Here is a 229,930-nt window from a genome sequence, read left to right on the forward strand (position 1 = left end):
ATGGAAACCGAAATCCCGGCCATTTTGCGTGCACGCGAATTGATCTTGCCCGAGCGATTCACCTTCCACTCAAGCCGCATGCGGATGAAAAAGGTGACCAAGGAAGAGCTGGCCGCCATGGACGGGGACAGCGATCGCTGCGCGCTTGAGCTTTCCGATGCCAATGTGGATGTGCTGGGTTATGCGTGCCTGGTCGCGATCATGAGCATGGGGAACGGCTACCACCGTATTTCCGAACAGCGCCTGCACCAGCGCACCGTCGAAAACGGCCATCCGGCGCCCGTTGTCACCAGTGCCGGTGCATTGGTGCAAGGCTTGCAGGTGATCGGTGCGAAGAAGGTGTCGATTTTGACGCCTTACATGAAACCCCTGACGCAGTTGGTGATTGATTACATCGAAAGCGAGGGGATCGAAGTCGTGGACAGCATCTCGCTGGAGATTTCTGACAATCTGGAGGTCGGCCGGCAGGACCCGCGAGCACCGATTGAAATCACCCGCAGGCTCGTCACCACTGGCGTGGATGCAATCGTGGCGTCCGCCTGTGTGCAGATGCCGTCGCTGGCCTCGATCCAGCCCATTGAAGATCGAGTTGGGCTGCCGGTGATTTCGTCTTCGGTGGCCACGACGTATCAGATGCTCAAGAGCCTGGGCCTTGGCACTGATGTGCCTGGGTTTGGTTCGCTGCTGTCCGGGAGGTATTGAGGTATGGCGCGGGGTAGGGGTAATTCCCCCCCGCATGAGCCAAAGCAGATAGAATCGTCGCCGGTTGAGAAAGAGGACGAGGCGGCGATTGGCATGGCGAAGACGAAGGCGTTTGTAGACAATTATTTGCCCGCACTCTTGGGGCAGGCTTGGTACTTGGTATCCACCCAATTTCATGCCGTTGTTGAGCAGCACGGGCTTTCCGTGTTGGAGTGGCGAGTGCTGTCTACGTTGGCCCGTGACGGTGCCATGACTATTTCTTCGCTGGCTCAGACTACCGTGAGCAAGCAGCCGACGGTCACTCGGCTGTTAACGCGTCTTGAAGCGCAAAAGTATGTAGAGCGTTCCATCAGCCTTGATGATCGTCGCTATACCCTGGTGCGACTCACTCGTTCAGGGCGACGTTTGGTGTCCGGTTTGGTTGTCCTGGCCGAGAAACACGAGCGCGAGATTCTTGCTCCTTTCGAGGCAATGAAGATCGAAGCGCTCAAGGAAGTCCTGCGCGAACTCATCGATCAGCATAGCCCGAGACTTTGAATCTATAGGGCACGCGTCTATCACACGACATTTTCAATGACATAGCGAACTATCGAGAATGTCCATTTTTTGGTAATCCGATGGACAGTCGCAGAGGAGAGCGTCATCAGCTTCAGATAGCTGACTCGCCAATGTGCTATCCACAGTTTTGGGGGAATGGCTGTGCTGGACGTTAAAAGATCTGCGCCTGAACCCATCAGCGTGATGGGAATGCTGCCATTCTCCCGGATTAACCTTCAGGGCGAGATCATCGAGTGCAACGATGAGTATTTCGCCCTGTGTGGCTATCCCCGTGAAGAAGTCATGGGAAAGAGTCAGCAATTGATCTTCGACCAGTCGATGCCTGCCGCTTTGATGGAGCAGGGGTACAAGCAACTGCGTGGCGGGAAGCCGTTCTGCCTGCCCATCATGGGAAGGTCAAAGGATGGCCAGACGTTTTGGTGTGAGGCGTACTTCATGCCGCTGGTGAGGGCGGGAAATGTCTTCGCCTTCGGCGCGATCTACCATCACCTGGACCCTGTGGTGCAACGTCGAGCAGAGAGGGCTTACCGCAACTTCGGTTCCGGCGGAACCGGGGCGCGGGGAACACATCTCTCAGCGCTGGTTTCCTATTTGCCAGTGATTGCCCTCGGGCTGTCGACAGGCCTCGCAATGAGCTTGAAAGCCCTTGATCCCACTTGGGGTGGTGTTTTGCTGACGGGCGTTGCCTGGGCTGCTGCGTCCGAGTGGGTTCGCAGCAGCAGCGCTGCCCCGACTGTCTCCACGCGACTGGACGAGCTTGCTCCTGCACCGATGCTGGCTGAGGTGTATATGCACGGCTCTCATCATGTCGCCGTCATTGAAGCGGCTCTTCACCAACTAGGGCTTAGGATGCGTACCCTGGCAGGTCGAGCTCAGATCACCGCGAAAGTCCTGCTGGGTTATGCCAGTGACTCCGTGGGAATCACTCAGGCCCAGGTCGCCAGGCTTGAACGTCAGATGGTGGAGACCGAAGAATCGGCGTCCGCCATGCGGCAAATGACCCTCACCATCCAAGAGCTTTCCAAAGGGCTTCAGGGGGCAGCAGGTGCCGCGAGTGCGGCTGATCAGCTTGCAGCCGATGGTGAGAGCGCCGCGATGCTCAGCAAGTCCTCCACGGATGTTCTGGCCACCTGTGTCCGGGATATCGGGGATGAGGTGAGCGCTCTGGCTGAGGCGGTCGAATCCATCAGCGGCATTACCGACGCGATCCATGGCATCGCGGAGCAGACAAATCTGCTCGCACTCAACGCGGCTATCGAAGCGGCGCGAGCAGGGGATTCTGGCCGAGGCTTTGCGGTCGTCGCCGATGAGGTCAGGGCACTGGCTTCACGAACCCGGGACGCCACTGGCCAAATCCAGGAGTCGATAACCTCGCTTCGGGAGGGCGGTCGCACCGCTATCCGTGCAGTGGAAAAAGGCGCCGACGCCACTTCGCGAGCCAGCAATGACGTCGATGCTGTCCGAGCAGTTCTGCAGTCGATCGCTCGTCAGATCAACCACATCAGCATGACCAGCACGCAGATGGCGGCGGCAGTTGAGGAGCAGAGTGTGGTGGCCGAGGACATCAACCACAAGATCACGCATATCGCCGGCCTTGCCAGTGAGAGTACGGCACAAGCCAAAGTGAGTGATGAGATCTGCGGGAAGATCAGCCAACTGGCCAACGCCCAGATGGAGCTTGCGATGTTGTTCAGAGGTTAGGTGCACATGGCCTCGTCACGATGAGGCCATGTGGACGCCTTTTACTCGTCGGCTTCCTTCATCGAGAACCTTGGGCTTGATGTCGTAGACGCTGTAAAAAACATGCAGTTGCTGCGTGACGAGGTGGCGTGACAACAATGCTTCGGGCTCGCCAATGACTACTTGGGCCTTGTCATGTGAAACAGTCCTTCGGGTAGAACCTGGAAGTAATCGGCCGGACCACCGCCTCGCAAGATATGTTGTGCCTGGCTGGTATCGTAGATGCCGTCACGAAGACTTGCATGATCGATGTGCGCCACAATCACTTCACCAAAGACCATCCAGGTATCCAGAGGGGCACCATCCAGGCCGACCAGCTGTTGAACCTGGGTGACTTTACATTCCAGCGCAACCGGGCTCTCCATGACGCGCGGTGCTGCGACTTCAAGCGAAGGGACCGGCGTCAGTCCTGTCAATGCAAACTCATCAATACCGATTTGCTCGGTACTGCTCAGGTTGACCCGTTCAGCGAGCGGTCGGGTCGCCAGGTTGTAGACAAACTCACCGGTCGCCTCAGCGTTGCGAACGCTGTCCTTTTTACCCACGCTGGAGAAGGCAACCAGCGGCGGGTGATAATTGAAGATGTTGAAAAAACTATAGGGGGCAAGATTCCGGCGCCCTTCAGCATCGCAGGTGGATATCCAGCCAATAGGACGTGGTCCCAGAATGGCCGGCAAGGGGTCATGGCGCAGGTCATGGCCGTCGCGAATTTTATAGCTGTGGCGCTCGTTAGTACTCATTGTGAAATGCTCTTGCTGATCAAAAAGCAATCGTTGCTTAGTTCGTATGAGTACAACAGAGCTTTGTAAGACAGCTGTAATTTGTCTGCGTTAAACAGATGTTTTCTTCATTATTTGGATGTTGGGAGTTGTGGCCCCGCCAGGAACAGGCTGGCCCTGAACGCAAGGAATGGCTAGACGTTATTGAGCAAGTTGGTCATAGTATTTTTCGATTAGGCCAGCGCCGCATCTTCCCTCCGAGGTTCGACAGGACAAAATGTCTAGCATTGCGATCACCGATCTAACCGTGGCTTGGAACATCGACAGCGTCTCGCGCCCCGTTGTGGCTTTGAGTGCCACATCGGTAAAAAAGGACTGGGAAAATGCGAGGCATCAGCACCGCAAGGCGCAGCTGATCTACTCGCTTCGTGGCATCCTCAATTGCGAAATTGAAGACGGCGTCTGGATCGTGCCGCCGCAGTGCGCCGTTTGGATACCGGGAGACTTACCGCACGCGGCGCGTGGGGCGGGTGAAACTGAATGCTATTGCCTGTTCGTTGAGCCAGATGCTGCACCGGAACTTCCGAAAACCTGCTGCACGATTGCGGTGTCGCCATTGCTGCGTGAGTTGATCATGAAGGTGGCTGGTTTTCCTGAGTTCTACGCGCAGGGTGGACGAGAAGACCGGTTGATAGCCACATTGCTCGATGAGTTGGTGGCGGCACCGGTGGAAGACTTGCATCTGCCCATGCCGCGTGATCTCCGGTTGCGTCGTCTTGTAGAAATGATGCTGGACGACCCTACGGACAAGACCGCGAAGGCCGATTGGGCTACTCGAATTGGCATGAGCGAGCGCAGTATGAGCCGTCTTTTGCTGCATGAAATTGGAATGAGCTTTGGCCGATGGCGTCGGCAGATGCATGTGATCCTTGCGCTGCAACGTTTGACCAAGGGTGAAAGCGTGCAAACGGTGGCATTGGAGCTGGGTTACGAAAACGCCAGCGGGTTCGTCACCATGTTCCGCAAGGCCGTGGGCAAACCTCCGGCACGCTACCTCTCGGATCGCATCAGCGGCGCGGAGCTTGCTCGCGTGCCCCGGATCATGATCCCAAATGAAATCTCACCCTGATTGGATCAGGTTGTACTGTCCCGGTACCGCCGACCGCTCTCCATCGTCTGCAGCCCCTCCTTGCAGAGTTGCCGGCATTTCGCACACGTCGTGGTGATAGTGAAGACTGACTCCTCGTCTAGAGCGTAGCCCTCCTCGGATGCCAGCGACTGTAGGTGTTCATTCAACGCCAGGTCTTTAATGAAAACCAGTCGCGCGCCACACTGACATTGCAGTGTGTCGTGCTGGTTGTTTAGCGCCTCCGGTTTGAGTGCATAGAACGCGCGCCCACGTGCGCCGTCCGTGCGAACCAACAGCCCAGCAAACCATAATTCATTCAGCGTCCGGTAGATCGATCCCGGCGCGAAGCTGTCGAATTGCGTGCTGAGGATACGATATATCTGGTTGGCATCCAGATAGTTCGGGGTTGCCTTCTCCAGCGTGTTCAAGACTCTGGTACGAGCGATCGTCGGTCGCAGTCGGCCCGCCAGCAATCGTTGTTCCTGAGACGATATCGGCGCTCCGGCATCGGGATTGGCCGCTGCGGTGTGCTTCATAATGTGCTTGCCTGACGGCGTGTTCTTGCTACCGAATGATGTAATCAGGTCAATTATCCGAGGTGGATCATCGTGCGGTTCCATCTCTGTCTTCCTTCGCTATGCCGGATGTCCGGTTGTTTGTGACAATGCGCAGCGACGTGGCTAATCGCTGGTCTCGGACATGGGCGCGATGGTGGGGCCGCCATCGCGCCCATGTCCGCAGGAGCTACTGCGTAGTGGCCTGTTCCCATCCGCCGCCAAGCGCCTTGAACACGCTGACCCTTGCGGAACCTACGCGCTGGTCAGCAACGGCTACCTGCGACTGGGTGTCGATCAGACTGGTCTGCGCGACGATCACGTCGAGGTAACTGATAGACCCGGCGTGGTAACGCTGGTCTGCCAACTGGAAGGCTTTTTCGGCGCGGTCGCGCGCTTCGATCAGTGCCTCGCGCTGCTGCATCGCGGCGCCGTATGCACTCAACGCCTGTTCGGACTCCTTCAAGGCATTCAGCACGGCGCCATCGAAGCTGGCCAGCGATGCCGCGTTTTGCGCCTTTGCCTGTGCGATGCGGCTACGAGCGACCATCGTGTTGGGGAAGCTCCAGGAGATCAGCGGCCCGAAGGAAAACGACCAGGTGCGATTGCCTTTTAGGTAGTCGTTGCGCAGGTAGTTGCCGGAGGCGCCCAGCGTGACGCGCGGATAGAGGTCGGCAACGGCCACGCCGATGCGGGCGGTATCGGCGGCCAGTTGGCGCTCGGCCTGACGCAAGTCCGGGCGGCGGCGCAGCAGCGTGGTGCCATCACCGATCGGCAGCGCCCCCGCGATCTCCGGCACCTGGGTGCAGTTGCGCGCCGACTCGGGTATTTGCGATGGCGTGCGGCCCACCAGCGCGGCCAACTCGAACAATGCGGCATCCCGCTGACCCTGCAACGGCGGCAAGGCGGCCTGGGCCTGGGCCAGCGTGACACCGGCCCGTTCCACATCCAGATGCGACGCGGAGCCGGAGTGTTCCTGGCGGCTGACCAGATCCAGCCTGCGCTGAGCCAGGTCAATGGACGAGTGAGCGACGCCGATGGATGCGCCATAGGCGCAGGCGTCCACATAGGCGCGTGTCGTCTCGGCGACGACGACGACCTTGGCGGCATCATGGGCGGCGGCGACTGCATCGGTGTCGTCGCGTGCGGCCTCGATGTCGCGCCTTACCCGGCCGAACAGATCAAGTTCATAGGAGACGTCGAGGCCACCGCTGTAGCTCCATTGTGTGGGCGCCTGGCCGCTGCCCGTCCACGTGGACTGGTCGCGGCCGTAGCCTGCGCCCGCCGACACGTTAGTCGAAGGAAACAGGCCACCGCGCGCTTCCTTGTAGATGGCCCGTGCGCGGTCGAGGTTGGCCAGCGTCACGCGCAGGTTGGTATTGGCCGACAGGGCTTCCTGCAGCAGATTGTCGAGTGCCGGATCGGCATACAGCTTCCACCAGTCCGCTGGCAGTGGTGCGCTGGACTCCGTATCGGCCGGCTTGCTGACGAAGGGGCCTGCCGCAGTTTGCGGCGTGGCCGGAGCACGATAGTCGGGGCCGCTGGCGCAGCCTGCGGTGATCACGGCGACGGCAATGGCCATGAAGACAGCGCGCCGAGGGGGAAACATGGCTGGATGCAAAGCAGTAGTCATGGCAGCAATCGCTTTAGAGTGAGACATCGGGGGCCTGCGCAGTGGCGAGTTCACGGGCGCGGGGACTTTGCGATGTCGCCCGGTGATCCTCGGCGATGAAGCTGTAGATGGTGGGCAGCACGAATAGCGTGAAGAAGGTGCCGACCAGCATGCCCATCACCACCACAATGCCGATGGAGAAGCGGCTGGCCGAACCCGCGCCATCTGCGAACAGCAGCGGCACCAGGCCGGCGACCATCGCCGCGGTGGTCATCAGCACGGGGCGCATACGCACCGCTGCGGCCTTCTCGATGGCCTCGATGCGGCTCAGGTTTTCGTGATGCTGGATGTGGTTGGCGAAAGTGACCATCAGGATACCGTGCTTGGAAATCAGGCCGATCAACGTAACCAGTCCAATCTGGGTGTAGATGTTGAGCGTCGCGTAGCCCAGCCACAGCGGCACCAACGCGCCGCAGATCGCCAGCGGCACCGTCACCAGGATCACCAGCGGGTCGCGCAGGCTCTCGAACTGCGCCGCCAGTACCAGGAAGATGACCACCAGCGCGAAGCAGAACGACACCAGCAGGCGGTTGCCTTCCTGCACGAACTGGCGGCTGTCGCTGAGCCAGTCCACGCTGGTGCCGGGCGGCAAGGGTTGCGATTGCAGGAACGCCACGGCGTCACCCATGGTCACGCCCGGGGCTGGCAGCATTTCCAGCGTGGCCGAGTTCATCTGGCCGAACTGGGTGAGCTGGTTGGCCTGCGGGCGCATTTCGACGCGGGTCACGGTCGATAGCGGTACCAGTGCGCCGGAGGTCGCCTTGACGTAGAAGCGCCCGAGGTCTTCCGGTGTCATGCGTTCGCCGCCGCGCACCTGCGGGATCACGTCGTAGGAGCGGTCGTGGAAGTTGAAGCGGTTGACGTAGTTCTCACCGACCAGCACGGCCAGGGTGTCGGCGATGGACTGCATGGTCACGCCCATTTCGCTGGCCTTCGCATTGTCGATGCTGATATGCGCCTGAGGACTGTCGTAGGACAGGTCGTTCTGCACGTAGAGGAACAGGCCGCTGGCATAGGCGGCGTACTTGATCTTCTCGCCGGTTTCGTACAGCGTCTTGAAGTCGTCGGGCGAGCGCAGCACCATCTGTACCGGCAGGCCGCCGCTGGAACCCGGTAGCGGGGGCAACTGCACGGCGGTCAGCGTCTCGCCGTCAATGGCGCCGCCGGCGGTCTGGATCTGGCCCTGGATGTCGGTGGCCGATCGTTTGCGTTCCGACCAGTCCTTGAGGATCGCGCCGCCGATCATCTTGTTCTGGCCGCCGGCATAGTCGCCGATAATCATGAAGCTGCTGTCGAACTCCGGAATCGACTCGAACAGCTTTTCGATCTGCTCGGCATAGTGGGCGGTATAGCCCACGCCGGCATACTGCGGCGCCTTGGTGACGACGATGACGGCGCCCTGATCCTCGGTCGGCGCCAGTTCGTGGCGGGTGCCGGTGAACAGCACCACGATGGCGGCCAGCACGACCGCGCCGACCAGCAGCACCGCACCGCGAGCGGCCAGCGTGCGGGCCAGCAGGCGTCCATAGAATGCGGTCAGCCCTTCCATGGAGTGTTCGATGCGCTTCGCCAGCCGTCCCTCGCTTTGCTTGGAACTGAGCAGCATCGAGCTCATCACCGGCGAGAGCGTCAGCGCGACGATCCCCGAGACGATCACAGAGCCGGCCAGCGTGAAGGCGAACTCCTTGAACAGCGTGCCGGTCAGCCCGCCCATCATGCCGATCGGCGCATAGACCGCCGCCAGCGTGATGGTCATGGCGATCACCGGCCCGACGATTTCGCGTGCGCCGAGCAGTGCCGCACGCACGGGTGTCAGTCCTTCCTCGATGTGGCGATGGATGTTCTCCACCACGACGATGGCATCGTCCACCACCAGCCCGATCGCCAGCACCATCGCCAGCAGCGTCAACAGGTTGATCGAGAAGCCGCAGGCCAGCATCAGTGCCGCCGTGCCGACCAGCGACAGCGGAATGGTGACGACCGGAATGATGACGGCGCGGAAGGTGCCGAGGAACAGGAAGATCACCACAATCACGATCACGATGGCTTCGATCAGCGTGTGCTTCACTTCCTCGATGGAGGCGTTGACGAAACGTGCCACGTCGTAGTTGGGTGCCACCGTCAGTCCCGGCGGCGCCATCGCACGGATCTTGGGCAGCAGTTCGTTGGCCCGCTTGACGATCTCCAGGGGATTGCCATCGGGCGTCGGCTGGAGGGCCACGAAGATAGCGGGGACGCCGTTAGCGAACGAGAGATTGTTGTAGTTCTGGCCACCGATTTCCATCGTGGCGACATCCGATAGCCGCACCACGCCGCCCCCGGGGCTGGACTTGATGACCATCTGGCGGAAGTCCTCGACGCTGCGCAGGTCGGTGGAGGCGCTGATGTTGGTGACCGTCAGCGCGCTCTTGAGTTGGCCTGGCGCAGCCTGCACGTTGTTGGCGCGCAGTGCGGCCGAAATCTCGCCGGCCGACAGTCCATGTGCGGCCAACCGTACCGGATCGATCCAGACGCGCATGGCCAGCGCCTGACCGCCAAAGACGTCGGCCGAGGCTACGCCGGGAATGCTCGTGAATAAAGGCTGCGCTACCCGGGATGCGAAATCCGTTACCTGCGGGATCGACAGGGTCTTGCTATAGAAGGCGACGTATTGCACGGCGGTGCCGCCCTCGGTGGACTTGGCGATGACCGGATCGGTGACACCGGCCGGCAACTGGTACTTGACCTGCTGCACCTTGGCGAGGATCTCGGTCATCGCGCGATCGGCGTTGGCGTTGAGCACCAGCCGCGCCTTGATCTCGCTCTTGCCTTGCGTGGTGGTCGAACTCAGGTATTCGATGCCGCTGGCCGTGGCGATGGACTGCGCAATCGGGGTGGTGACGAAGCCCTGCATCACGTCCTGGGTCGCACCTGGAAGCGTGGTGCTGACCGTGATGGTGGCGTTTTCAAGATAGGGGTACTGCCGCACGGGCAGCAGGAACAAGGCGGTGGCGCCCATCAGCAGGATCAACAGGCTGACGACCAGCGCCAGAATGGGCCGGCGGATGAAGATGTCGGTGAAATGCATGGTGCCGTCCTCTATCGTGCGCTGGCGGCGGCGGTAACCGCCGGGGCGGCAGGCGGTGCTGCGGCGGCAGGCGCTGTCGCATTGATCTTCACCGTGGCGCCGGGCGGCAGCCGATTTTGGCCGGCCATCACCACGATGTCGCCAGGCTTGACGCCCTGGGTCACCAGGACTTCCTCGCCGAGCCGACGACCCGTGACGACCGGCACGGCGACCGCCTTGCCGATTCCCTGCGCGTCGGCATCTCGCACGAGCACCACGCTGTCACCGGAGGCCGAAGTCTGGATCGCCGTCAGCGGTAACACGATGGCGTCGGTCGTGGCGGGCAACGCCAGCCGCGCCGTGGCGTACATGCCGGACTTAAGCAGCCTGTCGGCATTGGACAACAGTGCCTGCACGACCACATTGCGGGTTTCGCCGTCGATGCGTGGTTCGATGGTGCTGATCTTGGCGTTGAATACCTGACCTGGCGCTGCATCTACCGTCACCTGCACCGGTGCGCCCGGCGTCAGCTTGGGCAAGTCCTGCTGGGGCAGCGTGAAGTTCACGTAAAGCGGGTCGAGCTGGGTCAGCGTGGCGATCACATCGCCGGCATTGAGGTACTGGCCGGGATTGATGCGCCGGATGCCGAGCTGGCCGGAGAACGGCGCGCGAATGGCCTTCTGCTGGATGCGCGCGTCCAGTTGCCGCACCGCCGCAACGGCCTGGGCGGCCTCCGCCTTGCGTTGTTCGAGCAATTCGCGCGGCTCGGCGCCGGTGGGGGCCAGTTCCTGCGAGCGGCGTAATTGCGCCTGGGCGAAATCAGCCTTGGCTGCAGCAGCGGCACGATCCGCTTGCTCGGGAGCGTCGTAGAGCTGAATCAGCACCGTCCCTTCCTTAACGGACTGGCCGGCGTCGAAATGGATGGCTGTCACGCGGCCCGACGTGTCGGGGGCCAGCAGCACTTCGCGAACGGCTTGCAAATTGCCGACGGCCTGCAACTCCTCGGCCACGCCGCGTGGTTCGGCGCGGATCGTCGAGACGGGCATCGGCGGCATGGCGTAATGTTCCGCGCCACCGGTGCGGGTGGTGCGCCAGGCATACAGCAGGCCGAATACCACGACGAGGCCAACAACGCTTACGACAATAGGTTTGGCACGGGAGATAACGGCGGTGCTCATGCGTTCCTCCCGATGACAATGTGAGTTGGGGTGGCGCGTGACCGGCGGTGCGGGGCCGATCCACCAAAGCAAAGTGAGTGCATGGGGGGAATTTCCTCGGGAAGAACGGGGGAATCGGCCGGCCAGGCACGCTGGATTGAGGCATGGCAGACCACGATGAAGCGCAGCCTATCCGCGTGGACACATTTATACATTGCGAAATAAGGTCAGATTATTTCGCAATACAGCCAGAAGCATGAAGGCAGGTAAATTGGCCTAAATGAATAACAATCTGGCTTGATTTCGCCATGCATACTCATGCAACTCTATTGTTAAATACGCCACCTAAATGCAAATGAGTATTGTTGATGACCGCCCTCACAACTACTGGGAAGTCTCGTTGGCCAATTGATATACGCGCAGAGCCCGCCTTCTATCCTCATTTGGATGGGCCGTACAAGGGCGCAACCAGGAGCGCGCCCCTCACCGTGCTGGGCTCGGCAGTTGCGGCGGCAGTTCTCATCAGCGCGCAAGGCGCATTCGCCGCGGAGCCAGGGCAGATTCAAACCAAGGTCGGTGGAAAGCCTCAAGAGGAGATAGCCTTGCCGGCCATCACCGTAACGGGCCCTATGGATACGGCGACCACCGAAGGTACTGGTTCCTACACCACGGGCCAGACGTCGGTGGCGACGCACCTGCCGCTGTCGCTGCGGGAAACACCGCAGTCGGTGACGGTGATCACCCGCCAGCGCATGGACGACCAGCAATTGAACTCGGTGCAGGGCGTGCTGGATAAGACCACGGGCGTCTCGTCGTACCAATCCGACAGCGAACGGACGAGTTTTTATTCGCGTGGTTTCTTGATCAATAACGTTCAGTACGACGGCATACCCACCGTCGTCGGCGACATCGTAAACGGGAGCGGCATCGGCTCTCTCGATACCGCGTTCTACGATCGTGTCGAGGTCGTGCGCGGCGCCTCCGGCTTGCTGACCGGCACCGGCAATCCCTCGGCCGCCATCAACCTGGTGCGCAAACGACCGACCCGCGAATTCTCGGCGTCCGCCTCGCTCGGTGCGGGGAGCTGGGATACCCACCGGGAAATGGCCGACGTATCGACTCCGTTGACCGAGGATGGCCGTATCCGCGCCCGCATGGTCGGGACGTCCCAGGAAGGAAACTCGTACATTGATGGCTACAAACCGCAGAGGAAGGCGTTCTACGGCATCATCGAGGCAGATCTGACACCAGACACGACGGTGAGTCTGGGCTATGACTACCAGGACATCACGCCGAAGGGCTCGACCTGGGGAGGCATGCCGCTATGGTTCAGCGACGGCACGCAGGCGGAGTATTCACGCTCCAAGAACTACGCGCAGAACTGGAGCCGTTGGGACAACACCCTCAAGACGGCGTTTGCCGAGATCGAGCACCGCTTTGACAACGGCTGGAACCTCCGGGCCGTCGCTAATCAATACCGCACGGAATTCGATGCCGAACTGCTCGGCCTGGTGGGTCGCCCCGATCGCGCCACGGGACTGGGCTCTTTTCCCAACGGGGCTTTTCCGGTGGCACTGGCGTCCGAAGGTCGCAGCCGTCAAAACACCTTCGACGTGATGGCGAGCGGCCCCTTCGAACTGCTTGGCCGCCAGCATGACCTGGTGGTGGGGGCGACGAGTTCGCGCCGCACCGCCAGTCAGGAAGCTATCGCTCCGTTCTATGCAGGCTTCACGCCGGTCAATGTCTATCAACTGAGCCCGGCCTTTCCCCGTCCCAACTTCGATGCCATGGCTTCGATACCGACCCGCACCCTGATCAAACAGAGCGGTGTCTATAGCGCAGCCCGGTTCTCGCTGGCCGAGCCTCTGAAACTCATTGTCGGCGGCCGCTTCAGCAACTACGAAATCGACGACGCCGTCGGCGGCTCTTCGTTGCACTACAAGAAGAGCAGTGAATTCACCCCGTATGCTGGTTTGATCTACGACATCGATAAGACCTATTCGGCCTACGTGAGCTACACGGGCATATTCAATCCGCAAACCGACTATCGCGACAGCAAGGGCAACGTGCTCACGCCGACAAAGGGAAAAACCAAGGAAGTCGGCCTTAAAGGCGCTTACCTGGATGGGCGTCTGAATGCGTCGGTGGCCTTGTTCCATACCGAGCTGGACAACGCTGCACAGATGGTCGCAGGAACCTATACGCCAAGTGGTGCCCAAGCCTATATGGGTTCGGATGGGACGAAGTCGCGCGGGATCGAGCTGGACTTGCAGGGCGAGCTGGCACGTGGCTGGAACATCTATTCAGGCATCGCCCATTTCACGGCACAAGATGGCGATGGCGTCCGCTTGAATTCGCAAATACCGCGCACCACTGCCCAGCTTTTCAGCACCTACCAGTTGCCGGGAGAGTGGAACAAATTGACGCTGGGCGGAGGCGTTAAATGGCAAAGCCGCTTCTACGAGGCGCCCAACACCGGCACCAGTTCGTTGGGCGGGGAACAAGGTTCTTATGCGCTGGTATCCCTGTTGGGGCGCTACGCCGTCACGAAGCAGATCACTGCGGCAGTCAACGTCAATAACGTGCTCGACAAGAAATATGCGTTGCAGAAGGGCGATTTCGACACCGTAGGTTATGGCGCACCCCGTAACTTGATGGTGACGATGGATTATAAGTATTGATGACCCGCAGGCGGACGCTTCACCCGTTAAAAGCCCCCACACCTAGAACAGCCCATTGATTATCGAGAACGCTCCTATGTCTATTCAGACTACCCTGCACCCCAGCGAAGCGCTGGTCGTGAACAACGCAAACAGAGTCGCCTTGTTCTGGCTGACCACCGCCGCGGGTGCCGTACTTTTTGTCACCTTCCAGTTATTTTTCTACGTAAACGACTTTGCGAGAGCGCCCGGAGCGATACCGGCGATTACGTTTGAGCCCGATGTACTGTGGATGTTTTCAGCATTCTATGGCTCTTGGTTCGTAACGGTGCTTATCGCACTGAGAGGAACCCGTAAGGCTCAGTGGGTTACCCTGGTCCTCGGCAGCCTGCTTGTCGCCCTGAATACCCTCGGGGGAATCACCGACGGGCTGCGCGACGGTTGGCACATTGCCTTTTCGGCAGTGTTCTTCATTACGTTGCCCGGCGTGTTTGCCATTGCGGCCACCTGGCGTAGCATCAAAAGCAGAGGAAACGGCCATGTCGGTGAATAGTTCTGACTTCCCTTATGTCTGGATGAGTTTTACGCAAACACCCGGACACGATCACCAAAAAGACTTCGCAGACTTTGAGGCCAATCTGCAGCGCGGGGAGCCTTTCGTGATCTTGACCGATACTGTAGCTGCCGAAGACCATGAGCACTCGCTGGAAGAAAAGAAACGCACGGCACTCTGGATGAAAAAGAACAAGGTTGAATTGCGCAAGTGGGTTCTGGCAATGATCATGATCGAACCCAACTCGGCAAAACGTCTTGGCTTTAAAGCATTTGCGGTCGTTTTTGCCAAGTTCTGGGGCCACCCTCTGCTTCTTGCTGCTACACGTGATGAGGCAATGAAGATGGCAAGAGAACTGCTTGCAAAGGCTGGACACCCATCTCACTGATGGCCCACTCTGCCATCTGATGGCCCCTGAAACTCTGCCGCCGCGCACTGTCGCGGCGAGCACCTAATCTAACCTTCGCTCGATCTTCGGCTTCCAAGGGTTTTACACACTCATGGCCACTTCGAGATGTTCTTAAGCAGCCATTTCGAGTGGCTGCCGGCAGCGCGACGCAATGGATAGACTCCGCGCACGGAGCGGATATTGCGACGGGCCCGACTGGCGTTTAATCCTCTGAACCGTCATCAGCTCAGAGGTCCTCGTAATGACCCAGAAAACCACCGCGCAATGGCAGCACTTTGTCGAAGGCTGCCTGGATTTTCGCCCTGCCGAAGGCGTCTATCGCATCGACCGTGCGATGTTCACCGAACCCGACCTGTTCGATCTGGAAATGGAGCTCATTTTCGAAAAGAACTGGATCTACGCCTGCCACGAAAGCGAAATCGCAAACAATCACGACTTCATGACCATGCGCGCCGGACGCCAGCCGATGATCATAACTCGCGACGGTGAAGGCAAACTCAATGCCCTGATCAATGCGTGTCAGCATCGTGGCACGACCTTGACCCGAGTAGGCAAAGGTAACCAGTCGACGTTCACCTGCCCGTTCCACGCATGGTGCTACAAAAGTGACGGTCGCCTGGTCAAGGTCAAAGCGCCAGGTGAATATTCCGAAGGTTTCGACAAGGCCACCCGCGGCCTGAAGAAGGCCCGGATCGAGAGCTACAAGGGCTTTGTCTACGTCAGTCTCGATGTCTACGGCACCGACAGCCTTGAGGATTATCTGGGCGACGCCAAGGTGTTCTTCGACATGATGGTCGCGCAGTCGCCCACCGGTGAGTTGGAAGTGCTGCCAGGCAAGTCGGCCTACACCTACGACGGCAACTGGAAGCTGCAGAATGAAAACGGCCTGGACGGTTATCACGTCAGCACCGTGCACTACAACTACGTGGCCACCGTGCAGCATCGCCAGCAAGTGAACGCCGAAAAAGGCGTGGCCAGCGGCGACACGCTGGACTACAGCAAGCTCGGCGCTGGCGACAAGGAGACCGACGACGGCTGGTTCTCTTTCCACAACGGTCACAGCCTGCTGTTCAGCGATATGCCCAACCCGGCAGTGCGCCCCGGCTACGCGACAATCATGCCGCGTCTGCTGTCCGAATATGGCCAGGGCAAGGCCGAGTGGATGATGCACCGCCTGCGTAACCTCAACATCTACCCGAGCATGTTTTTTCTCGATCAGATCAGCTCGCAGCTTCGCATCATCCGCCCGATTGCCTGGAACAAGACCGAGATCAACAGCTTCTGCCTGGGCGTGAAAGGCGAGTCCGACGCCGACCGGGAAAACCGTATTCGGCAGTTCGAAGATTTCTTCAACGTCTCAGGCCTTGGCACTCCGGACGATCTGGTGGAGTTTCGCGAGGCCCAGCGCGGCTTCCAGGCACGCCTGGAGCGCTGGAGCGATATCTCCCGTGGTGAAGGCAAATGGGTTGAGGGGGCGACACCTAACAGCGAAACCATCGGCATTTCGCCGGTGCTGACCGGTACCGAGTTCACCCACGAGGGGCTCTACGTCAATCAGCACGGCAACTGGCAGCGTTTCCTGCTTGAGGGCCTGGCCCGTAAGGCTGAGCAAGAACAATCCCTCAAGCTTCAGGAGGTGTGAACATGAATGCCGAACTGCAATATCGCGTCGAACAGTTCTTCTACCAACTGAGTGCGCATTGCGACAACAAGGATTGGGACGCCTACTTGGCAATGTTCAGTGATGACAGCGAGTTTCACTTGCCGCAGTGGGACTCCGAGCACGTGTACACCACCGATCCAAAAAAAGGCATGTCGCTTATTTACTACCCCAATCGCGGTGGGCTGGAAGATCGCGTTTTTCGTCTGCGGACCGGCAAGGCCGCCTCGGCCACGCCACTGCCGCGTACCCTGCACCTGATCAGCAACGTCAGGCTGCAAGCGCTGCCTGATGGTGAGCTGCAAGCCACAGTGAACTGGCACACGCTTTACCATCGCTTGCAGATCAGCGAGCAGTTCTTTGGGTATGCGACCTACACGCTAAGACCGGCCGCAGATAGCTGGAAGATCAGCCGCAAGCATGCAGTGCTGCTCAACGACACCATCAATTCCGTACTTGATTTCTACCACCTGTAAACCCGTGGATGCCTAACCATGACGTACAAAGCCGCCCTTAGTTTCGCCGACGGCAAGACCCTGTTCTGCACGGTTCAGAAGAACGAACTGCTGCTGGACGCTGCGTTGCGCAGCGGTATTACGATCCCGCTGGACTGCCGCGAAGGCGTGTGCGCCACCTGTCAGGGGCGTTGCGATTCCGGGCAATACAGTCAGGACTATGTCGATGACGAGGCGCTGTCAGCCGACGATCTAATGGAACGCAAAGTCCTGGCCTGTCAGACGCGCCTACTGTCGGATGCGGCGTTCTATTTCGACTACGACTCAAGCCTGTGCAGCAAGGCCGGCCCCAGCACACACTCGGCTCGCGTCAGCCGCGTTGAGCGGCCGTCGGACAGCACCGCCATCGTGCACCTCACGCTCGAAGGCGAGGCTGGAATCGAATACCTGCCGGGGCAGTACGCGCGGTTGCAGGTGCCTGGCACCGAGCAGCGCCGCTCGTATTCGTTCGCCAGCGTACCGGGGACTGAGGCGCTGCAGTTTCTCGTGCGGCTTTTGCCCCAGGGAGTCATGACCGATTACGTGCGTGATCGCTGCCAGGTCGGCGACGTGATCGCTTTTGAGGCGCCGCTGGGTACGTTCTATCTGCGCCACATCGACCGGCCTCTGGTGATGGTGGCGGGTGGCACCGGGCTGTCGGCGTTCCTGGGGATGCTCGACGAGATCGCCGAGCGCGGTGGCTGCGGCCATCCGGTGCATCTGTATTACGGGGTGCGCAATGCGGCAGACCTGTGTGAGCTGAAGCGGATCGAAAGCTACGCGCACCGTATTCCCGGCTTCAGGTTCGTGCCGGTGGTCAGTGAGCCGGACACGCAGTGGTCGGGTAAGAGCGGCTTCATCGCCGAGCACCTGAAACCGTTGCAGTCGGCCGATCAGCCGTTCGACCTCTACTTGTGCGGGCCGCCGCCGATGGTAGAGTCGATCAAGACCTGGTTGCAAGACCAGCGCGAAGGTCTGGCGCGGCTGTATTTTGAAAAATTCACCGAGAGCAATGCTTGAATCGGAAAGGCTATTGCGTCGCCATATCCAATTGCAACCGTGAGCTGAAAAGGATCAAAGCGCCGTGACGGCGCCGGCAGTTTCAAGGGTTACCTGGCGTTGCCTTCTGGCGGCAATGGCTACGGCTTCACCTTTCGGCGCTTCTTGCGAGAAAGTTGAAACCTGCTGACGCTGCCGTTTTTTATGACTGTAGACCTCCAGATGCGCGCTGGCGACGTGGCGCATGGCGCGCCAAAGTCCCCGAAGGGTATTCGCCGAACGCCTGATGGTAATCGCTGGAAAATCTGCCCAGGTGGTTGAAGCCCCAGCTCATGGCCACCTCGGTGACGTTGCAGCAGGCGCGGTCCTCCAGCAACGTGCGCCGTGCCGCTTCAAGGCGCACGTGCTTGAGCATCTGCATAGGGGTGCATTGGTAGTGCTGACGAAAACCATCGAACAGCCTGGCGCGGCTGACATCCACGGCGTAAGCGATTTCTTCCGGGCGCAGATCCTCGCGCGCGTGGGTCTCGATGAATTCGCGTGCGCGCTTCAGGTAGTGGGGGATTCGGCCCTGGCTGACGTTGCGCAGGTCCTTCGAGTAGTTGCTCGGCTGGCTCAGCAGCAACGTCTTGATCAAGGTCGTCTCCAGGTCTCGAGCGACGCCCGGGAGGCGATAGAGCGCGTCACCAACGGCCAGCTCGCGCAGGTGAAAGTCTACTAGCCGCCACCACCCCGCGCTCGTGCCGTTAAGGGCATCCATGAGCGGCTCGAAACGTATGGGTGCGTCCAATGGACGCTGCAGCATGTGCTCGGCGACGCTGTTCATGGCGGCAACGGTGATCGCGATTTGAACCTTGCGGCAGTTCCCGGAAATGCTCAACTGCTGACTGTCTTGAGGGGAGATGATCAACGCTTGCGAGCTATCCGATAACAGCGCGCGGCCCGCAGTGAGTAGCTCTTGGCTGCCAGTTAGCGGCAAGCTGAGGCTATAGCTGCTGAGGTGCTGATGCGGTTCGACACCAACGGTAACATCGGTCCCATATTCGATTTTCCCCAGCGTGGTCGCCAGTGCGCCCAGACGGTGCCCACTGTGGGCAAAGGCGACCTTGCCCGGGCTTGCTGCCCGCAGTGAGTGAGGTCCGCAGATAGCGCACATCCAGTGCTGCGCAGCGGTTATGGGCTGCCCGGAGGTATATATGTGGTCCAAGTGCATGGCGATCTCCCGTCGTTTGTGCAGTCAGGATCTATCGTTAGGCAGCAAATTTTGTGCCGAACTCGCTACGGGCGCCCGAGGGGTCGCCTTGAGTGGTTCTGTCCTCCAGTTTCAGCACAGTGGCACTGGCTGTCGACCCGACTTGATCCGGTTGAAGATCAAGCGGTCAAATCCTCTGTGATGAGGTGCTAGCGTCACTCGGCAAGCTTGTCGAACGCCTTGTCAAGCGCGGTGCTCGCATCGGCCAGCCGTTGGCGGCGTTCATTTAGCCACGTCTGATCACTTTCCAGCGATTGTCGCGCTTCGGCGAGCATGCGCTTGACCTCGTTCGGCTGCGGGCCGCCGGTCCCTACGCGCGTTCGCACCATGGATTCCGGGGAGAGGGTGGTACGGAAGGCTTTCTCATCCAGTGGCAACTGGCGTGTTTTCCATTGGTACTTTTCTGCGGCCTGCGTGAACAGACGCTGCGCAGCAGAGTAGGGGAAGTTGGCTGGCTTGAAGTTGTTCTGTCGCGCCTCGCCCACAATCAGAGAGGCGAAGCTGTGGCCGATCCGGAAGGGGATTTTGTAATCGCGCTCCAGGGTATCGGCAAGCTCCATAGAGGTCGTCCAATCGTCACTGAGTTCTTCGGCAGCGCGCTGTGGGTCGATCACCAGGGCACGAAGCACTTGGTCCATCCGCGTGAACATGTCCTGCGCCGCGCCGAATACATCGTTGGTCTCGGAAGCGAACTTATAGTCGGTCATGCCAGTGGTGACATTATGAGCCCGCAGTGTAATGCCCTGAGAGCGACTCACCGTATCCGATGCCGATTCGCGAGTGCGCATAAGCAGGCCTGGATTACGCTTTTGCGGCATGGCGCTGCTGGTGTAAGTTGACCCTTCGTCGAGCAGGATCCAGGGCCGGGTTTGATGATACTGCGTATGGATATCACCGATCAGTGCACCCATGCGGATTGCCGAAGAGGCCGCGATGTTAGCCGCTTCAATGGGGATGTCGTAGGTGGACACTTGGCTGGCGTCGAGGGAGTTCTCCCGCACGCCGTCGAAGCCCAATAGTTCGGCCAGCCGCTCGCGATTAAGCGGCCAGGCCGAGTTGGCGAGCACGGCAGTGCCCATGGGGCTGAGGTTAAGACGTGCGTAGAGCTCGTGCAGGCGCTGTGCGTCGCGCTCCAGCGAGGCTTCGTAGGCAAGCAGGTAGTGAGCCAGGCTGATGGGCATCGCCTGCACGCCGTTGGTATAAGCCGGAATCCAGGTTTCGGTGTGCTTGGCAGCGATATCGATCAGGCGCGTGCGGATCAGGTTCACGCCGTCACCATACTGCAGGGTTTGGGCGCGTAGTTCCGCCAGCCGGTAAGTCGCGTAAATATCCTGGCGGCTTCGGCCGGAGTGAATGATCGAAGCATCCGGCCCGATGTCCTCGATCATAATATGCTCGATATCCAGCACGTCAGTCGGGCGCAGGCCATCTGGCTTCTGGCCCTGCTCGATGACGTGCTTTACGCCAGTGGCAATCTTGCGCGCCATCTCAGCGGTCACGATGCCCTCTTCGCTGAGCATCACGATCGATGCTTTGTTGATGCGGTTGACGCCGTCAAACTCATCCTCCGATTGCGCGGACCTACCTGGCGTAGCGACCAGCGCAGTGGTGGTTTTGGGTTTCTCTACGCAGCCGGTCTTGCAGGCCTGCTCGGTGTTATTGGACGCAGTTGCAGCCTGGTTGATGCCTACGCAGCAACTGAGGGTGACTAAGAGTCTGACGAATGTGTGCATGTGTTTGGGCCTTTTGGTTAGAGCAAAGGTAGGGTGTAGCTGATGATCAGGGCGTTCAGGTCGATATCCGACGCGCGGGCGCTGCGGTAAGTACCGTTGCGCCATTTCACCTGGACATTCTTCAGCGGGCCACTTTGGAAGAGGTAGCCAAGATCGCTGTTGCGCTCCCATTCGCTGGCGCTGCGGCCGTTGCCAAGCTGGTAATTGTCGCCGTAGAGGTAGCGTGTCATAAAGCTCAGCCCCGGAATGCCGATGGCTGCAAAATCGTAGTCATAGCGGATTTGCCATGAGCGCTCATCAGGGTTGGCGAAGTTGGGCGAGAGCACCACAAAGTTGATCAGGTAAGACGAGGTGCCGTTGATCCGGGGAAAGCCGGTTTCGCCCTGCATCTTCTGTAAGCCAAGGCTCAAGGCGTGCGTGCCCAGGCTGTAGGTGAAGCGTGCACCTAAGGCGGTGTTGTCGACGTTGCTGCTGCCGTCGCCAGTGGAGCGGGCATAGCGTAGTTCGCTGCGCAGCGACTGGTTGGCGGAAATGGGCAGCACATGAGTGGCTTCAAGCATGTGCTGGCGATAGTTGTCCTCAAGGTAGCCGTAGTCATAACTGGTGGTGATTGACTGATTCCACCGATAACGCAGCCCCGCGAAGTCAAAACGGTCGGTCTCCCGACCACCGCGAATGCCTTCGCCCGCGACGATCATCAGCTCGTTGCCACTGACGTTGCGCTGCTTGTTGCGGTTGAGTCGGCCTGCATTAAAGGTGAGACCGTCCAGCTCCTGCGACGTCAGTTGAACGCCTTGAAAGGTTTGCGGCAACAGTCGCGAGTCGCTAGGGCTGACAATGGGTAGCGACGGGATTAGAGTGCCGGCCTTGAGGGTGGTTTTCGAGAAACGGACTTTTGCTGCGGCACCAAACGAGCCGTAGCTATCGGGTGCCTTGTCGTCACCGACCGGTAGCAGGCCGGTATTCTGGCGATCCGGGCCAGAGTCGAGCTTCAGGCCGAGGGAGCTGATCGCGTCTACCCCGAACCCTAGTGGGCCCTGCGTATAGCCTGATTCGTACTTCAGAATGAAGCCTTGCGCCCACTCGTCACGTTTGGATTGCAGCGCTTTATCCTGGCGATAATCGCTGTTGAAGTAAAAATTTCTGAATTCGAGATTGGCTTTACTGTCGCTCAGAAAATCAGCATTACTTACCAAAGGCAAGGCGAGGCCGAACATCGCAACCGCGAACGGAAGCAGTGCAGTTTTTTGCATGGAAGTGTCTTCTATATCTGTTGTTATTATTGTTGGAATGACGAAGAGGAAAGGGGCTCTGAGCGGGTTTCTGGCTTGACGGGGGCGGAGCTTATAGACCGGATATTGGAAAGTAAAATACCGATAAGGTCTTGATAATGTTCATTTCAGGTATCGGTAGTCCGCCGCTGCGCATGGCGCAATAGCCCGATCAGGGGATCCCTTGGTATTTAAACAGGGTGGTTCGGGCATGGAGTTTCGTTGGGCTTGTCGGCCCAGCAAGACTCATTGCTTGAGGTAGTCTTGCTTCGCCAAGCTAGAAGGGCTGGCCTCGCAGTTACACGCCAGCACGCTCACTGGCTATAGACAGAACATCAACCGCTGACATTGCTTCGTCTATCCAGTTAAATGCGTGTTGCGATATCCCTAGTCTAGCGGCTTCAGTATGAAAAAAGCTGAGGCCGAGTTTCATCGGCCTCAAGGCGTTGCATGAGGCTTGCTGCAGCAGTTGGATTATAAGGCTGGGCAGAAACCTGATGGTTTCAATAAATGGTTTTTAGAGTTCTTTTACTATTCTTAAAACAAGTGCGTCGCCCATGGCTTTGTTACGCCCATACGTGTCGTGCGTGTACGTTAGATTGACAGGAATGCTGTTTAAAAATAAATAGCGCGCTGCAAGGCCCACTCTGATGTTCTCGTACCGGTTACCATCCAACTGGTCTTTGACGAACTGATCCGCCTGTTCGTCGTCAACTTTATCATCGGTAAACTGGTAGGAGCCGACGACAGACGTTGCTACAGAAAACTTTGGAGTAACGTTATAGGCGGTTGCAACTTCCAAGTGAGCCATTTGGCCTGATGTGTAAGAGGCCCCGGTTGGGTTGTAGTAGGTCACTAACCCGTCACGGTTTTTAAAATTCAGCTCGTACGACGCATGGATCGAAATGTCTCCTCGTCCCTGTGGGTCGAACCAGTTGTAGTAGAATTGCGGATTCCAGCTCCAGTGGTTGGTTCCGAGATTGACATCACTGCGTCTGTCATACTCTCCTGTAGGAGCTGTAAACGTAGTGCCAAAACCGACGTTGGCATTGCCGACTTTCCAGGCTAATCCGAACGGATCGATGGCGAGGTCCGCAAAGCCTGTGTTAGTGGAGCTGTTCGAGCCGTTTTTAACCGTTGTGCTGACGATGGTCGGAAATATTTCAAATGCCGTCCAGGTGGATCCCAGAATCCCAGTATTTGGGAGGAATTTTAAGGCGAATACATTGTACTCTGAGTGAAGTTTGGTGTTGGGCGCTGCGTCTTTACCGTCGGGGCCGTTGATTCGGGTTGAATTATAAACGCCGGTATAGTTTACAAGCCACGTACCGCCAGGTGGAGGAAGGTAGAAATGGCTCATTCCGTCAAGGCCAAAGGCAGCAGCTCCAGTAGAACCACCGTTTTCAGCAGAATAGCTGAAATTTGAAATACCTATCAAACTTGCAGTGACCAGAAACTTCGAAACGTTTTTCATGCTTTTCTCTCTAGGGAGTTTTTATTGTTTGGATAGCATTAGCCCCCTATTTTCATCTAGGTTTACGGCGTGGGCGTATTCCAAGTTTGCTGACAATTTTTGTTTTTCCTCTTTCATAAAACTGCTATTTTTTGTGCGTTGACCTGGGCAGCGCTCGCTCCCTAAAAAACGTTCACGTTCGCTGTCCTTGCGCATCGTGTCAGCGATAGGGTTGGAAGCTAATCTGGTCATGGCTTGTTCCATAAGGCGTTTCGGATGACTCATCGATCAATGCGCCAAAGGTGGGGTAGTGGATTGACCAGGTGAGAATCAAATTCAACGGGAATGCCATAAAGCAAGTTCGAGCCGTCATGCGGTTCGCCCACTACCTATCCGTCAGGGTCATTTCCATTAAAGCTATTTGTGAGCAGCTTTTTGAAAGACTTTAATTTTATCTTTAAAAAAAACGAAAAAACGCCAGCCATCGCATTGCGGTCCTAAAATTGCTGATAGAGTCCTATAATCGAGCGAGGGCGACGAGCGGGCTTCAATGTGACGGCTCAAATGAGGTTAAGTGATTCAAGGTCTGTTTTTTAGAACAAAAAGCTGTAAGAGCCCGAAAGAGGGGGGCTAAGGCAGGATAAGCGGTTGGGCGTGGAGGTATGAGGGTGCTTCGTATAATAAGAAAATGGCAGTGACATTGGAGCGCCTAATGCGCTGCCTGAATATTAATGTGATTGAGGTCTGCCGAATGAACTTGGACGCTGTAGTCCTTATTTTTTTGGCTAGCTGTACCCTGGGAGGCTTGTATGAGTTCTTCAACATTTTCCCCTTGCGTGAAACGCGGATTAATAACCACGGACTTCAAAGACGACCGCGCAGACTACCGCCCCTTCACAGAAACCCCTTGGCAGGTTGCTTATGATTATGGGGAGATTTTTTATTGCACGGCTTCCAAGAAGGAAGAGCATCTCGAGCTCGCGCATCATATGATTGGCGTCGAGTTAGCGCCCGGCATAGTCAGAACGAGACTGGACTCGGGTAGCTGGTCAAGCGATATCATGCTATCGGGGGCTCTTTACTACGTTGCCGCGGGATCGACTATCCATGTCAAGAAAGAGCAGCCTATTGATTTTGTATTGGCGACCATTTCACCGGAGTGCGCCGATCAAATGTTTCGAGAGGCTGGGTTAAATGGGCCCGCGCCGAGCATGGCATTCAACATGGTTGACCCTGGTGTGCATTTGAAAGCTCGCGCACTTCGTCAGATGTTGCTCTGCCAGGATGAAGAGGTAGGCTCGTTTGCGTCTGATTTTGTAAAGTATGCCTTCAGGCAGATCGTCAAGTCTCACCATGGTGACCAGCGCTCTGTGAGGTATCAATTGGCCCCCCATCAGGTTCGTACTGCACTCGAATTTATAGAAGAAAATTTATCGTCAACATTATCGGTTGAGAAAGTTGCTCAAGATGCGTTGGGTATAAGCAGTTTCTACTTTGCTCATGCCTTCACTGAGATGCTTGGGTGTTCGCCGCATAAGTATATTATGGATCGGCGGCTTTCGAAGGCTCACGAGCTTATATTGAGCTCAGTCTCTTCGCTGGCTGATATATCTTACCGGGTTGGGTTTTCCAGTCAGGCCCATATGACCAGTACTTTCAGTAAGCGTTTTGGTGTTACGCCGGGGCAGTTGCGGCAGCCTGCTATTTGAAGCGTGACGGCATGACTAACCCTGCTTGAAGGTGCAGGCGGCGCTAACGGCCTATGATGTTTAGTAGGTCGGGGCGCCTATAAGCAGACACTCAGTAGTTGCTGTAAAGCAGGCGCGCTCTGGCAACCCAGAGCGCGCCTGCTTATTTTTAATCTTTAGAATTGCTCTCGATACATTCTTGCTTCTACAACTTGTGCGATAGGCCGTTGGTCATTGCATTTACTCAGCTATTGCTTTTTTTTAGAAAGTAGTGACAAGCGGCGCTGCCGCTCCGAGTTCCACACCGCCTGGACGATTTCCCCCCGTTCGTCCAAGCACGAATAGGCCGTGTGGCAATCATCTGAAAGGGATTAAAAGTAATCACTCTACCGCAGGATTTTGAAAGGCTTCTTCTTCCTCCGTCGTTAGTCTTGTCAAGCGAGATCAGTACATTATCACAAGAAATTTTGCAATTAGTCGCTGAGGCGAGAAGAGAGATCTTATGACCAACGAGCTGCCCGTTACCCAGAATCCAATGTGGGGTCCCAACCGATTGAAGCTTGGTGTCTTCGGCATCAACGGAGGCGCTGCCTTTACGAACCATCCTGATCGCTTCGTACCTACTTGGGATAATAATCTTCGTGTTGCCAAGATGGCTGATCGCTTGGGTATCGAGGCGCTTGTTTCAGCATCGCGGTGGAAAGCTTTCGCGAAAGACGGCCACTACTCCGGCGATCTATACGAAACGTTCACATGGGCAGCTGCCGCTGCGGCGGTGACCGAACGCATCTGTGTAATGAGTACCGTTCACCTGTCGGTTATGCATCCGATCATCGCGGCTAAGTGCTCTGCCACAGTGGACCTCATTTCGAAAGGCCGGCATGGCCTCAATCTCGTGTGCGGCTGGTATCGCGAAGAGATGGAAATGTTCGGTGACGCGATGTACGGGCACGATGACCGCTACGGTTTGGCCGACGAATGGGTCCAGACCTTCGACCGGCTTTGGGTAGAGAAGGAAGGCTTCGATTTCGAGGGGAAATTCTACAATCTAAAGCAGGCAATCGTTCAGCCAAAATCGCCGCATCCGCGCCCAGTCCTGATGAATGCGGGTGGCTCCGATCGGGGGCGAGAGTTCGCGGCGAAAAACTGCGATGTCGCCTTCATCATTCCACAGGACCCAAGACCTGCGTCTCTGAAGAAGCAGGTCGATCACTATCGTGATTTCGCACGTGAACAATATGGCAAAGAGATCCAGGTCTGGATGTCCAGCTATGTGGTGCAGCGCGACAGCGTTGAAGAAGCTCGTGCCTATGTTGAGGACTACGTGGTCACGCAGGGCGACGACGAAGGCGTTGACGCTTTCATCGCTAACAATATCGGGAACGCAAAGACCATGCCTGAGGGCGTGATGGAAAAAATGAAATTTGCCATAGCGGCGGGATACGGTGGCTATCCACTGTTGGGTACGGCGCAGGACATTGCTGCGACGCTTTCCTCAATCTCAGACGCCGGTGTGGATGGTGTGCTGTTGACATGGTTGGACTATGAGGGAGGTCTGAGCAATTTCGGCGAGACAGTGTTGCCGTTGCTTGAACAGCAAGGACTGCGCAGCCCGGTTGAAGATTTCGACTGAGGCTAGGCCTCATTCCGGGTGCTCTTTTAGCTGTGACGTACCTATCTTGGTTGCCCTTGGCCGTATGTACCCGGACCTCGTAATGGGGCGCGCCTGGAATTCTATCTGCCATAGCACGGGTACATAACCTATGCATTCGGTTTGCACGTCCGCTGTAATTCTGGCTGTTGCGATGAATGAACCAAGAATGCCTCGATAAAGAATAACAAGTCAGGTGGCATAAAATGCAAAGCGCAAACGTTGAACAGGTCGACCTTCTGATCTCGGCCGGATGTATCGTTACCGTCGATCAGCAGCGACAAATCATCCGCGATGGCGCAATCGCTATCAAGGGAGGCGACATCGTCGCGATTGGGCCGCGTGACGCGATTGAGCGGGCGTATGTGGGGCATAAAACTATTCATGCCCCTCAGGGACTCATCACCCCAGGTCTCATCGATGCTCACAATCACCCAATCGATTATCTAATCAAGGGGATGGTTGACGATACGCCGCAAATTGTCCGACTCCGTGATCGGGTCATTCCTTACGAGGACCAGTTAACGGAGGAGCAAGCCTATGCCTCCTCCGCAGCAACCTTCGTCGAGATGATCCGCCAGGGTACGACATGCTTCGTGGACGGTGCGGGCCCGATGCCCCACGCGGTTGCTCGTGCGGCACTGGATCTGGGCATGCGAGGCATTGTTGCGCGCAAACTCGCGGATGTAGCGGGACCTTTTGGTGGACTGATCCAGGACACTGATGAGGCGATCGCTCTCGCCAACGAGACGGTCGAACAGTTCAACGGGGCCGGTGACGGGCTTCTGCGCGCGTGCTACGACCTCGACATGCCTGCGGTTGTGAGTGATCGCCTGGCCGAGATGGTGTTAACCCAGGCTCTCGAGAGGGGAGTCGGTATTGTGGCTCACCTCATCGGGCGGCGCGCGCCTCCGGGGGAGCCTGAGGTGGTAGCCAATGCAGACATTGCGCGGCTGCATCGGCTGGGTCTATTAGGACCGCACTTGCTGCTGGCACACATCGGATGGATCCCAGCCAATGATGTGGCCCTATTAGCTGAGACTAAAACAAACGTCGTCCATTGCCCGGCATCAAGCCTCGTTGGCGGGAACGGCTGGGTCGCGCACGGTGTGATCCCCGACCTGGTTGCTGGCGGGGTCAATGTTGCACTCGGCACCGACGCAGCAATCATTGCTCGAACGCTCGACATGGTCCGCATGATGAATCTGGCGTCATGTGTCCATAAGGATGCCAGACGAGATCCATTGATAATGGACCCCTACACCGTATTTGAAATGGCGACCATACGTGGGGCCAAGGCGGTGCATTGGGATGACCGGATTGGATCTTTGGAGGTTGGAAAAGCTGCCGATCTTGCGATCTTCGACACAAGCTCCCCGCACTGGTGGCCCGAGCCACTGGGTAATCCTGTGCCGGACCTGGTTTACGGCGGCACCGGGCGCGACGCCCGTACAGTGGTGATCAACGGCAAAGTGGTGATGGAAGACGGCAATCTCATAGGGGTCGACGTGGCGTCGATCGCTTCCGCAGTACAGAGTGCTGCCGCTGCCTGTTACGCGAGGCTAGGTGCAGTACCTTCCGGGGTTTGGCCCGTACGATGAACAATGCTCTCAAGCAGATTTTTCGCTAGAGCAACCGCGATCAACGCGGCTCAACACCTGAATTGAACCAGGCAGGATTTTATTATGAACGAGAATACCGTGCACGCTGACTTCAAACTGGCGATGCGACGCCTGGCGGCGACGATCGCTGTGGTGACATCCGGTACTGAGGATGACTGGACGGGAATGGCGGCCACCGCCGTCACTTCCGTGACTGCCGATCCGCCGACGCTATTGGTGGCGGTAAACCGGAACGCCAGCTTGTCTCCGGTCATGAAGCGCGAAGGCCGTTTCTGCGTAAATTTACTGTCAGAACGGCACGCGGATATCGTTGGGGTTTTTAGTGGACAGAAAAAAGGTCGCGAGCGATTCGAGACGGGCGATTGGAATCCTTCCGATGAAGGTTTGCCGATTTTGAGCGATGCGAACGCAGCCCTCGTCTGCACGATATCGAATACTTTTGAGGTCGGCACTCATACACTCTTTATCGGTGAAGTAACGGCCGTTTATTGCCATTCGAAAATAGACCCTCTTATCTGGGTCGACGGAGGCCTCGCTCGCACGGAGGCTTTAAGTGTGTAACCCATCACCTATCGCACTTAGGTTAAAGGCCGCGCTCTCATAATTCCCAGTTATAGTACGGTCGATCTGCTGAAGTGAGTGTTAAAGAAACGTGCCCCTGGGGTTGGTTAATATTAAACCGGCTAAATTGTGTCCGTCGCCCTTTGGTTTCACTTAACAAAGTGGCGACGATGACGCGCTCGCCGAGTATGAAAGGAACAGTTATGAATACTAGAGTTGCAAACCATCCCATTTTGCCGCTGATCTTGGATCGCTGGTCTTCCCGAGCATACGACACTACAGCCTCCGTCACGCGGGGAGAGCTGGCAATACTGTTCGAGGCGGCTCGATGGGCACCTTCATCGTTCAATATCCAGCCATGGCGCTTCGTTTTCGCATTGCGAGGTGACGCGGGGTGGGAAGGGATGCTTGACCTGTTGATACCCTTCAACAAGGGCTGGGCTGAAGCAGCGGGTGCTTTGATCTGCATATGCTCGGAAGTAGATACGCCGACCAAAACACCTGGGCAACGGCAACCGTCCTACAGCCACAGCTTTGACACAGGAGCGGCGTGGGCGATGTTTGCACTGCAAGCCTCCAGCATGGGCCTCGGGACTCATGCAATGACAGGGTTTAACATTGACGGCGCCAGAGATGTTCTGCAGTTGCCAGACAATGTTCGGCCGGAAGCGGTCATTGCAGTTGGCCGCCCGGGATCTGCTGCCGAGCTGCCAGAAGGACTTCGCGAGCGTGATGTCCCTAGCGATAGGCATCGAATTGATGCATTTGTATACGAGCACACTTACGGAGCTTCCGCGTTTTTAGGTGGTGATTAGATCAGCCAAAATTAAATACGGCCTTTTGTTGTGAATGCCTGTGAATAAGAGAGGAGCGATCACTTGCGAACCAAGTGATCGATATATCGAGTGCTTCGACGAGAACGGCGACCGCGCCGACGCGCTGGAACTGCGCCGCTGATCCAGTATTGGGCATTGTCGAGCGCTTGAACCTCATGCAGATAGGCTACTCGGTCCGCAACGCGGTCGGCACGGTGCAGAGTGGATGAAGTATCCAGCGCGAACCACCGCTGCTCTGGTTCTACAGCTGCATCGCGATCTCATAGTGAGTTGTTCAGGCAGGCTTACCAGCGAGTAAGCGCGCCATATGGGGTTGTTGCGTAGGATGGCCTCAGGTTACATCCTTCGAAGGCGTAGCCCTCGCACGATGCGGGGTGACTATTTCTTTAGTCCGCTACAACGGCTGCTCGGCGTCTGCACCTTGCCATCTGCGCCCAACGTTTAGGCTTTGTGTGCTGGATCGCGCACGGTGAGTGCAATGGCCAGCGCCACCGGTACGCCGGGCAGACCGAAGAAAGAACGTTGCTTGCCATGCCCACGTTGCTCCGAGCAAAGGCAAAGTAATTATGTCCACGTGCGTGACCAGCCCAATCACGGAGTCGCCGAGCAGAAAGGCAGTCCGTTTATCGATGAATAATCCACGCGAATAGACCGCTACGGCGCGACCCAGTTAATGGCGCTCGAACATCTCGCTCATCATGGAGTAGGGGCGGGCGACAGTGCGGCTTCGTCGATTGCGATCAGCCTTTCCATAGTCTCATGGCTATGAGAAGGGCTGTTTATAACTATTGGAAAGTTAGCATAAGATTATTAAGAATCAGAAACTACAAAAATATTAGCAGTGGTTTGCCTACGATGATAAAAAAAATTAGCAGATCGTTATGTGGTTTAAGGCTTCGCTTTAAGCTTGTCAGATGTAATCTCATGCGTGAAAAAATAATAAAATAGCTATCGCTAAGGTTTCTGGAGATTTATCTTATGCAAACATGCACGTCCATGCTGGCTGTTAAAGTAGCGCGTCGTAAGGTGGAGACTGATCGGGTTATTTCCCTTGAACTGGTAAGTCTTACAGGCGAGCCTTTACCGCCATTTGAGGCGGGTGCACATATTGAAGTCAATGTCGGAGCAGGCGTTGTTCGGCATTACTCAATTTGCAATGACCCTCGAAATCAAGATCACTATACACTGGGTATATTGCGCGAAATGCCTTCTCGGGGAGGGTCGGAAACAATACACAATGAATTCGATGTTGGCACTGTCGTTAACATAAGTGCACCTAGAAACAATTTTAGGTTAAACGAATCCGCTGGGCACTCGATACTGTTTGGCGGAGGCATTGGAATAACACCATTGATTGCTATGGCGTGGCATTTATACGCCAACGGCGGATCATTTGAGCTGCATTATTGTGCGCGTGGTCGTGTTAACGCCGCTTTTTATGATCAGCTTCAGCAAACTCCTTTTTCTGCTAATGTCATTGGTCATTTTGACGAGGGTGATCCGGAAAAATTTTGTGATTTTTCCGTAGTTTTGAATAAGCCTAATTCAGATCGCCATGTTTATATTTGTGGACCTGCCGGATTTATGGAAGCGGTTGCCAAGACGGCAAAGATTCAAGGGTGGATGAGCGAAAATATTCATATTGAACATTTTGGTGCTCAGATAGATATGACGGGAGCCGAATTTACCGTACGCACCAAAAAAACAAATTTAACGCTTCAGGTACCTCCAGATAAATCTATTGCACAGGTTTTAATCGATGCAGGTGTTGATGTTCCCATCTCTTGTGAACAGGGTGTTTGCGGTACTTGTCTTACTGGAGTGTTAGAGGGGTCGCCAGATCATCGGGATTTATTTATGACGGATGCTGAAAGGTCAAACAATGACCAAATGACGATATGTTGTTCTCGTTCAAATTCTAATTTTCTGGTCCTGGATATTTAAAGCCAGCCTATTTGAAACGGTGTCATTACCTAATGAGTTGCGTGAATTATTTTTTTGCGTATTTCATGCAAAAAAGGAGAGGTCCATGATATTTCTTTACAATGCTTGGTACCCTGCGGGTTGGGCAGACGATGTAGAAGTTGGCAAGCTAGTTGCAAAAACATTTCTGAATCAGCGTGTGGTAATGTTCAGAGACAGCCAAGGTGCTATTAAAGGCCTGCAAGATCGCTGTCCGCACCGGTTCGTCCCGCTGCATCTAGGTGAGCTTAAAGGCGATACAATTCAATGTGCTTACCACGGGCTTGTGTTTGATTGTACGGGTGCGTGTGTTCTGAACCCTCATGGAAACGGTGCCATTCCGAAGGCTGCGAGGGTTCGAAGTTATCCTATGGCCGAACTGTACGGACTGATATGGATCTGGATGGGAGATGAAGCCAAAGCAGATCCCCAGCTCATATGTGACTTCAGTGAAATGGATCCTGTCAGGAAATATGTGGGTAAGAGTTATCTTTCTGTCAACGCTAATTACGTTTTGGAAAACGATAACATTATGGACCTTAGCCATATCGAGTTTCTGCACAAGGCCTCGTTGGGTAGCAGTAAGGTCTCTGAAGGGAAAATAGATGTTGTTCAAGTGGGAGATACGGTTCATTCCAAAAGATCAACTGTTGGCGAAAAGCTGACTGCAGCTTTGGAAAAGATGCGTGGTATCCCAGCAGGTCAGGCGGTGGATCGGTGGCTGGATGTTCGCTGGAATGCTCCAGCAAGCATGTTGCTGACAACGGGCTATACCTTTACAGGAAGACCAAAGGAGGAAGGGCGAGAGCTATTCGTTACTCACCTTTTTACGCCAGAGACGGAGTCAACTACTCATTATTGGTTTGGTATCGCGTTCCCTCGCTCCATGGGGCCGGAAGCGGAGAAACTGGCTGAACAGAACGTCCAGTGGTTGATACAACCTTTCTCAGAAGAGGACATGCCTATGTTGGAGGCTCAACAGCAGGAGATCGGTGATCGAGATTTCTGGTCACTCAACCCCGTACTTTTACCCAGCGACGGCGGGGCAGTACGAGCTCGCCGTGTATTGGACCGCCTCATAAAAGAGGAGCAAGAGGCTTTGATGGCCTCCGTCGCGCAATCCGGAGCAGGGGTTAGATAGCCGTTACTTCTTCCTGAATAAAGTCAGCGCTTTTTTGGCTTCAAAAAAGTTATCGAAAACCGCTGGCTGCTTCAAGCCTCCGTTTAGGGTTTTTGTGTTGAGTCCAGGAGATGCTGAATAAGTACTGACTGATACGTAGAGAAAATCTTATCGCTACGATGTACCAAAAAAACGGGCATATTGAAGTGCAAATCAGGATGGTCAAGCAGCTTCAGAGAGCCTTGTTCAACCTCTGATCTTACTGATGAGTACAGCATGAAACACAAACCGAGGTCATTTTTTACAGCATGTTTAATCGCTTCCGGGTGAGCAAGCTCAAGAACGATATTTCTATTTTCAAGGCCTCTTTTACGTAGAAGGTCGTCTTCAACCTTACGGTGAATAGTATTTAGCGGTGCGCTGACAAACGCTACTCTGCTCAGGCTTGCCAGCAAATTTTTCTCGTCCAGCCATCGAGTTTCGGGAGCACAAACCAGCACTAAAGGCTCATCCCAGAGGTGGTGCGTTGTCAATCGATTCAGGTCTTGGTTAGGCTCTAAAAATGTTACGGCGAAATCGCACCCACCGGCGCGTACCGTATCGATGGCTGCGGTAGTGTTGGAGACCTGAACAGTGACACGTCCTTCGTTATGCAAACTTGTAAACTCTGAAATGAGCGGCGGCAGGAAGTACGACCCAAGAGACATAAAAGTTGCTATTGTGGCTTGACCGCGGCAGCCAGACTCGACCACAGCTAACTCACGTTCCATTTCATGTGTAAGAGTAAGTACTTCCAGTGCCCAGCGATGGACACGGTGCCCAGCCTCTGTCAGTGCAATATTTCGTCCGACACGTTTGACCAGGACACAGCCTAATTTGGCCTCCATGCTTCGCAGATGTGCTGTCACCACTGGTTGGGTCACACAAAGCTTATCCGCAGCTCCAGTGACGCTGCCAAGCTCGGCAACAGTGCAAAAAACTTCGAGCTTTTGAAATGTAAGATAGGGGTCAAATCCGCGCATAAACACCTTATTCGTTGTTGCCTGCTATGGCCCGGTGCTTTATTCGATATTAACCTGTTTGAGGTTACTCACAATTGATTTGGACGACAACCGCAGTGCGTGCCCTAAAACTATCGGTACGCCGGTTTTTTCTGACGCTGGTCCAAAGCGTGGGCGGGGCGTGAAATTGCAACCGTTGGTCGATGCTGCTTCCGCCGTGCTCTGGATGATTTGCGACATCCTGAATGGCCGAAAAAGCAAGATGGTCTGTGAAATATTTCGAGGCTTTATATGAAATTCACAACGATTTCTATTGCACGCAAGCTCAAATTTTATCAGTTAGTTGTGTTCGACCAAGTGCTGGAGAGTGGCTCTTTAGTTCGTGCGGCTCAGACACTTGGCCTGACTCAGCCAGCGGTTACCAAAATCATCCATGATTTGGAAGAATATCTCGGTGCGCCTTTGCTGATCCGTGGCAATCGCGGGGTAACGGCTACGGAGTTGGGAGAGTTGGTGGTCCGTCGGGCCAAATCGCTGTTGGCGGAATTGCGTTCGCTCACGGACGAGGTGAATGCGTTTCAGGAGGGCATGTCCGGTCATGTCATGGTCGGCACGCTGATTTCAGCATCGACCTCCTTGCTGCCTCGCGCCATGCAGTTGCTCAAGCAACAGGCTCCAGGCGTTTTAGTGTCTCTGCGAGTGGGGCAGATGGATCAGCTGTTTCCGGCCCTTGCCGTGGGTGAAGTTGATTTGGTCGTAGGACGGGTTCCCGACGATTGGTGCTGGCGTAACGAGACGCCCAGGCTTGATGTGGATGTTCTCTATGCCGAAGAGTTGAGTATTGTCGCTGGCGCCGATCATCCGTTGCATACCGGGGCACCGGTCAGGCTAGGAGATCTGCACCCATTCCCATGGGTGTTGCCGCCCCAGGACTCACTGTTACGCCGTACTGCAGACAAACTGTTCTTCGACGCTGCTTTACCTACCCCAGGCAACGTTGTCGAGTCGTTATCGATTCTGACCAACATTTCCCTGATGCAGGACCAGCAAACGGTAGCCCTGATGCCCTATGGAGCCGCGCAACAATTCATCGACGTGGGATTGCTCAAGGCCTTCGACTTGGGTGCACCGATGCAGTTTGGTGATATTGGCTGCTTTTTTTCCAATGCTCGGGCTCTTGGTCCTGCTGCGCGGCTGTTTCGTGAGTGTCTCTATGAGGCGCGTGCGGAGTAAGACGTCAGGTATTGCCGGGCGTTGATGAGGCTTCACAGGTATTCCATTTAACAATACCCGGTCTCGATATCCTTATTATCCACTGATAACTACTCTCCCTAAACTTCCTCCAAATAATTCAGTTTCGGAGGTTGATGTGTCTGAACCCTTGCAGTTGCTGCGTAATTATATCTCGGGTGAATTTGTCGCAAGCGACCAGACCTTCCCTAATATTTCGCCCGTCGACGGCCGGACTCTGAGCCAGGTTTGCGAGGCTGACAGCGTTTTGGTAGAGCGTGCTGTGGCGGCAGCGAAAGCCGCCCAGTCGGGGCCTTGGGCTAATTTCAGCGCACGCGAACGAGCGCAGATGCTGCACAAGATTGCCGATGGCATCGAGCGCCGCTTTGATGATTTTGTCGCCGCCGAAGTGGCTGACACCGGTAGGCCTGTGCACCAGGCTCGCAGTCTCGATATCGCCCGTGGTGTCCATAACTTTCGAACCTTTGCCGAGCTGATCAATCAAGCTGGCAGTGAATGTTTTGAGATGCGTACGGGCGACGGCTCGGACGTGTTCAGCTTCTCGGTGCGTAAGCCTCATGGTGTGGTGGCGATCATTTCGCCTTGGAACCTGCCGATGTTGTTGATGACCTGGAAAGTTGCGCCGGCGCTGGCCTGTGGCAATTCGGTGGTGGTCAAGCCATCGGAAGACTCGCCATCCACCGCCACGTTACTTGCCGAAGTCATGCACGAAGTTGGTCTGCCAGCCGGCGTGTTTAACCTGGTGCATGGTTTCGGCCCAAACTCGGCGGGGGAGCTTCTAACGCGTAATCCAGACGTCGATGCGATCACCTTCACCGGCGAATCACGCACCGGTGCAACCATCATGAAAGTCGCTGCCGAAGGCGTGCGTGACGTCTCGTTCGAACTCGGCGGAAAAAACGCCGCCGTGGTGTTCGCCGATTGCGATTTCGACGCGGCCGTAGCGGGTGTTCTGCGCTCCAGCTTCACCAATTCCGGGCAGGTATGTCTGTGCTCGGAACGGGTTTATGTCGAGCGCCCGATCTACGAGCGATTCGTCGCCGCCATGAAGGCCGGTGCCGAGGCGCTGAAGATCGGTTACCCGGACGAAGACGGGGTCAATATGGGCTCGTTGATCTCACATAAACACCGCGACAAAGTCCTCGGTTATTTCGATCTGGCTCTTGCCGAAGGCGCGACCGTGGTGACGGGTGGCGGCGTACCTACCTTTGGCGATGAGCGTGATAACGGTGCCTATGTGCAGCCGACTATCTGGACGGGCTTGAGCGACGGTGCCCGTTGCGTGCGTGAGGAAGTCTTCGGTCCTGTGTGCCACATCGCGCCGTTCGACAGCGACGACGAAGTGGTGCGTCGAGTCAACGACTGTGCGTACGGTCTGGCTACTGCCGTGTGGACTCGCGACTTGAAGCGCGCGCACACCGTCACGCGTCAATTCCGCGTCGGTATGGTCTGGGTCAATACCTGGTTCCTGCGCGACTTGCGCACGCCGTTTGGTGGCACGCGACTATCCGGTATCGGCCGTGAGGGTGGTCGGCACTCCCTGGATTTCTATTCCGAAATCACCACCATTTGTATCAATCCATGATCCGTCTGGAGTCATCGACCATGCATGAAGACCTTATTGAAGCCGCAAGTCGGCTGCGCCAGGCCGAACGCAGCGGGCAACCTTGCGCGCCAGTGCGCGACTTGATTGCCAGTGCGCTCGCTGCCGACCCGACGGCTGATCCTGTCGCGCTCGCCTATGCCGTGCAGCAGTACAACACCCAAGCGGCAATCGACGCTGGCATGCGGCCGGTCGGCCGCAAAATCGGCCTCACCTCGCGCGCCGTGCAGCAACAGCTTGGCGTGAATCAGCCGGACTTCGGTTTGCTGTTCGCCAGCATGTCCCGTGGCGACGACCAACCCATCGCCTGGGCTGACACCGCACAGCCAAAAGTTGAAGCGGAAATTGCCCTGGTGCTGGAACACGACCTGTGCCACGAACAGCACACCATGGCTGATTTGATCCGCGCCACCGCATTTGCGTTGCCGGCCATCGAGATCGTCGGCAGCCGCATCGCCAACTGGGACATCCGCTTGGTCGACACCATCGCCGACAACGCGTCTTCGGGCCTGTTCGTGCTTGGCAGTCGCCCAGTGCAACTGGACAAGCTCGATCTGGTGCGTTGCGGCATGAGCATGACGCTCGCGGGCGAACCGGTTTCGGTCGGTGCTGGCGCAGCCTGTATGGGCAACCCGCTCAACGCTGCGTTGTGGCTCGCCGACACCATGACGCGTTTGGGCGTTCCGCTGCGCGCCGGGGACATTCTGCTGACTGGCGCACTCGGGCCGATGGTCGCTGCGCGGCCGGGCAATGTGTTCACCGCGCATATCCAGGGCCTGGGCAGCGTCACTGCTGCTTTCGACCATCAATAATGAGCGAGAACCGCAGCGTGAACAAAAAACTTAAAGTCGCGATCATTGGTTCCGGCAACATTGGCACCGACCTGATGATCAAGATCCTGCGTAACGCTAGGTACCTGGAAATGGCGGTGATGGTCGGTATCGACCCGGCCTCCGATGGTCTGGCCCGCGCGTCGCGGCTAGGCGTGGCGGTGACCCATGAGGGCGTCGAAGGCTTGACCCGGCTGGACGTGTTCAAAGACATCGACTTCGTGTTCGATGCCACTTCGGCCGGTGCCCACGTCAAGAACGATGCCTTCCTGCGCTCGATCAAACCCGGCATCCGACTGATCGACCTGACCCCGGCAGCCATAGGTCCGTACTGCGTGCCGGTGGTTAACCTGGAACAGAACCTGGATCAGCTCAACGTCAACATGGTCACCTGCGGCGGCCAGGCGACGATTCCGATGGTCGCTGCCGTGTCCCGCGTGGCCAAGGTGCACTACGCTGAAATTGTCGCCTCGATCGCCAGTAAATCCGCCGGTCCCGGCACCCGCGCCAATATCGACGAGTTTACCGAAACCACTTCAAAAGCCATCGAAGTGATTGGCGGCGCCACCAAGGGCAAGGCGATCATCGTGATGAACCCGGCCGAGCCGCCGCTGATGATGCGCGACACGGTTTTCGTGCTTTCCGAAGCGGCTGACCAGGCATTGGTCGAGTCTTCCATCATCGAAATGGCCGCTGCAGTGCACGCCTATGTGCCGGGCTATCGCCTCAAGCAGCAGGTGCAGTTCGATGTGATTTCTGAAGGCGCGCCGCTGCATATTCCGGGGCTGGGCACCTTCTCGGGCTTGAAGACCTCGATTTTCCTCGAAGTCGAAGGCGCCGCCCACTACCTGCCAGCCTACGCTGGAAACCTCGACATCATGACGTCTGCTGCCTTGGCCACCGCCGAGCGCATGGCACAGTCGATTTTGAGCGCCTGAGGAGACGATCATGGACATCAATAAAAAGCTCTACATCAGTGATGTTACCCTGCGCGACGGCAGCCACGCCATTCGCCACCAGTATTCGATCCAGAACGTCCAGGATATTGCCCGGGCGTTGGACGCGGCCCGCGTCGACAGCATCGAAGTGGCTCACGGCGATGGTCTTCAAGGTTCAAGCTTCAACTACGGCTTTGCCGCGCACACCGATCTTGAGTGGATCGAAGCGGCTGCCGACGTGATCAGTCATGCCAAGATCGCCACCTTGCTGTTGCCCGGTATAGGTTCTGTACATGACCTGAAGGCAGCCTACAACGCGGGTGCCCGGGTGGTGCGCATCGCCACTCATTGCACCGAAGCGGATGTGTCGAAACAGCACATCGAATATGCGCGCGAATTGGGTATGGATACCGTCGGTTTCCTGATGATGAGTCATATGATCGCCCCCGAGCAGTTGGCCGCTCAGGCCAAGCTGATGGAAAGCTACGGCGCCACCTGTGTGTACATGGCCGACTCCGGTGGGGCGATGAGCATGCAGGACGTACGCGAGCGCTTCCGTGCTTTCAAAGCCGTGCTCAAGCCAGAAACCGAAACGGGCATGCACGCCCACCACAACCTGAGCCTTGGAGTGGCCAACTCTATCACTGCGGTGGAGGAGGGCTGTGACCGTATCGATGCCAGCCTGGCCGGCATGGGCGCCGGTGCGGGTAACGCACCGCTGGAAGTGTTTATCGCCGCGGCCGAACGCATGGGCTGGAACCATGGCACCGACCTCTACACCTTGATGGATGCTGCCGACGACATCGTCCGCCCCCTGCAGGATCGTCCTGTGCGGGTTGACCGTGAAACCCTGGCCTTGGGTTATGCCGGGGTCTACTCCAGCTTCCTGCGTCACGCCGAAATCGCTGCGGCCAAGTATGGCCTTAAGACCCTCGACATCCTGGTCGAGCTGGGTAAGCGCCGGATGATCGGCGGCCAGGAAGACATGATCGTTGACGTCGCCCTCGATTTGCTGTCAGCCCGCAAGGAACAACGCCCATGAATACCCATATCGCGCATATCGCCAAGGCCCTTGATCACGCTGCACGAAAAGCCGAAGCACTGGCGCAGTTCAGCACGCAAACGCCATTCTCCCTTGAGGAGGCGTACCAGATTCAACGCGCCTCGATGCAGCATCGCTATGATGCCGGCGAACGCATGATCGGGCTTAAACTGGGCTTCACCAGCCGCGCCAAGATGATTCAAATGGGTGTTGACAGCTTAATCTGGGGCTGGCTCACCGATGCGATGCTCGAAGAGGATGGTGGCCTTGTCGATCTGAGTCGGTTCATTCATCCGCGAGCCGAACCTGAGGTGTGCTTCCTCACGCGCAAGACCATCGACCGGCCCCTGACACAACTCGAGGCCATCGATTATCTGGAAGCGGTGGCACCCGCCATCGAGATTATTGATTCGCGGTATCAGGCGTTCAAATTCACCTTGGAAGATGTGGTTGCCGACAACTGTTCGTCGTCCGGCCTGGTGGTGGGTGCATGGTCCCGTGACTTCGCGAACCTGGCCAACGCAGGGGTGCTGATGCGTATCAATGGTCGGGTGGTCCAGGCCGGTTCGACGGCGGCGATTCTCGGCCATCCGTTGCGAGGCCTGGTGCAGGCTTCGCAGTTGCTGGCCAAGGCAGAAATTTCTTTGCCTGCCGGCAGCCTTATCATGGCCGGTGCCGCAACCGCCGCCGAGGCCCTGAGCCCTGGGGCCCATGTCAGTGTCGAAATTGCCGGTTTCGGTGAGTGCGGCTTCAATGTTCCGACAGTGCAAGGGGAGGCGCAATGAGCACCAATCGATCCACCGTTGTTGCGGGTAAAGCAACGCCTCGCGGGCGCTTCCCGCACATCAAGCGTGCAGGTGATTTTCTCTACGTGTCAGGCACCAGTTCGCGACGTTCGGACAACAGCTTTGTCGGCGTCGAAGTTGACGCACTCGGCACCACCAATCTCGACATTCGCGCGCAGACCCGTGCGGTGATCGAAAACATTCGCGACATTCTGAGCAGCGAAGGGGCGACCCTCGACGATCTGGTGGAGCTCAGCAGTTATCTGATCGATATGAATGACTTCGGTGGCTACAACCAGGTTTACGCCGAGTACTTCGACGAAACCGGTCCGACCCGCACCACCGTAGCCGTGCATCAATTACCGCACCCGCACTTGCGCATCGAAATCAAAGCTGTGGCCTATTCGCCGCTTAAACGCCAAGGAGAACAAGATGAATAAGCATCATTTCAGTGCCCCCTTGAACTTCAATCGCTGGATTGAAGAAAATGCTCATCTGCTCAAGCCGCCCGTGGGCAATCAGCAGATCTGGAAGGACGCCAACACTATGGTCACTGTCGTCGGTGGCCCGAACCAGCGCACCGACTTTCATGATGATCCAGTGGAAGAGTTTTTTTATCAGTTCAAGGGCAATGCTTACCTGAACATCTGGGATCGCGGCCGCTACGAGCGCATTGATTTGCGTGAGGGTGACATGTACCTGATGGCGCCCCACGTCCTCCATTCGCCGCAACGGCCGGAGCCTGGCAGCTTGTGCCTGGTGGTTGAGCACGTGCGACCTGCAGGCTTGTTCGATGCGTTTCAATGGTCCTGTGCGCATTGCGGCTCGGTAGTCAAACGCTACGAAATGCAACTGCAAAGCATCGTCAACGACTTGCAGCCCGTCTACGAGCAGTTCTACGCCACCAGCGAAGAAGAGCGTCGCTGCCCAGGCTGCGGCGAAATCCACCCGGGCCGTGACTGGCGGACCTGGCACCAGACCCTTGAAGCAGTAAAGCGCCCATGAAAATCGACATGCATTCGCACTTTTTTCCGACCATCAGCCAGGCAGAGGCGGCCCGGCTGGATCCTGTCCGTGGGCCCTGGTTGCAAACCTCCGGGAGCACTGGACAGATCATGGTGGGAGATAAACCGTTTCGTCCAGTGCACGACGTACTCTGGGATATGCAGCGGCGTATCGAGCATCTCGACGAGCAGCAATTGGACGTACAGATCATGTGCGCGACGCCTGTCATGTTTGGCTACGACGTCCCCATCGAACGCGCCCTGCCTTGGGCGCAACTGATGAACGATCGCGCATTGGAAATGACGGCCATCGCGCCCGACCGGCTCAAGGTGTTGGCACAAGTACCGCTGCAAGACATCGACGCGGCCTGCCGCGAAGCCAGCCGTGCCAAGACTGCCGGCCATGTCGGCGTGCAAATTGGCAACCACGTCGGCAATCAGGATCTTGATGACGAGGGATTGGTGACCTTCTTCATCCATTGCGCTGAAAACGATATACCGGTGTTGGTGCATCCTTGGGACATGATGGGCGGCGAGCGCATGCGTAAGTGGATGCTGCCGTGGCTGGTGGCGATGCCGGCGGAAACTCAATTGGGGATTTTGTCGCTCATCCTTTCAGGCGCTTTCGAGCGCATTCCAACGTCGCTGCGTCTGTGCTTCGCCCATGGTGGCGGTGGTTTTGCGTTTTTGCTGGGGCGTGTCGATAACGCCTGGCAGCACCGCGACATTGTCCGCGAAGATTGTCCGCACCTGCCGTCGAGCTACGTCAAACGTTTCTATGTCGACTCCGCAGTGTTCAATCCGCGCTCACTAAAACTGCTGACAGACGTGATGGGAAGCGACCGGGTCATGCTCGGCTCTGACTCGCCGTTTCCCCTCGGCGAGCAACGCATCGGTTCTGGCGTTATTGAGAGTCCCGAACTGGCTCAAGACGACAAGGCCCTTATCCTCGGGAGAAACGCCCAAGTCTTTTTTGGTCTGACCTGACCGAGGTCTGAAGGTCGCTGCGCAGGCATCACCGTGACGCGATGGTAGCTTGGGGCCGCTGGTACAATCGCGCATCAACAAATCGGTAAGCCCGCTGTCAGGCGCAGGGAAATTTGTTCGTGAGTACCCGGTTCGGCTGTTCCTGAACAAGCAGTACACAGTGCCATTTCCTAGCAGTGGTCCGGTGTAAACCGCCCCCGAACCGCGGTTAGACCTGAACGCAGTGAACAACAGCGCCTGGCTTGCTGACTTTAGCTAAATTCTAACCCCTATCCTTGATGCCTAGCCCCTTTACTGACTTGGCTCGATTCTGATCCAGCGAGTTGTAATAGGTGTTTTGAGTTGTCGACATACTCTCGTGGCGTAAGTCAGCTTGAAGATCCTTGATGTCGCGAAATGGTGCGTCAAATGTAGCCGCCGTGTGACGCAACCAATGTAGGGATGCCGACCGAAGCTTATCCATCTCCAAGTCAGTTTGATCCTCGTCCTTCATGCGCTGAAGTGATTTATCAAACACCATTTGAATGAGGGCACGAATGTAACGATCTGACAGGCCAGCCCGACCTCTGACCGTTGTGACCAGTGGAGTACTTTCCTTGTAAGACGGCAGCGGCGGAAGGGAAAGGGTGGTCCGATATCGCTTCAAGTAGTCTTCAATGTATTCGTCACGTACGCTAACTTTCGCGGACTTATTACCTTTACCCACGACGTTGAACCACCAATTCTCACCGTCAAATTCGAACGAACCCATTGTAGGTATCCAATTGTCCCGACCGACGAGATCAGAAATTCGGAGATAGAGAGAGAAGAGGGTGGCCACAATAAATAACGTTCGCTCGTGCCTAGGATCCTCTGCGGCCATGACTTCTGAATCGCCCCGGGTTTCGTAGACACCCCTTTGCCTTAAACTGAGGCCAATTAGGAGGTGCCATGAGCAACCCGCGTTACCCCGAAGAATTCAAAATCCAAGCGGTCAATCAAGTGACCGAAAAGAAGCTTCCTGTTGCTGATGTGGCAACACGTCTTGGTGTGTCGACGCATAGCCTCTATGCCTGGATAAAGCGCTATAGCAAACGTTTAGAAGAACGACAGCAAGACGATGATCAACACGCTGAACTGCGTCGTCTGCGAGCAGAACTCAAACGCGTCACTGAAGAGCGAGACATCTTAAAAAAGGCCGCCGCGTACTTTGCCAAGGAGTGCGGCTGAAGTACGCCTTTATCCAGCAGCGCGCTGGCGACTATTCGATTCGACGGCTTTGCCTGATGCTGAAAGTCCATCCCAGCGGTTATTACGCCTGGCTGTCTGAGCCGCAATCTTTACGCGCCAAAGACGACCAGCGACTGCTGGCTTTGATCAAGCATTCCTGGCTGGAGAGCGGCGGTGTTTATGGCTATCGCAAAATCCATGACGATCTGCGCGAGGTCGGTGAGGATTGTGGTCGTCATCGTGTGGCGAGGCTGATGCGTCTTGAAGGTCTGCGTTCTCAGACAGGTTAGCGACGCCGCCCTGGAAAGTACGGCGGTAAGCCAGCGGTCGCCTCACCCAATTTGCTGAAGCGCCAGTTCGATGTCGTGAAACCCAACAAGGTTTGGGTCACCGACATCACCTACATTCGTACTTATGAAGGTTGGTTGTATTTGGCAGTGGTGCTGGATCTGTTTTCTCGCCAGGTCGTTGGCTGGTCAATGAAGGCGCAGATGACCAGTGATTTGGCTATTGATGCGTTGTTGATGGCGGTTTGGAGGCGTAAACCTAAGCAAGAGGTGATGGTTCATTCCGACCAAGGTAGCCAGTACAGCAGCTCCGATTGGCGCAGCTTTTTGAAGGCAAACAATTTGGTTGCCAGCATGAGTCGCAGAGGCAACTGCCATGACAACGCCGTGGCCGAGAGCTTTTTCCAGCTTCTGAAACGAGAACGGATCAAGCGAAAAATTTACACCACGCGGGAAGATGCGCGTAGTGATGTGTTCGATTACATCGAGATGTTCTACAACGTAAAACGCCGTCATGGTTTCAACAATCAGCTGTCACCGGTAGAGTTTGAAAAGCGTTACGCAGCGAGCCTGGAGAGTGTCTAGAGAACCAGGGGCGATTCAGCTTACTGGTGTCGATTAGAAAGTGAGTTGATACGAAGCGGCTAGCCAGAGGTTGGGCATTTCACTCTTTGAGGTACCGTTGAGCATCAACGTAGCCTTTCCTGGCCCAATCAGTCCTTCGATACCCGCACCGGCCTTAACCCAGTCGTTGCGTACCTGTTCTCCTGGCAAACTGAAGTCAAATACACCAGTGACCTCGCCGCTGACGCCAGAGGTGCGGTCTTCGAAGCGATGGACCGCTTCTAGGTTGCTCACGAAGTTGAAGCCTGCAAGGGGTAGGGGTGTTTGCGTATTGAAGCCGAGGCGGGCTTCGCTGTAGTCGTCGCTCTGGCCGTCGAATCTGGCCGGAAAGGTGCCGCTCTTCTCGGTGTAGCCGTCAATACGCGACTGGGTGTAACTCAGGTCGACATACGGACTAATGCCTGTTTCGTGCAGGGTGAGGGCGTCGACCCAGTCTAGACGAGCACGTACGCCCCAAATATTGGTGTTAGGGCTGCCTTTGGAGACTTCATTGCGACCCATGTTGATGTAGCCACGGCGGATGTCGCTTTCCCCCCAGTGACCGAAACCGCCCAGCGTTGCATAGATTCTCTCGGGCTCATAAACAGGCACGATGGCTTCGAGCATGAGGTATTGGCCATCCGCGTCGACTCGCCCGTTGTCTGTAAGGTGCTGCCGTGCCCAAGTCTGGCCGAGCGTAGCATTAAGTTGGACGAAGCCTAAGTTGTGGCCAATCCCAATTTCCGCCAAGCCGCTGGATCCTTCGCGACGCCCATGATCATCACGGCCCCAGTCGCCGCCGAACCAAACGGTATTCTTGCCGGGTTCGACTAGGCGAGACAGCGGACGGCTATGGGCACCATTCATAAGCATGTTGATATTGCTGGTGATCGAATTCACGCCAGCTGCAGTGGAGGCCAGGGAGGAGGCCACCGAGCCCAGAGTCAGTTGGACCTGCTGAATGACTTCGCTGCTGCCGGTGGCGTAGCTGTAGCTGCCCGTTTTTTGCGGGCAGCCTTGAGGACAATCAGTAACTCTACCGCCGCTACCATAAGTAATGCTTACGTAGTTTCCACTCAAACCGTACGCGAACAGGACGAGCCCCGAATTTTGTGCTCGGTAATAGATCTCATTGAGTGAAAAAGCAAGGGACTGGTTTCCCCACCAAGGCTGGGACTCCAGCAAAGCGGAGGACGCGTTGTAGCTGGTGTTGACCGAAGTGATGGTATAGATCGAACCATTAAGGCTGCCAGTAACGACCGGGGCTGGGAGGGCCTGAACATTCGAGATTCCGCTGATTAGCGTGCTGATGAAAATGCTGGCTGACAGGATTTTTTTATTGGCGTGACGCATAGATCCCTCTCTTGTTTAGCGCCGCCAATGACCTATTGGGGGAGCGATTATGAAATCGACGCGTATATTGTACTGTGATGTGGCCATTTGCGACTCACCTATATCTAACTCGTACTCTTTCCCTTCAGCTTGGCTAGCCCTAGCTTGATGTGCCCGGTCTTCTCGCCAGTCGTCCACAAGACTTCCCGAACGTTTTCTCCAACTTCGGTCGCGCCTTGCTTTTCAGCATGAAGCGTCAGCTCCATCAGGGCGGCCTCTAGCCCGAGCTGATTTTGGTACATCCTCTCCAACAAGTCCGACATCGGACGCGGTGGGGAGGGCGGCTGCGGCGATAATAGGCTGCTTTCGGCCAATCCCCACCACGCGGCCCACCACCGTTTCGCGGATCGCGTGCTGGCTGACCAAGGCGCTCAAGGTGTCGGCCTGGATCGCCTCTCCGTTCATGGCGCCAGCTCCCGCCGGCGGCGTGCGGCGGCGTCATCAACGGCGATAAACAACCCCTCAATCGTAGCGGGGGTTAGCGCGCGTGCGGCCTCCACCCCCTCCACAAAACCTTCTGCGCGCTCTTGGACCAGTGCCAAGGAGTGCACATCTGCTGCGCGGCCGAGGCGTGCCAGGTGATTGGCGAGTTTGGTGCGGACCAGATCGGGCATGCTGACACCATTGCGCGAGAATACGACGCTCATTCTTTCACCTATTATTGTTGAGGTGAGGGATAACGCCAGGAAGGCGCTTCCTGATCGAATTAGCGGTCACTGCGTAAAACCACCGCTGTGGGGGTTGGTCTACCAGCGCAGGGGGGGCTGGTTTTCACCGGCCCACAAAAAAGCCCCCACACTGGCTTCAAGTGTAGGGGCCTTTTGAACATAAGCGGCGTTATTCGCATTGAGTAGCACGCCGCTGACCTGAGGAAACCTGCACTGTTGATTTAAAAGGACCTGCGGGGGATTCGATCTGTAGCAGCGACACTCTATGTTTCGAGGACTTCCCGCTCCTGATGTTCAACTCGATTGCGCCCCAGTTTTTTTGCGCGATACAGAAGACCGTCGGCCTTTTCCAGCAAATCAGTCGAGACAATTACGCCATCTTGATGGTTGGAAGCGACACCTGCGCTGATGGTGACAATACCTGCTGCATTGCCCCGGTGTTCAATTTTTGCAGCTTCTATTACTGATCGCACTTTATCAGCGACCTGTATGGCACCTGCCAGATCCGTCTCTGGAAGTAGGATTACAAACTCCTCCCCGCCATACCGGGCAGCCAAGTCGGCAGGGCGTCTTATATGGTCTCCTATTAACTGTGCGATTTGCCTCAAACATTCGTCACCAAGAACATGGCCATAATGGTCGTTGTACTGTTTGAACCAATCTATATCGATCAGTATAAGTGCTACGCTATTTCCAGTGCGGCATGCTCTTGACCACTCTTGTGCCAGAGCAGCGTCGAAACACCTACGGTTAGGCAACCCAGTCAGGCTATCTGTTTTAGCAATATGCTCTAAATCACATTGCGCAAGACGCAGTTCCTCTTCTGCCACCAACAAACGTTGAATTTGTCGGTAAAAGAGAAACCCCAGGCTGGTCAGCACAAAAATTATAAGCACAACCATAATGGATGCTTGATAGACGTAGGTCCACCATGTTGAAAATACCGATTCTAACGACAATCCTGCTGCTGCGACTATCGGGAGGCCCTTTATACGGCTATACGCATAGATTCGCTCTACTCCATCCACGACCGACGTCCAGTTTGCTGTTCCCTCGTCGCTGCTTTTTAAATATCGACTAAACAGCTCTCCCTTTGCGATATTAGTCGTCATTAGCGCGTCAATCATTGGTCGGCGGGCCAGCAAATCGCCGTTATCCAGTGCAAGCAGTATCACTCCTTGTTTGTCGACGTCTAAGCGATCAAAGAAACTTTGAAAGTAGGCGACGGACAACGTCGCCAAAACCACGCCGCTGAAGCTGCCATCTGGGTATTGGGTGCGGCGGCTTACAGGAATGATCATGTCGCCGGTGGTGCGGCTCAAAATGACCTGGCCTATATGAATGGCCGAGCCAGGATGGTTCTTGTGGTAGATAAAATAAGAACGATCGCTATTGTTCTTTGCGACAGTCTCTGATGAGAACGAATTTACTAACCAGTCGCCATTTTTGTCGTAAATGAACAACCCTTGAATTCCGTCGGTTGCCTCAACGTTTTTGGCCATCACTTTCGATAACCGAAGTCTCTGTTCGGCGTCAAGTTTGTCATTTTCAACGCGCTCTGCAAGGTTACTGAGAATACTTTCAGCCTGACGCAAGGTATCTTGAGCCTGCTGATCAGAAGCGCGAACAATGTTATGGACAGCGATTTTGGCATTCGTCAATCGTTCGTCCGCCGACTGCTTTAACTGCCAAGCAATTGCGGACACCAGCATGGCACATACCAAAAATATGAAAGCTACCAGGCCCACAGAAAGAGCTTTAGGTGTTAATCGACCAGACACGAACGTAATGGTTTTAATGGACCTCTTCATAGTGTCGATGTGCTGAACCTTACTGTGAATTTTCTACATTCAACAATTTCCAGGTTAAGCATACCCACAGCGATCTGAATACCGAATCAATATGGGCTTAATAAGCCCAACATGCACGCTATGAATCTACGCAAGGTCAAGGTTACGCAACCGCTGTGATGGGCGCGCCCGGTGCGAGGGACCAAGGTCGGCGGCCAAATGAAATGCCCACCGTACACTCAGTGACGGGATCAACTTTACGCACCAAAACAGAGCACCAGTCCCATGGTGGTCCCATGGGGCTATTTTTCGGACACCAAAAACCACAAACCCCCGACTTTCTCTAGGAAAATCAGGGGTTTGCGTTTTGAGAATGTGGCGGTGAAGGAGAGATTCGAACCCTCATCACTTCAGGCGTCGACAGCGTCCGATTCAGCGCCTGCAATGACTGCTATTGGCCGATTTCCGCCGGTGCTGACCGGCTGCAATGGGTAGATTGCTACCCGTCTCCACCGCCACCGGCAGTAACCGGCCAAAAGTGGTCGCCCAATATCTGAGAAAACCGGAGTGGATTCACACATCTGCAACCCTACATATGGAACTGCTTAACCAGCCGATTCAATTCGACCGCAAGCTTAGTAAGTTCAGAAGTTGCGAGAGCTGTTTGACTAGATCCCTCTGACGCTTGATTTGACAGGTCCCGTATGCTGACCAGGCTGCGATCCACCTCCCTGGCAACCTGAGCCTGCTCTTCCGACGCAGTTGCGATCAAAACATTGCGCTCGGTGATATTATCAATTGACTCAGTGATCTCCACCAACGCACTCCCTGCGCCTTGGGCCGTGTCAAGAGTTCTCTGAGCTTGGGCGTTAGTGTGAGTCATTGCCGAAACAGCCGCACCAGATCCTTTCTGAATCGAGCTGATCATCTGCTCAATCTCACTGGTTGATTGCTGCGTACGATGAGCTAAAGCCCTCACTTCATCCGCCACTACTGCGAAGCCTCGACCCGCCTCACCGGCTCGAGCAGCTTCGATAGCAGCGTTCAAAGCAAGAAGGTTGGTCTGTTCGGCGATAGCCCGTATCACATCCAAAACTTTGCTAATGTCGGTTGCCATAACTGCGAGCCCTTGTACCTCTAGGGATGCGTCTTCAACATTCGCGACCATTAGACTGATGGCCTGAACGGTTTCATCTACTCGTGCACGACCTGCCAGCGCGGCAGAATTGGATCGATTGGCTGCTTCCGATGCTGCTGAAGCATTTCTGGCTACTTCCTCTACAGCTGCGCTCATTTCGGTAACGGCAGTAGCAGCCATCTCAACTTCGTTATTCTGACGCTGCATACCTTTATTAGCGTCCTCAGTGACTGCATGCATTTCTTCAGAAGTCGACGCTAGCTGGTTAGACGAGTCAGATATCAAAGAAAGCGTACTTCGAAGACCATGTTGCATAGCTTTCAACGCTTGCATGAGCTTGGCAAATTCATCGTGTCCCTGCACTCCGATGACCTGGCTAAGATCATTTTTGGCAATACGCTCGGCAATAGCCAGTGACTGACTAAGCGGGCTAGTAACACTGCGGGTATACATCAGGGCGAGAGTAGTGGCAGCCAATATGCTGACCAAGATAAAGCTGCCAACAATCAGTTGTGCGTGCTCGTAGATAAGAGTAGCTTCTTCGCCTGCCTTTTTAGCTTTATTGTTGTTCAGCGCAATCAGCTTTTCTATGTCGCGTTCCACAGTGTCTGCAGACTGCTTCATTGCTTCGTTGGATAACTTGACAGCCTTATCCAAGCTGCCAGAAGAAATGAACGATATGTACTCATCCTGTACTTTCTGAAAACCGGCGTAGCTCTGGGATAGCTCACCAAAAAACTGTTTTCCCATTGGCGTCACTATAAGCTGCTCAAGCTTCGAAAGCAGTCCCTGGACGTTAGCTCGGGCCTCCCTTACATCATCAAGTGCTTCAGTTTTACGATTTTCTGGCTCTACGGGATTACGCAACCGCGCATTGCTGCCTCTAATACTTACAAACTCCCTGTCAATCATTCCCAGCAGAGATATGCTAGGCACGACATTGGTTTCTACGAATTTTTCAGAAGCATTCAAACTTGCAACCTGCTTGAGAGCGATTACCCCCAACGCAATAATCATCAGGCAGAAGAATCCGAAGCAAAGCGCCGAGCGTGGAGCAAGATTTAGCCTGCGCAATATCATAGTGAAGTTCCTCATGGTTTTATCTGTCTCGACGCTTCCGATCAGTCCTGAAGCCACCATTCGTCACCACAAAGAAAGCACCCAATGAACGCGCGGTTTCAAACGCAAAAAACATGTGTCTGAATGTGACCGCTGCAAACTCTGGAAGGCTCAAGCGATTCAGATTTCGGAGATGCTCGTGTTGTCCGCTTTTGGCCGGTTTCGGTCTTTCGGGACTGGCTACAATCGACCCAGAGCAGCCCTTCTGGGAGGGCAAAAAAACGGCCTCCAGGAGAGTTCTATTAATTTCTGACGCGAACGTCCAAGCCTTTACGGTAATGCTTTGTTCTAATTATCCGTTTCTTGACCGCCATAAATATTATTGCGCGAGATCAATGATGTCTGCGGCCATTGGATGCCGCACTGACGCAATGCGACCTCCAGCGGTTGCTTCACTACATATGCTCCAAATATTCTATGGAGACCTCTCCGCCGATGTAAGGGCCGTCACCACTACAATCCATTACCGGCTCGTCAAAATCAACCCAGACACTCGTGATAACTCTTTCTTTGCCAGCAATCGTTCGCTGAGTACTAGTGAATGCCACCTCGCCATCCAAAGCTTCTTTTACAAATTCTGGCGGTAACGAAACCACTCCAACTCCACCATTCGGCCACCACAAGTGCGGCTTAATTTTTATTCTATCACCATCTTTAAACTTCATTTATTTTGGACCATGTTGCCGACTTTGATTTTCCATTTACCATTCGGTTAATGGGCTGGCTTTATCCGTCCCAGTGAGCATGGCCAACGATTTTAGCGCATTTTTATGTCTTGCTGTTTTCCGCTAATCTTGCTGGTCAAAAATGGTGCGCATGAATGGTTAAGTCGAATGCACAGGAAGGCGAGCCCGTGCAATTCCCAGCCGGGGATCCGAAAATGGCGGAGAGAAAATTCTGAATCGCCCCAGATTCTCTAGACACCTTGCAAGCTCATTGCGTAACGCTTTTCAAACTCTACGGTCATCCTGGACTAGGTGCTTCAAGGCGGTAGCCATAGGAAACACAACGTTTTGGGACGACATATCAAGCCAGACGCAGGTGTCCAGCATTACTAAATGCATTGAAGCTTCCTTTCAGTTTGCCGATTGCTAGACTTGACCGTAGCCATCACCGGATAATGGCTATCAACATACAGGAGCGTAAAATGTCTCGTCTCGCAGAATTCCGTCAGCTTGAAAAACACCTATCTGAGCAACTGGCCGCTCTTGAGGCTATGAAAAGCGACGAAGGTCTAAAAAAAGAGGTCGAGTTCGAAACCAAACTTCGCGCACTGCTCGCTGAGTACAGCTACAGCCTGCGCAACGTGATCGCTATTCTCGATCCTCAGGCATCCACACGCGTTGCTACCGCAGCAGCTCCAAAGGCTGTGCGCAAGGCACGTGACGTCAAGATCTACAAGAATCCGAATTCCGGTGAGCTGATCGAAACCAAGGGCGGTAACCATCGTCAGTTGAAAGAATGGAAAAACGAGTTCGGCGCTGACGTTGTTGAGTCATGGCGCACTCAGTAAGACTGTTTGAGTAAAAACAATCAGGGCCCTGCGGGGCCCTTTTTCATGAGATATATAAATGTTCAATTGTAAGCGGATGGGGTCGGGGTAGGGATGGCAGTTACCTGACACCCCCCGCTCAGATCCGTACGTGCGGAACTACCGCATACGGCTCTTGCCTCGGGTACCACAGCAGCAATTGTCGGCCAGGTGGCGGGGGCGTATTACGGTGTGCAGGGGATTCCAGAGGACTAGTTGGGCAAGGTGTGGATGGGTGAGCACATTCGGACGGTTACGGATGAGCTGATGCAAACGGGGCCAAGATCGTGAGCGAACATTGAAAGCCGTGACGCTGTGTTGTATTAGTCCTCCCATAACCAGCCGATGATACCGCCAACCACTGCACATGCCGCAACTACGGGTAGCACAATCGGTGCTGCACTCAGCCCCACAGCAGTTGCTATCCCGACGGTTGCCCCCCCTGCGAAGGTCCCCGTCTTCGCCCCTACGAATCCACCAGCAACGGCTCGAGATAGGGCATGTTTCACTACAGCCTCGGCTGGTTTCTGCATAGCCTGTCGTGCAGCATAGTGAGCGCCGCCGGCCGCCAATGCCTTACTGGCCGAGTCTTGCACCTGCTCGCTCGTCGCGCACCCCGTCACGCACCAGGTAGCAAAGTGTTCGCAGTTGCTGAAAATTAAATGATATTTGACGTTGCCGTCTTTGAGTCGCTGGCGAGCGCGTTGCACGATACGAGGTTGCGAGTAGCGGGGGGCTTCGTAGCGCCTGATTGAGTAACCGTTGCCTGCACAAAACTCCTTCAGCGAGGTATCTTCGATAGATCCCTTTTTGAAGGCCTCACTGTATCCGGCGTGGTGAATCACACGGTCAAGTCCGACATAAATGCCATGGTGTTCGTAGCCAAACCTAGGCGAGTGAAGATGTGCACCAAGAGGGATCCAGTCTTTACTCATAGCTCGTCAAACCGATTGTTTGATGGAGTGCGCTTTTCAGCGGGTTTTAAATGGTTTTACGGTGAAATTGAGGCGGTGTCCATATCTCAGGACATCTTCCGAGAGGTCGCCTGCCAGAGCGTTTCTATGTCTCAAGGTTCTCCGCTCGTGCCTTCATGCGGCGCAGCCTTCGCCCCTAAAACAACCGACTCCACCCGATATGGCAAAATCCCCACTCGCCGTGCCTCAACCTTAAATGTCACCTGCTCATTCTCATCCTGATCCTCCCACGTATCCCTCACCGTGCGCCCCTCCATGTGTTCAGTCTCGGAAAGTCATGGTGACTGCTTTCGGCCGATTTTGTTGAAAAAATGGGGTGTGGCTTTAAACAGAACATCTGGCTAGTTGAATAGGCCGCTCCACATTGTGTGACCACCGATGCGGCACGGGGTATCTTCAAAGGCACTTTCTTGTGCCCTCGATCTGGATACGCAATATTGCCGGTAAATCCAGCCTGCATTTAAGGCCATACGATGAACGATATTGAGTTTGCGCACAGCGTCAGCCCTCAGTTGGGCAACTTGTACGAACAGGCAAAGAACCTGGGTGCTTCGACGCCGGGTTATGCCGTTACTTTCTTGCGAAGCTTCGCCGAGGCGTTCTGCGAAACTCTGGTTCCGAATATGGATCGGGATCTGAATCTGGATCGCAAGATCGCGTACCTGCGAGATAGACGTTTGGTAGACCACAGGGTGCTGAGCCCGTTACGCACCCTGCAAAAAAACGGAAATGTTGGCGCTCACCCCAAGGCGTTTAGCTATACCTCCCACGACGCAACTGAAATGCTTAACGAGGCGCTGCCCGCTGCCCTCGAATTGCTTGAGTATCTACATTCCCGAAGTTCAGTGCTCGGTGAGTCCCCTGAATACGCGGTCACGCCGCTCACACAGCATAACCTTCAAGCGTTGTGCTACAGCGCTGTTTTCGAGGAAGACGCTGAGGCACGCTATACGCTCGGAATCCATTTCAAAGAAAAAGCTGATGCTCTAAAAACCGCGGAGGTTGTGTTCAGAACTGATGACGGCTACGGTTTTGAATCCCGTAAATCTATTGATCAAGCCACTATGTGGTTCCAGCTCGCTGCTGACAGTTCGCATGTCGAGGCAATGTACGAGTACGGGATTTACCATGCGCATCTCCAGGGGGATGAGTTTAAAGAACAACGCCAAAAAGGTGAGCATTGGGTTTGGCGGGCAAGTGCTGGAGGTTATGCCAATGCAATAGCTTTTATTGGTGACTGCCATTTTTGGGGGTCGGCTCGATACGAGCAAGACCTCGAGTATGCAAGAGATTTGTATCAGCAGGCTGCCGCCCAGTCTCACCCAGGAGCACTTGCTCAGTTGGGGGAGATGCATGAGCGGGGGCTCGGAGGTCCGATAGATTTCAACGCTTCATTCGAATGCTCTCTACAGTCTGCTGAGGCTGGATTTCCGCAGGCACAATTTCACTTGTACACGCTGCATAAACAGGGTCATGCCTTCGCCAGTGACCGCCTGAAAGCTATTGCCTGGCTAGTCGAAGCGGCAGAACAAAAGTACCCGGAAGCGATGCTTGAGCTCGGCAAACTGATTAGCCAGAAGCTCATTCCGGGCCGAAGCGAAATTGATGCACAAGCGCTTTATGAACAATGCATCAACAGCGAAAAAACTCGAATAAAAGCCCGGTATGCACTGGCTCACAGCCTGGTAAAGCAACTAGACGATCTGGACGCATTGCAATCAGCGTTGGCGCACATTACTAACTGCCAGGATGAGATCACTGCAACGTCACAACATAAGGATCTGCTTCCAGCGTGCCGAAGGCTTGCCGTATATATCTGGGACAAGATGCAGACAGCCATGGCTAACGCATTTCCTCAATTTGCTTTTCAAATAAACAACCCACCGGCCGCAGTCACAACCGAACCGTCCCCACGGGCCTACCTTGGCTCGCCGGTAGGCCGGAACGAACCATGTCCCTGCGGCTCTGAGAAAAAATACAAGCACTGCTGCCGTTGACGGCAACATGGGCTATTGAACGGTATCTCCCAATTTTCGTGAGCGCCATCAGCTCTGATTGAGATCGATTAGGCTGCTGAAGGCCGTGCGCTTCTGGCCGAACGCCACCGCTCACGGCCTACGGCATTCGGCCAAAAGGAGCCAGTCGGATGCCTCCAGGAAATCAGGGGCGACTCAGGCGGGCTTAAGGCATTTCAATCTAAATTTTCTGACTTTGTTAAATGGTGAGTAATGGATATTCTGAAAAAAGAGTGTATTGCCAGTGTAACGTTGTTTGATTTGCGCCTGTCTGAAGGGGAGCTAATGGTTTATGCAGATTGCATGCGCATTATCAAAGAACGCCTTTGTGATTCGGAAATAGCTTCTCTAACAGCTTGTGAATCTAAAGAGGAGCTAACTCACTTCTTGGAAAATATGTTGGATGCGCTAAAATTAGTTGAAAGGCAAGAGTACGTTCCAGATAGGTTTAAGTAGTTTTTAAGTCTGTGTCCTTTTCAAGGTTGTCTCTTCAGCAGGGTACATTGTGTGTCTTTCTGTGGACAGGTGAAAGGCAGCCCTTGGCCGATTTCTGCCCACCATCACAGGCGAGAATCGGCCAGAAGCGGTAATATAGAATGCCGTGACCCATGATCAATTAAATGCAGCCGACGCCATGCCTCAGCCCACAAGCCATCTGTTCGCTTATGTAAGGACAGTCAGTGATTTCCGGCCTGACGTTACCGCTATCGTGCTTTTCGGCCTGGAGGTAAAAGACGATGACCCGGTGTATCTGCTAATACGTTTTGAGGACTACGGAAAACTCCAGATTGAAGGCGACCACTTGATACTTGGATTGGATGAGGCCCTGGAAAGCGCTGAGTTCGAGTACGGTATTTTGCCAAATGATTGGCGAGTAATGAGCGAGGCGGAAATTCAGCGAATCGATTCGAACATCCGTTCTAGCGATTTACCCGCTTAGGGTCGATTGCCACCCCTTACGATGGAAAGCAATCGGCCAATAGGAGTGATCCGAGAACGCCTAGGAATAGGGGTGATTCAGTTTTATGAGGGCAGCAGTGTCAGAATATCTTTTAGACGCCAGCGGGGTCCTGCACTTAGAGGCGAGTGTTTCCCAGCCTGGTAATAAACACGGAGAAAAGTGAGAGTGAGGTCGAAATTTATAACTTGGCTTGCGGTGCTATGCCTTGCAGGTTGTGCCTCACAAGACCCAGCGTTGGTAGGTCGATGGCAAGGTGAGCGCGGCGCTACTCTCGAATGCCATTACGTCGCGTGGACGACGACTATGACAGCTGACGGTAGATTTGGAGAAGTTTTTTACGAGGATGCTGCCAGGTCGAAACCTATAACTAAACGCGGAGGTTATTGGGTGACTAATAAAAGCTTTGTGCTGTTCGATGCGGTTGGCTCCAAAAAGTACAACACTTACCACTACCAATTCATTGATGCGGATACTGTGTATTACAAGTCGATCACCCCGGACACCGGGTGCAGGTTCGTCGTTTACACGCTCCACCGAGTGCCTTGATATCTGCCCAATCCGCAATAGCGTCAGCTGTTTCCAGCGGTTTTTCTGCTGGCAGTGCGTGACTGGCATTGAGTATTACCTTGACGATGACGCGTTCGCCGAGCTCCTCCTTGACTTCCATTCTTGAACTCACCGGGCGGAATGGATCGGCTCCACCTTGCAGATTGAGAATCGGCGCATTGCCAGCCGCCCACCACACTCTTCGAAGAGATCTCCGAGGCTTGACTGCAGATCTCAAGTGGTCGGCAGTCGAGCTTGTCAGAATTGCTGATCGGTTGAGTCAGGCAGGTAACGATCCTTACGCCCAAGCGCTTCATCGCATGATCGTGATGTTTCAGCAAGAGGAGAGCAAGCTCAGTTCAATCGTGACCGAAATTGTGGCTGAGCGGATAGTTCAGATAGACGAAGCATCTGTTTGAGATGCGGGATTGAGCCTGCCGGCGTTCTCGTCGTATCGAGCAGCTAGTTGTACGATCAGTCTGTTCACTTGGGCATTGAATTGCCCCAGCATGCATAGCACCTCATCGATATCACCATCGGATGCTCCTTGCGTCGTCTGGCCGGAGACGTGGGACTCAATTGTTGAAGTCAGCTCGACTTGGTCTTGAACTACGTCTGCGAGGGCAGCGGTGAATACGTCCTTCATCAGAAACCCTTTTTCAACCCGCAGAGTTTGAGACTGGTTGGACGGTCAGCTGCCGATGCGTTCAACGTAAAGGATCTTGGAGCCATTTTTTGACGATAGCGTGATATGTGCCATCTTGCTTGATCCGATCCAATTCTGCCCTGAACCGTTCTACGGTTGCGTCTGGCGTAGCTGGACTGAAGGCCATGTACAGTCCTTCTTCACTTGATAGCTCGGGTAACGGCAGTGAACGCACCATCGTCATTTCAGGATCATCCCCATTCTTGCGCATGAGGTGAATGGCGTTGAGCTCATTGGAGATCCACAGCTCAACGTGATCGACCTTGAGCTTGCGGTAATTGTTCTCGTACATGCTGCTAGACTGTAACTCTTTGCCGACCTGGAACCCGTGGGCCATCATGTACTGCTCACCAACGTCCTGTTTCACAGTCGCGATGTGATACTGACGTGCATCGTCGAGTGAATTCAGCCAAATAGGTCTTTCGGACAGGCTGAACAGAAACCACCTCGTCGGTGCGATGGCTCCGACCCATTTGAAGAGATGTTCCCGCTCTTGGGTTCTTGCCATCGAATAGATCAGGACGTTGTCGGAATGTTGCGCTAAATCATAGGCGCGAGCCCAAGGCAGAATCTCAATCTTGGAGTTGAGCCCGAGACCGGCCATAACTGCTTGCACGATTTCCGTACTCAGGCCTGTGACCACTCCGTTTTCTGCCGTGTTGTATGGCGGCAATTCCTCAGTGACAACCCGAATCGGCGCTGTAGCCGGATCTGAGGCGACGGAGATGCCTGAGGCAGCGAGTAAGAGGAAAGCGCACAACTGCCTTAAAAGCGGGGAGAACATTTTGCACCTGTGTACGCGCCGAATCCTGTGGGTAAGTCGGACTTCATGAACCTTAGGTATATTGTCTGTCTTATATGCATTAAGGCTCGTTCTCACCTTAGGAGTTCATCCACATGAAACCTGAGTGTTGGCTTGCACGTACCTTTGAGGGCTGTCGCTGTATGTACGTAAGGGGAGTAACAAAAACGTAGATGCTTGTTTTCATGTGTGCTGCTACCCCATCGCGAGAGAGCGTTGTTACGAGCCCCCCATCCCTTGTTGAAAATATCACAAGTCGCGCGGGTTGAGCACCTACGCGCAAGATTATGCACCGTTACTCGCGGGATGAGCTAGAGGAGTGAGCTAAGTGGGCACGCCAATAACCGCACTCACCAGCGCTGCCGCCATGTTGTCTTTGTTGACTATGGCGTCGGGATGGTCTCGCTGAATGATACTGATACGCTGGCTACAACTGCATCCTGTGGTTCCTGAACCAAGCACTTACCACCAGCTGCTGCCACTGTGTTGGTGTCCCTGGACGACGCCGCAGTCTCCGCCTGAAAGAACAACGCAAATAACGCGTGGCCCAAATACCTCCGCCGCCGTAGTGGTCGCGGTAGGGACGGCAGTTACCTGCCGCCCCCCGCTCAGATCCGTACGTGCGGAACTACCGCATACGGCTCCTGCCTTGGGTACGTGACGCGAAGCGATCCTCAGGGTAAGGATGTGCATTCTTAGCGATCCCGCGCTCAACACTGGCCCAATGGGTCGGACAGACCGGTGTACAGCTTCAGGCACTGGTTGATGCTTTGCGAGAAGCGGTTCTAGCGCAACGAGTTCATCACACGGATAGAAAAAAGGAAGATGCCATGGACACAGTAATCCGGCTTGCCAAACTTGCCGATATCGATGCGAGTTTAAGATTCGACCCAGTGTTCGGGAAAATCACTTATTGAATCGCCCCTGATTTTCTAGACGCCTTTGACTGGCTCCTTTTGGCCGGTCGCTGCCCGCCACAAACGGCAGAAATCGGCCACAAGCGATTTATCACGCCCCAACAAAAACTGGAGCGATTCACTGCACCGAATACTGCTCTTGGAAATAGAGAAGTTCGAGCGCTGATAAAACTGTGAGCAGCAGGTCGTCCTCGCCTGTGATCTGCAAGGAAATCTGCGCAGTCGGGAGCAGGTGCAGCCGGCCAGGGACATTGCCACCGAAACCTGCCTGGAGCACCGGCCGACGTCGTATAGGCTGAGTGTGGCCGACATTTACAGGCGTCGCGTCATGCTCGGCCACAGTCTTCTGCGCCGCCGTAAGTCGATGTTTTTTAGACGTTCAAATCGGCACCGCTAAAACCGTTGCGTTGATAAAAGCGCTCCAGCTCACGGGCTTCCGGCTCCCTGCCGGTGAAAATTTTCAGGTACTCGGGCATGTAGCGCATGCGCTGGGCGAAAGGCTCCTGGGTTTTCATGCTGATGTAGCCGATCTGTGTGAGGTAGATCGAACGGGCACGGGTAATCGCAGCATCGTGTTCAAAGCCGAAACGGGCGAACATCTGCCGCAATGCCTCGACGCGCTGCACGTCAGCCTGGCCGATTTCCTGCGCCACTTCCGGTGATTGCAACGCCCAACTGCGCATGGCGAACTCAAATTGCGAGTCGAACAATTCGCTGTTCATCCAGCAGTCAAAGACATTGAGAATCGCCTCGGTGATGGACTCGGCATAGGCCTGGGATTGGGTCACCAGGTTGAAGGTGTTCTTGTTTTTCCATTGTTCGATCAAGGCTACGAGCAAGGCATCGCGGTCTTCGAAAAACCAGTAGAAGCTGGTGCGCGACAAATTCAGTTTTTTTGCCAGCGGCATAACTCGCACGGAATCGACGCCTGACTCAGTCAGACTTTCGTAGGCCGCATTAAGCCAGCCTTCCAGTGAACCTCGGCTTGCCGGTTCCGCCTTTGAGGTCGTTGCTTTCATGGGCATTTCTTACCTTCTCAATTTGCTTTTCCAGGCTGACTGTACACTAGCGTTAATATCGTTGACACCTATGTACATTGGGCATATTGTCGGGTTGCCTGATGACCTGTTTGCGAGACCGATATGAAAAACGATCCGCTACTTCAGCCTTATCGCCTCAAGCATTTGACCCTGCGCAACCGCATCATAACCACTTCCCACGAACCGGCTTACCCGGAAGACGGGATGCCGAAAAAACTCTACCGGGCCTACCACGTTGAACGTGCCAAAGCCGGTGTAGCCATGACCATGACCGCAGGCTCCGCCGCGATATCCCGTGACAGCCCGCCCGTGTTCAACAATATTCTGGCCTACAAGGACGAAGTAGTTGGCTGGATGAAAGACCTGACCGACGAGTGCCACGAACATGGTGCGGCGGTGATGATCCAACTGACTCACCTGGGCCGGCGTACCCGCTGGGACAAAGGCGACTGGCTACCGGTGGTGTCGCCCTCCCACAACCAAGAACCCGCACACCGCGCCTTCCCCAAGCAGCTCGAACACTGGGATATCGACCGCATCATTGGCGACTACGCCGATGCCGCCGAACGCATGAAAGCCGCTGGCCTGGACGGCATCGAGCTGCAAGCCTACGGCCACTTGATGGACCAGTTCTGGTCGCCACTGACCAACGAACTGGACGCGCCGTATGGCGGCGCGCTGCCAAACCGCCTGCGCTTTACCTTCGATGTGCTCACAGCCATTCGCAAACGCGTGGGCTCGGAATTTATTGTCGGCATTCGCTACACCGGGGACGAGGTTCTCGCGGGCGGCCTGCAAAAAGAGGAGGGCTTGCAGATCTCCCAAATGTTGAAAGAAAGTGGCATGGTCGACTTCCTTAATGTGATTCGCGGCAACATCGCCACCGACGCAGGGCTGACCGATATCATCCCGATCCAGGGCATGCGCAATGCCCCGCACCTCGACTTTGCCGGTGAAATCAAGGCGCTGACCGGCTTCCCGACCTTCCATGCAGCGAAAATTCCCGATGTGGCCACAGCGCGTCATGCCATTGCCTCGGGGTTGGTGGACATGGTCGGGATGACCCGCGCGCACATGACCGACCCGCACATCGTGCGCAAGATCATCGAAGGCAGTGAAGACGATATACGCCCTTGCGTTGGCGCCAACTATTGCCTGGACCGCATTTACAACGCTGGCGCTGCCTACTGCATCCACAACGCCGCGACCGGGCGTGAAACCACCATGCCTCATGAAATACCCAAGGCTGCGCAGAAGCGCAAAGTGGTGATTGTCGGCGCCGGCCCTGGCGGCCTGGAAGCGGCACGTGTGGCAGGAGAACGCGGCCACGAGGTGGTTGTGTACGAGCTGGCGGACAAACCCGGCGGACAGATTCGCCTGACCGCGCAGTCCGAGCGGCGCAAAGAAATGATCAGCATCATCGATTGGCGCATGGCGCAATGCGAACGCCTTGGCGTGACGTTTCACTTCAACACCTGGGCAGACACCGCGATTGTTCTCGATGAAAATGCCGACGTGGTGATCGTGGCGACAGGGGGCATGCCGCACACCGAAGTGCTGGAACACGGCAATCAATTCCTGGTTTCAAGCTGGGACATTATTTCCGGCGACGTGAAGCCCGGGCGCAATGTGCTGGTGTACGACGATGCGGGCGATCACGCCGGCCTGCAAGCCGCCGAGTTCATCGCCCGCAGTGGCGCCAAGACTGAAATCATGACCCCCGACCGCTCGTTCGCGCCGGAAGTCATGGGCATGAACCTGGTTCCCTACATGCGCTCGTTGCAGCAACTGGACACCACCTTTACCGTCACCTACCGGCTCAAGGGTGTGGAGAAACAAGGCGACCAATTACTGGCTACGATCGGCACCGATTACAGTGACCTGACTAGGACACGCCTGGTGGATCAGGTGGTGGTCAACCATGGAACCCGGCCGCTGGACGAGCTGTATTTCGAACTCAAACCCTTGGCCAGCAACGAAGGCGCCGTGCAGTACATGGAACTGATCGCCGGCAAGCCGCAAACCGTTATGAGCAACCCCGAAGGGCGCTTTCAGCTGTTTCGCATTGGTGATGCAGTGGCATCGCGCAATACCCATGCGGCTATCTACGATGCCCTGCGGCTGGTCAAGGACCTCTAGCTGCCGTGTGTCGCCCACAATAATAAAGACAGCCGTCACCTGATTTAGACGCCTTTAGTTACTGCCCCGAACGTTGGTCTGATTGAATTTGATGAACATCAAACTCTTCCTGGCGGAGGTTGTTGCATGCATACGGGTTCTGATTCCATTGAGCTGCTCACTGCGTTAACCGAACGCGACCTGCGCTTTCGCAGCGATGCTAAGGTCACTGAACATGCCCTGGCACCGGTCGACACGGCGTTACTCGATGCGTATATCGCCATCGACCGCAAAGCCCTGCGCCATTACCGCTTGGAGCGCATTCGCGAGCAACTGCGCGCCCATGATTACGCCGGCATTCTGTTGGCCGATCCGATCAATATTCGCTATGCCACCGACACCAATAACCTCGGGTTGTGGGTGATGCACTCGCCCAGCCGCTATGTGTTCGTGGCCACCGACGGCCCGGTGGTGCTGTTCGAGTTCACCAGCAGCCGGCACAACAGCGAGCACGTTGAAACCATCGATGAAATTCGCCCGGCGATTCCCTGGCTGTATTTTCTCGCCGGCCCCCGCGTGCAGGAAAAAGCCGAGCGTTGGGCACAGGAGGTGGCGGACCTGATGGCCCGCCACGGTGGCGGCAATCGCCGCCTGGCGGTGGACCGCTGCGACCCTTGGGGGGCGCAGCGCCTGACACATAAGGGCATTGAGCTGTTCGATGCGCAGCCATTAATGGAGCAGGCACGCTTGATCAAATCGGCTGAAGAAGTGGCCAGCCACCGGGTGTCCATGGGCGTGTGCGACCTGGCTATTGCCCGGATGCGCACAAGCCTGGTGCCGGGGGTTACTGAAAACCAGCTGTGGAGCATCCTGCACGGCACCAACGTGGCGCACGGCGGCGAGTGGGCCGAAAGCCGCTTGCTCAGCTCCGGGCCACGCACCAATCCGTGGTTTCAGGACGCCACCGACAAGGTCATCAAGGCCGGTGAAATGGTCTGTTTTGACACCGACATGGTCGGTCCCGGTGGTTACCTTTCAGACATCTCGCGCAGCTTCATCTGCCCCGGAAAGGCGCCGACAATGGTCCAACGCGACTTGCTGGACATCGCCTCGCAGCAGATCAACCACAACGTCGAACTGCTGCGCCCGGGCTTGTCCTTTCGCGAATTCGCCGAACACTGTTGGCCGGTTCCCAAGCGCTATGAGCACAACCGCTACATGATGATGTTGCACGGCGTCGGGCTGGTGGACGAGTACCCCAGCGTCGCCTACGCCGTGGATTTTGCCGAGTGGGGTTACGACGGCCTGTTCGAGGAAAACATGGTGGTGTCGGTGGAAAGTTACATCGGTGAACAAGGCGGTGGGGAAGGGGTGAAGCTCGAAGAACAGGTGCTGATCAGCGCCAACGGGCCGATCAAACTTTCGCGCACGCCCTTAGTCGACGGCGATCGATAGCTGGAGCAAAACCATGAGCAGTATGACCGTGACCGAAACCAGACCCGCCTTGGCGCCGCGCCCGGTGGCCAGCGCCGAACCGTTCTTGCGCCTGGAGGGCATTCATAAACAGTTTGGCCCTTATCCCGTCTTGCATGACGTGTGTTTTGAAATGAGCAAGGGCGAGGTGGTGGCCATTATCGGCCCCAGTGGTTCGGGCAAAAGTACCTTGCTGCGCTGCATCAACCAACTGGAGCCGCCGACCCGCGGTCGGGTCAGTATGGATGGCGTGCACATAGAAGCCGGCAAGGCGTTACCCCGTACAGAGCTGCTTAAGTTGCGCCGGCGCATTGGCATGGTGTTCCAGTCGTTCAATCTGTTTCCGCACCTGACGGTGCTGCGCAATGTCAGCCTGGCGCAAATCCGCACCTTGGGCCGCAGCGCCAAAGAAGCCGACGCCCGCTCCATGCAACTGCTTGAACGTGTCGGGCTGGCTGACAAGGCCGGGCACTATCCGGCGCGCTGCTCCGGTGGACAGCAGCAACGGATCGCCATCGCCCGCGCCCTGGCATTGGACCCTGAGCTGATGCTGTTCGATGAGCCGACCTCGGCGCTGGACCCCGAGCTGGGCCTGGAGGTGCTGACCGTGATGAAAGAGCTGGCCTGCGAAGGCATGTCGATGATTGTCGTTACCCACGAGATGCACTTCGCCGAAACCGTGTCCGACCGCGTGGTGGTCATGGCCGACGGGCGCATCATCGAACACGGGCCGAGCCAACAAGTGATGCGCCAGCCCGAGCACGAACGGGTGATCCAGTTCCTCCAGGCCGTGAGGAATCGCTGATGCAAGACATCCTGATGATGCTGTTGAGCGGCGTACCGTGGACCATCGCCGTTACCGTGCTCGCATTCTGTGTCGGCGTAGTGCTGGGGTTTCCGATCTTTGCCCTGCGGATGTCCAGGGTCAAGGCGCTGAGTATTCTGGCGGCCATGCTGGTACTGACCCTGCGCTCTATCCCGCCGATTGTCTGGCTGTTTTTCATCTTCTTCGGCATCGGTGGCGGCTATATCAGCCTGTCGCCGTTTGCAGCAGCAGTGGTGGGCCTGGGGCTGATTACGGCCGCGCACATGTCCGAGGTGTATCGCGGTGCGTTCACGGCTATTCACGCCGGCCAATTCGAAGCAGCCTATGCGCTTAACCTGTCAGCGCTACAACGGTTTTTCGATGTGGTGTTGCCGCAGTTGGTGCGTATCGCCATTCCCACCTCAGCCACCTACGCCATTGGCCTGCTCAAGGATTCGGCCGTGGCCTCGACTATTGGCGTTAGTGATATCAGCTTTCAGGCTTATCAGGTTTCACAGCAAACCTTTCAGGGCCTGAGCGTCTACAGCGCGGCGGCGGTGGTTTACCTGGTGCTCAGCGTGCCAGTGGCCTTGTTCTCTCGTTGGCTGTCGGCCACGTTGAAACAGAGGATTGCCCGATGAGCGAACTGCTGACGATGTGGGCCCAATGGTTGCCGGAGTTGTGGAAGGGCTTTGTGCTGTCGATGCAGGTCACGGCGGTGAGCCTGGGCCTGGGCATTGTGCTGGGGCTATTGCTGGCACTGGGCGTATCGGCACCGAGCCGCTGGTTGCGTTATCCCTCTCTGGCTGTGGTGGAGCTGGGGCGTGGTGCACCGGCGTTGATCCTGCTGCAGTACTTCTACTTTGGCCTGCCCAGCGTCAACCTTACCTTGACCTCGTTCTGGGCCGCTGCGCTGGCCATGGCTTACTGCACGGCGGCCTACACCAGTGAAATCATTCGCGGTGGCATCGAGGCGGTGGCCCTTGGGCAAGTCGAGGCCGCCGAAGTGATCGGCCTCAACCGGTTCGACGCGCTGCGTTTTGTGATCCTGCCTCAGGCCTTGCGGGTGGCGTTGCCATCGCTGTTGGGGTTCTCGATCATGATGTTCCAGGCCTCGTCGCTGTGTTTCACCATCGCGCTGCCAGAAATTGTCAGCCGGGCGTCCTCGATTGGCTCTTCCACGTTTGAGTACATGCCGGTGCTGATACTGGCCGGTTTGATGTATGCCGCTGTCTGTGCCCCGGCGACCCTGGGTGTGGCAGCGCTGGAAAAAAGACTGGCACCCAGCCAGCCATAACAACAAATGCCACTCACGCCGATTTCGGCTGCTGCTCTCTTATTGCAAAGGTGACGTCATGACTCGCTCATTCAAGCGTTTTACCCGTTGGATGTTCTTGTGCTCGACCCTGGCCGGCGCCCCGTACGCTCTGGCCGACTGCACCCCGGCGAACCAGTTTGAAACCATCACCCCTGGAGTGCTGACCGTGGCGGCGTATGTCTTCCCGCCTTATTCGATACCGGGGCCGAACAACCAGTTGAGCGGCGTGGATGGCGAGATCATCAAGCGCATCGCCGAGCGCGAATGCCTGAAAGTCAAAACCATGGTGGTGGACACCGCAGCCGTGGTCCAGGCGGTGGTGGCAAAGCGCGCCGATGTCGGCATCGGCGATTGGTATCGCACGGCAGAGCGCAGCAAGGCGTTGGGGTTGTCGGCACCTTTGTACCTGGACGTGATGGGCATTATTTCGGATGAGGGTTACACGAAAATTGCCGAACTGGACGGCAAGCGTATCGGCACCGTGCAAGGCTACCTGTGGGTGGATGATTTGAAGAAGGCCTTCGGCGATAACGTGGTGCTCTACCCGAACCCGGTGGCCATGGCCCAGGACTTGGCGTCCAAGCGTATCCAGGTCGGCGCGGACAGCTTCGCGGTGGCAGCGTCTTCGCAGCAGAAGGGCGGGTACTCCGGCAAAAACGTCAAGGTGTCCGAGCCCGATCAACGGGTCAAGGCCACGCTTGAGCCTGGGCAGAGCGCCTTCCTGTACACCAAGTCCAACGCAGCCTTGGGCGAGGCGCTGGGCAAGAACATCCAGGCCTTGCATGGCTCGGGCGAAATCGCTGAAATCCTCGCCTCGTTTGGCCTTGACCGCCAGGCTGCGCAGGTGGGTGAGCCGAGGATGATTCAGTAAAAATAATTAACTGAACGACACAAATCCTGTAGGAGCGGCTTAAGCCGCGAATGAACGCACCGCGAATTTTCAGGAAGTACGCGTTATCGTTTATTTGCGGCCAAAGCCGCTCCTGCAGGTTCTCAAGTTGCGGCATACCTACAGTCCGAGAACACTGAAGCGACCATGGACGACGACAAACCCTACAAACGCCTGTCTCTGGCCGATGCCACCTCCTTCGCCCAACAGCTCTGCCTGGCCCACGGCGCCAGCTACTCCGTGGCCTCGGCGCTTGCCAACGCCACGGTATCAGCCCAGGCCCATGGCCAACACGAAGTCGGTTTCGGTCACTTGCCTGACTACCTCAGCGGCTTTGCCACCGGCCGAATAGCCATGGCTGCCGAGCCCATCGTTACCCAGGTCGCGCCGGCCATGATCCGTTGCGACGCGGCCCAAGGTATCGCGCAACTGGGGTTCGATCGCGCTTTCCCAGTGCTGTGCAGCAATGCGCATCAACTGGGTGTCGCCCTGTTTGCTCAGTCCAACGCTTTCACCTGTGGCGAGTTAGGCTATTACACCCGTCGCCTGGCGCGCGAGGGACTGGTCGCGTTGGCCTTCACCAATGGCTCACCGCTGCTAACCGTGGCAGGCCAGAGCCGGCCACTGTACTCCACCAACCCCATCGCCTTTGCCGCCGCCAGTGCTGAGGGTCTTTTATTGGCGATTGACCAGGCCAGCAGCGCCACGGCCTATGTAAACCTGCTTCGGGCCGCTGAAGCGGGAGAGGCGATACCGGCAGGCTGGGCGGTTGACGCACAAGGCAATGAAACGCGCAGCGCGCGGGAGGCACTGCACGGTACGTTGCTGGCATTCGGGGGGGCGCGCGGCGCCAACATCGCGTTGATGGTCGAGGTGCTTGCGGCAGGTTTGACAGGGGCCCATTGGTCGTTGGATGCCGCAGATTTCCGTAGCGGCAGCGAATCCCCAGGAGCTGGCATGCTGGTGATTGGCATTGCTCCCAGGTTGCTGGACGAGTGCTTTGCCTTACGGTTGGGCAAGCAGATGACGCGGCTTGAAGCCTTGGGCGTTTATCTGCCGGGCAAAGCTAAAGAGCAAGCCTATGCCCGTGCGGTCCGAGAGGGTATCAGCCTGCCGTTATCGGCATACGATGCCTTTAAGGCGCAGGTGCAATAGTCAAACCCTTCGCCACTGCCGGCCGCGCCAGAAAACGCTCAAGCGCAGCCGTGACGTAGGGCCGTGCCTGCCGGGCTGCTGGCTCTCCAGGCACTGGCTGAAGATCCATCAGAATTGGCTCGCGATTGTCCAGCAGGATGGGGGCGTTAGGTTATCGCCAAACGGACTTTCAGGGATGTCCGCTTTTGGCCCAGAGTGTGTAAAAACGCTCAAGGCCTCATCGTCTTGGATCATTGACGTTCGTGGCTGAACGATCGCATGGCAAATGCTGCGTATTGCATCAGTCGCGACCTGGAACACGTCAACGCTGTTTTTACAGCCTCTGGGATGGGCCAAAATCAGCTTTTTTATGCCGATAGCGCCTTCATCAAACCGTGAGCACCGATGATTTTCATGACCCGTTTCATGTTGTAGGCGAGCACATTTAAAATCATCTCCGCGCCCACCCCGGCCAGCTTTCGCGTCAGGAAGTGCGTCGCACCCATCCATTGTTTGAGCGTCCCGAAGGGATGCTCAACCGTCCGCTTTCGGACTCGCATCATCTCCGGTGCTTTGCTCAGCCGAAGCTGCATCTCCTCCAATACGGCTTCATGCTCCCAGCGTCGAACCCGCCGTTGTGTACTCGGTGTGCACTGCGGCTTCATTGCGCAGCCCCGGCATTTCGAACTCCAGTAACGGTGCAACGTCAGGCCTTTTTCAACGTTGGTATAGCGCCAGATCAGCGCCTCTCCAGCCGGGCAAATGTATTCGCTTTTTGCCGCGTCATAGATAAAGGCATCGTTATTGAAACGCCCGTCTGCCTTGGCTCCAGAGGTCATCGGCTTGGGCACATAGGCGGTGATACCTGCATCGTGACAAGCCAGGATTTGTTCGCTTTTGAAGTAACCTCGGTCAGCCACTACCGACAACGTATCTGACGCCATCGCCTCGCGGGCCTGCTTGGCCATTGAGCTGAGTTGATCCCGGTCGGAACCGACGTTGGTCACCTCATGTGCAACGATCAAATGGTGCTGAGTATCGACCGCTGTCTGCACGTTGTAGCCGACGATTCCTGTGCCGCGCGTCATCATGGAACGGGCGTCTGGATCGGTCAGTGAGACCTGTTTATCCGGCGATTCATTGAGCTGGATTTCGATCGCTTGAAGCTCCTTCATTTGAGTTTTGAGCTTGGCGATTTTCTCTTCCAGCCGCCCGGCACTGGGCTCGGAAGCTGTGGGTTCTTGCCGATCGGCAGCATCAAGTGCCGCTAGGTAACGGTTGATACTCGATTCAATTTCTTCCATGCGCCGCTTCAGTTTGGCGCTGGAGAAATTGCGGTCGCGGTTGTTGGCTGCTTTGAATTTACTGCCATCAATGGCGACCAGATGTTCTCCGAACAGTCCCAATTGCTGACATAGCACAACGAACTGGCGACAGACGCCTCTGATGGCCTTGCTGTTGTCTTTTCGGAAGTTGGCGATGGTCTTGAAGTCCGGCATCAAACGCCCGGTCAACCACATCAGTTCGACGTTGCGCTGGGCTTCTCGCTCCAAACGTCGGCTCGACTGGATGCGGTTGAGATAGCCGTAGATGTAGATCTTCAGCAGGATCGCGGGGTGGTAAGCCGGCCGGCCAGTATCAGCTGGAATGGCACCTTCAAAACCCAGATTGACCAGGTCGAGTTCGTCGACGAAGACGTCGATTTAGCGCGGCAGTCACGGCTTTGACGGCGCGATCCCAGCATGTCACCTGGAAGCTTTGTCGGCTGCAGCGCAAATGAACGGGGTGTGGTAGCTGCTATCGATTGCGGAGCTGAAGACTGGGCCCATCGGGGATACGTCAGTATCTGACGCTTCTTCAATCCGTCCTGCCAGCAGCACCTGAAACTGAGATGGATAGTGACGCAGGAGGAATTTGGCGTCACGGCGTACCCTTTCTGGCATCGATAAGTCCTGGGAGAGCTCGAGCAGAAACTCCCCCGTTTGGATGACTGCCCGGGTACGTTCAATCGGCATGGTCATGTTTAGGCCCTCTTAGTCCTCGTGCTGCCGTAGTTAGGTGCTCACGCTTGGCGAGTGCTTCCCATTGTGTCTTGACCTGCAGTTATTCGACGTGCCGTATCGGCCAAACAGAGATCATGCTACTCGGTTCCTTAGACTACGGCCCCCATGCGTGAGTGCTTGGACGAAATCAATCCGGCTTTATGCTGCGCAACGGATTCCTGTGCAGAACACGTTAGCCATGCCCCAAGTGAACCCAACGAAACCTGACAAATAGCCAACATCGCCCACCATCAGCGGTCCAAGGTTACGTGTTTGAAAACATCCATTGACTTAGTGAGAGTCAAAAGATCCATGGTATTTCTTACTGAAGCGTTATCCCTAGATGCGTGGATCAGCCGGCGAGCCTTCCAACTGGTTCTAGTTCGCATCCGTCTAACAGGGCGCGGTCCAGAAACCTGTTCTGTTTATCAGATCTGTTCCGAAGCAAGGCCTGAGCATGCTCTTCAAAATCTGCTTTCATTTTCCACTTGAGTGTCTTTACTTTTCGTCTACCCTTCATTCTCCCCCCTTTTGAATTTCAAAAGTCATAGTAATACTAGGTGCATCAAGCACTGCTGGAGACTATCTCCAACGCAGAAAGCGAGTAACTCGTCTTGATTTTGCCGAACACGCGGTGCGCGGCAGGGCTGTTGTGCGCTGGAGAAATTTCCTCACTCTGGAAGCGCTGTGGTCAAATCCGATGCAGATCGGTGCTTGAATCGCATTCGACCGCCTGGCGAAGTCTGATGCGAACGAGTGCTCTGTGAAACCACATCATCTCCATGTTTGGTATCCATGCGGTTATTCAGCCAGCGCTGTCTAGTCAGCGCAGTAGCCGAGTAGGTCATTCAGGTCGGAGTCGTTGCACCAGCGGTGACTACAACGGTATAGCAAGCTCACCTGTCTTGGCTGACCTGTAGCGGCCAGCAGGCCTGAACATGCAAAGTACTCATAGAGCGGTTGGTGGAAGCTTATATTTTTTACTGTCTCCCTAAGGGTCCAAAAAGCTGGGTATTGGATGCTGCCGAATAGTTCTCTGATAGCTGAAAGTTCTGTTGTTGAAGGTGCCTGGGGCAATACAGCACCCGTGATTTCTTTTTCCGACGAAGATCCAGGTCACCCAGTTTGTAACTGGCTGAAGCAGTTCGGTAAACGACCGCGCTTTGATCAGTAGAGATGCCGTTGAAGACGGTAACGCTCTCTAGCTCCTCTAAAGTCCAGTGGGTGCGACCGCTGATGGACGGTGGGCACATCATGTGAACATGTCTAACCTCTACGTCCGTGACTGCAGCTAGGTAGTACTGTAATTCGTAAGCACAGTTGAGTATGGCTGCACGATTGGTCTGCCCCGTGTGCAGGGAGATGATAGTGGCAACAAAGCATAGTCCCTCCATTTCGCCGTGAGTCCAATTCCGTACCTCACGCTGAGCTGGGTCATAAACAAAAATCAATTAGGGCACCCTGACTGGTAGAAGGCATCGGTTTTGGAAAATGCACTGCTTGCGGTGGATAGAAAAAAGGCCCGCGGCAGCCCCAAGAAATTTCCCTTGCAGGTTGGCGCCGACTCAACGCAATTCTACCGAAATGAACACTATAGATTGTAGCCCTATAGTGAGCAAAAAGGCTTCATCGTTCCTTTTGCGAGGAACGGTCATGGAAGTGAAGCAGGCGTTCGGGATTGCGCTCCGAAATGCCCGGGTTCGTCGGGGCTTAACGCAGGAAGATTTCCACGATATCAGCAGTAGGACCTATATCAGCACGCTAGAGCGCGGGCTAAAAAACGTTACCATTGACAAAGCAGCTGCATTGGCCGAGCGCACTGGTGTTCATCCTCTCACTCTGATAATCGAGACTTTCCTGATCCTCGACCCAACCATTAATCTAGCCTCCCTGATCAGACAGGTGCAGGAAGAAATGGAAGCGGCTTCTAAGTGAGAGGCGGTTGGGGTCACATTTTTAGGGGGGTAGAGGAGAGGAGCCACACAGCAGCCTAAGGAGTCGAGCTGCTGAAAGTCGCGTGCATCAGCGCGAGCACGGACGATCCTAAAGACTTCAAGGATACGCAGAGGACGTTTGCAAAGTGGCCAGCCAACTAGCTTAAGCTGGAGTTCATAAGGGCTGCCAAGCATTGCCTCATTCTGATGGAGTCCAGGCTTGCCTGGCGGATATCCATCCATGAGAGCCTGAGTTCATGGTCGCCAATGGTGCTGGCAACTCCGATCAGACCTGGTCGGCCTGCGTGCGCAGTGCGAAGCTGGCCGTCCGACCGCTCCCGGATCAGCCCTTCGTACCTGTAGAACTACTGCAGGAGCTGGGCGCCCTGAGAGGTGTGAACCTGATGGCTCGCGAAAGCAGGGTCTCACGCCTGTGACAGTGCGAGTAAGTGGGCAACGTGTGGTTTCTTTCCAAAAGTCCGCGCCTCACCGGTCTTCATTGGAAGGACCGGTTGAGGGATCACGGATCATAAGTTGCGCGGTTCGCGTATGTGGCGAGTTCCAGGCTACAGCACATATTGATTTCGTCGGTGAAAAAGCTCGAAGACAAGGATCGGACTGTGCTGTTACAGCTGGGGTTCAAGGTGCTTAGATCACCTATATATAAGACCCTCTGCGACCCAAGTCTTCCAGGCGAAAGCGGGGGCGCGCCAGCTCTCGAATTTCCGCCAATCCTCAAAGGCGGAAATCGTGTATTGGGAGGAGGGCGGAAGTCATGCTCAAGCTACTGCAATAAGTTAGAGTTCTTTCGACAGTGGTTGCAGCATTTGAAATGCTAAAATTCACAACCCACTATGATCAGTAAATTGATTGCCTTGAAAATTATCCGCGTCCCCACTGAACGGCTCAACGAAACTGAAAGTGCGCTTAATTACCGACCACACACTTTCATTCCCTAGTCGCTGCTGGGTCTCGTAAAGTCCTCGTTCCGCCAAGCAACTCCTGATACTTGCATCCCTAAGCGAGTAAAGTGTTGCAGTTCTTAGGATCGCTGCGTCCGACCTCGAATGTCCGGAGCGGACCATCATCAGTTCTGCGTGTAGCAAAACGTCTTTCACAATATTTCTAATTTGTCTCTGCGAAACACCCGAACGACCGTGCTTTGTTATGAGCAGAGGCTCTCGATCCAAATTATGCGACGACGAAAATATCTGTCTACTAATACAGTAACGCTCAAGGTAGGGAATGAACTCTAGCGGTAATTTTGATCTGCGAGATGTAGTTTGATCATTCCCTTCATAATACCAACAATCCTCTTTTACAAAACACCCCATAGAGGGTACGTGCTTTTTGGTCGCTGCCAACTTCCTCATTGGAACTAGCAAGTACCTTGTCATTGCTATGATAAAAAGTGCTCTCTCAAAATCTGCGTCTTGCTCACATAAATCTGCAGCTGATAAGACAGCAAAGTTTAGATGAATCGCTCCAACACCTCTACCAATTGCACCACTATCTCTTGACAACTCTTCCAAAAATAATGGAGCTAGACCCTTGGTTGGATTGTGAGTCCGAATTTTTCGACTAATCAAAAATTCAAAAAAACGCGAACATATCGAGCGTATAACTTCTAAATTAAATCTTGTAGGCAGCGTCGAGCCATCTGGCTTAACGCAAAAAGAGCGCCATTTATTATTTATTGAATATTCCTCATCATCATCGTTATACACAAACCGGTGGCGAGGCGATGTTCCAACCCATGCAGAAGGAGGAAAAGAGTTAAAACGTAGAAAAGATTTAAACTCGTCAGAACCCATTGCACATACGGAAATTTTCTGTATTTCCCAACACCATAGAAGCAAGCGCTCAACAATTACTCTGCTGGCGCCAAACAAGGCTGACGATTCGACTGTAGTATTCGCAGTTATAAACTCAGAGATAAATTCTCGACCTAATTCAGCATAGCGAGGCGCTTCAAGTGACTCATCAAAATCCAAAAGATAACGTCGAACATCAGGATGCCCAAGATAATAGGATTCGGCATCCTTCATAATCTTATCGAATCCTGAGTAGATAGGGCTCGGCGACCGCATTCCAGTTCACATCCCAATATGTTTGGTCAAAGGCTAGTCGTTTAATCTAATTTTAGCAAGAGAGCTGGCGCGTCTAAAAAGCCAAGCTGCTATCATTTTTATTGTCTTCAGAAACTATCATTTTTGGTTGTCATCAACAGTTTATAAGTCATTGAATTAGAGAATTTTTTTTAAACACTGAAAAAACCTTATCTTTATTTAAGTCAGCATTTTTCAATATAGAAATTCGGATATTATCTTTTATAGGTTCCAACAGTGGAGACCGAATAGAGACTGAAATGCGCAGCCCTATGAAAGTATTGGATTTTTTTTAATGTCCTTGATTCTCAAAATTTCAGACTCGTCACAGCTGAGATACAGGGATTAACCACCCACAGCATAATACACAATTTAACATAATATACATTATGCGAAGTGTTATCTATAGAGCTGGGCAGCCCTGAAGGCTGCTTTTACCAGCTGACCAGGCTGACCAAGCCGAACTTCTCGCATCAGAGCAAACGCCACCCACAAATATCCAGCGACGCCTCACTCTAAATCTGGCGACGCCAAAAAAGCCCTGCGACGGTTAACTCGATACGGCCCAGCTCAGCGACGCTGACTAACTGGCAACGTGCTTGGAATCGTAATAGCCGCAAGTACGCAGTTGCAGGCTGTAAATCCAAATGCCGAACACCAAGGCGTACTCCTTGAATACTGGAAGCGACAACACCTCTCCGAAGGAATTACTGCTCAACAGGCTCAGTGTAGAAACCGCACCCAACGCCAACGCCAGAATAAAACACAACGAGTTGCTCTTTTTCCTGCACAGCAGCATCAAGCCGCCTGCGAAGGTCAGCAGCGTGACGGCACAGACATTGATAAAGAGCAAGATCGACATGTCGCCCATCCGGACCATTGGAAATCCTACGTATCCCACCCAGAGACCGGCTTGCAGCAAGACAATAGTGCAGTAGAAAACCGTCATGAAGACCGGCGCGGGACGTGTGTTGTACCAAGGTTGGGAGGTGCTTGTTTCCATAGCGATGTTGCTCCTAAGTGTTGGGCATGGTCGGGAATTATAGGGCAATGAACTGGTTACCCCAACGCTTGTACCCTGCTCTTTATTAATGCAATTAAGGTATAACTCAACTAAATAGTCATTTAGTTTAGTTATATATATTGACCAACAAATGGGTGAGAAAAGGTCAGCGAGACAAAGGCGGTTGTAGACCGCCGCCTGAGCTAAGGAGATTCGTGGAAAGTCGGAGGCAGCCCGGTGTGCAGTGTGCCAAAGGGGCACGGAACCTTAAGTCCCCTGCCCTGATAGCAAACACAAAAATAACCATTAAAATTAAATAGTTAAGCGCCTAAAGCGTGAAGCGATCAACTGACTGCGACAGCTTGCCCGCCAACGACGACAACTCGTCCGTGGTTGACGCCGTCGTTGCGATGACCCGGCTATTACCCTCCGACATACCCGCAATCATCTCGACCTGATGCGCAATTTCATTGCTGGCCAGGCTTTGTTCCCCGATCGTACGGGAGATATCGTTGACCATTTCCGTGGTGTTCAAGGTGGCCTGGAGAATTTCGCGAATCGCCCGCTCCACCTCGGCGGTCACCGCCATGCCTTTATCCACTTGGGCTACGCCCTCCTCCATGCTGGTCACCGCTTCCCGCGTGCTTTGCTGGATACGCCCGACCATGCTGGCAATCTCCTGGGTCGAAGCACTGGTGCGTCCGGCAAGGCTGCGTACTTCATCGGCGACGACAGCAAAACCACGCCCTTGCTCACCGGCGCGTGCGGCCTCGATTGCGGCATTCAGGGCGAGCAGGTTGGTTTGATCGGCGATCCCTTTGATCACCTGGATAATGCTGAAAATCGCCTCGGACTCCTTGTCCAGCGTGCGGATAACCTGGGCGGATTGCTGCGCGGAACGGGCAATGCCGTCCATGTCACTGACCACCTGATGAATCACCCGGCCGCCGTCCTTGGCCAAGGTTTCAGCCTGGTTGGCCATGTCCAATGCGCGCCCGGCGTGCCGAGTGATTTCTTCAATGCTGGCGGTCATTTCACTCGCGGCAGCAGCCATGGTACTGGCCGCTGCGCTTTGTTGCTGGCTGCTGCCAGCCACTTCATGACAACCGTGGCTCAATTGCTCGCTCATGTCATTCACACCATGAGCGTTGCTGCGCACCACTTCGATCATGCCGCGCAAATCCCGCTGCATGGTGGCGAGGCTGCGAATCAATGAACTGGCTTCGTCCTTGCGTTTGGGCTCGACAATCGGTTCGCTCAGGTTGCCACTGGCAATGCTGGCAGCAATGCGGCTGGCCGTCTGCAGCGGCCCCATGATGCTGAGGATGACCCAGCGGCCCTGAGCCAATAGCAATAAAAGGCTGGCGATCAGCACGGTGCCCAGGGTGAAGTTGGCGTTGCTGATGGTATGGTGAGTGCCAACGCTGGTCTGTTGGGTGTTGGATTCAATCAGCTCACTCAGGGTTGCCATTTGTTCTTCAAGCCGGGTGAAAGCGGTGTTGAACGTATCCAGTTCGCCGCGAGCGGCTTCCGGATTGTCCAGCGCCAGGGCGACGATGCGCTCGCCTGCACCTATATAGCTATCGAGGCTCGGGCGGATTTTTTCCAGGTTTGCCTTGAGCGTATCGTCCAGTGGCAGTTTCAGGTTGTCCGCCAACACTTGGCGAAAATGCTCGGCGTGTTCCTGCAGCGAACTGTTGACCTCGGCCTTGGTGCTGGTGCTTTTACCCAAGCCCACCAGCATGGCCGATAACACATCGGCGCGCAGGGCGTCGTGCATCATGTCGGCTTCCATGTGGTTGCGCAGCACCGTCATGCTGACTTCATTTTCCTGCACGGCGTCACCCATCCGGGTATTTCCCAGGTAACTGACAAAGCTCATGATCAAGGCGGTAAGCAGTCCTGTCACAATCAACAGAATCAAGCGTAATTTGATCGTCATGCAGATATCCCCGTATCTGGTGAGCCGGTTGGAAAGTCAACCGCAGAAGCGCCACTGGTCACGTTATCGGCCGCCACCACGAGTTATTGAAGCCCACGTTTGCGGTTTTGTACGGATCCCTTAAGCTGATCGACCTTTGCTTCGCCCGGAACTGCCCCATGCCTCAACGTATCGCCCACCTTGCCTTGCTCCTTGGCTTGATCACTGCCGTCGGCCCCTTTGCCATCGACATCTACTTGCCGGCCCTGCCAACCCTGGGCGCCAGCCTGCACGCCTCGCCGGCGCTGGTACAAATGAGCCTCACGGTATTCTTTGTCATCATTGGGGTTTGCCAGTTGTTCTACGGGCCGATCAGTGATGTGTTCGGGCGCAAGCCACCGATCTATGCCGGCCTGGTGATTTTTGCCGTGGGCAGTGTGGGTTGCGCGCTGGCGCCCACCATCGAAAGCCTGATCGCCTTTCGCGCCGTGCAGGCGTTCGGCGCGTGCGCGGGCATGGTGATTCCCCGGGCTATCGTGCGTGACCTGTACACCGGGCATGAAGCCGCGCGACTCATGGCGCTGCTGATGCTGGTGATGAGTGTCTCGCCCATCCTCGCGCCGCTGGCCGGCAGCCTGGTGATCTCGCTGTGGAGCTGGCGTGAAGTGTTTGCCGTACTGGCGGTGGTCGCCGTGGCGTGCCTGATAATGACCATCGTGCAACTGCCGGAAACCCATCCCGCCGAGCGCCGGCTGGGCAAAACCCTGGGCAACGCATTCAGCAGTTATGGGGCGTTGCTGCGCGATCCGGTGTTCATTGGTTTATCGGTGGTCTGCGGCTTCGGCCTGGCCACATTCTTCGTGTTTATCGGCAGTGCGCCGTTCGTGTACATCGAGTACTTCGGCCTGACACCTACGCAATTCAGCCTGTGCTTTGCCCTGAACGCCGCGTCGTTCTTTGCGATGAGCCAACTGACCGCCCGCCTCAGCGCGCGTTTTGGCCTGGCGCCGCTGATTCGTTGGTCGGTAGTGGCCGTGGCGGCGGTCATGGTGCTGCTGGCAATCACCACGTTGTGGGTCGACAGCCTGGCATTGATGATGACGCTGCTGTTTATCGGCTTCGGCTTTCTCGGCCTGTTGCTGCCGGCGGCCGGCGTGTTGTCCCTGGAGGATCATGGTGCGATAGCGGGTTCGGCGTCGGCCTTGCTCGGAGCGATCCAGATGATTACCGCCGCGCTGTCCATGACCCTGGTCGGCGTGTTTGCCGATCACACGCCCGCGCCGATGTTGGTCGGCATCGCACTGTGTGCCATCGCGGCGATGCTCACCACGTGGTGGACGTTGCGACGCTTGCCCGCGCACCTGGCAAGCGCCCCGCCCTCCGCCTGATAGGCTCAGGCCCGACGTAAACCATTCGTCGGGCCCAACCGGCATCCATTACAACTATCGCCGGCCTGCTCATTACTAATCCCATAGCACCTTTGGAAACCTATGGAGATTGAAATGACTGACTACCCTCGCCCGCCCTTCACCCCGCAGGCTCAATCCGTGCCCGGCTCCCAGAAAAAAATGGACCCGTACCCCGATTGCGGCGAGCAGAGTTACAAAGGGTCTGGTCGGTTGGCCAACAAGATCGCCCTGATTACCGGCGCCGACAGCGGTATCGGCCGCGCGGTCGCCATCGCGTTTGCCCGCGAAGGCGCCGATGTGGCCATCGCTTACCTGGACGAACACGAAGACGCCAAGGAAACAGCACGCTGGGTCGAAGAAGCCGGTCGCCAGTGCCTGTTGCTGCCCGGCGACATCGCGCAGCGCAGCGTCTGCCAGGCGCTGGTCGACAAGACGGTCGAGCAATTCGGCCATATCGATGTGTTGGTCAACAATGCTGCGTTCCAGATGAGCCATGAAACGCTGGATGAAATCTCGGACGAGGAATGGGTCAAGACCTTCGATATCAACATCACCGCGATGTTTCGCCTGTGCAAGGCGGCGGTGCCGCATATGAAGGCCGGCAGCTCGATCATCAACACGTCGTCCGTCAACTCCGACATGCCCAAGCCAACGCTGATGCCTTACGCCGCCACCAAAGGCGCGATTGCCAACTTCACCGGTGGTCTGGCGCAATTGCTCGGCAGTAAAGGCATTCGGGTCAATAGCGTCGCGCCGGGCCCGATCTGGACGCCGTTGATTGTGGCGACCATGACCGATGAAGACGTGAAGAGCTTCGGCAGTGAAACGCCGCTGGGCCGGCCTGGGCAGCCAGTGGAAGTGGCGCCGATTTACGTGTTGCTGGCCTCGGATGAGGCCAGCTATATCTCCGGCTCGCGCTACGCGGTGACCGGCGGCAAACCCATCCTCTAAACCCTGCCCAATACCCTTGTGGGAGCCGGCTTGCCTGCGATTGCATCACCTCGGTACACCAGAAATACCGAGGTGACTGCATCGCGGGCACGCCCGGCTCCCACAGGGGATCCCCTTCGCCGGTTCTACAGATCAAACCGATCAACCGCCCGCCGTCGCTCATTGTCATCGCGCACGTCATAGCTGGCAGTGGTCTGGATATTGGTGTGATGCGCCAGTTTTTGCGCGATCGACAGGTCATGCTCCTCGATCACCCGCGTAATAAACGAGCGACGGAAGTCATGGGGCATGATCTTCACCCCCACCTGCTCGCCGCGCTGGCGCGCAATGTAGTAAATCGCATGCTTCGTGATGCGCTCGCGGGTGATATGGCTGCCGCGGCGAATGCGGTTGAACAGGAAGCTGTCGTCCTGCTCACCCTCCTTGAGCTGCTCACGTCGAAACGCCAGCCACGCCTGCAACTTAGCGAACGCCCAGTCCGGCGCGTACTTGATCAACGCTTTGTTGCCCTTGCCGATCACCCGCAGGCTGCGCTCTTCGAAGTTGATCTGCGCCAAATCGAGGTTGACCGACTCCGACTTGCGCATGCCGGAGCCATACAGAATGCCGATCACCGCCGCGTCCCGCAGGCCTTGCGGGCGTGGGTCGGCGGCGCAGACTTCCATCATTTCGCGGATCAGGCTGCGCCGCAGGTTGCGGCCCTGGCTCAGGCGCGTGCCGGGTGTGGCCTTGACGGTGCGCATGCGCAGCAGGTGGTCCTGGCTGATCAGGCTCATACGCCAGGCTTCGTTCATCACTCCACGCACGGCATTCACGTACAGCGACGAGGTGTTTGGCGCATAGCCATCTTCGCGCAAAGCGGCGACCAGGGCGATGACGTGTTCGGGTTGCAGCAGATGCCAGTCGATGTCTTCGAGGTTGATGTCCTCGAAGCCCAGGCGGTCGGCTGCATCTTGCAGCACGTAGCGCATGGTCAGTTGGCTGGAGGGGGCCAGGCGGGTGAGGTAGAGGGTCAGCGGGTTGCGGATAGACTCAGTCAAAGTAAATCAGCCTTTGGATTAAATACCTCAAGCAAGCCTTTGTTTAATCGAGGTATTTAGTGAATTGGCGAAGGCCGAGTCTAACCCAGGACGGGCCCTGGCACAAAGTCACGGGGCGGTGTCGTCATCCTCGGTGGGCTCCTGCGGCTGGACCAGGGTCTGGCTCCAGTCGCTGTCCTGCTTCTGCATCAGCGCGAACCAGTGCTGGCGCATGAACGTCAGGTACGCTTCCGGCGCCTTGGCAAAGTCCTTCTCGTCGCCATAACACCCCGGCAATGGCAATTCGGTGCCCTGCTCCTTGTATTGGCTGACCAGCGCCTGCTGCCCGGCCACGCTGCAATCCTTGGGCAATGGCATGCCACGCAGTGCGCCGGCCTCTTCGTCCCACCAGGCCGCACCGACGCGGTCGACACCGCGCAGACGGTACTTCTGCGACTTGCCGACATGCATGATCAGCTTGAATTCGTTAGGGCTGACGTCGCTGGTGCAGGTGCGCGAATACCCCACGGTAGCCTGCGTGATGCCGTCGCCGGTCAAGTCGGTGACCTTGGTGGCGGCCCGGTCGAAGCGCAGGGACGCGTCGAACTCGCAATGCTGCACATCGTCGTACAGCATCCACACGCGTTTAGGGCGGTTGCCGTCGATCAGGTACTGGGCCGCGTACACAAAGGCGGACTGGGTGCCGTCGTCGTCACGCTCGCTGACTTGCTCGGCGAGCACCAGCAAGTTCTTGCCTTGTTTATCGTCCCAGGTATAGGCGGCGATCTGCTTGCCACGCACTTCCACACCCTCCGGCACCTGGTCGATGCTGGTAAGCGCCACCCCGTCATCGGCCTGCACGGTCGTGACACACGCCACGCTCATCAACAACCCCATCAACACTGGCCGCAACTGGCCGCGTAAAAGCTGCACGCTATTCATCCGATCACCCTGGCAAGAGACGGCTTACTTTACCGGCACTTGGGGTGCATTGCAGAGAAGATTCTTCACTAAAATTCGGTGGCCGAGCGTGCGTGCCCAAGTTGAACCCTAAGCACCAGAAACAGTTCCTATTTCGCCAACCAACTAAAGCCCTAAGCCCCTTAGTTGTTTAGCTGAACCCTAGCTGTCTACCTGTCAAATAAACGAGTTTTTCATCAGCCTTTCATATCTGTTCCACATTTTTACGCTTAATCTTAAACACAGCACTTCATAGCAAACCGCGCTATATCGTCTAACCTATTGATTATGCTTCACCTTTGGCGCCGCTTCTAAATCTGCGGACCGGGCTTTTGCCCAATGACAGCTGCTGTTTCCACGCTCCAAGTTGCTCTAACCCCGAGGTCATGAATCTTTGAAACTCTACCCTATTCATTGCGTGTCGATCGTTATCCCGGTCTACAACGAACAAGAGAGCCTGCCTGAATTGCTGCGTCGCACGACGGCAGCCTGCAAGCAACTGGCCTACGAATACGAAATCATCCTGGTGGATGACGGTAGCCGCGACAATTCGGCCCAATTGCTGGAAGACGCCGCCGCTGAAGACGGCAGCAACGTGGTGGCGGTGATCCTCAACCGTAACTACGGCCAACATGCGGCGATCATGGCCGGTTTCGAGCAGTGCCGGGGCGAAGTGGTGATTACCCTTGACGCCGACCTGCAGAACCCGCCCGAAGAAATCCCGCGCTTGGTAGAACAAGCCGCCCTGGGTTACGACGTGGTCGCCACGGTGCGCAACAACCGCCAGGACTCGGCCTTCCGCCGCTGGCCTTCGCGCCTGATCAACCTGGCCGTACAACGTTCCACCGGCGTGGCCATGACCGACTACGGCTGCATGCTGCGTGCCTACCGCCGCACCATCGTCGATGCAATGCTCGCCTGCCGCGAACGCAGCACCTTTATCCCGATCCTGGCCAACGGCTTTGCCCGCCACACCACGGAAATCCTGGTGCACCACGCCGAGCGCGAACACGGCGAATCCAAATACAGCGCCATGCGCCTGATCAGCCTGATGTTCGACCTGCTGACCTGCATGACCACGACCCCACTGCGCCTGCTGTCCATCGTCGGCTTCAGCCTGGCGGCGCTGGGCATGCTGTTCGCCTTCGCCCTGATCATCTTGCGCCTGGTGTTCGGTGCCGACTGGGCCGGCGATGGCTTGTTCGTGCTGTTTGCGGTGCTGTTCGTGTTCACCGGCGGCCAGTTCATCGGCATGGGGCTCTTGGGTGAATACCTGGGCCGTATGTACAGCGACGTGCGTGCCCGCCCACGCTTCTTTATCGAAAAAGTGCTGCGCAACACGCCGGCAGCACCGGCTCCGGTGGTCGTCGTTGACGGCCTGGTGTCCTCCCATACCTCTACTTCTGCTGATCAGGTCCAATCATGAGTTCAAAAGCTGTTGTATTCGCGTACCACGACATTGGTTGTGCAGGGATTGAAGCGCTGCTCAATACCGGTTACGAAATTGCTGCCGTGTTCACCCATGCCGATGACCCGAAGGAAAACAACTTCTACGGTTCCGTCGCCCAACTGTGTGCGCGCAACGGTATTCCTGTGCACGCCCCGGAAGACGCCAACCACCCGCTGTGGATCGAGCGTATCGCCAAGCTGAACCCGGACTACATCTTCTCGTTCTACTACCGCAACCTGCTGAGCGAGCCACTGTTGGCCACCGCGCGCAAAGGTGCGTTCAACCTGCATGGCTCCTTGCTGCCCAAGTACCGTGGCCGTGCCCCGGCCAACTGGGTGCTGGTCAATGGCGAGACCGAAACCGGCGTGACCCTGCACCGCATGGTCAAGCGTGCCGATGCCGGCGCGATCCTGGCCCAGCAAAAAGTCCTCATCGAGCGCAGCGACACCGGCCTGACCCTGCACGCCAAACTGCGCGACGCTGCCAGCAACCTGCTGCGCGATGCCTTGCCGCAATTGGCCGCCGGCAAACTCGCTGAAACTGCCCAGGACGAAAGCCAGGCCACCTACTTCGGCCGCCGCACCGCCGCCGATGGCAAACTGGAATGGAAAAAACCGGCTGAAGAATTGTTCAACCTGGTTCGCGCTGTCACCCAACCGTACCCTGGCGCCTTCTGCGCCGTGGGCGAGCACAAGCTGATCGTGTGGCAAGCCGAAGTGCTCAAGGGCAACGAAGGCCTGGCGCCGGGCCGAGTGATCAGCGTCAACCCGCTGCGCATTGCCTGCGGCGAAGACTCACTGGTGATCAAGTTCGGCCAGCGCAACGACAACGGCCTGTACCTGGCCGGCCCGTCCCTGGCCAACGAACTGGGCCTGGTCGACGGTTCCGTGCTGCGCGGCGCCGAGTCCGGCCGCAAGCCACGCCGTACCCGCGTGCTGATCCTGGGTGTGAACGGCTTTATCGGGAATCACCTGTCCGAGCGCCTGCTGCGTGACGACCGTTACGAAGTCTACGGCCTGGACATCGGCTCCGACGCCATCGAGCGCCTGCGCAGCCACCCGAACTTCCATTACGTGGAAGGCGACATCAGCATCCACACCGAGTGGATCGAGTACCACATCAAGAAGTGCGACGTGGTCCTGCCGCTGGTGGCCATCGCCACCCCAATCGAATACACCCGCAACCCGTTGCGCGTGTTCGAACTGGACTTCGAAGAAAACCTCAAGCTGGTGCGCTACTGCGTCAAGTACAACAAACGCGTGATCTTCCCGTCGACCTCCGAAGTCTATGGCATGTGCCAGGACCAGTACTTCGACGAAGACACCTCGAACCTGGTGGTCGGCCCGGTCAACAAGCAGCGCTGGATCTACTCGGTCTCCAAGCAACTGCTGGACCGCGTGATCTGGGCCTACGGCGCCAAGGGCCTGAACTTCACCCTGTTCCGTCCCTTCAACTGGATGGGCCCACGCCTGGACCGCCTGGATTCGGCACGTATCGGCAGCTCCCGCGCCATCACCCAGCTGATCCTCAACCTGGTGGAAGGCACGCCGATCCGCCTGTTCGACGGTGGCGAGCAGAAGCGCTGCTTTACCGACATCGCCGACGGCATCGAAGCCCTGGCACGCATCATTGATAACGACAACGATGCGTGCAACGGCCAGATCATCAACATCGGCAACCCGGAAAACGAAGCCAGCATCCGGCAGTTGGGCGAAGAGCTGCTGCGTCAGTTCGAAGCGCACCCGTTGCGTGGCAACTTCCCGCCGTTCGCCGGTTTCCGCGACGTTGAGAGCAAGGCGTTCTACGGCACCGGTTACCAGGACGTGGCGCACCGCAAGCCAAGCATCGAAAACGCCAAGCGCCTGCTGAACTGGGAGCCAACCGTAGAGATGAGCGAAACCATCGGCAACACGCTGGACTTCTTCCTGCGCGAAGCCATGCTTGAAATCGCGGATAAGCACTAATGCAGGCAGGCTTGCGCATCGACGTCGACACCTACCGTGGCACCCGTGAAGGTGTGCCGCGGTTGCTCGAAACCCTGGATGAAGCGGGGGTGAAAGCGACGTTCTTCTTCAGTGTCGGGCCGGACAATATGGGGCGCCACCTGTGGCGCCTGATCCGCCCGCAATTCCTGTGGAAGATGCTGCGTTCCAACGCCGTCGGGCTGTATGGCCTGGATATCCTGCTGGCCGGCACCGCCTGGCCGGGCAAGCCGATCGGCCGTGACCTGGGGCATTTGATGCGCCAGGCCAAGGCGGCGGGGCATGAAGTCGGCCTGCACGCCTGGGATCACCACGGCTGGCAGGCCAACACCGGGCGCTGGAGTGAAGCACAGCTGGTCGAACAGATCCGTCGTGGCGTCGACACCCTCAGCGATATCCTCGGCGAACGCGTCGACTGTTCGGCCGCCGCCGGTTGGCGTGCGGACGAGCGCGTGGTGCAAGCCAAGCAAGGCTTCAACTTTCGCTACAACAGCGATTGCCGGGGCACCAGCCTGTTTCGTCCTACCTTGGCCGATGGCAGCGCGGGTACCCCACAAATTCCGGTAGACCTGCCGACCTTCGACGAAGTCGTCGGGCCGGTGGTGTCTACCCAAGACTTTAATGCGTTCATTCTCGACCGCTTTGCCGCGTCGAAGCTCAACGTCTACACGATCCACGCAGAAGTAGAAGGGATTCTGATGGCCAATGATTTTCGCCACTTGCTCGCCCAGGCAGCGCAGCGCGGCATCGACTTCAAGCCGCTGGGCGATTTGCTGCCCAGCGACCTGACCACCCTGCCCCAGCAACAACTGGTGCGCGGCACCTTGAGTGGCCGTGAAGGTTGGCTCGGAGTGCAGCAGGCATGATCCGTCGCATGGCCCTGCCTTTGCTCTTGTTGGCGTTTGGCGTGTTTTACCTGCTGCCGCTGGCCACTCACGGGCTGTGGATTCCGGATGAAACCCGTTACGCGCAGATCAGCCAGGAAATGCTGCTGACCGGCAAATGGGCCTCGCCGCACTTCATGGGCATTCGCTACTTCGAGAAGCCTGCAGCGGGCTACTGGATGATCGCGCTGGGCCAGGCGATTTTCGGGCAGAACCTGTTTGGCGTGCGGTTTGCGTCGGCCTTGAGCACCGGCCTGAGCATTGTGCTGGTTTATCTGGTCAGCCGCCGCTTGTGGAACGACCCGCAAAAAAGCCTGGTCAGCACCGTGCTCTACATGAGCTTTATCAGCGTTGCAGCCCTGGGTGGTTACGCCAACCTCGATCCGCAATTCACCTTCTGGGTGAACCTGACCGGCGTGGCCTTGTGGTTCTGCTTCGACAGCACCACTCGCAATGGTCGTCTCGGGTCCTGGGCGCTACTCGGCCTGGCCTGTGGCATGGGCTTTATGACCAAGGGTTTCCTGGCCTGGCTGCTGCCGGTGTTGATCGCCCTGCCCTACGCGATCTGGCAAAAGCGTTTGCGTGAGCTGCTGGGTTACGGCGTGGTCGCCGTGATCGTGGCGATCGTCGTGAGCGTGCCGTGGGCGTTGGCGGTGCACCTGCAAGAGCCGGACTACTGGAACTTCTTCTTCTGGCACGAGCATATCCAACGCTTCGCCGGCGACGATGCGCAGCACGCCGAGCCGTTCTGGTACTACCTGCCGTTGCTGGTTGCGTTCAGCCTGCCGTGGGTCGCCCTGTTGCCGTCCACCTTGAAACAGGCGTGGCTGGACAAGCGCAGCGCGAAAATCGGCTTTGTGTTGCTGTGGCTGCTGATACCCCTGGCATTTTTCAGCCTGGCCAAGGGCAAGCTGCCCTCCTACATCATGCCGTGCCTGCTGCCGCTGGCCTTGCTGATGGGCAATACCCTGGCCGACAAGCTGGCCCAGGGCCGCTACCGGGCATTGCGGATCAACGGCTGGCTGAACCTGGTCATTGGTGTAGTGGTGCTGCTGGCGCTGAGCTGGTTTCAACTGAAAAAACCGGTGTACGCGCACGGCCAGGAAACCCTCAGCCTGGTGCTGGTGTTCACCTTCCTGTTCGGCTGGATCCTGGTCAACTTACTGCAGGCCGCGCAGCCATTGCGTTTGTGGGCTGCCCCCATACTCGGCAGCTGGTTGATGGTCGCGTTGTTGCCGGCCGCGTTGCCGCACTCGGTGGTGTACAACAAGACCCCGGATCAATTCATCATCGACCACCTGCAGGAACTGCAACCCGCCACCGCATTGCTCAGCAATGACCTGGGCGCGGCGTCGGCGCTGTCGTGGCGCCTGGCACGTCCGGACGTGACGCTCTATAACACCGTCGGCGAAGTCAAATACGGCCTCGCCTACCCGGATGCCGGCCACCACAAAATAGACACTACCCAAGTCCAGCAATGGATGAGCGATGCGCGCCAGAAAGGTCCGGTCGGCGTGGTGATGCGCGTTAAAGGTGACGATGAAATCGCCGAAGTCGCCTTGCTGCCGACTGACGGCAAGCGCTATGAGCAAGGCAACATCGTGATTCTGATCTTCCCGCAGGTGAATCCATGATCACCCTGCTGCTGTTATTGGCCGCCTGCCTGCTGACGTGCATGGGCCAGGTCTCACAGAAGTTCGCCGTGGAAAGCTGGCGCGACCTGCCGCAGGGCTGGGCGTTAAAGCTGCGCTCGCCGTGGTTGTGGTCGGCGCTGGTGTGCCTGGGCCTGGGCCTGCTGGTGTGGCTGCTGGTGCTGCAGCGCCTTGAAGTGGGCATTGCCTACCCCATGCTCAGCCTGAATTTCGTACTGGTCACACTGGTGGCGCGGTTTGTGTTTCATGAGCCCATCGACGGCCGTCACTGGCTGGGCGTGGCGCTGGTGATCGGTGGTGTCGTGCTGCTGGGGCGCCACGTATGAGCCGGGTACAAGGTTTTGCCTTGGCCTTGGGCAGCGTCGGCCTGGTCAGTGCTGCCCAGTTGGGCATGCGCTGGAGCATGACGCGCCTGCCGCAGCCCAATGAATGGTTCACGGCAAGCATCGACCTCGGTGCCCTCGGCGTCGTCGTCCTGGCGATCCTGGCCTACGCGCTGTCGATGCTCTGCTGGCTCGGCGCGCTCAAGCACCTGCCGCTGGGCCGCGCCTATTCGCTGTTGAGCATCAGCTACGCCCTGGTGTACCTGCTGGCGGCGAGCCTACCGATGTTCAACGAAGATTTTTCCGTTTCAAAAACCCTGGGGGTGGCGCTTGTCATCCTCGGTGTGCTGGTTATCAACTCTCGTCGTGCTAGCGCTACAAGTCCCAGGAATGCCCCATGAAAATCAGTGTATTTGGTAGTGGTTACGTCGGCCTGGTGCAGGCCACCGTATTGGCCGAAGTCGGTCACGATGTCATCTGCATGGACGTCGATCAGAACAAGGTCAAGCTGCTGCAGCAAGGCCATGTGAGCATCTTCGAGCCGGGGCTGGCGGCGATGGTGAAGGAAAACCTGGAGAGCGGGCGCCTGCATTTCACCTTTGATGAAAAGCTGGCCGTCGAGCATGGTGAAGTGCTGTTTATCGCCGTGGGCACGCCTTCGGATGAAGACGGCTCGGCTGACCTTAAGTACGTGCTGTCAGTCGGCGATGCAGTGGCCCGTCACCGCAAGGAACCGGTAATCCTGGTGGAAAAATCCACCGTGCCCGTCGGCACCGGCGACACCCTGCGTGCGCATATCGAGAAAGCCCTGCACCTGGCTGGCCGGCACCTGGAGTTCGACATCGTCTCCAATCCTGAATTTCTCAAGGAAGGCTCGGCCGTTGCCGACTGCCGCCGCCCGGACCGCATCATCATCGGCTGCGAGCGCGAAGAAGTACGCGATGTGATGCGTGACCTGTACGCGCCGTTCAATCGCAACCACGACCGCATCATCTTCATGGACCTGCGCAGCGCCGAACTGACCAAATACGCCGCCAACTGCATGCTCGCGACCAAGATCAGCTTTATCAACCAGATCGCCGAGCTGGCTGAACACTTGGGCGCGGACATCGAAGCCGTGCGTCTTGGCATCGGCGCCGACTCGCGCATTGGTTACCACTTCATCTATCCCGGTTGTGGCTACGGCGGCTCATGCTTCCCCAAAGACATGCGCGCCCTGATCCACAGCGCCAAGCAAGCCAACTGCTCCAGCGACCTGCTTGAGGCGGTGGAAGCCATCAACCAGCGCCAGAAGAGCAAGCTGTTCGAACGGGTCAATGCGTACTTCAAGGGCAACCTGCGCGGCAAGACCTTTGCCCTGTGGGGCCTGGCGTTCAAGCCCAATACCGACGACATGCGTGATGCGCCAAGCCGGGTGCTGATGGAAGCGTTGTGGGCCGCCGGCGCCAGTGTGCGTGCGTTCGACCCGGAAGCCATGCAAGAAACCCAACGCCTCTACGGCGATGACCCACGACTGATGCTGATGGGCACCCCGGAGTCGACCCTGGGTGGGGCCGATGCGCTGATCGTCTGCACCGAATGGCAACAGTTCAAGGCGCCGGACTTCGACCTGATCCACCAACGCCTGAAAACCCCGGTGATCTTTGACGGTCGCAACCTCTACGACGGCGAACGCCTGGCGCGCAAAGGCTTCCAGTACTACCCGATTGGCCGCGGCGACTCGTGCAACTTGCCGATCCCCCAGCAGCAGTGGCTGCCACAGGTCGTGGAAGCCTGAGACGTGAACAAAGCTCGACCGCCCTTGTTAAACCCAACGATCCGTCGCCAATCCCTTGGTGTGGGGTTGCTGGCGTTGTTGCTGTTTATCGCCGGCAGCTGGCACCAGGCGATTATTGGCTTCGACTCACGCTTCGTGGTGTTCGCCCAGGAGATGTTGCGCCATGGGCCTAGCTTTTTCCCCACCACGTACGGGCAGCCCTATGCGGATTACCTGGCTACGTCGACGCTGCTGACGTGGTTGCTGTCCTTGCCATTGGGCCAGGTCACCAGCCTCACCGCGTGGCTGCCCACGGCGATTGCCTCGGCGTTTATCGTTACCCTGGTGTATCGCCTGACCGCGCCCCACTCCCAACGCTGGGGCCTGCTGAGCATTGCACTACTCTTGCTAAGCAGCACGTTTATCAGCGAAACCCGCTCGGTGTCCCTCGACCAGATGCTGGCCGCGATCTCCCTGGCGGTGTTCTACCTGGGTTATGCCCATGACCACTTCGGTGCGGGAAAACGCCTGCACTGGCTGTACCTGCTGCTGATTGTCGGCTTTGCGGTGCGTGGGCCGATTGGCCTGGTCATCCCCACTGGCGTGTTGTGCAGCTACTACCTGATCAACCGGCAATGGCGCCAGCTGTTCAGCTTCGGCTTACTCGCGCTGGCGTTACTGGGGGCGTGTGTTGGCCTGTTGTTGCTGATGGCCAAGCTGAGTGGTGGCGAAGGCTTCATGCAGGACGTGATCCGCATGCAGTTCCTCGGACGCATGGATGGCAGCGAAGGCTCCAGTGGCGTGTTGTATTACTTCACCAGTTCCCTGGGCAACTATGCCATGGCGTACCCGATGGCAGTGTTGGTGCTGCTGGCGATGCTGATCAGCGGGCGGCGTGCCCCAGGGCCGGCGTTGCAGTTGGTGTGGTACTGCGCGGCCGCGGGGCTTCTGGTGATGCTTGGCCTGTCGATTCCCCAGGCAAAAAAGGCGCGCTATGTACTGCCGATGTTGCCCATGGCGGCAATTATTGCGGCGTATCCCTTCCACGTGGCGCACGGGCGGCTCTTCGCCTGGCTGCGCGGGTTGATGCTGGGTATCTGGACGGTGTTACCGACGCTGTTGATTGCCGGGTTGCTGTTCGCGAGACCGCGCTATCCGGAACAAATGAGCCATCTTGACTGGGTGTACGGCGTGCTTGGGGGGCTGCAGGTCCTGGCGCTGCTGGCGTTGTTCAAGACGCGGCTGCGCCCGGTCGGGCCAGCGTTTACAGCCGTATTGGCGGTCTGGGCCACCTATATTCTGGTGGTCGAACCGCTGGAACGCAGTGTCTACGACACCCGCACCTTTACCCTTGAGGTCCATGAGCAGGTGATGCAACAACGGGCGCCGGTGGTTTTGCACGGTTTGGGCAAGGACGCCAAGGCCATCAAATACATGGTCAACGTCGACTGCGACCAAGTGCCGTTGTTCACCCAGCAAGCGGCCGACTTGAAGCCGATCCAAGGGCCCGCTTGGCTGGTGATGAGCGCTGCGGACTACGAAGGTTTGACGGACCCGCGCTTTCGTTCCATTACCCCAACCCTGACCGGCGAATTCGACCGCAACCCTTACGTGCTCCTGCACCTGGCGAAAACCGCGCAACCTTGACCCCTGCGCCGGCGCTCCCGGCGCAGAAAACTCCTACGTAGCTTTACGTAATGGCTGGTGCCTTTTCCCTTTCCTGCGCCCAAAACCCGACTGTAAACTCGCCTGGGTGCGGTATTTATTTACCGCCACAGGTCATGGGTCATAACAAGGACGAGAGGACAACACCGTGCCAGATCATGTTTCGCTTGATAAGCCTGCCCTGACCCGTGCCGAAGTGCAGGCCGGCTACGTGTCCAAGCTGCCTTTGGACCGGCTGATGGGGTTGCGCGATGCCTTGGTGGCATTGAAAGGACCGTTGGCCAGTGAACCGGGGTTACAGGAAAACCTTCACAGACGTTTTTTGGACGAAGAAACCCGTAATCGCGTGCTCGGTAAGGTCTGTTGCTCTCTGCCCAATTAACGCCGTTACAATTCATTATTCTTGCACTCAAGCTTCATTAATATGCATTGGCACCCTTTCTCCAGGGTCGGCACACTGCAGAGGTTCTTTCCCCCAACGGTTGGAACGCTCAAAGGGCTTTTCCGGGCGACCAGACAAGCCTTTTTTTTGCCCGCTGTTTATGGACTCCCTTTCAATGCTCGCTCGCTGGCTCCCCGCTGCAATCAACACCCGCCCCACCGAATGGAGCCGTGCTGCCATTGGCATGGCCGTGGGCACACTCTTCAGTGTCTGGCTATGTGCCCAAGTGTTTGGCATGGAGGTCGCATTGCACCTGCTCGGCCCGCTTGGCGCTTCGGCCGTGTTGCTGTTCGCCGTGTCATCGGGTGCATTGGCGCAGCCCTGGTCGATCATCGGCAGCTACCTTTGCGCGGGTGTCGTCGCCCTGCTGGTGACCCGAGTTCTCGGCCCGTCCCTGGGTGGCGCCTGCTTGGCGGCGGGCATGACGGTGGTGCTGATGTGCTGGCTGCGCTGCCTGCACCCGCCGGCCGGTGGCCTAGCCATGACGCTGGTATTGGCTGACCCGGCGTCCGCCGCACTGGGTTGGTATGAGTTAGGCGCGGTGCTACTCGGAGCCGGCGCCTTGTTGACCTGCGCACTGGCCTATAACAACGCTACGCGCACGCGCTATCCGAAAGCCGCCGAATCACCGGCCCCCCTTTTGCCCTACCCCAACGCTGATCGAGACCCCGCCATTACCGCCGCCGATTTAAAACTCGCGCTGGCCGAAATGGAGCAATTCTATGACGTGGAGCCCACAGCGCTGGAACAACTGATCCACGCAGCGGAAACCCACGCCAGGCGCCGCAGTATTGGTGAAGTGCTGGCCAGTCGGGTGCCTTGAGGCCGTCACCCACTCGCTGCATAAATGCAAAAACGACCTGCATGATTGAAGGTTGTACTGGGCAAATTTGCACTGGTACGATCAAGGGATGTTTCGTTCGCGAACATCTTGATAAAGAACAATAAAAGCAGGGAGTTATCGATGACTGCTCAGGTTTCAACCGAGGCAAGCCACGCAGATACGCATCAGGACGTAGTGCTCGCCGAGATTCGCAACCATATCGGCCACCTCACCCTCAATCGCCCCGCCGGCTTGAATGCCATCACCCTGGACATGGTGCGCCGCCTGGCGTCCCAACTGCAGGCGTGGGCCGATGACCCCCAGGTGCACGCCGTGGTCCTGCGCGGTGCGGGCGAGAAGGCCTTTTGTGCCGGCGGCGATATACGTTCCCTATACGACAGCTTCAAGAACGGCGACAGCCTGCACCAAGACTTTTTTGTCGAGGAATACGCGCTGGACCTGGCCGTTCACCATTATCGCAAACCGGTGCTGGCACTGATGGACGGGTTTGTCCTGGGCGGCGGCATGGGCCTGGTGCAGGGCGCCGATTTGCGCGTCGTCACCGAACGCAGTCGCCTGGCGATGCCGGAAGTGGCGATCGGTTACTTCCCTGACGTGGGCGGCAGTTATTTCCTGTCGCGTATCCCCGGCGAGCTGGGCACCTACCTGGGCGTCACCGGGGTGCAGATCCGCGCAGCCGATGCGTTGTATTGCGGGTTGGCAGACTGGTATCTCGACAGCGCGAAGCTCGCCGAGCTGGACCAGAAGCTTGATCGCCTGCAATGGCATGACTCACCACTTAAAGACCTGCAAGGCGTGCTCGCCAAACTGGCTGTGCAGCAACTGCCCGACCCACCGCTGGCCGCTTTGCGCACGGCCATCGACCACTTCTTCGCGCTGCCGGATGTACCGAGCATCGTTGAGCAGCTTCAGGAAGTCACCGTCGCCGATAGCCACGAATGGGCGCTGACCACCGCCAACCTGATGAAAACCCGCTCGCCGCTGGCCATGGCCGTCACCTTGGAAATGTTACGTCGCGGCCGCCGCCTGCCCCTGGAGCAATGTTTTGCCCTGGAGTTGCACCTTGACCGGCAATGGTTCGAGCGCGGCGACCTGATCGAAGGTGTTCGCGCCCTGATCATCGACAAAGACAAGAGCCCCCGCTGGAACCCGCCAACCCTGCATGGGCTGGCGCTCAGCCATGTAGAAAGCTTCTTTCATCACTTCAAGCAGGTTGCAAACTAAGCCATGCAAGACATTGAATACACAGAAGAACAAGTGATGATCCGCGACATGGCGCGCGACTTTGCCCGTGGCGAAATCGCCCCCTACGCGCAAGCCTGGGAGAAAGCCGGCTGGATCGACGACACTCTGGTGGCGAAGATGGGCGAACTGGGCCTGCTGGGCATGGTGGTGCCGGAAGAATGGGGCGGTACGTATGTCGATTACGTCGCCTACGCCCTCGCCGTGGAAGAAATTTCCGCCGGGGACGGTGCCACTGGCGCATTGATGAGTATCCATAATTCAGTGGGTTGCGGACCAATCCTCAACTACGGCACAGATGCACAGAAGCAAACCTGGCTGGCGGACCTGGCCAGCGGCCAAGCGATTGGCTGCTTCTGCCTGACCGAACCCCAGGCCGGCTCTGAAGCCCACAACCTGCGCACCCGTGCCGAACTGCGTGACGGTCAGTGGGTCCTCAATGGCGCCAAGCAGTTCGTCAGCAACGGCAAGCGCGCCAAGCTGGCCATTGTGTTCGCCGTGACGGACCCGGAGCTGGGCAAGAAAGGCATTTCGGCGTTCCTGGTGCCTACGGCAACTCCCGGGTTCGTAGTGGATCGCACCGAGCACAAGATGGGTATCCGCGCTTCGGACACCTGCGCCGTCACCCTCAACCAATGCACGGTGCCCGAGGCCAACCTGCTCGGCGAGCGTGGCAAGGGCCTGGCGATTGCCCTGTCCAACCTGGAAGGCGGGCGCATCGGCATTGCTGCCCAGGCATTGGGAATCGCTCGTGCGGCGTTTGAGGCGGCGCTGGCGTATGCCCGTGATCGCGTGCAGTTCAACAAGGCGATCATCGAACACCAGAGCGTGGCCAATCTGCTGGCAGACATGCAAACCCAGCTGAATGCCGCGCGCCTGCTGATCCTGCACGCCGCGCGACTGCGCAGCGCCGGCAAGCCATGCCTGTCGGAAGCCTCCCAGGCCAAGCTGTTTGCCTCGGAAATGGCGGAGAAAGTCTGCTCGTCAGCCATGCAGATTCACGGCGGGTATGGGTACTTGGAGGATTACCCGGTGGAGCGTTACTACCGGGATGCGCGGATCACGCAGATTTACGAAGGGACCAGCGAGATTCAGCGGATGGTGATCGCCAGGGAACTGAAGAATTATCAGATCTGACTGACGCACCACAAAACCAATGTGGGAGCGGGCTTGCTCGCTCCCACATATTGATCTTCAGTGTTTATACAATTGTGTTACTTATCTTTAAACTCCGGCGCACGCTTGGCCACAAACGCCGCCATGCCTTCCTTCTGATCCTGCGTTGCAAACGCTGCGTGGAACACCCGGCGCTCAAAGCGCACGCCTTCCGACAGGCTCACTTCAAACGCACGGTTCACGCTTTCCTTGACCATCATGCTGATCGGCACTGATTTGCCGGCAATCAGGGTGGCGACTTTCAGCGCTTCTTCCAGCAATTCATCGGCCGGCACGATACGCGCGACAATTCCGCAGCGCTCTGCTTCCACGGCGTCGATGAAGCGTCCGGTCAGGCACATTTCCATGGCCTTGGCCTTGCCCACCGCGCGGGTCAGGCGCTGCGTGCCGCCCATGCCTGGCAGTACGCCGAGGTTGATTTCCGGCTGACCGAACTTGGCGTTGTCACCGGCCAGGATGAAGTCGCACATCAACGCCAGTTCGCAACCGCCACCCAAAGCGAAGCCGTTGACCGCGGCAATGATCGGTTTGCGACGGTTGGCTACGCGATCGCTGTCGCTGAACAGGTCGTCCAGATAAATCTGTGGGTAGGTCAGCTCGGCCATTTCCTTGATATCGGCACCGGCGGCAAAGGCCTTTTTCGAGCCCGTCAACACGATGCAGCCGATTTCGGGGTTGGCTTCCAGGCCATCCAGCGCCTGGTTCAATTCGCTGACCAGTTGCGCATTCAGGGCGTTCAGGGCTTGCGGACGATTGAGGGTAATCAGCCCGACGCGGCCCTGGACTTCGAGCAAGATGGTTTCGTAACTCATGTATCGGCTCCTTAAAGATTGCGTGAGATGACCATGCGCTGGATATCGCTGGTGCCTTCGTAAATCTGGCAGACCCGCACATCGCGGTAGATCCGCTCCAGGGGGAAGTCGCTCAGGTAACCGTAACCGCCGAGGGTTTGCAAGGCAGCCGAGCAGACTTTCTCGGCCATTTCCGAGGCAAACAGCTTGGCCATCGAGGCTTCCACCAGCGCTGGCTTGCCGCTGTCACGCAGGGCGGCGGCGTAATGCACCATCTGCCGGGCAACCGCGATTTGCGTGGCCATGTCGGCCAGTCGAAAGGCCACGGCCTGATGCTCGATGATCGGTTTGCCGAAGCTTTCGCGCTCGCGGGCATAGTCGCGGGCCGCTTCGAAGGCTGCGCGCGCCATGCCCACTGCTTGCGAGGCGATGCCCACGCGGCCACCCTCGAGGTTGGCGAGGGCAATCTTGTAGCCTTCGCCCTCCTCACCCAGCCGATTGGCGACCGGCACCTTCAGGTCTTCAAAGAGAATCTGGCAGGTGTCAGACGCATGCTGGCCGAGCTTGTCTTCGACCCGCGCCACGCTGTAGCCCGGCGAGTCGGTCGGCACGATAAACGCGCTGATCCCGCGTTTGCCGGCAGCCGGGTCGGTGACGGCAAACACAATCACCACACCGGCGTTCTGCCCGGACGTGATGAATTGTTTGCAGCCGTTCAGTACGTAATGGTCGCCGTCCAGGCGCGCGCGGGTTTTCAGGCTGCTGGCATCGGAGCCGGCCTGAGGTTCGGTCAGCGCAAAGGCACCGAGCATCGCGCCGCTGGCCAGGGGTTTGAGGAATTGCTCTTTCTGCTGGTCGTTGCCGAATTTCAGGATCGGCACGCAACCGACCGAGTTGTGCACGCTCATGATGGTCGAGCAGGCACCGTCGCCTGCGGCGATTTCTTCCAGCGCCATGGCGTAGGCCAGGTAACCGGTGTCGCACCCGCCCCACTGCTCCGGCACCAGCATGCCGAAAAAGCCCAGCTCGGCCATTTCACTGATGGCCTCCTTGGGAAAACGGTGCTCGCGGTCCCATTCGGCAGCAAAGGGTTTCAGGCGCTCCTGGGCAAATTGCCGGGCGGCGTCGCTGATCTGCAGTTGTTCTTCATTCGCCAGCATGATGATAAGTCCTTAGTACAGGCATTCGACGGCCATGGCTGTGGCTTCACCACCGCCGATGCAAATGGCGGCGACGCCGCGCTTGAGGCCGTTCTGGCGCAAGGCCGAGAGCAACGTCACCAAAATCCGCGCCCCTGAGGCGCCGATTGGATGGCCCAGGGCGCACGCGCCACCGTGGATGTTGACCTTGGCGTGGGGGATTTCCAGCTTACTCATGGTCACCAGGCTGACCACGGCAAAGGCTTCGTTGATCTCGAACAGATCGACTTCACCCAGGCTCCAGCCGGTCTTGGTCATCAGCTTGCGAATCGCCCCCACCGGTGCCACCGGAAACAGCCCCGGCTCATCGGCAAATGCCGCATGCCCATGGATCACTGCCAGAGGTTTCAGGCCGCGCTTCTCAGCTTCGGACTGGCGCATCAGCAGCAGCGCCGCCGCACCATCGGAAATCGAGCTGGAGTTGGCCGCCGTGACGGTACCGCCTTCGCGGAACGCCGGTTTGAGGCCACCGATCTTGTCCAGTTTGGCCTTGGGCGGCTGTTCGTCATGCAGGATGGTTTTCTGCTCTTTGCCCACGGTGACTTGCACCGGGACGATCTCCGCAGCAAAGCTGCCATGGGTGATCGCCTCCTGTGCACGTGTCAGCGAGGCAATGGCGAACGCGTCCTGGGCCTCACGGCTGAAACCGTTATGCAAGGCGCAATCTTCGGCAAAGGTGCCCATCAGGCGGCCCTTGTCGTAGGCGTCCTCGAGGCCGTCGATGAACATATGGTCAAGTACGCGGCCGTGGCCCATGCGGTAGCCGCTGCGCGCGCGGTCCAGCAGGTACGGCGCGTTGGACATGCTTTCCATGCCGCCGGCAATCACCACGTCGACGCTGCCGGCCAGCAACGCATCATGGGCCAGGATCGCCGCTTCCATGCCCGAGCCGCACATCTTGTTGAGGGTGGTGCAACGGGTGCCCTTGTCCAGCCCGGCACCCAATGCGGCCTGGCGAGCGGGCGCCTGGCCGAGGCCTGCGGGTAGCACGCAGCCAAACAACACTTCATCCACGGCGTCGCTGGCGATACCGGCACGCTCAACGGCGGCACGAATCGCGGCGGAACCCAGCTGAGGCGCCGTCAGGCCCTTGAGGTCGCCTTGGAACGCGCCCATGGGCGTGCGCACGGCGCTGACAATAACGATGGGATCAGTCATGGGAAATACTCCTTACTTGGCAGCCATGCGCAAGGCGCCGTCGAGACGGATCACCTCGCCATTGAGCATGCTGTTTTCAATAATGTGCCGCACCAGCGCGGCGTATTCGGCGGGTTTGCCCAGGCGTGGCGGAAATGGCACGCCGGCGGCCAGGGAGTCGCGCACTTCGGGCGTCATGCCGGCCATCATCGGTGTTTCGAAAATGCCGGGGGCGATGGTCATCACGCGAATGCCAAAGCGCGCCAGCTCACGTGCGGCGGGCAACGTCAGGCTGGCAATAGCGCCTTTGGAGGCGGCGTAGGCGGCCTGGCCGATTTGCCCGTCGAATGCGGCCACGGAAGCGGTATTGATGATCACACCGCGCTCGCCATCGTCATTCGCCTCGGTTTCAGCAATGGCGGCAGCCGCCAGGCGCAGCAGGTTGAAGCTGCCGATCAAGTTGACGTTGATCACCTGGGCAAAACTCGCCAGCCCGTGGGGGCCGTTTTTGCCGAGGATTTTTTCGCCACGCACCACGCCGGCGCAGTTCACCAGCCCATGCAAACCGCCAAACGCTGCAACCGTGGCCTGCACGGCGGATTCGGCAGCCGCTTCCTGGCTGATATCTGCCACTGCACTGCGGGCGTTCTCGCCGAGCTGCTGGGCCTTCGCCGCCAACGCGTCGGCGTTGAGGTCCACCAGCATCACTTTGGCACCAGCGGCAATGAGCATTTCAGCGGTAGCCGCACCGAGACCGGAAGCGCCGCCGCTGACCAGGAAGATCTTGTTTTCAATCTGCATTATTGTTCCCTTGAACGGTCCGAATGGTCGGAATAGTCGCTCTGGAGCGCCAGGGCGGCAATGGTCAAAACCTTCAAGCTAGCTGACTGTTTTGGCCAGTCATCGACCCCGCCGCTCAACAAGCGATGGGACGCATGCTGCTCACGGGTTTGACACCTGCCATGCTCTGACCGAAGCTGACGGCTTTGCTCTCCTGCCCACGCTTTCGGACGCCTGCATGTCAAAGTCACGCCGTTACTCCATCATCGGCCTGTGCGCCCTGTTGTCTATTGTGCTGATCTGGTATTTCTCCCGTTCCACCCCGGTGGCCGTACCTCCTGCGATTGCCCAGGGTTACTCCAAAGCCCTGAAACAGGCGCGCAACGGTGAGCCAGGCGCCGCCCGCGTGTTGTACCAGCAACTCGGTCGGCCGGACCTGTCGCCCGAGCGCCGCGCGGCGTTGCACGCCGAACTGCCCAATTACCCTAGCCCTCAAGCCTTGAAGCTTGCAGATAAAGACCTGAGCAGCGAATCGGCGCTGGTCCGCGAGGCGGCCATCCACAGCATTGTCGGCCTGGTGCCCACCGGCCAGCGCACGCTGTTGCTCGGCCCGGTACTGGACGATCCCGAACAAGCTGTCCGATTCACCGCCGCCAACGCCCTGCTGGGTCTGTCCCCCGACACCCTGGGCCTGTACTTCGGGCCTTTGCAGCAGGTGCTGGATGAGTTTGTGAAAGAGCTCAAGGCCCAACCCGAAACGGCTGAAGGCTGGATTCAACTGGCGCGCCTGTACATTCACAGCGCACTGTTGCCGCAAGCACAAGATGCCCTGGAACAGGCCATGCGGCTGCAGCCGGACAACCTGCAAGCCGTGGTGGCGCAGATCGAGCTGCTGGATAAACAGGGCAAGACCGACGAGTCCCGCCAGCTCCTGGCGCGCCAATTGGCGGCGCACCCGGAATCAGCGTATCTGCAACACGCGTTGGGGATGTGGCTGCTTCACCATGGCGAGCGCCCCTATGCCCTGCTGGGTCTATCCAAAGCGGTGGAGTTGGAACCGGGCAATCAGGATTACCGCTACGACCTCGCCACCACCCTGCACGCCCAGCAGGAACTGGAAGCCGCCCAGCGACAACTGGAAGAGATCATCCAGCGCCACCCCGCCAATCGCAAAGCCCGGGTTTTGCTGGTCAACTATTGGAAGGAAAGCGGCCAGCTCCAGAACGTGCAAGTGCTGCTCGCGCAACTGGAACAGCAGAATCCCGACGATCCGGCGCTGCAACAAGGTCTATAGCGCTTCAGCAAAATGTTCTGAAAAGCCGACGCGCCGCACAAACCTCCTGAAACGGTTGAACCCCCGGAATACACAACGGTCAAGAGAATATGGCGCGTTCGAACGAACGCGCACCTCTACTCGTATGTGACCTGAGGGCACTTCTTGTCTACATCCAATGCGCTATCAAGTGACAAAGCAGCCACCGGTATCGTCGGTCTCGACGACATTCTTGCCGGCGGTTTGTCTCGCAGCCATTTGTTCCTGCTCGAAGGTGAGCCTGGGACCGGCAAAACCACCGTCGCCCTGCACTTTCTTCAGGACGGCGCCAAATGCGGCGAGCGATCCCTGTACATCACACTCTCGGAAACCGAGCGCGAGTTGCGCCAGGGTGCCAAGTCCCATGGCTGGGACCTCGATGAAAACATTCACATATTCGAGCTGACGCCGCCCGAAAGCATTCTCGACACTGATCACCAGCAAAGTCTGTTGTATTCGTCCGATCTGGAATTGGGCGAAGCGACCCGGCAGATATTCGAAGTGGTGGAAAAGGTCAAGCCGACCCGCGTGGTGATCGACAGTTTGTCGGAAATCCGCTTGCTGGCGCAGAGTTCGCTGCGCTATCGCCGGCAAATCCTGGCGATCAAGCACTACTTTGTGCGCTATGACGCCACGGTCCTGTTGCTGGATGACTTGACCACCGAAGCGCTGGATAAAACCGTACACAGCGTTGCCCATGGCGTTATCCGCCTGGAAGAGCTGACGCCGGTCTACGGTGCCGAGCGGCGCCGGGTGCGCGTCGTCAAATACCGTGGGCAAAAATACCGCGGCGGCTTTCATGACTTCACCATTGCCGGCGATGGCATCCACGTATTCCCGCGACTGGTGGCCGCCGAACATCGCGCCGGCTATGTCCGTCAAACGCTCACCAGTGGCATTGGCGAATTGGATGCATTGCTGGGTGGCGGCATCGAGACCGGCTCCAGCACGTTAATCCTAGGCCCAGCCGGCACCGGCAAGTCGCTGATTTCGATTCTGTTCGCTGCTGCCGCCGTGTCGCGTGGAGAGAAAGCCGCGCTGTTTATTTTCGATGAAGAACTCGGCCTGTTGTTCGAACGCATGCGGCAGTTGAACATCGATCTTCCAGCACTGCAGGCAACCGGCAATCTTTTCATTGAGCAAGTGGATGCCGCCGAGCTGTCACCGGGTGAGTTTTCTCACCGCGTGCGGCGTTGCGTGGACGAACGCGGCATCAAGACGGTGGTGATCGACAGCGTCAACGGTTTCCAGGCCGCCATGCCGGAAGAGAACTCGCTGATCCTGCACATGCACGAACTGTTGCTTTACCTCAACCGACGTGGTGCCGCGACCTTCATGACCGTTGCCCAGCACGGTCTGGTCGGTGACATGCAGGCGCCCGTCGACCTTACTTACCTGGCAGACACGGTGATCCTGTTGCGTTACTTCGAGGCACTCGGCAAAGTCCGACGGGCTATTTCCGTGATCAAGAAACGTACCGGTACCCACGAGTCGACCATCCGCGAGTACCGCATCGGCGCCGGCGGCATGGCCGTTGGTGACCCACTCGAGTCGTTCCAGGGCGTATTGCGCGGGGTGCCGACGTACATCGGGAGTGAAGCCCCGCTGCTCGTGGACCCGTTAGAGTGAGTATGTCGTTACCTGTATCCGAGCGAGCAATCATTCTTGCGCCGATGGGACGCGATAGCGTACTCGCGTCAATGATGCTCAAAGAAGCGGGGTATGGCAGCCTGATTGCCAGCGACTTGCCACGACTGTGCGAGGCGCTGGAGCAAGGCGCCGGCCTGCTGATCGTGGCGGTCGAAGCGTTGCGCGGTGTTGACCTCAATACGTTGCTTGATTGCCTGCGTCGCCAGCCGCCCTGGTCCGATTTGCCCATCGTGCTGATGACTCACCATGGCGGCAAGGAGCAAAGCGGCTCGTCTCACCTGAGCAATTTGCTTGGCAACGTGACCTTTCTGGAACGACCGTTTCACCCCTCCACGCTGATCAGCCTGGTTACTACTGCCGTGCGCAGCCGGCGCCGGCAGTATGAGGCGCGCGACCGCCTGGTTGACTTAAGTGAGAGCGAACTGCGCCTGCAACGTACGTTGGCAACCTTGGAGCAGCAGGTCGAAGAACGCACCATGCAGCTGCGCAGCAACGAGGAAGCCCTGCGCCAATCTCAGAAAATGGAAGCCGTCGGCCAGCTCACTGGCGGTATCGCGCACGACTTCAACAACATGTTGACGGGGATCATCGGCAGCCTGGAAATGCTGCGAAGGCGTATTGCCCGAGGCAAATTGGACGACCTGGACAGCCTCATCGATCTGGGCGTCACCTCCGCTAACCGTGCGGCGAGCCTTACCCATCGGCTGCTGGCGTTTTCGCGCCGGCAATCACTTGACTCCAAGCCCGTGGAGATCAACCAACTGGTAACTTCGATGGGTGAGTTGCTGCAACGCAGTATCAACGAAAGCATCGCCCTGGACATGCAACTCGCCCACGAACCGTGGACCGCCGAGGCCGACCCCAATCAGTTGGAAAACGCCCTGCTCAACCTAGTGATCAATGCCCGTGACGCGATGCCCAACGGTGGCCGCCTGACCGTGGAAACCAATAACCGCCACCTCGACAGTGTGTTCACCGCCGCCTACGGCACCCTGCTGCCGGGTGACTACGTTGAACTGCGCGTCAGCGACACGGGCTGTGGCATTCCGGAAAGTGTTATCGGCCGCGTGTTCGACCCATTCTTTACGACCAAGCCCATCGGCCAGGGCACGGGACTGGGTTTATCGATGATCTACGGGTTTGCCCGCCAGTCGCGTGGCCATGTGACCATTCACAGCGAAGTGGGCAAAGGCACGACGGTCAGTCTGTTTCTGCCACGGTTCATCGGCGAAATCGCCGCCGAGTTAGTGGCTGACCCAGCGCTTTTGCCTTCCGCCAATGCGGGGGAAACGGTACTGATTGTCGAGGACGACCCCGCCGTGCGCGTGCTGGTCAGCGCGGTACTCAAAGAGTTGGGTTATGGCTATGTCGAAGCGGGTGACGCCAACACGGCGGTGCCGATCATCGAGTCGGAGCAACGTATTGACTTGATGATCAGCGACGTTGGCCTGCCCGGCATGAATGGCCGCCAACTGGCGGAAATCGGCCGGCAGATCCGTCCGGATCTCAAGGTGCTGTTCATCACCGGTTACGCCGAGCATGCAGCGGTGCGTGGCGGTTTCCTTGATCCTGGGATGCAGTTGATCACCAAGCCGTTCACCTTTGATTTGTTGACCGTAAAGGTCCGGGAGATGATCAAACAGTCAGTCGACATGACGGACCGCTGACGAGCAACCGTCACTCGTCCTGCATTACTTGGTAATTAGCAGGCAGGGTAATCGTGGAATCATTTAGTGCCTTCGGTACACGAACAGGTAGGAAACCCTCGCGTAAGGACGCTGCGAACCTATTCGACAGTCCCGACTGAGCATGCACTGATGACCCTGTCTGCACACCTCTCCACTCCGTCGCTTGCCCATTTTGTCCCATTTGAACCCCCGTTTATCCAGACATCGCGCCTGTCGCTGGCGGCTCTGCAAACCGACGCTTCTGTACAGCCGCCAAGCGTTGATGGTGACAGTCAACTGGCTCAGCGATATGCCCAACAACCGTTGACGCTGCAAACGACCGTGCTGCGCAGTTGGAGCAGCAGAAGGTTTTCGCAGGCGGCGCGCACTTGAACCATGAAGATGCGTTCGAACACCAAAAGCGAGAGATGGGGGATATCAATAACCGACACACATTTAACGACCAGATCATTAATCGAGTGTTGGCTGCATTTGCCACAATACATCTGGACGCTCAAGAAGGCGCAATTACCACCCGGTTCTGTGGGTTACATGACGCCAGATCAACTCGCGGCCAGGGTCAAAAATGATCTGGAAACGGTCCTGGGTGTCATCACCCTGCCCATCGATCCACACTCGTCCTACCATCGCGATCAGGTTCGCGTTTACACCTTCAAGTATGCTCAACGCAAACGTACAGAAGCTTACGCCCTGAGAGGGGGAAATGAGCGGCGCCTGCCGGCAGGCGCCGTATCCTTCAGGCCAACAACCGCTGGATATGCTCTTGCAGCGTATCCAGGTCAAACGGCTTGGCCAGGATCGGCGCGTTGCGCGTGATGGGGCTGTTGCAGTCAAGGATTTCCTGCGGGTAACCGCTGATGAAGATCACTTTCAGTTCCGGGCGCAACTTCATCGCCGGCTCGGCGATCTGCACCCCGGAAATCCCGCCGGGCAGGCGGTAGTCGGTCACCATAAGGTCCAGGTGCGGCTTGGTTGCGAGGATTTCGAAGGCCTGCTCCCCATCGATGGCCTTCAATACCCGATAGCCGAGGCCGGCCAGGTACTCGCCCAGCACAAACATAATGGATTCGTCGTCCTCGACGATCAGAACGACATCTTGCGCATCTTCACTCATGGGAAGCCTTTGTCCGGTCAATTGCTGCAATTACGACCATGGGGTCACGCAGAGGTTGCGTCGAGGTGACGATTGATTTCATGCCAATGCCTCGAGGGGCAAACACACCCGAAACAAGGCGCCCTCGCCTATCTGGCTCTCGACCTCGATAGTGCCGCCATGGGCTGCAACGATCTGCTCGGAAATAAACAGCCCCAGGCCGAGGCCCGCAGCCACTTGGCTGGCAGACACACGCTCGAACTGCTGGAAAATTCGCTTCTGGTTTTCTTCACTGATACCGATCCCGTGATCACGCACTTCCACGCGAGCTTCGCCGTGTTCGCTGTACACGCGCACCTGCACCGGGCTTTTGGCGCCGTAGCGCAGTGCGTTGGTCAACAGGTTGGTCACCACCTGTTCGATGCGGAACTCGTCCCAGTTGCCTTCCACGGGGCCGTCGACGATCAGTTCCATGGAAGAGCCCGCCGCCGCGACTTGGGGGCCGAAGTTCTCTACCAGGTTGCTCACAAGCTGCGCCAGATCGAAACGCGCCGGGCGGATCGACAACTTGCCGGTGCGGATGCGCGACACATCGAGCATGTCTTCGATCAGGCGAATCAGGCTCTGGATCTGGCGCTCGTCGCGGTCGACCATGGCGTGCATCTTGTCCAGGGTGAATGCGGCGGCGTTATCCCGGGCCAGGTGCATCTTGCGCAGTTGGGTCTCGAGGATCAGGCCATTGAGAGGCGTGCGCACTTCGTGGGCGACGATTGACATGAAGTCGTCACGCATACGGACCGCCTGCTCCAGCTCGGCCTGCGCGGCCTGCAGGCGCGACAGCAACAGTTCTTGCTCGCGACGGCTGCGCTCAAGCGCTTCTACCTGAAGCTTCATGGCTTTGCTTTGGCGGTACAGGTCAACGAACACATTGACCTTGCTCTTTACCGCATGGATATCCAGCGGCTTGTGCAAGAAGTCGACGGCGCCGCTTTCATAGCCCTTGAAGGCGTAATTGAGCTCACGGCCGGCAGCACTGACAAACACAATCGGGATGTTCTTGGTCTTTTCGGTGCCGCGCATCAATTCGGCCAACTCAAAACCATTCATGCCGGGCATCTGTACATCGAGAATCGCCAGGGCGAACTCGTGCTCCAGCAACAGGGACAAGGCCTCGTCAGCGCTCAATGCCTTGAACACCTGCCGGTCCTCGCGCTTGATCAGCGCTTCGAGGGCCAGCAGGTTTTCCGGCAGATCGTCGACGATCAGCAGTTTGGCCTGCACAGTACTTAACATGGGGAATATTCCAGGGAAGCCAGCAGTGAGCCAATCCGGCTCAACGTTAGAATGTGGTCGGGTGTATGCAGCGCCAGCGCTGCACGGGGCATGACAGCAATGCGTGCTTCAGTGGGTTCTTGCACCACAGTAGTTCCACCTTGCTGCTTGACGTGGGCCAGGCCCCGGGCGCCGTCATGGTTGGCGCCGGTCAACAGGATAGCCATCAAGCCTTTGCCGTACGCATCGGCGGCCGATTCAAACAGGAAATCAATTGCCGGCCGCGAGTGGTGCACACGGTCTTCCTGGCTCAGGGACAGGCTGCGATCCTGCTCCACCGACAGGTGGTAGCCGGGCCCGGCGAAGTACAGGGTGCCGGGCTTGAGCATTTCCTTGTCACGGGCCTCCACCACTCGCATGGCAACACGCCGGTCGAACACCTCGGCCAATTGGCTGCGGCGTTCATCCGGCAAGTGCAGCACGGTGATGATCGGCAAGCCGAAATCCGCTGGCAATTCGCTGAACACCGTCAGCAAGGCTTCCACGCCACCGGCAGACGCACCGATGACGATAGCCTCTATGCCCCGGACCGATGCCGGGCTGGCAGCCGCTTGATTCATAGTTTTCGGTAGATCCGTTCCTGTTTGACCAAGGGTTCAAACTGTTTGCCGTACGCGGAGAAATCCAAGGTTTCCTTGCTGCCCAGCACCAAAAAGCCGCGATGGCACAGCGACTCATGGAACAACCCAAACGCGCGATCTTGCAATTTTTTATTGAAATAAATCAACACGTTACGACACGAAATTAATTGAGTTTCTGAAAACACACTGTCAGTCGCCAGGCTGTGGTCGGCGAACGTGACATTCTCGCGCAGCGTCTTATCGAAGATCGCGTACTCGTAGGCTGCCGTGTAGTAGTCGGCAAATGAGCGTTGCCCGCCCGCCTGCTGATAGTTGGCCGTGTAGGCCCGTACGTTTTCCAGGGAAAAGATGCCTTGCTTGGCCTTCTCCAACGACGCCGGGTTGATATCCGTGGCGTAGATGATCGTACGCTCCAGCAAGCCCTCTTCACGCAGCAGGATGGCCATGGAGTACACCTCCTCGCCCGTGCTGCAGCCGGCGATCCAGATCTTGATCGACGGGTAGGTCTTGAGCAACGGCACCACTTCCTGGCGGATCGCCAGGAAGTGCGACGGGTCACGAAACATCTCGCTCACCGGGATCGTCAGAAATTGCAGCAACTGCATGAACGCCGCCGGGTCGTGCAGCACACGCTCCTGCAAGGCGGAAATGGTCGCACAGTCGAACTGGCGCAACGCATGGGCCACGCGGCGCTTGACGGACGCACCGGAGTAGTCGCGAAAGTCGTAGCTGTACTTGAGGTAAATCGCCTCAATCAACAGGCGCAACTCAATGTCACTGCTTGTTTCCAAAAAACGTCGCTCCACTTAAATGCGTTCTATCTTCGGTAGCCACACGCGAATCAAAGAAAACAGGCGGTCCAGGTCAATCGGCTTGGCCAGGTAATCATTGGAGCCGGCGGCCAGGCAGCGTTCCTGATCGTCCTTCATCGCTTTGGCCGTGACTGCGATGATCGGCAACTTCTTCCAGCGCGGGTCCTGGCGGATCAAGGCGGTAGCCTCGTAACCGTCCATTTCCGGCATCATCACGTCCATCAACACCAGATCGATATCCTCGACCTCGTTGAGTTTGTCGATGGCTTCACGGCCATTGCGCCCAATGACCACCACGGCGCCTTTGTGCTCCAGGGCGCTGGTCAGGGCGAAGATGTTGCGCACATCGTCGTCCACCAACAGGATCTTGCGCCCCTCGAAGACCTTGTCGCGGCTGCGCGCAGTCTTGAGCATCTTTTGACGATCATGGGACAGCTGGGACTCGACTTTGTGCAGAAAGAGTGTGACCTCATCCAGCAGGCGTTCCGGTGAACGCGCGCCCTTGATGATGATCGAGCGCGAATACTTGCGCAGTTCGGCCTCTTCGTCGCGGGTCAGGTTGCGCCCGGTGTAGACGATCACCGGCGGGAACGAGCAGATGTCCTCAGTGGCCATGCGCTTGAGCAGCTCGTTACCGAGCATGTCGGGCAGCTTGAGGTCGATGATCATACAGTCGTAGACATGGTTGCGCAGCAGGTCGAGGGCTTCCTGGGCGAAGCCAACGGCGGTGATCTCGATGTCATCGTCGCCGATCAGGCGGGCAATGCTGTCGCGCTGCAGGTCATCGTCTTCCACCAGCAGTACGCGCTTGACCTTCTGGGTCAGCTTGGCTTCCAGGCGTGCAAAGACGTCCTTGAGCTCTTCGCGGGTGGTGGGCTTGACCGCATAACCAATGGCGCCCATGTGCATGGCCGCCTCGACACGGTCTTCCACGGAAATCACATGCACCGGGATATGGCGGGTGTTGGCGTGTTCTTTCAGGCGTTGCAGCACGGTCAGCCCGGAGTGGTCCGGCAGGCGCATATCCAGCAGGATCGCGTCAGGGATGTACTCTTCGGCCAGGCTGTAGCCTTCGTCTGCGCCATGGGCCACCAGGCAGTTATAGCCGAGCTCGTGGGCCAGGTCGAACAGGATGCGGGCGAAATTCGGCTCGTCTTCCACCACCAGGATGCAGCGCGTGGTGAAGGGGGCCTTGTCGCGGTCGTCGGCGAAACGCGGGATCTGCTTGGCATCGGCTACCGGCAGCGGTGTTACCTTGACCGGCATTGGCGCAGGCACCACGACTGCTTGGCGTGGTTGTTCGACCGGTGCCGCGTCTGCTTCGCGCTCTACATACTGCTCCGGCAATACCAGGGTAAAGACACTGCCCTTGCCTGGCTCGCTGGTCACACTGATGTAACCGCCCAGCAGGGTGGCCAGGTCGCGGGAAATAGACAGCCCGAGGCCGGTGCCGCCATAACGGCGGTTGGTGGTGCCGTCGGCCTGCCGGAAGGCTTCGAAGATGCTTTCCTGGTGGTCCGGGGCGATACCGATGCCGGAATCGCGCACCGTGAAGGCAATGCCTTCCCCGGGTGCACGGGACACCGACAGGCTGACCTCGCCTTGCTCGGTAAACTTGAGCGCGTTGGACAGCAGGTTTTTCAGGATCTGCTCCAGGCGCTGGCGGTCGGTAAACAGCAGGGTCGGCGTACCTTCCTGCACGTCCACCTGGAAACCCAGCTTACGATCGGCCGCCAGCGGCTCGAACATCCCGCGCAGGCCGTCTACAAGGCGCGCCACGCTGGAGGTTTCCGGGCGCACTTCCAGCTTGCCGGCTTCGACCTTGGAGATGTCGAGGATGTCGTTGATCAGGTTGAGCAAGTCATTGCCGGCGGAATAGATCGACTCGGCAAACTTGACCTGCTCAGCGCTGAGGTTTTCCTGGGGGTTCTCGGCCAGCAACTTGGCCAGGATCAGCGAGCTGTTCAGCGGTGTGCGCAGCTCGTGGGACATGTTGGCGAGGAATTCAGACTTGTACTTGCTGGAGCGCTGCAGCTCTTCGGCGCGATCTTCCAGTGCGAGCTGGGCCTGGTTGAGCTCGATATTCTTGCGGTCCATGGCGTCGCGCTGCTCGGCGAGGGTCTCGGTTTGCTCGGCCAGTTGCTCGTTGGTCTGCTCCAGCTCAGCCTGCTGGGTTTCCAGGTGGGCCTGGGACTCTTTGAGGATGCGTGACTGTTCTTCCAGCTCTTCGTTGGCGGTCTTGAGCTCTTCCTGTTGCACTTGCAGCTCTTCGTTGAGCTGCTGGGTCTCGGCCAGCACTTCCTGCAGGCGTTGACGATACCGAGCGGCCTCGATGGAGGTGCCGATATTGCTGGAGATCAGCTCCAGCAGCTCGACGTCACGCTCTTCCAGTGGGCGCAGGAAACCCAGCTCAATCACCCCATTGACCCGCTCGTCATTGTTGGTCGGCACCACCAGTACGCTACGGGCAGCGCCTTCACCCAGGCCAGAACTGACTTTGAAATAATCCACTGGCACGTCGTCCAGGCGAATCAGCCGATCCAGATGGGCTGCCTGCCCAACGATGCCTTCGTCGCTGTAGATGGCCTGCTCCCGTTGCTCTTGCTCGCGGGAGAAACCGTAGGTGGCCACGCGCTTGAGGCCGCCGTGTTCTTCGCGCACGTACAGCGCGCCAACGACCGAGCCCATGTACTGGGCAAAGAATTGCAGGATATTGCGGCCGAGCATGTTCAAGGTGAGTTGGCCGAGGACCTGTTCAGCCAGTTCGGTCTGGCCATTGCGCAGCCAGGCTTGCCGTTCCAAGCGTCGCGCGATCTTCTGTTGTGACGCGAGGTTTTCGCTGTAACTGTCTGATAATGAAACAAGATTCTTACGGCCGATATAAGCCAGGAAACCGCTTAACCCCAACACAAATGCCAAGTACAAGGTGACACTGATCACCGTTGTGCGGGTGACCTCTTCATTGCGGGCGATGCGGAACTGCTGCTCCATCGCCACCGCGTCGTCATATTCCTTGCGGATTTCGTCAGTCAGGCGCTTGCCGCGGCCGGCCTTGACCGCATCGCGGTAGTCGCCGCTCGTGCGCTGCAGATCAATCATCGACTGGGCATAGTTGTTCCACTCGGCCTGCAATGCTTCCAGGCGTTTGAGGCGGTCCACCTGCTGCGGATTGTCCGCCACCAGCTCCTGCAAATTGCGCAGGTCGGCGATGATTCGCGGCTTGGCCACTTCGTAGGGGTCGAGGAAATGCTCGTCACCGGTGATCAGGAAGCCGCGCATGCCGGTTTCCAGGTCCACCGTCAGCTTGGACGATTCATTCAGGTTATTGATAACCCGATCGGTGTGTTCCACCCACTGGATTACCGACAACAGGTAGGTGATCAGCACGACGAAAAACACTGCACTGAGCACACCCACACTCAGGGGCAGTGCAACGTTTCGGCTCAGGAGGTTACGAAAGCTCTTTTCATCGACGGACGACGCGGGAGTCATGGAAATGCCTTGGCCAAAGGTGGAAAAACCGGGAGTTTGCCGCAAAGTGGCGGGCAAGACTATTTTTCTAGAACGGTTTTGTACAGATTCCTGCGAAGGAACCCGCTATTCTCTCTCGTCTTTTCTATCGCATTGTTTTTACGGCCAGCGGGAACTTGTCATGAGTGCCCGCTTACTCAAGGAAGAGGCCTGTCAGAACGGCCGCGTGTAAACCCTTGCCTTTTTTGGGAATTCGATTATGTCTGCAGTCACCTCCACCATCCTTGTCGTCGAAGACGATGCCATCGTGCGCATGCTCATCGTCGATGTCTTGGAGGAGCTGGAATTCAGTGTGGTAGAGGCGGCCGACGCCGAGGAGGCGCTGGCTCTGGTGCAAAACACCGACCAGGTGATCGACCTGCTGATGACCGACGTCGGCCTGCCTGACATGGACGGCAAGCAACTGGCGATCAAGGTCCGCGAACTACGCCCTGCCCTGCCAATCCTGTTCGCCAGCGGCTATGCCGAGAATATCGACGTGTCTGCCGGCATGCAGGTCATCGCCAAGCCGTTTTCCATTGATCAACTGCGCGACAAAGTCAAATCGATGTTGCCTGCGCTGTAATCCCGGCTTGTCTTCAGTGCCGCCTGCATGGGCGGCATTTTTGCGTCAGATGTTCAGAGATTAACGTGACCTTCGACCAATAAAACCGGAAACTCAGCGCTTCCCCGCGCCACCCCTACTCATTCTTCAAAACGCACTCACGAAGGACGCAACAACATGATTGGAAAACCGACGCGCCTGCTGTTGGCGAGCCTCTCGATACTCATGAGCACCGGCGCCTGGGCTGACTTCACGGCAACACCGAGTGAGGCCCGGGCGATTGCCAAAGAAGCCTACCTGTATGGCTACCCGGTGGTGGAGATGTACAAGACGCTCTATACGCAGGCCGTTGATCAAGGCGGCGCCAACTTCAAGGCGCCGATCAATCGGCTGGGGCATTCCGCCCAAGTGCTCAGCCCGAAAGACACCACGCAGGCCAAGGCGAACCCTGACACGCCCTATTCCTTCGTCTGGATGGACCTGCGCAGGGAGCCGATGGTGCTGACGTTGCCCGGGATTGAGGACGATCGCTATTACTCGGTGCAGTTGATCGACCTTTATAGCCAGAACATTGCGTACCTGGGCACTCGCAGTACCGGCAACCATGGCGGCCACTACATGGTCGCGGGTCCTGATTGGAAGGGCCAGCAGCCTGTGGATGTGGACCGGGTGATCTACAGCGAAAGCAACTTGGTCTACGCACTCTACCGCACGCAGTTGTTTGATGAAAAAGACCTGAACAAGGTCAAGCAGATCCAGAACGGCTACAAGGTGCAGCCGCTGAGCGGCTATGTGAAGCAAGCCGCACCGGCCAAGGTGGCAAAGATCGAGTGGCCCAAGCCCACGGCGGCGATGACAGACAGCCCGCAACTGTTTCGCTACCTGAACTTTATGCTGGCCTACGCCAAGCCTCAGGACAGCGAGAAAGACCTGCTGGCCCGCTTTGCCACCATCGGCATCGCGCCTGGCGCGCCCTTCAAGGTCAGCCAGCTCAGCGCGGAACAGCGCAAAGCCCTGGAACAAGGCATAGCAGATGGCAAAGCCGAGTTTGCAGCCTTCAAGAAAGACAAGCTCGACACCCTTCAGGTCACCAGTGGCGAACTGCATGGCAGCCGTGATCGCCTGAAAAACAACTACCTGTACCGCTACGCCGGCGCTATCCAGCGTTTGTTCGGCAATTCGGCCGAAGAAGTCAGCTACATGACTTACGCCGTCGACAGCGAAGGCAAACCGGCCAATGGTGCGCGTCATAGCTACACCGTTCACTTTGCCAAAGACCAACTGCCACCGGCCGATGCATTCTGGTCGCTGACCATGTATGAAGCCAAGACCGGGCAACTGGTGCCCAACCACAAGAAACGCTACCTGATCAATTCACGGATGCTGCCCAACCTCAAGCGCGACGCCGACGGCGGCGTGACCCTGGCGCTGCAACACCACGAGCCGCCGAAGGCAGAACAGAGCAATTGGCTGCCCGCGCCGCCCGCGCCCTTCTACGCGGTACTGCGCATGTACCTGCCCAAGCCGGAAGCAGTTAATGGCCAATGGAAGCTGCCACCCCTGACACCCCAGAAGTAGCAGCGACTGGCCGGCAGTTGTGACAACAACGAGCCGGCCAGGATGGGGTTGAGGTTCAGTGCTTTTTCAGCTTCACATAGGACTGGTGCAGGTCCGACGCCCAGCCGTCGATAACGCCTTTCACATCGCTGGACTGCATCACTTGGGAATCATTGGCCAACGGCTTGCCGGTGCCTTTGCGTACCACTTGGGCGAGTACCTTGCCATTGGCGCCGTCGAGAAACTGCGCTTCGGTGCCCAGGGTGGTTTCCTGGTCACGGATGCCGGTACCGGTACTGACCGCCGCCGCCACCAGGGCGACCGGAATAAACTCATAGGGCTTGAGGCCTTCGGTCTTGCTGCCGACCGCCGTAATCGCCGCGCGCACCACAATGACGCCTGGGCCTGGGCCATTGGCCAGGGGCAACGACTTGGCCAGTTCACGCTTGAGCGCTTGGTTGAAATAATCGTTGATGCCACGCAGGGTGCTGTCCGGAATCTTGGCGGTGGCCTGGGGCTTGGGGTAGAACTGCGTCGGTTCGATGTACACCGCGCTGTAGCGGCTCAAATCCAGTGTTGGGTCGACCCAGCGCATCACTTCGGCGCCCGAAGGCGACTTGCCTTGCTTCAGTTGGCTGTAGTCCGAGAGAAAACCCGAGTATTCATCGGGTTGCGTAATCTTGCTGGCACAGCCCGCCAGCCCAAGCGAAGCGACGCACAGCACGGTAACGACTTGCCTTAATTTCATCTTTTGAACTCCCTGGCGGTCGGCGTTGGAACATTGAGCTGTAGGTATAGCTAATCCTGGGCAAATAGCCCTGCTCCAACCACCTGCCGTTCAGGCGCGTTCGCGAGGAATCAGGCTCTGCAACTGCGACGCCAGGAAGTTCGCGTCAAAGCCGAACGTGTCCGGGTCTTTAAGGCCATTGGTCTTCTTCCACAGCCAATCGTTTTTATCCGCAGGCAACACCAGGGAAACGCTGCCATGCCGCGCGGCGGTCAAACCCATTACGGAGACGGAGATCAACCCACCCACCCCCATCACATCCGGCACGAACTCCACCGGTTTGCCGGTGATCTGCACGGTCAGTTTCTCGGTCTTGAAGGTCGACGTCTCCACCGGGATGCTTGGGCCGCTGGCCACGTAAGGCTCTCGGTGCACTTCAAGCAACCCCACCGTTTTCACCGGTTCCAGCCATTGCTCGATCTGCCCGAACAACGCGTCGAGTTTTTGCGCCCAGCGGGCCGACTGCACGTCGAATTGCTGTTTTTTATGCGCTTCGCTATCGGCGTAATGACGAAGCATCTCGCCCAGTTGCTGTACATCGTCCATTGCGGATCTCCTCCGGTGAGCCAGGTTGCGAAGCTCAATCATGGCAGATGCGGTGGTCGGCCGTGCGACTAACGCTGGCAAAGCAACTGATCCGCTGCAATGAGGTTCCTCTGAGTCTGTTTTGTTTTACCCACGCTTCCTACAGTGCCGCCACTTGGAACCGTGGGAGGACTGAGCATGAGCACAGCAACAATCGGGCAGGCCTATAACTATAAAGTCGTCCGCCAATTCGTTATCGCCACCATCGTCTGGGGCGTGGTCGGCATGGCCATGGGTGTGTGGATCGCCTCGCAACTGGTCTGGCCGGAAATGAACCTGGATTTACCCTGGACCACCTTTGGCCGCTTGCGCCCCTTGCACACCAGCCTGGTGATCTTTGGCTTTGCCGGCAGTGCGCAGTTTGCCGCCAGCTATTACGCGGTACAGCGCACCTGCCAGGTACGGTTGTTTTCCGACCGCCTCGCCGCGTTTACCTTTTGGGGTTGGCAGTCGGTGATCGTGATCATGTTGATCAGCCTGCCGCTGGGCTACACCACCACCAAGGAGTACGCCGAGATCGAGTTCTCCGGCGCGGTGTGGATGACCGTGGTGTGGGTGGCCTATGCCCTTGTGTTTTTCACCACCGTGGTGCGGCGCAAAACCAAACACATCTATGTGGGCAACTGGTTTTTCGGCGCATTCATCTTGGTGATCGCCATGCTGCATGTGGTCAACCACCTGGCGATCCCGGTGGACTGGTTCAAGTCATACCCGGTGTATTCCGGGGCGACGGATGCCATGGTGCAGTGGTGGTATGGGCATAACGCCGTAGGGTTTTTCCTGACCACTGGCTTTCTGGGGATGATGTACTACTTCGTACCGAAACAAGTCGGGCGCCCGGTGTACTCCTATCGCTTGTCGATCGTGCATTTCTGGGCGCTGATCACCCTGTATATCTGGGCCGGGCCGCACCACCTCCACTACACCGCCCTGCCTGATTGGGCGCAGTCCCTGGGCATGGCAATGTCGTTGATTCTGCTGGCACCGAGCTGGGGCGGGATGATCAACGGCATGATGACCTTGTCGGGTGCCTGGCATAAATTGCGCACCGACCCGATCCTGCGTTTCCTGGTGTTGTCCCTGGCGTTCTACGGGATGTCGACCTTCGAAGGGCCGATGATGGCGATCAAGACCGTCAATGCCCTCTCCCACTACACCGACTGGACCATCGGCCACGTGCACGCCGGGGCACTGGGCTGGGTGGCGATGATCACCTTCGGCTCGCTGTATCACATGATCCCGAAGGTGTTCGGCCGCGAGCAGATGCACAGCGTGGCGCTGATCAACCTGCATTTCTGGTTGGCAACCATTGGCACCGTGCTGTACATCGCCTCGATGTGGGTCAATGGCATTACCCAGGGCCTGATGTGGCGGGCCATCAACGATGACGGCACCCTCACCTACTCGTTTGTCGAAGCCTTGCAGGCCAGTCATCCGGGTTTTGTGGTGCGGTTTGCCGGTGGCGTGTTCTTTCTCACCGGGATGGTGTTGATGGCCTACAACACCTGGCGCACGGTACGCGTCGCGGACTTGAAACTGGCCCAGCTTGATGCGCGGATCGCCTGATATGTGGGGTTTGCTGATGGTGGCGTGCCTGTATGGCGCGGTGGAGTACTGCTTGCGCGGTCAGACGGACAAGAGCCTGGACGACGCCAGCTTGATGCCTTTCGCCGATGACCCGGAGGCGGCGCGGCGCGTGGAGCAGGCGACTGGCAAGCAGATCAACGCGGTGGCGCCGGAAGAGGCCAAGCCGGGCTGGGCCAATCTGGACATGTGAAACTGCACCGGTCATTTCGCGGCCAACTGCGTATGACTATCCAGGCGTCAATGCGTAAGGTGAAGCGACTTTCCGTGTCAGGAGCATCGCATGCGCACCATCGGCCTTATCGGCGGCATGAGCTGGGAGTCCAGCGCCGAGTACTACCGCATCATTAACCAACGCGTGCGCGACACGCTCGGCCCGCTGCGCTCGGCGCAACTGTTGATGTACAGCGTGGATTTCGGCCCGGTGGAACAGGCCCAACACGCCGGCCGCTGGGATGACGCCGCGCTGATTCTGGAAGAGGCCGCACGCCGCTTGCAGGCGGGCGGTGCTGACTGTGTCGTGCTGTGTACCAACACGATGCATTTGGTGGCGCCACGTATTGAAGCCGCGGTGTCGATTCCGTTCCTGCATATTGCCGATGCGGCGGGTGCGGCTGCGGTGGACGCCGGCACGCTGACGGTCGGTTTGCTGGGCACCGCGTTCACCATGGAGCAGGACTTTCTCAAGTCGCGTCTGGCCGCCCAGGGGTTGACCGTGCTGGTGCCTGAGGTGGACGAGCGCCAGGCCGTGCACCGGATCATCTATGAGGAGTTGTGTGTTGGCGTGATCAGTGACGCGTCACGCAAGGTTTACCAAGGTGTGATCGAGTCCCTGGCCGCACGTGGCGCCCAGGCGATCATCCTCGGTTGCACGGAAATCAGCCTACTGATCAAGCCGGAGCACAGCGACCTGCCATTGCTGGACACCACCGAGCTGCATGCGCAGGCTGCGGTGGCGTTTGCCTTGCAGGACTAAGCCGAGGTGCGCAGGCGCGCCATGCTCACGGTATCGACAAACTGGCCGTCGCGCAGGGCGTAATCGCGCAATACGCCTTCGACCTCGAAGCCGAACTTACGGTACAGCCCTTGCGCCGCTTCGTTGTCGGCGTACACGGTAAGTTCTACTCGGCGCAGGTTCATCCAGTTGTCGGCGACGTCCAGCGCGGCCGTCAACAACCGGGAGCCAACCCCCTTGCCCTGCCACGCCGTCGCTACGCCCATGCCGAAGGAACCGACGTGGGCCCGGCGTACACGCTGGTATTGTTCCAGGCCAAGCTGGCCGATCACTTCACCGCCGTGCACGGCCACCAGCTGGAGACGGCGCTCGTTGTCCTGGACCAGCTTGTTGCGCCACGCCTCGACCGACTGAAAAGGCATTTGCAGCACCTGACGGCACACCGCCGGTTCGTTATAGAGCGCTGCGACGCCCTCCAGGTGGGCCTCGGTGAAGCGCTGGATCACGATGTGGGGTTCAGGTGTGTGCATGGTGTTTCATCCTTTGAAAGACACGTGGCCGGCCAGTGTAGGGGCCAAGCCTGCCCGATGGCTAGGGCGCCGGCGTGGTCGACCACAATGCCGGCCAATCCCCCGAAGCGACCCCGGTGCAGCGCGGCATGATGTGAAACTCGCTGAGCTGGAAACGCTCGCCGTCAAACACCCAGGAACCTGCGCCACCACAATCACCGACTCCACGCTGCTTGTAGAAATAACTCAGGGTGCCGGAGGCTTCGTCATACCACACCGAGCCTTGCAGCGCGGCGCCATCCAGGGGCAACGGCTGCACATTGAGAGGCGTTTCTGTGTAGGGCGCTTGTCGCTGGCGGCTGTTGACGTCGTACTCACAGTTGTAGGCCGCACAGTCGTACCTCACCACGGTCATCGCTTGCTGCGCCGTCAAGGCACCTGCTTGTGCTTCGGCGTCACCCTCCTCGGGCGTGGCCGCCTTCAACGCGACCGCTACCAGGCCCGCCTGCTCCTGCGCGTTTAACGGCGGCGGTGAAACAAATTTGCGCAGCACCGGCGTCGGCAGGCGTGGCGGTACCTCATTGGCAGCGCCCTTACCGGGTCGGGCCAGCGCCGTTACGTTATCCACGCGCCCCTGCACCGCATCCATTAACAGCAGCGAAGCACTCAGCCCGCTCAATGACACGTGCGCGTGCTCATCGCCTGGCAACTGCAGTCGCTGACCGTTGCGCAAACGCTGTAACCAGCGCCGCGCCGAAGCGTCCTCAATCACCCCATAGGACTGCACCTCGGGATCCCCGCCCTGATCGTCCAACTCAACGTGCAAATCGCGGGTCAACGCCAGGCCCAGCGGCTGACCGTCCAGCAGCAAGGTGGAAAGGTCCACGGCTTCACCACGGTGATCGAAGCGCAGACGCAGATACCCCTTTGGACCGGCCTGGTGCCAGAGGTGCAACGTCAGCGAGCTGTAGTCTTCTTCATCAACGCCGCTGGGTGCGCTGAGGGCATGGCAGTTGCGCAAGTTGTCGCAACCGACCACCCATTCCTTGATTTCCCGCAGCAGTGGTACGGTTTCCGAGGGGGGTTGTGCGAAGGCTGGCGCGGGGGTGCCGGTCAGTATCAGGGCCAGGAGTGCGGGGCGCAGCATGGGGACTCTCCGTGTCGAAAAGACGCGGATTGTCCCATGTATGGGGCGTTACGTCAGTGCCTGGAAGCGGTGCGCCATACCCGCGCGATGTCCGCTGCGCGCTCACTCAACAGACGCGGCGCCTCACTGCACGCCTGCTCTAGGCTCATCGGCCCGGAAGGCAAGGCGAATGCGGCGTCCACGCCGTGGGCGTACATCTGTTCGTAGCCTTCGCCCAATGTGCCCGCAACCACAATCACCGGCACGTTGTGTTGTTGGGCAATACGCGCCACACCGAACGGCGTTTTGCCCCGCAAGGTCTGGGCGTCGAAGCGGCCTTCGCCGGTGATCACCAGGTCGGCGCCACGTATGGCTGCATCCAGGCCAACCAGTTCGGCAACCACCTCCACACCGGCACGGAACTGTGCACCCAGGAACGCTTTGGCGGCAAAGCCCAGGCCGCCGGCGGCGCCGCTGCCGGGTTCGTCGCGCACATCCTTGGGCAGCACCTGGGCGCAGTGGTCGGCGAAGTGGCCGAGGGCGCCGTCCAGTAGTTGGACTTGCTCGGGAGTCGCGCCCTTTTGCGGGCCGAATATCGCCGAGGCACCGTGGGGGCCACACAGCGGGTTGTTGACGTCGGCAGCGATGTCGAAGCTCACCTGCGCCAGGCGCGGGTCGAGTTGTTCAAGGCGGATCTGTGCCAGGCGAGCCAAGGCGAGACCACCGGGGGGCAGCGCTTGGCCTGCGGCGTCGAACAGTTGCACGCCGAGCGCCTGCATCGCACCCGCGCCGCCATCGTTGGTGGCACTGCCGCCAATCGCCAGGATGATGCGCTGGGCACCGGCATCCAGGGCTGCGCGGATCAGTTCGCCGGTGCCGTATGTGGTGGTTGTGCATGCATCGCGCTGGCCCGACGGGACCAGTTGCAGGCCACTGGCTTCGGCCATTTCGATGATGGCGGTGTGGCTGTCGGCCAGCCAGCCCCAGTTCGCCTCGACCGTGGCGCCCAGCGGACCCCGGACGGTCTGGCGACGCAGTTGGCCATTGCACGCGGCGAGTACCGCTTCAACTGTGCCTTCACCACCGTCCGCCATCGGGCACTGGACCAATTGTGCATCCGGCCAGACCTGGGCCAACCCGGCCGCAATGGCCTGGGCCACGCCCTCGGCACTCAGGCTGTCCTTGAACGAGTCGGGGGCGATGATGATTTTCATGGGCTTTCTCCAGTTTTTATAACGCCCATGCTGCCAGTTGGCACCGCCGCTGACGCCGGTCCAATGCACAAGTACGGCTGCGCTTTGTTGTTCATTCCGACAAAGCCTGGGGCAGCAACTGCACGCCCAGATAGAGCGCGAGCATGCCGTCGAGGGTCAGCGGGTCGACACCACTGAGTTCGGCGATGCGTTCCATGCGGTAACGCAGGCTGTTGCGGTGAATGCCCAGCGCATCGGCACAGGCCTGGCTTTGCCCATCGTGTTCGCACCAACTGCGCAGCGTTGCCAGCAGTTGGCCGTTGCTGTCCTTGGCGAGGACTTTGCGCAGCGGGTTGAGCAACTCGTCGAGGGCATCGTCGTTGCGATGGCGCCAGAGCATCACCGGCAGGCGATAACGGTTGAGCGTCAGCAAGCGCGACTGCGGCAATACATCGCGACCATAGGCGAGCAGGTCACCCACGCGTCGATAGCAGCGGCGCAACCCAGCCAGCCCGTCCGCTTGCCCGCCAACGGCCACGCGGAGGATATTCCAGCCCAGCCCTTCGAGTTTTTCCAGCAGGCGAGGATTATCGACCTGTACCGCCGCCGGCCGGCACCACAGCAGTGAATATTGCGCCGAGCTGACACACCAGCTGTCCGGATAACGTGAGGTCAGCCAGGCACTCAAGGCCTCTGCCGATTGCCCCGCGCCCAGCTCAAACAGGTAGGGCGTGCGCGCCAGCTGCGGTTTGAGGCCCAACTGTTGGGCTTCATCCACCAGGCGCGGCGAGTCGCCGGTTTCGGCCAGCAGCAAGGCGAGCAGGTCATCACAACGCTGACGCCGCCATTGCTGCTCCGCCTGCTGGTGGCGGTGGCTCACCAGCATTTCGGCGGTCATGCGCACCAGTTCGGCGTAGGTGCGCAGGCCTTCCGGTTCGCCGGTAATGCCCAGCACGCCAATCAGGCGCTGGTCGTGCATCAGCGGCAGGTTGATGCCCGGTTGCACGCCCTTGAGGTGCTTGGCGGTCTGACCATCGATTTCCACCACGCGGCCATTGGCGAGCACCAGTTGCGCGCCTTCATGACGGGTGTTGATACGCTCAGGCTCACCGCTGCCAAGAATCAGGCCCTGGCTGTCCATGACGTTGACGTTGTAGGGCAGAATCGCCATGGTGCGATCGACGATATTCTGCGCCAGGTCATGATCCAGCTCGAACATGGGGCTAAATTCCTTGGAAAGCGGGTTGTTCATAGGCACAGCGCAAAGCAGGGTTCGCTGTGCGCGAGCACAAAGACAGCAGCCTGCCAGGTGGCCGAGACTCTTTGGGCGATCAACGTTACCCTCGCATCGCGAAAAATCATAATAAAGAGAGAACGCCATGTCACAGAGCGCCGCTACCGCACTGGCCACCGATGACGATAAAAACGCCATCTACAAGCGCATCACCCTGCGCCTGATCCCCTTCATATTCATCTGCTACCTGTTCAATTACCTCGACCGGGTAAACGTTGGCTTTGCCAAACTGCAGATGCTCGATGCCTTGAAATTCAGCGAAACCGTGTATGGCCTCGGCGCCGGGATCTTCTTTATCGGCTACGTGCTGTGTGGCGTACCGAGCAACCTGGCGTTGACCCGGTTCGGTCCGCGCCGCTGGATTGCATTGATGATGATTGTCTGGGGCACGCTGTCCACTTGCCTGCTGTTCGTCACCACGCCGACGCATTTCTACACCCTGCGCCTGTTTACCGGTGCGGCTGAAGCCGGCTTCTTCCCCGGTGTGGTGCTGTACCTCTCGCAGTGGTTCCCGACGTTCCGCCGTGGGCGGATCATGGCGCTGTTCATGTCGGCGATCCCGGTCTCCGGTTTGCTCGGCAGCCCGTTTTCCGGCTGGATCCTCAACCACTTCGCCGCCGGCCAAGGTGGCCTCGCGGGCTGGCAGTGGATGTTCCTGCTGCAGGGCATTCCGACCGTAATCCTGGGCGCCCTCGCCTACTTTCTGCTCAGCGACAGCTTTGCCAATGCCAAGTGGCTCAAGCCCCACGAGCGTGCGGTGCTGGAAGCCGACCAGGCCACCGACCTGGCGAACAAACCCAAAACCACCACCGACTCCCTGGCTGAGGTGTTCAAGAACCCGGCGATCTGGGCGTTCGGCCTGATCTACTTCTGCATCCAGAGCGGCGTGTACGCCATTAACTTCTGGCTGCCGTCGATCATCAAGAGCCTGGGTTTCAGCGATAACCTGGTGATCGGCTGGCTCAGCGCCATTCCGTACCTACTGGCGGCGGTGTTCATGTTGCTGGTGGGGCGCTCTGCGGACCTGCGCAAAGAGCGGCGCTGGCACTTGGTGGTGCCCATGTTGATGGGCGCGATCGGCCTGGTGATTGCGGTGAATTTCGCCACCACCCCGGCGATTGCAATTCTCGGCCTGACCATCGCCACCATGGGCGCCCTCACCGGCCTGCCGATGTTCTGGCCGGTGCCGACCGCCATGCTCAGTGCAGGCGCGGCGGCGGGCGGGTTGGCGTTGATCAACTCCATGGGCCAGATGGCTGGCTTTCTCAGCCCGTATATCGTTGGGTTTGTGAAGGATGCCACCGGGTCTACCGATATGGCGCTGTACCTGCTCGCGGCGGTGATTGTCGGGGGCAGTGTGTTGGCGTTGCGGATGACGCGTACCTTGAAGGCTTAATGCAGTCCGTGTGGGAGCTGGCTTGCCTGCGATAGCGGTGGTGAATTCACTACCGCTATCGCAGGCAAGCCAGCTCCCACATTGTTGTCCGGTGTTTACAGCTGGCCGCCGCCGTCGATGTCGATGACGGCGCCGGTCAGAAAGCCGTTTTCCATGGCCAATACATACCCCGCCGCCACCTCTTCCGCCTGCCCTACCCGGCCAACCGGCAACCCATCGCCCGCCTTGGCAAACATGGCCAGACGCTGGTCTTCAGCCAACCCTGCATACGCTGGCGTATCAATCACCCCCGGGCAGATCACATTGACCCGACGCGGTGCCAACTCCTTGGCCAATTGCTTGCCCAGCGCTTCGGTCGCGGCATTGATGCCGACCTTGATGAACTGCCCAGGCACCAGTTTTCGACCCAATTGCCCGGAGGTCAGGCAGATGCTGCCGTGTTCGTCGAGAAATGGCAGTGCCTGCTGGACAGCCCGCAGCGAGCCCCACAGCTTCACGTTGAAGTTGTCCTGAGCCTCGAGCAAGTCGGTTTCGAGCAAGCTCTTGGCGCGTACGCTCGGCCCGGAGGTATAGACCAGGTGATCAAAGCGCCCCACGCCTTCAAACAGGCGTTGCAGCGACGCGGTATCGGTGACGTCCACCGGTTCGCTGCGCAGGCCGTTTTCGACGCCACGCGCCAAGCGGCGCCCGGCAACTACCACCTGTGCACCACGCGCGGCGGCGGCCTTGGCGACTGCCGCGCCAATACCGCTGCTGCCGCCGATCACGATGACGGTTTTGCCGTTTAAGGAAGAAGCCATGGGGAAGATTCCTGATTGAAAAAGTGAGTGTTCATCTTCCCAGCTTGGCAATCAGCGAAAAATCCCGGTAAAACGACAAGATCTTTAAAGGATTTTTACAAATGAGCTCGACCCTCGACCTTGAAGTCTTTGTGCGCACCGCTGACACCGGCAGCCTGTCTGCCGCTGCACGAGGCTTGGGCTTGACTCCAGCGGCAGCGAGCATCGCCCTCAAGCGCCTGGAAACCCGGTTGGGCATCCGGTTACTGGCGCGCTCCACGCGGAGCATGCGGCTGACCGAGGAAGGCCGGCGCTACCTCGAGAGCGTGCGCGTGGCGCTGGAAGCACTGGCTGAGGGCGAACAGGCGATCAGGCAGCAGGGCCACAGCCTCAGCGGCTTGCTGCAACTGGCGGCGCCGTCGGATTTCGGGCGCAATGTGCTGCTGGGCTGGCTGGATGAGTTCAAGCGCGAACACCCCAACATCCGCCTGCAGTTGCTGCTCAACGACAGCAATGCCGACCTGTTCCGCGACACCGTGGACATTGCCTTGCGTTTTGGCGTACCCCGGGACTCCAGCCTCGTGGCACTGCCGGTGGTGCCCGATCACCACCGCATCCCCTGTGCCAGCCCGGATTACCTGGCGCGCCATGGCACGCCCCGAACACCGGCCGATCTGGCGCAACACAACACGCTGCGCTACATGCGTCAGGGGCGGGCCAACAGTACCTGGTACTTTCGCCAGGGTGCGCTGCTTCAGGAAGTCGAGGTCACGGGCGACTACTTGAGCGATGACGGCGAAATCGTCCGGCGCTGGGCATTGGCCGGTCACGGCATCGCCTACAAAGCCAATCTGGATATTGCCCGCGACATCAAAGCCGGTCGGCTGGTGCCCTTGCTGCCTGATTGGCAAGGCGAGCCGACGCCGTTCAACCTGATGTGCCCCCACCGCCTGCAAGTATCGGAGCGGGTGAAGGTACTGCATCGCTTTTTACATGTGCGTTGTCAGGCCTTGCTGAGCACCTGAAGAAACGCTTAGAGGGCTTGTCCCAGAGCCTTTGAGTCTGGTATTGCATGGGGCACGTTTCCCGCTTTGAGGAGTTATCCATGATTTACCGCACATTGGGCCAGTCCGGTTTGAAGGTCAGCGCCTTGACCCTGGGCACCATGATGTTTGGCGAACAGACCAACACCGAAGACTCGCTGCGCATCATCGACAAGGCCTGGGACCAGGGCATCAATTTTATTGACACGGCGGACGTCTACACGGGCGGACGCTCCGAGGAAATTGTCGGCGAAGCTATCACCCGGCAGCGCCAAGACTGGATCGTGGCGTCCAAAGTCGGGTTCGGCCCGCCGGACGGCCTTCCCAACCGCAGCGGCCTGAGTCGCAAGCGCATTTTCAACGCACTGGAAGCCAGCCTCACGCGCCTGGACACGGATTACCTCGACATCTATTACCTGCACCGCGAGGACCACAACACGCCGCTGGAGGTGACGGTGTCGGCGATGGGCGACCTGATCCGCCAGGGCAAGGTCCGTTACTGGGGCTTGTCCAACTATCGGGGATGGCGCATTGCCGAAGTGATTCGCGTGGCCGAACGCCTGGGCGTGGACAAACCCGTGATCAGCCAGCCGCTGTACAACATCGTCAACCGCCAGGCCGAAGTCGAGCAGATCACCGCCGCGTCTGCCTACGGTTTGGGCGTGGTGCCTTACAGCCCACTGGCGCGGGGCGTGCTCAGCGGCAAATATGCCCCGGACGTGACCCCCGAGGTTGGCAGCCGTGCGGCGCGCCAGGACAAACGCATCCTGGAAACAGAATGGCGCGTGGAGTCCCTGCGCATCGCCCAGCAGATGCAGCAATACACCCAAGGGCGCGGCGTCGGGATGGTCGAGTTTGCAATTGCCTGGGTGTTGAATAACTCGGCGGTGAGTTCGGCGATTGTCGGGCCACGCACCGAGGCGCAGTGGGATGCCTACATCGGCGCACTGGATGTGAAGATCACGGCGGAAGATGAAGCGTTCATTGATTCGCTGGTGACGCCGGGGCATGCGTCCACACCGGGGTTCAATGATGTGGGGCATTTTGTTTCGGGCCGCGTGGCACGCGCCTAGGCTTTTTTGGTGAACACAATGTGGGAGCTGTCGAGCCCCAGCGAGGCTGCGAAGGCGGCGGTATTGCCAACATCTTCATCGCATGACACTGCGCTATCGCAGCCTCGCTGAGGCTCGACAGCGCCCACATTCAACCTGCTTCGCCTGGAACACCGCGCTCAATTCGTTGGCCCCACGAGAAATTTCCCTGAAAAACGCCCCAAAACAGAGCACCCCTCTCCCGCCAAAAGCACCATAATCACCCTCTTGAAATCCCCCCTCTTGTGTATCAATGGTTTTCGCGAGGACAGTGTGTCTAAAGGTGTTGTGTTATCGGTCTTGGCCTCGGTGTTGTTTGCCGTGATGTATTACTTCACATCATTGCTGACCCCCTTGAGCGGCCTGGAAATTTTCGGCTGGCGCATGTTGCTCACCGTGCCCTGCATGACGGTATTCATGATCGTCAGCGGCGAATGGCGACGGGTGTGGGAGTTGGTGCGGATGTTGGCGGACCGGCCGCGCTTGATTGCCGGTGTGCTGGTGTCTTCGGCCTTGCTGGGCGTGCAGTTGTGGCTGTTCATGTGGGCGCCGTTGAACGGGCGCAGCCTGGATGTGTCGGTGGGTTACTTCCTGTTGCCACTCACCATGGTGCTAACCGGCCGCCTAGTGTGGGGCGAACAGCTTTCGTACTTGCAGCGGGTCGCGGTATTTTTTGCAGGCCTTGGGGTGCTCAACGAGTTGTACCAGGCCGGTGGTTTCTCTTGGGCAACGTTGGTGGTAATCATCGGCTACCCGATGTACTTCATCGTGCGCAAATACCTTAAGACCGATCATCTGGGTGGACTCTGGCTGGATATGGCGCTGATGCTGCCAGTGGCCTGGTGGTTTGTGCAGAGTGGCGAGCAAGGTTTTGCGGCGATGGATGCCTACCCGAAGCTCTACGCATTGATTCCACTGCTGGGGCTGATCAGTGCGTCGGCGCTGGTGAGCTACATCATCGCCAGTCGTTTGCTGGCGTTCAGCCTCTTCGGGCTGCTCAGCTACGTAGAGCCGGTACTGTTGCTCGGCGTGGCGCTGATCTTGGGCGAAGGGATCAAGGGCGGCGAATGGCTGACCTACATTCCGATCTGGCTGGCAGTGATGGTGCTGGTATTTGAAGGGTTCAAGCACTTGGTACGTCATCGCAGCGCCTGATTGGCAGGCAATAAAAAGCCCGGCCGAGGTTATCCTCGGCCGGGCTTTTTTACGCTTAGTCGGCGGTCAACACACCACGGCGGACTTGGTCGCGCTCGATCGACTCAAACAACGCCTTGAAGTTGCCCTCGCCAAACCCATCGTCGCCCTTGCGCTGGATGAATTCGAAGAACACCGGGCCCATCAGGGTTTCCGAGAAAATCTGCAGCAGCAGGCGCTTATCGCCCTCAACCGAAGAACCATCGAGCAGGATACCGCGCGCCTGCAGTTGATCCACCGGCTCGCCGTGGTTTGGCAAACGGCCTTCGAGCATTTCGTAGTAAGTGTCCGGCGGCGCGGTCATGAAGCGCATGCCGATCTTCTTCAATGCGTCCCAGGTCTTGACCAGATCGTCAGAGAGGAACGCCACGTGCTGGATGCCTTCACCATTGAACTGCATCAGGAACTCTTCGATCTGCCCGGCGCCCTTGGACGACTCTTCGTTCAGCGGGATGCGGATCATGCCGTCCGGCGCGCTCATGGCCTTGGAGGTCAGGCCGGTGTATTCGCCCTTGATATCGAAGTAGCGCGCTTCACGGAAGTTGAACAGTTTCTCGTAGAAGTTGGCCCAGTAGGCCATGCGCCCGCGATAGACGTTGTGGGTCAGGTGGTCGATAACCTTGAGACCGGCGCCTTGCGGGTTGCGATCAACTCCTTCGAGAAACACAAAGTCGATGTCATAGATCGAGCTGCCTTCGCCGAAACGGTCGATGAGGTACAGCGGCGCACCGCCAATGCCTTTGATCGCCGGCAGGTTCAATTCCATCGGGCCGGTTTCGATATGAATCGGCTGCGCACCCAGCTCAAGCGCGCGGTTGTAGGCCTGTTGCGAGTCCTTGACGCGGAACGCCATGCCGCACACCGACGGGCCGTGCTCGGCCGCAAAGTACGAGGCAATGCTGTTGGGTTCGTTGTTGAGGATCAGGTTGATCTCGCCCTGACGGTACAGGTGCACGTTTTTCGAGCGGTGGGTCGCGATTTTGCTGAAGCCCATGATCTCGAAGATCGGCTCCAGGGTGCCCGGCGTCGGCGACGCGAATTCAATGAATTCAAAGCCCATCAGGCCCATTGGGTTTTCGTATAGATCTGCCATGATTTGGCGCCTCATCATTCTTGTGTAGTGACGGTTTCAATTGCCAGCAAGGATGAGAGGCACGGGCGGCGCACAGGAGAGGCCTCGCACGCTGCGGGCGAGGAAATCACCAAAGATGAGGGGGGAGCCGAGTAGCTTCATGGTGTCATCAGTCTCTGACGGCCGAGGCTTGCGTGAGCGCAAGTCATATTCTTGTATGCGTAAATCGATTCTACACAGCGTAACCGTATTTGTCCGTACTCTTATCAAATCCCCAATGCCCTGGCACGTGCAAGGGGTTTATTGCACAGGTAGATGCCGAGCAGGATCACCGCGCCACCGGCCAGCATCGGCGCAGTCAACGGCTCGCCCAACAGCAAAGCGCCAGAGATCACGGCGGTTAGCGGGTTGAGCGCGATAAATACGCCGGAACGTGTCGCGCCGATTTGGCGGATGCCATCGTAATAGCCGATATAGGCCAGCGCCGACCCCAAAACGCCCAGGTACACCAGGCTCAGTACTTGCGGGGCATGCAGGCTGCCAATCGCCTCGACCGAGAAGCGGCCCATGATCAGCGTGGTTGCGGTGAGCATCACGGTGCCCATCAATATCGACCAAGTCACCGTCTGCAGCGGCCCGAGGCGCTGGTTCAATCCACGGGAAAACAGCGAGTAGACGCTCCATCCCACTACGCACCCGACGATCAGTAAATCCCCACGCCAAGTGTTGGTTGCTTCGCTCAGCACCTGGGGGTTGCGACTGACGATGACCAGGGCGGCGCCCGTCAGGCATAACGCGATACCCAGGATTTTGCTGGTGTTCAGGCGATCCTTGAATAACCACCAGGACGCCAGGCCGATCACTGCCGGGTTCAACGCCACGATCAATGAAGCCCGCGACGCATTGATGTACTGCAACCCGTAGAAGAAACACAGGTTGTAGAAAAAGATGCCGAAAAAACCCAGCATCACCAGTTGTGCCATCTGCCCGGGGCTTGGACGGGCCAGTGGGATGCGCGCCAGCCCCATGAACGCCAGCAATGCCAGGCTGGCTAGCAGAAACCGCAGACTGGCAGCGAGCAAAGGGTCGATCGCCGCACTGAGGTAGCGACCGGCCACGAAGGTACCGCCCCAAATCATGGTGACGGCAGCCAACTTCATATACGTGATGCGATCCGAGGGCAAATGCACAGGCTGAGGCTCTAATGACTTGAGGGTTGGCCCATTCTTCTGGTAATACATCGTCATCGTAAAATGAGTGATTACTCATGACCCTGACCCAACTCGAAATATTCTCCCAAGTGGCCGAGCTGCACGGTTTTACCAGCGCGGCCCACCGCCTGGGTATCAGCCAGTCGGCGGTGTCCCATGCAATCAAGGGTCTGGAACAGGAACTGGGCGTGGCATTGTTCAGGCGTCACCAGGCTCAGGTGGAACTCAGTGATATTGGCGCGCAATTGCTCGGGCGCGCCCGGGCAATGCTTGGCCTGGCGAACACCTTGCAACAGGAAGCGGCGGATGCGCGGGGCATGAAACGCGGGACGCTGCGCATCGGTTCCTTTGGCCCGACGGCCTCGAATCACCTGCTGCCGAAGATCCTCAGCCAGTTCCACCTGGATTACCCAGGCATTGAAGTGCATGTGGACGAAGGGCCGGACAGGCAGGTTATCCAATGGCTCGACGAGCGTCGTATCGATATTGGCTTTGTGGTGCTGGAACAGGAACGCTTCGACACCTTCGCCCTGTTCGAGGACCAGATGGTTGCGCTGCTGCCCGCAGACCATCATCTGGCCGCGTGCGAACAGGTCAGCCTCAAGGACTTGTGCAGCGAACCCTTCGCCCTGACTGAGGCCGGCTCCACTGAGCTGGTGGTGCGGCTGTTCAACGAGGCGCGGCTGACGCCAAACGTGCGCTATCGCTGCTCACAGTTGCTGAGCACGCTGGAAACCGTCAGCCGGGGTGAGGCCGTGAGCGTGGTGGCACAAGCCTCCTTGCCGGCTGGGTGCGACCCGCGTTATGTGCAGCGCGCGCTGTCACCGCGTGTGCCACGCCAAGTGGGCCTGGCGGTACTGGACCGGCGCCAGTCTTCCCCCGCAACCCTCGCCTTTATCCGCATTGCCCAAGGCCTGGAACTGTAGCGCTGGCTACTGGCCAAACGGCTAGGTACGGCGAGCGTATTTGGGCCAAGCCAACTATCATCGATTGAATCTGACACAGGCAACAGGCCGTTTACTTCATGCCCCTGACCATCAACGGCCCGCGAAAACGCGCCACGCGTTACTTGATCACATCCTTGAGTGCCTTGCTGCCGATTGCACTCGGGCTGGTCATCCTGCACTGGCAAGCCGAACGCACCCTGCAGCAAAGCACCGCCCAGACAGCCCAGGAAGCCGTGCGCCAATTCGACTTGATGCTCGATAACACCGCACTCGCCGCCCAGGCCTTGCTGCCTTTGGCGGGGCAACCTTGTGACAACAGTGCACAGTTGGCCCTGCGCGAACAGGTCACGCGTCGGCCGTTTGTGCGCGCGACCACCTTGTCCTGGCAGAAAAATATCTATTGCAGCTCGCTGTTTGGCGATAACTACGCGTCACCGGTCAACCCGGATGACTACGTCGACGGCCGCTTATGGTTGATGAATGGCAACCCGGTGACGCCGGATACCGCTCTACTGGTTTACCGGTTGGTCGACGGCGACAAGGCCGCTTTTGCGTCGATTGATGGCTATCACCTGACCAACGCGCTGCGCTTGATCAGCCGTTACGCCTACCTGGTCCTGCAAGTTGGCCCAAATTGGCTAGGGGCTGATGGCAAGGTGCTTAACACCGCCACACCCGTTTTTGCGGTGGCGCATCATCAGCTGGTATCCGATCGCTATCACTACAGCGTCACCGCTGGCATGCCGGCAGGTGAAGTGTGGCGGTACATGCAGGCCCGGTATGCGGCGTTGTTCAGCCTGGTGGTGTTCTTTGGCGTGCTGGCGGGCGTATTGGCGCATTGGCTGCAAAAGCGCTCTTCAGCGCCGACCCAGGAACTGCAACGGGCGCTGGGCGCCAATGAATTCATTCCGTATTTCCAGCCAGTGGTGCGCGGCGATACGCGCGAGTGGGCCGGCTGCGAAGTTTTGATGCGCTGGCAACACCCGAAGGAAGGTCTGGTGCGTCCTGACCTGTTCATCCCCCTGGCCGAGCATTCGGGCCTGATTGTGCCGATGACCCGCGCCCTGTTGCGCCAGACCGCCGCGCAACTGTCGCCGCACGCCGCGCGCTTCAGCCCTGGCTTTCATATCGGCGTAAATATCACCGCACGCCATTGCCAGGACCTGGCGCTGGTGAATGACTGTCGGGAGTTTCTCGCCGCCTTCCCCGTGGGCCAAGTGACGCTGGTGCTGGAACTGACCGAACGTGAGTTGATCGAGCCCAGCGATATCACCCGGCGCTTGTTCGACGCGCTGCATGAACTGGGCGTGATGATTGCCATCGACGACTTTGGCACCGGTCATTCCAGCCTGGGTTACTTGCGCAACTTCAATGTCGACTACTTGAAGATCGACCAGAGTTTTGTCGCCATGATCGGCGCCGATGCACTATCACGGCATATTCTGGACAGCATTATAGAACTGTCTGGCAAGCTCGACCTGGGCATCGTTGCAGAGGGTGTGGAAACCGCTCAACAGTGTGATTATCTAGCCAGTCAAGGTGTGGATTTCCTGCAGGGCTATCTGTTCGGAAGGCCTTTGCCCTGCGATGAATTTATTAAATCCCTAGCCAGCCATTGAATAGCCACACACTCTATGCCCTGAAATAATGTTATTTAGACAAAAGACATGATTTACTCGCAGCGGATTAACTACTACAATTTTTCCTGCCTGTGCAGAATTCGCAGGACGACTTCTTTCTTGGGTCGCCTTAAAGCGCTTGGTTTATAGCTTTGTCTGCAGTTGATATCAGCCAACACCATTATTGGAGTACAGATTTTGTCCAGACTCGCCGAATTTCGCGCAGCAGAAAAGGCCCTTCAAGAGCAGCTTGCCCAGCTGGAATCCCTGAAGAACGACGCCGGCCTGAAGAAAGAAATCGAATTCGAAGAAAAGCTTCAAGCCCTGATGAAGACCTATGGCAAAGGCCTGCGCGACATCATTTCCATCCTTGATCCAAACCCTGGCAAGTCCAGCGCTGCTGCCGCTACCGCACCAAAACAGCGCCGTGCACGCGTGGTCAAGGTTTACCAGAACCCACACACCGGTGAGCTGATCGAAACTAAAGGCGGGAACCACCGTGGCCTCAAGGCCTGGAAAGAACAGTACGGCGCCACCACTGTAGATTCCTGGCTGCGCGGCTGATCACACCGCACTAACAAAGAGCCCCGCTTATGCGGGGCTTTTTTATTTCAACGGTTCGAAATCGAACTTAAATAACGTTTCATCATGTTCATAATCGATGGGCATTACATACTTAAAGTTTCAGGCTATCGCGCACCGAACTGACTTCGTCCTTGCTTGCCTCGTATGCATTCGCCTGCCCCGCGTATGAAAAAACATACGCCTTATCGGCATCAACCGCCCCGACCAATGTTTGCGAAAGCACGTGACGCCCGTTTTCGGTTATCACACAGGTAGTTTCCAGCGCATCAAGACGGCTCAATGTTGTAGGGCGCATCTTGCTGCACACACTTTGATAACCGCCCTGGGCAAAATCTTTCTGAATCGACTTGCGCATCTCCAGCAGTACACCTTGAAGATTAACCTTGTGCCCCGCCTCAATCGGCGTGCCGGTCAACTCCATGACCATCAAGGTCGCGCCGTTTTCATCGTTCTTGATCGCCCGTTGCCGAGAGACAGGCTGAGGTTTACCGGGCGCGTCGCCATCGGGCGTCACCTCTTCGATTTGCCAGCCGCTGGGCCAATGAATCTCAGGGTCGGCCGCCAATACGAAAGGACTGCCCAACAGCAAACACACAGCGCTCAACAACGGTTTACGAAGTTCGATCATTGCGAAAAACACCCAAGGTTCAAGCGCCAAAGTTTGAGGCCCTGCCCCACTGGTCGCAAGGCCTGTGTGGCCTTTTTCATTTGGCGCGCGGCGCAGGCCTTGCGTATCATGCCCTGGCTGCAAGGATGCCAGCCGCAAGCCAAGGACCTGCTCACATCTTAGAGCCGCGTTTGCCCCATTTTTTCTGGAGGGCCCATGAGCCTGCACGAACTGAACACTTTCCCGGGCGTCACTGCCCAACCTGACACCGCCACCACGAACTTCGTGTTCAACCACACCATGCTGCGGGTCAAGGACATCACCCAGTCGCTGGACTTCTACACGCGCGTCCTGGGCTTTTCGCTGGTTGAGAAACGCGACTTCCCGGAAGCCGAATTCAGCCTGTACTTCCTGGCCCTGGTGGACAAATCCCAGATCCCGGCCGACGCTGCCGAACGTACCCAGTGGATGAAGTCGATCCCAGGTATCCTGGAGCTGACTCACAACCACGGCACCGAAAACGACGCCGACTTCGCCTACCACAACGGCAACACCGACCCGCGTGGCTTTGGCCACATCTGCATCTCGGTACCGGATATCGTCGCGGCCTGTGAGCGTTTCGAAGCCCTGGGCTGTGACTTCCAGAAGCGCCTGAGCGATGGCCGCATGAAAAGCCTGGCATTCATCAAGGACCCGGATGCGTACTGGGTTGAGATCATTCAGCCAGCGCCGATGTAAACAAAAAAACCCCATGATCGCTCATGGGGTTTTTCATTTCCGGCCCGGGATTTACGCCGGCGCGGAAGTACGTATCAAGTGATCGAAAGCACTCAGTGAAGCTTTGGCGCCCTCGCCCACTGCGATCACAATCTGCTTGTAGGGCACAGTCGTGACGTCGCCGGCAGCAAACACACCTGGCAATGAAGTCTCGCCACGCGCATCGACGATGATCTCGCCGCGAGGCGTCAGCTCGACAGTGCCTTTGAGCCAATCGGTGTTGGGCAGCAAACCGATCTGCACGAAGATACCTTCGAGGTCGATAGTCTTAAACTCGCCGCTGTCGCGATCCTTGTACGCCAAGCCGGTGACTTTCTGGCCATCGCCTTTCACTTCACTGGTCAGTGCACTGGTGATCACGTCAACGTTCGGCAGGCTGTAAAGCTTGCGCTGCAACACAGCGTCGGCGCGCAACTTGCTGTCGAACTCAAGCAAGGTGACGTGGCTGACGATCCCGGCCAAGTCGATGGCCGCTTCAACGCCGGAGTTACCGCCGCCGATCACTGCCACACGCTTGCCCTTGAACAACGGGCCATCGCAGTGTGGGCAGAAACACACGCCTTTAGCCTTGTATTCCTGCTCGCCCGGCACACCCATTTCCCGCCAGCGAGCACCGGTGGCCAGGATCACGGTTTTGGACTTGAGCGTCGCACCGCTTTCGAAGCGAATCTCGTGCAACTCACCGGCGTTTTTCGCAGGGATCAGGCTGCTGGCACGCTGCAGGTTCATGATGTCCACGTCGTACTGACGCACGTGGGCTTCCAGGGCGCTGGCCAGTTTCGGGCCTTCGGTTTCCTGTACCGAGATAAAGTTCTCGATGGACATGGTGTCCAGCACCTGCCCACCAAAACGCTCAGCCGCCACGCCGGTACGAATGCCTTTACGTGCGGCGTAGATCGCAGCCGCAGAACCGGCCGGGCCACCGCCGACGACAAGGACGTCAAAGGCGTCTTTGGCGCTGATTTTCTCGGCGGCCTTTTCGATACCGCTGGTGTCGAGCTTGGCGAGGATCTCTTCCAGGCCCATGCGGCCCTGGCCGAAGTTCACACCATTGAGGTACACGCTCGGCACTGCCATGACCTGGCGCTCGTCGACTTCAGCCTGGAACAACGCGCCGTCGATAGCGACGTGGCGGATGTTCGGGTTAAGCACAGCCATCAGGTTCAGCGCCTGGACCACGTCCGGGCAGTTCTGGCACGACAGCGAGAAGTACGTCTCGAAGCTGAACTCGCCTTTAAGGGCGCGAATCTGTTCAATCACTTCGACACTGGCCTTCGACGGGTGGCCACCGACTTGCAGCAGGGCCAACACCAACGAAGTGAATTCATGGCCCATGGGGATACCGGCGAAACGCAGGCTGATCTCGGCACCCGGGCGGTTGATGGAGAACGAAGGCTTACGCGCATCATCGCCATCGGTTTTCAGGGTAATCAGCGTAGTGAGGCTGACGACGTCCTGAAGAAGGGCAAGCATTTCCTGGGATTTCGCACCGTCGTCGAGAGAGGCAACGATCTCGATCGGCTGGGTGACCCGCTCCAGGTATGACTTCAACTGAGCTTTAAGATTGGCGTCCAACATACGGGCGATTTCCTTGAATTCTGGGTATAAAAAAACGCCCGAGCGAATCTCGCCCGGGCGTTTTTGAGGGCGGTTGCAGCTTACTGGGTAGGTGCGGAATACCGCCCTTGAGGCTTCACAGACTTAGATCTTGCCGACCAGGTCCAGGGACGGAGCCAAAGTGGCCTCGCCTTCTTTCCACTTGGCTGGGCACACTTCGCCTGGGTGGGCAGCTACGTACTGAGCGGCTTTGATTTTGCGCAGCAGCTCGGAAGCGTCACGGCCAACACCACCGTCGTTCAGCTCAACGATCTTGATCTGACCTTCTGGGTTGATCACGAACGTACCGCGGTCTGCCAGGCCAGCTTCTTCGATCAGTACGTCGAAGTTGCGGGAGATGGTCAGGGTTGGGTCGCCGATCATGGTGTACTGGATTTTGCCGATGGCTGGCGAAGTGTTGTGCCAGGCAGCGTGGGCAAAGTGGGTGTCGGTGGAAACGCTGTAGATCTCGACGCCCAGCTTCTGGAATTCGGCGTAGTTGTCAGCCAGGTCTTCCAGTTCGGTTGGGCAAACGAAGGTGAAGTCGGCTGGGTAGAAGAACACAACGGACCATTTGCCTTTCAGGTCAGCGTCGGTCACATCGACGAAGTTGCCGTTTTTGTAGGCGGTCGCTTTGAACGGTTTTACTTGGCTGTTGATGATAGGCATCGTTGACTCTCCGTCAGGGTTTGTAGAAGGGCTTAGTAAGTTGATGAAGTGAATCCTACCGACTCTCTCTGACGATGGCTCATTGGCAAACCTCATGCTGACGATTGGTTTTCCCTATCAGGTGACTGTATTAATAGAAGAAATCTCAAAGCAGCGGTTGCGTCGCCAAAGTCATGCCTAGAAAGGGCGTCGCTTCAACATAGCGCATGGCAGATTTCATGTCGCTCCAGCCGACGTAACTCATCAACGACTTCAAATCCCAGCCACTGCGATGCGCCCACGTGGCAAAGCCTCGGCGCAATGAGTGGCTGGTGTATTGCTCGGCGGGGATGCCGGCGCGTTCCAGCGCCTGGCGCAACAATGGAATCACGCTGTTGGGGTGCAACCCCTCCGCCCCGAGGTTGCCCCAGCGATCAATGCCGCGAAACACCGAGCCACGCACCAGGGCCGAGGCACTGAGCCATTCACTGTAGGCTTGCACCGGGCACAAACGCAGCAGCGCCGGGGTGTGATAAGTCTTGCCGAGGTTGTCGCGGTCGCTTTTGCTGCGCGGTAGATAAAGGCTAATGCCGGTACCCGGTGTGGCCTGCACATGCTCAATATCGAGGCGACACAGCTCATCGCTGCGAAAGCCACGCCAGAAACCCAACAGAATCAGCGCAGTATCCCGCTTGGCACGCAGCAACCGGGGCTGATCCTGTGCCTGGGCTGCCTCTTTCGCGTCGACCTCAAGCGAAGCAACCACCTGTTCCAAATGCTTGAGCTGCAACGGCTCGGCTTGCTTCTCCTGCGCTGGGTGCACGGCACGAATGCCCTTGAGCACCTTGCGCACCACCGGTGCTTTGGTCGGGTCGGGAAACCCCTGGCTCGTATGCCATTGCGCCAACGCCGACAGGCGCAGCTTCAAGGTGTTGACGGCCAACACGCCTGCGTGAGCGACCAGGTAGCGCGCCACGCTGTCGCTGGTCGCAGGCAGGAACCCGCCCCAACTCACTTCAAAGTGCTCGATAGCGGCGCGATAACTGCGTCGCGTGTTGTCGCGGGTGGCGGCGTTGAGATAACGATCGAGATCGCTCATAGAAGGCCTATTCGTACTGCTGGCAGGTGTTTTCGCGGATAAAACGCTGATGACACGGGATAATACGCCAATATCCCATCTGTTAATTCATGATTTTCAACAAGTTTTAATGCATGATATAGTACGTAAATACATACTACGTACCACGGCACTAAATCGACGGAGACCCCATGGCTCGCGGCGGCATCAATAAAGCAGTAGTTCAAACGGCACGCCTGGCGATCATCGCCCGCGGCGAAAACCCCAGCATCGACGCGGTGCGTATCGAAATGGGTAACACGGGCTCTAAAACCACGATTCATCGGTATTTAAAGGAGCTGGACGAGAGCGAAACCCGCCTCACCATCACCGAAGCGCCGATCGACGATGAGCTTGGCGAGCTGGTGGCGCGGCTGGCTCAACGCCTGAAGGAGAAAGCCCAGGAGCCAATCGATCTGGCCCTGGCGCAATTCGAGCAGCAGAAAGCCGCCCTGCTCGCCCAGATCGAAGACCTTGAGGAGGCTCACAGCCAACTCAAGCAACAATTCGATATCCAATCCGCGGCCCTGGCAGAAGAAAGCGCAGCGCTGCAAACGGCCAGCACCAGCCTGCAGACCGAGCAAACCCGTAACGCCGGGCTGAGCCAGGCGTGCAGCGATTACGAGCTACGGATCAACGACAAGGACGAACAGATTCGTTCGCTGGAAGAAAAGCACCTGCACGCCCGCGATGCCCTGGAGCATTACCGCAATGCGATCAAGGAACAGCGCGAACAGGAACAGCGCCGCCACGAAGGGCAGCTGCAACAGGTACAGGCCGAATTGCGCCAGGCCCAGCAGAGCGCGATGGTGCGCCAGGATGAGATCACCCAACTGCATCGCGACAATGAGCGACTGTTGATCGAACATCGCGTGACCGCGAAGGAGCTGGCTGCGCTGCAAGAACAATCGCGCAAAGACCAGGCTCAGCAGCTCCAACTGAGCGAGCAGGTAAGCCTGATTGAAAGCGAACGCACCCTGCTTCAGGAGCGTCTGCGGGTTGCCGTGCTGGAGAGCCAATCACGCCAGGAAGCGTTGACCGAACACCAGCACACCAACAAAACCCTGGAACTGGACCTGATCAAGGCCCAGGCAAGCATTGAGGCATTGCGCCTGGCCGCCGCCATTGCAGCGGCGCCAGAGGCAACACCCGAGGCTTGATCAGTTCGCCACTGGCGTGCGCATGGTGACGAACTCTTCCGCCGCCGTGGGATGCACGCCGATGGTCTCATCGAAATGTTGCTTGGTCGCGCCCGCCTTGAGCGCAATCGCCAGGCCCTGGACGATCTCACCGGCATCCGGGCCGACCATGTGACAACCCAGCACCTTGTCGGTGTCGGCGTCGACCACTAACTTCATCAGGGTCTTTTCCTGACATTCGGTCAGGGTCAACTTCATCGGCCGGAAACGGCTTTCGAAGACCTGCACCTTATGGCCCTTCTCTTTCGCTTCTTCTTCGCTCAGGCCAACCGTGCCGATGTTTGGCAGGCTGAATACCGCGGTCGGGATCATCGCGTAATCCACAGGGCGATATTGCTCCGGCTTGAACAGGCGCCGCGCCACGGCCATGCCTTCGGCCAGGGCAACCGGTGTCAGTTGCACGCGCCCGATCACGTCGCCGATGGCCAGGATCGACGCTTCGGCGGTCTGGTACAGATCATCCACTTCAACGAAACCGCGCTTGTCGAGTTTGACCCCGGTGTTTTCCAGCCCCAGATTGTCCAGCATCGGACGCCGACCTGTGGCGTAGAACACGCAGTCAGCCTCCAGCACGCGACCGTCTTTCAGCGTGGCTTTGAGGCTGCCATCCGCTTGTTTGTCGATGCGCTCGATGTCGGCATTGAATTGCAGGTCCAGGCCGCGCTTGGTCAACTCGTCCTTCAGGTGCGTGCGCACCGAACCGTCGAAGCCGCGCAGGAACAGGTCACCGCGATACAGCAACGAGGTCTGGGCGCCCAAGCCGTGGAAAATCCCAGCGAATTCAACCGCGATATAACCCCCGCCAACCACCAGCACGCGCTTAGGCAACGCTTTGAGGAAAAACGCCTCATTGGAGCCAATCGCGTGTTCACGCCCTGGAATCTCCGGAATCTGCGGCCAGCCACCGGTGGCGATCAGAATGTGTTTGGCGGTAAAGCGCTCACCGTTGATTTCCACCTGATGCGGATCAACCAGGCGCGCATGCCCCTCATGCAGGGTCACGCCGCTGTTGACCAGCAGGTTGCGGTAGATGCCGTTCAGGCGGTTGATTTCACGGTCTTTATTGGCGATCAGGGTCGCCCAATCAAAGTTCGCTTCCCCCAGAGACCAGCCAAACCCGCTGGCCTGCTCGAAATCTTCGGAAAAATGTGCGCCGTACACCAACAGTTTTTTCGGCACGCAGCCGACGTTGACGCAAGTACCACCCAGGTAGCGGCTTTCCGCCACGGCCACCTTGGCACCAAAGCCAGCGGCAAAACGCGCTGCGCGAACACCGCCGGAACCGGCGCCAATTACATACAGGTCAAAATCGTAGGCCATTTCACTCTCCTCGGCAGGACATCAGCATACCGACTTAGATGGGGCTGAAAAACGAAAAAGCCACCCGAAGGTGGCTTTCTCTTACAACAGACGGGCTAACGTGGATCAGTAAGCCTTGCCGGTCTTGTAGAAGTGCTCAAAGCAGAAGTTGGTCGCTTCGATGTAGCCTTCAGCGCCGCCGCAGTCAAAACGCTGGCCTTTGAATTTGTAGGCGATCACGCAACCATCTTTGGCTTGCTTCATCAGGGCGTCAGTGATCTGGATCTCGCCGCCTTTACCTGGCTCCGTTTCTTCGATCAGTTTGAAGATGTCCGGCGTCAGGATGTAACGACCGATGATCGCCAGGTTCGACGGCGCATCTTCAGGGGCTGGCTTCTCGACCATGTCACGAACGCGGATCAGGCCGTCGCCAATGTCGTCACCGGCAATCACGCCGTATTTGTTGGTTTGCGATGGATCGACTTCCATGACCGCAACAATGGTGCAACGGTATTTCTGGTACAGCTTGACCATTTGGGTCAGCACGCCGTCGCCGTCGAGGTTCACACACAGGTCATCCGCCAGTACCACAGCGAACGGTTCGTCACCGATCAGCGGGCGACCGGTCAGGATAGCGTGGCCGAGGCCTTTCATCTGAGTCTGACGGGTGTAGGAGAACGAGCACTCGTCCAGCAGCTTGCGGATGCCGACCAGGTATTTCTCTTTGTCGGTGCCTTTGATCTGGTTTTCCAGCTCGTAGCTGATGTCGAAGTGATCTTCCAGCGCGCGCTTACCACGGCCGGTCACAATGGAGATTTCGTTCAGACCGGCATCCAGTGCCTCTTCGACGCCGTACTGAATCAGTGGCTTGTTCACCACCGGCAGCATCTCTTTGGGCATGGCCTTGGTCGCTGGCAAGAAGCGAGTGCCGTAACCGGCTGCTGGGAACAAGCATTTCTTGATCATATGGGTCCTTACAAAGGGCTGTGCGTACGGAATTCGGCGCAGTCTAATGAGGCCGCAGGCACCTTACAATGGGTCCTGCTGGCGTTGCGATGTCATCATAGAGAAAAAATGTCAGCGTAAGTTCCGCTGGTCTTGTGAAGAGGGTCTCCACCGACACGGCAAAAAACGCCTGCACCTCAGTGTTTCTATGGGCTGCATCCTTTTTAGCATGCTTTTGCGATCAGGACACTGACCTAGAATAACTTGCCCGGCCCTGCAACATTTGGCGCTATCATTACGCCCTTGAACCACACGACGAGATTGATAGATGTCAGAACCCAAAGGCGTAAACGGCTACCTGATCACGCAGCGAGCGGACGGTTGGCACCTGATCAATTTCCACGGCGACAGTGTCGCCGGGGCCTTCGCCACCGAAAGCCAAGCGATTGCGGTAGCCGAAGTATTTGTGGATGAAGCGGGTCACGCGTCGAGCAAACGGCCGAAAGGCAAGTAAGTTCCGCTGCGCTGCGCATGAAGCCCCGTTGTACGGGGCTTTTTTGTGGGCACCTATAAAGGGTTGTTGCGCAGTAACAAAGCGACACTGGACAGTGTTGCACCAATGATCCTGTAATCCTATTCTTACAGCCCTGATAACAACTAAAAACCCATCCAAAACTGTTTGTAGTTAATGTCTTACAGGCAATTATTGATTTTTGGCAAAATGCCATACCCCTCTTACAAGCGGTCATATGATAAGGCTACGCAACTAAGCGAATTAGACGATTTAATTCTTTTAACACAAGCCTGACAATGGCCCAAGTTCGAGCGTAGCCGCCATTTGCAATACAAGTAATTGGAAGATCCGATACTTTATCTGCAATGCGATCAGCGCCGAACTGAGTGCCCCGCACGTTTTAGATTAAGACGCGACGGTGGGTCCACGCCTGCCTGCAGGGTTTCTTTGTGACGGTTACTTATAGATGGGTCTTTGCTGATGAAAAATGAAATGAAAACTGCGCTGTTGTCTATTGGGCTGTTGGTCGGCTCGATGTCCGGTGCCCAGGCGGCAGATGGAACAATTACGTTTACCGGATCAGTCCACTCGGGTGCCTGCTCCATCAAACCTGAATCAGTCGACCAGACCATTCCCCTAGGGGCGATTGCCAAGCATCAACTGCAAGCGGGCGGTTCCTCCAACCCTCGGAGCGTGCTGATTAAACTGGAAGGCTGTGACCTGACGGGTCTTACGGATAACACCGTGACCACGACCTTCACCGCCGCGCCGTCTTCTGCCGTTCCAGGCGGAATCGGCACCGTCGGCGGCGCCGGCAACATCGGCATCATGATGACCCACGGCAACACCCCCGTTGAACTGGGTGTTCCCACCACGCCTCAAGGGATTGTGGCCGGGGACAACACGCTGGAGTTCGGCGCTTATGTAAAAGGTGGCGCCACGGGTGACATCGTCCCAGGTGATTTCAGCGCCGTCACCAATTTCACCCTGGCTTATCAGTAAGCGCTTCCCCCGCCACCTCAGTGGCGGGGGAATCTGATGGGAGATAACGGTGAAAACATTCATAAGCGTCGCACTCGCCTCTTCTCTGACGATGTTCATCAGTCCAGGCGTTGCCGGGCAGGTACCCACCCAAGGCGATGGCATCGTCACGTTAAATGGAGAGGTCATTGACTCTGCGTGCGGGCTGGAATTGGCCAGCGCCGATCAATCCATCGAGATGCCTCCCGAACCCATCGGTCGCCTGTTGCGCAATACCGTAGGCGCACCTCACCCCTTCCAGTTGCGCCTGGTCAATTGCTCATTAACTCGCCCTGACCCGTCGCGCCCCGGTGAAACCCTGCCCGACTGGCAGCACCTGCGCGTCACGTTTGACGGCGCTCGCGATAGAGAAGGTCGCTCTTTCACGGCTTTCGGTGATTCGCAAGGCGTCGCGTTTCATATCTGGGATTCAGCAGGTCAGGAAAGTGTCCCAGGTGTGCCAATGGGCTTACACCCATTAAAGGAAGGCGACATGACACTCGACTACACGCTTCGTCTAGTCGGCAACGGACTGCCTTTGGTGCCGGGCGCTCATCTTGCCGCTGTGCGGTTTGAGTTGGAATACTTTTGAACAGTGATGGATTGCCTTCATGTTGAATGCGTCGAAAATCAAACATGCGTTGCGTCCAGGTTTCTTCGGCGGGGTTATGTCGCTCGCCGGGACTGCATTGGGCGCCGGGGATATCGAGTTTAATACCGACGTGCTTGATCTCAGTGATCGCACCAATATTGACTTGTCCCAGTTTGCGCGCAGCGGATTTATCCTGCCGGGCACCTACGCCATGGTCGTGCAGCTCAACAGCCAGCCGATCGCTGAGCAGTCGGTGGCATTTTACCCCCCCGATAACGACCCCAAAGGCAGCCAGGCCTGCTTATCGTCCGATATTGTCGAGCAACTGGGCCTGAAAGCGTCTGGAGACGCAGAGCGCTTGTGGTGGAGAGGCGGCGAATGCCTGGATATTCAAAGCTTGCCAGGCATGGAGGTCAGCGGAGATCTGGCGACCTCTACGCTGAACATCAACCTCCCCCAAGCGTACCTTGAATACAGCACCATCAATTGGGATCCCCCCTCGCGTTGGGATGATGGGGTGCCCGGGCTGCTGATGGACTACAACGTAACGGCCCAGTCCACCTACCAAAAGCATGAGCAGGCGAGAAACAATTTCTCCGGCAACGGCACGCTGGGGGCTAACGCCGGCGCTTGGCGGCTGCGGGCGGATTGGCAGGGGCGCGTCGACAGAGACCGCGAAAATGCATCCAACCAGCCGAAGCTGGAGTGGAGTCGTTATTACGCTTATCGCGCCATCCCGGCACTGAAGGCGCGCCTTATCGTTGGCGAGGACTACCTGTATTCGGACCTGTTTGACAGCTTCCGGTATACCGGCGCCGCGCTCAACTCGGACGAAAGCCAGTTACCTCCCAACCTGCGTGGTTACGCACCGGAAGTTGTCGGAGTGGCTAAAACCAACGCCAGGGTCATCATCAGCCAGCAAGGGCGTGTGCTCTATGAAACGCTAGTGGCGGCAGGCCCCTTTCGGATCCAGGACCTCAATGACGCCGTCAGTGGCAGGCTGGATGTGCGGGTGGAGGAACAGGATGGCTCAGTGCATAGCTTCCAGATGGATACCGCCGGTGTTCCTTACCTGACCCGCCCTGGCCAGGTGCGCTACAAACTGGCGGCTGGCCGCCCATCGAATCTTCATTACAACGCCGATGGCGATTTTTTTGGCAGCGGCGAGTTCTCGTGGGGTGTCAGTAATGGCTGGTCGCTGTATGGCGGCGCAATAACGGATAACAACTACCACGCATTGTCTGTGGGCGTTGGGCGTGACTTGTTGATGTTCGGTGCGGTCTCGCTGGATGCCACTCAGTCCCACGCCACGCTATGGAATCAAACATTGGCGGGTAAATCCTACCGCCTTCAATACTCCAAGCACTTTGAACAGTACGACAGCCAGATTACTTTTGCAGGTTATCGCTTTTCCGAAAGGAATTACTTAAGCATGAGCGAGTACCTGGATGCTCGCCATTATGGATTGAACGGCGAACTTTCCGGGCGTAACGAGCGCGACAGTAGTTGGAAACCCATTGGCGACAGCAAGGCACTGTACACGGCGACCGTTAATAAGCAGTTCCGTGACTTGGGCGCCACCGTGTATGCAAGCTACAACAAACAAACTTATTGGGCACGGCCCGCGACGCAGCGCTGGAACTTATCAGTAGCACGTTATTTCAATGTGGGCAGTATCAAGAATATGAGTGCGTCCCTGAATGTATACCGTACGCTTGACTACAACTATAAGGATAACGGCGTGACGTTGTCGGTCAGTCTGCCCCTGGGCCGCACCGGCACACTGGCCCTGGACGCCAGTCGAACCGCAGGTAAGAACGCGTTATCCACGCGCTACAGTGATCGCCTCGATGAACGTAACAGCTACCAGCTCAGCGTCGGCGATAAAGCGGCCAGTGGGTACCTGAGCCATGTTGGAGATCAGGCAGATATCGATCTGGCAGCCAGCCAACAAGAAGGCAGGTACGCCAGCCTCAGCGTTTCCGCACGGGGTGGTGGCACGCTGACGCCTCACGGAGGGGCACTGCATCGCACCAACAGCACTGGCGGCACCCGCCTGATGGTCGATACCGCAGGCGTACCCGATGTGCCGGTGCGAGGCTACGGCACCCCAACACGCAGCAATGCCTTCGGCAAAGCCGTTATTTCCGATATCAGCAGCTATCAGCGCACAGCGGCCAGTGTCGACCTGGAAAGCCTGCCGGTGAACGTCGAAGCCACGCAGTCCGTTGCCCAGTTGACCCTCACCGAGGGCGCCATCGGATACCGCAGCCTGGACGTGATTGCCGGCGAAAAAGCCATGGCGGTTGTGCGTCTGGCGGATGGCAGCACGCCGCCGTTCGGCGCGACGGTGAAGAATGCGCGGCAGCAGGACACCGGCATTGTGAATGACGGCGGCGCGGTCTACCTCAGCGGTATCCAGGCCGGCGCGCAAATGACCGTGAGCTGGGGCGGCGCCGAACAATGCGTGCTCACCCTCCCCGACACCTTACCCGCCGATGGCTTGACCGACACCCTGCAACTGGGCTGCCGGACGGTCGCCAGTGAACAGACCTCGCCCGATCCAGCAGCGCTGACCGACAACAGCATCGAAACGGAGAACACATCCTCATGAACATTCGTCTCTCACTCCCCGCCCTCACATTGCTGGCCGTAGGCTTGAGCCCGTGTGCCAACGCCGCCGTCGGCCTGGACCGTACCCGCGTGATTTTTGATGGAGGCAAAAATGCCACCAGCGTCAACATCACCAACAACAATACCCAACTGCCGTATCTGGCCCAGGGCTGGCTGGAAGATGAAGAGGGAAAAAAGATCACCTCGCCCCTGATCGTGTTGCCGCCGGTTCAACGTCTTGAGCCGGGCAAGCAAAGCCAGGTCAAGGTACAGGCGTTGCCCGCTGCAAATTCGCTGCCACAGGATCGCGAAACGGTTTTCTACTTCAATTTGAGGGAAATTCCGCCACGCACCGACAAGGCCAATACCCTGCAAATTGCGCTGCAGACCCGCATCAAGTTGTTCTACCGGCCCCAAGCCATTACCCCAAGCCAACAAGACTTGTCCAACCCCTGGCAGGAAAAGCTCACCCTGACCCTCGAAGGCGAGCGATACACGGTGAATAACCCCACGCCGTACTACGTGACCCTGGTGGATGCGCGCAGCACCAAGGACGGCAAAACCGTGGCGGGCTTCGAGCCACAGATGGTGCCACCCAAAGGCGCGCTGACCTTGGGCCCCACCGCCGCCGCGCTCGGCACCACGCCTTATTTGTCCTACGTCAACGACTACGGTGGACGTCCGCTGCTCGCCTTCACCTGCAGTGGCAACACGTGCAAAGTCAACGCGCCTAATGAGTAGCGCCTGCTGCCGGAGAACGTCATGAAGTCGCAGCAAATGAAGGTCTTGGGCGGCCTGCTACTGGCCTTGTTGCAAAGCGCGCAGGCGGCAGACGTCGAAGGGATGAATGGAATGTTGAATATTTCCGGGACGATGCATGAAACGCCCTGCAGCCTGGAAATGACATCGCTTCATCAAACGATCGACCTGGGTGCAGTGTCAGCCAGTCAACTGCAACGGCCAGGAGACCAGGCAAGGCCGGTGGCCTTCGAGGTGCGGTTTACCGATTGCCATCGCACGGCCGGCAGCATCCGCAGCGAACGTACGGGAAACCTGGCCTGGAGTGCTTTCCAACCGGTGTTGTCGGTGACGTTTCTGGCGCCGGCTGATGCCGATGATCCACGCCTGGTCAAGGTTCAAGGGGTTTCCGGCATGGGCCTGCACTTGACCGATGCACTGGGACGAGATGTGCAACTGGGTTTCAGGGGTGAACCCTTGTTCCTGCCCTTGGGCAGTAACACCCAGGTCTGGACTGTCAGGCCGACGCGCACCTCCGCCTCGCTGACCAGTGGCGCCTTTCGGGCCGTGGTGGATTTCAGGCTCAATTATGAGTAAGGGCATAACGATGGCTAGGACAACCGGCTCGCGGGCCATTCTTATCATGGGCGGCCTGCTTTGGGCCGTCAGCCTCAGTGTGCAGGCCAACACCAACCTGACCATCCGCGCGGTGATCATCGCGCCGCCACCCTGTGTGATTAATGGGGGCAACACGCTGGATGTGCCTTTTGGCAATGACCTGCTGACGTCCCGGATTGACGGCGTTAACTATCGTAAAAATGTGCCTTATACCGTCACCTGCGACTCCCCCTTCAGCAATGCGCTGACCCTTCAGCTCAGGGGCACGGGTGCTGCGTTTGACAGCCGTGTGCTGGTAACCCGCAAAACTGACCTCGGCGTCAAGCTGCTCGTCAATGGCAGTGACTGGCCATTGAATACTGTGGTGAATTTTACCTACCCGAATTTTCCGGCTGTGCAGGCGGTACCTGTCAAACGCGCGGGCAGCCAACTGACCGGGGGGGCATTTGATGCAGCCGCCACCCTGGTGATCGATTACCAATGAAGCCGCTTATCAATAAAGAGAAACGATCAATGACATTCAGGCCACGCCACGCGTTGCTCGCCTTGTGTTGCATCAGCCTTTGCAGTGCTGCGTCGGCGAACTTGACGTTCAGCGGAACGCTCAACGAGCCGCCCCCCTGCACGATTGACGCGGGCAGCACGATTGAAGTCGATTTCGGGGATATCGGCACCAAGCTGATCGATGGTGTGAGATACCGCAAAGGCGTTGGCTACACCATCAGTTGCGGCGCGACCACGATGCCCTGGCTCCTGAAGTTGAGCGTTAACGGTACAGCAACGACGTTTGACGCATCGGCGGTGCAGAGCAGTGTGCCTGAACTGGGTATCCGCTTGTTCCAGAACAATGTGCCGTTTCAACTCAACACGCCACTGGATATCACCCTCTCGTCGCCGCCGGTACTGGAAGTGGTCCCTGTGCAACGGCCGGGCGCAGTCCTTGCCCCCGCACGGTTTACGGCAGTGGCCACATTGCTGGCCGAATACCAATAGGAGTCGGGCGTATGCCATATCAAAGGGTTCATGAGCGCCGGCCCCACGCTGGGTTGGCACTCCTGCTTTGCTTCGGCCTCATTCCCACGGGGCATGCCGTGGATAACCTGAGGTTCAAGGGCAATCTGGTTGAACAGGCCTGCACGATCCGCCCTGGCGACGAGGCCATCGCGCTCGAACTTTGGGACGTGACCAGTAAGCACCTCTACATCAACACCCGCACGCAGGGTAAGGGGTTCAGATTGCACCTGGAGGCGTGCGACACCGCAATTGGCAAGACAGTGACCATCACCCTGGGCGGTAGAGAAAACATGGCGCTGCCTGGGTTGTTCGCCCTGGATGGCGGAAGTATTGCTGCCGGTATCGGCGTTGGCATAGAGACGCCGGACGACAAGCCTTTGCCCCTCAATACCCCCAGTGATGAACAGGTACTGAGCAATGGCAGCAATGTGATTGAACTCAAGGCTTATGTAAAAGGCGAGCCAAATGCGATCAGGGATCAGACGATCGGGCCTGGCGCCTACACGGTGACCTCGACCTTTACGCTGGACTATCCATAACAGCCCTGGACAAACCTCACATCTCTAACCGACGCCAGTGCCACCCCGAACTGAATGTTCACCGGGCACTGCCTGGAGAGATGCGCAACGAGAGAGAAAGATGAAACGACTTTATGCAGCCATGGTGCTTCTCGTCTTGATTGGCGTGACCTCAACCGCGAATGCAACCGATTGCCGCGTGAATGGTGGGCCTTGGATATTCGTCGGCTCCGGCGGGACACTCAACTTGCAGGTCCCCGTGACCGTCCAACTGGGTGCGGACAAAACCCGAATAATGCTCGAAGGGGTCAGGCTGGAATGTCGATTTTCCCACTACGGCGGTAGCCAGCCCTGGTATACCGACTACTGGGCAACGTCGGCAAGAGTCGGGCCCGCCTGGGTGCCTGGACCCAAATTCACTAACCAAGGCACGGGGCTGCGGATCAACGGCAGTTTCTACAACACCCCCATTCCAAATGGTATCCGGACGACGACCATGCTGAACAACTCCGTCGGCGTACCGGTCAATGTCACCCCCTACATTTTGGTCCGTAACAATCCGAGTAACCCTATCGATATCCGAGTCGGAGATGTGCTGGGGCGGCTCAATCTCGACCAGACAAATAACTACAATTCCGGCAGTTCAACGCTTGCGCTGACATATACCGCGGCCAACAATTTCTCCATCTCTCCGTCAACGTGCACGATTAACAATAACAACCCGATCAATATAGACTTCGGCACCGTAAACCAGCGGGCAATTGGCACCGACCCGCTCACAACGCCCATCCGCAGCAACCGCAGGCTCACCTACTCCTGCCCGAACGCCGGCATCACCACACCGATCACCATCACGTACAAAGGCAACCCGTCGTCGTTTGACACACGCCTGCTGGTAATGACCAACCCGAACGTCGGTACGGCGCTTGTGCGAGCGGGATCCGCCGTGCAAGTGAACGGTAGGTTCCTGACCCAGATCACCAACAGTGTCGGCGGCGACGATGTGACGTTTGCTTTGGTACGGCGAGCGGGTTCGTTGCCTGCCGCTGGAACCATAAGCGGGAGCGGCGTACTCGTGATGGGGGTGCCATGACCTGCGCCAGACACTGAAGTCCAAGGCATTTATGCCCAACCCAAGGGTGCGCAGTCGCGGAGTACATTCTTTGACTGCGCACCAGGTGGCAGTTCGCTATAATCCTGCACCAACGCCCCACGACAGTGTCAGCGCCCTCCTCCTACACCCTCGACGACGACCCAACTCATGAACAAGATTCTGGCACTGACTGCGGTACTGGCGCTCGCCGGCTGCACCACCACTTCTGACGTCTACCTGAAAAACGGCGAACAAGGCCTGACCATTGACTGTTCGGGCGAGGCCAACTCCTGGGCCAGTTGCTACGAAAAGGCGGATGCCTCGTGTGCGGGCACCGGCTACCGTATCGTCGGCACCGAGGGCACGCCTTCGCTCAAGGAAAGTGACAAGACCCTGGGGCAGGATGTGGGCAACTTCAAAAGTCGCAGTGTGGTGGTGGTCTGCAAGTAAGCGTTTCGCCTACAACTGAATATCGGCGAACTTGATGCCCAGGCTGCGGATGGTCTCTACCAGGTCATCCAGGCGCGCGAACGACTCGATTTCATCCTGATCATCCACCAGGAAAAAACTGCGGCCGCCGCTTTTCTTGAAGAATACGATCCACTCCCCCAGGTCGGCCGGATTCTGGATAATGTGAGTCGCCGATATCTGGCCTTCGGCCTGGCGAGCGCTGACGTGTTCACGCTTCATGAATGACTTCCCGAATAGACAAATGCCGCACAAACCGAGGGTTTGCGCGACATTTTTGCATTGATCGGACAACAGTTTAACGGATGCCTTGCCCGTTCAGCACGCCTTCTACGGTTTGGCCGTTGAGATTGGCCCCATCAGTACCCGATTCAGCGACATCATCACGACTCCATTTTTATAGTTATAAGCTTAGGCGCTTATGGCATAAACCTAAAAAGGCTAGGGGGGATGATCCCGTCGCGACAATTCCCAAATCGGGTCCAACAAAAAGCCTGGCACCACGATGGTGGGACCAGGCTTTTTATCGGATTAGAAGTAACAGGGTGAAACGGGCTATATCAGCCGGAGATGCACTCTTCGCCAGCTTTTTTCACGTCACCCGGACGGATCGGCACATTGGACATGCTCTCGTAGAGCTTGATGCTGCTACCACTGGAACGTTCATCAATTTCGAAAATTGCCGAAGGGTCGGCGGAAAACTTCTGCGGCACAATCACCTGCATACCCCCTTCCTTACGCGGTTCAATCTGCGGCGGCCGGCGAGTCGCCGACAATTTCTGTACCACGCACGCGGCGTATTCCTGTGGTTTTTTCCCGGAAATGACCGCCAAGGTCGGCGGCGTCTGCTTGATATCTGCAACCGAAGCACACCCACCAATCGCCAGGGCCAGAACCAACACACTCCACTTCATATAAAACCTCCGATAAAGAGCCTACGACAGCGGGGATGGTAAATTTCTCCCGCCCAAGTAGGATTTATCCCTGATAACTCGGTAAATAACTGTTTTAAATTGTCGATGTCGTTGAAGACGACCCGATAATAAACATGCTGGGGCTGATAAACTCCATCTTAACCTACGTATCGTTCTGATTTTTCAGAAAAAGCCCTTCTGGAGACACCCCCATGAAATTCATCCACCAGCGCGAGCACCTCAACGAGGGAGACATTGTCGTCATCGAATGCTCGCAGACTTGTAATATCCGTCTGATGAGCGACGCGAATTTTCGCAGCTTCAAGAACGGCGGTCGCCACACCTACCACGGCGGCGCCTTCGACACGTTCCCTGCCAAAATCACCGCACCGAGCACCGGGTTCTGGAACATCACCCTGGACGTGGTCACGCGCCGCGCAATCAGCGTGACCCGCAAACCCGCGCTGTCCCACAAGATTCGCATTGTGCGTCGCACCAGCACCAAACTGAGCTGATCCGAACAGTCAATAGGAAATAGCCGTGACCGCTACCACCAAGTACGTAATCAAATACAAGCTCAACGGCGAACGCCGCTTTGAGTTCGCTCAACTGCACACCAACAGCGTAGAAGAAGCCAAGCAAGCCCTGGCGAAAATTCACGATGCCAGTGATGAAATCACCGACATCAACGTGAGCAAGGCACTGTAAGTCGATGCCTGGCCTCACGACTGATCTGTTCGCCGATGACGCCTTGCAGCAACCCGCAGGGCGCGAGCAAATTGGCGAACAGTCCTACGTGCTAAGAGGCTACGCCCTGCCCTGGGTTGAGCGTCTTCTGCCGGAACTGCGACGGGTGCTGGCTCAATCACCGTTTCGGCACATGGTGACACCTGGTGGCTTTACCATGTCGGCTGCATTGAGCAGTTGCGGCGATCTGGGCTGGACCACTGATGCCTCGGGCTATCGCTACTCGCCATTGGACCCGCGCAACCTTCAGCCATGGCCGCAGATGCCGGACGCCTTGCGCCAATTGGCCGTGTTGGCAGCGGCAGAAGCCGGCTTTCTCAACTTTGCGCCCGACGCCTGCCTGATCAACCGTTATGTACCCGGCGCGAAAATGGCCCTGCACCAGGACAAAGATGAGCGCCGCTACAGCGAACCGGTGGTGTCGGTCTCTTTTGGGTTGCCGGCGATTTTTCTGTTTGGCGGGCACGAGCGCAGTGACAAGCCCCAGAAAGTCTCGCTGTTCCATGGCGACGTGGTGGTGTGGGGCGGCGTGGACCGCTTGCGTTTTCATGGGGTGATGCCGATCAAGGAAGGCGTGCACCCGGTCATGGGCGCGCAACGCATCAATCTCACCTTTCGCACTGCCGGCTGATTTGACCGCAAGCTTCAGAGTGCCAGGTGTTCACGGCACGACTAATCTGGCCAGGACCCGTCAAGAGTGCCGACCATGACCACCGAACAAGACCCCCGCTGGGCCGCCATTCTGGCCCGTGATCCCAAAGCCGATGCGCTGTTCGTCTATGGTGTGAAGACCACCGGCGTGTACTGTCGCCCGAGCAGCGCTTCGCGCTTGCCGCGCCCGGAAAATATCGAGTTCTTCGACACGGCTGCACAGGCCGAAGCGGCGGGTTATCGCGCCAGCAAACGCGCTGCCGGCGACCAGACGCAACTGGCAGCACACCATGCACAACGGGTGGCCGACGCCTGCCGGCATATCGAACAGGCCGACACCCCGCCCAGCCTGAACACGCTGGCCACGCAAGCCAAGCTGAGCCCCTTCCATTTTCACCGCGTGTTCAAAGCCGTCACCGGCCTGACCCCCAAGGGCTACGCCAGCGCCCATCGTTCACGCAAAGTGCGCGATGGCCTCAGGGGCCCGCACTCGGTGACCGATGCGCTGTATGACGCAGGCTTCAACTCCAACAGCCGCTTTTATGAATCCGCAGATCAATTGCTTGGCATGAAGCCCAGCGACTACAAAGCCGGCGGCACTAACACTGCGATCCTGTTTGCCATCGGGCAATGCTCGCTGGGTGCAATCCTGGTGGCGCAAAGTGCCCGTGGTGTGTGCGCGATTTTGCTCGGAGATGACCCGGACCGGTTGGCGCGTGATCTGCAGGATCAATTTCCCAAAGCCGAGCTGGTGGGCGCCGACCCGCACTTCGAACAGCTGGTCGCCCAGGTCGTGGGGTTTATCGAAGCGCCCGCGCTTGGCCTGGACTTGCCGCTGGATCTGCGTGGTACCGCGTTTCAGGAGCGCGTATGGCAAGCCTTGCGCGATATCCCTCCGGGGAGCACGGCCAGCTACGCGCAGATTGCAGCGCGGATCGGTGCGCCTAAGTCGTTCCGCGCAGTGGCCCAGGCCTGTGGCGCTAACAGCCTCGCGGTGGCAATCCCTTGCCACCGCGTAGTGCGCAGCAATGGCGACCTCTCGGGCTATCGCTGGGGCGTGGAGCGCAAGCAGCAGCTGCTGGAGCGTGAGAGCAAAATCTAACCCTGCTTGCGCTTGCGGAACTCGGCGACTTTATGACGGTTGCCACACAGCGCCATGCTGCACCAGCGACGCTTATGCGCTTTGGTACGGTCGTAGAACCACAGCACGCATTCAGGGTGTTCGCAGGTGCGGATCAGGTTGAAATCTGCATCCACGAGCAAGGTAGCGGCGGCTTCGGCGATCGGCGAAAGAAACTGTTCCGGCGTTTGCAGTTTGCGCTCACGCACCAACTGCAATTCACCCGGTGCCGGCCAGGACAGCTGTGGATGGCTGACGGCCTTGCGCAAAAAGCCATTGAGCGCCGCCGGATCAGCTTGCTCGCCCGCCTTGCGTGCCTCCAGCAAGGCCCGGATCACTTCCCGCAGCGTCTTCGCCGTTGCCAGTAACGCCCCGTCCTCGAACGCAGGCGTCGCACCCTCCTCGACCCAGCCCAAGCGGACCAACCAGCGCGCAACATCGGCGTCAGCCTGCCAGAACTCGAAGGGCTCGCCGTCGACGTTGGCGCGGGTGTTGAGCATGTCCAGTACCGGGTGATCGGCAAGGACATAGGGTTCCAGGGCTGCGTGGGTGGTCATGTTCAATCCTCTTGGGCGCGCTTCTATCGTAACCGCTATTAATTCATCCGGGTAGTTACAAAGAACACTTAGCTAACCAATATAAACAATTTGACAGGTTACATTTTTGAGCGCAGCTTTTGAAAAAGTAACCCGTATATCAATCCAATCAAGTTACATAGGTGCCTCATCATGACCACTCCAGCCCCCGTTGTTCACTACCGCCACATCGATGTCGATGGCGTACGCATGTTCTATCGAGAAGCCGGTGACCCGGCGGCCCCCGTCATGTTGCTGCTGCATGGTTTCCCCAGCTCGTCGCACATGTACCGCGACCTGATCCCCCTGCTCGCCACGCGTTTTCGGGTCATCGCGCCAGATTTACCGGGCTTCGGCTTCACCGAGGTACCGGCCGAGCGCAATTATCACTACAGCTTCGATAACCTGGCAGTCACGGTTGAGCATTTTGTCGATGCGCTGGCGCTGAGCCGTTACGCGCTGTATGTCTTCGATTACGGCGCACCGGTTGGTCTGCGCCTCGCGGTGGCTCACCCGGAACGGGTCAGCGCGCTGGTTTCGCAAAACGGGAATGCGTACTTGGAGGGCCTGGGCGATGCTTGGGCACCGATCCGCACCTACTGGGCCGAACCGAGCCAAGCCAACCGCGAAGTCATCCGCAGCGCGGTGATCAGCCTGGAAGGCACGCGCTACCAGTACCTGCACGGTGTAAACCACCCCGAGCGCGTGGCGCCGGAATCCTACATGCTGGATGTCCTGCTCATGCAGCGTCCCGGCAATGACGAGATCCAGCTGGACCTGTTCCTCGACTACCGTAACAACCTGACGCTGTACCCGGCGTTCCAGGCCTTTTTCAAGACGACGCACGTGCCAACGCTGGTGATCTGGGGCCAGAACGATCCCTTCTTCATTCCGCCAGGCGCACACGCCTACAAGACCGACAACCCCAACGCCGTGGTGGAACTGCTCGACACTGGCCACTTCGCCCTGGAAACCCATGCGGCACATATCGCCGAGCGAATTCACGCCGTCGTGGGCCATGCCATTGACTGATGGCGCACCACGAAACGGCACGTTCGTCCAGTGAATAAAACAGACTGGCCGGGTGCCAGGGGCCCTGTTAAAACAGCGTGAAGCCTCACTAACGCTGGAGACGCACCCCATGAGCACTTGGCCAGACACCCGCCTTCTCGACCTGTTGGGCATCGAAGTGCCGATCATCCAGGCCCCAATGGCGGTAGGCACCACCACTGCCATGGTGATCGCCGCCAATAATGCGGGCGCGCTGGGTTCATTGCCGGCCGCCGCACTGAGTATCGAGCAACTGCGCGAAGCGCTGACCGCCATCCGCCAGGCCAGCACGCGCCCGGTCAACGTCAATTTCTTCTGCCATCAACCCCCGCAACCTGACGCCGCAGGCGATCGACGCTGGAAAGAATTGCTGGAACCCTACTACCGCGAATTGGGTGCCGACTTTGATGCGCCAACACCGGTGTCCAACCGTGCCCCCTTCAATGACGCCGCCTGCCAGGTGGTCGAAGCATTCCGCCCCGAGGTCGTCAGTTTTCACTTTGGCCTGCCGGAAAAGTCCCTGCTGGATCGGGTAAAAGACACCGGCGCCAAGGTGTTGTCCTCGGCCACCACCGTAGAGGAAGCCCTCTGGCTGGAACACCATGGCTGCGATGCAATCATCGCCATGGGCATTGAAGCAGGCGGGCATCGCGGCTTGTTTCTCAGCGATGACCTCAACACCCAGATCGGCCTGTTCGCCTTGTTGCCGCAAGTCGTCGACGCCGTCCGCGTGCCGGTGATCGCGGCCGGGGGTATCGGCGATGCGCGTGGGATTGTCGCAGCGTTTGCCCTTGGCGCCTCGGCGGTGCAGATCGGTACGGCGTACCTGTTTACCCCTGAAGCCAACGTCACGGCTTCGCACCACCATGCGCTGCGTCATGCCCAGGCCAGCGAAACGGCACTGACCAACCTGTTTACCGGCCGCCCGGCACGCGGCATCGTCAACCGCGTGATGCGTGAGTTGGGTGCGATCAACCCGGCCGCTCCAGCGTTCCCGACCTCAGGCGGCGCGCTGATGCCGCTCAAGGCCAAGGATGAAGCGGGCTTCAGCAACCTGTGGTCCGGTCAGGCACTGCGCCTGGGCAAAGACACGACCACGTATGAGCTGACGCGCGAACTGGCAGAACAGGCCCTGGCCAAGCTCAAGTAGATCCGTCATCCGTGGCAACTTTGCACTGTACCGGCACCGGCCAACCGCTATATATTCTCGTACATAGCGGTTAAGCCTTCTATCTATAACAAGCCGTACACCCTCAAAGGAGCTGCTTCATGAAGATTCACGCCTCACGCCTGGCCGTTCTGGTCGCGGCGCTGGCCTTTGGCTCGGCGCAGGCCGATGAAGTCCAAGTGGCCGTGGCCGCCAATTTCACCGCACCGATCCAGGCGATTGCCGCCGACTTCGAAAAAGACACCGGCCACAAACTGGTCGCCGCCTACGGCGCCACCGGCCAGTTCTACACCCAGATCAAGAATGGCGCGCCGTTCGAAGTGTTCCTGAGCGCCGACGACACCACCCCGCAAAAACTCGAAACCGAAGGCGATACCGTCAAGGGGTCACGCTTCACCTACGCCGTTGGCACCCTGGCCCTGTGGTCGGCGAAAGAAGGTTATGTCGATGCCAAAGGTGAAGTGCTGAAGAAAAACCAGTTCACACATCTGTCGATTGCCAACCCGAAAACGGCACCTTACGGCCTGGCCGCGACCCAAGTATTGGCCAAACAAGGGCTGACCGAGCAGGTCAAGGACAAGCTCGTTGAGGGTCAGAACATCACCCAGGCCTATCAGTTTGTGTCCACCGGCAACGCCGAGCTGGGCTTTGTGGCCTTGTCGCAGATCTATAAAGACGGCAAAGTCACCAGCGGTTCGGCGTGGATCGTTCCAGCCTCCCTGCACGACCCGATCAAACAGGACGCGGTCATCCTCAACAAGGGCAAAGACAGCGCCGCTGCCAAGGCACTGGTTGAATACCTCAAGGGGCCTAAAGCCGCTGCCGTCATCAAGTCCTACGGTTACGAGCTCTAAATGCCGCTATCGAGTGCCGATTTTTCCGCTATCTGGTTGACCCTCCAGCTCGCCTCACTGACCACGGTGATCTTGCTGGTCATCGGCACTCCCATCGCCCTGTGGCTGTCGCGCACCCGCTCCTGGTGGCGCGGCCCCATCGGTGCCATCGTCGCCTTGCCGTTGGTGTTGCCACCCACGGTGATTGGTTTTTACCTGCTGTTGGCCATGGGCCCCAATGGCTACTTCGGCCAGTTCACTCAATGGCTGGGCCTGGGCACCCTCACCTTCAGCTTCGCCGGGCTGGTCATCGGTTCGGTGATCTATTCCATGCCGTTTGTAGTGCAGCCCTTGCAGAACGCCTTCTCCGCCATTGGCACGCGCCCGCTCGAAGTGGCCGCGACCCTGCGCGCCAATCCTTGGGATACGTTTTTTACGGTGATTTTGCCTTTGGCACGGCCGGGGTTTATCACCGCCTCCATCCTGGGTTTTGCGCACACCGTCGGCGAATTCGGCGTGGTGCTGATGATCGGCGGCAATATCCCGGACAAGACCCGGGTGGTCTCCGTACAAATCTACGACCATGTCGAAGCCATGGAATATGCCCAGGCCCATTGGCTGGCCGGCTCCATGGTGGTGTTCGCGTTCCTGGTGTTGCTGGCGCTCTACTCCAGCCGTAAAACAAAGGTGAGCTGGAGCTGATGCCAATGATTGATGTGCGCCTGCAACTCACGTATTCGGGCTTTGCCCTCGAGGTTGACCTTCACCTGCCCGGTCGCGGCGTGACCGCGCTCTACGGGCATTCCGGTTCCGGCAAGACCACCTGCCTGCGTTGTATCGCCGGGCTGGAGCGCGCCGAAGACGGTTTCATCCAGATCAATGACGAGGTGTGGCAAGACAGCCGCAACGGGGTGTTTGTGCCACCGCATAAGCGTGCCGTGGGTTACGTGTTTCAGGAGGCCAGCCTGTTTGCGCATTTGCCGGTGCGGGCGAACCTGGAATTTGGCCTCAAGCGCATCCCCCGTCAGCAACGCCGTGTGGACATGGCCCAGGCCACGCAGTTATTGGCGATCGGCCACCTGCTCGACCGTAACCCCCAGCATCTTTCCGGCGGTGAACGCCAACGCATCGGTATCGCCCGCGCCTTGCTCACCAGCCCGAAGTTGCTGTTGATGGACGAACCCCTGGCCGCCCTCGACAGCCAGCGCAAAGGTGAAATCCTGCCGTACCTCGAACGTCTGCACGATGAACTGGATATCCCGGTGCTGTATGTCAGCCATGCTCAGGATGAGGTCGCACGCCTGGCCGATCACATCGTCTTGCTCAGCGACGGCAAGGCCCTGGCCAGCGGCCCCATTGGCGAAACCCTGGCGCGCCTCGACCTGCCCCTGGCACGGGGCGATGACGCTGGCGTGGTGATCAACGGCACGGTCAGTGCCTACGACGAACATTATCAGCTGCTCACGCTGCAACTGCCCGACAGCGCCCTGCACATGCGCGTGGCCCATGCACCGTTGGCCGTGGGCAAAGCGTTGCGCATCAAAGTCCAGGCACGTGATGTGAGCCTCAGCCTGCAGGCAGAAGAACACAGCAGCATCCTCAATCGCCTGCCGGTGACGGTGACCCAGGAAGTTCCGGCGGACAACAGCGCACACGTGCTGGTACGCCTGAACGCAGGTGGCACGCCGTTGCTGGCACGTATCACGCGGTTCTCCCGCGACCAGTTGCAATTGCACCCCGGCCAGACACTGTGGGCGCAGATCAAGGCGGTGGCTGTGTTGGCGTAGGCAACCTTTTGGCACGACCGCAAACGGCTGCGGTCAATCAGACATACCGGCCTGATTTGTTGCCAAGGAACCCGCACCATGTCCGACTCTGCGCTACCCCGCGACCTGCATTATGTTGACGACACCCAGCCCGGCATCCGCCGCAAGACGCTGCGGGGCAAGTTCCAGTACTTCGACCCTAAGGGTGAGCGCATCCGCGATCCCGACGAGATCAAGCGCCTGAACGCCCTGGCCGTACCGCCGGCCTACACCGATGTGTGGATCTGCGCCGACCCGCGCGGCCATCTGCAAGCCACCGGCCGCGACGCGCGTGGGCGCAAGCAGTACCGCTACCACCCGCGCTGGCGTGAGGTGCGTGACAGCGACAAGTACTCTCGGCTGCAGCAGTTCGGCATCGCCCTGCCAAAATTGCGCAAACAGCTGGAAGCGAAAATCGCCGAACCTGGCTTCACCCGCGAAAAAGTATTGGCCACCGTGGTGATGCTGCTGGACGCTACGCTGATCCGCGTCGGCAATACCCAATATGCGCGGGACAATAAATCCTACGGGCTGACCACGCTGCGTACCCGCCATGTGGATGTGAAAGGCAGTGAGATCAAGTTCCAGTTTCGCGGCAAGAGCGGCGTCGAACACCAGATCAGCGTTAAAGATCGGCGATTGGCGACGGTGGTCAAGCGCTGCCTGGAATTGCCGGGGCAGGACTTGTTCCAGTACCTGGACGAAAGCGGCGAGCGGCACACCGTGAGCTCACAGGACGTGAATGAATACTTGCACAGCCTCACCGGTGCGGACTTCACCGCCAAGGATTACCGCACCTGGGCCGGCACCGCCATGGCGCTGGCGGTGTTGCGGGAGTTGGAGTGGCAGCCCGAGTCCGATGCCAAACGGCACGTGGTGGCAATGGTCAAGGACGTCGCCAAGCAGTTGGGCAACACCCCGGCGGTATGCCGCAAGTGTTACATCCACCCTGCGGTGCTGGAGCATTTCAGCCTCGGCGAACTCTCCAAGCTGCCCAAGCCGCGCCTGCGCAAAGGGCTCAAGGCCGAAGAAGCGGCATTGGCAATGTTCCTTGAGCAACTGGCGGCGGATTTGCCGAAAAAGGCCAAGGTGGGTTAGGCTCTGCCTCCCTTCTGACTCACGGGACGAGCGCCGACGTGAACAACTAAGCCTTCCAAAATGTACCTGCAACAGGCCGCCTGGCGCGCTTGTTGGCCTGTCCGACATTTTTTTGGAGGTGCTGATGACTGACGTCAACCGGCTGCCCGCCCTCGTTTCCCTGCAACACCTGTGTTTCCAGTTCGCCAATGGCGAGACCTTGCTGGACGACCTGAACCTGTCCATCGATCACACCCCCACCGGCATTGTGGGGCGTAACGGCTGCGGCAAAAGTGTCCTGGCGAAGTTGCTCGCCGGGCAGCTGTCGCCCTCCTCTGGCACGCTGAATCGACCGCCTCATGTGGCTTACGTCGCGCAGAACGTCGTGGTGGTGCCGGGCGACACAGTCGCTCATCTCACGGGTACGGCTGCGCCATTGGCAGCGCTCGAACGCATGGCCCAAGGCGCCGCGCAGGACGACGACCTGGCGTTGATCGACGACCGCTGGAACCTGGCCGAGCGTTTGCGCAGCGCCTTGGATGCGGCGGGTCTTTCGCAGCTTAATGTTGAGACCCCTGTCGACCAACTCAGCGGCGGCCAGTTGGCCCGCGTCGCGGTCATCGGAGCGCTGTTGGCCGCGCCACACCTGCTGGTGCTCGACGAACCCACCAACCACCTCGACAGCGACGGCCGTGCCTGGCTGCTGCGAGTGCTCGCGGATTGGCGTGGCGGCCTGGTAGTGGTCAGCCATGATCGACAATTGCTCAACGCCATGGGGCGCATCATCGAGCTGTCATCCCTCGGCGTCCACGTGTATGGCGGCAACTACGATGCTTACCGCCTTCAGCGCGATGCCCAACAACACGCTGCCGTCGCTGCCCTGGAACACGCACGCCTGGCGCGTAGCCGCGAACGGCGGCGCCTGCAAAAGGACCATGACAACCTGCAACGCAATGCCGCCCACTCACGCAAACAGGCGGAAACAGCCAATGTTGACCGTTTCACCAAAGCGCGCTGGAAAGGCGCCGCCACGGAAATCCTCAGCAGCGTGCGCAGCGCGCATGGGCAACACAAACAGGCGTTGGATGCCCAGGTGCGCCAAGCCTACGAAAAGGTACTGGATGAAACGCCAACGCTGTTGGCATTGCCCGCGTCAGCGGTGCCCAATGGCCGACAGGTGCTGGCGTTGGTCGACGCGCAATTGCCATGGCTGCCCTCGACCTGCCTCAACCTGCACCTTGCCGGGCCGGTACGCATCGCTGTACGTGGGCCGAACGGGTGCGGCAAATCCACGTTGCTCAAGGTGTTGGCAGGTGAATGGCAAGCGGTCAATGGCGCCTGCAGCGTGCAGGTGCCGAGTGCCTATATCGACCAGCATCTCGCGCTGCTGGACGACCAGCGTTCCATCGTCGAGCAACTCAACCTGCTCGACACGCCACTGGCCGAAGCCGAATTGCGCACGCGCCTGGCGTTGCTGCAACTGAACGCCTTGCGCGTGACCCAACCCGCCGGGCAACTCAGTGGCGGCGAACGCTTGAAGGCCGCGATGGCGATTGCCTTGTGGCGCGAAGTGCCGGCGCAACTGTTGTTGCTGGACGAGCCGACCAACCACTTGGACTTGGAATCGGTGATGGCCTTTGAACAGGCGCTGCAAGGTTTTACAGGGGCGATGATGGTGGTGTCCCATGACGTGGATTTCGTGCAAGCGATCAGGCCGACCCACTTTTTCACCTGGCAGCGTACGGGCTGGTACCTAGAGTGTGTCTGAGGTCATTGCGTGCGCCCTAAAAGCGCCCTACGGTAGTGGCCGGATAATCTCACCGAGGAACCCGGTCCTATGTTGCCTTCGCCGCGCAAACCCAACGCCAATGCTGCACTGGCCCATCGACAGCGCTGGCGTGGTCGGGTCGGGCTGATGCTGGTGGCCAGCCTGTCGGTGCTGGCGGGAATGACTGACGCCATCGGCTTCATGGCCAGCGGTGATTTTGTGTCGTTCATGAGCGGCAACACGACTCGCCTGGCGGTAGCAATCAGCGCCGGGGATCTTGGCCTGACCGGGCGGCTGCTGTTGCTGGTCGCGACCTTTGTTGTCGGTAACGCCTTGGGCGTCGTGGTCAGCCGGCTGAGCCGCCGCCATGCACTGCCATTGCTGTTGTGTATTGCCGGCTTGTTGTGCGGCGCTGCCGTGCTGCCCTTCGCCGATACATTGCCCGCGCTGCTGGCGGCGATCGTCGCGATGGGCATGCTGAATGCCGCTGTGGAAGAGGTCAACGGATTGCCCGTAGGCCTGACTTACGTCACCGGCGCACTTTCACGGTTTGGACGCGGGCTGGGGCGCTGGCTGCTTGGGGAGCGTCGCAGCGGCTGGCGCGTGCAACTGATCCCATGGGCCGGGATGTTCGTGGGGGCGGTGATTGGCGCGGTGCTCGAGCAGCAGATGGGCTTGAGGGCGCTGCTGGTCAGCGGCGTCTTCGCAGGCGTGCTGGGGCTGGTGTCGCTGAAGATTCCCCGGCGCTGGCACCTTGGCTACATGCCGCGCTGAGGAAAAAAGGTGCTCGCCCGACGTTTAAGCCTCGACGTCCGTGTACTGGTAAAGAGCCATCATGTCGGGCGAGCGGGTGAATCATAATCCAAATGCCGCGCAACTGTCGTGCCAGGCATTTCCTAAAACGACTAAAGCAATGGATTACAGGCAAGTCGCGAGTGCGGCCAAGCGCCGCTTGGCTGGCATATTGTCTTCTGCTGCGTAGTACTTGATGGTGGAACCGGCACCCGCACTTTGCACATCGACAAAGTAGTCGCCTGCAGTCGTGTACACGGTAAAACCGCCGGCGCCGATGGGTTCCTTGAAGCCGCCGGCGTCAACGCCGAACACGCTTTCATCCTGCCAGCCGAACTGCACGCATTCAGCAACCACCAGTGTGGCCTTGTCTGAAGCCAGGGTTTTGTAGGGCGTGCCGGCGCGCGCCTCTTTCATCTTCGAACCTGCACAACCGGCCAGGGCCGCCAGTACCAGTGCGCCAATTACCACCTTGTGCATGCCATTGCTCCGTTGGAAAAAAACGCGACTCTACCATTAGCCTGCTACACCCGAGGACTATTACGTCACGCACGCGCCTAAAAGCGAATTCGCTGCATCCTCGAGGGCGAGCGTACGGTCAAGGGTGGGAGCACGCCCACCTGACGGGGTGCTTGAAGGTGGCGCCTCCCGACACATGGCATTATGATGCCGCGGTTGATCTCACTGAGGAGATCAACGGGATACCCTCAACAAGGAAGCGTCATGAAAGATTTCGTCATCAGCGTCAACAACTCCGTTCTCTACATCGCACTGGCCTTCGTCTGGCTGATGGGTTTGGTGACGATGTTCAGCGCAAGCTTTTTGTCGGGCCTGGCGGTATTGGTGGGCGGTACTTTGACGTGGTGCATCATTTCCGGCTTCTGGTTCGTCCAGTCGGCCACCTATGAAGAACTGCGCAAGCTCAACGCAAAAAGCTGATGCGCCCGGGCAGCCCAATCGGGCTGCCTTGCTGTGTGCAGCATGAATTTAGTTTCACTGTGAAGGGAGCCTGTGCTGCCTATATTGGCCATGCTCATTGTTAGAAGTCTCCCTTCTGCCCGCCCTCCCGCGGGCTTTTTTTCGTCCGGGGATTAAAGCAACCAGCGGAACAGGTAGAACAACGCCATGCTCAACAGCACAGTGATCAACACATTGCGTGTCCAGAACATCAACGCCACCGCGCTGAGCCCCGCCAGCAGGTAAGGGTTGGCCGGACTGAGGTTGAGTTGATGGTCGGCCAGGAAAATGATCGGCCCGCAAATCGCCGTGAGCATGCCAGGCACGGCGAACCCGAGAAACTCCCGCGCGCCACGGTTGAGGCGCACCGGCAGGCGCGGCTCGATAAACAGGTAACGGTTGAGAAATACCACCAGGCCCATGGCCACAATCATGATGTAGATCATTGCTGCCCTACTCCCAGTCGCTTGCAGGCATACCCCGCGCTCATGCCCAACACGCCGGACACCACCACCGCCGACTCCCAATGCAGAAAGCTCAAGCACACCGAAAACAGCAACGACACGGCCACGCAGACCACCGTGGGGATGTCACGCACCACCGGCGTAATCAACGCGATAAACGTGGCGGCGATGGAAAACTCCAGCCCCAGTTGATCAAGGCCGGGAATGCTTTTGCCGAGCACGATACCGGCCAGTGTGAACAGGTTCCAGATGATATAGAACGTCAGGCCGACGCCCAGGGCGTACCAGCGGTTGAAGGTCTCGCGGTCAAAATGGCTGACCAGTGCGAAGAATTCGTCGGTCAACAGAAAGCCCAGGCTCATGCGCCAGCGGGTCTTGAGGGGCGACAGGATTGGGCGCAAATGCATGCCGTACAGCAAATGCTGGGACGTCAGCAGCAAGGTGGTCAGCACGATGGAAATCAGGCTGGCGCCACTCTTGACCATACCGATGGCGACCAGTTGCGCAGCGCCGGCAAACACGATGGCGGACAAACCCTGGGCTTGCAACGGGGTGAACTGTGCATCGATGGCCATCGAACCGGCCAGCAGTCCCCACGGCGCGCAGGCCAGGGACAAGGGAATGACGGCGATGGCGCCGCGAGCGAAGGCGTAATGAGGTAAGGCAGTGGGCATGGAAACGGCTCATCGACAGACAGTCGACAAGCATGCCAGCGCAACCAGGAGCTTGTCTTGAACGATCTTGCTCAGGCCAGCCTTACCGACACCGGCCCCACCGAATCGCGCGCTTCGCGCAGTTCATGGGCGTCCTGGTTAAGCCGGTGAATGGTGTTGAGCAAGCGTTGGCGCAGCACTTCATCGCCGAGTTTTTCGACGGCACGCATCAAGTCGAAGGCCGCGGTTTCGTTATTTTCCGCGACGGAATCCAGGGTCTTGCGCAGGTTGCGAGTGGCACGGGTCACGCAGGTTCTTCCTTCATCAGCAATGGGGAGGCACTTTAGGACATTCATGTTTCATTTTAATTTCAAACACTTGTGGCGGATTTCAAGGCATTTGATCCATATCAATTGAAACAGGATTTGACCGTTACATATGAATATACGTATATTCGGATAACCATATATACAGGGCCTTGGCCATGCTGGACTCCATCTCCCCACCCACCCTGTTCAAATGCCTGGCCGATACCACCCGGGCACGCATGACGTTATTAATCCTGCGTGAAGGCGAACTTTGCGTGTGCGAACTGATCCATGCCTTGGACGACAGCCAGCCAAAAATCTCCCGCCACCTGGCGCAACTGCGCAGTGCCGGGTTGCTGCTGGACCGTCGCCAAGGCCAATGGATTTACTACCGCATCAACCCGGCATTACCCGACTGGGTGACTACCGTGCTGCACACCACCCTGCAAGCCAACCGGCCCTGGTTGCACAGCGACGCACAGCGTCTGGATGCAATGGGCGACAGACCACAACGGGCCAGCACCTGCTGCTGAATCCTCGGAGCGTTTATTCATGCTTGTCGCACTCGCGATTTTTATCTTCACCATCGTATTGGTCATCTGGCAACCCAAGGGCCTGGGCGTTGGCTGGAGCGCAACCCTGGGCGCCATCCTGGCCCTGGCCTCTGGCGTGGTCAGCCTGGCGGATATTCCGGTGGTGTGGCACATCATCTGGAATGCCACAGGGACCTTTGTCGCACTGATCATCATCAGCCTGTTGCTCGACGAGGCCGGGTTCTTTGCCTGGACCGCCCTGCATGTAGCACGCTGGGGGCGTGGGCGCGGCCGGCGTTTGTTTGCCTATATGGTGTTGCTCGGCGCATTGGTCTCGGCGCTGTTCGCCAATGACGGCGCGGCGCTCATTCTCACGCCGATCGTGATGTCGATGCTGTTGGCCCTGCGCTTCTCCCCGGCGGCGACCCTGGCATTCGTCATGGGCGCAGGCTTTATCGCCGACACGGCGAGCCTGCCGCTGGTGGTCTCGAACCTGGTGAATATCGTCTCGGCGGATTACTTCAAGATCGGTTTCAACGAATACGCCGCCGTGATGGTGCCGGTCAACTTCGTCAGCGTCGCGGCCACGCTGGCGGTGCTGATGTGGTTCTTCCGCCGCGATATCCCGCAAACCTACGACCCGGCCGACCTAGAAGATCCCGCCAGTGCCGTCCACGACCGCGCCACCTTCCGCGCCGGCTGGTGGGTGTTGGGCATTCTGTTGGTCGGTTGCTTTGCCCTGGAGCCGCTGGGCATTCCCATCAGCGCGATTTCCGCCGTATGCGCCGTGCTCCTGCTGGTCATCGCCGCCAAGGGCCACACGATCTCCACGCGCAAAGTGCTGAAAGAAGCACCGTGGCAAATCGTGATCTTTTCCTTAGGCATGTACCTGGTGGTCTACGGACTGCGAAACGCCGGCCTCACCACCTACCTCGCAACCTGGCTCGATACCTTCGCCACTTACGGCGTGTGGGGCGCGGCGATGGGCACGGGTGTGCTGACGGCGCTGCTGTCCTCGGCGATGAACAACTTGCCGACGGTGTTGATCGGCGCGCTGTCCATCGAGTCCAGCCATGCCGTGGGCGTGGTCAAGGACGCGATGATCTACGCCAACGTGATCGGCAGCGACCTGGGCCCGAAGATCACTCCCATCGGCAGCCTGGCTACCTTGCTGTGGCTGCACATTCTGGCACGCAAAGGCATCACGATTACCTGGGGTTACTACTTCAAAGTCGGGATCGTGCTGACCCTGCCGGTGCTGCTGATCACCCTTGCCGCCCTCGCCTTGCGCCTGAGTCTTTGAAGGAGATACCGCAATGAAAGTCCTGTTCATGTGTACCGCCAACAGCTGCCGCAGCATTTTGTCCGAGGCTGTGTTCAACCATCTGGCACCGCACGGTTTTGAGGCGATCAGTTCCGGCAGCTTTCCGAAGGGCCAGGTCCTGCCACGCAGCCTCAGTACGCTGCAGGCAGCGGGTATCAGCACTGAAGGCTTGTACAGCAAAGGCAATGACGCCTTTGCGGGCAGCCCACCGGACTTGGTGATTACCGTGTGCGACAAAGCTGCGGGCGAAGCGTGCCCGGTGTACTTCGGGCCGGCGGTGAAGGCGCATTGGGGGTTGGAGGACCCCTCCGATGTTCAAGGCGACGACACAAATGTCCAAGCTGCATTTGACGCCACGCTGGCGATCATTGCCACACGCTGCCGGGCATTTTTCGCCGTGCCTTTTGACCGCCTCAGCCCTGCCGACTTGAAGGTGGAACTCGACCGTATTGCGGTGCTTTCATGACCACACTGCCCAATCTCGATATCACCCTTTCAGCGCCACTGCGTAGCGGTTCGACGCATCCGCCGCGCATCCTGCTGCTCTACGGCTCGACCCGCGAACGCTCGTTCAGCCGCCTGCTGGTGGAAGAAGCAGCACGCCTGTTGCAGCACTTCGGCGCACAAACGCGCATCTTCAACCCCAGCGGCTTGCCTCTGCCCGATGATGCACCGAGTGATCACCCCAAAGTGCGGGAACTGCTGGAGCTGATGAAGTGGTCCGAAGGCCAAGTGTGGTGTTCACCGGAACGTCACGGCTCGATGTCGGCCGTGTTCAAGGCGCAGCTCGACTGGGTGCCGCTGGCCCTTGGCGCAGTGCGCCCGACCCAGGGTAAAACCCTGGCGGTGATGCAAGTGTCCGGCGGTTCGCAATCCTTCAATACCGTGAACCAACTGCGCGTATTGGGCCGTTGGATGCGTATGTTCACTATCCCCAATCAATCCTCGGTACCCAAGGCGTTCATGGAGTTTGACGATCAAGACCGTATGAAACCTTCCGCCCTGTACGACCGCGTGGTCGATGTGATGGAAGAACTGGTCAAGTTCACGCTACTGCTGCGCGATCGCCCGGACCTGGTAGACCGTTATTCGGAGCGCAAGGAAAGTGCTGACGAACTGTCGCAGCGTCTCAACCAACGGTCGATCTGATCCCCCCTTCCCGCGTATGCTCTGGCACTTTCCTGAAAGGACGCGGGCATGCTGACGATCTTTTTCTACGCACTGATATTCGGTTTTGTGTTTTGCCTCTCTCCCGGCGCCGTGCTGGCGGAGACCCTGCGCCGTGGTTTGCTCCATGGCTTCACGCCGGCCCTTCTGGTGCAGGTTGGGTCGCTGGTCGGCGACGCGGTGTGGGCGGTGATCGGCCTGACCGGGATCGCCCTGCTGATCCAGCATGACGCCGTGCGCGTGCCGCTGACGGTAGTCTGTGCGGTGTACCTCGCCTGGCTGGGCGTGCGCAGCCTGATCGATGCCTGGAAGCTGCCTGAATCAGACGACGCACCCGCCAGCACTCGGCAAAATGCGCTGGCGGTCGGCGCAGCGATCTCACTGGCCAACCCGAAGAATATTGTTTACTGGGGCGCGCTGGGCAGCGCGTTGTCGGGCATCGTCGGCGCCACGCCCAGTCATGGGCAAACCTTGATGTTTTTCGCCGGGTTCATGCTGGCGTCGGTGTTGTCGTGCTTTCTGATTGCTGCGCTGGTCAACGTGCTGCGCAAGAACGCATCACCGTTGTGGCAGCGCATCAGTTACGGCACTTGCGGCGTGGTATTGATCTATCTGGCAGTTCTGGCCGCGCAAGGAATATGAAGTTATAGAGCCGACAACTTACACGGGCTGTCTGCCTGAATAAACTCTGAACATCGGTTCATTTAATTAATCATGCATTGACATTTTGTAACCGCCTGAGTAGATTGCCAGTGCCCGCAACTGGGGCCTTTTTTAAACCTCACTAAAGAAGCCAATGGACACAGTATCTAGTCGCTGTCCGTGCACCGTGTTAGCGGGCATCGGGCGCCAAACCCAGAACATGACAGGACTCGCCTCACGGTCCGGTAAGCTGCGCTAGAGCTCGATGCTCCACCGTAACTGCCTCGCCGGTCGCCCGTCCGGTCCCGAGGTGTTTTATGACCTTCCAATGCTTTGTTTTGCCTGATCTGCGCACGCCGGCCGCCGCCCTGCGGGCCACGCCACGCCGTGTGCGCGTCGATTTCCCGCCCTCCCGCGCGGCGATTGTCACACCCTCCCCTCAAGACCCACAGAGACCGAAGGTTTTCAGCCCCGGTCTTAACGTGAGCGCTCGCGCCGCTTAAACCGGCTGAAAACAGCAACTTCCTGATGAATACCCTGGGGTTCGCCATGAACACTTCCAGTTGTAGTTCGCTGCGCGCAAGTTAATTAACGCACCAGCAAAACATATATAAGCACTTTATTTAACCCGATCGCGAAGTTAGCGACTCGGCATGCTTTCGCTCGCCTGTCTTCAGGTAAGTACCGGGTATGTTTTGTCGAGAATTGGCGACAGGAGTACAGACAATGAGCGCCGTAAAAAACACGCCTCTGCACAAGAAAAATCGCACTGACGCCGACACTAAATTGTCAATGCGAGCCGCCCGCGAAGCGCACAACGGCCTGTCGGCCACCCTGGCGAACGTGCGTGCCACCCGGGACGGCCTGACCGAATTGGACGCCTCTGCCCGGCTGCAACGGGAAGGCCACAACGAAGTCGCCCATGACAAGCCGCCTCACGCCATCGTGCAGTTCCTGCAGGCACTGAACAACCCGTTTATCTACGTACTGCTGACCCTGGCCGGCATCAGCTTCTTCACTGATTGCTGGCTGCCGATGCAGGACGGCGAAGAGGCCGACCCGACCAAAGTCATCATCATCATGACCATGGTGTTGCTCAGCAGCCTGCTGCGGTTCTGGCAGGAACACCGCTCGGCGAAATCCGCCGAAGCCTTGAAAGCCATGGTTCGCACCACCGCCACCGTGCTGCGCCGTGAGCAAGTAGGCACCCAACCCACCCTGCGCGAAGTGCCGATGCGCGAGCTGGTGGCCGGCGATATCGTACAACTCTCAGCCGGCGACATGATCCCGGCCGATATCCGCCTGATCGAATCCCGCGACCTGTTTATCAGCCAGGCAGTGCTGACCGGCGAAGCCTTGCCAGTGGAGAAGTACGACACCCTCGGCGACGTTACGCAAAAATCCGCCGGGCCAGTGGCTGCCGACCAGGCCAACCTGCTGGACCTGCCCAACATCTGCTTCATGGGCACCAACGTGGTCAGCGGCCGTGCCACGGCCGTGGTGGTCGCCACCGGACCACGCACCTACTTTGGCTCCCTGGCCAAGGCAATTGTGGGGTCGCGGGTGCAAACCGCCTTCGACCGTGGGGTGAACAGCGTCAGTTGGTTGCTGATCCGCTTCATGCTGGTGATGGTGCCGATCGTGTTCTTCCTCAATGGCTTCTCCAAGGGTGACTGGGGCGATGCCTTCCTGTTTGCCCTCGCAGTTGCCGTAGGCCTTACGCCGGAAATGCTGCCGATGATCGTCAGCGCCAACCTGGCCAAGGGCGCCACCGCCATGGCCAAGCGCAAAGTGGTGGTCAAGCGCCTCAACGCGATCCAGAACTTTGGCTCCATGGACGTGCTGTGCACCGACAAGACCGGCACGCTGACCCAGGACAAGATCATCCTCGAGCATCACGTCAACGCCTCTGGCCAGCGTGATGACGCGGTGCTGTCCCTGGCCTGGCTGAACAGCTACCACCAAAGCGGCATGAAGAACCTGATGGACCAGGCCGTGGTGCAATTCTCGGAGCAGAATCCGAAGTTCCAGGCGCCATTTGCCTACAGCAAGGTCGATGAATTGCCGTTCGACTTTGTCCGCCGTCGCCTGTCGATCGTGGTCAAGGATGCGGCCGACGATCAACTGCTGGTGTGCAAGGGCGCCGTGGAAGAGATGCTGGGTATTTCCACTCACGTGATGGAGGCAGGCAAAGCCGTACCGCTGGATGAGCGCCGCCGTGAAGAATTGCTGGCGCTTGCCAATGACTATAACGAAGACGGATTCCGTGTGCTGGTGGTGGCCACCCGTCACATCCCGAAATCGTTGGCGCGCCAGCAGTACACCACCGCCGATGAGCGCAACCTGGTGATCCAGGGCTTCCTGACCTTTCTCGATCCACCTAAGGAAACTGCCGGCCCGGCGATTGCGGCGCTGCAACAGATTGGCGTGGCGGTCAAAGTGCTGACCGGCGACAACGCCGTGGTCACCAGCAAGATCTGCCGTCAGGTCGGCCTCGATCCAGGCCAGCCGCTGCTCGGTACCGACATCGAAGCGATGGACGATGCCACCCTGCAACGTCGCGTGGAAGAACGCACGGTGTTCGCGAAACTGACACCGCTACAAAAATCCCGGGTACTCAAGGCGCTGCAAGCCAACGGCCACACCGTGGGCTTCCTCGGTGACGGGATCAATGACGCACCGGCACTGCGCGATGCCGACGTGGGGATCTCGGTGGACAGCGGGACGGACATTGCCAAAGAGTCGGCCGACATCATCCTGCTGGAAAAGAGCCTGATGGTACTGGAGGAAGGTGTGCTCAAGGGCCGCGAAACCTTCGGCAACATCATGAAGTACCTGAACATGACCGCCAGCTCCAACTTCGGCAACGTGTTCTCGGTGTTGGTGGCCAGTGCGTTCATCCCCTTCCTGCCGATGCTGTCGATCCACCTGCTGCTGCAAAACCTGATGTACGACATCTCCCAGCTGGCCCTGCCGTGGGACAAGATGGACAAGGAATACCTGGCCAAGCCGCGCAAGTGGGATGCGAAAAACATCGGTCGCTTCATGCTCTGGATCGGGCCGACCTCGTCGATCTTTGACATCACCACCTTTGCGCTGATGTGGTACGTGTTCGCCGCCAACAGCGTGGAAATGCAGACCCTGTTCCAGTCCGGCTGGTTTATCGAGGGCCTGCTTTCGCAAACCCTGGTGGTGCACATGCTGCGCACTCGCAAGATCCCGTTTTTCCAGAGCACCGCTGCCTGGCCGGTGTTGATGATGACCGGTGTGGTGATCGCGCTGGGGATCTACGTACCGTTCTCGCCGCTGGGCACGCTGGTAGGCCTGCAACCGCTGCCGCTGGCGTACTTCCCATGGCTGGTCGGCACCCTGCTCAGCTACTGCTGCGTAGCCCAACTGATGAAGACGATCTACATCCGCCGCTTCAAGCAGTGGTACTGATCGCCCCCGCCGTTTAAACGGTGGCGGCCGCCCGGCCGCCACCGTGCACTAAAAGGAAAGACCTTATGCGCGTCTTGATCTGTGCAGGTCGTCATTACGCCGACACCCGACTGTCCCGCCAAGTGCTGGACGCCTACCACCGCCTGCGCCCGGTGCAGGTACTGATCCACGGCGGCAACCAATTCCTCGGCAGCGAGATTGAGGAGTGGGCGCGGGAACTGGGCATTGACGTGGTGCGCTACCCGCCCAACTGGCAACGCCACGGCAAGCAGGCGGAACGCCAGCGCAACCATTTCATGCTGACCGACAGCCGCCCTGACGTGGTCATCGCCCTGCCGGGTGGTGACGACACGTCCGAGCTGGTCTGCCAGGCCAAAGCCAGTGGCATTTCGGTGCTGACCGTAGAAAGCTGAATTCAAGCGAGGTGCATCATGCACAAGAAACACACCCCGGCGCGCCAGGATGGGTTCGCCAAATACCGTGCGCGTCACTACCGAGGCGCACGCCAGACCTTGTTGCTATTGCCGCCGGCCAAGCGGCGCGCATTGCAGCGCAACCTGATGTTTATAGGGCTGACCTTGGGCGCTCTGTTAATGATTGCCTTGCTGTCCAAGGCCAACGCAGCCGGTGGCGCGTATATGGTCGACGACGGCGCGATCAATGCGCCAGGCACTTGCAACGTCGACGCCTGGTACAGCGCCAATCGACACGATGGCAGTACGCATAATGAAACACTGTCGCCGGCCTGCACCTTTGCCGCAATGCCTTCGGTGCAATGGGGCGCGGCGCTGTCACGCGCGACCAGCGCAGGCAAAAGCGAAACCCAGATGGGCCCGCAGCTCAAGGCGCAGGTACTGTCGCGGGAAGACCTGGGGCTGGAAATGGCCGTGTCTGCCGGTGCGCACGTTGCACTGGATCGCCGACACGCTTTTGAGGGTGCAGACTTCAACATCCCGTTGACGTGGCAACCGCTGGCGCCCCTGCGGGTGAACCTGAATGCCGGTTGGTCGCATGCCTACAACGATGGCGATCAGAAACACCGCCTGACTTGGGGCACTGGTCTGGAGTACCAGGTCGCGCCGTTAATGACGGTGATCGCCGAACGCTACGGCCAAGAGGGTGGCGATCAGGCCTGGCAGGCCGGGCCCCGGTTTCACCTCGGCGAGCTGGTCGATGTAGACCTGGTGGTCGGGCGCAGCCTGGTCGGTGAGCGAGATCAATGGCTGAACACTGGAGCCACGCTGCGCTTCTAGCACCTTTTAAGACCCTCAGAGATCAAATGTGGGAGCTGGCTTGCCTGCGATAGCAGTGTGTCCGTCACTGCAAATGTTGACTGGCGTACCGCTATCGCAGGCAAGCCAGCTGCCACATTCATCCTACTTCGACCGGAGGTTCGCAGATCAATCAGGCCTTGGCCTGTTGCTCCAAGTGCAGCTGCAATTGCGGGTCGATTTGCAGTTGACCTGCCAAGTCGTCCAGATAATTGCGTTCGGCGTCCTGCTGATCGTCCACCAGCATCACACTGGCCAGGTAAACCTCCGCCGCCACTGCCGGGTCGCTGGCGAACTCGGCGAAATCCGCAGCATCCAGGGGCTTGGCGACTTCAGCGTCGAGCCACGCTTGCAGTTGCGGATCGTCGGTATGCCGGCCCAGTTCACTGGAAATCAGTTGCTGCTCTTTTTCATCGATATGGCCATCAGCTTTCGCGGCGGCGATCAACGCACGCAAAACAGCATGGCTGTGGGCTTCGGCTGCGGGGCCGTCAAGCTGGTCGACCGTCTGGATGGCTTGCTGCGGAGCACTGCCTTGCTGGCGTTGCCAGGCTTGGTAGGCCTGGAACGCCGCCATGCCCAAGGAAGCCAGCGCCGCGTAGTTCATCCCGCCAGCACGTCCCTGGGCAGGACGAGCGCCAGCGGCACCGCCCAACATGCCGCCAAGCCCACCCAACAACCCACCCAAGCCACCACCGGCCGAGGCATTGCCGGTGCGGGTGCCTTTCAATAAGCCGCCGAGCAGTCCGCCCAAACCGCCGCCCGAGGAGGTACTGCCCCCTTGCCCGGCGCGCAGCAGTTGTTCCAGTAAGTCGCTGGTGTTCATGATCTCACCCTCCCAGGGCGCAGTGTTGGCGTCTAACAACCATAGCCCGCCCCTGCCGGAACACCATGACCGCCGGGCGGGCACGGCCTATCATGGCGTCACCGTGCCTCTGAGAGAAAACCCAAGTGAACCGGATTGAGCATGTCGTGCTGATGGCCCGCTACAACCAGTGGATGAACCGCAAACTCTACGAAGCGGCCGGCACGCTGTCGGACGCGGAGTTGCTTATGGACCGCAAGGCGTTTTTCGGCTCGATTCTCGGTACGTTGAACCACCTGGTATTAGGCGACACCGTCTGGCTCAAGCGCTTTGCCTTGCATCCTGCTGGCTATGCGGCACTGGCTCCGCTGAACGCGGTCGCCACACCTGTTGATTTGACGCAGCTGGCCTTTGCCAACGTCCGTGAACTCGCCGCCCATCGAGCCTGGCTGGATCAACTCATCCTCGACTGGGCGCACACCGTACAGGCGCCCGACCTGGATCAGCGCCTGCATTACCGCAACATGCGCGGTGTGGCCGCCGATAAAAACTGCTTCAGCTTGCTGGTGCACTTTTTCAATCACCAGACCCACCACCGGGGCCAGGCAACCACCTTGCTGAGCCAGGCGGGGCTGGACGTGGGCACTACGGATTTGCTGGCGTTGATCGACTGAATTCGGCGTACGCCTGCATCAAGCGCGGGAACGCCGAGGGCTCCGGCAACTGCGCAAAGCTTTCAACGGCCGGGGTGGATGCCCAAGGCAATTTCTCGCGGGTCCAGGTCTCCATGAAGGGTACATAAGCGCTGGCATTATCCAACAAGGCCGCGCGTACGTTATGGCAGGGTATCGACGCTCATCATTGCTTCCATTTATTGATGGGTAGCGTGGCAGGTTAGCGTCCGGACGCAGAGTTGAACAGGCCAGCCCCACAACCGAACGCTGCTGCGTAACTGGGGTCGTAACCTTAGGTGTCGGGACTTTTGCTGCCCCCGCCCTCCCCGCGCGCATTGTGAGTCTACCGATGCGCGTACCCCAAGAAGGAGACGCTTACATGGTCATTCACTTCAAGGTCGCAGGTCATTTAGCCTGTGGCCACCACGGCACCAACCTCCCTTCCAGCGTCGAGCTGAACCGAGTCAAGTGCCGTACCTGCCGCAACACCGAAGCCTACAAAGAAGCGCGCCGCACCCAGCGCAACGCTGCCCGCCGCGCCAATCGTAACGCCAAGACCCGCACCGTGATCGACTGGCGCAGCGCGTGGACGCAACGCCTCACCGACCTGCCCGGTTTGCAGCGTTTGCCACGGGGCTTCAGCGGTCAGCCCTTCGTATAAGCCACACAAACAAGAGCCCCGGCAAAACCGGGGCTCTTGGGTGTTAGTCGATCATCACTGTGCCACACTGTTTCGTAGTATTCGGTGTAGCTCCTCCCATTACCGGTGTGATTCATGGAGGTCCCCTCAGTTAGCCAAACTGCCGGAGCGGATAGCACTGAGCCACTTCTACGAAGTGCGAGGCTGAGGCTGGCGTGGAGTGCGCGCCTGGTCTAATCCGGCCTATCCACTGAGCGACCTTTAGGAGGTCTCGTGAAGCTCAAGAAAAAGGAACAAGAGCTCCGGCTGGTTTCAGTACCGTTGTGTGCAGGGATTATCTGCGCTACCGCTCGATGCATGACCCAAGGCTGGAATGAGTCGATGTTGTTCTCTGGGTTTCTGTTTGGAACCGTCGTTGGGGTTGTATTTGGCATTCCCTTACTACTGCGTAGTGACGCGAACGGTGCAAGCTCCAATGGCCGCAATCTTCTTAACGCCCTTATACAATCGCTGGTGGCCTGGCTACTGGGAGGCGCGTCACTTAAATACCTTCCGCTGGCGATTGGCTCTGGCATCATTCTTTGGCTGCTTTTTTCCGCCACAATCTACGGAATAGAAAGGTTGTACGAGGGCAGCGACGAAACCCGGTATGCAGCGCGTGGCTGGGTATATGCCGTTCCCCTTTCAGGGGCGATAACACTAGGAACGGCCGCGGCGTTGTACCTTCCTGGTTCGGACGAGAGCATACCGGCATTCATCCTGATGTTCATGGTCGGGGGGCTGTTGAGCATGCTGGTTGGATGGCCGGTTCTGTGGTTTACCGAGCGTTACCTGCAGTCACCACTGCGTTACATCGTCGGAGGCCTGATCACCGGTTTGTTGATTTGGGTATTCAGCGCTCTACCCAATCTGGTGGATGCCATCACAACATCATCCGCGAGCCCATTTGTGTGGCCGATGAACTTCAGCCACGGTGCATTGGTGTTCGTTTTTATCGGCATTGTCGCGGGGAGCTTATGCACGGCAATCAATAGCTGCATTGGATTCCTTCGTCGACGCAACGTGTGAAAATGCATCTCGAATGGACTCATGGAAGGTTCTGGCTATCGCCACTCGATGATCAGTGATGACTGTCTACGCTGGGATAGCCGGGCGCCGGAAGGCGAATGAGACTGTGTGAGCAAGTGCTACCGATTGTGCCGAGCATTGATAAGCTGCTGGCATCTATCAGCCGCCTGCGGGTGAGATGCAGCCACATCGGACAGCACGCGGTACATCTCTTGCCCATCCGGAAACGGGTACACCTCAAGGTTTAGCGCGATCTGAATCTTGCGCAGATCTGTGCCTTCCACGAGCCAGCGCTCAGCAGTACGAGTCATTGCAGATCCGTTGTCATCCGTCTGCCATGCAAGAAAGTCGAATAGCCGGGCCACCTCCATGAAAGAGATTGAATCAGGGATATCGGCAAAAAGTCGGTCGGCCAGATTTTGCTCTCCAAACTCAACCGCTACTGCATGAGCTGCGCTGAACGCTTCAGTGTATTCGGGCTCGCTGCTCTCTGCTGCGATCACGTTTAACGCCCTTTCAACAACCTGGTGCATAGCAATAAATCCTCACCCATTCAAACCCCATGGGGTGTGCGCTACCGTAAATCAACCGAAATACCCATGAATTCCTTCAGTGGGCGCACAGTCTTTTCCTGCAAATTTCCACCAGTGGGCATGGGTTCATCTTTGATGCTTTCAAAGCACGCCTTCATCAGTCGACGACTCCTGTAGTCGTTCGGTAGCTCAATAAAATGTGCAAATTTGCAGTTTTCTTCATTGACGACATAAACGGGATCCTCCGCGCGCATCAGAAGAGCCATCAGTAGCAGAATCATTGATTACAGTCCTTGGCGGCACATTGGGCCGGTTTTGTAGCAGTCAACGCATTCAACAGCAACCACCCTTCACTGGAGCCTAGCCATCGCTACAGAGCGAAGATTGTCCGGCGCTTCGGTTGGAGTTTTTGGCTTTTACGAGCCGCCCTCGGTGCCGTAGATATCGGGCTTCTGTGCTGCGCCCATGTTTGCTCCAGGCAATAAAAAACCGCCCGGGGGCGGCTTCATGGTTTTCTTGGTCCAGTTGTAATCGACATAGGGGTCAATGTAAAAGCCGGCCATGCCGCCGCTGATGCGGTACAGGCTTTCCTTGCCAGGCTGCACCGTTGCTGCAATGGTTCGTATTGCAGCTCCTGCGCACAAACCTAAGCCCGCCAGGCCAGCGCCTAGATTTCGGCGATCCAGGCGGCAGGTAAAAGGTGACGCGCTACCCGGTGCCGATTTTTGCAGCTTTTCGACCATCGACGTATACGACAATGTCGCAACCCGAGCCAACGGCGTCCGAATCACGAACAACTGTGATCTTTCCGCTTTCGCCGGTGGGTTTCGATTGGAAGGCGTAAAAGCTGATACAAAAAACCCAGTACCTAGTCGAGTTTTACCAATCACATGGATGTCCATTAAGCTACTCATTCAAACTGGACAAGGACGACTCGCGTGATCACCTGCCATCTGAAGTATCAGATTGACCCCTATCAAATCCCGGCCTTTGAAAACTACTCAAGACTGTGGATTCGCATAGTCAATCGCATGGGGGGCACACATCATGGTTATTTCCTCCCCGCTGAAGGCGCAAACAACGTCGCTTACTGCCTTTTCAGCTTTCCGAGCCTTGCGGATTACGAGCGCTATCGCGAGGAGTCCAAAACTGACCCCGAATGCGTTAGTACTTTCGCGCTGGCAGCGGATAAGAGATTTATCGTCAGTACGGAGAGAAGCTTCATGCGGCCAGTACTTGACTGAAAGAAACAAACCCGGTCCGCAGGGCTTTTTATACTAAGGCAGGCACGCCCAGCAACGTCGAGAAAGAAAATGCAAAAATTGAAAATAGCGCTCATTATTTGTTTGTGCTTAGCTGTATTGGGCTGCGATAAAATCCAAGACGCACTAAAAACCAACGAACATAAAAACGAAATAAAAAACAAGTTTGCGCAAAGCCAAGAACTTCAAGATCTAGGAAATAACACTGCAGCCATTGCAAACTTTAAGAAAATTGAGGCAGACCCAGCAGCCACCAATCAACAAAAGGCTTCAGCCCTACGGTATATATCCCTTAGCTACTATGAGGCCGGTGACTACCAGAGTTCGGGAGAATATGCGGCAAAAGCAGCGGCTTATTACCCAGTTAACTCTTATTTCTATCTCGTCAACATGGCGGATGCAGATCTGATGCAAGGCAGAGTCCCCTCGGCCCGAGATCGCCTCGAACAGGCGGTCAAAATCGACCCGCACCAGCTTTCGGCAAACAACGTACTTGGCCTTTTGTATATGGGCGACAACGGTAAACAGTACACCGACTTCAAAAAAGCCCTAGAATTTAATCAAGCGGCTTTTGATATTGCCCCGGGGCGAGTAACTCAAATAGTTTTGGTGCGAAACCTAATAAAGCTCGAACAATACTCAAAGGCAAAAATAAACTTGGACGAGCTAAAACTAAAATATCCAAATGATGCTCGTCTTCGGTCCTTACAAAGCGAGCTAGATACAGCGAAAACTGTATCAAAAAATCATCAGTAACTCTTTAAGCGCTGTACAACGCCTAGGCTTTGCCTAAACCACATGGAAACGCGACAGCGCAATCAACCGGGGTACACCATGCCCACTCTCACCTTCAAGTGAATGGGTCACACCAAGTGCGATGACGGTCTGATCGGGCTCTACGACCTAGAAAATATGCCCTGACATTTTCAACCACGCACCAGTAGGCACATTCGATCGCCTCCCAGTCTGGCTACTTGGTTGTCATGTCGCCTCTCTGATGCTTGAAATAGCGGCGCGTTGCCGGTATTGATGGGTATCAATTCAATGGCAGGGAGCAGAACATGACATCAGCTATAGCCGACGCGGTAACCAGCTCGCAAAGCGCTAAGACAACCAGTAAGCCGAAGCTGGCCCGAGACGATCGCAGCATTCGCGGCAAGTGGTAATGCATCAGTAGATCTGGAAAAAGAGTTTTCCAAGCTCTCCTCCTAGGCGGATAAGATTCAAGAAGCACTTGAAGCTCGGTGATCCGCCCCTGCCGCACTCACCTGCGGCGCATCTCCTAACTAACGATCTGCCCTTCTGTGTGATTTAGTCGCTAAATGAAGGGCTGGCCTAGCAAGATTCTTATTCCCCAATGAAGAAAACAGCCCGAACACAACAACTCAATCATTCTGAAAAAAAACCTCGAATACTCCTAAGGGCTATCGCCACCTTCGGGGCCGGCCTGATAGCCGCCGTCCCACTTATTCATCTTGTGGGCTATGGCGCAGAAAAATTGGTAGACATCGGAAAGGTTCAATCAACCGTCGAGGTGCAAGCCAAACTGATTGCCGAACTCCAAATTGAAAAGAAGACCCTTTCTGAGAAAGCTGATCAGCTACAGGCGAAAGCGCATGACCTAGAGCTGAAGCTAAACAGATCCGACTCAGATCTACATGCCACGAACCAACAACTGACTCAGCTAACAAATCTGCTTGGGGAGTACAAAAATCTCAACTCCCAATTAGGGAACCGCGTAAAAGCCAATGACCCTTGTTTGGCAATACAGCGTGTTATTGCGGACATTGAGGTAAAACTGGCGGTCAATCCGCCATGGTCACATGCATTACAGGGTGAGCGCCGGGAAGAGGCCATGATCCAACTTGAAAAGCACCAACAATCGCTTCGGTCTTGCCTTTCCCACGGCACAAAACGTTAGCTTGATGGCTGTCGACTCGGATTACTGAGTTGCTCAGCTGAGCTTCGTCAGCCTTGTCGGCAGCCTGGGCGGCGGCGGTGCCCGTCTTACGGGGCAACTCTTCCAGGCGCTTGTCCCGCTCACCCATAGCGGCGTCATAGGCTTTGCGGATGTCGGTCACCTGATTGCTTTGCTTCTCAGCGAGCGACCAGTATGCGGCCTGGTAACCAAGGACAGCCTCACCCCCAATGACGCGGCCGAGTTCTACATACAGAAACCGCAATGCTGGATGTCGCTGGTTGGCCGTGGTGTAGCGAATGTCTAAGTTCTCGAAGTGAAAGCCCTCAAAGGTCACGCCAACTAAGTGAGTTGCGGAGCGACATTTGAAATTGCGGACCGAAAACAAACAAGGGCCTGCATTAGCTTTCGCTCGCAGACCCTTGATTTTAGATGGTGCCCGAACCCGGAATCGAACCGGGACGCCCTTACGAGCGGGGGATTTTAAGTCCCATGCGTCTACCAGTTTCGCCATTCGGGCGGCAGCGCGTGTTGCAGGGTTGGGAATATATAGATCCAGTCGCGTTGGCGCAAGGTCGCAAGGCAGCTTTCTTGCACCACGACTCGGGCGAAAAAGCTCGTTAGATCAGTGATGTAGATGAAGATAACGAAGGAAAAACTGAGATTCCCGTGCCTCGATGCGTCGCCCACTCTGCTATCTTCACGCCCTCGCAACAAAATGCAAGCAACGCGCAATGGACTCACCAAGGGGGTCGTAATCGCCACAGCCTTCTGCCCTCCCAGACCAACAAGGACGTAATTGCTGATGAATAAGGCCCCTGCCCGGCTACGCATGACCCTTTCGATACCGGTTTATGCGACGTCCGTGGTGTTCTGGATACTGACCGTCTACATAAGTGTTCCTGCCTGGGTGAAAATACTCTCCAGATTTGTAACACCCGAGAAGACCGGAGAAGGCCTGGTTGATGTGCTCTTATCTGGCGTATTGGCCGCTGTGGCTAGTGGCTTGTGGATACTTGGCAGGTACATCCGCACTTCGAATTTAAGGCCGCCCCCGAAGCCTTCCGCCACTGAGGTTTCATAGCGCTCAACGTACAAACAACAATCCCGACGCAAACGTCGGGATTGTTGTTCTGAGAGGCCGATCAGTTGTCGGGATGCTCGCTCGCTACCGAATCGGCAGCATCCACGTCAGACATATCTTCTTCAAGAGGTGCCTCGTCGTCCGGCGGCAGCGGGATGTTGTCCTCATCGCGCTTCGGATCATGCCCGGCTTCATTATCTGTGCCGCGGGTTACGTCCTGCTGTGAAATGTTCCCGGGGGCATTTCTGTCGATTTCCATGCTGGCTCTCCGTTCTAGGCTCGGAACATCCGCGCGTAAATATAAGAGTGGGCCGGTCACGGCGAGTGCCAAGGTTTGGACGAACGGTGACGTCGGGTACCTCGATAATGAATTGCTCCAGCTACCTACACGCACTGTTTTTGACCATCACTTGTGCGGCTAGGTGCTTCAGGCATTCCCACCTATGTCGTCACCCGACACGGACTCAAAGAGCATCCCCACGGCACCGACCGTCTCCAGCCGGTGCTTGACCTCTTCACTGACGACTATCGCGCCCGAATATTTTTTCACTCTGAAAATGTGCTGATCGCCGATTTTTCCAGGGTCAATCACAAGCCGGGTGAATGCTCGATACTCACCCGCCAGATCGGGTCTGACAGGGTCATTGGGTTCGAACTTCTTGAAGTTAGATCTTTGCTCATCGACACAGTCTATTTGTGTCTCAATGATCATAAGAAAGTAGGTACCCCGGACTTCTTTATTAGCAATCAGCACAGGCTCGAATACGACATTGCAATAAGGCTCGTCCACTTCCGGCAACCCAGACAGCGCCTGACAGGCCTTTGAACTCAACACCGGCACACTGGCATAACCCGCCAGTGAATAGTCCACCTCAGCGCCTTCAAAACGCACATCCAACGTGTAAGTCCCTGGCTCCATGAAATTGACGGGCGGCTCTCTGAAGTGCCAGTTATTGACGTGCCGTACGTCGCCAAGCGTCCATTTGTCCGCCATCATCATGTCCTGCCTGAGCCAGTAATACTTCACACGTATTCTCCAACAGCCCTTTTTATTAACCGAGCGCAGCTTAAAAGGATAACGTCGCTAAGACAGCGTGACTCAAAAATCTGTTCCGACGGGTGCAGGTATGCTCAGATGGCTCTACGCTCCCAACGCATTATCTTATGCGTCGACGTCGCCCACTCACCGTGTGGTGAGTCATTGGCGCTGAACACCAACTGCTCCCCTATTCGGAGACTCACCATGAATCCACACGCCACCGCCCTTGTCTTGATCGAATTCCAGAACGATTTCACCACCCCCGGTGGCGTGTTCCATGACGCAGTCAAAGATGTGATGCACCAGTCAGACATGCTGGCCAACACCGCAACCACCGTGCAGCAAGCGCGCAAGCTGGGCGTGAAGATCATCCACCTGCCGATTCAATTCGCCGAGGGCTATCCAGAGCTGACAACACGCGATTACGGGATTCTCAAGGGGGTAGCCGACGGCAGCGCCTTTCGCACCGGCAGTTGGGGTGCCGAGATCACCGACGCCGTGACGCGTGAGCCCGGCGATATTCTCGTGGAAGGCAAGCGCGGGCTGGATGGCTTTGCCACCACTGGCCTGGACCTTGTGTTGCGCAACAATGGCATCCAGAACCTGGTGGTGGCGGGGTTTCTAACCAATTGCTGCGTCGAAGGCACGGTTCGGTCAGGCTATGAGAAGGGTTACAACGTAGTGACCTTGACCGACTGCACGGCGACGTTCACCGATGAGCAACAAAAGGCCGCTGAAAACTTCACGTTGCCGATGTTTTCGAAGGCATTGCGGCATACCGCGTTTCTCGGGGCGTTGAGCGCCAAATAAGCCAAAAGGGGGCGACTGATTGATCAGTCGCCCCCTTTGCTTAACGCTCGTCATGCACAGCCGTTCCACCTTACCCGTTTAACGTCAGCCCCCGATAAGCCGGCACCGGCAGCTTGTGCCGCTGCGGTTGTTGCCGGGCGAGCTGTGCCTGCAGGTGTGCGACGGCATCCAGCACGCGTTGCGCCCATTGCTCGTCTTCCGGGTCCACGACCACGACGCGGAAACCGTGATCGAAGCCTTCAAGCTGAACGCCCTCGGAATCATCGACATGCAAGTCGATGTCGAACGCCGACGGCAATTTTGACGGGGTATTCAACAGTCCGCGTTCGGTGAGGGCCTGGTTGTGCCGCACGCTGTTGACCACACCGTCGACGTGGATGCCATACAGCAACAACCAGCGACGTATGTAGGACGGGGTCCGCCCGGAGGAGGTGTAGACCCAGACGCTGCAGCCTTGGCGACGCAGTTCGCGGGTCAGTGCACGGGTTCCGCTGCGCAGCGGCTCGCCCAGCCAACGGTGCACACACGCCGGCAAACGGCTGTGTTCGGTTGCGCTGTGGTGAAGCTGGCAAGCCAGCGTGTCATCGATATCGAACGAGATACGGATGCGCTGGCGCTTGAACACACGCTTGACTGTGTCGAGCACTGGATACCTTCCCATCAATGGCCCCCCTGATAGACGGGCGCTGGTGTGTCGCTCAGGAAAAACTCCATTGGATCAGGGGCATTATCTTCCAGGAACGCAGCATACTTTTTCTTGATCTTGGGCAACTCATACAGCGCCATGACGCCATGCTTGGCGGAGTTGCGTATGACCGAGGACGGATTGAAGTAGCCCTCGGCGTTGTCCAGCGTCAATACGAAGGGCGGCAGCCCCTCGCGCATCAGCAGGTAGCTGACGATCAGCGACCCACTGCGGTGATTGCCTTCAATGAACAATTGCGGCTTGCTGAGGACTCGCACGTAGACACCGGCTGCGCGCTTCCACACCGATTCACTGTGGTGCTTGCAATACCAGTTGTACAAATCCTTGATGCCGCCCTCGACATTGTTGAAAAAATGCACTTCGGTCGCCAGCAGGTGCTGCGCGTATTCCTGCCGGCGTAGCGGGTCTTTGCCACAAAGCACAGTGGCATTGATCTCCAGCATCAGGTTCAGTTGCTGAAGGTCGAACAGATCGACACCCCGCGCCACATAGTCGTCAATCAGGGCATAGCCATCAAGCACATTCTGCAGCACTTCGTCTGTCAGCGGGTCGCGTGGCTCGGTAAAGTCCTGGCTGAGCTGGGCAAAACGGCTCTGTACCTTACGCAGTGCGCGTTCGATCGCGGGCAAATCAAGACGACGTGTTGCAGTCATTGGCAATCCTGAAAAACGGTGCATGGGTCAGCTGAACTTGCCGCTGATGTAGTCCCCGGTCATTTGTTCGCGCGGGTTTTCGAAAATCTGCGCGGTGGGGCCCATTTCCACCAGATAGCCGGTGCGGGTGCCCTGGGAGATGTCCACCGAGAAAAACGCGGTGGTATCTGCCACACGAATCGCCTGCTGCATGTTGTGCGTCACCAGGGCGATGGTGTAATCCTTCTTCAACTCAACCATCAGCTCCTCGACCCGGCGAGTGGCAATCGGGTCAAGCGCCGAGCACGGCTCATCCAGCAACAATACTTCTGGCTCGGTGGCGATGGCGCGGGCGATACACAGGCGCTGCTGCTGGCCGCCCGAAAGCGACAGGCCGCTGACCTTGAGCTTGTCCTTGACCTCGTCCCACAAGGCAGCGCCTTGCAGCGCGTGCTTGACGCGGTCGCCGAGGTCGCCTTTGTAGCGGTTGAGGCGCAGGCCAAAGGCCACATTGTCGAAAATGCTCATCGAGAACGGGTTCGGCTGTTGGAACACCATGCCGATGTAGCGGCGCACCACCACCGGGTCAACGCCCTTGCCATACACGTCCTGGCCCAGGAAATGCACGTGGCCTTCGAAGCGGAAGCCCTTAACCAGGTCGTTCATGCGGTTGAGGCTACGCAGCACGGTTGATTTGCCACACCCGGACGGGCCGATAAAGCCGGTGATCTTGTTTTTCTCGATCGGCACATGGCTATCACGCACCGCCATGAAGTTGCCGTAGAAAATCTTGTCCAGCTTGCAGTCCATGACCACAGGCGCCTGGGTGATAAACGGAGCGGCTATTTGCGCAGATGATACGTTCAAAATTCAGGTGCTCCCGTTCTTAATACTTGGGCTTGCCGAAAATACGGCTCACGATATTCACGACCAGCACGATCATCACCAGCACCAACGAGGCCGCCCATGCGAGCTCGAGCTGGTTGTCGAAGGGCATGCCGGAGAAGTTGTAGATCAGCACGGCAAGGGAGGCCGTAGGGTTCATCACCGCCAGGTTGCCGTCGTGGTAGATCCAGTAGTTGCTGAACAGCGCAGTGAACAACAGCGGCGCGGTTTCGCCGGCGGCGCGGGCCACGGCGAGCATGACGCCGGTGAGGATCGCTGGCATGCCGGTGGGCAAGACGATTTTCCAGATCACCTGCGAACGGGTGCAGCCCATACCGTAGGCGGCATCCTTCATGATCTTGGGCACCATCCTCATCGACTCTTCAGCCGTCAGTACCACGATAGGCAGCATCAGCACGGCCAGCGCAACGCCACCTGCCGGTGCCGAATAAGTCCCGGTGGTCATCACCACCAGCGCGTAGGCAAACACACCCGCCAGGATCGACGGCAAGCCGGTGAGCATTTTTGCGGCAAAGCGCGAGGCGTTCGCCAGCTTGCTGTCGGGGCCCAGTTCCGCCAGGAAAATCGCCGCCATGATGCCGACGGGCACCGCGATGGCGGCAGCGATACCGACCATGACGAACGTACCTGCCATCGCGTTGCCGAAGCCACCGCCGGTCTCGAACCCAGTCGGTGGCAGCTCGGTGAACACTTCCAGGCTCAGGCGAGCACCACCACGGGTGATCAGCATGTAGAGCACCGAAATCAGCGGCACGGCGGCCAGCAGCGCACCAAACCACACCAGGCTGGTCAAGATCAGGCTGCGCAGGGCACGGCCTTCGAACCGACGTTGCAGGCTCGGCATCGCGGTGGTGAGTGGAGACGAGAGGTCAGTCATTATTTAGTCCCCCGCTGGGCGTAGACCATGATCATCGAACCGATAATGTTTACCAGCAGCGTGATAAACATCAGCACCAGTGCGGCGTACATCAACACTTCGATCTCGTTCGGGCCGGCTTCGGGGAAGTTCAGCGCCAACAAGGCCGCCAGCGTATTGGCCGGGGCAAACAGCGAAAGGGAGATGTTGTTCGCGTTACCCACCAGCATGGCCAGGGCCATGGTTTCACCCAATGCGCGGCCGAGGCCCAGCACCAGGGAACCAAAGATACCGGTGGCGGCGGATGGCACCATTACCTTGAGAATCGCTTCCCAGTGGGTGGTGCCCATGCCGTAGGCGGCTTGCTTGGTTTTCATCGGCACACCCGTGAGGGCGTCCTGGGAAACGGCGGCGATGGTCGGCAGAATCATAATCGCCAGTACCAGTGCTGCCGGTAACAGGCCCGGCCCGCTCAAGGAGGTGCCGAAAAAAGGAATCCAGCCGAGCTCGGTATTCAGCCACGCCGTCAGCGGGCGGATGGCCGGGATCACCACATAAATGCCCCAGAGGCCGTAAACGACGCTGGGGATCGCGGCGAGCAGTTCAACGATGGTGCGAAACACCGCCGCCAGCTTGGCCGGTAAAAAATCCTGGGTCAGGAAAATCGCCATGCTGACGCCGAAAAACCCTGCGATCAGCAACGCGATGAAGGCACTGTAAAGCGTGCCCCAAATAGCTGGCAGAATGCCGTATTTACCTTGGTTTACGTCCCAGACACTGCCGAACAGCACATCAAAGCCGTGCTTTTCCATGCCGGGAAGTGCCTTGCGCCCTACTTCGAAGACCAGCGCGAAAACCAGCGCCAGCACCAGCACTACGCCTATGCGTGCAAGTGCACGGAAGGTGCGGTCAACCAGGAAGTCCTTCGTAGAAGGTGGCTGGCACGCAGAGTCCGGGTTAACCGGTACGACAAAAGGTGAGTTCATTGGCTAATTCCGGAACAAGGGGGGAACACGCCCGGCCTGGCTGACAGCCCATGCCGGGGTGGCCTGGCAAGCCTTACTGAATGTTGGCGGAAGCTTTGCGAACTTGATCGACAACCGATGGCGGCAGCGGGATGTAGCCCATCGAATCAGCGATTTTCTGGCCTTCGGTCAGGCTGTACTCGACCATTTCACGCATGGCCTTGGCTTTGGCCGGGCTCTCGTTTTTCTTGCGGAAGATCATCCAGGTGTAGGAAGTGATCGGGTAGGACTTGGCGCCATCCGGATCCGGCAACCAGGCCACCAGGCTTTCCGGCATTTTCACCGCAGCCAGGGCTTCTGCACCGCTTTCGGCGTTAGGCACAACGTATTTACCGGCCTTGTTCTGCAACTGGGCGAAGTCGACCTTGGCCAGTTTGGCGAAGCCGTATTCGATGTAGCCGATGGCGCCTGGAGTCTGGCGAACGGTCGCGGTTACGCCATCGTTTTTCGGCGATTTGATGAACTTGTCGCTGGCGGGCCAGTTAACGGTGTTGCCTTCGCCCAAGTCCTTCTGGAACTCAGGGTTGATCGCAGCCAAGTGCTTGGTGAACACAGCGGTGGTGCCGCTGGAGTCTGCACGCACAACCACGGTGATCGGCATGTCAGGCAGTTTCAGGCCTGGGTTGGCAGCGGCGATCTTAGGATCGTTCCACTTGGTGATCTTGCCCAGGAAGATGTTGGAGTAAACATCGCGCGGCAACTTGAGCTCTTTAGGATTGCCCGGCAGGTTGAACGCCAGCACGATCTCGCCCGCGGTCATCGGCAACAGTTGCGCGCCTTCAGCCACCTTGGCGATGTCTTCGTCTTTCATTGCCGAGTCACTGGCGGCGAAATCGACGGTCTTGTTCAGGAAGTCCTGTACGCCCGCACCGCTGCCCTTGGACTGGTAGTCAACCGTGACACCTTCGGTCTTCTTGCTGAAGTCCTTGAACCAGGTGAGGTAGATAGGGGCCGGGAAACTTGCACCAGAACCTGTCAGGCGGACGCTTTCCGCCGCAAATACCGAGGTGGCACTAAGAGAAACCGCGACGGCGAGTGCAGCAGACTTCATCAGACGTTTCATTCAGGAAAATCCTTGTGATTACGGGCTGAGGCACTCTGCAACAATCTTGTTACGGTTTTATGAATGTGGAATGGCAAAACGCCTTGTTGTCCCCCTCTCCCGCCGCAATTACGCATTTTGCTGTAATTGGTTCGTAACAAATTGCGTCTAAGACTTTGCCATCCCCCACCACGCGAGTTCCGCCCATGTCCTCAGTAGAAGACGCCTTGATGCAGCGCATCCGCCGTGAACTGCTTGATCACAGTGATGAAGAGCTGGAACTGGAATTGTCCGAAGACGGGCATGACCTGAACGCGCTGTTCGACGAGCACGTCGGTGAAAGCAGCGAAAAAGCAGCGCGCAGGATTTATTTCAGCGAACTGTTCCGCCTGCAGGGCGAACTGGTGAAATTGCAAAGCTGGGTGGTGAAGACCGGCCACAAAGTGGTGATTCTGTTCGAAGGGCGTGATGCCGCCGGCAAAGGTGGCGTGATCAAGCGCATCACCCAGCGCCTGAACCCCAGGGTCTGCCGGGTTGCCGCCTTGCCTGCGCCGAATGACCGCGAACAGACCCAGTGGTACTTCCAGCGTTACGTCTCGCACCTGCCGGCGGCCGGCGAAATCGTGCTGTTCGACCGCAGCTGGTACAACCGCGCGGGCGTCGAGCAAGTCATGGGGTTTTGCAACGACGACCAATACGAAGAGTTCTTCCGCAGCGTGCCGGAGTTCGAGCGCATGCTCGCCCGCTCCGGTATCCAACTGATCAAGTACTGGTTTTCGATCTCCGACCAGGAACAGCACCTGCGCTTTCTCAGCCGCATTCACGACCCGCTCAAGCAGTGGAAACTCAGCCCGATGGACTTGGAGTCGCGTCGGCGCTGGGAGGCCTATACCAAGGCCAAGGAAGTCATGCTTGAGCGCACTCACATCGCCGAAGCCCCGTGGTGGGTGGTGCAGGCCGATGACAAGAAGAAAGCGCGGCTCAACTGCATCAACCACCTGCTTGGCCAGATGCCGTATGAAGAAGTCGAGCTACCGGTGATCGAACTGCCGCAGCGCGTGCGGCAGGAAGATTATTCGCGCAGCCCGACGCCACCGGAACTCATCGTGCCGCAACTTTACTAGCTTAGCTGCTCACACAAGAACGGCACACTGGCAAGCCTGGAGGTGGGGTGAAATGCCAGCACCCGCGTTGCAACCATCAGGTAAGCGATTTCCTCGGACGACATGAACGCCATGCCTCCGAGGATTTCGAACGCACGCGTGCTGATGCGATTGATCGCCTCCTGCACGGCAAACCGGGTGGCCTGCGCACGCGCCAGGTCAGCGCGCAGAAAGCGATTCTGATCGATCGACACCGCCAGGCCGCTTACCGCCATGGTGGCGCCCTGCAGATCAATCAGCAGCATCGCGCGATCATCCTGCGAGCCTTTGTTGGACGACAATGCACGTGATGCCAGCGCAGACGCCATGCCCAGGTAGGACGCCGAGGCCAGCAACTGGAACCAGATGGCAAACAGGTGCTCACCAGTCCCCTGTTGAACATTGTCCAACTGGCTATCGACGGCGTTGCTGAAGTACATCATCGACTCAGGCACCAGCAGATTATTGAAGATCACTTCGTGGCTGTCCGCCGCCTGCAAATGCGGCACCGACCAGAATTGTTTCCGCTGGATGTTCGGGTCGCCTGCTAGCCCCAGGCCGATACCGATATGGGTCTTGCCTTGAGGGTCGACGTAGTTGACGCCAAACGTGATCGCGTCGAAATGGTGCGTCATCGTGCACGGCTTTTTGCTGCCGCTTACCACGTAGCCCGCCGCTGTCTTTTCAACGGACAAGGTGGATTCCAGGATATTGGCGTGCGCCCGCCCCTCGGCAAATCCCGAGGCGACCAGCAGGTTGTCGCGTGCAACCACGCTTAACAGCCCTTGAATGTCGGGGAAAAACTGACTCGCCGCCATCATGCCGGCAACGGTATGGTGATGCATGGTCATCATCACCGCCAAAGAAGGGCAATGCGCGCCGACCCACGTATGCACCTGCGCCAGGTTCACCGCGCTGACACCTCCGCCGCCCAATGCGTGGGCAATGGATAGCCCGGGAGCACCCAACGTTCGAAACAACGTCGCCAGTTGTTTGGACCCTCCCCGTTCAAGTTCAATAAGTGAGGCAGCCTCAAGAACAGTCAATAACTCGGGAATACAGATTAACGCGACAGCTCTTTCTTCTTTCAACACCATATTCATTAAACCCTTAAACTATCAACCGAACCTCAAAACGACTGTTGAGACTTCAAGTAATGCCGTGCATAACGACTGTCCAACTTCGACAGCGGCAATAAGATAAAAAAGTCCGCAACGTTAAATTCCTTATCCCACGCAGGCACACCACATACCCAGCCACCGCTGCGTAAATAACCTTTGAGCAACGGTGGCATGCGCGGTATATACCCAGGCTCGAATGCCTCAATAGGAAAGGGTATGTGGGGGAGTACCCGATAGTCGGCAGGCGCCAGATTTTCCGAGGTGAAGCTGCGGTACAACGCCGCCGCATTGTGGCCTCCACTGGACAGGCTCACACTCGCGCACCCCATCAAATGGTCACAGCCCTCGCGCTCCATATACCTCGCCAGGCCTGACCACAGCATCATGATCACGCTGCCACTGCGGTACTCGGGGTGGACACACGCATGCATGGCTTCAACGGTTCTGGGGCGTAAAGACTCTAATCCAGTGAGATCGAATTCTCTCTCCGAGTAATAGTGCCCCATGCGTTGTGCCGCTGTCGGGCCCATCAGGCGATAGGCGCCCACCACAGCCGAAGTCCGGGTGTCGCGAACCAGCAGGTGGTCGCAATAGTCATCGAACTCATCAGTATTTAATGCCTCGGGGTCAGCCAGTGTGGACAGTTTAAACGTGTCGGTGAACACACGATGACGCAGGCGTTGCACTTCACGTACTTCATCTTGTGTCGTGGCGAGACTGACCACTAACTGTGCACGTTGCACGGGCGCAGTTGAATGTTCATCACGGGGTACCGGCTGAGATCGCATTTCTGTTCCTTTGAGTCACCGCGCTATTAATCAGCACGTAGTGAGCGAGACACTACATGCAGTTTTATATAGGCAGCGTAAGGAAACTCTGAAAGCGTTCGCGAACTTTTAACGCCCTTCCCTAATAATTAAAATCACTTGTTCACACGGTTGTGGCGAGCGGGCTTGCCCGCGTTGGGCTGCGTAGCAGCCCTAAAACCAGACGCCGCGAATTATCTGAATAGGCGGGGTGGCAGCGCGGGGCAAGCCCGCTCACTACACGATGCGGTAACGCTAGAGGGGTGAACTACTGACCACCCGCAGCGCCAACCCCTCATATGCGTCCAGGGTAATGGTGAACGCCCCCTCCGCCGTCAGGTCTCCCTCCACGCGCTCATTGATGATATCCACCACCATCCCGGCAGCAATATCAGGCAAATGCAGGGTTTCGGTGATCGGCATGGCGCCGAAGTTCAGCGCAGTAATTTGTATGCCCTTGCCGGCCGGCAATTCGTGGACCATCACCAGCAGCCCCGGGTTTTCGACTTCCGGCACCTGGATCTGGCGACTGGCCGCGATATCGTAGGCACGGCGTACCGCGAGGATTTTCTGCAGTTGCGAAGCGAAGGATTCGGGGTCCTGCAACTGGCTGTTCAAGCTGCCGTAAAGGCTCTTCGAACGTGGCATATGGCCGGCAGACAGTTCTGCCTCAGGGTTCAAATCCACCAGGTCATACGCGCCGCGATGAATCCAGCGCGTATCGCCATCGCGCATCAGATGCTCGACTTCTTCGGCCGCCAACGGCAGCGCGCCGACCAGGTCCCAGCCGGACAAGGCAAACACCCCAGGCTGCATCGCGTTGTACATCACCAGCAGCAGATGGATCTGGCGGATTTGCTGGATGTCCGCCTGGGTAATCGCGTCGAGGTCACGAATCCCCAGCGCCGCCGTAATGATGCTGGCGGTGGTGCACGACACGCCATTGGTCACGAACTTGAGGTTATACGGCGCATGCTCGCCGGCCAAACGTTCGTACATCTGCTCGCGAATGTGCTCGCGCAGGATGTTACCGGGGAAGGTCTGGCCCTGATAAAGGAAGGTGTCATGGGCATGCAACGTCCAGAAATGCACCAGTTCCAGGGTCAGTTCATCGTGGTTCTGCAACGCGTGGATCAGCGAGCCGGGGTCTATGCCCTGGCGGTGCATTTCGCGCAGCATCAGGCGCAGGAACTCGGCGTCGCCCATCAACAGCGCATGCTGGTACGCCGGGCGGGTAATGAAGTCATAGGACAGGTCGGCACCGCCATGGGACATGGACGCAATGTCGTCCACGGTGAGGTTCAGCTCCTGGAAGCTGAAACCGCCCGCCTTGCGGATCGCGCCGCCCAACAACTGGTTGCCGGTGATCGACAGCGGATGGCTCTCGGACCAGGCCGTGCCATCCAGCTTGCGCTCCACACCGAGGAACCCGTTGGCATCCAGGCGCAAGATCTTTGCGCCCATTACGTCGATGGCATGCAGCGCATCGCCAATGATCATCTGCTGCGCGGCAAAGGTTGGGTCCAGCCAATTCAGCGACGGCTGGCCTTCCTTGAAGTAATGCAGGTACACCCAGCGACGCGGCTTGCCATCCACGCCCAGCACGACGTTGGTTGCGCTCCAGTCGGTTTCCTTGACGCCGGGTTCGAAGAAAATCACCCGCTGCAACTGGCCGACGATGTAGTGTTTGTCACGCAACGCATCGACCTGCACGGGGCTGAGGTTCTGCGCATCGCGCCCCGCGACCACGTCGGGCAGCAACGACCAGTCTTCTTCGCGAATTTCCACCATGTGGTAAAGGCCGGGATAGTCCTCGTACGCCATCTCGGCCAGGCGAAAGTCCGCGCCCTTGCCGGTGTGGGACGGTATCACGTCGTCGATGATCACCGCATTGTGCGCCGCCGCCATGCGCGTCAACGCCTGTAACTGCGCTTCGGTGCCCAATTCAGGGTCGATCTCGAAGCTGATGCGGTCGAAATTGCCGTCGATGGTCGGCGTGTGCTCGGTTCCGCTCAGGCCGCCGGACTTTTTCAGTGGGCCGTTGTGGATGCCTTGAATGCCGATTTTCGACAGGGCGTGCCACAGCGCCTCATCCCCCAGCGCTTCCAATACCGTGCCACCTTCACGGGTCACGATCGACGCCGGGTAGGCGGTGAACCACACCGACGACAAGGCCGTCGCATCACGGGGCCGGGTCTGTGCGTAAGGCTGTTGCCACAACCGGCCCTGCCCCGAATAGAGCTTGGCCCGCTGGCGTGCTGCATGCAGCATCGATTGCTCCACCAGCCAGTTCACATGGTTGTTTTCAGCCGCCGTCATAAGCCTGATACCTGTCGTCGTGAAGCATTACTCGTGAACATATGAGGGTTGTGTGGGCCATTCGTTGCATCGGGATGGTGCTGGCGATGGACTGTAGTGAGCGGGCTTGCCCCGCGCTGGGTGGCGAAGCCGCCCCAGTAAAGACACCGCCGAGTTCCAGATAAAACCAAGTCGCATGGTTTGGGGCGGCTTCGCCACCCAGCGCGGGGCAAGCCCGCTCACTACAAGTTATCCACCGGTCTGCCTGTTAAGCCAAGGCGTACCCATCGCAGGCAAGCCAGCTCCCACAGAAAAGCACCGTCTAGATACTTAGCGGGTTTCTCGATACTGCCTCGGCGTAAACCCCGTCGATGCCTTGAACTGCCGCGTAAACGCGCTGTGGTCGGTATAGCCGCACTGCAACGCAACCTCGGTAATCGGCATGTCGGTATGCAGCAACCGATGCGCGTGCTCCAGGCGCACTTTCTGGATCATTTGCCGAGGTGTCAGGTGGAACACGCGTTTGCAGTAACGCTCCAGCTGCGCCACTGAAATCCCGGCGATGCGCGTCAGCTCACCCAGGGTGACGCGGCGGTTGAAGTGCGCGCGGATGTGCGCGTCCACGGCGGCCAGGCGTTGGTAGGCCGGGTGGCTTTCGCTGGCGGTTTGCAGGTCCACGGAGATACCCGCCAGGCCCATGATCTCGCCCGCGTGGTTGTACAGCGGCCACTTGTGGGTCAAGCACCAGCCGGGTTCGCGGGTGCCGTACAGGTGCAATTCAAGCTGGTCTTCCAGCACAAAGCCTTGCTCGAGCACACGCCGGTCCTGTTCGGTGTAACCCGGTCCCAATTGCGCGGGGAAGACTTCAGCGCTGGTCTTGCCCAGCAGCGGTTGCAGGTGTTTGAGGCCGCAGCGTTGCACCAGGGTGCGGTTGGCGAGGACGTAACGGGCCTGGGTGTCCTTGATGAAAATCGCCGCATTGGGAATCACATCCAGCATCGGCAATAGTTGCATCACACCGGCCAATAAGTGCTCGATGGTGTGGGGGCGATTCGCCTCGCTCCCTTGGCAAAGGGTCGCAAACGCGCTCTGCATCATGACTGTCCCCCTCCCCCGAAAATTGCCTCGATGCGTAGCAGATTGCCCGATGCCCAGGGCGCTGTCGAGCGGTGCAAACTGTGCTGATTTCGTCATCGATGCCGGTAAAAAACATCAATCGCGCCGCCGTTCATGAGTTCACTGTAGGGCCACTGCATGCCTACCCAATAACTCACAAGAAGGCGACGCTATGTCAGGTCAAGGCAAGTTCAAGAAACAACTTTCATTGATGGACCTCACCTTTATCGGGCTGGGCGCCATCTTTGGTTCGGGCTGGTTATTCGCGGCCAGTCACGTGTCTGCAATCGCGGGCCCTGCGGGGATCATTTCCTGGCTTATCGGTGGTTTCGCCGTGCTGCTGCTGGGCATTGTGTACTGCGAACTGGGCGCTGCATTGCCCCGCGCCGGCGGCGTGGTGCGCTACCCGGTTTACTCCCACGGCCCGCTGCTGGGCTATTTGATGGGCTTTATCACGTTGATCGCGTTCTCGAGCCTGGTAGCCATCGAAGTGGTTGCCTCGCGTCAATACGCCGCGGCGTGGTTTCCCGAGCTGACCAAGGTCGGCTCAAGCGACCCGACCACCCTGGGCTGGCTGGTGCAATTCGCCCTGCTCTGCCTGTTCTTCGTGCTCAATTACCGCAGCGTAAAAACCTTTGCCATCGCCAATAACCTGGTGAGCGTGTTCAAGTTCATCGTGCCGTTGCTGGTGATTGGCGTGCTGTTCACCTTCTTCAAGCCGGCGAACTTCCAGGTCCAGGGTTTCGCACCGTTTGGCCTGTCGGGCATCGAGATGGCGGTGTCGGCCGGCGGGGTGATTTTTGCCTATCTGGGGCTTACGCCGATCATCTCGGTGGCCAGTGAAGTGAAGAACCCGCAACGTACGATCCCCATTGCGTTGATCCTCTCGGTGTTGCTCTCGACCGCTATCTACGTGCTGCTGCAAACCGCATTCCTCGGTGGCGTACCCACGGAAATGCTCGCCAACGGCTGGGCCGGGATCAGCAAGGAGCTGGCGCTGCCTTATCGGGATATCGCCCTGGCGCTGGGTGTGGGTTGGTTGGCGTACCTGGTGGTAGCCGATGCGGTGATCTCCCCCAGCGGCTGCGGCAACATCTACATGAACGCTACCCCACGGGTGGTGTATGGCTGGGCGCAGACCGGTACGTTCTTCAAGGTTTTCACGCGTATCGATGAGAAGTCCGGCATTCCGCGCCCGGCACTGTGGCTGACCTTTGGCTTGTCGGTGTTCTGGACCCTGCCGTTTCCGTCCTGGGAAGCGCTGATCAATGTGGTGTCCGCGGCGCTGATTCTCAGCTACGCGGTCGCCCCTGTCACCGTCGCCGCGCTGCGTCGCAATGCACCAGAGATGGCGCGCCCGTTCCGCGTCAAAGGCATGGCGGTGCTCGGCCCGCTGTCGTTCATCATCGCCGCGTTGATCGTGTACTGGTCCGGTTGGAGCACCGTTTCCTGGCTGCTCGGCCTGCAAATCCTGATGTTCGTGGTGTACCTGCTGTGTGCCCGCTGGGTGCCGACCGCGCACCTCAATCTCAAACAGCAAGTGCGCTCTTCAGCCTGGCTGATCGGCTTTTACGCGGTGACCATCCTGCTGTCCAAGCTCGGCAGTTTTGGCGGAATCGGTGTCATCAGCCATCCGTTTGACACTGCGGTAGTCGCGGTCTGCGCACTGGGCATTTACTACTGGGGGGCTGCCACCGGAGTACCAGCGCACCTGGTACGCCTGGAGACCGAAGACGATGAAAGCGAGACGGTGGACGAGCCCCACACCCACGCCCCGCTCACCCCGGCCACCCATTGATTGGAGCGTTTTATGAAACGATTGCATGTGATCGACTCCCACACCGGCGGCGAACCGACGCGCCTGGTCATGAGCGGCTTCCCTGCGCTGAACGGCGACACCATTGCCGAACAACGAGTGCACCTGCGCACCGAGCACGATCAATGGCGCCGCGCCTGCCTGCTGGAGCCGCGTGGCAATGACGTACTGGTCGGTGCGCTGTACTGCGAGCCCGTCACCCCTGGCGCGGTGTGTGGGGTGATCTTCTTCAATAACGCCGGTTACCTCGGCATGTGCGGCCACGGCACCATCGGCCTGGTCGCGTCCCTGCACCACTTGGGGCGCATCCAGCCCGGCGTACATACCATCGACACGCCGGTCGGCCCGGTTGCGGCAACCTTGCACGAGGACGCCAGCGTGACCCTGCGCAACGTGCCCGCCTACCGTTTTCGCCAACGGGTGCCGGTGGACGTGCCGGGCCATGGCGTGGTCTACGGCGATATCGCCTGGGGCGGCAACTGGTTTTTCCTGGTGTCGCAGCACGGCCAGACGTTGCAGATGGACAACGTCGACGCGCTGACCGATTACACCTGGGCAATGCTCAAGGCCCTTGAAGACCAGGGCATCCACGGTGAAGACGGCGCGCTGATCGACCATATCGAACTGTTCGCCGACGGCGACCTGGCCGACAGCCGCAACTTCGTGATGTGCCCCGGCAAAGCCTACGACCGCTCACCCTGCGGCACCGGCACCAGCGCCAAGCTGGCCTGCCTGGCCGCCGATGGAAAACTCGCGCCCGGTGAAACCTGGACACAAGCCAGCATCACCGGCAGCCAATTCGAAGCGCGCTACGAATGGGACGGCGAGCGTATCCGCCCCTTCATCACCGGCAGCGCCTACATGACCGCCGACAGCACCTTGCTGATCGACGAGCGCGACCCTTTTGCCTGGGGCATCTGAGCCCCGGCCGTATTCAACTGAACGACTCCAGGAGTTAGAACAATGAGCGACAACATCTTCACTGGCTGCATCCCCGCCCTGATGACCCCGTGCACCGCTGAGCGCAAACCGGACTTCGACGCACTGGTCGCAAAGGGCCGCGAGTTGATCGATATCGGCATGAGTGCCGTGGTGTATTGCGGCTCCATGGGCGACTGGCCGCTGCTCACCGAGGCCGAGCGCCAGGAAGGTGTGGCACGCCTGGTGGCGGCGGGCGTGCCGACTATCGTTGGCACCGGCGCAGTGAACAGCCGTGAGGCGGTAGCGCACGCGGCCCACGCTGCCAAAGTCGGCGCCCATGGCCTGATGGTGATCCCGCGCGTCCTGTCCCGAGGCGCCTCCGCCACCGCGCAAAAGGCGCACTTCTCGGCAATCCTCAAGGCTGCGCCCAACCTGCCGGCGGTGATCTACAACAGCCCGTACTACGGCTTTGCCACCCGCGCCGACCTGTTCTTCGAACTGCGCCGCGAACACCCGAACCTGATCGGCTTCAAGGAATTCGGTGGCGGTGCCGACCTGCGCTACGCAGCCGAACACATCACCTCCCAGGACGATAACGTCACGCTGATGGTTGGCGTCGACACCCAGGTGGTGCACGGCTTCGTCAACTGCAACGCCACCGGCGCCATCACCGGTATCGGCAATGCACTGCCTCGGGAAGTCCTGCAACTGGTGGCACTGAGCAAAAAAGCCGCCAAGGGCGATGCCAAGGCCCGCCGCCAGGCCCGTGAACTGGAAGCCGCGCTGGCAGTGTTGTCATCGTTCGATGAAGGCTGCGACCTGGTGCTGTATTACAAGCACTTGATGGTGCTCAACGGCGACAAGGGCTACGCCCTGCACTTCAACGAGACCGACGCCCTCAGCGACGCCCAGCGCCGTTACGCCGAGCATCAGTACGCGCTGTTCCGCCAGTGGTACGCCAACTGGTCGGCAGAACAGAACGTCGCCTGACCCCTTACGCGCCGCTGTGGTTCTCGCAGCGGCCAACCCCACCTTTTTTCCAGGACGATTCCATGACTCTGACGGGCAAGATGCTGATCGGTCAGCAACTCATTTGCGGCAATCGCGATGCGATCCGGGCGATCAATCCCGCCACCAACGCAGCCTTGGAGCCCGCCTACCTGGGCGGCGACGGCGAACATGTCGCGCAGTCGTGCGCATTGGCGTGGACGGCCTTTGATCTCTACCGCGAAACCTCACTGGAGGCCCGCGCGACCTTCCTTGAGTCCATCGCCACACACATCGAAGCCTTGGGCGATGAGTTGATCGAACGCGCCGTTGCCGAAACCGGCCTGCCCCGCGCGCGCATTGAAGGCGAACGCGGCCGCACCTGCGGGCAACTGCGCATCTTTGCCCGCACCGTGCGTGCCGGGGAATGGCTGGATGTGCGGGTAGATACGGCGCAGCCGCAGCGTCAGCCACTGCCACGGCCAGACCTGCGTCAGCGCCACATCGCGTTGGGCCCGGTGGCCGTGTTTGGCGCGAGTAACTTTCCGCTGGCGTTTTCCGTGGCCGGTGGCGACACCGCCTCTGCACTGGCCGCCGGTTGCCCGGTAGTCGTCAAGGCCCACGGTGCTCACCCGGGCACCAGTGAGCTGGTGGGCCGGGCAGTGGCGCAAGCGGTGAAAGCGTGTGGCTTGCCCGAGGGCGTGTTTTCGCTGCTGTACGGCTCGGGCCGTGAGGTCGGTATTGCGCTGGTTACCGACCCGCGCATCAAGGCCGTCGGCTTTACTGGCTCTCGCAGCGGTGGGCTTGCGCTGACGCAAGCAGCGCAGGCACGGCCCGAGCCGATTCCGGTGTATGCGGAAATGAGCTCGATCAACCCGGTGTACCTGTTCCCGGCGGCGTTGGCGGCTCGGAGTGAGGCACTGGCCCAAGGTTTTGTGACCTCCTTGACCCAGGGTGCCGGACAATTTTGTACCAACCCAGGACTGGTGATCGCGGTACAAGGGCCGGATCTGGATCGCTTCATCCGCAGGGCGGCTGATCTACTGCCGAACTGTGCAGCGCAGACCATGCTTACGCCCGGTATTTCCAGTGCCTACGCTTCAGGTGTGGGCGCCTTGACTGAACACGCCAAGGTTGTTGCGAAAGGTCCGGCGGCCACCGGTCCCAACCAAGGACAGGCGCATTTGTTCGTGACGCAGGCGAGCGATTTCTTGGCCAATGAACCGCTGCAAGCCGAAGTCTTCGGCGCGGCATCCTTGATCGTTGCATGCGCCAACCCCGAAGATGTGCGACAGGTTTCTGAACACCTGGAAGGCCAACTCACCGCCACCCTGCATTTGGACGAAAACGACCTGCCAAACGCCAAGGCCCTGCTGCCGGTGCTTGAACGCAAGGCCGGGCGCCTGTTGGTCAACGGCTGGCCAACCGGGGTCGAAGTGTGTGAGGCCATGGTCCACGGCGGCCCCTTCCCGGCCACCTCGGATTCGCGCAGCACGTCGGTGGGCACGGCAGCCATCCAGCGTTTCTTACGGCCGGTGTGCTATCAGGATTTCCCCGATGCGTTGTTGCCCGGCGCGCTCCAGCACGGCAACCCGTTATTGCTGCGGCGCTTGCTCGACGGCCAGAGAGAGGCGTAGGCCATGTCCGATCCCGATATCGTAGTGGTCGGCGCCGGCATTATCGGCGTCGCCTGTGCACTGCAACTGGCGCGTCAGGGCCGGCACGTGGTGGTGGTCGACCAGCAGGAACCCGGCATGGGTGCTTCCTATGGCAACGCCGGGCACCTGGCGACCGAACAGGTGTTTCCGATTGCCGACCTGTCGATCCTCAAACGCTTGCCCGGCATGCTGCTCGACCCCATGGGCCCGCTGCGCCTGGATTGGAAATACCTGCCGCGCGCCCTGCCCTGGTTCCTGCGCCTGTTATTGAACCTGCGCCCGGCCAGCTATCAGCGCACGGTCGCGGGTATCCGCGTGCTCAACGAGGGCAGCCTGGGCGCCTGGCAGCGCCTGCTGCATAGCATCGGGCGCCCGGAGTTGTTGCGTGAAGAGGGCTCGCTGCTGGTGTTTGAACGGGCGGACTCACGGGACGCCCTGGATGCCTTGCAACAGCGTATGCACGCGCAACAGGTGCCCGTCGCGTTCTGGTCCGGCGACGCGATACGCCAGGCTGCACCGCAATTGAGCGACAACATCCGAGGCGGGCTGTTTTTCCCCAGCACCGGGCACTTCCTGGACCCCTACCAAGTGGTGTGCGAGCTGGTCCAGGCAGCCAAGGCCAGTGGCGTGCAATTCCTGAAGTGCCAGGTGCTGGATGGACGTTTGGAAGAACACGGCGTCTCACTCACCACCGACCAAGGCCCGCTCGCAGCACGGCAGGTGCTGGTCGCCTGCGGTGCCCACTCAGCCAAACTCACCGCTGCACTGACCGGTAAAAAAGTCCCGCTGGACACGGAGCGCGGCTATCACCTCATGCTGCCCCACGAACAGCAGCGCCTGCCGTTTGCCGTCACCTCCTTGGAACGCAAATTCATCATGACGCCTATGGCCGACGGCCTGCGACTGGCCGGCACCGTGGAATTTGCCGGCCTCGACCGCCCGGCGAATATGGCGCGCGCCTGGCAGTTGCATCGGTTGAGCAAAGGGTTGTTCAGGCAGGACCTGAGTGCGGAAGGTGCAACGCCGTGGATGGGGTTCCGGCCGTCGTTGCCGGATTCGCTGCCGGTGATTGACCGGGTGTGCGACGGGAAAGTGCTGCTTGCGTTTGGGCATCAGCATTTGGGGTTGACGCAGGCGGCGGTGACGGCGGAGTTGGTTGGGGAGTTGGCGAGCGCGAATCGAGGAGCGGCAGCACCGGCACTGGAGGCTTATCGCCTGGACCGATTCTAAAAAATCAATTGCCGACAACAATTCATGGAGTGTAAGCAGTGCAAATGTGGGCTTGCTCGCGGATGCGGTGGGTCAGTGATTGACGCTGTGACTGATACACCGCATTCGCGAGCAAGCCCGCAGACATTTAAACGTGTGTATCTATAGATACGTGTCCGTTTGATTGGCGCGTTGTTCAGTAGAAACCTTGAACAAGGCATCAGCCATTTCCTGAATATCCTCCCGCATCCAGAGCTTTTCCAGCCATCCCGCCGGAATACCTTGCACCCCATAATGCGCACCGGCCAATTGGCCGACGATGGCAGCGGTGGTGTCGGCGTCATCGCCCAGGTTCGCGGCTGCCAACACAGCGTCTGCGAAATTGTCTGTGTTCAGTACGCACCAAAGCGCAGCCTCCAGCGACGCCACGGCGTAACCGGAACCGGTGACCTGCTCCCGAGTTTTGTTGCGATACTCGCCTTGGGCAATTGCCACAACCTTTGGCGCAGAAAGACCGGCGCTTGAGACGGTCGCTAGCTGTTCCTTTGGCACCCCATTCAAGGCGTTACTGGTTGCCCGCGCGAGTACCACGCAGCACTCGATTGCCTCTTGGGCGCCATGGGTCGTACGGGAACTTTGACGGGAAAAATCGTCGACGCGCCGAAGGTCTGGAAAGTAAAACAGCACGATCGGCGCGAGACGCATCATTGAACCGTTTCCCGCGGAAAAAGGGTCAGTAGATCCTGCAAACGGATCACCGTGCGCCTCAAAAGCCGCCAGTGCCGAACGCACGGTCATGCCGATATCAAAACAATCACCCGTGGAGCTCAAGTAGCCCCACTTCCACCAGTTCAAATACCGGCCCATCTGGTCGGCGGGATCAAACCTACCTTTACGCACCAAGCTTTCCGCCAAACACAACGCCATTGAGGTGTCGTCAGTCCATTGCCCCGGCTTCAGGGTGAACGGCCCGCCCCCCACCATATCGGTGAGCGGCGTGAATGTGCCGCGTGGCATGAATTCAACGGTAGTGCCCACTGCATCACCGCACGCCAGGCCCAATAAGCTGCCGCGATAACGATCCAAACGTGTAAGAGGCATAGGTCTTCCTTGAAAAAAATGAGTCAGGCATAACTCTACTTGACCAACCGCTTCTCCTTGGAGGGGCGATATCCGAAATACGAGCTATAGCACTTGCTGAAATGGCTCGGTGAGACGAACCCGCACGCCACCAGCACCTCCACCTGAGACAGCTCGGTGTGTTGCAGCAACCGGCGTGCTTCGGTGACACGCAGTTCCATGTAGTAACGCTGCGGCGTGGTGCCCAGTTGTTCCTTGAACAACCGCTCAAGCTGGCGGCGGGAGCGGCCGGCGTAGACAGCCAACTGGTCGAGTTCCAGGGGCTCTTCGAGGTTGGCGTCCATGAGTTTTACGACTTCACGCAGGGGCGCGCTGACGCTGACGTTTTCGGTGGGTTTGATACGCCGGTAGCGGGATTCTTCGAAGGCCAGGATGTCTTCGATACCTTCGACCAGGGCTTTGTCGTGCAAGCCCTTGATCCAGTCCAGCGCCATATGGAAGGCGCCGGAGGGGCTTGACGCGGTGAGGCGGTCGCGGTCGATCACGTAAGGTTCGCTGGTGACGTGGGCAGCCTTGGACACTTCCGCCAAGGCCGGGCGATGTTCGGGGTGAATGGCGCAGCGATAGCCTTGCAGCAGGCCGGCGCGACCGAGGAACCAGGCGCCGTTCCATAGGCCGGCGAGGCCTACGCCGTGTTCGGCAGCGTTGCGCAGCAGGTGGATGAAGTCTTCGCTCGCCTTGAGTTCAGTGCGAAAACCGCCGCAGATCACCAGCAACTCCAGGTCCTGCAGGGCCGCCACGTCGAGACGTGCATCGGGGCGGATCACCAGGCCCAGGTCGCTGTTGACTTCGCCATCGTCCCAGCCGAAGGTGCGCGAAGCGAATAATTCCGGACGTAGCAGGTTGGCGGTGACGAGGGTGTCCAGGGTCTGGGTGAATGCAGGCAGGGAAAAGTGCTCAAGCAGCAAGAAGCCGACACGGGTCACCGATACTGGCTGCTGGGTTTCATTGAGGTAGCGCAGGTTCTTGCCTTTCATGCCACCGCTGAATTGACGTCTTTCCATCGAGGGTTGGCCCACTTTTATTGTTGATGCAGTGGGCGCCATCTTAGGGGGAAACGCGTTGGCTGTCTCAGGCACTGATCTTGAGAAAACCGCAAACGCTCAAAGCCCGTGGCAGAACAGGGGTCGGGCCATCTGATACGGTTTTTTCTTTGCTATCTGCGCCTGTATTGAAATGCGGGTGAGGCGGACAATGGCCCCATTCCCTACCCACTCTGCGGAGGCCTTATGGCCAAGATGGCACTTTTCCTGTTCGGCTTTTTGGTGTTGACCATCGGCATTGGCTTGCTGGCGACCATCTCGCCGGTCTGACACTCAGCCGGCAAACAGCATCGGGTACAGCGACAGCACCAGCAAACCGGCCATCGACCCGTTGAACAGTCTTAGCCAGCGCGGCTCACGCAATACACTGCGCAAGCCACTGCCACACCCGACCCACACGCACACGCTGGGCAAGTTGACCACGGCGAACACCAGCGCAATCACCAGCACATTGGTGACATAGCCTTCAGCCGGCGTATAGGTGGTGATGGCCCCGAGCGCCATGATCCAGGCCTTGGGGTTCACCCACTGGAACGCCGCCGCGCCGAGGAAGGTCATGGGCTTGCCCTGCTCATCGTTGCTGTCGGACAGGCCGCCCGCCGTCGCGATTTTCCACGCCAGGTACAGCAGGTACGCCGCGCCCACGTAGCGCAACAGCGTGTAGGCCCATGGAAACACCTTGAACACCTCGCCCAAGCCAAGGCCCACCGCGATCACCAGCACCATGAAACCGATGCTGATCCCAAGCGCATGGGGCATCGACCGGCGGAACCCGAAATTCACCCCCGAGGCGAGCAGCATGGTGTTATTGGGCCCTGGCGTGATCGAAGACACAAAGGCGAACAGCACGAACGCTGACAACAGACTGCTAGACATGTACATGATGCGGCATCCAAACGGGGGGTATGCCTGCGACAGTAGAGGGTTATTGAGCCCCCTGCCCCGTACAGCCACGGCACGATTGAGGCATACACTTTTTTGCCAACGCTTTCACAAACCTTTCACAGATGACGCTCTATGGTGGACCCAGCTCCTAATGAACATCCTTTTAGCCCGCGCTCCCCACGCGGGCTTTTCTTTGCCTGGGGTTTATCGCAGGAAAAAAAACAGGCAAGCCATTGTTCATGACTTGCCTGCGGCGCTGATGATTTAACGCGGGCCTGGGCCACCGCCCTGACCATGCCCGCCACCGTGCCCACCGCCACCACCACCCGGCGGCATGAATATCCAGCAGCCCGACAAGCTCGACAACAGCGCGACGACAACAGCCGCCTTGGTTAGATACTTCAACTTCATGACATCACTCTCTTACTTGACGAGATTAACTTCTCGTTTGATATGACAGTGCAAGGAGAAGTGCGTCACGGCTATCGTGTAACCTGATGGTAGGGTTTGTATGCGTGACGGTACAACGTGCCGTCACGCCATGAGTAACAACTGACTTCCGTCAGGTCACTGTGTTGCTTAACATGGCGCATGCCTTTTCCGATTGTGTTACTCGTTCTCTTCGCCGCCCTCTTGCACGCAAGCTGGAACGCGTTGTTGCGCGCCGGCAACGACAGGCTGTGGTCAATGACCGTGATGTGCCTGGCGGTTGCCATCGTCAGTACTGGCATTGCCCTGAGTCTCCCATCACCCGCCGCGGCGAGTTGGCCTTACGCGGTCCTGTCGGACGTCCTGCACGTGGGTTATAACCTGTTCCTCGTGCGCAGCTACAAGATGGGCGACCTTGGGCAAACCTACCCGATTGCCCGTGGTTCCTCACCCATTCTGATTACGCTGTTCGCCTTGGCATTTGCGGGTGAAGCCGTAGGCACGAGTGCCCTGCTGGGCATCGCATTGGTATCGGGCGGCATCATTTCGCTGGCCTTCAAGCAACGCAAGCTGGCCGTCCCCAGTTTGCCCTACGCCTTGGGCACGGGATTTTTCATAGCGGCCTACAGCGTGACAGATGGCATCGGCGCAAGGCTGTCCGGCGCACCCCTGGCCTACACCGCATGGATGTGTGCACTTTGGGGCGTACTGATGCCACTGGTGTACATCGGCCTGCGCGACGCACGCAGCCTGTTCACCCCACGCCAGGGCTTCGTCACCGCCTTGATGGGTGGGCTCGTCTCGCTCCTGGCTTACGGCATCGTCATCTTTGCCATGTCTGAAGCGCCCATGGGAGCCGTCTCGGCCCTGCGCGAAACCAGTGTGGTGTTTGCGGCCTTGATCGGCTATTTCTTCCTGGGCGAGTCACTGACTGTCCGTAAAGTGCTGGCGTGCGTTGTCATTGCCACCGGCACGATCCTTATTGGCTGACCTTCCCCCACTCATAAAAGGTTCAAGAAATGGATACCGTCTCTTCAGCACCCCTGATCCTGATCACCGGCGGAAGCCGAGGTGTCGGCGCCGCAACAGCGCGGCTCGCGGCGGCGCAGGGCTACGACGTCGCCATCAGCTTCATCAACAACGAGGCCGCCGCACTCGGCGTAGTGGCGGACGTACAAGCAGTAGGACGACGCGCCCTGGCCATACGCGCCGACAGTGCAGACCCGGAGCAAGTCGCTCAACTGTTCGCCACCATCGACGAGACGTTTGGCCGCATCGACGTACTGGTCAACAATGCCGCAATCATTGGGCTGCAATCGCGCTTCGAAGACCTCGACGTCGCCCGCATTCAGCGCATCTTTGCGATCAATGCCATCGGCCCGATGCTGTGTGCGCAGCAAGCCGTCAAACGCATGTCGTTTCGTCACAACGGCAAAGGCGGCAGCGTGATCAACGTATCCTCGGGAGCCGCCCGGCTCGGCAGCCCGAATGAGTATGTGGACTACGCCGCGTCAAAAGGCGCCCTGGAGACGTTCACTATCGGGCTGTCCAAGGAAGTCGCGCGCGAAGGCATACGCGTCAACTGCGTACGTCCGGGGCACATCTACACAGAAATGCACGCCAGCGGCGGAGAACCTGGGCGCGTTGATCGCGTCAAGGACAGTATCCCGATGGGCCGCGGAGGAGAACCCGAAGAGGTGGCGCGGGCCGTGCTGTGGTTGGCCGGTGCAGAGGCGTCGTTTATTACTGGGACGTTTCTGGATGTGACTGGGGGCAAATAAGAAGACATAAAAAGCAGCCCAGGCAGATCCGAGCGCGACGTAACGAATCTGCCGAGGGCTAGCCCTGCCTAGCCTTTACGCAAGTAAGCAAACATATGCGGCACATAGTCTGCCTTGCCCAACGGCACGCCGTTCTGGCGCAGAATGCTGTACGCCGTCATCAGGTGAAAATAGAACTGCGGCGTCGCCCAGTTGACCGCGTACTCATCGCCGGTCATTTCAAACGTGATGTCGCCGGGAAGCTTGATAACGATCAAGTCCTCTGCCCGCCGCTCGATCAGTTCGCGATCCGCACCAGCAAGCACCTGCAGGGTCTTGTCGATCAGCGCGACGGCCTCGTCCATCGACGCCGGGGTTTCCAGCGCCGATACCGGGTGCCCGCTAAGCCGATCGACCGCATCCCAGGCCTGGGTACAGCTGTAGCGAATTTGAGCAGCCAAGTGATGCATATCCGGCGCAAGGCGCGAATCGAGGAGGTTCTGAGGGTTATAGCCGAGCGTGCTGGCGTGTTCATTGCCCTTGGCTAGCAGGCCTTTCAGCGTCTTCAACATCTGGGAAAAGCAGGGAATGGTGGCGGCGTAGGTCAGCATCATTGCTCCTTGATGATTGGCATAAGGATCGGGTGAAAAACCAATTGCCAGTACAGCACATTGTCAGGTTTTTGTTACCACCAAGGCACCGGATCTCAGGAGGCCCAAAGGTTCCATTGCACTCCCTGGCCTGGACGACTGGAGCATTTACACCCACTTGATGTGTGAGCCACACTTGCCCGTCGACGGCGTGATCACTCGCCTCGCACGCACCTCAAGGATGCCTATGCTCAACATTCGGGAAGCGACTCAAGCCGACCTCAATGCCCTGCACGAAGTTGGCTGCGAGACCTATCGGCAGCATTTTTCGACGATCTGGTCACCCGCCGGCTTGCTGGCCTTTCTCGACCGCGACTTCTCCCACGGTGCCCTACGCGAGTCACTCGAACTGTCCGACAGCCACCTGTGGCTACTCGCCTGCGACGAACACGCGCGGGTCGTGGGTTTTGCAAAGGTCAACTGGTCAGCCCCTGCCCCACTGACCGGAGAGATAGGGGCAGAGCTGCGCAAAATCTACTTTCTCAAATCCGCCGCAGGGCTGGGGTATGGGAAGCAGCTTATGCAATACATTTGCGACCTGGCCGTACAGCGTGGGGAAAGTTTGCTGTGGTTGACGGTACTCAAGAGCAATCCCAATGCCCGACGATTTTATGAGGCATTTGGTTTTCAGCTGATAGGGGAGATTCCTTTCAACACGGACTTGACCGAAATCGGGATGAACGCCTTGGGTTTTGAACTGAAGCGGTTGGAGGGCTGAATGGACGACCTGATACAAGGGCTCGATGGGCCCAGGACTGCCCAGCAGGAATTGTTTTACGACCTGGAAGATGCGGCGGCGGTTATTGGCTGGTCGGTGGTCGAATTGACCGCTATCGCGGCCAGCGGCAGGACGCCGGATGAGGCCATGACGCTGATGAAAATATGCACGCTGCTGGCGGCGCAACAGGAAAAAATTGGCGCCTATGCGAATGAGGCCAAAGACAAGAGGATCGTCAGGACTGACGATCGCCCGATTCAGCTGTGATCATAAGCAGTGCGGGGACTCTGTCCACGTTTCGCTATCCAACCACAGAAACATCGCTCAGTTTTTTAGCCCTCTTCTCATTTTGCAGGTGTCATCGCCCGTGGACTACTTGACCTCTTCCCAATAGCCCTTGAAGAGGTCGCCATGCTCGACAGTAGCTGTTACTCCGCATTACAACCGATAACCCGCTTCCTGCGAAAAGCCTGTGTCGTCGCCCTGCTGACAGTTCCAATGGCCGCTTTCGCCATCGTGGGCGGCGCGGATGCGCAGGATGGGCGCTACCCGTTTATGGCTTCGCTCCAATTCAAAGCGTCAGGCACGACGTCGCTGGAACGTCACGGTTGTGGCGCGGCCTTGGTCGCACCTCGATGGGTACTGACCGCGGCCCATTGCCTGGTTAACACGCAACCGGGTGACGTCGAGGTGATCCTCGGGCGCACCCTGTTGAGCAATACACGGCAGGGCCATACCGTCGGCGTACAACAAATCGCCGTTCACCCTGAATTCCTGCGCTCGCTGACCCTTGATGTCGCGCTGCTCAAACTCGATCACGACATCACCGACATCCCGTCCATCACGCCGGTGACACGCGAAGCAGGGCTTGAGGATCGCATCAAGCGCCCCACCGTCCTCGGCTGGGGAAACACGGCGCGCAGCCCAGCCCCCGACGTATATCCGGACCATCTGCAGCGCGCACGCTTGCCCAGAATGACGGACGCACTGTGCACATCACTCGCGCCAAACGTGAACCTGCAAAACACCTTCTGTGTGGGGGCTGACGGCTTGATACCGGACAGCGGCGACTCCGGTGGCCCTGTATTCGTCAAACATCCCAAAAGAGGGTTTGTGCAACTGGGCGTCGTCAGTCAAGGCGTCTTGATTGCACGCTTGTCCAACCCGAAGATCGCTGACTTTATTCGTGAAACAATGAGCGAATCGCCTTGATTGCATGATTTACGGCGGCTGTGTAGGCGTGGGGATATTACGTTTACACAGGCCTGTTGACTGCGACACACTTCCTTGGGATGGCGGGCGCCGGGTGAATAGCTCTGTTGGCTCATGAAGGCGTACGCCCAAATCCTGCGTTTGCGACAGCACAGAACAAATGCTGATAAATTTCCATCGAATAAAACGGACACCCTCATGGGAATTAAAGTCACGATGCTAAAAGGCCTTTGCTTCCTTACGATGGGTGCCATAGCGCTCGACGCGCTCGCGGGGACGTCGGAGCAGCGTTTTCTATGTTCGACGGAAGAAACACTATTATTCGGATGCGACTCCGGCCCGAAGATGATCTCGGTGTGTGCATCGCCCGGCTTCTCAGCGACAACAGGCTATGTGCAATACCGATTTGGTACGCCCGGCAAAATTGAATTGAGCTACCCCGAGAAGCTGAGTCCACCGAATGGTCATTTCTGGCTCAGCTCTACGGGCTACTCAGGTGGCGCCGAGGCACACCTGCGCTTCACCAATCATGGCGTAACCTACGCCGTTTTCGACCGTACGGTGCGCACAAACTTTACCCCAGGAGAACCCAACGACCCCGAATTCAGCGAGGGCATCGTCGTGCGTCTACCGGGAAAGAAAGCAACAAGTCGACTCTGCACCTATTCCGAAGGCGGCATTCGCGAGCAGGCCTACACAACCATCGAACGGGAAGACTTCGACGATAGCCTTGTTCCGTAAAGGAGCACATTGCGCCCCCCGATCACAGGCAATAAAAAACCGCCTCATGGGCGGTTTTGGTGAAACCATATTCAGGAAAAGCTGCAAAATTGGATGTGTCGCGGGTAGGCTTTAGCATGCAGCGAACGACCCAGCCCAACAAGGAGGTTCTCGGTGAACAAAGCAAGTAAATGGATACGCATTGCACTCTCGATACCGATTTTCGCCGCGTCAATTTTATCTGGAATCGTGACGGCTAAAATAAGCTTAAGCGCCGTACTGGTATTTTTTACGGGGCTCATGACGGCCTATGACATCGGCGTGGCAATAGGCAGCCTGGCTGTAGGTTTGGTTACAGCCCTGATTACCTGTGTCCTTTGGATGCTTGGCACATACGTACGAGCTCAGCCAAAACAGGTGGAAGCTGAAGCGCCATAAGGGTTGTCCTACGCCCGGTCTTCAGCGTAGACCTAAGCGCTGACAGTCGTGCCGCTCCACCGGCGCACCGATGAGCTTCCGGCACGGATCGCGTAATACTCAGCAAGTGCCAGGCGGAATGCCGTTTTTGTTGAAGTCCTTCAGGCGCTCCCGTTCTTCCTCAGTGGAGTGCGCTGGAGTTTGTTGCTCAGGTTCTTTCTTCTTTTCTTCAGTCATTGCTATGTCCTCTGGATGGTGCTATTTCGGCACCTGGAGGAAGCAGCAGTTCAACTCAATCCGCCCACCGCCCGGAAATGACCCGGACTCCCGCGAAACGGATTTACCTGAGTGACTCACGACCGGCTGCCCAGCCTAAACTTCGCCGACGTCCGCGATGCCCGCCGACCTGCGCCCGTGCAAACCCTAGTCTGAACTGATCTCAATGTCCTCTGGAAAGATGAGCTTTCCACACCAACCGTGCCCGGCTGTAAGAGCAGATATCGGAGCAAGTAACAGTGCCACCAGTAACAAGGCTCTCTTAAATCCGCCGAGGCTGCTAACCATCACCCTGCAGATAAGCCATAGGTGAAGAAGACTTGCACCACTAGCAAGAAAGATAAACCCGAAGGCGTGAAACGAGCTGGACATCCATGTTCCTCACTTCCTTGAAAACCGAAGCATAGCGTTTCTAAATCGCTACCTGTCAGAAAATCCTCCCCCTTTAAAGTCATCAAAGGTATTCGGATATCGACCTTGATCACCAATACGTCTGGACTTCGAATGAGACAGCAGATGTTGCGCAACCGGTGGGACGACGCACGGGAGAAGGCGGCGATCAAAGCCGCGGCTGAGGGTGACCCCGCACTGGCTGCTAGCATTCGGCAATTCCAATTCAAGGATATCCGGCCTAACGCTGCTAGCGAGATAGCGCTGACTCACGCGAGCCGCCTACTAAGTCACTCCACAGAAGAAATGACCAAGAAGGACTATCGGCGAGTCGGTGAAATTGTTAAGCCTACGAAATGATTCGGTGCTACGAAATTTACGATAGGTAGAAAACGGCCAAAAGCAGACGTTCAAAAATTACAGGTATTGCGAAGTTGGGTTCAGCCCATAACGCTGCGAGGAAAATGCCCCCCGATGTTATTGCAGGACTCGGACCGTTACCTGTGTCCTGCGCCTAACCGGGGGCCATTTCTCGCAGCAACGCGACTCGCGATGAAACGGCAACAGACCCTAGAGCTGAAAGCGCGAGATGTTCTCTCGCAATGTCACGCTGGTGCGTGCCAGTCCTTCGCTTTCCTTCTGAGCACTGCGGAAGGCTGCAGCGGATTGCTCGGCGCTTTCGCTGACGGTCACGATGCCCCGGCTGATCTGCTCGGCAACGGTACTCTGCTGCTCTGCGGCAGCGGCGATTTGGTGGTTCATTCCATTGATCCGCTCGATCATGGTTACGATCGTGCTTACCGCGTCACCAGCCTCGGAAACGCCGGCCACCGACTGCGCACTGGAGCGCTTGCAGCGTTGCATATGCTGCGAGGTCTCGTCGGCAATTTTCTGCAGACTGGCAATCAGCCCCTCAATCTCTGAGGTGGCCTTCTGGGTACGCTGTGCCAGGCTGCGCACCTCGTCGGCTACCACCGCGAAGCCGCGTCCGGCCTCGCCAGCACGGGCAGCTTCGATGGCTGCATTGAGGGCCAGCAGGTTGGTCTGGTCGGCGACCGACTTGATCACTTCAAGCACGCCACCGATATTGCCGGTTTCATTCTTCAGCCGGCCCATGGCCATGTTGGACTGTTCGATTGTCTCGGCCAGTTCGTCGATCATGTTGACGGCATCTTTGGCCTTCTGCTGGCTGTACAGGGCCGCGCTATCGGCCTCGCTGGCGGCACTGGCGGCGGATTCGGCGTTGCGCGCGACATCCTGCACGGTGGCGGCCATTTGGTGAACGGCGGTGACGATCTGCTCGACCTCGCACTGTGCCATGGCCACGCTTTCGGCGTTTCTCAGGCTCGATTGGCTAAGCTCCTGGCTGGATTCGGCCACGGTCTGTGAGGACAGGTTTATGCCTTTGGTCATGTCCCGCAGGTTCTCCTGCATGCTCAGCAGGGCGGCCATTATGCTGGCTTGTGGTGGCTCAATCGTGCGCTCGCTAGCGCGCAAATCGCCGTTGGCAACCCGTTGGGCGAGCTGGTTGAGTTCACTCGGTTCGGCACCCAGCGCGCGCAGCAGGTTGCGGCTGATGACGTAACCCAGTACCGCTGCTAGTAAGACGGCCAGCGCAGTAATGGCCAGTAGAAGGTTGCGTTGTGACAGATAGCGTTCGTCATTCTCGCTGACCTGCAGGTCTGCCCTCTGGTTGGTGTAGCGCAGGTATTCGCCAATTGCCTGTGTCAGCTCGGCCAGTAATGGTGTGCACTGCTCGCTGACCATGCGCAGAGCCTCATCGTTTTCACCCTTGAACAGGTGTTCGGCAATGCTGTGCGCTACCGGTTTGTAGCGGCTCTCGACCTGCTCGAAGGTTGAAAGCAGTTCACGTTCTTTGGGCGACACATCATCATGGTTATCAATTGCCTGGCGTAGCGCGACGAGGCTGCTGGCCACCATTTGTTCGTTGACGGCAATAGCGCCCCGCTGCTGTTCTCTCGCGGTGACATTGCTGTTCAAGGCGATGTTACGCAGGGCAATCGCGCGCTGGGCGGCGGCGTCGTTCAGTGTGTTGGCTAGGCGGGTGCGTGCATCAACGCCATTAACGTAGAGGAAAAAGTCCTTATTGCTGTTAGCCAGGGCGTAAAGCGAGATAGCGGCGATCAGCAACATAAACGCGAGCAGGCTGGCATAGCCGGCATAGAGACTGGTCCGTGTCGAGAGCCGGGGAGTGTGCGATGGCATATGATGTACCTGCGTCATGGGAGGAGCAATTAGAGGCACCTGCAAGGGCATCTATTCGCCCTTGGTCCGCATCCTGCGCAGGTATTCTTTTGTTCAACAGCAACGGGTAGCGGTGTTATTTCTTGGCTAGCCGAAACTTGTACAAGTACTGAATTTTGTACAAGTCTTGTACAACTATATGGGCGAGATGTCGTAATGACATTATTTAATCCCGATGAACGGTCAGTGCCATCCGGTTTCTGGCAGGCGCCAGAAATAGAGGTAACCGTCAGCAAGCACTTGGCTGCATCCAAGCTGGGGTTGGCGTTGCCCGTCTTAATACGGACAGTCATCACCGATGAATCTGCAGCTCGACGACTGGATTGAAAGGATGGCCTAATGACACTGCCGCTACCATCAGAAGATCCCTACTAGGTGGTAGGGATATAGGGAACTGGATAGGAAAATTCCTACTACAACAGGCTTCTCCGGAAAGCCGAGGTCATGGCTAAACGACAATGCATGCCATAGACCTATCGCCCCGGTTGTATGGCCATGTAGATATTGCCGGTACCAAAACGGCGCCAAGACGATGGAGAACGTATGGCACGCGATGCGCGGCGGCCGTGTGCTCCGGTGCGGCACCTTGCACTCTGCGCGGCCGAGTTAACCTATCGGGAAGCTGTGCTGTTTCCCTGCCTAGCGGCATCGGTTCGCACCTGGGCCCCTAGGTGGATTCGACACCGCCGAGATTGCCGGAATCGATGGCCGATTGCATGTAGTAGGCATTGCCGGATGATCGCTTCTGGCCTTTAGTGGACGCTTAGGCTCCTTAGTCTTGAGCACAATCCCACGTCCAATCGAGGAAAGGCATACCGATAACAGCGTCTTGAATTTCCCGAAAAAAGGCAGTGTTGCGGAAGTGATCCGAAAAATTGCGGAAGCGATGACAAAATCGCAGGCAATAAAAAACCCCGTAGACGTTAATCTACGGGGTTTTTAAGAGTGGAGGCCGAGGTCGGAATCGAACCGGCGTAGGCGGATTTGCAATCCGCTGCATAACCATTTTGCTACTCGGCCTCAAACGATCAGTGTCTCAACGACTAACACTCACCGCATAAAAACTTGAGTGGGCTGAAGAACCCTGCCTCTACTCTAACTCATTGAATACATTGAGGTTTTTAATGCCTCATTGCGTTCGATGGGCGCCATTATGTACGTATTTGCCAATGCGTGCAACCCCTTGATTTCAAAAATATTTCGTATTGCCATCAAGGAGTTGCGTGCCTGCCCTACTCCTTGATGTGCAGTTGTTGGTACTGCGGGTCGGCCTTGATTTGGGCTTCGGTGAAGGGCAGCGGGCTGAGTTTTTTCTGGGAGAACGCTTGGGTCTGGTCCTTGCTGTGTTTGGAGGCTGGGTTGCTGGACTCGGAGAACGCAAGTACGCCCCTGACATGCGGCCCCTGGTCGTCGAAGGTGACGATTTGCAGGTAGCTGGTGCCGCTGACGACTTCGCGTTTGCCGTCGGCGCGGGGTACGGTTTGCATGGCGTTGTAGACCCCCAGTTCTTGCGGGCCGCCATGGATCGGGGTTTGGCCGGAGACTTGGATGTCGCCCCATGTGCTGTTGGCGCTCAGGCCGAGTTTGGCGACCTCGGCGGTGGACGTCAGCATCGCTTCGCGCAGGGCTTTGGCGACGGGTACGCGGTCGATGGCCAGGCCACGTGGGGTGGTGAGGGGCTGAGCCGGGTCGAAGGCGACGCGCCAGGCGTCGGGGATTTCCTGCAGGTGTTGCACCAGGTTGATGAAGTGCACCAGGCCAACGCCGCTGTCGAGGTTGGCGCGCTGGTCCCAGTTTTTCAGGCTGGTGCACAGCGGTTGCAGCGCGGCGGCGTCGGCGCCGAGGTGTTTGGCGCAGAACGCGAGCAGGTCGGGCATGACTTGGCCCGCCAGGTACACCTCGTTGTCCATCACCATGTTTTGCAGGTCGGTGACGCTGATCGGGTTCTTCAGGGACTGCAGCCGTTGTAGCGCAAAACGCGCGCGCGGGCCGAGGCCGATGTGGTCCTGGCTGATCACCGGGGAGAACCCGGTGAGTGGCGCTTTGGGGTTGACCATCCACGCCGAGTCGTTGGAGTGCTGCACGTAGTCGCTGCGTTCCAGTTGCGGCAGTTGGTCAGCCGGGAAGATGCCGGCCTGGGCCGCGCGTGGGTCAATGTCCCAGGCGCAGGCGCTGCGGGCGCCGTCGAGCATGATCATTTGCAGGCCGGCGCGAGGGTCACTGCATTGCGCCAGTTTGGCCGCGCTGACGTTGGGCACCACTGACTGGTTCATGTACAGGCTCTGGCCCTGGTCATCGGCGGCCACCGTGTTGACCCACGGGATGCCTTGCACGGTGCGCACTGAGGTTTTCAGTTCATTGAGGCTGCTGGCGCGGTTCATCGCATACCACTGTTGCAGCACGCGGTCGTTGCCCAGGTTGGCGTCGCGCAGGCTGAAGGCGTGCTGCCTATCCCAATCGAGCTTGCCCGGCCACTGCACCACCGGGCCGAACTGCGAGCTATAGACCGTGTGCGATTGGGTCTTGAGGATGCCATCGGCTTGTTTGACCTGCACACTCACCGTGGTTTTATCCAGGGCAACAGATTTGCCATCGAGCATGTAGCGCGTGGAATCCTTGGGGTCCAGGGTCAGGCGGTACAGGGTGAAGTGCTTGGACGTATCCACCGTATGGGTCCACGCCAGATGCTGATTGAAGCCGATATTGATCACCGGCAAGCCCGGCAGCGCGGCGCCCATCACATCCAGCTGGCCGGGGATGGTCAGGTGCATCTCATAAAAACGCATGCCGCCCACCCACGGGAAGTGCGGGTTGGCCAGCAGCATGCCGCGCCCATTGAATGAGCGATCACGCCCCACCGCCACCGCGTTACTGCCGCGATCGAAGGCGAAGCGCTGTTGATTGACGGCGGCCAGTTCAAACGCCTTGGCGCGGGTCGGCGCACTGGCCGTTGCTTGTGGAGGTGTAGCACCAACCAGGGCTTCGGCGAATTGGCCTACACCACCTTCCACCAATAGCCTACGGGTCAATTTGACCAAGTCTTCAGCCACCAGTGGCTGTACCCACGCCGCCTGGCACGGTGCCGGCGCGCCGTGCTCTTTCAGGTAGCGGTTGTAACCGGCCACATAACCTTCAATACGCTGCTGGATCTGTGGGCTTTGCGCTTTCCAGAACGCGGCGACCGCGTCCGGCGTGTTCAGCCAGGTAAAGAACACATCGCTGGCCAGGTTATTGCGCTCTTCCAGGGTCGCCTGCTCGGGGCCAAAGAAGCTGGCGCGCTGGCCATTTACCGTGACCACTTCATTGGCCAGCAGGCACAGGTTGTCCTGGGCGTAGGCGTAGCCAATGCCGAAGCCCAGGCCACGCTCGTCATTGGCGCGGATGTGCGGCACGCCGTAGCTGGTACGCCGGATATCCGCCGCCGCTTGCGTCACCTGCTCCCGTGCCAGAGCCGCCAGGCTCAACCCCAGCAACACCCCGGCCACACATACCCTGGACAACCCATTGGAAATAATCACGCAGACTCCACAGTCAGATTTAACCGCCTCACGCGGGGCAATAACCCCACCGTAAGAACGCAAACCACTGGGAATAATTTAGCAAGGGGCGAGGTTTATTGACGGCGGTGCGAATGTGACAAAACCGATACCGACGAATTTTCTACATCCGGCACTTCATGATTTCGCTCGCTCGTTCGTCTTATTAATCAAGAGCGCTCATTTTTTTCCTGATCAGGCTCTGATAAGGAGTTTTTGCATGTACAACTCGCAAGTGCCCACGGATGGACATTCACCGGCTGCCGAGACCACTTTTGGCAGCGGTACACAAGTGTTCGGCAAAACGCCGGAACAGCAAGGCAACCAGCGTATTCGCCACCTGCTCAAGTGTTTTGGGTTGCGCACCAGCCTGATCCGGCTGAAGGTCATTGACGCCCTGCTCACCGCCGCCGACAACCGACGCAGCCTCGGCGTGCGCGGTGTGCACAGCCATTTGCTGGAACTGGGCATTCCGCTGTCATTTCTCAGCGTGCGCGAGGTGCTCAAGCGCCTGTGCAGCGAGGGCGTGATCACCCTCAATGCAGATAAAAGCTACAGCCTCCACGAAGAGGCTGCCAAGGTGATCGAAGGTCGCACCTGAGGCGCGACCTAGCGCTTAGAGCTTGACCTTGCGGCGCATGACACCGTTGATCACCACCACGACCACTGCGACGGCAATGGCGATGGTCTGGAATGTTTTCTCACTGATAACCCCAGTGTTCTGCAAGTAGGACAGGCCAAACATCGTCGCCAGTACGGCCAGGGCAATCAGAATCGAATATTTCAAACGTTGCTTTTGTGTCATGACGGGTTCCTGAACCTGAAGAGTGTAGCTACGGTGAATAGCCGAATCTGCCAGGCACATAATGGCGAGCGGGTCCGACAGGCGCACATGTTACAGGCGATGCCTAGCGCTGCAAACCGGTGCCCGATTGCGCGCAGCGCTCAACCAGCCAATCGACAAATACCCGCACGCGCTGGGACAGTTGGCGGTGTGGTGGGTACAACGCGGTCAGGGCCATCTTCGGCACAGCCAACTGCGGCAATACTTCCAGCAACGTGCCCTCGGCCAACTTGCGCATCGCATGATAATGCGGCGCCTGGATCAAGCCGAACCCGGCTTCGCAGGCAGCGAAGTAGCCGTCAGAACTGTTCACCGCCAAGCCTTTTGGCAGGTTGACTGTCTGCAATTCGCCGCCCACCTCAAATTCCAGGCCGAACCGTTTGCCGCTGGCACTGGAGACGTACTCGACCATCTGGTGATCGACCAGATCTTCGAATGAGGTGGGAACCCCCCTGCGCGCCAGGTACTCCGGACTTGCCAGGGTGAGTTGATCCATCATCGCCAAAGGCCGCGCCACCAGCGATTCGTCCAGGGCCAGGCCGCCGCGCAGCACGCAATCGACGCCCTCGCGGATCAGGTCCACGGGGCGGTCGTTAAGGCCTATCTCCAGTTCAATCTGCGGGTAGCGCGCAGTGAATGACGGCAATGCGGGGATCACGATCAAGCGGCCAATGCCCGACGGCATATCCACGCTCAGGGTGCCGCGCGGGTTCTGGCGCTGGGTGGAAAACACCGCTTCGGTTTCTTCCAGGTCTGTGAGCAGTTGTACGCAGCGCTGGTAGTACGCGGCGCCATCCAATGTAGGGCTGACTTGCCGCGTGGTGCGTTGCAACAGTTGCACGCCCAGGTGTGCTTCCAATTGCTTGATCAGGATGGTCACCGAAGCGCGCGGCAATTGCAGGCTGTCGGCCGCCTTGGCAAAGCCGCGCAGCTCGACGATCCGTGTGAACACACGCATTGCGTTGAAACGGTCCAAGTGACGGCTCCCCAGTGATTATTTAGATAATACGAACAGTGATAGCAGTTTTAGCCGGTTTATCCCGGTTTTGTCGAGCGTGACAATGGAGCCCTTCCCCATCAAGGAGCTGACCCCATGCACACCCGTCCACTCGGTACAAACGGCCCACTCGTCTCCGCCATCGGCCTCGGCTGTATGGGCATGAGCGATTTCTACACGCCTGGCAACGACACCCGGGAAGCCACCGCCACCCTGCACCGCGCGTTGGAGCTGGGCATCAATTTCCTGGACACTGCTGACATCTATGGCCCGCACACCAATGAACAACTGATCGGCCAAGCCATCGCCGGCAAACGCGAGCAGGTGTTCCTGGCCAGCAAGTTCGGCATCCTGCGCGACCCGGCCAACCCCACGTCGCGCGGCGTCAATGGCCGCCCCGAGTACATCCGCAAAGCCATCAACGGCACCCTGCGGCGCCTGGGTGTAGAAACCCTGGACCTGTACTACCAGCACCGTATCGACCCGGATGTCGCCATCGAAGAAACCATCGGCGCGATGGCCGAGCTCGTGCAACAAGGCAAGGTGCGTTACTTGGGCCTGAGCGAAGCCTCCGCCGCCACCCTGGAACGCGCTCATAACGTGCATCCGATCAGTGCCCTGCAAAGCGAGTACTCGTTGTGGAGCCGCGACCAGGAACATAACGGTTGCCTCGCCACCTGCCAGCGCCTGGGTATTGCATTTGTCCCCTACAGCCCGCTCGGCCGTGGCTTCCTGACGGGCGCACTGAAAAGCCCGGATGACTTCGGCACCGATGATTACCGTCGCTTCAACCCGCGTTTCCAAGGCGAAAACTTCGGCAAAAACCTGCAACTGGTGCAGCAAGTGCAGGCGCTGGCAGCCGATAAAGGTGTCAGCGCCGGGCAACTTGCGCTGGCCTGGGTGTTGGCGCAGGGCGATTACATCATTCCGATTCCCGGCACCAAGCAGCGCAAGTACCTGGAAGAAAATGCGGCGGCCGTTTCAATCAACCTCAGCCAGGCAGAATTGGCGGCCCTGGAAGCGATCTTCCCCGCCGAGGCACCCGCCGGCTCGCGCTACCCCGAGGCGGTAATGGCCATGCTGGATATCTGATCAAAGGAGCGCCCTCAAAAGGCGCTCTTTTTTCTTGCACGATGGTACCTAAAGCTCCTCCTATCCAAGCCGATAGCCCTACGAAGCTCTAACAAAGCCGCGTCGACAATAAACGCTTCGTAAGGACGACCCCATGCCCCCACTGCGCTCCATCCAAGCCCGCTATACCCTGTTCCTGGTGCTGTTCGTCCTGGTGTTATTTGTATTGACCGTGGTGGGAATCGGCCAGTTGGTCGCGCCTACGCTGCGTCATACCGAAGAACAGGTGGTGCTCAACCGCATCGCTGAGGTCGCCGAGCAAATCCAGGGCGAGCTGAACAAGGTTCAGTCCCAGCAACGCAGCATCACCCAGACCATCCCTTTGCTCGACAGCGATGCCATCGACAAAGTCCTCCCAGGCCTGGTCGACCAATATGGCGAGCTGAAAGTCTTCGGCGGCGGGATCTGGCCGCTGCCCAATCAACGCACGCCTGGACGCAACAAGCACAGCACGTTCTGGCACCGTGATGCCTCGGGCAAGCTGGCCGTGAATACGTTCTGGAACAGCGACCCAGCGCCCAACTACTACGACCAGAGCTGGTACAAAGGTGGCCTGGCCTCGCCGCGCGGCCAATGCGCCTGGGCCGCCGCCTACAAGGACGACGCCAGCCAGGAGCCGCGCACCAACTGCGCCATGGCGATCCAGCGCGACGGCGTGCCTTATGGCGTCGCCACCATCGACGTGACCCTGGGTTTCTTCAATGACTTGGTGGCCAGCAAAGAAAAAGACATCGGCGGGCAAATGCTGATCGTCGAAGGCGACGGCAAGATCATCAGCAACAGCACGCGCATCAGCAGCCCGGTGGTGTTGAAAAACATCAGCGAACTCAGCGGCTCCTCGGCGTTTGCCGCCCAGGTCAGCAAGGCCCTGGCCCATCGCGACCAGGCGTTGCAACGCAGCGAGTTCGACAACCAGGGCGTGGCCAGCACCTTTTATATGCGCCCGATCGCCGGCACGCCGTGGTTCCTTGCCACCGCCCTGCCTACTTCGCTGATTACCGCCCAGCGCGACGACGTGCTCGGCACCCTGGCCCTGCTGCAAATCCCCATGGTATTGCTGCTGGTGCTGCTCGCGGTGTATGCGATCCGCCAACTGGTGCAGCGCATGAAGTCGCTGAAAACCAATATCGACGCGCTGTCCGCCGGCGATGCCGACTTGACACGACGCATCACCATCCGCGCCGAAGACGAACTGGGTGCCATTGGTCACTCGGTGAACCGCTTTATCGTCTACCTGCAGAACATGATCGGCGAGGTCACCCAAGCCACCGGTGCCATGTCGTCGAGCCTTGAGCAACTGCAGCGGACCTCGGCGCACACCAATCAGATTCTGGTGCGGCACGCCTCGGAAACCGACCAGACGGTAACCGCCATCACCGAAATGAGCTCCACCGCCGACACCGTCGCGCAAAACGCCGCTGAAACCGCTGCGTTCACCCAGCGCGCCAATGAGCACGCCGACCGTTCCCGCGTGGTGGTGGGAGAGGCATCCAACAGCGTCAGCGCCTTGATCGGCGAAGTCTCCAGCGCCACCCACAGCGTGGAAAACATGCGCCAGGACGCCGCACGCATCACCGAAACCCTCGGCGTGATCGGTGCAATTGCCGGCCAGACCAACCTGCTCGCCCTCAACGCCGCGATTGAAGCCGCGCGTGCCGGGGAGCAGGGCCGTGGTTTTGCGGTGGTCGCCGATGAAGTCCGCGCCCTCGCCGCCCGCACCCAGGCCAGCACCTCGCAGATCAACGAAATGCTCACCCGCCTGACCGCGGGCGTCAGTTCCTCGGTAGCGGCCATGGAAAACACCCAGGCCAGCTGTCAGTCGGCGGCGGATGCCACGGCGCGGGTGAACACCGGCCTGGACGAAATGGCAGGTTCCGTGAGCCATATCAACAACCTCAGCACCCAGATCGCCACGGCCGCCGAGCAGCAAAGCGCAGTGACCGAGGAGATCAACCGCAGCATGGTGCAGATCCGACAAATGGTCGAAGAGCTGGTACAGAGCGGCCACGCCACTGAAACCAATACCCAGAGCCTGCTGGATGCGAATGGCCGAGTGATTGCCTTGATGGGTCGCTTCAAAGTGCGGTGATAAATGGTTGAAACACTCCCGTGCCAAAGCGCGGGAGTGGGACTATTCTGACAGCTCGAAGACGCCACACAGGAGGTGTGCCATGCGCTCAGCCGAGCAGTCGGTCCGCTTGGAGCGGATCAGTCAGGAACGCTTTATCCAGGCTCCCATCGAAGCCGTTTACGACTATGTGACCCAACCGGATCGCTGGCACGAATGGCACCCCACATCCCTCAGCGCCGACACCGGCACTACCGGTTCCCTTCCTGCCGGCGCACGTTTCACTGAATTCATCGACTTGCTGGGTGTGCGTGTGCCGATGAGTTACCGCGTACAGATCGCCCGGCGCCCCGGCGAATTCAAGACGGTGTTCACCTCCGTGGCCGTCGATGGCTCCATCCACTATTTCCTGCTGCCCCACCAAGGCGGGACGCTGTTCAAGCGTGTATTGACGTATGAAACCGAATTGCAACTGACCACGTTGCATGAACGCATGATCGAACTCTCGGCGGTAGCCCTCGGCCAGCTCAAGCGTCGGATGGAAAATCCACCCTTCGTATAATTTTGAAACATTCCCACCCTGCCTGCTGACCTTTGGGCGCTGGCTTGCCTGCGATGACGTCGTCATGATCGCCGCCATCCCAATTGCTAACGCCTGCACGCGAGCCTCCCCTATGAAAAGCACATTACGCCTGGCCCTGCTCTCTGCCCTGTTCACCACCACCCTCGTCCAGGCCGCCGACCTGATCCCCATCGACGTGCACCGTGACGCCAACTGCGGCTGCTGCAAAAAGTGGATCAGCCATCTGGAAAGCAACGGATTCAAGGTCAACGACCACGTGGAAGCCGATATGAGCGCCGTCAAACAACGCTTGGGCGTGGCACCGCGCCTGGGCTCGTGCCATACCGCGGTGATCGACGGCAAATTCGTCGAAGGCCACGTGCCCGCTGAACAGGTGCTGGCCTTGCGCAAACGTGATGACCTGCTGGGCATTGCTGCACCGGGCATGCCCATGGGCTCGCCGGGTATGGAAGTGGAAGGCCGCAGCGAGGCTTATCAAGTCATCGGCCTGACCCGTGAGGGTAGAGATGTCGTGGTGGCTGAATACCCGGCGCAATGATCGCGGGCTACCTGGGATTATTCTTCGCGGCGTTTGGCGCCGCGACCTTACTGCCACTGCAATCGGAAGCCGTTCTGGTTGGCCTGCTGCTCAGCGGGCATTACAGCCTATGGCTGTTGCTGGGGGTTGCCACGTTGGGCAACGTGCTGGGTTCAGTGGTGAACTGGTGGCTCGGCCGCTGGGTTGAGCACTTTAAGGAACGGCGCTGGTTTCCGGTCAGCGACAGGCAGTTGGACAAAGCCCGCAAACATTACGCGCGATGGGGGCATTGGACCCTGTTGCTCAGCTGGGTGCCGATCATTGGCGACCCGCTGATGTTGGTCGCCGGGGTAATGCGTGAGCCTCTGTGGCGATTCCTGCTGCTGGTGACCCTGGCCAAAAGCGTACGTTATGGCGTGCTCGCGGCAATTACCTTGCAGTGGGTGTTAATCCCCACTTAATCCCCTCGCAACAGCATCCGAGCACCCTTTTTCGGAGCCCTGCCAATGCCCCTGACCCGCGCTTTTTGCATCGCCGGCCTGCTCGCGGCCACTACCGCCCCAGCGTTCGCCGCGACCTACGGCCCCGAGCTGCAAGGCTTCGAATACCCCTACCCGCTTCAGCATTTCGAATTTGAATCCCAGGGCAAGGCCTTGCAAATGGGCTATATGGACGTGCCCGCCAAAGGGCAGGCCAACGGCCGCAGCGTGGTGCTGATGCACGGCAAGAACTTCTGCGGCGCCACATGGGAAGGCTCGATCAAAGCCCTGAGCGACGCCGGTTACCGGGTGATCGCGCCGGACCAGATCGGCTTCTGTAGCTCCAGCAAGCCCGATCACTATCAATACAGCTTCCAGCAACTGGCAACCAACACCCACCAGTTGCTGGAGAAGCTCGGCATTCAAAAAGCCACGCTCATTGGCCACTCCACCGGCGGCATGCTTGCCACGCGTTATGCACTGATGTACCCCGCGCAAACCGAACAGCTCGGGCTAGTCAATCCGATTGGCCTGGAAGACTGGAAGGCCTTGGGCGTGCCCGCCCTCACCGTCGACCAATGGTATGAGCGCGAGCTGAAAGTCAGCGCCGAAGGCATTCGCAAATATCAACTGGCCACCTATTACGTCGGGCGCTGGAAGCCGGAGTACGAGCGCTGGGTGGACATGTACGCAGGCCTGAGCAACGGCCCGGGGCATACGCTGGTCGCGTGGAACTCGGCGCTGATTTACGACATGATCTTCACCCAGCCGGTGTACTACGAGTTCAAGAACCTGCAAATGCCCACGCTGCTGCTGATCGGCACGTCCGACAACACCGCCCTTGGCAAAGACGTCGCACCGCCAGCGGTCAAGGCGAAGCTCGGCAACTATGCCGTGCTGGGCAAGCAAGTGGCCAAGTTGATTCCCCATGCAACCCTGGTGGAATTCCCAGGCTTGGGGCATGCACCGCAGATGGAGGAACCGGCCCAGTTTCACAAAGCGCTGTTGCAGGGGCTGAACGCGCTTTAATCCAACCTTTTTCGAGGTGCTCGTGAATGTCGGTACAGATCGCAGTCATTGATGATTGGCAGCATGTGGCCAGTGGCGTGGTGGATTGGTCGGTCCTGGAGGCCGTGGGCGATGTGCACTTTCTGCACGATTACCCGGCAGATACCGCCACCATGATCGAGCGTTTAAAGGGCTTCGAGGTGATTTGCGTGATGCGCGAACGCTCCACCTTCGACAAAGCCCTGCTGCAAGGCCTGCCAGCGCTCAAATTGCTGGTCACCGGCGGCATGCGCAACGCGGCGATCGACATTCCTGCTGCCAAGGCCCAGGGCATCACCGTATGCGGCACCGACAGCTATAAACACGCGGCGCCGGAACTGACCTGGGCGTTGATCATGGCCTCCACCCGAAACTTGGTAGCCGAAGCCAATTCGTTGCGCGCTGGCGACTGGCAGGTTGGCCTCGGCGGCGACCTGTATGGCAAGACCCTGGGCATTCTCGGGCTTGGCAGCATTGGCCAGAAAGTCGCGCAGTTCGCCCAGGTGTTTGGCATGCGCGTGATTGCCTGGAGCGAAAACCTTACGCCTGAACGTGCTGCACAGTCCGGCGTTACTTGGGTCAGCAAGAGAGAGCTGTTTGAGCAAGCCGACATCCTCACCGTGCACCTGGTGCTCAGCGACCGCAGTCGTGGGCTGGTGGATGCCGAGGCACTGGGCTGGATGAAGCCCACGGCCCACTTGGTCAATACCGCACGCGGACCGATTGTGGATGAGCAGGCGCTGGTGCATGCGCTGGAAACTGGACGCCTGGCGGGGGCGGCGCTGGATGTATACGCCGAGGAACCGTTGCCGGTGGACCACCCGTTCCGCCGTTTGCCAAAGGTGCTGGCCACGCCACACGTGGGGTATGTAAGCCAGCAGAATTATCGGCAGTTCTATTCTCAGATGATCGAAAACATCCACGCTTGGACAAACGGCCTGCCCATTCGCGTGCTGGGCTAACGCACCATTCAAGGGCAACCCTCTCGTAGTGAGCGGGCTTGCCCCGCGCTGGGGCGCGAAGCGGCCCCAAATAGCCACCTCGGTCACACTGTTGAGCCGGGCCCGCCAAAATTGGGAGCGCTTCGCACTCCAGCGCAGGGCAAGCCTGCTCACTACATGCGGGGCAAGCCTGCTCGCTACAAACCCCTCCCTTCGCGCAAAGCATATGGTTACAAGTATTTTGTCCTACAAAATTCTCGTATAAACCCTACAGGCTCTGGGATCTGTCCTAGACTGATGACCGATGGGTCCGTTTCAAAACAAAAACCCCGCGAAAATAATCGAAACTTTCCAACTCTGCCATAGGTCAGGTTTAGGGTAAGGCGCGCACAAGCGGTTCATACCAGATGCCGTCTATCCAATCTTTTTAAGCTAACCGTGCAACTGGCATACGCCTTGCCAGTTTTGTCATGCGCTTGTGCGCCTGGCCGCAGGATGCGGTCATCGGAGCTAATGGCAGCGGGCCATTAGCCGACCAACACGTGGAGATAACTATGATCAGTGCCGCTGCAAGTATTCAGGGAGAGCGTGTTAGTCAGCCAGTTGGCGGGTCGACCTCTTTGGTCGACCTCAACACGGTGCGGCCCGTCCCGAGCCACAATCCAAATCGTAAAAAGGTGCTGTTCGTCACTTCCGAATTTGCCGACTTGGTCAAGACCGGCGGCCTGGGCGATGTGTCTGCGGCGCTGCCGCGAGCCATGGCCCATCTGCACGATGTGCGGGTGCTGATCCCCGGTTACCCGCAGGTGATGGAAAGCGATAATCCGATCCATATCATTGGTGAGCTGGGTGGCCACGCCGCGTTGCCGCCGTGCAAGATCGGGCGCATGGACCTCAAGGATGGCCTGGTCATCTATGTATTGATCTGCCCCGAGCTTTACGAACGGGAAGGCACGCCCTACGGCGCCAACAACGGCCGCGACTGGCCGGACAACCATATTCGCTTCGCCCGCCTGGGCCTGGCCGCCGCTGACATGGCCGCCAACCTGGCGCAGATCCACTGGTGCCCGGACCTGGTGCACGCCCACGACTGGCCCGCTGGCCTGGCGCCGGCCTATATGCACTGGCGTGGGTCACGCACCCCGACGCTGTTCACCATCCATAACCTGGCCTACCAGGGCGTGATCAGCCTGGCCTCCACGCCTGAGCTGGGGATTCCCCCTCACGCCTTGCAACAGGAAGGCATGGAGTTCTACGGCAAGATGTCGTTCCTCAAGGCCGGCATGGCGTATTCCAGCCATATCACCACCGTGAGCGCCACCTACGCCCGGGAAATCACCACCCCGGAATTCGGCTGCGGCCTTGATGGCTTTTTGGCCAGCAAGACCCAGCAAGGTCTGCTCAGCGGCATTCCCAACGGGATCGAAGACAGCTGGGAAACCTCCACTGACCCGCACCTGACGCACAACTTCAACATCGGCGACTGGGAAGGCAAGGCGGTCAACGCCGCTCAAGTGCGCAACCTGTTCGGTTTGAATGAATCGACCGGCCCGCTGTTCGCCGTTGTGTCGCGCCTGGTGTTCCAGAAAGGCCTCGACCTCACCGAAGCCGTTGCCAGCTTTATCGTCGAGCAAGGTGGGCAGATCGCCATCATCGGTCGCGGCGAGCCGGAAGAAGAGAACGCCATGCGTGAACTGGCACTGCGCTTCCCAGGCCAAATCGGCGTGCGCATCGGTTTTAACGAGACTGATGCCCGACGCATGTTCGCCGGCAGCGATTTCCTGTTGATGCCGTCGCGCTACGAGCCCTGCGGTCTCAGCCAAATGTATGCCCAGCGCTTCGGTTCGCTGCCCGTCGCCCGTAACACCGGTGGCTTGGCCGACACCATCGAAAATGGCGTGACCGGATTCCTGTTCAATGAATCCACCGTCGACAGCTACAAAGAAGCCTTGAACCGCGCGTTCAAGGTGTTTGCCTTCCCAGGCCTGCTCAACGCCATGCGCAGCCGGGCGATGACGCAGCCGTTCAACTGGAGCCAGGCGGTGGAACCCTACGCCGAGCTCTACGAACAACTGGTGGCGAAGGCACTGGGGAAATCCGCTAAATAATCGAAGGAAGGTCTCTATAGATGCCGTTACGGACTCTGGAAACCTGGCCCCACGGCGCAATCATGCTGGACGCGCAACACACGCGTTTTGCCTTGTGGGCGCCAGACGCGTTTTATGTCAGCGTTGAATTGGAAGATGGCAAGTCCGTCGCCATGCTGCCTCAGGCAGATGGCTGGTTCGAAACAGAAATCAAGTGCCCTGCGGGCACGCGCTACCGCTACAACATTGACGGAGAAATGGATGTACCCGACCCGGCGTCCAGGGCTCAAGCCTCGGACGTACATGGGTGGAGCCTGGTAGTCGACCCGCTCGCCTATCAGTGGCGACACAGCAATTGGCAAGGCCGCCCCTGGCACGAAGCAGTGATCTACGAACTGCATGTCGGTGCACTGGGCGGTTACGCAGACGTCGAGAAACACCTGCCACGCCTGGCTGAGCTGGGTATCACCGCGATTGAATTAATGCCTTTGGCGCAATTTCCCGGCGAACGCAACTGGGGCTACGACGGGGTCCTGCCCTACGCGCCCCAAGCTTCCTATGGCACCCCCGAACAGCTCAAGCACCTGATCGACAGCGCCCACGAGCATGGCCTGGCGGTGATCCTTGACGTGGTCTACAACCACTTCGGGCCCGACGGCAACTACCTGGGGCAATACGCCAAGGGTTTCTTCCAGGAAGACGTGCACACCCCATGGGGCGCGGGTATCGACTTCGATCGCCGTGAAGTGCGCGACTTCTTCCTGGATAACGCCTTGATGTGGCTGCTCGAATACCGCTTCGACGGGCTGCGCCTGGACGCGGTGCATGCCATCGACAATCCGGAGTTTCTCAAAGAGTTGGCCCACCGGGTTCGCGAACAAGTGGACACGGGTCGGCACGTCTGGCTGACCCTGGAAAACGAACTGAATCAGGCCGGCCTTCTCGAGTACGAGCGTGATTTCGACGCGCAATGGAACGATGACTTCCACAACGTCATGCACGTCTTGCTGACGGGCGAGACAGATGCCTATTACAGCGACTTTGCCCACGACCCTACGGCTAAATTGGCCCGTTGCCTGAGCGAAGGTTTTATCTACCAAGGCCACACCACTCGGCATGGCCATGAGCGCGGTGAACCCAGTGGGCATCTGCCACCGACCGCGTTTGTAGCGTTTTTGCAGAACCACGACCAGATCGGCAACCGCGCTCTGGGCGAACGCTTGCACCTACTCTGCTCGCCCCAGGCGTTGGAGGCCGCGACCACCCTGCTGTTGCTGTCGCCGATGATTCCGCTGATGTTCATGGGTGACGAGGTGAATGCCAGCGAGCCATTCCTGTTCTTCACCGACCATCACGGCGAGTTGGCCGAAGCGGTGCGTGAAGGGCGGCGCAGTGAGTTTGCTGACTTCGCCGCGTTCAAGGACCCGGAACGACGTGAACGCATTCCCGATCCCAACGCCGCGTCTACCTTTCTACAATCGGCACCGTCGTTTACCGATAACTCACACGCCCATCTCTACCGCCAACTGCTGAGCCTGCGCCAGCGTCACATCGTGCCGCACTTACCGGGCAGCGTGGCACTGGGCGCCGAGGTGTTGGCCGAGGGCGCCGTCACTGCCCGTTGGCGCCTGGGTAACGGCAGCCGGCTGCAGATCGACCTCAACCTGAGCGCCACGGCCCTGGATCATCCGGCGACGGCCCCCGTCCTGTTCGAAACGCCTGCCAACGCCGGCACACACTTGCCGCCGTACAGCGCACGCGTCACCTTATCCCCTGTTGGAGAGCACCCTTGAGCGAAGCGAACCTGGAAATCCTCGCCAGCCGAGCGGGCCTGGCCGTCGATTGGATCGACGCAAACGGTCGCCCGCAACGAGTGAAAGCCGACGCCCTGCGCGCCGTTCTCAAAGGCCTGGGCCACCCGGCCGACAGCGATGCCGAGATCGACGCCAGCCTGTACGAACTGGAGCAGGTGCAACAAGACAAACACCTGCCACCCTTGATGACCATCGACAGCGGCGAAGGGCTGGACCTGGCGCGCTACTTTGAACCTGACACCGCGTGCCGGGTCAGCCTTGAAGACGGCGAAACCCTGGAACTGCGGCTTGATGGCAACGCAGTGCTGCCGGGCATCATTGCCCTCGGCTACCACCACGTGCAGATCGCCGGCCAGACGTTCACCCTGGCCGTCGCCCCCACCCATTGCTACAGCGTGGCTGAAGCCGTCGACACACAACCCGCCCGCGCCTGGGGCGTCAGCGCGCAACTGTATTCCTTGCGCCGCCTGGGTGATGGCGGCGTTGGCGACACCCTGGCCCTGGAGCACCTGGCCCGCTCGGCCGCCGAACGCGGCGCCGACGCCCTGGCGATCAGCCCGATGCACGCGATGTTCAGCGCCGACACCGGGCGCTACAGCCCCTACTCGCCATCGAGTCGCTTGTTCCTCAACGGCTTGTACGCTTCGCCTGGCTGCATCCTGGGTGAGCGCGAAGTGCGCAACGCCATCGAGGCCATCGGCCTGACAGATGAATTGCACGATCTGGAGCAGCACACCCTGATCGACTGGCCCACGGCCGCCAAGGCCAAGCAACGACTATTGCGTGCACTGTATGAAGACTTCCGTCACGGCCACCACCCACAACACGCCGATTTCCTGAGTTTCCGCCAGGCCGGTGGCGAGGCGCTGGAAAACCACTGCCGCTTCGAAGCCGTGCAAGCCGCACGTGCCGCGAAGGGTGAAGACCTTGACTGGCGCCACTGGCCGGAGGATTGGCGCACGCCCCAGAGTCCGGCCCTGGCGCAGTTCGCCGAAGAAAACCGCGATGAAATCGGCTACTTCGCCTTCAGCCAATGGCTGATCGCCCGTTGCCTTGAGCGCGCACAGCAGGCCGCCCGAGGCAGCGGCATGGGCGTCGGTTTGATCGCCGACCTGGCCGTGGGCGCCGACGGCGGCGGCAGCCAGGCCTGGAGCCGCCAGGATGAGTTGCTCGCCAACCTGACCGTCGGCGCGCCGCCCGACATCCTCAACCGTGCCGGCCAGGGCTGGGGCATATCCGCGTTCTCGCCTGAAGGCCTCAAGCGCCATGGTTTTCGCGCCTTCATCGAAATGCTGCGTGCCAACTTCGCCCACGCTGGCGGCTTGCGTATCGACCATGTGATGGGCCTGCAACGCCTGTGGGTGATCCCCATGGACGCCTCGCCCAGGGACGGCGCCTACCTGTATTACCCGGTGGACGACCTGTTGCGCCTGCTGGCGTTGGAATCCCACCGC

The 229,930-nt window shown here is 58.2% G+C and carries 216 protein-coding genes, 2 tRNA genes and 10 pseudogenes (2 of these 228 running past the window's edge); 137 read left to right on the forward strand and 91 right to left on the reverse strand.

Features of this window, described 5'->3' with window-relative positions; all coding sequences use genetic code 11:
• From HU722_RS14850 to HU722_RS14860, 4 genes and pseudogenes are all read left to right on the forward strand, one after another.
• Positions 1-702, forward strand: partial view of a maleate cis-trans isomerase family protein gene (locus HU722_RS14850; protein ID WP_105162203.1) — the 3' portion only. The gene continues 57 nt to the left of window position 1, outside the view; only the last 702 of its 759 coding nucleotides appear in the window; its start codon lies off the left edge, out of view; it ends in the stop codon at positions 700-702.
• A gap of 93 nt (positions 703-795) precedes the next feature.
• Positions 796-1,239, forward strand: coding sequence for a MarR family winged helix-turn-helix transcriptional regulator (locus HU722_RS14855; protein WP_186753756.1), 444 nt, complete (start codon positions 796-798; stop codon positions 1,237-1,239).
• 210 nt (positions 1,240-1,449) lie between these two features.
• Positions 1,450-1,728, forward strand: a pseudogene (locus HU722_RS29265) (PAS domain-containing protein); the annotation flags it as partial.
• A gap of 162 nt (positions 1,729-1,890) precedes the next feature.
• Positions 1,891-2,961, forward strand: coding sequence for a methyl-accepting chemotaxis protein (locus HU722_RS14860; RefSeq protein WP_437182536.1), 1,071 nt, complete (start codon positions 1,891-1,893; stop codon positions 2,959-2,961).
• A gap of 158 nt (positions 2,962-3,119) precedes the next feature.
• On the opposite strand, the gene HU722_RS14865 is transcribed toward HU722_RS14860, so the two are convergent.
• Positions 3,120-3,740 carry a flavin reductase family protein gene (locus HU722_RS14865; protein WP_186753758.1) on the reverse strand — a complete coding sequence of 207 codons (621 nt, stop codon included), beginning with the start codon at positions 3,738-3,740 and terminating at the stop codon, positions 3,120-3,122.
• Between the two features lie 256 nt (positions 3,741-3,996).
• Here HU722_RS14865 and HU722_RS14870 point away from each other — a divergent pair, with 256 nt between their 5' ends.
• Positions 3,997-4,848 (forward strand): AraC family transcriptional regulator, encoded by an 852-nt coding sequence (locus HU722_RS14870; RefSeq protein WP_186753760.1) that lies wholly within the window; start codon positions 3,997-3,999, stop codon positions 4,846-4,848.
• 5 nt (positions 4,849-4,853) lie between these two features.
• On the opposite strand, the gene HU722_RS14875 is transcribed toward HU722_RS14870, so the two are convergent.
• From HU722_RS14875 to HU722_RS14890, 4 genes are all read right to left on the reverse strand, one after another.
• Entirely contained in the window at positions 4,854-5,468 is a 615-nt protein-coding gene (locus HU722_RS14875) for a Fur family transcriptional regulator (protein ID WP_186753762.1), read from the reverse strand.
• 124 nt (positions 5,469-5,592) lie between these two features.
• A complete protein-coding gene (locus HU722_RS14880; RefSeq protein ID WP_225930625.1) occupies positions 5,593-7,062 on the reverse strand; it encodes an efflux transporter outer membrane subunit in 1,470 nt (489 codons plus the stop codon).
• Positions 7,049-10,141 carry an efflux RND transporter permease subunit gene (locus HU722_RS14885; RefSeq protein ID WP_186753766.1) on the reverse strand — a complete coding sequence of 1,031 codons (3,093 nt, stop codon included), beginning with the start codon at positions 10,139-10,141 and terminating at the stop codon, positions 7,049-7,051. Before HU722_RS14885 ends, HU722_RS14880 begins: the two co-directional genes overlap by 14 nt.
• Positions 10,142-10,152: 11 nt before the next feature.
• Positions 10,153-11,298 carry an efflux RND transporter periplasmic adaptor subunit gene (locus HU722_RS14890; RefSeq protein WP_186753768.1) on the reverse strand — a complete coding sequence of 382 codons (1,146 nt, stop codon included), beginning with the start codon at positions 11,296-11,298 and terminating at the stop codon, positions 10,153-10,155.
• A 347-nt stretch (positions 11,299-11,645) separates the two neighbouring features.
• Here HU722_RS14890 and HU722_RS14895 point away from each other — a divergent pair, with 347 nt between their 5' ends.
• The 6 genes from HU722_RS14895 to antC all read left to right on the forward strand — a co-directional run bounded on the left by HU722_RS14895 (position 11,646) and on the right by antC (position 18,073).
• Positions 11,646-13,958: a TonB-dependent siderophore receptor gene (locus HU722_RS14895; protein ID WP_189683554.1), complete on the forward strand. Its 2,313-nt coding sequence runs from the start codon at positions 11,646-11,648 to the stop codon at positions 13,956-13,958.
• A 76-nt stretch (positions 13,959-14,034) separates the two neighbouring features.
• Positions 14,035-14,490, forward strand: a complete 456-nt coding sequence (locus HU722_RS14900; RefSeq protein ID WP_186753770.1) for a hypothetical protein — start codon at positions 14,035-14,037, stop codon at positions 14,488-14,490.
• On the forward strand, positions 14,477-14,878 hold the full coding sequence (locus HU722_RS14905; protein ID WP_186753773.1) for a hypothetical protein: 402 nt from the start codon (positions 14,477-14,479) through the stop codon (positions 14,876-14,878). The genes HU722_RS14900 and HU722_RS14905 overlap by 14 nt, the downstream gene beginning before the upstream one ends.
• A gap of 262 nt (positions 14,879-15,140) precedes the next feature.
• Entirely contained in the window at positions 15,141-16,541 is a 1,401-nt protein-coding gene (gene antA / locus HU722_RS14910; protein WP_186753774.1) for an anthranilate 1,2-dioxygenase large subunit, read from the forward strand.
• 2 nt (positions 16,542-16,543) lie between these two features.
• Positions 16,544-17,035 carry an anthranilate 1,2-dioxygenase small subunit gene (antB, locus tag HU722_RS14915; protein ID WP_186753775.1) on the forward strand — a complete coding sequence of 164 codons (492 nt, stop codon included), beginning with the start codon at positions 16,544-16,546 and terminating at the stop codon, positions 17,033-17,035.
• A gap of 18 nt (positions 17,036-17,053) precedes the next feature.
• The gene (antC, locus tag HU722_RS14920; RefSeq protein ID WP_186753776.1) at positions 17,054-18,073 is read left to right on the forward strand and encodes an anthranilate 1,2-dioxygenase electron transfer component AntC; all 1,020 of its coding nucleotides are present in this window, start codon (positions 17,054-17,056) and stop codon (positions 18,071-18,073) included.
• A 181-nt stretch (positions 18,074-18,254) separates the two neighbouring features.
• On the opposite strand, the gene HU722_RS14925 is transcribed toward antC, so the two are convergent.
• From HU722_RS14925 to HU722_RS14945, 5 genes are all read right to left on the reverse strand, one after another.
• Complete coding sequence (locus tag HU722_RS14925) at positions 18,255-19,265, reverse strand: AraC family transcriptional regulator (protein WP_202895248.1); 1,011 nt, start codon at positions 19,263-19,265, stop codon at positions 18,255-18,257.
• Between the two features lie 194 nt (positions 19,266-19,459).
• Positions 19,460-21,037 carry an argininosuccinate lyase gene (locus tag HU722_RS14930; RefSeq protein WP_186753777.1) on the reverse strand — a complete coding sequence of 526 codons (1,578 nt, stop codon included), beginning with the start codon at positions 21,035-21,037 and terminating at the stop codon, positions 19,460-19,462.
• Positions 21,038-21,054: 17 nt separating this feature from the next.
• Positions 21,055-22,290 (reverse strand): OprD family porin, encoded by a 1,236-nt coding sequence (locus tag HU722_RS14935; RefSeq protein WP_186753779.1) that lies wholly within the window; start codon positions 22,288-22,290, stop codon positions 21,055-21,057.
• Positions 22,291-22,825: 535 nt separating this feature from the next.
• Entirely contained in the window at positions 22,826-23,782 is a 957-nt protein-coding gene (locus tag HU722_RS14940) for a SphA family protein (RefSeq protein WP_186753781.1), read from the reverse strand.
• Between the two features lie 21 nt (positions 23,783-23,803).
• A complete protein-coding gene (locus tag HU722_RS14945; protein WP_186753783.1) occupies positions 23,804-24,013 on the reverse strand; it encodes a hypothetical protein in 210 nt (69 codons plus the stop codon).
• Positions 24,014-24,570: 557 nt separating this feature from the next.
• On the opposite strand from HU722_RS14945, the gene HU722_RS14950 reads away from it, so the two are divergent.
• The 7 genes from HU722_RS14950 to HU722_RS14980 all read left to right on the forward strand — a co-directional run bounded on the left by HU722_RS14950 (position 24,571) and on the right by HU722_RS14980 (position 33,222).
• Complete coding sequence (locus HU722_RS14950; RefSeq protein ID WP_186753785.1) at positions 24,571-25,470, forward strand: helix-turn-helix transcriptional regulator; 900 nt, start codon at positions 24,571-24,573, stop codon at positions 25,468-25,470.
• Between the two features lie 481 nt (positions 25,471-25,951).
• The gene (locus HU722_RS14955) at positions 25,952-27,082 is read left to right on the forward strand and encodes an LLM class flavin-dependent oxidoreductase (RefSeq protein ID WP_186753787.1); all 1,131 of its coding nucleotides are present in this window, start codon (positions 25,952-25,954) and stop codon (positions 27,080-27,082) included.
• A gap of 224 nt (positions 27,083-27,306) precedes the next feature.
• Positions 27,307-28,701 (forward strand): amidohydrolase family protein, encoded by a 1,395-nt coding sequence (locus tag HU722_RS14960; protein WP_186753789.1) that lies wholly within the window; start codon positions 27,307-27,309, stop codon positions 28,699-28,701.
• Between the two features lie 84 nt (positions 28,702-28,785).
• A complete protein-coding gene (locus tag HU722_RS14965) occupies positions 28,786-29,283 on the forward strand; it encodes a flavin reductase family protein (RefSeq protein WP_186753791.1) in 498 nt (165 codons plus the stop codon).
• 203 nt (positions 29,284-29,486) lie between these two features.
• Positions 29,487-30,098, forward strand: coding sequence for a nitroreductase family protein (locus HU722_RS14970; RefSeq protein WP_186753793.1), 612 nt, complete (start codon positions 29,487-29,489; stop codon positions 30,096-30,098).
• A 999-nt stretch (positions 30,099-31,097) separates the two neighbouring features.
• Positions 31,098-32,063: a PDR/VanB family oxidoreductase gene (locus HU722_RS14975; protein ID WP_225930626.1), complete on the forward strand. Its 966-nt coding sequence runs from the start codon at positions 31,098-31,100 to the stop codon at positions 32,061-32,063.
• An 85-nt stretch (positions 32,064-32,148) separates the two neighbouring features.
• The gene (locus HU722_RS14980; protein ID WP_186753795.1) at positions 32,149-33,222 is read left to right on the forward strand and encodes an aromatic ring-hydroxylating dioxygenase subunit alpha; all 1,074 of its coding nucleotides are present in this window, start codon (positions 32,149-32,151) and stop codon (positions 33,220-33,222) included.
• A gap of 83 nt (positions 33,223-33,305) precedes the next feature.
• Here HU722_RS14980 and HU722_RS14985 read toward each other — a convergent pair whose 3' ends face one another.
• A complete protein-coding gene (locus tag HU722_RS14985; RefSeq protein ID WP_186753797.1) occupies positions 33,306-34,223 on the reverse strand; it encodes a LysR family transcriptional regulator in 918 nt (305 codons plus the stop codon).
• Positions 34,224-34,493: 270 nt separating this feature from the next.
• Here HU722_RS14985 and HU722_RS14990 point away from each other — a divergent pair, with 270 nt between their 5' ends.
• The 9 genes from HU722_RS14990 to HU722_RS15030 all read left to right on the forward strand — a co-directional run bounded on the left by HU722_RS14990 (position 34,494) and on the right by HU722_RS15030 (position 42,642).
• The gene (locus HU722_RS14990; RefSeq protein WP_186753799.1) at positions 34,494-35,435 is read left to right on the forward strand and encodes a LysR family transcriptional regulator; all 942 of its coding nucleotides are present in this window, start codon (positions 34,494-34,496) and stop codon (positions 35,433-35,435) included.
• Between the two features lie 148 nt (positions 35,436-35,583).
• Positions 35,584-37,038 (forward strand): 2-hydroxymuconic semialdehyde dehydrogenase, encoded by a 1,455-nt coding sequence (locus tag HU722_RS14995; RefSeq protein ID WP_189683558.1) that lies wholly within the window; start codon positions 35,584-35,586, stop codon positions 37,036-37,038.
• 20 nt (positions 37,039-37,058) lie between these two features.
• On the forward strand, positions 37,059-37,868 hold the full coding sequence (locus HU722_RS15000; RefSeq protein ID WP_274611398.1) for a fumarylacetoacetate hydrolase family protein: 810 nt from the start codon (positions 37,059-37,061) through the stop codon (positions 37,866-37,868).
• Positions 37,868-38,824: an acetaldehyde dehydrogenase (acetylating) gene (locus HU722_RS15005; RefSeq protein WP_186753805.1), complete on the forward strand. Its 957-nt coding sequence runs from the start codon at positions 37,868-37,870 to the stop codon at positions 38,822-38,824. The genes HU722_RS15000 and HU722_RS15005 overlap by 1 nt, the downstream gene beginning before the upstream one ends.
• Positions 38,825-38,834: 10 nt before the next feature.
• Positions 38,835-39,866: a 4-hydroxy-2-oxovalerate aldolase gene (dmpG, locus tag HU722_RS15010; protein WP_189683555.1), complete on the forward strand. Its 1,032-nt coding sequence runs from the start codon at positions 38,835-38,837 to the stop codon at positions 39,864-39,866.
• A complete protein-coding gene (locus tag HU722_RS15015) occupies positions 39,863-40,651 on the forward strand; it encodes a 2-keto-4-pentenoate hydratase (RefSeq protein ID WP_186753807.1) in 789 nt (262 codons plus the stop codon). Before dmpG ends, HU722_RS15015 begins: the two co-directional genes overlap by 4 nt.
• A complete protein-coding gene (locus tag HU722_RS15020) occupies positions 40,648-41,091 on the forward strand; it encodes a RidA family protein (protein WP_186753809.1) in 444 nt (147 codons plus the stop codon). The genes HU722_RS15015 and HU722_RS15020 overlap by 4 nt, the downstream gene beginning before the upstream one ends.
• Complete coding sequence (locus tag HU722_RS15025; protein WP_186753811.1) at positions 41,084-41,656, forward strand: 3-hydroxyanthranilate 3,4-dioxygenase; 573 nt, start codon at positions 41,084-41,086, stop codon at positions 41,654-41,656. Before HU722_RS15020 ends, HU722_RS15025 begins: the two co-directional genes overlap by 8 nt.
• Positions 41,653-42,642 (forward strand): amidohydrolase family protein, encoded by a 990-nt coding sequence (locus HU722_RS15030; protein WP_186753814.1) that lies wholly within the window; start codon positions 41,653-41,655, stop codon positions 42,640-42,642. The genes HU722_RS15025 and HU722_RS15030 overlap by 4 nt, the downstream gene beginning before the upstream one ends.
• A 262-nt stretch (positions 42,643-42,904) precedes the next feature.
• On the opposite strand, the pseudogene HU722_RS15035 reads toward HU722_RS15030, so the two are convergent.
• Positions 42,905-43,513: pseudogene (locus HU722_RS15035) on the reverse strand (site-specific integrase); the annotation flags it as partial.
• Positions 43,514-43,572: 59 nt separating this feature from the next.
• On the opposite strand from HU722_RS15035, the pseudogene HU722_RS15040 reads away from it, so the two are divergent.
• Positions 43,573-44,723: pseudogene (locus tag HU722_RS15040) on the forward strand (IS3 family transposase).
• Positions 44,724-44,756: 33 nt separating this feature from the next.
• Here HU722_RS15040 and HU722_RS15045 read toward each other — a convergent pair.
• The 7 genes and pseudogenes from HU722_RS15045 to HU722_RS15065 all read right to left on the reverse strand — a co-directional run bounded on the left by HU722_RS15045 (position 44,757) and on the right by HU722_RS15065 (position 51,513).
• Positions 44,757-46,094 carry an autotransporter outer membrane beta-barrel domain-containing protein gene (locus HU722_RS15045; protein ID WP_186753816.1) on the reverse strand — a complete coding sequence of 446 codons (1,338 nt, stop codon included), beginning with the start codon at positions 46,092-46,094 and terminating at the stop codon, positions 44,757-44,759.
• 104 nt (positions 46,095-46,198) lie between these two features.
• Positions 46,199-46,396 (reverse strand): hypothetical protein, encoded by a 198-nt coding sequence (locus HU722_RS28870; protein WP_225930627.1) that lies wholly within the window; start codon positions 46,394-46,396, stop codon positions 46,199-46,201.
• A 138-nt stretch (positions 46,397-46,534) separates the two neighbouring features.
• Entirely contained in the window at positions 46,535-46,780 is a 246-nt protein-coding gene (locus HU722_RS15050; RefSeq protein WP_186753818.1) for a hypothetical protein, read from the reverse strand.
• A 284-nt stretch (positions 46,781-47,064) separates the two neighbouring features.
• On the reverse strand, positions 47,065-48,513 hold the full coding sequence (locus tag HU722_RS15055) for a sensor domain-containing diguanylate cyclase (protein ID WP_225930628.1): 1,449 nt from the start codon (positions 48,511-48,513) through the stop codon (positions 47,065-47,067).
• Positions 48,514-49,180: 667 nt separating this feature from the next.
• Positions 49,181-50,062 (reverse strand): methyl-accepting chemotaxis protein, encoded by an 882-nt coding sequence (locus HU722_RS29270; protein ID WP_437182537.1) that lies wholly within the window; start codon positions 50,060-50,062, stop codon positions 49,181-49,183.
• Positions 50,039-50,869, reverse strand: a pseudogene (locus tag HU722_RS29275) (MCP four helix bundle domain-containing protein); the annotation flags it as partial. The gene HU722_RS29270 and the pseudogene HU722_RS29275, both read right to left, overlap by 24 nt.
• A 374-nt stretch (positions 50,870-51,243) precedes the next feature.
• Positions 51,244-51,513 carry a hypothetical protein gene (locus HU722_RS15065; RefSeq protein WP_186753820.1) on the reverse strand — a complete coding sequence of 90 codons (270 nt, stop codon included), beginning with the start codon at positions 51,511-51,513 and terminating at the stop codon, positions 51,244-51,246.
• 482 nt (positions 51,514-51,995) lie between these two features.
• Here HU722_RS15065 and HU722_RS15070 point away from each other — a divergent pair, with 482 nt between their 5' ends.
• Positions 51,996-52,361, forward strand: a complete 366-nt coding sequence (locus HU722_RS15070) for a histone-like nucleoid-structuring protein, MvaT/MvaU family (protein ID WP_186604949.1) — start codon at positions 51,996-51,998, stop codon at positions 52,359-52,361.
• Positions 52,362-52,702: 341 nt separating this feature from the next.
• On the opposite strand, the gene HU722_RS15075 is transcribed toward HU722_RS15070, so the two are convergent.
• Positions 52,703-53,314 (reverse strand): lecithin retinol acyltransferase family protein, encoded by a 612-nt coding sequence (locus HU722_RS15075; RefSeq protein ID WP_186753822.1) that lies wholly within the window; start codon positions 53,312-53,314, stop codon positions 52,703-52,705.
• A gap of 131 nt (positions 53,315-53,445) precedes the next feature.
• Positions 53,446-53,610 (reverse strand): annotated as a pseudogene (locus HU722_RS15080) (single-stranded DNA-binding protein); the annotation flags it as partial.
• Positions 53,611-53,925: 315 nt separating this feature from the next.
• Between HU722_RS15080 and HU722_RS15085 the strand changes: the two are divergent.
• From HU722_RS15085 to HU722_RS28875, 4 genes and pseudogenes are all read left to right on the forward strand, one after another.
• Positions 53,926-55,350 (forward strand): annotated as a pseudogene (locus tag HU722_RS15085) (SEC-C metal-binding domain-containing protein); the annotation flags it as partial.
• A gap of 231 nt (positions 55,351-55,581) precedes the next feature.
• Entirely contained in the window at positions 55,582-55,824 is a 243-nt protein-coding gene (locus HU722_RS15090) for a hypothetical protein (protein ID WP_186753824.1), read from the forward strand.
• A 145-nt stretch (positions 55,825-55,969) separates the two neighbouring features.
• Positions 55,970-56,308, forward strand: coding sequence for a hypothetical protein (locus tag HU722_RS15095; protein ID WP_202895249.1), 339 nt, complete (start codon positions 55,970-55,972; stop codon positions 56,306-56,308).
• Positions 56,309-57,054: 746 nt separating this feature from the next.
• Complete coding sequence (locus HU722_RS28875) at positions 57,055-57,294, forward strand: hypothetical protein (RefSeq protein WP_225930704.1); 240 nt, start codon at positions 57,055-57,057, stop codon at positions 57,292-57,294.
• Here HU722_RS28875 and HU722_RS15100 read toward each other — a convergent pair.
• On the reverse strand, positions 57,270-57,521 hold the full coding sequence (locus tag HU722_RS15100; RefSeq protein ID WP_186753826.1) for a hypothetical protein: 252 nt from the start codon (positions 57,519-57,521) through the stop codon (positions 57,270-57,272). The two genes, HU722_RS28875 and HU722_RS15100, sit on opposite strands and share 25 nt — an antisense overlap.
• Positions 57,522-57,582: 61 nt before the next feature.
• Positions 57,583-58,365: a substrate-binding periplasmic protein gene (locus tag HU722_RS15105; protein ID WP_186753828.1), complete on the reverse strand. Its 783-nt coding sequence runs from the start codon at positions 58,363-58,365 to the stop codon at positions 57,583-57,585.
• A 701-nt stretch (positions 58,366-59,066) separates the two neighbouring features.
• Between HU722_RS15105 and HU722_RS15110 the strand changes: the two are divergent.
• Positions 59,067-59,195 (forward strand): annotated as a pseudogene (locus HU722_RS15110) (IS66 family transposase); the annotation flags it as partial.
• Between the two features lie 476 nt (positions 59,196-59,671).
• Here the strand turns inward: HU722_RS15110 and HU722_RS15115 are convergent.
• Entirely contained in the window at positions 59,672-60,319 is a 648-nt protein-coding gene (locus tag HU722_RS15115; protein WP_186753830.1) for a TetR/AcrR family transcriptional regulator, read from the reverse strand.
• A gap of 123 nt (positions 60,320-60,442) precedes the next feature.
• Here HU722_RS15115 and HU722_RS15120 point away from each other — a divergent pair, with 123 nt between their 5' ends.
• The 7 genes from HU722_RS15120 to HU722_RS15150 all read left to right on the forward strand — a co-directional run bounded on the left by HU722_RS15120 (position 60,443) and on the right by HU722_RS15150 (position 68,098).
• Entirely contained in the window at positions 60,443-62,479 is a 2,037-nt protein-coding gene (locus HU722_RS15120) for an NADH:flavin oxidoreductase (RefSeq protein WP_186753831.1), read from the forward strand.
• A 126-nt stretch (positions 62,480-62,605) separates the two neighbouring features.
• On the forward strand, positions 62,606-63,913 hold the full coding sequence (locus HU722_RS15125) for a M24 family metallopeptidase (protein WP_186753833.1): 1,308 nt from the start codon (positions 62,606-62,608) through the stop codon (positions 63,911-63,913).
• Between the two features lie 13 nt (positions 63,914-63,926).
• Entirely contained in the window at positions 63,927-64,736 is an 810-nt protein-coding gene (locus HU722_RS15130; protein WP_186753835.1) for an amino acid ABC transporter ATP-binding protein, read from the forward strand.
• Entirely contained in the window at positions 64,736-65,377 is a 642-nt protein-coding gene (locus HU722_RS15135; RefSeq protein WP_186753836.1) for an amino acid ABC transporter permease, read from the forward strand. Before HU722_RS15130 ends, HU722_RS15135 begins: the two co-directional genes overlap by 1 nt.
• Entirely contained in the window at positions 65,374-66,033 is a 660-nt protein-coding gene (locus HU722_RS15140; RefSeq protein WP_186753838.1) for an amino acid ABC transporter permease, read from the forward strand. The genes HU722_RS15135 and HU722_RS15140 overlap by 4 nt, the downstream gene beginning before the upstream one ends.
• Before the next feature lie 58 nt (positions 66,034-66,091).
• Positions 66,092-66,925: a substrate-binding periplasmic protein gene (locus tag HU722_RS15145; RefSeq protein ID WP_186753840.1), complete on the forward strand. Its 834-nt coding sequence runs from the start codon at positions 66,092-66,094 to the stop codon at positions 66,923-66,925.
• Positions 66,926-67,090: 165 nt separating this feature from the next.
• Positions 67,091-68,098: an Ldh family oxidoreductase gene (locus HU722_RS15150; RefSeq protein WP_186753842.1), complete on the forward strand. Its 1,008-nt coding sequence runs from the start codon at positions 67,091-67,093 to the stop codon at positions 68,096-68,098.
• Positions 68,099-68,445: 347 nt separating this feature from the next.
• On the opposite strand, the pseudogene HU722_RS15155 reads toward HU722_RS15150, so the two are convergent.
• A pseudogene (locus HU722_RS15155) lies at positions 68,446-69,780 on the reverse strand (IS1182 family transposase); the annotation flags it as partial.
• A 42-nt stretch (positions 69,781-69,822) separates the two neighbouring features.
• The gene (locus HU722_RS15160) at positions 69,823-70,098 is read right to left on the reverse strand and encodes a BPSL0761 family protein (RefSeq protein ID WP_065890972.1); all 276 of its coding nucleotides are present in this window, start codon (positions 70,096-70,098) and stop codon (positions 69,823-69,825) included.
• A 1,674-nt stretch (positions 70,099-71,772) separates the two neighbouring features.
• Here HU722_RS15160 and HU722_RS15165 point away from each other — a divergent pair.
• Complete coding sequence (locus tag HU722_RS15165) at positions 71,773-72,054, forward strand: helix-turn-helix domain-containing protein (protein ID WP_122757414.1); 282 nt, start codon at positions 71,773-71,775, stop codon at positions 72,052-72,054.
• An 841-nt stretch (positions 72,055-72,895) separates the two neighbouring features.
• Here HU722_RS15165 and HU722_RS15170 read toward each other — a convergent pair.
• The 4 genes and pseudogenes from HU722_RS15170 to HU722_RS29285 form a co-directional block, all read right to left on the reverse strand.
• Positions 72,896-74,101, reverse strand: a complete 1,206-nt coding sequence (locus HU722_RS15170; protein WP_141688994.1) for a hypothetical protein — start codon at positions 74,099-74,101, stop codon at positions 72,896-72,898.
• A gap of 643 nt (positions 74,102-74,744) precedes the next feature.
• Complete coding sequence (locus HU722_RS15175) at positions 74,745-75,164, reverse strand: hypothetical protein (RefSeq protein ID WP_065873094.1); 420 nt, start codon at positions 75,162-75,164, stop codon at positions 74,745-74,747.
• Positions 75,165-75,492: 328 nt separating this feature from the next.
• A complete protein-coding gene (locus tag HU722_RS29280) occupies positions 75,493-76,356 on the reverse strand; it encodes a methyl-accepting chemotaxis protein (RefSeq protein ID WP_371905344.1) in 864 nt (287 codons plus the stop codon).
• Positions 76,351-77,106 (reverse strand): annotated as a pseudogene (locus HU722_RS29285) (MCP four helix bundle domain-containing protein); the annotation flags it as partial. The gene HU722_RS29280 and the pseudogene HU722_RS29285, both read right to left, overlap by 6 nt.
• A 158-nt stretch (positions 77,107-77,264) precedes the next feature.
• On the opposite strand from HU722_RS29285, the gene HU722_RS15185 reads away from it, so the two are divergent.
• Positions 77,265-78,473, forward strand: coding sequence for a multidrug effflux MFS transporter (locus tag HU722_RS15185; RefSeq protein ID WP_065873092.1), 1,209 nt, complete (start codon positions 77,265-77,267; stop codon positions 78,471-78,473).
• 114 nt (positions 78,474-78,587) lie between these two features.
• The gene (locus HU722_RS15190; RefSeq protein ID WP_065873091.1) at positions 78,588-79,445 is read left to right on the forward strand and encodes an SDR family oxidoreductase; all 858 of its coding nucleotides are present in this window, start codon (positions 78,588-78,590) and stop codon (positions 79,443-79,445) included.
• 125 nt (positions 79,446-79,570) lie between these two features.
• Here the strand turns inward: HU722_RS15190 and HU722_RS15195 are convergent, their stop codons facing one another.
• Together HU722_RS15195 and HU722_RS15200 are read right to left on the reverse strand one after the other, a co-directional pair.
• Positions 79,571-80,485, reverse strand: a complete 915-nt coding sequence (locus HU722_RS15195) for a site-specific integrase (protein ID WP_065873090.1) — start codon at positions 80,483-80,485, stop codon at positions 79,571-79,573.
• 108 nt (positions 80,486-80,593) lie between these two features.
• A complete protein-coding gene (locus tag HU722_RS15200; RefSeq protein WP_049713323.1) occupies positions 80,594-81,406 on the reverse strand; it encodes a M949_RS01915 family surface polysaccharide biosynthesis protein in 813 nt (270 codons plus the stop codon).
• A 412-nt stretch (positions 81,407-81,818) separates the two neighbouring features.
• On the opposite strand from HU722_RS15200, the gene arnC reads away from it, so the two are divergent.
• The 12 genes from arnC (at position 81,819) to HU722_RS15260 (ending at position 94,801) form a co-directional block, all read left to right on the forward strand.
• Complete coding sequence (arnC, locus tag HU722_RS15205) at positions 81,819-82,850, forward strand: undecaprenyl-phosphate 4-deoxy-4-formamido-L-arabinose transferase (RefSeq protein ID WP_065890969.1); 1,032 nt, start codon at positions 81,819-81,821, stop codon at positions 82,848-82,850.
• Entirely contained in the window at positions 82,847-84,838 is a 1,992-nt protein-coding gene (gene arnA / locus HU722_RS15210; RefSeq protein WP_065880524.1) for a bifunctional UDP-4-amino-4-deoxy-L-arabinose formyltransferase/UDP-glucuronic acid oxidase ArnA, read from the forward strand. Before arnC ends, arnA begins: the two co-directional genes overlap by 4 nt.
• Entirely contained in the window at positions 84,838-85,722 is an 885-nt protein-coding gene (gene arnD, locus HU722_RS15215) for a 4-deoxy-4-formamido-L-arabinose-phosphoundecaprenol deformylase (RefSeq protein WP_065880525.1), read from the forward strand. The genes arnA and arnD overlap by 1 nt, the downstream gene beginning before the upstream one ends.
• Positions 85,719-87,374, forward strand: coding sequence for a lipid IV(A) 4-amino-4-deoxy-L-arabinosyltransferase (arnT, locus tag HU722_RS15220; RefSeq protein WP_065880526.1), 1,656 nt, complete (start codon positions 85,719-85,721; stop codon positions 87,372-87,374). Before arnD ends, arnT begins: the two co-directional genes overlap by 4 nt.
• Positions 87,371-87,718 (forward strand): 4-amino-4-deoxy-L-arabinose-phosphoundecaprenol flippase subunit ArnE, encoded by a 348-nt coding sequence (arnE, locus tag HU722_RS15225; protein WP_065873084.1) that lies wholly within the window; start codon positions 87,371-87,373, stop codon positions 87,716-87,718. Before arnT ends, arnE begins: the two co-directional genes overlap by 4 nt.
• Positions 87,715-88,116, forward strand: a complete 402-nt coding sequence (arnF, locus tag HU722_RS15230) for a 4-amino-4-deoxy-L-arabinose-phosphoundecaprenol flippase subunit ArnF (protein WP_065873083.1) — start codon at positions 87,715-87,717, stop codon at positions 88,114-88,116. Before arnE ends, arnF begins: the two co-directional genes overlap by 4 nt.
• Positions 88,113-89,492, forward strand: coding sequence for a UDP-glucose dehydrogenase family protein (locus HU722_RS15235; RefSeq protein ID WP_049713316.1), 1,380 nt, complete (start codon positions 88,113-88,115; stop codon positions 89,490-89,492). The genes arnF and HU722_RS15235 overlap by 4 nt, the downstream gene beginning before the upstream one ends.
• Before the next feature lie 3 nt (positions 89,493-89,495).
• A complete protein-coding gene (locus tag HU722_RS15240) occupies positions 89,496-91,118 on the forward strand; it encodes an ArnT family glycosyltransferase (protein WP_065890968.1) in 1,623 nt (540 codons plus the stop codon).
• A 166-nt stretch (positions 91,119-91,284) separates the two neighbouring features.
• Complete coding sequence (locus HU722_RS15245; protein WP_065873081.1) at positions 91,285-91,518, forward strand: hypothetical protein; 234 nt, start codon at positions 91,285-91,287, stop codon at positions 91,516-91,518.
• A 175-nt stretch (positions 91,519-91,693) separates the two neighbouring features.
• Positions 91,694-92,401 (forward strand): HPP family protein, encoded by a 708-nt coding sequence (locus HU722_RS15250; RefSeq protein WP_065873080.1) that lies wholly within the window; start codon positions 91,694-91,696, stop codon positions 92,399-92,401.
• A gap of 141 nt (positions 92,402-92,542) precedes the next feature.
• Complete coding sequence (locus tag HU722_RS15255) at positions 92,543-93,646, forward strand: enoyl-CoA hydratase/isomerase family protein (protein ID WP_065890967.1); 1,104 nt, start codon at positions 92,543-92,545, stop codon at positions 93,644-93,646.
• A 3-nt stretch (positions 93,647-93,649) separates the two neighbouring features.
• Positions 93,650-94,801, forward strand: coding sequence for an acyl-CoA dehydrogenase family protein (locus tag HU722_RS15260; protein WP_065873078.1), 1,152 nt, complete (start codon positions 93,650-93,652; stop codon positions 94,799-94,801).
• A gap of 77 nt (positions 94,802-94,878) precedes the next feature.
• Here the strand turns inward: HU722_RS15260 and HU722_RS15265 are convergent, their stop codons facing one another.
• From HU722_RS15265 to HU722_RS15280, 4 genes are read right to left on the reverse strand one after another with little or no spacing between them, the layout of a single operon-like run.
• On the reverse strand, positions 94,879-95,652 hold the full coding sequence (locus HU722_RS15265) for an enoyl-CoA hydratase (RefSeq protein WP_065873077.1): 774 nt from the start codon (positions 95,650-95,652) through the stop codon (positions 94,879-94,881).
• An 11-nt stretch (positions 95,653-95,663) separates the two neighbouring features.
• On the reverse strand, positions 95,664-96,791 hold the full coding sequence (locus HU722_RS15270) for an acyl-CoA dehydrogenase (RefSeq protein WP_065873076.1): 1,128 nt from the start codon (positions 96,789-96,791) through the stop codon (positions 95,664-95,666).
• A gap of 12 nt (positions 96,792-96,803) precedes the next feature.
• On the reverse strand, positions 96,804-97,988 hold the full coding sequence (locus HU722_RS15275) for an acetyl-CoA C-acyltransferase (RefSeq protein WP_065873075.1): 1,185 nt from the start codon (positions 97,986-97,988) through the stop codon (positions 96,804-96,806).
• A gap of 12 nt (positions 97,989-98,000) precedes the next feature.
• Positions 98,001-98,768 (reverse strand): SDR family NAD(P)-dependent oxidoreductase, encoded by a 768-nt coding sequence (locus HU722_RS15280; protein ID WP_065880529.1) that lies wholly within the window; start codon positions 98,766-98,768, stop codon positions 98,001-98,003.
• A gap of 217 nt (positions 98,769-98,985) precedes the next feature.
• Here HU722_RS15280 and HU722_RS15285 point away from each other — a divergent pair, with 217 nt between their 5' ends.
• From HU722_RS15285 to HU722_RS15300, 4 genes are all read left to right on the forward strand, one after another.
• The gene (locus HU722_RS15285) at positions 98,986-100,041 is read left to right on the forward strand and encodes a tetratricopeptide repeat protein (RefSeq protein WP_065890966.1); all 1,056 of its coding nucleotides are present in this window, start codon (positions 98,986-98,988) and stop codon (positions 100,039-100,041) included.
• A 144-nt stretch (positions 100,042-100,185) separates the two neighbouring features.
• Entirely contained in the window at positions 100,186-101,688 is a 1,503-nt protein-coding gene (locus HU722_RS15290; RefSeq protein ID WP_065873072.1) for an ATPase domain-containing protein, read from the forward strand.
• Between the two features lie 2 nt (positions 101,689-101,690).
• Positions 101,691-103,376 carry an ATP-binding protein gene (locus HU722_RS15295; protein ID WP_065909353.1) on the forward strand — a complete coding sequence of 562 codons (1,686 nt, stop codon included), beginning with the start codon at positions 101,691-101,693 and terminating at the stop codon, positions 103,374-103,376.
• A gap of 150 nt (positions 103,377-103,526) precedes the next feature.
• Entirely contained in the window at positions 103,527-103,769 is a 243-nt protein-coding gene (locus tag HU722_RS15300; RefSeq protein WP_139113196.1) for a hypothetical protein, read from the forward strand.
• 364 nt (positions 103,770-104,133) lie between these two features.
• On the opposite strand, the gene HU722_RS15305 is transcribed toward HU722_RS15300, so the two are convergent.
• The 5 genes from HU722_RS15305 to HU722_RS15325 form a co-directional block, all read right to left on the reverse strand.
• Positions 104,134-104,511 carry a response regulator gene (locus tag HU722_RS15305; RefSeq protein ID WP_049713300.1) on the reverse strand — a complete coding sequence of 126 codons (378 nt, stop codon included), beginning with the start codon at positions 104,509-104,511 and terminating at the stop codon, positions 104,134-104,136.
• Positions 104,512-104,589: 78 nt separating this feature from the next.
• On the reverse strand, positions 104,590-105,783 hold the full coding sequence (locus HU722_RS15310; RefSeq protein WP_065873069.1) for a hybrid sensor histidine kinase/response regulator: 1,194 nt from the start codon (positions 105,781-105,783) through the stop codon (positions 104,590-104,592).
• Positions 105,777-106,382, reverse strand: coding sequence for a chemotaxis protein CheB (locus HU722_RS15315; RefSeq protein ID WP_065873068.1), 606 nt, complete (start codon positions 106,380-106,382; stop codon positions 105,777-105,779). Before HU722_RS15315 ends, HU722_RS15310 begins: the two co-directional genes overlap by 7 nt.
• Positions 106,379-107,209, reverse strand: coding sequence for a CheR family methyltransferase (locus HU722_RS15320; RefSeq protein ID WP_371905342.1), 831 nt, complete (start codon positions 107,207-107,209; stop codon positions 106,379-106,381). Before HU722_RS15320 ends, HU722_RS15315 begins: the two co-directional genes overlap by 4 nt.
• Positions 107,210-110,707 carry a response regulator gene (locus HU722_RS15325; RefSeq protein ID WP_065873067.1) on the reverse strand — a complete coding sequence of 1,166 codons (3,498 nt, stop codon included), beginning with the start codon at positions 110,705-110,707 and terminating at the stop codon, positions 107,210-107,212.
• Between the two features lie 238 nt (positions 110,708-110,945).
• On the opposite strand from HU722_RS15325, the gene HU722_RS15330 reads away from it, so the two are divergent.
• Both HU722_RS15330 and HU722_RS15335 read left to right on the forward strand, forming a co-directional pair.
• Positions 110,946-111,311, forward strand: coding sequence for a response regulator (locus tag HU722_RS15330; RefSeq protein ID WP_065873066.1), 366 nt, complete (start codon positions 110,946-110,948; stop codon positions 111,309-111,311).
• Positions 111,312-111,467: 156 nt separating this feature from the next.
• The gene (locus HU722_RS15335) at positions 111,468-112,868 is read left to right on the forward strand and encodes a DUF1254 domain-containing protein (RefSeq protein ID WP_065873065.1); all 1,401 of its coding nucleotides are present in this window, start codon (positions 111,468-111,470) and stop codon (positions 112,866-112,868) included.
• A 55-nt stretch (positions 112,869-112,923) separates the two neighbouring features.
• Here HU722_RS15335 and HU722_RS15340 read toward each other — a convergent pair whose 3' ends face one another.
• A complete protein-coding gene (locus HU722_RS15340; RefSeq protein ID WP_065873064.1) occupies positions 112,924-113,595 on the reverse strand; it encodes a DUF3313 domain-containing protein in 672 nt (223 codons plus the stop codon).
• Positions 113,596-113,685: 90 nt separating this feature from the next.
• Positions 113,686-114,180, reverse strand: a complete 495-nt coding sequence (locus HU722_RS15345) for a hypothetical protein (RefSeq protein ID WP_065873063.1) — start codon at positions 114,178-114,180, stop codon at positions 113,686-113,688.
• A 177-nt stretch (positions 114,181-114,357) separates the two neighbouring features.
• On the opposite strand from HU722_RS15345, the gene ccoN reads away from it, so the two are divergent.
• The 3 genes from ccoN to HU722_RS15360 all read left to right on the forward strand — a co-directional run bounded on the left by ccoN (position 114,358) and on the right by HU722_RS15360 (position 116,779).
• Positions 114,358-115,785, forward strand: coding sequence for a cytochrome-c oxidase, cbb3-type subunit I (ccoN, locus tag HU722_RS15350; protein ID WP_065873062.1), 1,428 nt, complete (start codon positions 114,358-114,360; stop codon positions 115,783-115,785).
• Position 115,786: 1 nt separating this feature from the next.
• Positions 115,787-115,996, forward strand: coding sequence for a cbb3-type cytochrome c oxidase subunit 3 (locus HU722_RS15355; RefSeq protein ID WP_065873061.1), 210 nt, complete (start codon positions 115,787-115,789; stop codon positions 115,994-115,996).
• 90 nt (positions 115,997-116,086) lie between these two features.
• Positions 116,087-116,779 carry an aspartate/glutamate racemase family protein gene (locus tag HU722_RS15360; RefSeq protein ID WP_065873060.1) on the forward strand — a complete coding sequence of 231 codons (693 nt, stop codon included), beginning with the start codon at positions 116,087-116,089 and terminating at the stop codon, positions 116,777-116,779.
• On the opposite strand, the gene HU722_RS15365 is transcribed toward HU722_RS15360, so the two are convergent.
• The 4 genes from HU722_RS15365 to HU722_RS15380 form a co-directional block, all read right to left on the reverse strand.
• Positions 116,776-117,288: a GNAT family N-acetyltransferase gene (locus HU722_RS15365; RefSeq protein WP_065890961.1), complete on the reverse strand. Its 513-nt coding sequence runs from the start codon at positions 117,286-117,288 to the stop codon at positions 116,776-116,778. The genes HU722_RS15360 and HU722_RS15365 overlap by 4 nt on opposite strands.
• 61 nt (positions 117,289-117,349) lie before the next feature.
• The gene (locus HU722_RS15370; RefSeq protein WP_065890960.1) at positions 117,350-118,414 is read right to left on the reverse strand and encodes a DUF1176 domain-containing protein; all 1,065 of its coding nucleotides are present in this window, start codon (positions 118,412-118,414) and stop codon (positions 117,350-117,352) included.
• A 53-nt stretch (positions 118,415-118,467) separates the two neighbouring features.
• Positions 118,468-119,607, reverse strand: coding sequence for a glycerate kinase (locus tag HU722_RS15375; protein ID WP_065890959.1), 1,140 nt, complete (start codon positions 119,605-119,607; stop codon positions 118,468-118,470).
• Between the two features lie 91 nt (positions 119,608-119,698).
• Positions 119,699-120,805 (reverse strand): sugar diacid recognition domain-containing protein, encoded by a 1,107-nt coding sequence (locus tag HU722_RS15380; protein WP_065880536.1) that lies wholly within the window; start codon positions 120,803-120,805, stop codon positions 119,699-119,701.
• Between the two features lie 160 nt (positions 120,806-120,965).
• On the opposite strand from HU722_RS15380, the gene HU722_RS15385 reads away from it, so the two are divergent.
• Positions 120,966-122,276, forward strand: coding sequence for an MFS transporter (locus tag HU722_RS15385; RefSeq protein ID WP_065873056.1), 1,311 nt, complete (start codon positions 120,966-120,968; stop codon positions 122,274-122,276).
• Between the two features lie 95 nt (positions 122,277-122,371).
• Here the strand turns inward: HU722_RS15385 and HU722_RS15390 are convergent, their stop codons facing one another.
• The gene (locus HU722_RS15390) at positions 122,372-123,076 is read right to left on the reverse strand and encodes an SDR family oxidoreductase (RefSeq protein WP_065890958.1); all 705 of its coding nucleotides are present in this window, start codon (positions 123,074-123,076) and stop codon (positions 122,372-122,374) included.
• A 101-nt stretch (positions 123,077-123,177) separates the two neighbouring features.
• Between HU722_RS15390 and HU722_RS15395 the strand changes: the two genes are divergently transcribed.
• The 3 genes from HU722_RS15395 (at position 123,178) to rarD (ending at position 126,344) form a co-directional block, all read left to right on the forward strand.
• Entirely contained in the window at positions 123,178-124,080 is a 903-nt protein-coding gene (locus HU722_RS15395) for a LysR family transcriptional regulator (protein WP_065890957.1), read from the forward strand.
• A gap of 80 nt (positions 124,081-124,160) precedes the next feature.
• Positions 124,161-125,171, forward strand: a complete 1,011-nt coding sequence (locus tag HU722_RS15400) for an aldo/keto reductase (protein WP_065890956.1) — start codon at positions 124,161-124,163, stop codon at positions 125,169-125,171.
• A gap of 291 nt (positions 125,172-125,462) precedes the next feature.
• Positions 125,463-126,344 (forward strand): EamA family transporter RarD, encoded by an 882-nt coding sequence (rarD, locus tag HU722_RS15405; protein ID WP_065873244.1) that lies wholly within the window; start codon positions 125,463-125,465, stop codon positions 126,342-126,344.
• 55 nt (positions 126,345-126,399) lie between these two features.
• Here the strand turns inward: rarD and hppD are convergent, their stop codons facing one another.
• Both hppD and HU722_RS15415 read right to left on the reverse strand, forming a co-directional pair.
• Positions 126,400-127,476 (reverse strand): 4-hydroxyphenylpyruvate dioxygenase, encoded by a 1,077-nt coding sequence (gene hppD / locus HU722_RS15410; RefSeq protein ID WP_065873052.1) that lies wholly within the window; start codon positions 127,474-127,476, stop codon positions 126,400-126,402.
• Between the two features lie 245 nt (positions 127,477-127,721).
• Positions 127,722-128,615: a DMT family transporter gene (locus HU722_RS15415; RefSeq protein WP_065873051.1), complete on the reverse strand. Its 894-nt coding sequence runs from the start codon at positions 128,613-128,615 to the stop codon at positions 127,722-127,724.
• Positions 128,616-128,722: 107 nt separating this feature from the next.
• Between HU722_RS15415 and HU722_RS15420 the strand changes: the two genes are divergently transcribed.
• The 3 genes from HU722_RS15420 (at position 128,723) to HU722_RS15430 (ending at position 131,796) form a co-directional block, all read left to right on the forward strand.
• Complete coding sequence (locus tag HU722_RS15420) at positions 128,723-129,592, forward strand: LysR family transcriptional regulator (protein WP_065873050.1); 870 nt, start codon at positions 128,723-128,725, stop codon at positions 129,590-129,592.
• A 98-nt stretch (positions 129,593-129,690) separates the two neighbouring features.
• On the forward strand, positions 129,691-131,232 hold the full coding sequence (locus HU722_RS15425; protein WP_065873049.1) for an EAL domain-containing protein: 1,542 nt from the start codon (positions 129,691-129,693) through the stop codon (positions 131,230-131,232).
• A 198-nt stretch (positions 131,233-131,430) separates the two neighbouring features.
• On the forward strand, positions 131,431-131,796 hold the full coding sequence (locus HU722_RS15430; protein WP_065873048.1) for a histone-like nucleoid-structuring protein, MvaT/MvaU family: 366 nt from the start codon (positions 131,431-131,433) through the stop codon (positions 131,794-131,796).
• A 112-nt stretch (positions 131,797-131,908) separates the two neighbouring features.
• Here the strand turns inward: HU722_RS15430 and HU722_RS15435 are convergent, their stop codons facing one another.
• On the reverse strand, positions 131,909-132,445 hold the full coding sequence (locus HU722_RS15435) for a DUF4946 domain-containing protein (RefSeq protein WP_065873243.1): 537 nt from the start codon (positions 132,443-132,445) through the stop codon (positions 131,909-131,911).
• Positions 132,446-132,640: 195 nt separating this feature from the next.
• On the opposite strand from HU722_RS15435, the gene gloA reads away from it, so the two are divergent.
• Positions 132,641-133,162, forward strand: a complete 522-nt coding sequence (gene gloA / locus HU722_RS15440; RefSeq protein WP_065873047.1) for a lactoylglutathione lyase — start codon at positions 132,641-132,643, stop codon at positions 133,160-133,162.
• A gap of 51 nt (positions 133,163-133,213) precedes the next feature.
• Here the strand turns inward: gloA and ahpF are convergent, their stop codons facing one another.
• The 3 genes from ahpF to HU722_RS15455 form a co-directional block, all read right to left on the reverse strand.
• Complete coding sequence (gene ahpF / locus HU722_RS15445) at positions 133,214-134,779, reverse strand: alkyl hydroperoxide reductase subunit F (protein ID WP_065873046.1); 1,566 nt, start codon at positions 134,777-134,779, stop codon at positions 133,214-133,216.
• A 123-nt stretch (positions 134,780-134,902) separates the two neighbouring features.
• The gene (gene ahpC / locus HU722_RS15450) at positions 134,903-135,466 is read right to left on the reverse strand and encodes an alkyl hydroperoxide reductase subunit C (protein WP_003173835.1); all 564 of its coding nucleotides are present in this window, start codon (positions 135,464-135,466) and stop codon (positions 134,903-134,905) included.
• 145 nt (positions 135,467-135,611) lie between these two features.
• Positions 135,612-136,544, reverse strand: a complete 933-nt coding sequence (locus HU722_RS15455) for a site-specific integrase (RefSeq protein ID WP_065873045.1) — start codon at positions 136,542-136,544, stop codon at positions 135,612-135,614.
• Positions 136,545-136,714: 170 nt separating this feature from the next.
• Here HU722_RS15455 and HU722_RS15460 point away from each other — a divergent pair, with 170 nt between their 5' ends.
• On the forward strand, positions 136,715-137,722 hold the full coding sequence (locus HU722_RS15460; RefSeq protein WP_065890955.1) for a DNA-binding protein: 1,008 nt from the start codon (positions 136,715-136,717) through the stop codon (positions 137,720-137,722).
• Here HU722_RS15460 and gorA read toward each other — a convergent pair whose 3' ends face one another.
• Entirely contained in the window at positions 137,723-139,081 is a 1,359-nt protein-coding gene (gene gorA, locus HU722_RS15465; RefSeq protein WP_065873043.1) for a glutathione-disulfide reductase, read from the reverse strand.
• A 105-nt stretch (positions 139,082-139,186) separates the two neighbouring features.
• The gene (gene galU / locus HU722_RS15470) at positions 139,187-140,026 is read right to left on the reverse strand and encodes a UTP--glucose-1-phosphate uridylyltransferase GalU (RefSeq protein WP_046068218.1); all 840 of its coding nucleotides are present in this window, start codon (positions 140,024-140,026) and stop codon (positions 139,187-139,189) included.
• Positions 140,027-140,333: 307 nt separating this feature from the next.
• Here galU and HU722_RS15475 point away from each other — a divergent pair, with 307 nt between their 5' ends.
• The 11 genes from HU722_RS15475 to HU722_RS15525 all read left to right on the forward strand — a co-directional run bounded on the left by HU722_RS15475 (position 140,334) and on the right by HU722_RS15525 (position 149,175).
• Positions 140,334-140,519 carry a hypothetical protein gene (locus HU722_RS15475; RefSeq protein WP_049713265.1) on the forward strand — a complete coding sequence of 62 codons (186 nt, stop codon included), beginning with the start codon at positions 140,334-140,336 and terminating at the stop codon, positions 140,517-140,519.
• 492 nt (positions 140,520-141,011) lie between these two features.
• Positions 141,012-141,521 (forward strand): fimbrial protein, encoded by a 510-nt coding sequence (locus HU722_RS15480; RefSeq protein ID WP_065873242.1) that lies wholly within the window; start codon positions 141,012-141,014, stop codon positions 141,519-141,521.
• Between the two features lie 49 nt (positions 141,522-141,570).
• On the forward strand, positions 141,571-142,131 hold the full coding sequence (locus tag HU722_RS15485) for a fimbrial protein (RefSeq protein ID WP_065880547.1): 561 nt from the start codon (positions 141,571-141,573) through the stop codon (positions 142,129-142,131).
• 19 nt (positions 142,132-142,150) lie between these two features.
• On the forward strand, positions 142,151-144,745 hold the full coding sequence (locus tag HU722_RS15490) for an outer membrane usher protein (protein WP_175406703.1): 2,595 nt from the start codon (positions 142,151-142,153) through the stop codon (positions 144,743-144,745).
• Positions 144,742-145,485, forward strand: a complete 744-nt coding sequence (locus HU722_RS15495; protein WP_139113194.1) for a fimbria/pilus periplasmic chaperone — start codon at positions 144,742-144,744, stop codon at positions 145,483-145,485. The genes HU722_RS15490 and HU722_RS15495 overlap by 4 nt, the downstream gene beginning before the upstream one ends.
• Before the next feature lie 21 nt (positions 145,486-145,506).
• Positions 145,507-146,079, forward strand: coding sequence for a fimbrial protein (locus tag HU722_RS15500; protein ID WP_065890954.1), 573 nt, complete (start codon positions 145,507-145,509; stop codon positions 146,077-146,079).
• Between the two features lie 10 nt (positions 146,080-146,089).
• Positions 146,090-146,584 carry a fimbrial protein gene (locus HU722_RS15505; protein ID WP_065873039.1) on the forward strand — a complete coding sequence of 165 codons (495 nt, stop codon included), beginning with the start codon at positions 146,090-146,092 and terminating at the stop codon, positions 146,582-146,584.
• A gap of 29 nt (positions 146,585-146,613) precedes the next feature.
• A complete protein-coding gene (locus HU722_RS15510; RefSeq protein ID WP_065873038.1) occupies positions 146,614-147,093 on the forward strand; it encodes a fimbrial protein in 480 nt (159 codons plus the stop codon).
• An 11-nt stretch (positions 147,094-147,104) separates the two neighbouring features.
• Positions 147,105-147,653 (forward strand): fimbrial protein, encoded by a 549-nt coding sequence (locus HU722_RS15515; RefSeq protein ID WP_065873037.1) that lies wholly within the window; start codon positions 147,105-147,107, stop codon positions 147,651-147,653.
• Positions 147,654-147,753: 100 nt separating this feature from the next.
• Positions 147,754-148,725: a fimbrial protein gene (locus tag HU722_RS15520; protein WP_065873036.1), complete on the forward strand. Its 972-nt coding sequence runs from the start codon at positions 147,754-147,756 to the stop codon at positions 148,723-148,725.
• 168 nt (positions 148,726-148,893) lie between these two features.
• Positions 148,894-149,175: a hypothetical protein gene (locus tag HU722_RS15525; RefSeq protein ID WP_065873035.1), complete on the forward strand. Its 282-nt coding sequence runs from the start codon at positions 148,894-148,896 to the stop codon at positions 149,173-149,175.
• A 9-nt stretch (positions 149,176-149,184) separates the two neighbouring features.
• On the opposite strand, the gene HU722_RS15530 is transcribed toward HU722_RS15525, so the two are convergent.
• Positions 149,185-149,415 (reverse strand): hypothetical protein, encoded by a 231-nt coding sequence (locus HU722_RS15530; protein WP_065873034.1) that lies wholly within the window; start codon positions 149,413-149,415, stop codon positions 149,185-149,187.
• Positions 149,416-149,753: 338 nt separating this feature from the next.
• A complete protein-coding gene (locus HU722_RS15535) occupies positions 149,754-150,107 on the reverse strand; it encodes a hypothetical protein (RefSeq protein ID WP_065873033.1) in 354 nt (117 codons plus the stop codon).
• 212 nt (positions 150,108-150,319) lie between these two features.
• Here HU722_RS15535 and HU722_RS15540 point away from each other — a divergent pair, with 212 nt between their 5' ends.
• The 4 genes from HU722_RS15540 (at position 150,320) to ada (ending at position 152,607) form a co-directional block, all read left to right on the forward strand.
• Positions 150,320-150,622, forward strand: a complete 303-nt coding sequence (locus HU722_RS15540; protein WP_027606593.1) for a DUF1883 domain-containing protein — start codon at positions 150,320-150,322, stop codon at positions 150,620-150,622.
• 25 nt (positions 150,623-150,647) lie between these two features.
• Positions 150,648-150,815: a hypothetical protein gene (locus HU722_RS15545; protein WP_098467678.1), complete on the forward strand. Its 168-nt coding sequence runs from the start codon at positions 150,648-150,650 to the stop codon at positions 150,813-150,815.
• A 4-nt stretch (positions 150,816-150,819) separates the two neighbouring features.
• Positions 150,820-151,485, forward strand: coding sequence for a DNA oxidative demethylase AlkB (gene alkB / locus HU722_RS15550; RefSeq protein ID WP_065873032.1), 666 nt, complete (start codon positions 150,820-150,822; stop codon positions 151,483-151,485).
• A gap of 75 nt (positions 151,486-151,560) precedes the next feature.
• The gene (gene ada / locus HU722_RS15555; protein ID WP_065873031.1) at positions 151,561-152,607 is read left to right on the forward strand and encodes a bifunctional DNA-binding transcriptional regulator/O6-methylguanine-DNA methyltransferase Ada; all 1,047 of its coding nucleotides are present in this window, start codon (positions 151,561-151,563) and stop codon (positions 152,605-152,607) included.
• Here the strand turns inward: ada and HU722_RS15560 are convergent.
• Entirely contained in the window at positions 152,604-153,182 is a 579-nt protein-coding gene (locus HU722_RS15560; protein ID WP_065873030.1) for a CGNR zinc finger domain-containing protein, read from the reverse strand. The two genes, ada and HU722_RS15560, sit on opposite strands and share 4 nt — an antisense overlap.
• 171 nt (positions 153,183-153,353) lie before the next feature.
• Between HU722_RS15560 and HU722_RS15565 the strand changes: the two genes are divergently transcribed.
• The 8 genes from HU722_RS15565 (at position 153,354) to HU722_RS15600 (ending at position 161,675) form a co-directional block, all read left to right on the forward strand.
• Positions 153,354-154,232: an alpha/beta fold hydrolase gene (locus HU722_RS15565; RefSeq protein WP_065873029.1), complete on the forward strand. Its 879-nt coding sequence runs from the start codon at positions 153,354-153,356 to the stop codon at positions 154,230-154,232.
• A gap of 109 nt (positions 154,233-154,341) precedes the next feature.
• Positions 154,342-155,400: an NAD(P)H-dependent flavin oxidoreductase gene (locus tag HU722_RS15570; protein WP_065873028.1), complete on the forward strand. Its 1,059-nt coding sequence runs from the start codon at positions 154,342-154,344 to the stop codon at positions 155,398-155,400.
• Between the two features lie 119 nt (positions 155,401-155,519).
• On the forward strand, positions 155,520-156,272 hold the full coding sequence (gene modA / locus HU722_RS15575) for a molybdate ABC transporter substrate-binding protein (RefSeq protein WP_065873027.1): 753 nt from the start codon (positions 155,520-155,522) through the stop codon (positions 156,270-156,272).
• Complete coding sequence (gene modB / locus HU722_RS15580) at positions 156,273-156,953, forward strand: molybdate ABC transporter permease subunit (RefSeq protein ID WP_065873026.1); 681 nt, start codon at positions 156,273-156,275, stop codon at positions 156,951-156,953.
• 5 nt (positions 156,954-156,958) lie between these two features.
• On the forward strand, positions 156,959-158,038 hold the full coding sequence (modC, locus tag HU722_RS15585) for a molybdenum ABC transporter ATP-binding protein (protein WP_065873025.1): 1,080 nt from the start codon (positions 156,959-156,961) through the stop codon (positions 158,036-158,038).
• Positions 158,039-158,116: 78 nt separating this feature from the next.
• Entirely contained in the window at positions 158,117-159,154 is a 1,038-nt protein-coding gene (locus HU722_RS15590; RefSeq protein WP_065880553.1) for a DNA topoisomerase IB, read from the forward strand.
• 124 nt (positions 159,155-159,278) lie between these two features.
• Positions 159,279-160,901, forward strand: a complete 1,623-nt coding sequence (locus HU722_RS15595) for an ABC-F family ATP-binding cassette domain-containing protein (protein WP_065945283.1) — start codon at positions 159,279-159,281, stop codon at positions 160,899-160,901.
• Between the two features lie 69 nt (positions 160,902-160,970).
• On the forward strand, positions 160,971-161,675 hold the full coding sequence (locus tag HU722_RS15600) for a YoaK family protein (RefSeq protein WP_065873022.1): 705 nt from the start codon (positions 160,971-160,973) through the stop codon (positions 161,673-161,675).
• A 144-nt stretch (positions 161,676-161,819) separates the two neighbouring features.
• On the opposite strand, the gene HU722_RS15605 is transcribed toward HU722_RS15600, so the two are convergent.
• The gene (locus HU722_RS15605) at positions 161,820-162,173 is read right to left on the reverse strand and encodes a hypothetical protein (RefSeq protein WP_065873021.1); all 354 of its coding nucleotides are present in this window, start codon (positions 162,171-162,173) and stop codon (positions 161,820-161,822) included.
• 243 nt (positions 162,174-162,416) lie between these two features.
• On the opposite strand from HU722_RS15605, the gene HU722_RS15610 reads away from it, so the two are divergent.
• A complete protein-coding gene (locus HU722_RS15610; protein ID WP_065873020.1) occupies positions 162,417-162,632 on the forward strand; it encodes a hypothetical protein in 216 nt (71 codons plus the stop codon).
• A gap of 152 nt (positions 162,633-162,784) precedes the next feature.
• Here the strand turns inward: HU722_RS15610 and HU722_RS15615 are convergent, their stop codons facing one another.
• From HU722_RS15615 to HU722_RS15625, 3 genes are all read right to left on the reverse strand, one after another.
• Entirely contained in the window at positions 162,785-163,096 is a 312-nt protein-coding gene (locus HU722_RS15615; RefSeq protein WP_065873019.1) for an AzlD domain-containing protein, read from the reverse strand.
• A complete protein-coding gene (locus HU722_RS15620; RefSeq protein WP_065880555.1) occupies positions 163,093-163,788 on the reverse strand; it encodes an AzlC family ABC transporter permease in 696 nt (231 codons plus the stop codon). The genes HU722_RS15615 and HU722_RS15620 overlap by 4 nt, the downstream gene beginning before the upstream one ends.
• A 71-nt stretch (positions 163,789-163,859) precedes the next feature.
• Complete coding sequence (locus HU722_RS15625; RefSeq protein ID WP_065873017.1) at positions 163,860-164,075, reverse strand: hypothetical protein; 216 nt, start codon at positions 164,073-164,075, stop codon at positions 163,860-163,862.
• Positions 164,076-164,251: 176 nt separating this feature from the next.
• Here HU722_RS15625 and HU722_RS15630 point away from each other — a divergent pair, with 176 nt between their 5' ends.
• The 8 genes from HU722_RS15630 (at position 164,252) to HU722_RS15665 (ending at position 172,435) form a co-directional block, all read left to right on the forward strand.
• Positions 164,252-164,608, forward strand: coding sequence for a metalloregulator ArsR/SmtB family transcription factor (locus HU722_RS15630; protein WP_065890948.1), 357 nt, complete (start codon positions 164,252-164,254; stop codon positions 164,606-164,608).
• A 19-nt stretch (positions 164,609-164,627) separates the two neighbouring features.
• A complete protein-coding gene (locus HU722_RS15635; protein WP_065873015.1) occupies positions 164,628-165,911 on the forward strand; it encodes an arsenic transporter in 1,284 nt (427 codons plus the stop codon).
• Between the two features lie 13 nt (positions 165,912-165,924).
• Positions 165,925-166,398, forward strand: a complete 474-nt coding sequence (locus tag HU722_RS15640) for an arsenate reductase ArsC (protein ID WP_065873014.1) — start codon at positions 165,925-165,927, stop codon at positions 166,396-166,398.
• Positions 166,395-167,081 carry an arsenical resistance protein ArsH gene (arsH, locus tag HU722_RS15645; protein ID WP_065873013.1) on the forward strand — a complete coding sequence of 229 codons (687 nt, stop codon included), beginning with the start codon at positions 166,395-166,397 and terminating at the stop codon, positions 167,079-167,081. Before HU722_RS15640 ends, arsH begins: the two co-directional genes overlap by 4 nt.
• Positions 167,082-167,129: 48 nt before the next feature.
• Positions 167,130-167,741: a LysE family transporter gene (locus tag HU722_RS15650; RefSeq protein WP_065880556.1), complete on the forward strand. Its 612-nt coding sequence runs from the start codon at positions 167,130-167,132 to the stop codon at positions 167,739-167,741.
• A 726-nt stretch (positions 167,742-168,467) separates the two neighbouring features.
• Positions 168,468-171,182: a magnesium-translocating P-type ATPase gene (mgtA, locus tag HU722_RS15655; protein ID WP_065890947.1), complete on the forward strand. Its 2,715-nt coding sequence runs from the start codon at positions 168,468-168,470 to the stop codon at positions 171,180-171,182.
• 65 nt (positions 171,183-171,247) lie between these two features.
• Entirely contained in the window at positions 171,248-171,595 is a 348-nt protein-coding gene (locus tag HU722_RS15660; RefSeq protein ID WP_065873010.1) for a DUF2493 domain-containing protein, read from the forward strand.
• Between the two features lie 18 nt (positions 171,596-171,613).
• Positions 171,614-172,435 carry a PA4824 family protein gene (locus HU722_RS15665; RefSeq protein ID WP_065890945.1) on the forward strand — a complete coding sequence of 274 codons (822 nt, stop codon included), beginning with the start codon at positions 171,614-171,616 and terminating at the stop codon, positions 172,433-172,435.
• A gap of 151 nt (positions 172,436-172,586) precedes the next feature.
• Here the strand turns inward: HU722_RS15665 and HU722_RS15670 are convergent, their stop codons facing one another.
• Positions 172,587-173,279, reverse strand: a complete 693-nt coding sequence (locus tag HU722_RS15670) for a tellurite resistance TerB family protein (protein ID WP_065890944.1) — start codon at positions 173,277-173,279, stop codon at positions 172,587-172,589.
• Positions 173,280-173,404: 125 nt separating this feature from the next.
• On the opposite strand from HU722_RS15670, the gene HU722_RS15675 reads away from it, so the two are divergent.
• Entirely contained in the window at positions 173,405-173,932 is a 528-nt protein-coding gene (locus HU722_RS15675) for a DinB family protein (protein ID WP_065873007.1), read from the forward strand.
• Here HU722_RS15675 and HU722_RS28880 read toward each other — a convergent pair.
• Positions 173,904-174,095 (reverse strand): annotated as a pseudogene (locus HU722_RS28880) (GFA family protein); the annotation flags it as partial. The gene HU722_RS15675 and the pseudogene HU722_RS28880 overlap by 29 nt on opposite strands.
• Before the next feature lie 216 nt (positions 174,096-174,311).
• Here HU722_RS28880 and HU722_RS15680 point away from each other — a divergent pair.
• Positions 174,312-174,593 carry a hypothetical protein gene (locus tag HU722_RS15680; RefSeq protein WP_065873006.1) on the forward strand — a complete coding sequence of 94 codons (282 nt, stop codon included), beginning with the start codon at positions 174,312-174,314 and terminating at the stop codon, positions 174,591-174,593.
• Between the two features lie 252 nt (positions 174,594-174,845).
• Entirely contained in the window at positions 174,846-175,640 is a 795-nt protein-coding gene (locus HU722_RS15685; protein WP_065873005.1) for a hypothetical protein, read from the forward strand.
• 119 nt (positions 175,641-175,759) lie between these two features.
• Here the strand turns inward: HU722_RS15685 and HU722_RS15690 are convergent, their stop codons facing one another.
• The 3 genes from HU722_RS15690 to HU722_RS15700 form a co-directional block, all read right to left on the reverse strand.
• Complete coding sequence (locus HU722_RS15690) at positions 175,760-176,173, reverse strand: hypothetical protein (RefSeq protein ID WP_065873004.1); 414 nt, start codon at positions 176,171-176,173, stop codon at positions 175,760-175,762.
• A gap of 41 nt (positions 176,174-176,214) precedes the next feature.
• On the reverse strand, positions 176,215-176,454 hold the full coding sequence (locus HU722_RS15695) for a hypothetical protein (RefSeq protein WP_065873003.1): 240 nt from the start codon (positions 176,452-176,454) through the stop codon (positions 176,215-176,217).
• A gap of 135 nt (positions 176,455-176,589) precedes the next feature.
• Positions 176,590-177,075: a hypothetical protein gene (locus HU722_RS15700; RefSeq protein ID WP_225930630.1), complete on the reverse strand. Its 486-nt coding sequence runs from the start codon at positions 177,073-177,075 to the stop codon at positions 176,590-176,592.
• A 36-nt stretch (positions 177,076-177,111) separates the two neighbouring features.
• Here HU722_RS15700 and HU722_RS15705 point away from each other — a divergent pair, with 36 nt between their 5' ends.
• The 3 genes from HU722_RS15705 (at position 177,112) to HU722_RS15715 (ending at position 179,356) form a co-directional block, all read left to right on the forward strand.
• Entirely contained in the window at positions 177,112-177,417 is a 306-nt protein-coding gene (locus HU722_RS15705) for an NIPSNAP family protein (protein ID WP_065873002.1), read from the forward strand.
• A gap of 69 nt (positions 177,418-177,486) precedes the next feature.
• Positions 177,487-178,191, forward strand: coding sequence for a tetratricopeptide repeat protein (locus HU722_RS15710; RefSeq protein ID WP_065873001.1), 705 nt, complete (start codon positions 177,487-177,489; stop codon positions 178,189-178,191).
• A gap of 601 nt (positions 178,192-178,792) precedes the next feature.
• Positions 178,793-179,356, forward strand: a complete 564-nt coding sequence (locus HU722_RS15715; RefSeq protein ID WP_065890943.1) for a hypothetical protein — start codon at positions 178,793-178,795, stop codon at positions 179,354-179,356.
• A 430-nt stretch (positions 179,357-179,786) separates the two neighbouring features.
• On the opposite strand, the gene HU722_RS15720 is transcribed toward HU722_RS15715, so the two are convergent.
• From HU722_RS15720 to HU722_RS15730, 3 genes are all read right to left on the reverse strand, one after another.
• Positions 179,787-179,873 (reverse strand) — tRNA-Leu (locus HU722_RS15720).
• Between the two features lie 625 nt (positions 179,874-180,498).
• The gene (locus HU722_RS15725) at positions 180,499-180,696 is read right to left on the reverse strand and encodes a hypothetical protein (protein WP_065872998.1); all 198 of its coding nucleotides are present in this window, start codon (positions 180,694-180,696) and stop codon (positions 180,499-180,501) included.
• A 168-nt stretch (positions 180,697-180,864) separates the two neighbouring features.
• The gene (locus HU722_RS15730; RefSeq protein ID WP_065890941.1) at positions 180,865-181,464 is read right to left on the reverse strand and encodes an imm11 family protein; all 600 of its coding nucleotides are present in this window, start codon (positions 181,462-181,464) and stop codon (positions 180,865-180,867) included.
• Between the two features lie 216 nt (positions 181,465-181,680).
• Between HU722_RS15730 and HU722_RS15735 the strand changes: the two genes are divergently transcribed.
• A complete protein-coding gene (locus HU722_RS15735; protein WP_065890940.1) occupies positions 181,681-182,286 on the forward strand; it encodes a cysteine hydrolase family protein in 606 nt (201 codons plus the stop codon).
• A gap of 70 nt (positions 182,287-182,356) precedes the next feature.
• Here HU722_RS15735 and HU722_RS15740 read toward each other — a convergent pair whose 3' ends face one another.
• From HU722_RS15740 to pstS, 6 genes are all read right to left on the reverse strand, one after another.
• Entirely contained in the window at positions 182,357-182,947 is a 591-nt protein-coding gene (locus tag HU722_RS15740; RefSeq protein WP_065890939.1) for a hypothetical protein, read from the reverse strand.
• Positions 182,947-183,645, reverse strand: a complete 699-nt coding sequence (locus tag HU722_RS15745; RefSeq protein WP_065890938.1) for a hypothetical protein — start codon at positions 183,643-183,645, stop codon at positions 182,947-182,949. Before HU722_RS15745 ends, HU722_RS15740 begins: the two co-directional genes overlap by 1 nt.
• 27 nt (positions 183,646-183,672) lie before the next feature.
• A complete protein-coding gene (gene pstB, locus HU722_RS15750; RefSeq protein WP_010210300.1) occupies positions 183,673-184,434 on the reverse strand; it encodes a phosphate ABC transporter ATP-binding protein PstB in 762 nt (253 codons plus the stop codon).
• A gap of 76 nt (positions 184,435-184,510) precedes the next feature.
• Positions 184,511-185,407, reverse strand: coding sequence for a phosphate ABC transporter permease PstA (gene pstA / locus HU722_RS15755; protein WP_065872993.1), 897 nt, complete (start codon positions 185,405-185,407; stop codon positions 184,511-184,513).
• Complete coding sequence (gene pstC / locus HU722_RS15760) at positions 185,407-186,372, reverse strand: phosphate ABC transporter permease subunit PstC (RefSeq protein ID WP_065872992.1); 966 nt, start codon at positions 186,370-186,372, stop codon at positions 185,407-185,409. Before pstC ends, pstA begins: the two co-directional genes overlap by 1 nt.
• A gap of 73 nt (positions 186,373-186,445) precedes the next feature.
• On the reverse strand, positions 186,446-187,474 hold the full coding sequence (gene pstS, locus HU722_RS15765) for a phosphate ABC transporter substrate-binding protein PstS (protein ID WP_065880563.1): 1,029 nt from the start codon (positions 187,472-187,474) through the stop codon (positions 186,446-186,448).
• 185 nt (positions 187,475-187,659) lie between these two features.
• Between pstS and ppk2 the strand changes: the two genes are divergently transcribed.
• Positions 187,660-188,577: a polyphosphate kinase 2 gene (gene ppk2, locus HU722_RS15770; protein WP_049713215.1), complete on the forward strand. Its 918-nt coding sequence runs from the start codon at positions 187,660-187,662 to the stop codon at positions 188,575-188,577.
• On the opposite strand, the gene HU722_RS15775 is transcribed toward ppk2, so the two are convergent.
• The 4 genes from HU722_RS15775 to HU722_RS15790 all read right to left on the reverse strand — a co-directional run bounded on the left by HU722_RS15775 (position 188,574) and on the right by HU722_RS15790 (position 193,918).
• Positions 188,574-189,692, reverse strand: a complete 1,119-nt coding sequence (locus HU722_RS15775; protein ID WP_139114570.1) for an acyl-CoA dehydrogenase family protein — start codon at positions 189,690-189,692, stop codon at positions 188,574-188,576. The genes ppk2 and HU722_RS15775 overlap by 4 nt on opposite strands.
• 32 nt (positions 189,693-189,724) lie before the next feature.
• The gene (locus HU722_RS15780) at positions 189,725-190,504 is read right to left on the reverse strand and encodes a GNAT family N-acetyltransferase (protein WP_065890936.1); all 780 of its coding nucleotides are present in this window, start codon (positions 190,502-190,504) and stop codon (positions 189,725-189,727) included.
• 273 nt (positions 190,505-190,777) lie between these two features.
• Entirely contained in the window at positions 190,778-192,841 is a 2,064-nt protein-coding gene (gene treS, locus HU722_RS15785; RefSeq protein ID WP_065872988.1) for a maltose alpha-D-glucosyltransferase, read from the reverse strand.
• A 309-nt stretch (positions 192,842-193,150) separates the two neighbouring features.
• The gene (locus tag HU722_RS15790; protein WP_175405793.1) at positions 193,151-193,918 is read right to left on the reverse strand and encodes an AraC family transcriptional regulator; all 768 of its coding nucleotides are present in this window, start codon (positions 193,916-193,918) and stop codon (positions 193,151-193,153) included.
• Positions 193,919-194,108: 190 nt separating this feature from the next.
• Between HU722_RS15790 and HU722_RS15795 the strand changes: the two genes are divergently transcribed.
• From HU722_RS15795 to HU722_RS15815, 5 genes are all read left to right on the forward strand, one after another.
• Positions 194,109-195,734, forward strand: a complete 1,626-nt coding sequence (locus HU722_RS15795; RefSeq protein WP_065872986.1) for an APC family permease — start codon at positions 194,109-194,111, stop codon at positions 195,732-195,734.
• 12 nt (positions 195,735-195,746) lie between these two features.
• On the forward strand, positions 195,747-196,673 hold the full coding sequence (locus HU722_RS15800; RefSeq protein ID WP_065890935.1) for a 4-hydroxyproline epimerase: 927 nt from the start codon (positions 195,747-195,749) through the stop codon (positions 196,671-196,673).
• A gap of 42 nt (positions 196,674-196,715) precedes the next feature.
• A complete protein-coding gene (locus HU722_RS15805) occupies positions 196,716-197,663 on the forward strand; it encodes a dihydrodipicolinate synthase family protein (RefSeq protein WP_065872984.1) in 948 nt (315 codons plus the stop codon).
• Positions 197,664-197,725: 62 nt separating this feature from the next.
• Positions 197,726-199,297: an aldehyde dehydrogenase (NADP(+)) gene (locus HU722_RS15810; protein ID WP_065880569.1), complete on the forward strand. Its 1,572-nt coding sequence runs from the start codon at positions 197,726-197,728 to the stop codon at positions 199,295-199,297.
• Between the two features lie 3 nt (positions 199,298-199,300).
• The gene (locus HU722_RS15815) at positions 199,301-200,548 is read left to right on the forward strand and encodes an NAD(P)/FAD-dependent oxidoreductase (protein ID WP_065890934.1); all 1,248 of its coding nucleotides are present in this window, start codon (positions 199,301-199,303) and stop codon (positions 200,546-200,548) included.
• 141 nt (positions 200,549-200,689) lie between these two features.
• On the opposite strand, the gene HU722_RS15820 is transcribed toward HU722_RS15815, so the two are convergent.
• The 4 genes from HU722_RS15820 to HU722_RS15835 form a co-directional block, all read right to left on the reverse strand.
• Positions 200,690-201,628, reverse strand: coding sequence for an ADP-ribosylglycohydrolase family protein (locus HU722_RS15820; RefSeq protein WP_065890933.1), 939 nt, complete (start codon positions 201,626-201,628; stop codon positions 200,690-200,692).
• A 35-nt stretch (positions 201,629-201,663) separates the two neighbouring features.
• Positions 201,664-202,671 carry a GlxA family transcriptional regulator gene (locus HU722_RS15825; RefSeq protein WP_083213982.1) on the reverse strand — a complete coding sequence of 336 codons (1,008 nt, stop codon included), beginning with the start codon at positions 202,669-202,671 and terminating at the stop codon, positions 201,664-201,666.
• 312 nt (positions 202,672-202,983) lie between these two features.
• Positions 202,984-203,592: a LysE family translocator gene (locus tag HU722_RS15830; RefSeq protein ID WP_065872979.1), complete on the reverse strand. Its 609-nt coding sequence runs from the start codon at positions 203,590-203,592 to the stop codon at positions 202,984-202,986.
• Positions 203,593-203,859: 267 nt separating this feature from the next.
• Complete coding sequence (locus HU722_RS15835) at positions 203,860-204,006, reverse strand: hypothetical protein (protein WP_175402973.1); 147 nt, start codon at positions 204,004-204,006, stop codon at positions 203,860-203,862.
• A 180-nt stretch (positions 204,007-204,186) separates the two neighbouring features.
• On the opposite strand from HU722_RS15835, the gene HU722_RS15840 reads away from it, so the two are divergent.
• Entirely contained in the window at positions 204,187-205,014 is an 828-nt protein-coding gene (locus tag HU722_RS15840; protein WP_186754182.1) for an EamA family transporter, read from the forward strand.
• Positions 205,015-205,043: 29 nt separating this feature from the next.
• Positions 205,044-205,805: an SDR family oxidoreductase gene (locus HU722_RS15845; RefSeq protein ID WP_065872977.1), complete on the forward strand. Its 762-nt coding sequence runs from the start codon at positions 205,044-205,046 to the stop codon at positions 205,803-205,805.
• A 68-nt stretch (positions 205,806-205,873) separates the two neighbouring features.
• Here the strand turns inward: HU722_RS15845 and HU722_RS15850 are convergent, their stop codons facing one another.
• On the reverse strand, positions 205,874-206,395 hold the full coding sequence (locus HU722_RS15850) for a DUF1993 domain-containing protein (protein WP_065890930.1): 522 nt from the start codon (positions 206,393-206,395) through the stop codon (positions 205,874-205,876).
• 226 nt (positions 206,396-206,621) lie between these two features.
• Here HU722_RS15850 and HU722_RS15855 point away from each other — a divergent pair, with 226 nt between their 5' ends.
• The 5 genes from HU722_RS15855 to HU722_RS15875 all read left to right on the forward strand — a co-directional run bounded on the left by HU722_RS15855 (position 206,622) and on the right by HU722_RS15875 (position 209,522).
• Complete coding sequence (locus tag HU722_RS15855) at positions 206,622-207,152, forward strand: GNAT family N-acetyltransferase (protein WP_065880575.1); 531 nt, start codon at positions 206,622-206,624, stop codon at positions 207,150-207,152.
• Complete coding sequence (locus HU722_RS15860) at positions 207,153-207,419, forward strand: hypothetical protein (RefSeq protein WP_065872976.1); 267 nt, start codon at positions 207,153-207,155, stop codon at positions 207,417-207,419.
• A gap of 144 nt (positions 207,420-207,563) precedes the next feature.
• The gene (locus HU722_RS15865; RefSeq protein ID WP_083213981.1) at positions 207,564-208,364 is read left to right on the forward strand and encodes a S1 family peptidase; all 801 of its coding nucleotides are present in this window, start codon (positions 207,564-207,566) and stop codon (positions 208,362-208,364) included.
• Positions 208,365-208,562: 198 nt separating this feature from the next.
• The gene (locus HU722_RS15870; RefSeq protein WP_139114569.1) at positions 208,563-209,105 is read left to right on the forward strand and encodes a hypothetical protein; all 543 of its coding nucleotides are present in this window, start codon (positions 208,563-208,565) and stop codon (positions 209,103-209,105) included.
• A 153-nt stretch (positions 209,106-209,258) separates the two neighbouring features.
• Complete coding sequence (locus tag HU722_RS15875; protein WP_065872973.1) at positions 209,259-209,522, forward strand: hypothetical protein; 264 nt, start codon at positions 209,259-209,261, stop codon at positions 209,520-209,522.
• Positions 209,523-210,737: 1,215 nt separating this feature from the next.
• On the opposite strand, the gene HU722_RS15880 is transcribed toward HU722_RS15875, so the two are convergent.
• The 3 genes from HU722_RS15880 to pvdQ form a co-directional block, all read right to left on the reverse strand.
• The gene (locus HU722_RS15880) at positions 210,738-212,393 is read right to left on the reverse strand and encodes a methyl-accepting chemotaxis protein (protein WP_065880579.1); all 1,656 of its coding nucleotides are present in this window, start codon (positions 212,391-212,393) and stop codon (positions 210,738-210,740) included.
• Between the two features lie 985 nt (positions 212,394-213,378).
• Positions 213,379-213,452, reverse strand: a tRNA-Cys gene (locus HU722_RS15885).
• Positions 213,453-213,664: 212 nt separating this feature from the next.
• The gene (pvdQ, locus tag HU722_RS15890; RefSeq protein ID WP_065890928.1) at positions 213,665-215,950 is read right to left on the reverse strand and encodes a bifunctional acylase PvdQ; all 2,286 of its coding nucleotides are present in this window, start codon (positions 215,948-215,950) and stop codon (positions 213,665-213,667) included.
• 238 nt (positions 215,951-216,188) lie between these two features.
• Between pvdQ and HU722_RS15895 the strand changes: the two genes are divergently transcribed.
• Positions 216,189-216,569, forward strand: a complete 381-nt coding sequence (locus tag HU722_RS15895) for a fe2+ zn2+ uptake regulation protein (protein WP_065872968.1) — start codon at positions 216,189-216,191, stop codon at positions 216,567-216,569.
• Positions 216,570-216,584: 15 nt separating this feature from the next.
• Here HU722_RS15895 and HU722_RS15900 read toward each other — a convergent pair whose 3' ends face one another.
• Both HU722_RS15900 and HU722_RS15905 read right to left on the reverse strand, forming a co-directional pair.
• Positions 216,585-216,773, reverse strand: a complete 189-nt coding sequence (locus HU722_RS15900; RefSeq protein WP_049713137.1) for a hypothetical protein — start codon at positions 216,771-216,773, stop codon at positions 216,585-216,587.
• Between the two features lie 103 nt (positions 216,774-216,876).
• On the reverse strand, positions 216,877-217,788 hold the full coding sequence (locus tag HU722_RS15905; RefSeq protein ID WP_065890927.1) for a LysR family transcriptional regulator: 912 nt from the start codon (positions 217,786-217,788) through the stop codon (positions 216,877-216,879).
• Between the two features lie 117 nt (positions 217,789-217,905).
• On the opposite strand from HU722_RS15905, the gene HU722_RS15910 reads away from it, so the two are divergent.
• The 10 genes from HU722_RS15910 to malQ all read left to right on the forward strand — a co-directional run.
• Positions 217,906-218,901, forward strand: coding sequence for an aldo/keto reductase (locus HU722_RS15910; RefSeq protein WP_065890926.1), 996 nt, complete (start codon positions 217,906-217,908; stop codon positions 218,899-218,901).
• A gap of 133 nt (positions 218,902-219,034) precedes the next feature.
• Positions 219,035-221,029 carry a methyl-accepting chemotaxis protein gene (locus tag HU722_RS15915; protein ID WP_065872965.1) on the forward strand — a complete coding sequence of 665 codons (1,995 nt, stop codon included), beginning with the start codon at positions 219,035-219,037 and terminating at the stop codon, positions 221,027-221,029.
• Positions 221,030-221,111: 82 nt separating this feature from the next.
• Positions 221,112-221,570 (forward strand): SRPBCC family protein, encoded by a 459-nt coding sequence (locus HU722_RS15920; protein ID WP_065872964.1) that lies wholly within the window; start codon positions 221,112-221,114, stop codon positions 221,568-221,570.
• 112 nt (positions 221,571-221,682) lie between these two features.
• Entirely contained in the window at positions 221,683-222,129 is a 447-nt protein-coding gene (locus tag HU722_RS15925) for a DUF411 domain-containing protein (protein ID WP_186754184.1), read from the forward strand.
• Positions 222,126-222,569 (forward strand): YqaA family protein, encoded by a 444-nt coding sequence (locus HU722_RS15930; protein WP_186754186.1) that lies wholly within the window; start codon positions 222,126-222,128, stop codon positions 222,567-222,569. Before HU722_RS15925 ends, HU722_RS15930 begins: the two co-directional genes overlap by 4 nt.
• A gap of 45 nt (positions 222,570-222,614) precedes the next feature.
• Positions 222,615-223,616 carry an alpha/beta fold hydrolase gene (locus HU722_RS15935; RefSeq protein WP_065872961.1) on the forward strand — a complete coding sequence of 334 codons (1,002 nt, stop codon included), beginning with the start codon at positions 222,615-222,617 and terminating at the stop codon, positions 223,614-223,616.
• Between the two features lie 26 nt (positions 223,617-223,642).
• Positions 223,643-224,596 carry a D-2-hydroxyacid dehydrogenase family protein gene (locus HU722_RS15940; RefSeq protein WP_065872960.1) on the forward strand — a complete coding sequence of 318 codons (954 nt, stop codon included), beginning with the start codon at positions 223,643-223,645 and terminating at the stop codon, positions 224,594-224,596.
• A 533-nt stretch (positions 224,597-225,129) separates the two neighbouring features.
• Positions 225,130-226,683, forward strand: a complete 1,554-nt coding sequence (gene glgA / locus HU722_RS15945; protein ID WP_083207047.1) for a glycogen synthase GlgA — start codon at positions 225,130-225,132, stop codon at positions 226,681-226,683.
• 20 nt (positions 226,684-226,703) lie between these two features.
• Entirely contained in the window at positions 226,704-228,455 is a 1,752-nt protein-coding gene (gene treZ, locus HU722_RS15950) for a malto-oligosyltrehalose trehalohydrolase (protein WP_186754188.1), read from the forward strand.
• A protein-coding gene (gene malQ / locus HU722_RS15955) for a 4-alpha-glucanotransferase (RefSeq protein ID WP_065890923.1) crosses the window boundary here: on the forward strand, positions 228,452-229,930 show its 5' portion. The gene runs 606 nt beyond the window's last position; 1,479 of the gene's 2,085 nt are visible here — the first part of the coding sequence; it begins with the start codon at positions 228,452-228,454; its stop codon lies off the right edge, out of view. Before treZ ends, malQ begins: the two co-directional genes overlap by 4 nt.

This window comes from Pseudomonas tritici (assembly GCF_014268275.3).
GTDB classification, from domain to species: Bacteria; Pseudomonadota; Gammaproteobacteria; order Pseudomonadales; family Pseudomonadaceae; genus Aquipseudomonas; species Aquipseudomonas tritici.

Bases quoted from the DNA above. Each gene is read 5' to 3' on its own strand.
- HU722_RS15160 (WP_065890972.1), bottom strand. From the start codon at position 70,098: ATGACCATGCCGATTGAACGTACCCGGGCAGTCATCCAAACGGGGGAG.
- pstB (WP_010210300.1), bottom strand. From the start codon at position 184,434: ATGGACTGCAAGCTGGACAAGATTTTCTACGGCAACTTCATGGCGGTG.
- HU722_RS15120 (WP_186753831.1), top strand. From the start codon at position 60,443: ATGAAAAACGATCCGCTACTTCAGCCTTATCGCCTCAAGCATTTGACC.
- pstA (WP_065872993.1), bottom strand. From the start codon at position 185,407: ATGACTGACCTCTCGTCTCCACTCACCACCGCGATGCCGAGCCTGCAA.
- HU722_RS15845 (WP_065872977.1), top strand. From the start codon at position 205,044: ATGGATACCGTCTCTTCAGCACCCCTGATCCTGATCACCGGCGGAAGC.
- HU722_RS14885 (WP_186753766.1), bottom strand. From the start codon at position 10,141: ATGCATTTCACCGACATCTTCATCCGCCGGCCCATTCTGGCGCTGGTC.
- HU722_RS15815 (WP_065890934.1), top strand. From the start codon at position 199,301: ATGTCCGATCCCGATATCGTAGTGGTCGGCGCCGGCATTATCGGCGTC.
- arnA (WP_065880524.1), top strand. From the start codon at position 82,847: ATGAGTTCAAAAGCTGTTGTATTCGCGTACCACGACATTGGTTGTGCA.
- pstC (WP_065872992.1), bottom strand. From the start codon at position 186,372: ATGAACTCACCTTTTGTCGTACCGGTTAACCCGGACTCTGCGTGCCAG.
- HU722_RS15565 (WP_065873029.1), top strand. From the start codon at position 153,354: ATGACCACTCCAGCCCCCGTTGTTCACTACCGCCACATCGATGTCGAT.
- HU722_RS14865 (WP_186753758.1), bottom strand. From the start codon at position 3,740: ATGAGTACTAACGAGCGCCACAGCTATAAAATTCGCGACGGCCATGAC.
- HU722_RS15365 (WP_065890961.1), bottom strand. From the start codon at position 117,288: ATGCACACACCTGAACCCCACATCGTGATCCAGCGCTTCACCGAGGCC.
- HU722_RS15790 (WP_175405793.1), bottom strand. From the start codon at position 193,918: ATGATGCAGAGCGCGTTTGCGACCCTTTGCCAAGGGAGCGAGGCGAAT.
- HU722_RS15825 (WP_083213982.1), bottom strand. From the start codon at position 202,671: ATGGAAAGACGTCAATTCAGCGGTGGCATGAAAGGCAAGAACCTGCGC.
- HU722_RS15260 (WP_065873078.1), top strand. From the start codon at position 93,650: ATGCAAGACATTGAATACACAGAAGAACAAGTGATGATCCGCGACATG.
- HU722_RS15660 (WP_065873010.1), top strand. From the start codon at position 171,248: ATGCGCGTCTTGATCTGTGCAGGTCGTCATTACGCCGACACCCGACTG.
- HU722_RS15615 (WP_065873019.1), bottom strand. From the start codon at position 163,096: ATGATCTACATCATGATTGTGGCCATGGGCCTGGTGGTATTTCTCAAC.
- ada (WP_065873031.1), top strand. From the start codon at position 151,561: ATGACCACCGAACAAGACCCCCGCTGGGCCGCCATTCTGGCCCGTGAT.
- modB (WP_065873026.1), top strand. From the start codon at position 156,273: ATGCCGCTATCGAGTGCCGATTTTTCCGCTATCTGGTTGACCCTCCAG.
- HU722_RS29280 (WP_371905344.1), bottom strand. From the start codon at position 76,356: ATGCAGCGGGATTTGCGCGGCATGATCGAAGTGGTGCGCAGCAACGCT.
- HU722_RS14930 (WP_186753777.1), bottom strand. From the start codon at position 21,037: ATGCACACATTCGTCAGACTCTTAGTCACCCTCAGTTGCTGCGTAGGC.
- HU722_RS15255 (WP_065890967.1), top strand. From the start codon at position 92,543: ATGACTGCTCAGGTTTCAACCGAGGCAAGCCACGCAGATACGCATCAG.
- HU722_RS15420 (WP_065873050.1), top strand. From the start codon at position 128,723: ATGACCCTGACCCAACTCGAAATATTCTCCCAAGTGGCCGAGCTGCAC.
- HU722_RS15330 (WP_065873066.1), top strand. From the start codon at position 110,946: ATGTCTGCAGTCACCTCCACCATCCTTGTCGTCGAAGACGATGCCATC.
- ppk2 (WP_049713215.1), top strand. From the start codon at position 187,660: ATGTCCTCAGTAGAAGACGCCTTGATGCAGCGCATCCGCCGTGAACTG.
- HU722_RS14900 (WP_186753770.1), top strand. From the start codon at position 14,035: ATGTCTATTCAGACTACCCTGCACCCCAGCGAAGCGCTGGTCGTGAAC.
- HU722_RS15880 (WP_065880579.1), bottom strand. From the start codon at position 212,393: ATGCCATCGCACACTCCCCGGCTCTCGACACGGACCAGTCTCTATGCC.
- HU722_RS15075 (WP_186753822.1), bottom strand. From the start codon at position 53,314: ATGAGTAAAGACTGGATCCCTCTTGGTGCACATCTTCACTCGCCTAGG.
- HU722_RS15500 (WP_065890954.1), top strand. From the start codon at position 145,507: ATGAAGTCGCAGCAAATGAAGGTCTTGGGCGGCCTGCTACTGGCCTTG.
- HU722_RS15400 (WP_065890956.1), top strand. From the start codon at position 124,161: ATGATTTACCGCACATTGGGCCAGTCCGGTTTGAAGGTCAGCGCCTTG.
- HU722_RS15695 (WP_065873003.1), bottom strand. From the start codon at position 176,454: ATGATTCTGCTACTGATGGCTCTTCTGATGCGCGCGGAGGATCCCGTT.
- HU722_RS14990 (WP_186753799.1), top strand. From the start codon at position 34,494: ATGAAATTCACAACGATTTCTATTGCACGCAAGCTCAAATTTTATCAG.
- HU722_RS15830 (WP_065872979.1), bottom strand. From the start codon at position 203,592: ATGTACATGTCTAGCAGTCTGTTGTCAGCGTTCGTGCTGTTCGCCTTT.
- HU722_RS15520 (WP_065873036.1), top strand. From the start codon at position 147,754: ATGAAACGACTTTATGCAGCCATGGTGCTTCTCGTCTTGATTGGCGTG.
- HU722_RS15100 (WP_186753826.1), bottom strand. From the start codon at position 57,521: ATGAAGGACGTATTCACCGCTGCCCTCGCAGACGTAGTTCAAGACCAA.
- HU722_RS15925 (WP_186754184.1), top strand. From the start codon at position 221,683: ATGAAAAGCACATTACGCCTGGCCCTGCTCTCTGCCCTGTTCACCACC.
- HU722_RS15065 (WP_186753820.1), bottom strand. From the start codon at position 51,513: ATGAAGTTTAAAGATGGTGATAGAATAAAAATTAAGCCGCACTTGTGG.
- HU722_RS15335 (WP_065873065.1), top strand. From the start codon at position 111,468: ATGATTGGAAAACCGACGCGCCTGCTGTTGGCGAGCCTCTCGATACTC.
- HU722_RS15775 (WP_139114570.1), bottom strand. From the start codon at position 189,692: ATGGTGTTGAAAGAAGAAAGAGCTGTCGCGTTAATCTGTATTCCCGAG.
- HU722_RS15310 (WP_065873069.1), bottom strand. From the start codon at position 105,783: ATGTTAAGTACTGTGCAGGCCAAACTGCTGATCGTCGACGATCTGCCG.
- HU722_RS15000 (WP_274611398.1), top strand. From the start codon at position 37,059: ATGCATGAAGACCTTATTGAAGCCGCAAGTCGGCTGCGCCAGGCCGAA.
- HU722_RS15860 (WP_065872976.1), top strand. From the start codon at position 207,153: ATGGACGACCTGATACAAGGGCTCGATGGGCCCAGGACTGCCCAGCAG.
- HU722_RS15740 (WP_065890939.1), bottom strand. From the start codon at position 182,947: ATGGGAAGGTATCCAGTGCTCGACACAGTCAAGCGTGTGTTCAAGCGC.
- arnT (WP_065880526.1), top strand. From the start codon at position 85,719: ATGATCCGTCGCATGGCCCTGCCTTTGCTCTTGTTGGCGTTTGGCGTG.
- HU722_RS15105 (WP_186753828.1), bottom strand. From the start codon at position 58,365: ATGTTCTCCCCGCTTTTAAGGCAGTTGTGCGCTTTCCTCTTACTCGCT.
- HU722_RS15295 (WP_065909353.1), top strand. From the start codon at position 101,691: ATGTCGTTACCTGTATCCGAGCGAGCAATCATTCTTGCGCCGATGGGA.
- HU722_RS14925 (WP_202895248.1), bottom strand. From the start codon at position 19,265: ATGCACTTGGACCACATATATACCTCCGGGCAGCCCATAACCGCTGCG.
- HU722_RS15355 (WP_065873061.1), top strand. From the start codon at position 115,787: ATGTGGGGTTTGCTGATGGTGGCGTGCCTGTATGGCGCGGTGGAGTAC.
- arsH (WP_065873013.1), top strand. From the start codon at position 166,395: ATGACCACACTGCCCAATCTCGATATCACCCTTTCAGCGCCACTGCGT.
- HU722_RS15650 (WP_065880556.1), top strand. From the start codon at position 167,130: ATGCTGACGATCTTTTTCTACGCACTGATATTCGGTTTTGTGTTTTGC.
- dmpG (WP_189683555.1), top strand. From the start codon at position 38,835: ATGGACATCAATAAAAAGCTCTACATCAGTGATGTTACCCTGCGCGAC.
- HU722_RS14970 (WP_186753793.1), top strand. From the start codon at position 29,487: ATGAATACTAGAGTTGCAAACCATCCCATTTTGCCGCTGATCTTGGAT.
- mgtA (WP_065890947.1), top strand. From the start codon at position 168,468: ATGAGCGCCGTAAAAAACACGCCTCTGCACAAGAAAAATCGCACTGAC.
- HU722_RS14945 (WP_186753783.1), bottom strand. From the start codon at position 24,013: ATGACCAGATTAGCTTCCAACCCTATCGCTGACACGATGCGCAAGGAC.
- HU722_RS15630 (WP_065890948.1), top strand. From the start codon at position 164,252: ATGCTGGACTCCATCTCCCCACCCACCCTGTTCAAATGCCTGGCCGAT.
- HU722_RS15570 (WP_065873028.1), top strand. From the start codon at position 154,342: ATGAGCACTTGGCCAGACACCCGCCTTCTCGACCTGTTGGGCATCGAA.
- modA (WP_065873027.1), top strand. From the start codon at position 155,520: ATGAAGATTCACGCCTCACGCCTGGCCGTTCTGGTCGCGGCGCTGGCC.
- HU722_RS15300 (WP_139113196.1), top strand. From the start codon at position 103,527: ATGACCCTGTCTGCACACCTCTCCACTCCGTCGCTTGCCCATTTTGTC.
- HU722_RS15380 (WP_065880536.1), bottom strand. From the start codon at position 120,805: ATGTTCGAGCTGGATCATGACCTGGCGCAGAATATCGTCGATCGCACC.
- HU722_RS15610 (WP_065873020.1), top strand. From the start codon at position 162,417: ATGAAAGATTTCGTCATCAGCGTCAACAACTCCGTTCTCTACATCGCA.
- HU722_RS14950 (WP_186753785.1), top strand. From the start codon at position 24,571: ATGAGTTCTTCAACATTTTCCCCTTGCGTGAAACGCGGATTAATAACC.
- HU722_RS15415 (WP_065873051.1), bottom strand. From the start codon at position 128,615: ATGAAGTTGGCTGCCGTCACCATGATTTGGGGCGGTACCTTCGTGGCC.
- HU722_RS15475 (WP_049713265.1), top strand. From the start codon at position 140,334: ATGTCAGAACCCAAAGGCGTAAACGGCTACCTGATCACGCAGCGAGCG.
- HU722_RS14875 (WP_186753762.1), bottom strand. From the start codon at position 5,468: ATGGAACCGCACGATGATCCACCTCGGATAATTGACCTGATTACATCA.
- HU722_RS15605 (WP_065873021.1), bottom strand. From the start codon at position 162,173: ATGCACAAGGTGGTAATTGGCGCACTGGTACTGGCGGCCCTGGCCGGT.
- HU722_RS15140 (WP_186753838.1), top strand. From the start codon at position 65,374: ATGAGCGAACTGCTGACGATGTGGGCCCAATGGTTGCCGGAGTTGTGG.
- HU722_RS14905 (WP_186753773.1), top strand. From the start codon at position 14,477: ATGTCGGTGAATAGTTCTGACTTCCCTTATGTCTGGATGAGTTTTACG.
- HU722_RS15595 (WP_065945283.1), top strand. From the start codon at position 159,279: ATGACTGACGTCAACCGGCTGCCCGCCCTCGTTTCCCTGCAACACCTG.
- HU722_RS15560 (WP_065873030.1), bottom strand. From the start codon at position 153,182: ATGACCACCCACGCAGCCCTGGAACCCTATGTCCTTGCCGATCACCCG.
- galU (WP_046068218.1), bottom strand. From the start codon at position 140,026: ATGATCAAGAAATGCTTGTTCCCAGCAGCCGGTTACGGCACTCGCTTC.
- HU722_RS15285 (WP_065890966.1), top strand. From the start codon at position 98,986: ATGTCAAAGTCACGCCGTTACTCCATCATCGGCCTGTGCGCCCTGTTG.
- ccoN (WP_065873062.1), top strand. From the start codon at position 114,358: ATGAGCACAGCAACAATCGGGCAGGCCTATAACTATAAAGTCGTCCGC.
- HU722_RS14985 (WP_186753797.1), bottom strand. From the start codon at position 34,223: ATGCGCGGATTTGACCCCTATCTTACATTTCAAAAGCTCGAAGTTTTT.
- HU722_RS15055 (WP_225930628.1), bottom strand. From the start codon at position 48,513: ATGCTGGTGTCCGCAATTGCTTGGCAGTTAAAGCAGTCGGCGGACGAA.
- antC (WP_186753776.1), top strand. From the start codon at position 17,054: ATGACGTACAAAGCCGCCCTTAGTTTCGCCGACGGCAAGACCCTGTTC.
- HU722_RS15850 (WP_065890930.1), bottom strand. From the start codon at position 206,395: ATGCTGACCTACGCCGCCACCATTCCCTGCTTTTCCCAGATGTTGAAG.
- treZ (WP_186754188.1), top strand. From the start codon at position 226,704: ATGCCGTTACGGACTCTGGAAACCTGGCCCCACGGCGCAATCATGCTG.
- HU722_RS15590 (WP_065880553.1), top strand. From the start codon at position 158,117: ATGTCCGACTCTGCGCTACCCCGCGACCTGCATTATGTTGACGACACC.
- HU722_RS15620 (WP_065880555.1), bottom strand. From the start codon at position 163,788: ATGCCCACTGCCTTACCTCATTACGCCTTCGCTCGCGGCGCCATCGCC.
- HU722_RS15345 (WP_065873063.1), bottom strand. From the start codon at position 114,180: ATGGACGATGTACAGCAACTGGGCGAGATGCTTCGTCATTACGCCGAT.
- HU722_RS15820 (WP_065890933.1), bottom strand. From the start codon at position 201,628: ATGCCTCTTACACGTTTGGATCGTTATCGCGGCAGCTTATTGGGCCTG.
- HU722_RS14880 (WP_225930625.1), bottom strand. From the start codon at position 7,062: ATGTCTCACTCTAAAGCGATTGCTGCCATGACTACTGCTTTGCATCCA.
- HU722_RS15385 (WP_065873056.1), top strand. From the start codon at position 120,966: ATGTCACAGAGCGCCGCTACCGCACTGGCCACCGATGACGATAAAAAC.
- HU722_RS15930 (WP_186754186.1), top strand. From the start codon at position 222,126: ATGATCGCGGGCTACCTGGGATTATTCTTCGCGGCGTTTGGCGCCGCG.
- HU722_RS15170 (WP_141688994.1), bottom strand. From the start codon at position 74,101: ATGAAGGATGCCGAATCCTATTATCTTGGGCATCCTGATGTTCGACGT.
- HU722_RS15455 (WP_065873045.1), bottom strand. From the start codon at position 136,544: ATGAGCGATCTCGATCGTTATCTCAACGCCGCCACCCGCGACAACACG.
- HU722_RS15280 (WP_065880529.1), bottom strand. From the start codon at position 98,768: ATGCAGATTGAAAACAAGATCTTCCTGGTCAGCGGCGGCGCTTCCGGT.
- HU722_RS15235 (WP_049713316.1), top strand. From the start codon at position 88,113: ATGAAAATCAGTGTATTTGGTAGTGGTTACGTCGGCCTGGTGCAGGCC.
- HU722_RS15920 (WP_065872964.1), top strand. From the start codon at position 221,112: ATGCGCTCAGCCGAGCAGTCGGTCCGCTTGGAGCGGATCAGTCAGGAA.
- HU722_RS15135 (WP_186753836.1), top strand. From the start codon at position 64,736: ATGCAAGACATCCTGATGATGCTGTTGAGCGGCGTACCGTGGACCATC.
- arnD (WP_065880525.1), top strand. From the start codon at position 84,838: ATGCAGGCAGGCTTGCGCATCGACGTCGACACCTACCGTGGCACCCGT.
- HU722_RS15050 (WP_186753818.1), bottom strand. From the start codon at position 46,780: ATGAGCGTCGTATTCTCGCGCAATGGTGTCAGCATGCCCGATCTGGTC.
- HU722_RS14940 (WP_186753781.1), bottom strand. From the start codon at position 23,782: ATGAAAAACGTTTCGAAGTTTCTGGTCACTGCAAGTTTGATAGGTATT.
- HU722_RS14860 (WP_437182536.1), top strand. From the start codon at position 1,891: ATGAGCTTGAAAGCCCTTGATCCCACTTGGGGTGGTGTTTTGCTGACG.
- HU722_RS15390 (WP_065890958.1), bottom strand. From the start codon at position 123,076: ATGGCTTCTTCCTTAAACGGCAAAACCGTCATCGTGATCGGCGGCAGC.
- HU722_RS15250 (WP_065873080.1), top strand. From the start codon at position 91,694: ATGCTCGCTCGCTGGCTCCCCGCTGCAATCAACACCCGCCCCACCGAA.
- HU722_RS14895 (WP_189683554.1), top strand. From the start codon at position 11,646: ATGACCGCCCTCACAACTACTGGGAAGTCTCGTTGGCCAATTGATATA.
- HU722_RS15480 (WP_065873242.1), top strand. From the start codon at position 141,012: ATGAAAACTGCGCTGTTGTCTATTGGGCTGTTGGTCGGCTCGATGTCC.
- HU722_RS15700 (WP_225930630.1), bottom strand. From the start codon at position 177,075: ATGGACATCCATGTGATTGGTAAAACTCGACTAGGTACTGGGTTTTTT.
- HU722_RS15395 (WP_065890957.1), top strand. From the start codon at position 123,178: ATGAGCTCGACCCTCGACCTTGAAGTCTTTGTGCGCACCGCTGACACC.
- ahpC (WP_003173835.1), bottom strand. From the start codon at position 135,466: ATGCCTATCATCAACAGCCAAGTAAAACCGTTCAAAGCGACCGCCTAC.
- HU722_RS14935 (WP_186753779.1), bottom strand. From the start codon at position 22,290: ATGCAAAAAACTGCACTGCTTCCGTTCGCGGTTGCGATGTTCGGCCTC.
- HU722_RS15030 (WP_186753814.1), top strand. From the start codon at position 41,653: ATGAAAATCGACATGCATTCGCACTTTTTTCCGACCATCAGCCAGGCA.
- HU722_RS15045 (WP_186753816.1), bottom strand. From the start codon at position 46,094: ATGCGTCACGCCAATAAAAAAATCCTGTCAGCCAGCATTTTCATCAGC.
- gloA (WP_065873047.1), top strand. From the start codon at position 132,641: ATGAGCCTGCACGAACTGAACACTTTCCCGGGCGTCACTGCCCAACCT.
- HU722_RS15360 (WP_065873060.1), top strand. From the start codon at position 116,087: ATGCGCACCATCGGCCTTATCGGCGGCATGAGCTGGGAGTCCAGCGCC.
- HU722_RS15325 (WP_065873067.1), bottom strand. From the start codon at position 110,707: ATGACTCCCGCGTCGTCCGTCGATGAAAAGAGCTTTCGTAACCTCCTG.
- HU722_RS15020 (WP_186753809.1), top strand. From the start codon at position 40,648: ATGAGCACCAATCGATCCACCGTTGTTGCGGGTAAAGCAACGCCTCGC.
- arnE (WP_065873084.1), top strand. From the start codon at position 87,371: ATGATCACCCTGCTGCTGTTATTGGCCGCCTGCCTGCTGACGTGCATG.
- HU722_RS15870 (WP_139114569.1), top strand. From the start codon at position 208,563: ATGGGAATTAAAGTCACGATGCTAAAAGGCCTTTGCTTCCTTACGATG.
- HU722_RS15510 (WP_065873038.1), top strand. From the start codon at position 146,614: ATGACATTCAGGCCACGCCACGCGTTGCTCGCCTTGTGTTGCATCAGC.
- HU722_RS15505 (WP_065873039.1), top strand. From the start codon at position 146,090: ATGGCTAGGACAACCGGCTCGCGGGCCATTCTTATCATGGGCGGCCTG.
- HU722_RS15915 (WP_065872965.1), top strand. From the start codon at position 219,035: ATGCCCCCACTGCGCTCCATCCAAGCCCGCTATACCCTGTTCCTGGTG.
- HU722_RS15005 (WP_186753805.1), top strand. From the start codon at position 37,868: ATGAGCGAGAACCGCAGCGTGAACAAAAAACTTAAAGTCGCGATCATT.
- arnF (WP_065873083.1), top strand. From the start codon at position 87,715: ATGAGCCGGGTACAAGGTTTTGCCTTGGCCTTGGGCAGCGTCGGCCTG.
- HU722_RS15460 (WP_065890955.1), top strand. From the start codon at position 136,715: ATGGCTCGCGGCGGCATCAATAAAGCAGTAGTTCAAACGGCACGCCTG.
- HU722_RS15530 (WP_065873034.1), bottom strand. From the start codon at position 149,415: ATGAAGCGTGAACACGTCAGCGCTCGCCAGGCCGAAGGCCAGATATCG.
- HU722_RS15540 (WP_027606593.1), top strand. From the start codon at position 150,320: ATGAAATTCATCCACCAGCGCGAGCACCTCAACGAGGGAGACATTGTC.
- HU722_RS29270 (WP_437182537.1), bottom strand. From the start codon at position 50,062: ATGCAAGCGTTGAAAGCTATGCAACATGGTCTTCGAAGTACGCTTTCT.
- HU722_RS15375 (WP_065890959.1), bottom strand. From the start codon at position 119,607: ATGAAAATCATCATCGCCCCCGACTCGTTCAAGGACAGCCTGAGTGCC.
- HU722_RS15370 (WP_065890960.1), bottom strand. From the start codon at position 118,414: ATGCTGCGCCCCGCACTCCTGGCCCTGATACTGACCGGCACCCCCGCG.
- HU722_RS15690 (WP_065873004.1), bottom strand. From the start codon at position 176,173: ATGCACCAGGTTGTTGAAAGGGCGTTAAACGTGATCGCAGCAGAGAGC.
- HU722_RS15900 (WP_049713137.1), bottom strand. From the start codon at position 216,773: ATGACACAAAAGCAACGTTTGAAATATTCGATTCTGATTGCCCTGGCC.
- HU722_RS15185 (WP_065873092.1), top strand. From the start codon at position 77,265: ATGCCTCAACGTATCGCCCACCTTGCCTTGCTCCTTGGCTTGATCACT.
- HU722_RS15910 (WP_065890926.1), top strand. From the start codon at position 217,906: ATGCACACCCGTCCACTCGGTACAAACGGCCCACTCGTCTCCGCCATC.
- HU722_RS15865 (WP_083213981.1), top strand. From the start codon at position 207,564: ATGCTCGACAGTAGCTGTTACTCCGCATTACAACCGATAACCCGCTTC.
- HU722_RS15725 (WP_065872998.1), bottom strand. From the start codon at position 180,696: ATGGAAATCGACAGAAATGCCCCCGGGAACATTTCACAGCAGGACGTA.
- antA (WP_186753774.1), top strand. From the start codon at position 15,141: ATGACCCAGAAAACCACCGCGCAATGGCAGCACTTTGTCGAAGGCTGC.
- HU722_RS15265 (WP_065873077.1), bottom strand. From the start codon at position 95,652: ATGAGTTACGAAACCATCTTGCTCGAAGTCCAGGGCCGCGTCGGGCTG.
- HU722_RS15315 (WP_065873068.1), bottom strand. From the start codon at position 106,382: ATGAATCAAGCGGCTGCCAGCCCGGCATCGGTCCGGGGCATAGAGGCT.
- HU722_RS28870 (WP_225930627.1), bottom strand. From the start codon at position 46,396: ATGTCGGACTTGTTGGAGAGGATGTACCAAAATCAGCTCGGGCTAGAG.
- HU722_RS15165 (WP_122757414.1), top strand. From the start codon at position 71,773: ATGGAAGTGAAGCAGGCGTTCGGGATTGCGCTCCGAAATGCCCGGGTT.
- HU722_RS15940 (WP_065872960.1), top strand. From the start codon at position 223,643: ATGTCGGTACAGATCGCAGTCATTGATGATTGGCAGCATGTGGCCAGT.
- HU722_RS15175 (WP_065873094.1), bottom strand. From the start codon at position 75,164: ATGGAAACAAGCACCTCCCAACCTTGGTACAACACACGTCCCGCGCCG.
- HU722_RS14855 (WP_186753756.1), top strand. From the start codon at position 796: ATGGCGAAGACGAAGGCGTTTGTAGACAATTATTTGCCCGCACTCTTG.
- HU722_RS15665 (WP_065890945.1), top strand. From the start codon at position 171,614: ATGCACAAGAAACACACCCCGGCGCGCCAGGATGGGTTCGCCAAATAC.
- HU722_RS15015 (WP_186753807.1), top strand. From the start codon at position 39,863: ATGAATACCCATATCGCGCATATCGCCAAGGCCCTTGATCACGCTGCA.
- HU722_RS14890 (WP_186753768.1), bottom strand. From the start codon at position 11,298: ATGAGCACCGCCGTTATCTCCCGTGCCAAACCTATTGTCGTAAGCGTT.
- HU722_RS15895 (WP_065872968.1), top strand. From the start codon at position 216,189: ATGTACAACTCGCAAGTGCCCACGGATGGACATTCACCGGCTGCCGAG.
- HU722_RS15270 (WP_065873076.1), bottom strand. From the start codon at position 96,791: ATGCTGGCGAATGAAGAACAACTGCAGATCAGCGACGCCGCCCGGCAA.
- HU722_RS15800 (WP_065890935.1), top strand. From the start codon at position 195,747: ATGAAACGATTGCATGTGATCGACTCCCACACCGGCGGCGAACCGACG.
- HU722_RS15525 (WP_065873035.1), top strand. From the start codon at position 148,894: ATGAACAAGATTCTGGCACTGACTGCGGTACTGGCGCTCGCCGGCTGC.
- HU722_RS14870 (WP_186753760.1), top strand. From the start codon at position 3,997: ATGTCTAGCATTGCGATCACCGATCTAACCGTGGCTTGGAACATCGAC.
- HU722_RS15515 (WP_065873037.1), top strand. From the start codon at position 147,105: ATGCCATATCAAAGGGTTCATGAGCGCCGGCCCCACGCTGGGTTGGCA.
- HU722_RS15275 (WP_065873075.1), bottom strand. From the start codon at position 97,988: ATGACTGATCCCATCGTTATTGTCAGCGCCGTGCGCACGCCCATGGGC.
- HU722_RS15835 (WP_175402973.1), bottom strand. From the start codon at position 204,006: ATGAAGTTGAAGTATCTAACCAAGGCGGCTGTTGTCGTCGCGCTGTTG.
- HU722_RS15600 (WP_065873022.1), top strand. From the start codon at position 160,971: ATGTTGCCTTCGCCGCGCAAACCCAACGCCAATGCTGCACTGGCCCAT.
- HU722_RS15855 (WP_065880575.1), top strand. From the start codon at position 206,622: ATGCTCAACATTCGGGAAGCGACTCAAGCCGACCTCAATGCCCTGCAC.
- HU722_RS15745 (WP_065890938.1), bottom strand. From the start codon at position 183,645: ATGACTGCAACACGTCGTCTTGATTTGCCCGCGATCGAACGCGCACTG.
- HU722_RS15200 (WP_049713323.1), bottom strand. From the start codon at position 81,406: ATGAATAGCGTGCAGCTTTTACGCGGCCAGTTGCGGCCAGTGTTGATG.
- treS (WP_065872988.1), bottom strand. From the start codon at position 192,841: ATGACGGCGGCTGAAAACAACCATGTGAACTGGCTGGTGGAGCAATCG.
- HU722_RS15495 (WP_139113194.1), top strand. From the start codon at position 144,742: ATGAACATTCGTCTCTCACTCCCCGCCCTCACATTGCTGGCCGTAGGC.
- antB (WP_186753775.1), top strand. From the start codon at position 16,544: ATGAATGCCGAACTGCAATATCGCGTCGAACAGTTCTTCTACCAACTG.
- HU722_RS14965 (WP_186753791.1), top strand. From the start codon at position 28,786: ATGAACGAGAATACCGTGCACGCTGACTTCAAACTGGCGATGCGACGC.
- HU722_RS15190 (WP_065873091.1), top strand. From the start codon at position 78,588: ATGACTGACTACCCTCGCCCGCCCTTCACCCCGCAGGCTCAATCCGTG.
- HU722_RS15125 (WP_186753833.1), top strand. From the start codon at position 62,606: ATGCATACGGGTTCTGATTCCATTGAGCTGCTCACTGCGTTAACCGAA.
- ahpF (WP_065873046.1), bottom strand. From the start codon at position 134,779: ATGTTGGACGCCAATCTTAAAGCTCAGTTGAAGTCATACCTGGAGCGG.
- HU722_RS15735 (WP_065890940.1), top strand. From the start codon at position 181,681: ATGAATCCACACGCCACCGCCCTTGTCTTGATCGAATTCCAGAACGAT.
- HU722_RS15435 (WP_065873243.1), bottom strand. From the start codon at position 132,445: ATGATCGAACTTCGTAAACCGTTGTTGAGCGCTGTGTGTTTGCTGTTG.
- HU722_RS15305 (WP_049713300.1), bottom strand. From the start codon at position 104,511: ATGAGTGAAGATGCGCAAGATGTCGTTCTGATCGTCGAGGACGACGAA.
- HU722_RS15340 (WP_065873064.1), bottom strand. From the start codon at position 113,595: ATGAAATTAAGGCAAGTCGTTACCGTGCTGTGCGTCGCTTCGCTTGGG.
- HU722_RS15145 (WP_186753840.1), top strand. From the start codon at position 66,092: ATGACTCGCTCATTCAAGCGTTTTACCCGTTGGATGTTCTTGTGCTCG.
- glgA (WP_083207047.1), top strand. From the start codon at position 225,130: ATGATCAGTGCCGCTGCAAGTATTCAGGGAGAGCGTGTTAGTCAGCCA.
- HU722_RS15070 (WP_186604949.1), top strand. From the start codon at position 51,996: ATGTCTCGTCTCGCAGAATTCCGTCAGCTTGAAAAACACCTATCTGAG.
- gorA (WP_065873043.1), bottom strand. From the start codon at position 139,081: ATGGCCTACGATTTTGACCTGTATGTAATTGGCGCCGGTTCCGGCGGT.
- HU722_RS15640 (WP_065873014.1), top strand. From the start codon at position 165,925: ATGAAAGTCCTGTTCATGTGTACCGCCAACAGCTGCCGCAGCATTTTG.
- HU722_RS15680 (WP_065873006.1), top strand. From the start codon at position 174,312: ATGGTCATTCACTTCAAGGTCGCAGGTCATTTAGCCTGTGGCCACCAC.
- HU722_RS14955 (WP_186753787.1), top strand. From the start codon at position 25,952: ATGACCAACGAGCTGCCCGTTACCCAGAATCCAATGTGGGGTCCCAAC.
- HU722_RS15490 (WP_175406703.1), top strand. From the start codon at position 142,151: ATGTTGAATGCGTCGAAAATCAAACATGCGTTGCGTCCAGGTTTCTTC.
- HU722_RS15130 (WP_186753835.1), top strand. From the start codon at position 63,927: ATGAGCAGTATGACCGTGACCGAAACCAGACCCGCCTTGGCGCCGCGC.
- HU722_RS14975 (WP_225930626.1), top strand. From the start codon at position 31,098: ATGCAAACATGCACGTCCATGCTGGCTGTTAAAGTAGCGCGTCGTAAG.
- HU722_RS15840 (WP_186754182.1), top strand. From the start codon at position 204,187: ATGCCTTTTCCGATTGTGTTACTCGTTCTCTTCGCCGCCCTCTTGCAC.
- HU722_RS15795 (WP_065872986.1), top strand. From the start codon at position 194,109: ATGTCAGGTCAAGGCAAGTTCAAGAAACAACTTTCATTGATGGACCTC.
- HU722_RS15425 (WP_065873049.1), top strand. From the start codon at position 129,691: ATGCCCCTGACCATCAACGGCCCGCGAAAACGCGCCACGCGTTACTTG.
- HU722_RS15635 (WP_065873015.1), top strand. From the start codon at position 164,628: ATGCTTGTCGCACTCGCGATTTTTATCTTCACCATCGTATTGGTCATC.
- HU722_RS15935 (WP_065872961.1), top strand. From the start codon at position 222,615: ATGCCCCTGACCCGCGCTTTTTGCATCGCCGGCCTGCTCGCGGCCACT.
- hppD (WP_065873052.1), bottom strand. From the start codon at position 127,476: ATGGCAGATCTATACGAAAACCCAATGGGCCTGATGGGCTTTGAATTC.
- HU722_RS14960 (WP_186753789.1), top strand. From the start codon at position 27,307: ATGCAAAGCGCAAACGTTGAACAGGTCGACCTTCTGATCTCGGCCGGA.
- HU722_RS15805 (WP_065872984.1), top strand. From the start codon at position 196,716: ATGAGCGACAACATCTTCACTGGCTGCATCCCCGCCCTGATGACCCCG.
- modC (WP_065873025.1), top strand. From the start codon at position 156,959: ATGATTGATGTGCGCCTGCAACTCACGTATTCGGGCTTTGCCCTCGAG.
- HU722_RS15670 (WP_065890944.1), bottom strand. From the start codon at position 173,279: ATGAACACCAGCGACTTACTGGAACAACTGCTGCGCGCCGGGCAAGGG.
- pstS (WP_065880563.1), bottom strand. From the start codon at position 187,474: ATGAAACGTCTGATGAAGTCTGCTGCACTCGCCGTCGCGGTTTCTCTT.
- HU722_RS15025 (WP_186753811.1), top strand. From the start codon at position 41,084: ATGAATAAGCATCATTTCAGTGCCCCCTTGAACTTCAATCGCTGGATT.
- HU722_RS15535 (WP_065873033.1), bottom strand. From the start codon at position 150,107: ATGAAGTGGAGTGTGTTGGTTCTGGCCCTGGCGATTGGTGGGTGTGCT.
- HU722_RS14980 (WP_186753795.1), top strand. From the start codon at position 32,149: ATGATATTTCTTTACAATGCTTGGTACCCTGCGGGTTGGGCAGACGAT.
- HU722_RS15115 (WP_186753830.1), bottom strand. From the start codon at position 60,319: ATGAAAGCAACGACCTCAAAGGCGGAACCGGCAAGCCGAGGTTCACTG.
- HU722_RS15780 (WP_065890936.1), bottom strand. From the start codon at position 190,504: ATGCGATCTCAGCCGGTACCCCGTGATGAACATTCAACTGCGCCCGTG.
- HU722_RS15810 (WP_065880569.1), top strand. From the start codon at position 197,726: ATGACTCTGACGGGCAAGATGCTGATCGGTCAGCAACTCATTTGCGGC.
- HU722_RS15150 (WP_186753842.1), top strand. From the start codon at position 67,091: ATGGACGACGACAAACCCTACAAACGCCTGTCTCTGGCCGATGCCACC.
- HU722_RS15715 (WP_065890943.1), top strand. From the start codon at position 178,793: ATGAAGAAAACAGCCCGAACACAACAACTCAATCATTCTGAAAAAAAA.
- alkB (WP_065873032.1), top strand. From the start codon at position 150,820: ATGCCTGGCCTCACGACTGATCTGTTCGCCGATGACGCCTTGCAGCAA.
- HU722_RS15090 (WP_186753824.1), top strand. From the start codon at position 55,582: ATGGATATTCTGAAAAAAGAGTGTATTGCCAGTGTAACGTTGTTTGAT.
- HU722_RS15710 (WP_065873001.1), top strand. From the start codon at position 177,487: ATGCAAAAATTGAAAATAGCGCTCATTATTTGTTTGTGCTTAGCTGTA.